At 34.3% G+C, this 230,686-nt stretch carries 175 protein-coding genes, 2 other RNA genes and 4 pseudogenes; 85 read left to right on the top strand and 96 right to left on the bottom strand.

Features of this window, described 5'->3' with window-relative positions; all coding sequences use genetic code 11:
* Window positions 1-23: 23 nt before the first annotated feature.
* Both ICJ83_RS07050 and ICJ83_RS07045 read left to right on the top strand, forming a co-directional pair.
* A complete protein-coding gene (locus ICJ83_RS07050) occupies window positions 24-1,943 on the top strand; it encodes a DUF294 nucleotidyltransferase-like domain-containing protein (RefSeq protein WP_188229670.1) in 1,920 nt (639 codons plus the stop codon).
* Window positions 1,943-2,605 carry a 3'-5' exonuclease gene (locus ICJ83_RS07045; protein ID WP_188229669.1) on the top strand — a complete coding sequence of 221 codons (663 nt, stop codon included), beginning with the start codon at window positions 1,943-1,945 and terminating at the stop codon, window positions 2,603-2,605. Before ICJ83_RS07050 ends, ICJ83_RS07045 begins: the two co-directional genes overlap by 1 nt.
* 77 nt (window positions 2,606-2,682) lie before the next feature.
* Here the strand turns inward: ICJ83_RS07045 and acs are convergent, their stop codons facing one another.
* The 3 genes from acs to ICJ83_RS07030 form a co-directional block, all read right to left on the bottom strand.
* The gene (gene acs / locus ICJ83_RS07040) at window positions 2,683-4,590 is read right to left on the bottom strand and encodes an acetate--CoA ligase (RefSeq protein ID WP_188229668.1); all 1,908 of its coding nucleotides are present in this window, start codon (window positions 4,588-4,590) and stop codon (window positions 2,683-2,685) included.
* Between the two features lie 137 nt (window positions 4,591-4,727).
* On the bottom strand, window positions 4,728-6,434 hold the full coding sequence (locus ICJ83_RS07035; protein ID WP_223154632.1) for a sodium:solute symporter family protein: 1,707 nt from the start codon (window positions 6,432-6,434) through the stop codon (window positions 4,728-4,730).
* 7 nt (window positions 6,435-6,441) lie between these two features.
* Entirely contained in the window at window positions 6,442-6,699 is a 258-nt protein-coding gene (locus ICJ83_RS07030; protein ID WP_188229666.1) for a DUF4212 domain-containing protein, read from the bottom strand.
* Window positions 6,700-7,038: 339 nt separating this feature from the next.
* On the opposite strand from ICJ83_RS07030, the gene ICJ83_RS07025 reads away from it, so the two are divergent.
* Together ICJ83_RS07025 and ICJ83_RS07020 are read left to right on the top strand one after the other, a co-directional pair.
* On the top strand, window positions 7,039-8,127 hold the full coding sequence (locus ICJ83_RS07025; protein WP_188229665.1) for a heparan-alpha-glucosaminide N-acetyltransferase domain-containing protein: 1,089 nt from the start codon (window positions 7,039-7,041) through the stop codon (window positions 8,125-8,127).
* A gap of 112 nt (window positions 8,128-8,239) precedes the next feature.
* Window positions 8,240-8,812: a Crp/Fnr family transcriptional regulator gene (locus ICJ83_RS07020; RefSeq protein WP_188229664.1), complete on the top strand. Its 573-nt coding sequence runs from the start codon at window positions 8,240-8,242 to the stop codon at window positions 8,810-8,812.
* A gap of 71 nt (window positions 8,813-8,883) precedes the next feature.
* Here ICJ83_RS07020 and ICJ83_RS07015 read toward each other — a convergent pair whose 3' ends face one another.
* Together ICJ83_RS07015 and ICJ83_RS07010 are read right to left on the bottom strand one after the other, a co-directional pair.
* On the bottom strand, window positions 8,884-9,840 hold the full coding sequence (locus tag ICJ83_RS07015) for a phosphoribosylaminoimidazolesuccinocarboxamide synthase (protein WP_188229663.1): 957 nt from the start codon (window positions 9,838-9,840) through the stop codon (window positions 8,884-8,886).
* 195 nt (window positions 9,841-10,035) lie between these two features.
* Entirely contained in the window at window positions 10,036-10,989 is a 954-nt protein-coding gene (locus tag ICJ83_RS07010; protein WP_188229662.1) for a PhoH family protein, read from the bottom strand.
* 154 nt (window positions 10,990-11,143) lie between these two features.
* Here ICJ83_RS07010 and ICJ83_RS07005 point away from each other — a divergent pair, with 154 nt between their 5' ends.
* From ICJ83_RS07005 to dnaN, 5 genes are all read left to right on the top strand, one after another.
* Window positions 11,144-11,998 carry an SAM hydrolase/SAM-dependent halogenase family protein gene (locus ICJ83_RS07005; protein ID WP_188229661.1) on the top strand — a complete coding sequence of 285 codons (855 nt, stop codon included), beginning with the start codon at window positions 11,144-11,146 and terminating at the stop codon, window positions 11,996-11,998.
* A 112-nt stretch (window positions 11,999-12,110) separates the two neighbouring features.
* Entirely contained in the window at window positions 12,111-12,830 is a 720-nt protein-coding gene (gene gldF / locus ICJ83_RS07000; RefSeq protein ID WP_188229660.1) for a gliding motility-associated ABC transporter permease subunit GldF, read from the top strand.
* Window positions 12,827-13,312, top strand: coding sequence for a hypothetical protein (locus ICJ83_RS06995; RefSeq protein WP_188229659.1), 486 nt, complete (start codon window positions 12,827-12,829; stop codon window positions 13,310-13,312). Before gldF ends, ICJ83_RS06995 begins: the two co-directional genes overlap by 4 nt.
* The gene (gldG, locus tag ICJ83_RS06990; RefSeq protein ID WP_223154630.1) at window positions 13,305-14,972 is read left to right on the top strand and encodes a gliding motility-associated ABC transporter substrate-binding protein GldG; all 1,668 of its coding nucleotides are present in this window, start codon (window positions 13,305-13,307) and stop codon (window positions 14,970-14,972) included. The genes ICJ83_RS06995 and gldG overlap by 8 nt, the downstream gene beginning before the upstream one ends.
* Window positions 14,973-15,150: 178 nt before the next feature.
* Window positions 15,151-16,269, top strand: coding sequence for a DNA polymerase III subunit beta (gene dnaN, locus ICJ83_RS06985; RefSeq protein ID WP_188229658.1), 1,119 nt, complete (start codon window positions 15,151-15,153; stop codon window positions 16,267-16,269).
* A 70-nt stretch (window positions 16,270-16,339) separates the two neighbouring features.
* On the opposite strand, the gene ICJ83_RS06980 is transcribed toward dnaN, so the two are convergent.
* From ICJ83_RS06980 to ICJ83_RS06940, 9 genes are all read right to left on the bottom strand, one after another.
* Window positions 16,340-16,678 carry a DUF4870 domain-containing protein gene (locus ICJ83_RS06980; protein ID WP_188229806.1) on the bottom strand — a complete coding sequence of 113 codons (339 nt, stop codon included), beginning with the start codon at window positions 16,676-16,678 and terminating at the stop codon, window positions 16,340-16,342.
* A gap of 229 nt (window positions 16,679-16,907) precedes the next feature.
* A complete protein-coding gene (locus ICJ83_RS06975) occupies window positions 16,908-18,032 on the bottom strand; it encodes a ParA family protein (protein WP_188229657.1) in 1,125 nt (374 codons plus the stop codon).
* A 200-nt stretch (window positions 18,033-18,232) separates the two neighbouring features.
* Entirely contained in the window at window positions 18,233-21,583 is a 3,351-nt protein-coding gene (locus tag ICJ83_RS06970; RefSeq protein WP_188229656.1) for a glycoside hydrolase family 2 TIM barrel-domain containing protein, read from the bottom strand.
* Between the two features lie 343 nt (window positions 21,584-21,926).
* Window positions 21,927-22,769: a 5-dehydro-4-deoxy-D-glucuronate isomerase gene (kduI, locus tag ICJ83_RS06965; protein WP_188229655.1), complete on the bottom strand. Its 843-nt coding sequence runs from the start codon at window positions 22,767-22,769 to the stop codon at window positions 21,927-21,929.
* A gap of 91 nt (window positions 22,770-22,860) precedes the next feature.
* Window positions 22,861-23,442 (bottom strand): LutC/YkgG family protein, encoded by a 582-nt coding sequence (locus ICJ83_RS06960; protein ID WP_188229654.1) that lies wholly within the window; start codon window positions 23,440-23,442, stop codon window positions 22,861-22,863.
* Window positions 23,435-24,802, bottom strand: a complete 1,368-nt coding sequence (locus ICJ83_RS06955; protein ID WP_188229653.1) for a lactate utilization protein B — start codon at window positions 24,800-24,802, stop codon at window positions 23,435-23,437. The genes ICJ83_RS06960 and ICJ83_RS06955 overlap by 8 nt, the downstream gene beginning before the upstream one ends.
* Window positions 24,803-24,807: 5 nt before the next feature.
* The gene (locus tag ICJ83_RS06950; protein ID WP_188229652.1) at window positions 24,808-25,545 is read right to left on the bottom strand and encodes a (Fe-S)-binding protein; all 738 of its coding nucleotides are present in this window, start codon (window positions 25,543-25,545) and stop codon (window positions 24,808-24,810) included.
* A 23-nt stretch (window positions 25,546-25,568) separates the two neighbouring features.
* The gene (gene uxuA, locus ICJ83_RS06945) at window positions 25,569-26,729 is read right to left on the bottom strand and encodes a mannonate dehydratase (protein WP_188229651.1); all 1,161 of its coding nucleotides are present in this window, start codon (window positions 26,727-26,729) and stop codon (window positions 25,569-25,571) included.
* Window positions 26,730-26,748: 19 nt separating this feature from the next.
* Complete coding sequence (locus ICJ83_RS06940) at window positions 26,749-27,561, bottom strand: SDR family oxidoreductase (protein WP_188229650.1); 813 nt, start codon at window positions 27,559-27,561, stop codon at window positions 26,749-26,751.
* A gap of 320 nt (window positions 27,562-27,881) precedes the next feature.
* Here ICJ83_RS06940 and ICJ83_RS06935 point away from each other — a divergent pair, with 320 nt between their 5' ends.
* The 14 genes from ICJ83_RS06935 (at window position 27,882) to ICJ83_RS06870 (ending at window position 46,941) form a co-directional block, all read left to right on the top strand.
* Window positions 27,882-29,987, top strand: a complete 2,106-nt coding sequence (locus tag ICJ83_RS06935; RefSeq protein ID WP_188229649.1) for a bifunctional aldolase/short-chain dehydrogenase — start codon at window positions 27,882-27,884, stop codon at window positions 29,985-29,987.
* Between the two features lie 170 nt (window positions 29,988-30,157).
* Window positions 30,158-31,438, top strand: coding sequence for a sugar isomerase (locus ICJ83_RS06930; protein ID WP_188229648.1), 1,281 nt, complete (start codon window positions 30,158-30,160; stop codon window positions 31,436-31,438).
* Window positions 31,439-31,441: 3 nt separating this feature from the next.
* The gene (locus tag ICJ83_RS06925; RefSeq protein ID WP_188229647.1) at window positions 31,442-32,812 is read left to right on the top strand and encodes an FGGY-family carbohydrate kinase; all 1,371 of its coding nucleotides are present in this window, start codon (window positions 31,442-31,444) and stop codon (window positions 32,810-32,812) included.
* Between the two features lie 58 nt (window positions 32,813-32,870).
* The gene (locus ICJ83_RS06920) at window positions 32,871-34,160 is read left to right on the top strand and encodes a class II aldolase/adducin family protein (protein ID WP_188229646.1); all 1,290 of its coding nucleotides are present in this window, start codon (window positions 32,871-32,873) and stop codon (window positions 34,158-34,160) included.
* A gap of 25 nt (window positions 34,161-34,185) precedes the next feature.
* Window positions 34,186-35,595, top strand: coding sequence for a purine-cytosine permease family protein (locus tag ICJ83_RS06915; protein ID WP_188229645.1), 1,410 nt, complete (start codon window positions 34,186-34,188; stop codon window positions 35,593-35,595).
* A gap of 206 nt (window positions 35,596-35,801) precedes the next feature.
* Window positions 35,802-36,686 carry an aldose 1-epimerase gene (locus tag ICJ83_RS06910; protein ID WP_188229644.1) on the top strand — a complete coding sequence of 295 codons (885 nt, stop codon included), beginning with the start codon at window positions 35,802-35,804 and terminating at the stop codon, window positions 36,684-36,686.
* 2 nt (window positions 36,687-36,688) lie between these two features.
* Window positions 36,689-37,840, top strand: a complete 1,152-nt coding sequence (locus ICJ83_RS06905) for a galactokinase (RefSeq protein ID WP_188229643.1) — start codon at window positions 36,689-36,691, stop codon at window positions 37,838-37,840.
* A 12-nt stretch (window positions 37,841-37,852) separates the two neighbouring features.
* Window positions 37,853-38,872 (top strand): UDP-glucose--hexose-1-phosphate uridylyltransferase, encoded by a 1,020-nt coding sequence (locus tag ICJ83_RS06900; RefSeq protein WP_188229642.1) that lies wholly within the window; start codon window positions 37,853-37,855, stop codon window positions 38,870-38,872.
* A 119-nt stretch (window positions 38,873-38,991) separates the two neighbouring features.
* Window positions 38,992-40,566, top strand: a complete 1,575-nt coding sequence (locus ICJ83_RS06895; protein WP_188229641.1) for a hypothetical protein — start codon at window positions 38,992-38,994, stop codon at window positions 40,564-40,566.
* 241 nt (window positions 40,567-40,807) lie between these two features.
* Window positions 40,808-41,488, top strand: coding sequence for a TetR/AcrR family transcriptional regulator (locus ICJ83_RS06890; RefSeq protein ID WP_188229640.1), 681 nt, complete (start codon window positions 40,808-40,810; stop codon window positions 41,486-41,488).
* Complete coding sequence (locus ICJ83_RS06885) at window positions 41,478-43,142, top strand: peptidase domain-containing ABC transporter (RefSeq protein WP_188229639.1); 1,665 nt, start codon at window positions 41,478-41,480, stop codon at window positions 43,140-43,142. Before ICJ83_RS06890 ends, ICJ83_RS06885 begins: the two co-directional genes overlap by 11 nt.
* Window positions 43,143-43,147: 5 nt before the next feature.
* On the top strand, window positions 43,148-44,506 hold the full coding sequence (locus tag ICJ83_RS06880; protein ID WP_188229638.1) for an HlyD family secretion protein: 1,359 nt from the start codon (window positions 43,148-43,150) through the stop codon (window positions 44,504-44,506).
* 20 nt (window positions 44,507-44,526) lie between these two features.
* Window positions 44,527-45,957, top strand: a complete 1,431-nt coding sequence (locus ICJ83_RS06875) for a TolC family protein (RefSeq protein ID WP_188229637.1) — start codon at window positions 44,527-44,529, stop codon at window positions 45,955-45,957.
* 90 nt (window positions 45,958-46,047) lie between these two features.
* Entirely contained in the window at window positions 46,048-46,941 is an 894-nt protein-coding gene (locus ICJ83_RS06870) for a mechanosensitive ion channel family protein (RefSeq protein WP_188229636.1), read from the top strand.
* 54 nt (window positions 46,942-46,995) lie between these two features.
* Here the strand turns inward: ICJ83_RS06870 and bglX are convergent, their stop codons facing one another.
* From bglX to ICJ83_RS06785, 17 genes are all read right to left on the bottom strand, one after another.
* Window positions 46,996-49,287, bottom strand: coding sequence for a beta-glucosidase BglX (gene bglX, locus ICJ83_RS06865; protein ID WP_188229635.1), 2,292 nt, complete (start codon window positions 49,285-49,287; stop codon window positions 46,996-46,998).
* 1 nt (window position 49,288) lies between these two features.
* On the bottom strand, window positions 49,289-50,353 hold the full coding sequence (locus ICJ83_RS06860) for a glycoside hydrolase family 16 protein (protein ID WP_223154624.1): 1,065 nt from the start codon (window positions 50,351-50,353) through the stop codon (window positions 49,289-49,291).
* Between the two features lie 120 nt (window positions 50,354-50,473).
* On the bottom strand, window positions 50,474-51,430 hold the full coding sequence (locus ICJ83_RS06855) for a PKD domain-containing protein (protein WP_188229633.1): 957 nt from the start codon (window positions 51,428-51,430) through the stop codon (window positions 50,474-50,476).
* Window positions 51,431-51,449: 19 nt separating this feature from the next.
* Entirely contained in the window at window positions 51,450-53,591 is a 2,142-nt protein-coding gene (locus ICJ83_RS06850) for a hypothetical protein (protein WP_188229632.1), read from the bottom strand.
* Between the two features lie 11 nt (window positions 53,592-53,602).
* Window positions 53,603-55,069: a RagB/SusD family nutrient uptake outer membrane protein gene (locus tag ICJ83_RS06845; RefSeq protein ID WP_188229631.1), complete on the bottom strand. Its 1,467-nt coding sequence runs from the start codon at window positions 55,067-55,069 to the stop codon at window positions 53,603-53,605.
* 7 nt (window positions 55,070-55,076) lie between these two features.
* Window positions 55,077-58,085 (bottom strand): SusC/RagA family TonB-linked outer membrane protein, encoded by a 3,009-nt coding sequence (locus ICJ83_RS06840; RefSeq protein WP_188229630.1) that lies wholly within the window; start codon window positions 58,083-58,085, stop codon window positions 55,077-55,079.
* 794 nt (window positions 58,086-58,879) lie between these two features.
* Window positions 58,880-59,641, bottom strand: a complete 762-nt coding sequence (locus ICJ83_RS06835) for a T9SS type A sorting domain-containing protein (protein WP_188229629.1) — start codon at window positions 59,639-59,641, stop codon at window positions 58,880-58,882.
* Between the two features lie 136 nt (window positions 59,642-59,777).
* On the bottom strand, window positions 59,778-60,704 hold the full coding sequence (locus ICJ83_RS06830) for a glycoside hydrolase family 17 protein (RefSeq protein WP_188229628.1): 927 nt from the start codon (window positions 60,702-60,704) through the stop codon (window positions 59,778-59,780).
* A 10-nt stretch (window positions 60,705-60,714) separates the two neighbouring features.
* A complete protein-coding gene (locus tag ICJ83_RS06825) occupies window positions 60,715-62,271 on the bottom strand; it encodes an MFS transporter (protein WP_188229627.1) in 1,557 nt (518 codons plus the stop codon).
* 34 nt (window positions 62,272-62,305) lie between these two features.
* On the bottom strand, window positions 62,306-63,802 hold the full coding sequence (locus ICJ83_RS06820; protein ID WP_188229626.1) for a glycoside hydrolase family 30 protein: 1,497 nt from the start codon (window positions 63,800-63,802) through the stop codon (window positions 62,306-62,308).
* Between the two features lie 11 nt (window positions 63,803-63,813).
* Complete coding sequence (locus ICJ83_RS06815) at window positions 63,814-65,037, bottom strand: glycoside hydrolase family 17 protein (RefSeq protein ID WP_188229625.1); 1,224 nt, start codon at window positions 65,035-65,037, stop codon at window positions 63,814-63,816.
* Window positions 65,038-65,097: 60 nt separating this feature from the next.
* Complete coding sequence (locus ICJ83_RS06810) at window positions 65,098-68,553, bottom strand: hypothetical protein (RefSeq protein ID WP_394354298.1); 3,456 nt, start codon at window positions 68,551-68,553, stop codon at window positions 65,098-65,100.
* A 178-nt stretch (window positions 68,554-68,731) separates the two neighbouring features.
* Window positions 68,732-71,488, bottom strand: coding sequence for a carbohydrate binding domain-containing protein (locus tag ICJ83_RS06805; RefSeq protein ID WP_188229624.1), 2,757 nt, complete (start codon window positions 71,486-71,488; stop codon window positions 68,732-68,734).
* 15 nt (window positions 71,489-71,503) lie between these two features.
* Window positions 71,504-72,298, bottom strand: a complete 795-nt coding sequence (locus ICJ83_RS06800) for a glycoside hydrolase family 16 protein (RefSeq protein ID WP_188229623.1) — start codon at window positions 72,296-72,298, stop codon at window positions 71,504-71,506.
* A gap of 16 nt (window positions 72,299-72,314) precedes the next feature.
* Window positions 72,315-73,700, bottom strand: a complete 1,386-nt coding sequence (locus ICJ83_RS06795; RefSeq protein ID WP_188229622.1) for a hypothetical protein — start codon at window positions 73,698-73,700, stop codon at window positions 72,315-72,317.
* Window positions 73,701-73,712: 12 nt separating this feature from the next.
* Window positions 73,713-76,850 (bottom strand): glycoside hydrolase family 2 TIM barrel-domain containing protein, encoded by a 3,138-nt coding sequence (locus ICJ83_RS06790; RefSeq protein ID WP_188229621.1) that lies wholly within the window; start codon window positions 76,848-76,850, stop codon window positions 73,713-73,715.
* A 315-nt stretch (window positions 76,851-77,165) separates the two neighbouring features.
* Window positions 77,166-79,937 (bottom strand): triple tyrosine motif-containing protein, encoded by a 2,772-nt coding sequence (locus tag ICJ83_RS06785; RefSeq protein WP_223154622.1) that lies wholly within the window; start codon window positions 79,935-79,937, stop codon window positions 77,166-77,168.
* Between the two features lie 685 nt (window positions 79,938-80,622).
* Between ICJ83_RS06785 and ICJ83_RS06780 the strand changes: the two genes are divergently transcribed.
* The 4 genes from ICJ83_RS06780 to ICJ83_RS06765 are packed head-to-tail and all read left to right on the top strand — an operon-like array spanning window position 80,623 to window position 86,313.
* Complete coding sequence (locus ICJ83_RS06780; RefSeq protein WP_188229619.1) at window positions 80,623-82,173, top strand: type I restriction-modification system subunit M; 1,551 nt, start codon at window positions 80,623-80,625, stop codon at window positions 82,171-82,173.
* Window positions 82,173-83,546 (top strand): restriction endonuclease subunit S, encoded by a 1,374-nt coding sequence (locus ICJ83_RS06775; RefSeq protein ID WP_188229618.1) that lies wholly within the window; start codon window positions 82,173-82,175, stop codon window positions 83,544-83,546. Before ICJ83_RS06780 ends, ICJ83_RS06775 begins: the two co-directional genes overlap by 1 nt.
* A complete protein-coding gene (locus ICJ83_RS06770) occupies window positions 83,546-85,282 on the top strand; it encodes a restriction system-associated AAA family ATPase (protein WP_188229617.1) in 1,737 nt (578 codons plus the stop codon). Before ICJ83_RS06775 ends, ICJ83_RS06770 begins: the two co-directional genes overlap by 1 nt.
* The gene (locus tag ICJ83_RS06765; protein WP_188229616.1) at window positions 85,282-86,313 is read left to right on the top strand and encodes a hypothetical protein; all 1,032 of its coding nucleotides are present in this window, start codon (window positions 85,282-85,284) and stop codon (window positions 86,311-86,313) included. The genes ICJ83_RS06770 and ICJ83_RS06765 overlap by 1 nt, the downstream gene beginning before the upstream one ends.
* A 36-nt stretch (window positions 86,314-86,349) precedes the next feature.
* Here the strand turns inward: ICJ83_RS06765 and ICJ83_RS06760 are convergent, their stop codons facing one another.
* Window positions 86,350-87,486 (bottom strand): hypothetical protein, encoded by a 1,137-nt coding sequence (locus ICJ83_RS06760; RefSeq protein ID WP_188229615.1) that lies wholly within the window; start codon window positions 87,484-87,486, stop codon window positions 86,350-86,352.
* Window positions 87,487-87,998: 512 nt separating this feature from the next.
* Here ICJ83_RS06760 and ICJ83_RS17125 point away from each other — a divergent pair.
* Window positions 87,999-88,178, top strand: a pseudogene (locus ICJ83_RS17125) (IPT/TIG domain-containing protein); the annotation flags it as partial.
* Window positions 88,179-88,337: 159 nt separating this feature from the next.
* Complete coding sequence (locus tag ICJ83_RS06755) at window positions 88,338-89,159, top strand: hypothetical protein (RefSeq protein ID WP_223154620.1); 822 nt, start codon at window positions 88,338-88,340, stop codon at window positions 89,157-89,159.
* A gap of 195 nt (window positions 89,160-89,354) precedes the next feature.
* On the opposite strand, the gene ICJ83_RS06750 is transcribed toward ICJ83_RS06755, so the two are convergent.
* The 15 genes and pseudogenes from ICJ83_RS06750 to mnmE all read right to left on the bottom strand — a co-directional run bounded on the left by ICJ83_RS06750 (window position 89,355) and on the right by mnmE (window position 106,942).
* On the bottom strand, window positions 89,355-92,321 hold the full coding sequence (locus ICJ83_RS06750; protein WP_188229614.1) for a type I restriction endonuclease subunit R: 2,967 nt from the start codon (window positions 92,319-92,321) through the stop codon (window positions 89,355-89,357).
* Between the two features lies 1 nt (window position 92,322).
* A complete protein-coding gene (locus ICJ83_RS06745) occupies window positions 92,323-93,009 on the bottom strand; it encodes a hypothetical protein (RefSeq protein WP_188229613.1) in 687 nt (228 codons plus the stop codon).
* Window positions 92,999-93,523 carry a hypothetical protein gene (locus ICJ83_RS06740; RefSeq protein ID WP_188229612.1) on the bottom strand — a complete coding sequence of 175 codons (525 nt, stop codon included), beginning with the start codon at window positions 93,521-93,523 and terminating at the stop codon, window positions 92,999-93,001. The genes ICJ83_RS06745 and ICJ83_RS06740 overlap by 11 nt, the downstream gene beginning before the upstream one ends.
* 158 nt (window positions 93,524-93,681) lie before the next feature.
* Entirely contained in the window at window positions 93,682-94,260 is a 579-nt protein-coding gene (locus ICJ83_RS06735) for a hypothetical protein (protein WP_188229611.1), read from the bottom strand.
* Between the two features lie 3 nt (window positions 94,261-94,263).
* Complete coding sequence (locus tag ICJ83_RS06730; protein ID WP_188229610.1) at window positions 94,264-95,448, bottom strand: restriction endonuclease subunit S; 1,185 nt, start codon at window positions 95,446-95,448, stop codon at window positions 94,264-94,266.
* On the bottom strand, window positions 95,449-96,906 hold the full coding sequence (locus tag ICJ83_RS06725) for a type I restriction-modification system subunit M (protein WP_188229609.1): 1,458 nt from the start codon (window positions 96,904-96,906) through the stop codon (window positions 95,449-95,451). It abuts the gene before it with no gap.
* Window positions 96,907-96,908: 2 nt separating this feature from the next.
* Window positions 96,909-98,729, bottom strand: coding sequence for a DUF262 domain-containing protein (locus ICJ83_RS06720; RefSeq protein WP_188229608.1), 1,821 nt, complete (start codon window positions 98,727-98,729; stop codon window positions 96,909-96,911).
* 1 nt (window position 98,730) lies between these two features.
* Window positions 98,731-100,189, bottom strand: a pseudogene (locus ICJ83_RS06715) (N-6 DNA methylase).
* A 434-nt stretch (window positions 100,190-100,623) separates the two neighbouring features.
* Complete coding sequence (locus tag ICJ83_RS06710; RefSeq protein ID WP_188229607.1) at window positions 100,624-101,361, bottom strand: P-loop NTPase family protein; 738 nt, start codon at window positions 101,359-101,361, stop codon at window positions 100,624-100,626.
* Window positions 101,361-102,029 carry a hypothetical protein gene (locus tag ICJ83_RS06705; RefSeq protein WP_188229606.1) on the bottom strand — a complete coding sequence of 223 codons (669 nt, stop codon included), beginning with the start codon at window positions 102,027-102,029 and terminating at the stop codon, window positions 101,361-101,363. Before ICJ83_RS06705 ends, ICJ83_RS06710 begins: the two co-directional genes overlap by 1 nt.
* 24 nt (window positions 102,030-102,053) lie before the next feature.
* A complete protein-coding gene (locus ICJ83_RS06700) occupies window positions 102,054-102,386 on the bottom strand; it encodes a helix-turn-helix domain-containing protein (protein ID WP_188229605.1) in 333 nt (110 codons plus the stop codon).
* Between the two features lie 193 nt (window positions 102,387-102,579).
* Window positions 102,580-103,551: a hypothetical protein gene (locus ICJ83_RS06695; RefSeq protein WP_188229604.1), complete on the bottom strand. Its 972-nt coding sequence runs from the start codon at window positions 103,549-103,551 to the stop codon at window positions 102,580-102,582.
* On the bottom strand, window positions 103,541-104,677 hold the full coding sequence (locus tag ICJ83_RS06690; RefSeq protein WP_188229603.1) for a site-specific integrase: 1,137 nt from the start codon (window positions 104,675-104,677) through the stop codon (window positions 103,541-103,543). Before ICJ83_RS06690 ends, ICJ83_RS06695 begins: the two co-directional genes overlap by 11 nt.
* 3 nt (window positions 104,678-104,680) lie before the next feature.
* Entirely contained in the window at window positions 104,681-105,274 is a 594-nt protein-coding gene (locus ICJ83_RS06685) for a helix-turn-helix domain-containing protein (RefSeq protein ID WP_188229602.1), read from the bottom strand.
* A 264-nt stretch (window positions 105,275-105,538) separates the two neighbouring features.
* The gene (gene mnmE / locus ICJ83_RS06680; protein ID WP_188229601.1) at window positions 105,539-106,942 is read right to left on the bottom strand and encodes a tRNA uridine-5-carboxymethylaminomethyl(34) synthesis GTPase MnmE; all 1,404 of its coding nucleotides are present in this window, start codon (window positions 106,940-106,942) and stop codon (window positions 105,539-105,541) included.
* Window positions 106,943-107,102: 160 nt separating this feature from the next.
* On the opposite strand from mnmE, the gene ICJ83_RS06675 reads away from it, so the two are divergent.
* Together ICJ83_RS06675 and ICJ83_RS06670 are read left to right on the top strand one after the other, a co-directional pair.
* A complete protein-coding gene (locus ICJ83_RS06675; RefSeq protein WP_188229600.1) occupies window positions 107,103-107,513 on the top strand; it encodes a hypothetical protein in 411 nt (136 codons plus the stop codon).
* A gap of 265 nt (window positions 107,514-107,778) precedes the next feature.
* A complete protein-coding gene (locus ICJ83_RS06670; protein WP_188229599.1) occupies window positions 107,779-108,180 on the top strand; it encodes a hypothetical protein in 402 nt (133 codons plus the stop codon).
* 51 nt (window positions 108,181-108,231) lie between these two features.
* Here the strand turns inward: ICJ83_RS06670 and ICJ83_RS06665 are convergent, their stop codons facing one another.
* The 5 genes from ICJ83_RS06665 to ICJ83_RS06645 form a co-directional block, all read right to left on the bottom strand.
* Window positions 108,232-109,062: a CvfB family protein gene (locus ICJ83_RS06665; protein WP_188229598.1), complete on the bottom strand. Its 831-nt coding sequence runs from the start codon at window positions 109,060-109,062 to the stop codon at window positions 108,232-108,234.
* A gap of 108 nt (window positions 109,063-109,170) precedes the next feature.
* Entirely contained in the window at window positions 109,171-109,509 is a 339-nt protein-coding gene (locus ICJ83_RS06660; protein WP_188229597.1) for a DUF2853 family protein, read from the bottom strand.
* A gap of 198 nt (window positions 109,510-109,707) precedes the next feature.
* Entirely contained in the window at window positions 109,708-111,468 is a 1,761-nt protein-coding gene (gene menD / locus ICJ83_RS06655) for a 2-succinyl-5-enolpyruvyl-6-hydroxy-3-cyclohexene-1-carboxylate synthase (protein WP_188229596.1), read from the bottom strand.
* Window positions 111,469-111,518: 50 nt separating this feature from the next.
* Window positions 111,519-112,637, bottom strand: coding sequence for a chorismate-binding protein (locus tag ICJ83_RS06650; RefSeq protein ID WP_188229595.1), 1,119 nt, complete (start codon window positions 112,635-112,637; stop codon window positions 111,519-111,521).
* A gap of 3 nt (window positions 112,638-112,640) precedes the next feature.
* Window positions 112,641-113,066, bottom strand: a complete 426-nt coding sequence (locus ICJ83_RS06645; protein WP_188229594.1) for a PaaI family thioesterase — start codon at window positions 113,064-113,066, stop codon at window positions 112,641-112,643.
* A gap of 152 nt (window positions 113,067-113,218) precedes the next feature.
* On the opposite strand from ICJ83_RS06645, the gene ICJ83_RS16925 reads away from it, so the two are divergent.
* Window positions 113,219-113,395, top strand: a complete 177-nt coding sequence (locus tag ICJ83_RS16925) for a hypothetical protein (protein WP_223154618.1) — start codon at window positions 113,219-113,221, stop codon at window positions 113,393-113,395.
* Between the two features lie 105 nt (window positions 113,396-113,500).
* The gene (locus tag ICJ83_RS16920) at window positions 113,501-113,734 is read left to right on the top strand and encodes a GNAT family N-acetyltransferase (RefSeq protein ID WP_223154617.1); all 234 of its coding nucleotides are present in this window, start codon (window positions 113,501-113,503) and stop codon (window positions 113,732-113,734) included.
* 20 nt (window positions 113,735-113,754) lie between these two features.
* Here the strand turns inward: ICJ83_RS16920 and ICJ83_RS06635 are convergent, their stop codons facing one another.
* From ICJ83_RS06635 to ICJ83_RS06620, 4 genes are all read right to left on the bottom strand, one after another.
* Window positions 113,755-114,189 carry an META domain-containing protein gene (locus ICJ83_RS06635; protein ID WP_188229593.1) on the bottom strand — a complete coding sequence of 145 codons (435 nt, stop codon included), beginning with the start codon at window positions 114,187-114,189 and terminating at the stop codon, window positions 113,755-113,757.
* A gap of 106 nt (window positions 114,190-114,295) precedes the next feature.
* Window positions 114,296-115,282: an aldo/keto reductase gene (locus ICJ83_RS06630; protein WP_188229592.1), complete on the bottom strand. Its 987-nt coding sequence runs from the start codon at window positions 115,280-115,282 to the stop codon at window positions 114,296-114,298.
* Between the two features lie 43 nt (window positions 115,283-115,325).
* A complete protein-coding gene (locus ICJ83_RS06625; RefSeq protein ID WP_188229591.1) occupies window positions 115,326-116,276 on the bottom strand; it encodes an NAD(P)H-dependent flavin oxidoreductase in 951 nt (316 codons plus the stop codon).
* A 66-nt stretch (window positions 116,277-116,342) separates the two neighbouring features.
* Window positions 116,343-117,566, bottom strand: a complete 1,224-nt coding sequence (locus tag ICJ83_RS06620) for a class I SAM-dependent rRNA methyltransferase (protein WP_188229590.1) — start codon at window positions 117,564-117,566, stop codon at window positions 116,343-116,345.
* 163 nt (window positions 117,567-117,729) lie between these two features.
* On the opposite strand from ICJ83_RS06620, the gene ICJ83_RS06615 reads away from it, so the two are divergent.
* Both ICJ83_RS06615 and ICJ83_RS06610 read left to right on the top strand, forming a co-directional pair.
* Window positions 117,730-118,422: a Crp/Fnr family transcriptional regulator gene (locus ICJ83_RS06615; RefSeq protein ID WP_188229589.1), complete on the top strand. Its 693-nt coding sequence runs from the start codon at window positions 117,730-117,732 to the stop codon at window positions 118,420-118,422.
* A 146-nt stretch (window positions 118,423-118,568) separates the two neighbouring features.
* Window positions 118,569-119,186: a hypothetical protein gene (locus tag ICJ83_RS06610; protein WP_188229588.1), complete on the top strand. Its 618-nt coding sequence runs from the start codon at window positions 118,569-118,571 to the stop codon at window positions 119,184-119,186.
* A gap of 63 nt (window positions 119,187-119,249) precedes the next feature.
* Here the strand turns inward: ICJ83_RS06610 and ICJ83_RS06605 are convergent, their stop codons facing one another.
* A complete protein-coding gene (locus tag ICJ83_RS06605; protein WP_188229587.1) occupies window positions 119,250-121,298 on the bottom strand; it encodes an adenylate/guanylate cyclase domain-containing protein in 2,049 nt (682 codons plus the stop codon).
* Between the two features lie 131 nt (window positions 121,299-121,429).
* On the opposite strand from ICJ83_RS06605, the gene ICJ83_RS06600 reads away from it, so the two are divergent.
* The 8 genes from ICJ83_RS06600 (at window position 121,430) to xerA (ending at window position 132,357) form a co-directional block, all read left to right on the top strand.
* Complete coding sequence (locus ICJ83_RS06600; RefSeq protein ID WP_188229586.1) at window positions 121,430-123,274, top strand: sigma 54-interacting transcriptional regulator; 1,845 nt, start codon at window positions 121,430-121,432, stop codon at window positions 123,272-123,274.
* Window positions 123,275-123,451: 177 nt separating this feature from the next.
* Window positions 123,452-124,006: an OsmC family protein gene (locus tag ICJ83_RS06595; protein ID WP_188229585.1), complete on the top strand. Its 555-nt coding sequence runs from the start codon at window positions 123,452-123,454 to the stop codon at window positions 124,004-124,006.
* Between the two features lie 67 nt (window positions 124,007-124,073).
* Window positions 124,074-127,517 (top strand): thiamine pyrophosphate-dependent enzyme, encoded by a 3,444-nt coding sequence (locus ICJ83_RS06590; RefSeq protein WP_188229584.1) that lies wholly within the window; start codon window positions 124,074-124,076, stop codon window positions 127,515-127,517.
* A gap of 153 nt (window positions 127,518-127,670) precedes the next feature.
* Window positions 127,671-128,699, top strand: coding sequence for a c-type cytochrome (locus ICJ83_RS06585; RefSeq protein WP_223154616.1), 1,029 nt, complete (start codon window positions 127,671-127,673; stop codon window positions 128,697-128,699).
* 2 nt (window positions 128,700-128,701) lie between these two features.
* Window positions 128,702-129,379 (top strand): Tat (twin-arginine translocation) pathway signal sequence containing protein, encoded by a 678-nt coding sequence (locus ICJ83_RS06580; protein ID WP_223154615.1) that lies wholly within the window; start codon window positions 128,702-128,704, stop codon window positions 129,377-129,379.
* An 11-nt stretch (window positions 129,380-129,390) separates the two neighbouring features.
* Window positions 129,391-129,804 (top strand): DsrE family protein, encoded by a 414-nt coding sequence (locus ICJ83_RS06575; RefSeq protein ID WP_188229583.1) that lies wholly within the window; start codon window positions 129,391-129,393, stop codon window positions 129,802-129,804.
* A gap of 171 nt (window positions 129,805-129,975) precedes the next feature.
* On the top strand, window positions 129,976-131,343 hold the full coding sequence (locus tag ICJ83_RS06570) for an alpha-L-fucosidase (RefSeq protein WP_188229582.1): 1,368 nt from the start codon (window positions 129,976-129,978) through the stop codon (window positions 131,341-131,343).
* A 102-nt stretch (window positions 131,344-131,445) separates the two neighbouring features.
* Window positions 131,446-132,357, top strand: a complete 912-nt coding sequence (xerA, locus tag ICJ83_RS06565) for a site-specific tyrosine recombinase/integron integrase (RefSeq protein ID WP_188229581.1) — start codon at window positions 131,446-131,448, stop codon at window positions 132,355-132,357.
* Between the two features lie 153 nt (window positions 132,358-132,510).
* Here the strand turns inward: xerA and rny are convergent, their stop codons facing one another.
* The 4 genes from rny to ICJ83_RS06545 all read right to left on the bottom strand — a co-directional run bounded on the left by rny (window position 132,511) and on the right by ICJ83_RS06545 (window position 134,926).
* The gene (rny, locus tag ICJ83_RS06560; RefSeq protein WP_188229580.1) at window positions 132,511-134,085 is read right to left on the bottom strand and encodes a ribonuclease Y; all 1,575 of its coding nucleotides are present in this window, start codon (window positions 134,083-134,085) and stop codon (window positions 132,511-132,513) included.
* A gap of 59 nt (window positions 134,086-134,144) precedes the next feature.
* Window positions 134,145-134,271, bottom strand: a non-coding RNA gene (ssrS, locus tag ICJ83_RS06555) — 6S RNA.
* Window positions 134,272-134,326: 55 nt separating this feature from the next.
* Window positions 134,327-134,620 carry a cell division protein ZapA gene (locus ICJ83_RS06550; RefSeq protein ID WP_188229579.1) on the bottom strand — a complete coding sequence of 98 codons (294 nt, stop codon included), beginning with the start codon at window positions 134,618-134,620 and terminating at the stop codon, window positions 134,327-134,329.
* Window positions 134,621-134,635: 15 nt separating this feature from the next.
* Window positions 134,636-134,926: a hypothetical protein gene (locus ICJ83_RS06545; RefSeq protein ID WP_188229578.1), complete on the bottom strand. Its 291-nt coding sequence runs from the start codon at window positions 134,924-134,926 to the stop codon at window positions 134,636-134,638.
* Window positions 134,927-135,103: 177 nt separating this feature from the next.
* Between ICJ83_RS06545 and ICJ83_RS06540 the strand changes: the two genes are divergently transcribed.
* Together ICJ83_RS06540 and ICJ83_RS06535 are read left to right on the top strand one after the other, a co-directional pair.
* On the top strand, window positions 135,104-136,792 hold the full coding sequence (locus tag ICJ83_RS06540) for a M23 family metallopeptidase (protein ID WP_188229577.1): 1,689 nt from the start codon (window positions 135,104-135,106) through the stop codon (window positions 136,790-136,792).
* Between the two features lie 12 nt (window positions 136,793-136,804).
* The gene (locus ICJ83_RS06535) at window positions 136,805-139,267 is read left to right on the top strand and encodes a TonB-dependent receptor (RefSeq protein ID WP_223154614.1); all 2,463 of its coding nucleotides are present in this window, start codon (window positions 136,805-136,807) and stop codon (window positions 139,265-139,267) included.
* A 21-nt stretch (window positions 139,268-139,288) separates the two neighbouring features.
* Here ICJ83_RS06535 and ICJ83_RS06530 read toward each other — a convergent pair whose 3' ends face one another.
* From ICJ83_RS06530 to ICJ83_RS06520, 3 genes are all read right to left on the bottom strand, one after another.
* Complete coding sequence (locus ICJ83_RS06530) at window positions 139,289-140,098, bottom strand: hypothetical protein (protein ID WP_188229576.1); 810 nt, start codon at window positions 140,096-140,098, stop codon at window positions 139,289-139,291.
* Window positions 140,099-140,304: 206 nt separating this feature from the next.
* Entirely contained in the window at window positions 140,305-141,114 is an 810-nt protein-coding gene (locus ICJ83_RS06525; RefSeq protein ID WP_188229575.1) for a hypothetical protein, read from the bottom strand.
* Between the two features lie 97 nt (window positions 141,115-141,211).
* Complete coding sequence (locus tag ICJ83_RS06520) at window positions 141,212-142,363, bottom strand: cysteine desulfurase family protein (RefSeq protein ID WP_188229574.1); 1,152 nt, start codon at window positions 142,361-142,363, stop codon at window positions 141,212-141,214.
* A gap of 192 nt (window positions 142,364-142,555) precedes the next feature.
* Between ICJ83_RS06520 and ICJ83_RS06515 the strand changes: the two genes are divergently transcribed.
* Window positions 142,556-143,485, top strand: coding sequence for a hypothetical protein (locus tag ICJ83_RS06515; protein WP_188229573.1), 930 nt, complete (start codon window positions 142,556-142,558; stop codon window positions 143,483-143,485).
* Here the strand turns inward: ICJ83_RS06515 and ICJ83_RS06510 are convergent.
* A complete protein-coding gene (locus tag ICJ83_RS06510) occupies window positions 143,482-144,042 on the bottom strand; it encodes a Smr/MutS family protein (protein WP_188229572.1) in 561 nt (186 codons plus the stop codon). The two genes, ICJ83_RS06515 and ICJ83_RS06510, sit on opposite strands and share 4 nt — an antisense overlap.
* Before the next feature lie 4 nt (window positions 144,043-144,046).
* Window positions 144,047-144,241, bottom strand: a complete 195-nt coding sequence (locus ICJ83_RS06505; protein WP_188229571.1) for a hypothetical protein — start codon at window positions 144,239-144,241, stop codon at window positions 144,047-144,049.
* Between the two features lie 185 nt (window positions 144,242-144,426).
* Here ICJ83_RS06505 and ICJ83_RS06500 point away from each other — a divergent pair, with 185 nt between their 5' ends.
* Genes ICJ83_RS06500 through ICJ83_RS06490 form a run of 3 tightly spaced genes read left to right on the top strand, consistent with a single transcriptional unit; the run spans window position 144,427 to window position 146,883 of the window.
* Window positions 144,427-146,208 carry a T9SS type A sorting domain-containing protein gene (locus ICJ83_RS06500; protein ID WP_188229570.1) on the top strand — a complete coding sequence of 594 codons (1,782 nt, stop codon included), beginning with the start codon at window positions 144,427-144,429 and terminating at the stop codon, window positions 146,206-146,208.
* Between the two features lie 50 nt (window positions 146,209-146,258).
* Window positions 146,259-146,540: a DUF2752 domain-containing protein gene (locus tag ICJ83_RS06495; RefSeq protein WP_188229569.1), complete on the top strand. Its 282-nt coding sequence runs from the start codon at window positions 146,259-146,261 to the stop codon at window positions 146,538-146,540.
* A 10-nt stretch (window positions 146,541-146,550) separates the two neighbouring features.
* Window positions 146,551-146,883, top strand: a complete 333-nt coding sequence (locus ICJ83_RS06490; protein ID WP_188229568.1) for a CCC motif membrane protein — start codon at window positions 146,551-146,553, stop codon at window positions 146,881-146,883.
* Window positions 146,884-146,938: 55 nt separating this feature from the next.
* Here the strand turns inward: ICJ83_RS06490 and rocD are convergent, their stop codons facing one another.
* Window positions 146,939-148,183, bottom strand: a complete 1,245-nt coding sequence (gene rocD, locus ICJ83_RS06485; RefSeq protein WP_188229567.1) for an ornithine--oxo-acid transaminase — start codon at window positions 148,181-148,183, stop codon at window positions 146,939-146,941.
* 249 nt (window positions 148,184-148,432) lie between these two features.
* Here rocD and ICJ83_RS06480 point away from each other — a divergent pair, with 249 nt between their 5' ends.
* The 6 genes from ICJ83_RS06480 (at window position 148,433) to ICJ83_RS06455 (ending at window position 154,529) form a co-directional block, all read left to right on the top strand.
* A complete protein-coding gene (locus ICJ83_RS06480) occupies window positions 148,433-149,602 on the top strand; it encodes a mechanosensitive ion channel (protein WP_188229566.1) in 1,170 nt (389 codons plus the stop codon).
* Window positions 149,603-149,704: 102 nt separating this feature from the next.
* On the top strand, window positions 149,705-151,114 hold the full coding sequence (gene rlmD, locus ICJ83_RS06475; protein ID WP_188229565.1) for a 23S rRNA (uracil(1939)-C(5))-methyltransferase RlmD: 1,410 nt from the start codon (window positions 149,705-149,707) through the stop codon (window positions 151,112-151,114).
* 63 nt (window positions 151,115-151,177) lie between these two features.
* Window positions 151,178-151,726, top strand: a complete 549-nt coding sequence (locus ICJ83_RS06470; RefSeq protein WP_188229564.1) for a DUF6452 family protein — start codon at window positions 151,178-151,180, stop codon at window positions 151,724-151,726.
* A complete protein-coding gene (locus tag ICJ83_RS06465) occupies window positions 151,692-152,420 on the top strand; it encodes a DUF6048 family protein (protein WP_188229563.1) in 729 nt (242 codons plus the stop codon). Before ICJ83_RS06470 ends, ICJ83_RS06465 begins: the two co-directional genes overlap by 35 nt.
* A gap of 181 nt (window positions 152,421-152,601) precedes the next feature.
* Entirely contained in the window at window positions 152,602-153,489 is an 888-nt protein-coding gene (locus ICJ83_RS06460) for a carbon-nitrogen hydrolase (RefSeq protein ID WP_188229562.1), read from the top strand.
* Window positions 153,489-154,529, top strand: a complete 1,041-nt coding sequence (locus ICJ83_RS06455; RefSeq protein ID WP_188229561.1) for an agmatine deiminase family protein — start codon at window positions 153,489-153,491, stop codon at window positions 154,527-154,529. The genes ICJ83_RS06460 and ICJ83_RS06455 overlap by 1 nt, the downstream gene beginning before the upstream one ends.
* Window positions 154,530-154,621: 92 nt before the next feature.
* On the opposite strand, the gene ICJ83_RS06450 is transcribed toward ICJ83_RS06455, so the two are convergent.
* Window positions 154,622-155,779, bottom strand: coding sequence for a THUMP domain-containing class I SAM-dependent RNA methyltransferase (locus ICJ83_RS06450; RefSeq protein ID WP_188229560.1), 1,158 nt, complete (start codon window positions 155,777-155,779; stop codon window positions 154,622-154,624).
* Between the two features lie 194 nt (window positions 155,780-155,973).
* Here ICJ83_RS06450 and ICJ83_RS06445 point away from each other — a divergent pair, with 194 nt between their 5' ends.
* Genes ICJ83_RS06445 through ICJ83_RS06435 form a run of 3 tightly spaced genes read left to right on the top strand, consistent with a single transcriptional unit; the run spans window position 155,974 to window position 157,859 of the window.
* The gene (locus ICJ83_RS06445; protein ID WP_188229559.1) at window positions 155,974-156,705 is read left to right on the top strand and encodes a class I SAM-dependent methyltransferase; all 732 of its coding nucleotides are present in this window, start codon (window positions 155,974-155,976) and stop codon (window positions 156,703-156,705) included.
* A gap of 23 nt (window positions 156,706-156,728) precedes the next feature.
* Window positions 156,729-157,403 carry a ZIP family metal transporter gene (locus ICJ83_RS06440; protein ID WP_188229558.1) on the top strand — a complete coding sequence of 225 codons (675 nt, stop codon included), beginning with the start codon at window positions 156,729-156,731 and terminating at the stop codon, window positions 157,401-157,403.
* A gap of 27 nt (window positions 157,404-157,430) precedes the next feature.
* On the top strand, window positions 157,431-157,859 hold the full coding sequence (locus ICJ83_RS06435) for a DUF4268 domain-containing protein (RefSeq protein ID WP_188229557.1): 429 nt from the start codon (window positions 157,431-157,433) through the stop codon (window positions 157,857-157,859).
* 121 nt (window positions 157,860-157,980) lie between these two features.
* Here the strand turns inward: ICJ83_RS06435 and ICJ83_RS06430 are convergent, their stop codons facing one another.
* Genes ICJ83_RS06430 through ICJ83_RS06420 form a run of 3 tightly spaced genes read right to left on the bottom strand, consistent with a single transcriptional unit; the run spans window position 157,981 to window position 159,786 of the window.
* Window positions 157,981-158,475: a GNAT family N-acetyltransferase gene (locus tag ICJ83_RS06430; RefSeq protein ID WP_188229556.1), complete on the bottom strand. Its 495-nt coding sequence runs from the start codon at window positions 158,473-158,475 to the stop codon at window positions 157,981-157,983.
* A gap of 2 nt (window positions 158,476-158,477) precedes the next feature.
* On the bottom strand, window positions 158,478-159,104 hold the full coding sequence (trhA, locus tag ICJ83_RS06425; protein WP_188229555.1) for a PAQR family membrane homeostasis protein TrhA: 627 nt from the start codon (window positions 159,102-159,104) through the stop codon (window positions 158,478-158,480).
* 1 nt (window position 159,105) lies between these two features.
* Window positions 159,106-159,786 (bottom strand): DUF4294 domain-containing protein, encoded by a 681-nt coding sequence (locus tag ICJ83_RS06420; RefSeq protein WP_188229554.1) that lies wholly within the window; start codon window positions 159,784-159,786, stop codon window positions 159,106-159,108.
* Window positions 159,787-159,977: 191 nt separating this feature from the next.
* On the opposite strand from ICJ83_RS06420, the gene ICJ83_RS06415 reads away from it, so the two are divergent.
* The 3 genes from ICJ83_RS06415 to ICJ83_RS06405 are packed head-to-tail and all read left to right on the top strand — an operon-like array spanning window position 159,978 to window position 162,365.
* Window positions 159,978-161,066: a M42 family metallopeptidase gene (locus ICJ83_RS06415; protein WP_188229553.1), complete on the top strand. Its 1,089-nt coding sequence runs from the start codon at window positions 159,978-159,980 to the stop codon at window positions 161,064-161,066.
* A 39-nt stretch (window positions 161,067-161,105) separates the two neighbouring features.
* Window positions 161,106-161,654, top strand: coding sequence for an NUDIX hydrolase (locus ICJ83_RS06410; RefSeq protein ID WP_188229552.1), 549 nt, complete (start codon window positions 161,106-161,108; stop codon window positions 161,652-161,654).
* Between the two features lie 27 nt (window positions 161,655-161,681).
* Window positions 161,682-162,365, top strand: coding sequence for a PrsW family intramembrane metalloprotease (locus ICJ83_RS06405; RefSeq protein ID WP_188229551.1), 684 nt, complete (start codon window positions 161,682-161,684; stop codon window positions 162,363-162,365).
* A 103-nt stretch (window positions 162,366-162,468) separates the two neighbouring features.
* Here the strand turns inward: ICJ83_RS06405 and ICJ83_RS06400 are convergent, their stop codons facing one another.
* Window positions 162,469-163,722: a tetratricopeptide repeat protein gene (locus ICJ83_RS06400; protein WP_188229550.1), complete on the bottom strand. Its 1,254-nt coding sequence runs from the start codon at window positions 163,720-163,722 to the stop codon at window positions 162,469-162,471.
* Window positions 163,723-163,733: 11 nt separating this feature from the next.
* On the bottom strand, window positions 163,734-166,304 hold the full coding sequence (gene gyrA, locus ICJ83_RS06395) for a DNA gyrase subunit A (protein WP_188229549.1): 2,571 nt from the start codon (window positions 166,302-166,304) through the stop codon (window positions 163,734-163,736).
* Between the two features lie 258 nt (window positions 166,305-166,562).
* On the opposite strand from gyrA, the gene ICJ83_RS06390 reads away from it, so the two are divergent.
* Entirely contained in the window at window positions 166,563-169,109 is a 2,547-nt protein-coding gene (locus ICJ83_RS06390) for an ATP-dependent Clp protease ATP-binding subunit (protein ID WP_188229548.1), read from the top strand.
* A 75-nt stretch (window positions 169,110-169,184) separates the two neighbouring features.
* Here ICJ83_RS06390 and ICJ83_RS06385 read toward each other — a convergent pair whose 3' ends face one another.
* Window positions 169,185-169,670, bottom strand: a complete 486-nt coding sequence (locus tag ICJ83_RS06385) for an Lrp/AsnC family transcriptional regulator (protein ID WP_188229547.1) — start codon at window positions 169,668-169,670, stop codon at window positions 169,185-169,187.
* A 136-nt stretch (window positions 169,671-169,806) separates the two neighbouring features.
* Between ICJ83_RS06385 and metE the strand changes: the two genes are divergently transcribed.
* A complete protein-coding gene (gene metE, locus ICJ83_RS06380) occupies window positions 169,807-172,110 on the top strand; it encodes a 5-methyltetrahydropteroyltriglutamate--homocysteine S-methyltransferase (RefSeq protein ID WP_188229546.1) in 2,304 nt (767 codons plus the stop codon).
* A gap of 62 nt (window positions 172,111-172,172) precedes the next feature.
* On the opposite strand, the gene ICJ83_RS06375 is transcribed toward metE, so the two are convergent.
* Both ICJ83_RS06375 and ICJ83_RS06370 read right to left on the bottom strand, forming a co-directional pair.
* Entirely contained in the window at window positions 172,173-173,498 is a 1,326-nt protein-coding gene (locus ICJ83_RS06375) for an MFS transporter (protein ID WP_188229545.1), read from the bottom strand.
* Between the two features lie 91 nt (window positions 173,499-173,589).
* Window positions 173,590-174,402, bottom strand: a complete 813-nt coding sequence (locus ICJ83_RS06370; RefSeq protein ID WP_188229544.1) for a M48 family metallopeptidase — start codon at window positions 174,400-174,402, stop codon at window positions 173,590-173,592.
* A gap of 165 nt (window positions 174,403-174,567) precedes the next feature.
* On the opposite strand from ICJ83_RS06370, the gene msrB reads away from it, so the two are divergent.
* From msrB to ICJ83_RS17045, 3 genes and pseudogenes are all read left to right on the top strand, one after another.
* The gene (msrB, locus tag ICJ83_RS06365) at window positions 174,568-175,041 is read left to right on the top strand and encodes a peptide-methionine (R)-S-oxide reductase MsrB (RefSeq protein ID WP_188229543.1); all 474 of its coding nucleotides are present in this window, start codon (window positions 174,568-174,570) and stop codon (window positions 175,039-175,041) included.
* Between the two features lie 67 nt (window positions 175,042-175,108).
* A pseudogene (locus tag ICJ83_RS17050) lies at window positions 175,109-175,207 on the top strand (DUF1572 family protein); the annotation flags it as partial.
* Window positions 175,208-175,307: 100 nt separating this feature from the next.
* Window positions 175,308-175,634 carry a DUF1572 family protein gene (locus tag ICJ83_RS17045; RefSeq protein WP_317173272.1) on the top strand — a complete coding sequence of 109 codons (327 nt, stop codon included), beginning with the start codon at window positions 175,308-175,310 and terminating at the stop codon, window positions 175,632-175,634.
* Here the strand turns inward: ICJ83_RS17045 and ICJ83_RS06355 are convergent.
* Window positions 175,620-176,021: a MotA/TolQ/ExbB proton channel family protein gene (locus ICJ83_RS06355; protein WP_188229542.1), complete on the bottom strand. Its 402-nt coding sequence runs from the start codon at window positions 176,019-176,021 to the stop codon at window positions 175,620-175,622. The genes ICJ83_RS17045 and ICJ83_RS06355 overlap by 15 nt on opposite strands.
* 254 nt (window positions 176,022-176,275) lie before the next feature.
* Between ICJ83_RS06355 and ICJ83_RS06350 the strand changes: the two genes are divergently transcribed.
* Both ICJ83_RS06350 and ICJ83_RS06345 read left to right on the top strand, forming a co-directional pair.
* On the top strand, window positions 176,276-177,328 hold the full coding sequence (locus ICJ83_RS06350; protein ID WP_188229541.1) for a sensor histidine kinase: 1,053 nt from the start codon (window positions 176,276-176,278) through the stop codon (window positions 177,326-177,328).
* Between the two features lie 3 nt (window positions 177,329-177,331).
* Complete coding sequence (locus ICJ83_RS06345; protein WP_188229540.1) at window positions 177,332-178,048, top strand: LytR/AlgR family response regulator transcription factor; 717 nt, start codon at window positions 177,332-177,334, stop codon at window positions 178,046-178,048.
* Window positions 178,049-178,067: 19 nt separating this feature from the next.
* Here the strand turns inward: ICJ83_RS06345 and ICJ83_RS06340 are convergent, their stop codons facing one another.
* Entirely contained in the window at window positions 178,068-179,351 is a 1,284-nt protein-coding gene (locus ICJ83_RS06340) for an NAD(P)/FAD-dependent oxidoreductase (RefSeq protein ID WP_188229539.1), read from the bottom strand.
* A gap of 116 nt (window positions 179,352-179,467) precedes the next feature.
* Between ICJ83_RS06340 and lpdA the strand changes: the two genes are divergently transcribed.
* Window positions 179,468-180,844: a dihydrolipoyl dehydrogenase gene (gene lpdA, locus ICJ83_RS06335; protein WP_188229538.1), complete on the top strand. Its 1,377-nt coding sequence runs from the start codon at window positions 179,468-179,470 to the stop codon at window positions 180,842-180,844.
* Window positions 180,845-180,954: 110 nt separating this feature from the next.
* Here lpdA and aroQ read toward each other — a convergent pair whose 3' ends face one another.
* Together aroQ and ICJ83_RS06325 are read right to left on the bottom strand one after the other, a co-directional pair.
* Entirely contained in the window at window positions 180,955-181,371 is a 417-nt protein-coding gene (aroQ, locus tag ICJ83_RS06330) for a type II 3-dehydroquinate dehydratase (protein WP_188229537.1), read from the bottom strand.
* Window positions 181,372-181,386: 15 nt separating this feature from the next.
* Window positions 181,387-182,265, bottom strand: coding sequence for a hypothetical protein (locus tag ICJ83_RS06325; RefSeq protein WP_188229536.1), 879 nt, complete (start codon window positions 182,263-182,265; stop codon window positions 181,387-181,389).
* A gap of 133 nt (window positions 182,266-182,398) precedes the next feature.
* Here ICJ83_RS06325 and ICJ83_RS06320 point away from each other — a divergent pair, with 133 nt between their 5' ends.
* Window positions 182,399-182,647: a TM2 domain-containing protein gene (locus ICJ83_RS06320; protein ID WP_317173264.1), complete on the top strand. Its 249-nt coding sequence runs from the start codon at window positions 182,399-182,401 to the stop codon at window positions 182,645-182,647.
* Between the two features lie 139 nt (window positions 182,648-182,786).
* On the opposite strand, the gene ICJ83_RS06315 is transcribed toward ICJ83_RS06320, so the two are convergent.
* The gene (locus tag ICJ83_RS06315) at window positions 182,787-184,412 is read right to left on the bottom strand and encodes an ABC-F family ATP-binding cassette domain-containing protein (protein WP_188229534.1); all 1,626 of its coding nucleotides are present in this window, start codon (window positions 184,410-184,412) and stop codon (window positions 182,787-182,789) included.
* A 289-nt stretch (window positions 184,413-184,701) separates the two neighbouring features.
* Here ICJ83_RS06315 and ICJ83_RS06310 point away from each other — a divergent pair, with 289 nt between their 5' ends.
* Window positions 184,702-186,120 (top strand): TlpA family protein disulfide reductase, encoded by a 1,419-nt coding sequence (locus ICJ83_RS06310; protein WP_188229533.1) that lies wholly within the window; start codon window positions 184,702-184,704, stop codon window positions 186,118-186,120.
* Window positions 186,121-186,140: 20 nt separating this feature from the next.
* On the opposite strand, the gene ICJ83_RS06305 is transcribed toward ICJ83_RS06310, so the two are convergent.
* Both ICJ83_RS06305 and ffs read right to left on the bottom strand, forming a co-directional pair.
* Entirely contained in the window at window positions 186,141-186,944 is an 804-nt protein-coding gene (locus ICJ83_RS06305; RefSeq protein WP_188229532.1) for an SDR family oxidoreductase, read from the bottom strand.
* A gap of 68 nt (window positions 186,945-187,012) precedes the next feature.
* Window positions 187,013-187,111: signal recognition particle sRNA small type (gene ffs, locus ICJ83_RS06300), an RNA gene on the bottom strand.
* An 87-nt stretch (window positions 187,112-187,198) separates the two neighbouring features.
* Between ffs and ICJ83_RS06295 the strand changes: the two genes are divergently transcribed.
* The gene (locus tag ICJ83_RS06295; RefSeq protein ID WP_188229531.1) at window positions 187,199-188,233 is read left to right on the top strand and encodes a glutaminyl-peptide cyclotransferase; all 1,035 of its coding nucleotides are present in this window, start codon (window positions 187,199-187,201) and stop codon (window positions 188,231-188,233) included.
* On the opposite strand, the gene ICJ83_RS06290 is transcribed toward ICJ83_RS06295, so the two are convergent.
* From ICJ83_RS06290 to dnaK, 8 genes are all read right to left on the bottom strand, one after another.
* Window positions 188,234-189,376, bottom strand: a complete 1,143-nt coding sequence (locus ICJ83_RS06290; RefSeq protein WP_188229530.1) for an MFS transporter — start codon at window positions 189,374-189,376, stop codon at window positions 188,234-188,236.
* 151 nt (window positions 189,377-189,527) lie between these two features.
* Window positions 189,528-190,505, bottom strand: a complete 978-nt coding sequence (locus ICJ83_RS06285) for a PorP/SprF family type IX secretion system membrane protein (protein WP_188229529.1) — start codon at window positions 190,503-190,505, stop codon at window positions 189,528-189,530.
* A gap of 36 nt (window positions 190,506-190,541) precedes the next feature.
* Window positions 190,542-204,350: a T9SS type B sorting domain-containing protein gene (locus ICJ83_RS06280; RefSeq protein ID WP_188229528.1), complete on the bottom strand. Its 13,809-nt coding sequence runs from the start codon at window positions 204,348-204,350 to the stop codon at window positions 190,542-190,544.
* Window positions 204,351-204,422: 72 nt separating this feature from the next.
* A complete protein-coding gene (locus ICJ83_RS06275) occupies window positions 204,423-207,047 on the bottom strand; it encodes a PorP/SprF family type IX secretion system membrane protein (RefSeq protein ID WP_188229527.1) in 2,625 nt (874 codons plus the stop codon).
* A 2-nt stretch (window positions 207,048-207,049) separates the two neighbouring features.
* Window positions 207,050-208,492 carry a T9SS type B sorting domain-containing protein gene (locus ICJ83_RS06270; protein ID WP_188229526.1) on the bottom strand — a complete coding sequence of 481 codons (1,443 nt, stop codon included), beginning with the start codon at window positions 208,490-208,492 and terminating at the stop codon, window positions 207,050-207,052.
* Window positions 208,493-208,679: 187 nt separating this feature from the next.
* A complete protein-coding gene (locus ICJ83_RS06265) occupies window positions 208,680-209,990 on the bottom strand; it encodes a hypothetical protein (RefSeq protein WP_188229525.1) in 1,311 nt (436 codons plus the stop codon).
* 354 nt (window positions 209,991-210,344) lie between these two features.
* Window positions 210,345-210,794: a hypothetical protein gene (locus ICJ83_RS06260; RefSeq protein ID WP_188229524.1), complete on the bottom strand. Its 450-nt coding sequence runs from the start codon at window positions 210,792-210,794 to the stop codon at window positions 210,345-210,347.
* Window positions 210,795-211,059: 265 nt separating this feature from the next.
* Window positions 211,060-212,967, bottom strand: coding sequence for a molecular chaperone DnaK (dnaK, locus tag ICJ83_RS06255; protein WP_188229523.1), 1,908 nt, complete (start codon window positions 212,965-212,967; stop codon window positions 211,060-211,062).
* A gap of 232 nt (window positions 212,968-213,199) precedes the next feature.
* Here dnaK and ICJ83_RS06250 point away from each other — a divergent pair, with 232 nt between their 5' ends.
* From ICJ83_RS06250 to ICJ83_RS06240, 3 genes are all read left to right on the top strand, one after another.
* Window positions 213,200-214,279, top strand: a complete 1,080-nt coding sequence (locus ICJ83_RS06250) for a BamA/TamA family outer membrane protein (RefSeq protein WP_188229522.1) — start codon at window positions 213,200-213,202, stop codon at window positions 214,277-214,279.
* A gap of 26 nt (window positions 214,280-214,305) precedes the next feature.
* Complete coding sequence (locus tag ICJ83_RS06245) at window positions 214,306-214,803, top strand: hypothetical protein (RefSeq protein WP_188229521.1); 498 nt, start codon at window positions 214,306-214,308, stop codon at window positions 214,801-214,803.
* A gap of 111 nt (window positions 214,804-214,914) precedes the next feature.
* Window positions 214,915-216,336, top strand: a complete 1,422-nt coding sequence (locus tag ICJ83_RS06240) for an L-serine ammonia-lyase (RefSeq protein WP_188229520.1) — start codon at window positions 214,915-214,917, stop codon at window positions 216,334-216,336.
* A gap of 1 nt (window position 216,337) precedes the next feature.
* On the opposite strand, the gene ICJ83_RS06235 is transcribed toward ICJ83_RS06240, so the two are convergent.
* Window positions 216,338-216,799 carry a nuclear transport factor 2 family protein gene (locus ICJ83_RS06235; protein ID WP_188229519.1) on the bottom strand — a complete coding sequence of 154 codons (462 nt, stop codon included), beginning with the start codon at window positions 216,797-216,799 and terminating at the stop codon, window positions 216,338-216,340.
* 136 nt (window positions 216,800-216,935) lie between these two features.
* Between ICJ83_RS06235 and ICJ83_RS06230 the strand changes: the two genes are divergently transcribed.
* The 3 genes from ICJ83_RS06230 to ICJ83_RS06220 all read left to right on the top strand — a co-directional run bounded on the left by ICJ83_RS06230 (window position 216,936) and on the right by ICJ83_RS06220 (window position 220,030).
* Window positions 216,936-218,396, top strand: a complete 1,461-nt coding sequence (locus ICJ83_RS06230) for a rhamnogalacturonidase (protein ID WP_188229518.1) — start codon at window positions 216,936-216,938, stop codon at window positions 218,394-218,396.
* 80 nt (window positions 218,397-218,476) lie between these two features.
* The gene (gene panB, locus ICJ83_RS06225; RefSeq protein WP_188229517.1) at window positions 218,477-219,295 is read left to right on the top strand and encodes a 3-methyl-2-oxobutanoate hydroxymethyltransferase; all 819 of its coding nucleotides are present in this window, start codon (window positions 218,477-218,479) and stop codon (window positions 219,293-219,295) included.
* Between the two features lie 36 nt (window positions 219,296-219,331).
* Window positions 219,332-220,030 carry an RluA family pseudouridine synthase gene (locus ICJ83_RS06220; RefSeq protein ID WP_188229516.1) on the top strand — a complete coding sequence of 233 codons (699 nt, stop codon included), beginning with the start codon at window positions 219,332-219,334 and terminating at the stop codon, window positions 220,028-220,030.
* Here ICJ83_RS06220 and ICJ83_RS06215 read toward each other — a convergent pair.
* From ICJ83_RS06215 to ICJ83_RS06200, 4 genes are all read right to left on the bottom strand, one after another.
* Entirely contained in the window at window positions 220,027-220,827 is an 801-nt protein-coding gene (locus ICJ83_RS06215; RefSeq protein WP_188229515.1) for a sensor histidine kinase, read from the bottom strand. The two genes, ICJ83_RS06220 and ICJ83_RS06215, sit on opposite strands and share 4 nt — an antisense overlap.
* The gene (locus ICJ83_RS06210) at window positions 220,803-221,507 is read right to left on the bottom strand and encodes a hypothetical protein (RefSeq protein WP_188229514.1); all 705 of its coding nucleotides are present in this window, start codon (window positions 221,505-221,507) and stop codon (window positions 220,803-220,805) included. The genes ICJ83_RS06215 and ICJ83_RS06210 overlap by 25 nt, the downstream gene beginning before the upstream one ends.
* 30 nt (window positions 221,508-221,537) lie before the next feature.
* Window positions 221,538-222,053 carry a hypothetical protein gene (locus tag ICJ83_RS06205; RefSeq protein ID WP_188229513.1) on the bottom strand — a complete coding sequence of 172 codons (516 nt, stop codon included), beginning with the start codon at window positions 222,051-222,053 and terminating at the stop codon, window positions 221,538-221,540.
* Between the two features lie 90 nt (window positions 222,054-222,143).
* Window positions 222,144-222,605 (bottom strand): Lrp/AsnC family transcriptional regulator, encoded by a 462-nt coding sequence (locus tag ICJ83_RS06200; RefSeq protein WP_188229512.1) that lies wholly within the window; start codon window positions 222,603-222,605, stop codon window positions 222,144-222,146.
* A 158-nt stretch (window positions 222,606-222,763) separates the two neighbouring features.
* On the opposite strand from ICJ83_RS06200, the gene ICJ83_RS06195 reads away from it, so the two are divergent.
* From ICJ83_RS06195 to ICJ83_RS06165, 7 genes and pseudogenes are all read left to right on the top strand, one after another.
* The gene (locus ICJ83_RS06195; protein ID WP_188229511.1) at window positions 222,764-223,978 is read left to right on the top strand and encodes an aminotransferase class I/II-fold pyridoxal phosphate-dependent enzyme; all 1,215 of its coding nucleotides are present in this window, start codon (window positions 222,764-222,766) and stop codon (window positions 223,976-223,978) included.
* 117 nt (window positions 223,979-224,095) lie between these two features.
* Window positions 224,096-225,565, top strand: a complete 1,470-nt coding sequence (gene nhaC / locus ICJ83_RS06190; RefSeq protein ID WP_188229510.1) for a Na+/H+ antiporter NhaC — start codon at window positions 224,096-224,098, stop codon at window positions 225,563-225,565.
* Window positions 225,566-225,707: 142 nt separating this feature from the next.
* Window positions 225,708-226,352 carry a peroxiredoxin gene (locus ICJ83_RS06185; protein ID WP_188229509.1) on the top strand — a complete coding sequence of 215 codons (645 nt, stop codon included), beginning with the start codon at window positions 225,708-225,710 and terminating at the stop codon, window positions 226,350-226,352.
* Between the two features lie 7 nt (window positions 226,353-226,359).
* Complete coding sequence (locus ICJ83_RS06180) at window positions 226,360-226,674, top strand: thioredoxin family protein (RefSeq protein ID WP_188229508.1); 315 nt, start codon at window positions 226,360-226,362, stop codon at window positions 226,672-226,674.
* Entirely contained in the window at window positions 226,655-226,912 is a 258-nt protein-coding gene (locus ICJ83_RS06175) for a DUF6952 family protein (protein ID WP_188229507.1), read from the top strand. Before ICJ83_RS06180 ends, ICJ83_RS06175 begins: the two co-directional genes overlap by 20 nt.
* 482 nt (window positions 226,913-227,394) lie before the next feature.
* Entirely contained in the window at window positions 227,395-228,318 is a 924-nt protein-coding gene (locus ICJ83_RS06170; RefSeq protein WP_188229506.1) for an FG-GAP-like repeat-containing protein, read from the top strand.
* 39 nt (window positions 228,319-228,357) lie between these two features.
* Window positions 228,358-230,686, top strand: a pseudogene (locus ICJ83_RS06165) (hypothetical protein); the annotation flags it as partial.

Genomic DNA, 230,686 nt, shown 5'->3' with positions numbered 1-230,686 from the left:
CCAACTAATAAATTCTATTACACTTGAAAAATTCAATTGCCGAACGCGTTAACGATTTTATTAAAAACTATCCTCCTTTTAATTTTATCAAACCTGAAAGTCTACTTGAAATTTCTAAACAAGTATCTATTATTTACTTAGATAAAGGAGATACATTGTTTAAAAAAGGTGATCATTATAACGAGCACTTTTACATGACTCGAAATGGAGCGATTACACTATACCATACCTCTATAAATAATACCTTAGAAATCATCAACATAAGCGATGGCGGAGATGTTTTTGGACTTAGGCCTCTTATAGCTAAGGAGAATTATAAACTTACGGCGATCGCTAATGAGGAATCCATTGTATACGCAATCCCCATTGATGCCTTTCAACTAATAACTCAAAAAAATGCAAGAGTTCAAAAGTTTTTAATAACAGCATTTGCAACAAACACCTACGACCCCTACACCGCGGAAGAAGCAGGGAAAATATTTGTAGACTATTTACCAAACAATAATCAGGACATGGTAAATTTTCAAACCGCTAATTATTCTAAAAATCCTATTACTTGTCCTTTAACTTCTACTGTAAAAGAAGCTGCAATCATTATGAGTAAACACCGAATTGGTTGCATTATAGTGGTTAACGAAAATAATCACCCATCTGGTATTATAACAAACAGCGATATAAAAAATAAAATTGCCACTGGCCGATATCCCATTGAAACATTGGTTACTAAAATCATGAGTTCACCCGTAATAACTAGCTCTAAAGGCATTACTGTCGCCGAGGGACAACTGCAAATGATAAAACACAATATCGGGCACTTGTGTATTACCAAAGACGGAACGATTAACTCAAAACTCATTGGAGTACTAACACATCATGACGTTCTTGTTTCGCTAGGTAATAATCCGTCTGTTATACTAAAAGAAATAAAGCGAGCTAAACGTACACGTGAGTTACGAGCTGCCAGATTAAAAGCAGAAACCTTAATAAAAAGTTATATAGAACAAAGTATTCCTATTTCACACATTTTTAAAATAATGGCGCAAATAAACGATGCCGTGACACATCGAGCTGTAAAAATCGCAATTAAAAAAATGCCTAGCAAACCTCCGGTAGCTTTTGTCTGGATGTCTCTAGGTAGTCAAGGTAGAAAAGAACAATTACTATTCACCGATCAAGATAATGCCATTATTTTTGAGGATGTTAAAGAAGGTATTTACGACGAAACAAAAGCTTATTTTCTGGATTTAGCCAAACTTGTAACCAAATCTTTAAATAAAATAGGATTTGAATATTGTGAAGCAGATATGATGGCAAGTAATGCCGAGTGGTGTAAATCTTTAACCGAATGGAAAAGTCAGTTCAATGAATGGATATTAAATCCAGACGAAAAAGCCATGCTTTTATCCTCAATATTTTTTGATTTTAGTCCAACCTACGGTGATGACTCCTTAACACTCAAACTTTCTGAATCGATTTATGACACCTTAGATAAAACGCAACTTTTCTTTAAGTTTTTAGGTCGTGATGCACTTAAAAATCCATCACCTTTAACTTTTTTCAAACAATTTGTATTGGAGAAAAACGGCGACCAAAAAGATCTTTTTAATATAAAAAGTCGGGCCTTAATGCCGTTAATTGATGCAGCCAGGGTACTCACTTTGACCAACAGAATAAAAGGGGTAAACAGCACTTACGAGCGTTTTGAAAAATTAGCTGAACTTGAACCTAATAATAAAGAACTTTACGAATCTTGTTCTTATGCGTTCAAGGCTTTATCTAAATTTAAAACTAAACAAGGTATACTGCACAATAACACAGGTAAATTCATAGAATTAAGTACACTTAACAAGGAGGAGCAGCTTAAATTAAGACGATGCTTTAAACCTATTAACGAGATTCAAGAATCTTTAATATTAAGATTCGATTTAAAAAACTTTGGATAATGAAGCTATTTAGCTGGTTTAAAAAAAAGGAAACATATCCCGATTTTTGGGAAGCGTATTTAGGTTATTTTAAAAACAAAAAAGAACAACCTGTTCCAGATACTCGCTTCGTTGCATTCGATACCGAAACAACAGGATTTAACATAAAAGAAGACAGGGTTTTATCCATAGGTGCTGTTTCGTTTATTGATAAAAAAATAAGTATAAACGAATCGCTTGAGTTATATGTAAAGCAAGACGTTTTTAAACCAGAAACCGTTGAAATTCATGGATTAATGCGTTCTGATAATGTCGATAAAGTATCGGAACTCGAAGCGATTAAAGCATTTTTAAAATATATAAAAGGGGATATTTTAATTGCTCATCATGCCGGATTCGATAAAGGTATGATTAATGAAATGTTACAACGCCATGGCTTGGGAAAATTAAAAAATCAGTTTATTGATACCGGGGTTTTATATAAGCGTTCATTGCATATAATATATCAGGAACGCGCTAAACCTTATAGCTTAGATTTTTTAGGCAAAGAACTTAACGTGCCTATGGTAGACAGACACACCGCAACGGGCGATGCACTTATTACCGCATTGGTTTTTTTAAAAATTTTAGGTCGTCTTGATAAACGGAAACATCTCAATTGGGGCTACTTATTGAATAAGTAACTTCTGTTTTAGTGAAAAAAAGCTGTCCAACTAGTGAAACTAGTCAGACAGCTTTTAAGTCATGATTAATTTTTTAATTACAGTGCATTATCAATAATATCCTGAACGACTTCCGGATTTAATAACGTACTCGTATCACCAAGGTTAGAAGTATCTTTACTAGCTATTTTCCTTAATATACGGCGCATAATTTTACCAGAACGCGTTTTTGGTAATCCTGAGGTAAACTGAATTTTATCCAATTTGGCAATTGGTCCAATCTGCTCCGTAATGACCTGGTTTATCTCTTTTCGTAAATTATTCTGATCCCTGCTTTCGCCTGTTTCCTTTAAAGTTACATAACCATAAAGCGCATTTCCTTTAATATCGTGAGGAAAACCTACAATGGCACTTTCTGATACAGCAGGATGCTCGTTAATAGCGTCTTCAATTGGTGCTGTACCGAGATTATGCCCTGAAACGATAATAACATCATCTACACGCCCTGTAATTCGGTAGTAGCCTACTTCATCACGTAAAGCGCCGTCTCCTGTAAAATATTTATTTTCATAAGCTGAAAAATAGGTATCTTTATAACGCTGATGATTACCCCAAATTGTACGTGCCATACTCGGCCAAGGAAATTTTATACACAAGCGACCATCCACTTGATTGCCTTTAATCTCTTGTCCGTTTTCATCCATTAGGGCAGGTTGAATACCAATAAATGGTAAGGTTGCATAGGTTGGCTTAGTTGGTGTTACAAACGGAATTGGTGTAATCATAATACCACCTGTTTCAGTTTGCCACCAGGTATCTACAATAGGTGCTTTTTTCTTCCCTACGTTATCATCATACCAATGCCATGCCTCCTCATTAATGGGCTCTCCAACGGTTCCTAAAACTTTTACCGATGATAAATCGTATTTCTCTAAATATCCTACACCTTCTTTTGCTAAAGCTCTAATAGCCGTTGGCGCAGTGTAAAATTGTGTTACTTTATGTTTTTCAACAATTTCCCAAAAACGTCCGAAATCAGGATAACTTGGTACGCCTTCAAACATTACTGATGTTGCTCCATTTGCCAACGGACCATAAACGATATAACTATGCCCGGTAATCCAACCAATGTCAGCAGTACACCAGTAAACATCTTCTTCCCTGTACTGAAACACATTTTTAAACGTATAGGCACTGTAAACCATGTACCCCGCCGTCGTGTGTACCATGCCTTTCGGTTTTCCTGTAGATCCTGATGTATATAAAATAAATAAAGGATCTTCGGCATCCATAATTTCGGCTTTACACTCGTCTGACGCTTCATCTAATAAAGGTTGTAACCAAAAATCTCGTCCTTCTTTCATATTAATTTCCGAATGAATACGCTTGGTTACCAAAACCGATTCTACTCCAGAACAATCTTCTAAAGCATCATCAACAATACCTTTTAAATCAATAGTTTTAGCGCCTCGATAGGAACCGTCGCTGGTTATTACCATTTTACAATCACTATCATTAATTCTAGCAGCCAATGCAGATGATGAAAACCCTGCAAAAACCACTGAATGAATCGCTCCAATTCTAGCACAAGCCAAAACAGAAATAGCTAACTCAGGAATCATCGGTAAATAAATACATACGCGGTCTCCTTTGGTTACTCCTTTAGATTTTAACACATTGGCAAATGTATTTACGCGTTTGTATAAATCGTTATATGTAATATGCTCTGCTGGTTCTTCAGGACTATTGGGTTCGAAAAGAATGGCTGTTTTATCTCCTCGCGTTGTTAAATGCCTGTCGATACAATTTTCTGTAATATTTAATTTAGCGCCTTCAAACCATTTGACTTCGGGTTTACTAAAATCCCAGCTTAAAACTTTATCCCATTTTTTACGCCACATAAAGTGCTCTTCGGCAACTTCTTCCCAGAAATTCTCTGGCTCGCGTATTGATTTTCTATAAACTTGATAGTACTCTTCTAAATGTTTAATGTGATAATTACTCATGTTTCAATATTATTTTGAATAGTTGTTCGTGTGCCACAACACACTATTGGACTTTCAAATTATAAATTTTATGTTTTTGAATTTAATTTTTTCTATAGATAACGTAATTTGTTAGACAGACAATATGTCTTAACCTATTAATGATTTGAAGCTTCACCTGCTCCACTAGGAATTCTGATATTTTCTACAATTTCTTGTACATCCTCTGGAGGCGCAGGAGTAAATTTCATGATAATGATTGAAACCGTAAAATTTAATATCATAGCTACAGATCCAAAGCCTTCTGGGGAAATACCAAACCACCAGTCTGATTTTCCTCCACCTCCAAACCAACCAAATTTAAATTTCAGCATGTATAAAATCATAGACGAAATACCTACAACCATACCAGCAATAGCGCCCTCCTTATTCATGCGTTTATAAAAAATACCAAGAATTATGGCGGGAAAGAATGAAGCTGCAGCCAGTCCGAACGCCAATGCTACCGTTGCCGCCACAAAGCCTGGGGGATGAATTCCAAAATATGCTGCCACACCTACAGCTACAACAGCAGATAAACGTGCAGCAATTAACTCCCCATTTTCGGAAATATTTGGATTTATCATTTTCTTGATTAAATCATGCGAAACCGAAGCCGAAATTACTAAAAGTAATCCAGCTGCAGTAGACAATGCCGCAGCTAACGATCCTGCTGCTACAAGAGCAATGACCCAGTTTGGCAGTTTCGCAATTTCAGGGTTAGCCAAAACCATAATATCATTATCGACTACCAGTTCATTTTTATCCTGATCAGCCAAGTATTGAATGTTACCATCTTCGTTTTTGTCGGTAAATGTTATTAATCCCGTTAGTTCCCATTTCTTAAACCATTCCGGAACATTACTATAAGGTTTACCAGATACAGTTTCAATTAAATTAGTACGTGCAAAAACGGAAACAGCCGGAGCCGTTGTATATAAAATAGCAATTAAAAGTAACGCTAAACCCGCAGACTTGCGAGCATCTTTAACTCGTTTCACCGTAAAAAAACGTACAATAACATGAGGTAATCCAGCCGTACCCACCATTAAAGCTAGGGTTATAGCGAAAACGTCAATCATGGATTTAGAACCTTCTGTATACTCAGCAAATCCAAGTTCTGTACTAAGCCCGTCTAATTTGTCAAGTAAATACATTCCAGAACCGTCAGCTAACTTATCTCCAAATCCTAATTGAGGAATAGGATTGCCTGTCATTTGAATAGAAATAAAAATGGCTGGGACCATAAAAGCAAAAATAAGTACACAATATTGCGCCACCTGCGTATAGGTGATACCCTTCATGCCTCCTAATACAGCATAAAACAGCACGATAAACATGCCAATCATTACCCCTGTATTTATATCTACTTCCAAAAATCGCGAAAACACCAGACCTACGCCTCTCATTTGACCAGCTACATAAGTAAATGATACTAAAAGTGCACAAATAACACCAACAAAACGAGCTGTGTTTGAATAATAGCGGTCTCCAATAAAATCAGGCACTGTAAACTTTCCGAATTTCCTTAAATAAGGTGCTAATAATAATGCTAAAAGCACGTAACCTCCAGTCCACCCCATCAAATAAACGGCACCATCATAACCTGCAAATGATATTATCCCTGCCATAGAAATAAACGATGCTGCACTCATCCAGTCGGCGGCGGTTGCCATACCATTTGCTAAAGGTGAAACGCCACCTCCGGCTACATAGAAATCTTTGGTTGATGCTGCCCTAGACCAAATCGCAATACCGATATATATTGTAAAAGTAAGTCCAACAATAATATAAGTCCAGGTTTGAACATCTAAAACTTGTGACATTAATATACTATTCACCATCATATCCATACTTTTTATCGAGTTTATTCATCAGGCGAACATATACGAAGATGAGAATTACAAAAACATAGATTGACCCTTGTTGCGCGAACCAGAATCCTAATTTAAATCCTCCTATTCGTATTTTATTCAAGTCGTCCTTAAATAAAATACCTGCTCCGTAGGATACTAAAAACCATACAGCTAATAGGACAAAGAGGTATTTTAAATTCTCTTTCCAATAAGCTTTAGCATTACTTTTTGACATGTTTGTTATTGTAGTTTAATTGGTTTGAAATAAAGTGCAAACTAAAGAATGTAAATACGTATTTATTTCCTTTTTAAGACTAAAAATGCTTAAAATCTAATCTAAATTCATATTTTTTGCGTACTTCTTAAAATTAACACGATTGTGCTAATATACTATTTACAAAGAAAACCACAATTATAATTTAGTTCAATTTATGGGACAATTTTAAGGTTATGTTGTAATCTTAAAATGAAATGTATAAAAAGACCATTACATTATTGTAAATTAGTATAAATTTGCCGGCCGTTTTAATTTAATTTAAATAGTATCTATATCGAAACCAAATCCCAAAAACTATTGCAATCCAATCGACTGTACTTTATTGATGCCGTTAGAGCTTTTGCTATTTTAATGATGCTTCAGGGGCATTTTATTGATACGCTGCTTGACCCTATATACAGAGACAAAACAAATACGCTTTATAACATTTGGTCTTATTTTCGTGGTATAACTGCTCCCGTTTTTTTTACGATTTCGGGTTTAGTTTTCACTTATTTGTTACTTAAAGCGCATGCTAAAGGCAACGATAAGCCTCGAATTAAAAAAGGATTAACTCGAGGTCTACTATTGTTAGGGATTGGTTATAGCCTTAGAATAAATTTAATTAGTTGGTTTAGTGGTTATTTTAACACGTACTTTTTAGTTATTGATGTTCTTCAATGTATCGGTTTAGCATTAATTATTCTAGTATGTTTACATGTTTTATTAAAAAAACATTCCTATGTGTTTTCAATTGTTTTGGCTAGTATTGGATGCCTTTGTTTTGTTTCTGAACCCTTGTATAGAAATTTAGTAATTACCAATCTTCCGTTAATTATAGCTAATTATATGACCAAAGTAAACGGTTCAGTTTTTACCATTTTGCCTTGGTTTGGTTATTCGGCCTTTGGCGCTTTTATTTCTACGGTATTCTTTAGACATGCCCATAGAGACAGATTTAAAATAATAACTATAGCTACATTTTTTTTAGTAGGTTATTTACTCATGTATTATTCGTCCTGGGCGCTATTAGAATTAAATGATCTCACTGGTATTGAATTGTTAAAACGCAGTGCCGACTACAATTACTTATTTACGCGACTTGGAAATGTACTTATTCTATTTGGATTATTTTATAGTTTTGAACGCTTCTTAAAACAATCGATAATAGCCAAAATAGGAGAAAAAACTTTATCCATGTATGTTATTCATTTTATAATCCTTTATGGAAGTTTTACTGGCTACGGATTAAAGCGCTGGTTTAGTAAGTCGCTAGAACCTTCTGAAGCCATAATTGGAGCGGTTATTTTCATAATTGTAGTATGTTTAATTTCATTTCATTATGCAAAAACCAATCACTTTGTTTATAGTGTGGTGAATAAAATAAGTAGCCGCTTAAAAAAATAGAATTTAAATGTATTTTCTCTTGTAGAAAAATTTTTATATTTCCATATTTTAAGGTAATTTTGCTTATTCCTTTTCTTATTTACAAAACGTAGTAAATTGATTTCCAGAGAACATGACAAGCACTTTTAAAACCTTTATAGAACACTATGTTTCTTTACCAGAGGAAGACTGGAATAAAATTTCAGCAGTTTTCGAAAAAGTGGTTTATAAGAAAAATGAATCGATTTTTTCTGAGGGCGAGGTGTGTAATTATTTATTTTTTCTTGAAGAAGGTTTGTTAAGAAATTTTATGAAGCACAATAACCAAGAAATTACAAAATTCTTTATTCCTGCCCCATACTGTGTAACATCAAGAATGAGCTTTATAAATAAAACTGTAACTAAAGAAAATATACAGGCTCTAGAAAAGTGTATTTTGTGGCGCGTAACGCTCGACCAATACAACGAATTAATGACACTAGACTCATGGCGTTTATTCACCAGGAAAATGCTTAATGAAGTGCAAGATTTTACGGAAGAGCGGCTAATAACAAATATGACTGAGACTGCTGAATCGAGATATTATAATCTAGTAAAAGAAAACTCTGCACTAGTTAACAGAATACCGAAGAAATATTTAGCCAGTTATTTAGGTATTGCCACACAATCTTTAAGTAGAATTCGTAAAAACGCACCGAAAAAATAAACTTTTAAAAAACTAAATACCAAAAACAAAGCCCTTTTTAACAAGGGCTTTAATAATTTTAATTTGAAGTATTAGTTTAAATACTGTAATACGTTATTTTCTATTCGATTTTGTATATTATTAACATCGGCTTTTACAAAAGTTTCACCTGTTATATTTTCATACAATTCAATATATCGCTCACTAACCGAAGAAATATACTCATCACTCATTTCTGGTACAGTTTGCCCTTCTAAGCCTTGAAAATTATTACTAATTAGCCACTGTCGAACAAATTCTTTACTTAATTGCTTTTGTGCTTCTCCTCTATCCTGACGTTCTTGATACCCCTCTGCATAAAAATAGCGAGAAGAGTCTGGGGTATGTATTTCATCAATTAATACAATTTTACCATCTTTAGTTTTACCAAATTCATATTTCGTATCTACTAAAATAAGGCCACGTTCAGCAGCAATTTCAGTTCCTCTCTTAAAAAGCTTTCTTGTATAGTCTTCCAAAACCAAATAATCGGCTTCACTAACAATACCTCGTTTTAAGATATCCTCTCTAGAAATATCTTCATCATGATCGCCTTGCTCTGCTTTAGTAGCAGGTGTTATTATAGGTTCAGGAAACGCATCGTTTTCTTTCATCCCTTCGGGCATAGTAACCCCACAAAGCATTCTTTTTCCAGCCTTATATTCACGTGCCGCATGACCAGACATGTACCCGCGTATAACCATTTCAACTTTAAATGGTTCACATAAATGACCTACTGCTACATTTGGATCTGGTGTTGCTGTTAACCAGTTAGGCACCAAATCTTCAGTAGCTTTCATCATTTTTGTTGCAATTTGATTAAGTATTTGACCTTTATAAGGAATTCCCTTAGGCATTACAACATCAAATGCCGAAAGACGGTCTGTTGCAATCATTACTAATTGCTCGTCGTTTATATTATAGACCTCTCTTACTTTTCCCTTATACACATTTTTTTGTCCAGGAAAATTAAAGTTTGTATCAATTATGGTGTTTTCTGTACTCGCCACGAATTTCGTTTTATTTTATATGTTTTTGATCCTGCAAATTTATCAAATTGTTTGCATTACACAGCCATGAGATTTAATTATTTATATGCTTTAAACACCTTTTTATCGCTTGATAATAGCCATTTATTTAAACTATTTTATATCCATAAAATCAAAATTATGACTACCAAATTACGTAAACAGCTTATTATCAAATTAATCTCTGTTTTCTATACTTTTATAAGCTTCAATCACTTTCTTAACTAATCGGTGACGAATAACATCTTTATCGTCTAAGAAAATAATACCTACCCCATCGACATTTTTAAGAATGAGCAAAGCTTCTTTTAATCCAGAAATTGTTCGACGCGGTAAATCGATTTGCCCAGGGTCGCCTGTTAATAAAAATTTAGCATTTTTACCCATACGTGTTAAGAACATTTTCATTTGTGCATGTGTTGTATTTTGTCCTTCATCCAGAATTACAAAAGCATTGTCTAGTGTTCGTCCACGCATAAAAGCTAAAGGCGCGATTTGAATAGTACCGTTTTCTATATAATGCGCTAACTTTTCAGCTGGAATCATGTCTCGTAAGGCATCGTATAACGGCTGCATATAAGGATCTAATTTTTCCTTTAAATCGCCTGGCAAAAACCCAAGATTCTCCCCTGCCTCAACCGCGGGACGTGTTAAAATAATACGTTTTACTTCTTTATTTTTTAAGGCCTGAACCGCCAAAGCAACACCCGTGTAAGTTTTTCCTGTTCCTGCGGGACCAATAGCAAAAACCATATCATTTTTACGAACACATTCTACCAATTTACGTTGATTTGCTGTTTGCGCCCGAATTAATTTACCACCAACACCATGCACAATAACCTCACCACTTTGTTCGGAGGTGTTGTAATCGTCGCTACTCTGACTAGTAAGTACGCGTTCAATAGTATTTTCGTCTAGTTTGTTGTATTTACCAAAATGCTTGAGTAGCATGTTGATTTTGTGATCGAATTCTTCTAGTAATTCTTCATCGCCAAAGGCTTTTACTTTATTTCCTCGCGCTACTATTTTAAGCTTTGGAAAAAATTTTTTTAGCAGTTCGATGTTAATGTTTTGAGCTCCAAAAAATTCTTTTGGAGAAATCTCTTCAAGTTCGATAATAATTTCGTTCAAAAGCGTTGGTTTAAATTTAGGTTATTACAGATATAAATTTAAAATAATATTTAATCTGAAAAAATGATTTATTAGATTTGTGCCACTCTGTTTCTACTCAAAAATACATAAATTTGAGTCACCTAACACTAAAAACATATCAACAATTTTGCCAATGGCGATTATTACATTAACAACCGATTTTGGGGATAAAGATTACTTTGCTGGCGCGACAAAAGGAGCTATTTACACGGAATTACCCGATGCTAAAATTGTTGATATCTCGCATGCCGTTTCTCCTTTTAATATTCTAGAAGCAGCTTATATCATTCAAAATGCATATAGTAGTTTTCCCAAAGGGTCGATTCATATTATCGGGATAGATTCTGAAATCAACAAAGAAAATAAGCATATCGCCTTAAAGCTAGACGACCATTATTTTATTTGCGCAAACAATGGTATAATGAGCATGCTTTGCTCTGAAATTACCCCTGAAAAAATTGTAGAAATTAATATCCATGACAAAATACAATCAAGTTTTCCTGTATTAGATGTATTTGTAAAAGTGGCCTGCCATATTGCCCGCGGAGGTACGTTAGAGGTAATCGGTAAAACAATCTCTAAGATTAGACCAATTAGAAATGTATTACCCTATGTGAACGATGAAAAATCACAAATTATAGGTAGCGTTATTTATGTTGATAATTATGGTAATGTAGTGACTAATATTAAACGCAGTTTTTTTGAAACCATTCAAAAAGGACGACCTTTTGAAATTTCTGCACGCAATCATAAATTCAAGAAAATATATTTAAAATACAGCGACATTGTTAATTTTGATGTGCCTGAAGAGAAACGTCACGATGAAGGTCGAGGTATGGTGGTCTTCAATTCTGGCAACTTTTTAGAAATCGCGCTTTACAAAAGCAACAGCGCCACCGTAGGTAGTGCTTCAACATTAATGGGGCTATCGTTAATGGATACAGTAAGTGTTAATTTTATAACTAAGCCCCTATTACATACGATGTGATAGAAATGTTAATAAGAATTGTAAAAATGAGCTAACACAAGAAACATACTGAAACTTTTCTTAGTAATTTTAACTGCAAATTATAAACTAATAAAACCATTAACCCAATTAAATGCTAGCCATTTTAAAAAAAGAAATTAACTCATTTTTTGCAGCGCCAATCGGCTATTTGGTTATAGCTATTTTTCTACTCCTTAACAGCTTGTTTTTATGGCTATTTAAGGGTGAATTCAATATATTAGACTATGGCTTTGCCGATTTATCATCGTTCTTTTTACTCAGCCCATGGATTTTAATATTCCTTATTCCAGCTGTTACCATGCGTAGTTTTTCAGACGAAAAAAAACAGGGAACGTTAGAGTTATTACTTACTAAACCCATTTCGCACACTCACATTGTTTTAGGTAAATATTTTGGCGTCTTTATTTTAATTTTAATTGCCTTATTACCAACACTTTTATACGTTTATACTGTATATCAATTAGGAAATACTGTTGGAAATTTAGATTTAGGCAGTACAGTAGGTTCCTACTTTGGTTTGCTGTTTTTAGTGGCGTCATATACATCCATTGGCATTTTTACCTCTACCTTGTCTAACAATCAAATTGTATCATTTATAATTGCTGTTTTTTTGTGCTTTTTCTTTTACATTGGGTTTGAAAGCGTTGCCGATTACACCTCAAATGATTTTATAGACCAATTAGGGATGAGTTTACATTATAAAAGTATGAGTCGAGGTGTTTTAGATACCAGAGATATTATTTATTTTTTAAGCATTACCGTTTTATTTATTGTGCTTACCAAATTAACACTTAACAAAGAACAAAAATGATTATAACGCCCCTTTTTGTTATTTTTTTTCTAGCTGTTTTTATTTTAGTATGGTTGTTTACCAACACCATCGATAAACGAAAATGGCTCAGTTTATTATTGGCTATTGTCTTAACGCCTATAATATACTTTTACGTATTCTATCCGTTAATTAATATATTTTCCAGTTATCATCATGAAAAACATTTCGATTCGAATAATTGGAAAAACAAACCTGCTTTACGCTACGAAATGAGTAACGAAATGATTAGCGACCAGTTATTTATTGGTAAAACCAAACCTGAAGTTGAATCGGTTTTAGGTAAAAGTGAATGGTTTGGATGGGACGATACTATTAAGGCAAATTCACCTAACAAATGGAATTATAATTTAGGCTATAAACCTGGCGCTTTTAATATGAACCAAGAGTGTTTAGAATTCATATTTAAAGACAATAAAGTTATAAGTACAAAACAATATCAATTAGAAACCCAGTTTGAATAAAAAGATTACACATACCATAGGTTTTATAGTTGCTTTAATTCTTGTAAATGCAATTAGCATGCGAGTTTTTAAACGTTTCGATTTAACTGAAGACCATCGTTACACGTTAAGCGAGGCAACTAAGGGCATTGTAAATAAAGTTAAATCACCTCTTTTAATTGATGTTTTTTTAGAAGGTGAAGATTTCCCTTCGGAATTCAGAAGACTTCAAAACGAAACGCGTCAAATATTAGAAGAATTTGAAGCTAAAAACAGTAACATAGTATTCAACTTTATAAATCCGTTAGAAGATGAAGCTGCACGCGACCGAAACATTAAACAATTAAGTAACCGCGGATTAACCCCGATGCAATTGAATGTTCAAGAAAGCGGAAAAACATCGCAAGCAGTTATTTTTCCTTGGGCTTTGGCAAGTTATAACGATCAAACAGTTAGCATTCCGCTTATAAAAAACAAAATTGGTGCATCACAGCAAGATTTAGTTACTAACTCGGTACAACACCTTGAATATGCCTTTGCCGATGGCTTCAAAAAATTAGTCACACCAAAGTATCAAAAAATTGCAGTACTTAAGGGTAATAATGAAATAGATGACAAATACATAGCCGATTTTATAAAAAAGATTGGAGAATATTATTTTATCGCTCCTTTTACACTAGATAGCGTTTCAAAAAATCCTCAAAAATCATTACGAGATTTAAATAACTACGATTTAGTAATAGCCGCTAAACCAACAGAGGCTTTTACAGAAGAGGAAAAATTTGTTTTAGATCAATACACTATGAATGGAGGAAAAAGTTTATGGTTAGTTGATGCAGTTGCCATAGAAAAAGACAGTCTATATAACGAAAACAGACGAAACTTTGCTGTACCTAGAGATTTAAACCTTACCGATTTCTTTTTCAAGTATGGAGTACGTATCAATCCAGTTATTACAAGCAGCTTCTATTCTGCCCCATTAACCGTAGCTTTTGGCGAAGGTAGTAACGCTCAATTTCAGCATTTGCGATGGCCCTATTCACCTTTAGCATCAACAAATAATATACACCCTATTGTAAACAATTTGAATTTAGTTCGTTTCGATTTTGCGAATCAATTAGACACCTTAAAAAACAATATCAAAAAAACAATTCTGTTAGAAAGCGCACCACTGTCGAAACTAGAAGGAATGCCTAAGGAAATACGTTTAGATTTAGTAACCCAGGAACAAGACCCAGCAGAATTTAACAAAGGCAACCAACCGCTTGCTGTGTTATTGGAAGGTGAATTTGAGTCGGTTTACAAGAATCGTGTAAAACCTTTTCCTTTAAAACAGGAAAAATCGTCAAGCGTGCCCACAAAAATGATAGTCATTGCCGACGGCGATGTTATAAAAAATGATGTTGTTAGAAATATACCTCAAGAATTAGGTTTCGATCGATGGACAGGTAAAATTTACGGAAACAAAGAGTTTTTACTTAACGCTGTAAACTACCTTCTAGATGATACAGGGCTAATAAACATTCGTTCTAAAACTATAGAAGTAGCTTTTTTAAACCATCAAAAAATTGCAGCTGAAAAAACCAAATGGCAACTTATAAACATTGCTTTACCACTAGTATTGCTTGCAATCTTTGGTTTTACTTACAATTACATAAGAAAGAAGAGATACGCTGCTTAAATGTTAATAAGTTTGTTTCCAATATTAGCTGCTAAGGAATATATTTGTAAGTAGTAAAATTCTAGACTTAAACGAAGTTCTTTTACATGTAGAGTATCAAATTTTTCTTCTGTGTATAAAACGCAGACTGAGTTCTAATATGGCAGCATGTAATCAACCAAAACCATAAAGTTAAAACATGAAATTTATAGTATCGAGTACCTATTTATTAAAACAATTACAAGTTTTAGGCGGGGTTATTAATAGCTCTAACACCTTACCTATTCTAGATAACTTTTTATTCGAATTAAACCAATCAAAATTAACTGTCTCTGCTAGCGATTTAGAAACAACCATGTCTTCTACACTCGAAGTAGATAGTGATAGTGAAGGTAGCGTAGCTATTCCTGCTCGATTACTTTTGGATACATTAAAAACATTTCCTGAACAACCTCTAACTTTTGTTATTGAAGATAACAACACAGTGGAAATTAGCTCTAACCATGGTAAGTATGCTTTAGCTTACGCGAGTGGTAAAGAGTTTCCTAAAGCAGTTGTATTAGAAGACCCGAGCAAAACAGTAGTACTAGGTGATGTTTTAGCAACTGCAATCAGTAAAACTATTTTTGCTGCTGGAAATGACGATTTACGACCGGTAATGAGTGGTGTGTTTTTTCAATTTTCAACTGAAGGTTTAACCTTTGTTGCTACCGATGCCCATAAATTAGTAAAATACACTCGTGAAGACATTAAAGCAAGTCAGGTTGCAGAATTCATCATGCCTAAAAAACCGTTAAATCTTTTAAAAGGTATTTTGGCTGGAAGTGAAGAAGACGTTACTATAGAATACAATGACTCTAATGCTAAATTTATTTTTGAAAATTCAGAATTAATCTGTCGATTGATTGATGGAAAATACCCAAATTACGAAGCTGTAATTCCTAAAGAAAATCCTAATAAATTAGTTATAGACAGAACGCAGTTTTCAAATTCTGTACGTCGTGTTAGTATATTCTCAAATAAAACAACACATCAAATTCGATTAAAAATTGCTGGTGCAGAATTAAATATTTCTGCAGAAGACATAGATTATAGCAACAAAGCTGAAGAACGATTAACTTGTGACTATCAAGGTGATGATATGCAAATAGGTTTCAACTCTCGTTTTTTAATGGAAATGCTAAATAATTTAAGCGCTGATGATGTACAATTAGAAATGAGTATGCCAAACCGTGCAGGAATTTTAACACCAATAGATGGTCTAGATGAAGGTGAACAAATAACAATGCTTGTTATGCCTGTTATGCTAAATAGCTAACACACATTTTTTTAAAATATAGAAAAACGCTCGGTAAATCCGAGCGTTTTTGTTTTCTCAACATTTTTAACTAACTAATAAAATTAAGAGAAAAAGGATACCTAGCAATTTCACCACGACTTGCCCGAATAGCGTTTATTACAGGAAAGATTAAAGAAATTACACCCAGAATAATAAACCCTACGAATCCTATACCACAAAGAAGCATTAAAGGAATACAAATTAAACAGTAAACAATTAAACTTAATTGAAAGTTTACAATATTCTTTCCGTGTTCATCCATTTGATAAACCTTATCCTTTTGGGTTAGCCATATTATTAAAGGTAATAACAAACTTCCAAAACCTAAAACTAAGGTAACTAACTGACTTAAATGTGTTAAAACGATTAATTGATTGTCTTCTCGTATCATTGTATTTTGATTGATACCTGTAAGACTAAAAAAAAGTAAATTTGTTACAATAAAAATAATAAAATCCCATGTGCCGCTATGCTTTTCAATTCGTATTCTTTATAGAATCTGAAAAAATTAGAAATAACTAATTATACTAATACAAATGCAGAAGGATTATAGTACATCAAATAAATTAAATTACTGTTTATGTGAATACACTAATGCCTTTGAATTTTAATAAAAACTAAAAGTTTTGACATTGTTCCATAATGTCATTTGGGTTAGATTTAAATCTTTTCAAAGTATATGTTTCTACCTTACCATTTTTAAATATTACATAAAGATAATTCTTCTTAAAAAAGTTAAATGATTCGTTAATTCGAAACATCCACACATTACTATTCATATCGTTAAATACTTGTCCCAATCGCTCCTTAATTTGATATTTAGATAGACCAATTAATACATCATAACTTTTACTAAAACTATTAGTATTTTGATTATTATCCTCCATAGTCTGTAAAATAAAATCAATATTCTCAATCACATCGGCCTCAGATAAATTGAATTTTTTAAAATCAATATTCAACTCATATTTTTGATTGTTATCGCGGTTTTTAGAAATAATTTCATTCGCCAATTGTAAATAACTTAAAGCACCTGAACTATTCGGATTATACATTAAAGCTGGCTTACCAAAACTAATAGCTTCCGATAAAGTAATATTTTGAGGAATTACAGTATCGAAAGTTATGACTTCGAAATATTCTAATATAGACTCTAAAATGATATTATGCTCATTAAATGATTTATTGAACATTGTAACAAGAATACCTTCAATATCGAGTTTTGGGTTAACCTTTACTATGGTCTGAATTGTTTTTAGAATTTTTCTTAAACCCTGAAATGCAAAATACTCGCATTGTACTGGTATTATTATTGAGTCGCTTATGCCTAAAACTCCTACCAATACATTTCCAATAGAAGGCGGGCAATCAATAATAATGTAGTCGTAATACGCTCTTAATGGCAAAATTTTATCAGCAAAAACACTTTTTGATAACGATTTAAAACCATTAATCTCTATTTTAGAGAGCTCTATATTTGATGGTAAAAAATCAAAATTCATATCTGGTTTAACGGTCAAGCAACGTTCTAGATATCGACCAGATAAAAATTGAAACAAACCATTTTCAACATATTCGATACCTAAACCCAAGGCAGCATTTGCCTGCGGATCGGCGTCAATCAATAATACGCTTTTATTTAAAGCGCCTAAGGAAGCACATAAATTAATTGCGCTAGTAGTTTTTCCTACACCGCCTTTTTGATTAGAAATGGCAATGATTTTTCCAAGGTTAAGAGTCATAAATTAAGGGCATATAACATCGTGTATATTTCATATACAGATTTCGTAAATAAATTAGTTTCTTGTAACCTTAAGTTATTATTCGCTGTAAAGCGCGGAAGTATTAGCTTGGATGGTTTGTATTGATAACGAATATAATAAAAAAATCCGTAGTGTACACTACGGATTTTTTTATTGTATATGAAGCTTTGTTTGTGTATTTATTTATTTGTGTAAACCGATTTAAATAATTCTGTATACTTTTCCTTATTCCCGTTTTTGAATGGAATTAAATAAAAACTATAATTATAGGTTTGGTCTCCAAAAGACATATATTCTTTTTGTGGTTTTGCTCCCCAACTATTATCTCCTCCTAAACCGCGTTGCTCCATGTCTATGTTTAACTGCACTAAATCACGCTCTGCAATATCAATCGTATGCTTACTTACATTCACTTCTGGCATACCATCGCTATAGTTAGCATCTTGCGTCGAATGTTTTTCCACTTTATCATCTGTGGCATAAGATAAGCCTTCAGTTGCATCGAAATCTTCGTTCAACATGTGAAGAGCGCTAAGTCCTAAATCGTTCTTGTTTCCTAAAGAAGATACTACAAGAACACCGCTATTCTTATTGTTAGCAAAGGCGGCCCATTTAACGTCGGTTTTATAACCATTCTCTTGCGGACGGATATATGGCACATATTGGTCTGAAACAGGCGATTCGTAAACATCAACGAAAGTAGATGCTTTTCTGTCGCGATAATTTTCCCATGGACCACGACCATAATATGTCATGTTGCTATAAGCTTTAGGCAATTGCATGCGCATACCAATTCTTGGTATATCGGCTTCATAAGATGTTTTATTTAAGGTGTTATTTACCTTTACCGTTCCATTAGAGAACACGTCATATACCGAACTAAAAGTGGTATCGGCACCTGGCAAATTATAGGTAATTGTTACCGTTGTATTCGTATCGTTTTTTGATGCAGTAAATGATTTTACCGTATAATTTAAAGAAGCTTCTTTCCAACCTATATTTTTGATATGCATTTTATTTCCAAAATCATTATCGGTTGGAGCTCTCCAGAAATTAGGTTTTGGTCCATTTGCCTCATTAATAAGCTCCTCGTTTCCATAAACGTAAGAAACCATCTGGCCACTTTGTTTGTTAAAAACGATCTTAAAATCATCTCCAGTTAGCGTTAAAACATCATTTGCCTCTTTTACTTTCATCTTAGATTCACCAGAAATAGTTTCATCTTTCCAATTCATCTTACTACTTAAAAGTATTTGCTCATGAGCTACCACATATCCAGCTTTTAATAATCCCCAATCCTCTTTAAGTCTTGCTTCTACCAATAAATAGTATTCGGTATTGGCTTTAAAATTAGTATTTCCTAAAGGAATACGTACTAATTTACCTGTATGCGGTTCTACAGAAATACTGCCGGCATCCATTTTTTCTAACAGATTACCATCGGCTTTCAAATAGGCTTTTATTTCAAATTTATCGAGATTAGTAAAATCATAAAGGTTTTCAACTAAAACTCTGGCTTGTTTATCATTATTAATTCCTTTGAATTTGAAATTTATAAATTCATGCGCTTTTTTAACCTCAAACAATCCTGGATGTGGTGTTCGATCCGGAAAAACAATTCCATTATTTAAGAAGGTATTATCGCTTGGCATCCCTTCACCATAATCGCCGCCATAAGCGTAAAAAGTTTCACCTTTTTCGTTTGTTTTCCAAATAGATTGATCGACCCAATCCCAGATAAATCCTCCTTGCAGATTTTCATATTGCTCAATTACATCCCAATAATCCTGAAAATTTCCAGTGCTGTTCCCCATAGCATGTGCATACTCTGAAGGAATGAAAGGACGATCAGTCTTTACTCGCCCAATATTTTCAAAACCTTTTGGTGACGGGTACTGAGGAACGATAATATCGGTGTTCTCATCCATATCAAGCAAGTTACCGTCTACTGGTTTATATGCGCGCTCATATTGAACTGGTCTTTTTTGCTTATCATGCTCTTTTATAGCTTTATACCCTGCAAAAAAGTTAATACCATTACCTGCCTCGTTACCCATAGACCAAATAATTACGGAGGGATGATTTTTATCACGCTCGACTAAACGAATCATACGATCTACATGTGCCTTTTCCCAATTCGCCTTTCTGGCTAACGAATATTCACCGTAATACATCCCATGAGATTCAATATTTGTTTCATCAACAACATAAATACCGTGCTCATCGCAAAGTTCATAAAACCTTTCCTGCTGTGGGTAATGACTTAACCTAACAGCGTTAATATTGTTTTCTTTCCAAAGTTTTATATCTTTTAAAATTTGATCCTCAGAAACTACATGGCCTGTTTCAGGATTATGTTCTTGAGAATTTACTCCTTTTAAAGTAATAACCTGACCATTTATACGCAATAGACCATTTTTAATTTCAACCGTTCTAAAACCAACCTTTGTAGAGGTAACCTCTAAAGTTTTTCCTTTTTCTTTAGTTGTTACAACAACCTGATAAAGATTTGGCGTTTCGTTTGTCCATGGTAACACATTAAAAATTTGCGTTTTCATATTTACGTTTAAAGCACCATCAGAAGGAATTTTAGCCGAATTCGTTCCATTAGCAACAACGGCTCCTTGTTTATCAAAAACCTCATAGGATACATCAACTGATTTAGATTTAGCATCTGAATTTGCTATGGTTACGGCAAGATCTAATTTCCCTGTGGTGTAAGCTCCATCTAAAGTAGCCATAACCTCAAGATCTTTTATTCTAGCTTTGGGTTGTGCATATACATATACACTGCGCTCAATACCACTTATTCGCCAGAAATCCTGACACTCTAAATAAGAGCCGTCGGTCCATCTAAAAATTTGAAGGGCAATAGTATTCTCTCCTGTTTTTAAATATTTTGAAATATTGAATTCTGCTGGCAATTTACTCCCTTGTGAATACCCAACATATTTACCATTAATCCATACAAAACCACCAGATTTCATAGCACCTATGTGAAGAAAAACTTCCTTTTCTATCCATCCTTCATTTAAATTGAAAGTCCTTCTATATGACCCCACAGGGTTATAATCGTAAGGAACCTGACCTGGATTTGAAGGATAAATTCTTTCATCGAAAGTGATTTCTTTAGAAACAGGTGCTTTATAATCTGCAAATTCATATTGATGATTTACATAAATTGGCAGACCATAGCCTTCCACTTCCCAATTGGCAGGAACTTTAATATCATCCCATCCACTAACATCGGTACTTGGATTCACAAAATCTTGCGGTCTGTCAGCAGGCTTTCTAACCCATTTAAATTTCCATAAACCATCCAAGCTAATATAATTTTCTGAAGACTTCCAATTATTTGTCTTAGCTTCTCCTTCAGAAGAAAAAGAGTAAAATGTCGTGTGGGTATCTTCTTTATTTTCAGAAATTACCTGAGGATTTTCTATGTAATGACTGAGTTTGTTGGGTAATTGCTGAGCAAACATAAAGTTTGTCAGGCATAAGATGGATAAGTTTGTTAAGTTTTTTTTCATATAATGATTAAATCTGTTTGAATTCGACCATAAAATTAAAGTTTACATACGGTTTAAAGGGAAATTATTCAGTAATTATCGGGGTCTAATTAGTCTCAATTAATACTTTTAAACGATAACTATTTCACTTATAAACTTTTAATTAGGTTCCTCAAATATATTTTTGTGTTCGAACACAAACTTAAAGAATATTACTTATAGTCAATAAGGTAATTTTCATTTTATTCTGAACATTTACCGATTTTAACATAAATTATAGAAATGAAAATTTTTTAATTTGTTGTAGAAACTAAAAAACCCTTTAGATAAAATCTAAAGGGTTAATTTATTCTAAAAGATCACATTATCTTAAATCAGGAATAGCACTTACATCCATATCTCCATAATCTAAATTCTCACCAGCCATACCCCATATAAAAGAGTAATTACTGGTTCCTGAACCAGAATGAATCGACCATGGTGGCGAAATTACAGCCTGATTATTTTGCATCCAAATGTGTCTGGTTTCTTGTGGTTGCCCCATAAAGTGACAAACTGATTGTCCTTCTGGTACTTCAAAATAAAAATACACTTCCATTCTTCGGTCGTGTACGTGCGCTGGCATCGTGTTCCAACTACTACCTACTTTTATTGAGGTCATTCCCATTTGTAACTGACAAACATCAACAACACTATTCACTATATATTTTCTTAATGTACGTGCGTTGGCTGTTTCTGGCGATCCTAATTCAATAACTTCAACATCATCTGTACCTATCTTTTTAGTTGGATAAGCCTTATGTGCCGGCGTTGAATTTAAATAAAACATTGCTGGATTATCATTCGAAACACTTGCAAAAACAATGTCTTTATTACCTTGACCAACATATAACGCTTCCTTATGATTCAATTCGTAAACAGTACCATCTACAGTTACCGTACCAGTTCCTCCAACATTTATGATTCCTAGTTCTCTTCGCTGTAAAAAGAATTCAGCTTTCAGAGGGTCTATAGTCTCTAAGGCAACCGATTTAGATACAGGTAATACCCCACCGGTAATAAAACGATCGTAGTGAGAATAAACCAAATTTAATTTATCGGCTTCAAATAGATTTTCGATTAAAAATTCGTCTCTTAACTGCGTTGTATCATAGCCTTTAACACCTTGTGGGCTTGATGCATATCGCGATTCGTAACTAACTGACATAATTAATAGTTTTATTTTTTAATTTGATTGCTTAATCGTTTAAGCTTGTTTATTAATAGATATAAGAATATAAGTAAAAACTGTTATTAACTTAATACAGAACTACCGTTAAACTTATTGCTCCGTGGGCACCAACTACTAGACATTGCTCTATATCAGCAGTTTTTGATGGACCCGAAATAAAGGTACCAAAGGTTTTTTCCCGTTTAGATATCACTTCAAAAACCTCATGCATATGCAAATAAACAGCATTTTTAGGGACTACCAAAATTAAATCATTGGTAATAAATGGTAAAGCACGGACAAACATATCTTCATCACTTACCCAAACTGCTCCGTTTTCTGCTACCGCAATTGATCCTTTAATAATAGCTAAATCAATGTCTTCCAAAGTATGTGGATCAGTTTCCTTTGAAACCGAAACTGTTCCTAAACCTGATTGTTTAGTACAAGACACAATTTTTTGCGCTTCAGGATATAAACGTTTAATTTCTGTATCCAGGTGATCTAATCCATTTAATTCTAACAACCTCCCCCCTACAAACTCAATATTTTCTTTAAATCGATCTACAAGATTGATGTCTTCGTCGAAAACACTTAAATCTATGTTGGGTAATGCTAAAGCATCGGGTTTATTGGCCTTTACGGCCTTTAATATAGATTCTCTACTCATTTTTTTGTCTTTTTTTGTACCACTCTTCGAAATTATCTCCTTTTACTTCTGGTAAATCTCTGGCATGCCCCCAAGTGTTTACTTTGGAGTTTATTATGGATTTCGGTGTGTTTTTCAACATAAAACGAGCTGTCTTACCAACAAAATCGTAAGTTTTAGGTTTAGCTAAAACACTACCAGCTGCTTTCATTACTGTTTTCTTTACGAAGGGTTGTGGCACATCTTTAACAATAATTTGTCGCCATTTATAAAGCTGTTCATGTATGTTTATTTTAACGGGACAAACATCGCTACAAGACCCACATAATGTTGACGCAAATGGTAACGAACTGTGTTTGGTTAAATCTTTACCTGGCGACAAAATAGACCCAATTGGTCCAGGAATTGTCGCATCGTAACTGTGACCGCCACTGCGTCTGTAAATCGGACAAGTATTCATACAAGCTCCGCAACGTATACAGTGTAAAGACCTTCTAAAATCTTCACGGCTTAATTGCTCCGTTCTTCCATTGTCTACAATAACAATATGCATTTCTTTACCTTCTTCTGGCTTATTGAAATACGAAGAATACGTTGTTATTGGCTGTCCGGTAGCACTCCTAGCTAATAAACGTAAAAACACGCCTAAATGTTTTTCCTGAGGGATTAGTTTTTCCATTCCCATACAGGCAATATGAACATTTGCCAAATGGGCACCCATATCGGCATTTCCTTCGTTGGTACATACTACAAATCCGCCAGTATCAGCCACGGCAAAGTTAACACCTGTAATGGCCGCATCGGCCTTTAAGAATTTATTACGTAAATGTTTTCGTGCTTCGCGCGTCAAATACTCTGGATTACCACCACTTGGCTGGGTACCTAAATGTTCCTGAAACAATTCATCAACTTCTTCTTTGGTTTTGTGTATTGCCGGTAAAACAATATGGCTGGGCGATTCTTTAGCCAATTGTACAATACGCTCCCCTAAATCGGTATCAATAACCTCAATATCATTTGCCTCCAAATATGGATTCAAATGACATTCTTCGGTTAACATCGATTTACTTTTTACTATTTTTTTAGCATTGTGCTTTTGAAGAATTCCGTGAACAATTTTATTATGTTCTTCGGCATTGGCAGCCCAATGTACATTTATCCCATTCTTTTTAGCGTTTTCTTCAAACTGAATTAAATAGGTATCTAAATTAGATAATACATTGGCCTTTAAAGCTGATGCATAATCGCGAAGGTGCTCCCAACCTTGTATTTTATGTGCTTGACGATCGCGCTTTTGCCTTACAAACCATAAAGCCTTATCATGCCAATTTACCTTGGCCTCATTTTTATTAAATTTTGTTGCTGCTTCTGCGTGTGCCATAATTTTTAGATACTACTGTTTAAAATTTCTGCTATGTGCATCACCTTTAGAGGCTTTTTATTTCGGTTTATTAACCCTTCCAAATGCATTAAGCACGAATGATCGGCCCCTGTAATAACTTCAACATCACTATCAATATGATCCTGAATACGGTCTTTTCCCATTTTTACTGAAATGGCTTCTTCAAAAACTGAAAATGTTCCACCAAATCCACAGCATTCGTCAGCTCTATTTAGGGTTTTCAATTCAAGTCCTTTTACCTCTTTTAATAAATTTTCTTCTGTTGAAAAATGAGGATCCATACGCTCTGAGCAAGACCCTAAACGCAAACCACGTAGCCCATGACAACTTTTATGAATACCTACTTTATGCGGGAATGACGCTCCTAATTTGGTTTTACCAAGAATTTGATATATGAACTGGCATAACTCAAAAGTATTCTCGCGAACACGTTTAACATCCTCGGTTTGCTCTAAAATATCAAAATGTTTTTTAACATGATAAACACAGCTTCCTGATGGCCCTACGATATAATCGTATTTTTTAAAATTCTCAACAAATAACTGACAAGTGCCCTTGGAATCGGCCTCGTATCCAGAATTACCTAGAGGTTGTCCACAACAGGTTTGCCCTAAAGGATATTCAACATCAACACCTAATTTTTCCAAAAGTTCCAAGGTTGCTATTCCCACTTGTGGATAGAGTTGATTTACATAACAAGGTATAAATAAACCGACTTTCATTTTATGTTTTTTTATTTCTAAATTTATATACTTCTTGAAAGACCAAGTGCTAAACCTCGCAACTCAGCTAAACCACGTAAACGCCCTATGGCAGTATAGCCTGCATAGGCTTTGTTGTTCTCTAAATCACTTAACATTTGGTGTCCGTGATCAGGGCGCATGGGTAATTGTATCTTTCTTTGTTTTTCTATTTCTAATACAGCTTTCACCACTTCGTACATATCGGTAGAACCATCTAAATGATTGTCCTCATAAAAACTACCATCGGCTTCACGTCTTACGTTTCTCAGGTGTAAAAAGTGAATGCGATTAGCAAATTTTCTAATCATACTTGGTAAATCGTTATCTGGATTTGCTCCTAACGAACCTGTACAAAATGTTATTCCATTTGATGGACTATCGATAAATTTCACCAAATCATCTAAATCACTTTCAGACTTTATTATACGTGGCAGCCCCATGATATCCATTGGCGGATCGTCGGGATGAATGGCCATGACAATACCGTTTTCCTCACACACAGGAATGACTTCATTTAAGAAAAAAGATAAATTCGCTTTTAAATCAGCATGCGTTAAATAGTCGTATTGAGCAATCATTTCCTTAAACTGCGGAATGGTTAAATCGTCAACTGTTCCTGGTAAACCTTTTAGAACATTATCTTCAAGAGTTTGTTTTTCTTTAGCAGACATGTTTGAAAAACGCTTTTCTGCTAAGGCTAAAATTTCAGGTGTGTATGCTTCTTCTACTCCTTGGCGTTCCATAATGAATTTTTCAAAAACCGCCATTTCAACTTTATCGAAACGTAGCGCCGTACTGCCATCTTCCAGTTTCCAGAAAAGTTGTGTTCGAGTCCAGTCTAAAACGGGCATAAAATTATAACAAACATTTTTAATACCACAAGCAGCTACATTACGTAAACTTTGCTTGTAATTTTCTATTCGCTGCTGATAATTTCCTTTACGTAATTTGATGTCTTCGTGAATGGGAATACTTTCTATAAAACTCCATATCAAACCTGCACTTTCAATTAGGTTCTTTACTTTCTGAATTTCATCAATCTCCCAAACTTCACCATTTGCAATGTGATGTAGAGCTGTTACCACTCCTGTTGCTCCTGCTTGTTTTATATCAGACAATGTTACGGAGTCTGATACTCCAAACCATCTAAATGTTTCTTGCATTTTTTTAATTTGAATTAGATTAAACCCCGCTAAAGGCACTAAACCCGCCATCGACGGGTATTACAATTCCTGTGACAAACTTTGAGGCTTCAGAACATAAATAATGAAGCGCACCATGTAACTCATTAGCTTCTCCAAAGCGCTTCATTGGTGTATTTTTTATGATGGTGTTCCCTCTGTCGGTATAACTTCCGTCTTCATTTAACAATAAAGCACGATTCTGATTCCCTATAAAAAATCCTGGAGCAATCGCATTAACCCGCAAGCCATCACCATATTTTGTAGCTAACTCTACCGCTAACCATTTGGTGTAATTATCTATTGCTGCTTTGGATGCGGAATATCCCGCCACCCGGGTAATCGCCCTTTCGGCCGCCATTGAAGAAATGTTTATTATTACTCCTGATTTATGCTTTACCATTTCCTTTCCAAAAATAGTAGACGGAATAATACTTCCGAACAAATTTAAATCAACAACTTTTTTGAAATCATCCATATTAATATCGAAAAACGACTGATCTGGTCCAATAGTAGCTCCAGGCATATTACCTCCTGCAGCATTGATAAGTACATCTATTTTTCCATATTTTTCGACAACAGCTTCTGCCACTTCCCTACAACTTTCTTCTTCTACAACGTTACATAAATAGCCATCAACTTTATTACTAATGGTTCTCATATGTTTTACCGTTTCCTCTACCGTCTTTTGTTTGTAATGTAAAATAATTACCGTAGCGCCTTGTAGGAGTAAATATTCGGCCATACTTCCGCCTAAAACACCTCCGGCGCCAGTAACTAACACTACTTTACCTTCTAAATTAAATAGGTTCATTTTCAGCTAAATTTTGTTGGTTAGTTTTATCCATATGCACAAATTTAAACATAAACTTTTCTAATACTGTACTGCGCTATACTGTTTTATCATATTATTTTTAATGAAAACAATACTATTCAAATTTCAATCATCTAAATATCAATATCTTAGAATCCTTTAAATTACTTGATCTTCTATATTGACAAAATAATGATTTTACGAATTTAAACCTGATTTATTGTCAATTTCTCAATTTAATTTTCGAGTTACAGCACAGTACAGGATAGAAACATTAAGTTCATAATATATTTTTGAATTGTAATACTTTAACAATTATCATGAATACACTTGAAAGAAAATTTAAATATGTAAGTTACTTGTGGGATGAAAAAAAGGCTGATAGTTTAGGAGATGATCAGGTTGCTCTATTCCTTTACCGCTCAAATATATTAGGTGCAGACCTTAGAATTACTAATTACGGTGGTGGTAATACCAGCTGTAAAACCTTAGAAAAAGACCCATTAACAAATAAAGAAGTTGAAGTAATGTGGGTTAAAGGTTCTGGAGGAGATATTGGAACACTTACGCGTTCTGGTATTGCAGGTTTGTATACCGAAAGACTACGAGATTTAAAAAATGTATACAAAGGTCTTGATGATGAAGATCGAATGGTTGGCTTATTTAATCATTGCATTTACGATTTAGATAGTAAAGCCCCATCTATAGACACACCATTGCATGGCTTATTACCATTTAAGCATATTGATCATCTACATCCTGATGCCCTTATTGCTGTTGCTGCCGCTGAAGATAGTGAGAAGGTAACAAAAGAAATTTGGGGAGATACCATGGGGTGGGTACCTTGGCAACGTCCTGGTTTTGATTTAGGTCTTCAATTAGAGAAATGTTTAACAGAAAATCCTGGTATTCGAGGAATTGTTTTAGGTAGTCACGGTTTATTCACTTGGGGAGATACTTCTCTTGAATGCTATTTAAATAGTTTAGAAGTTATTGAAATGGCTTCCGAATATATTGATAAAAAAATAGCTGAAAAAGGAACTGTTTTTGGGGGACAAAAAGTTAAAAGTTTACCTCAAGAAGAACGTCAAGAAAAAGCAGCTCAATTAATGCCTTTACTTAGAGGTTTATGTTCTTCTGAAAACCGTATGATTGGTCATTTTTCAGACAATGATGTAGTCATGGAGTACATTAACAGCAATGACCTAGAACGTTTAGCTCCAATGGGAACTTCATGTCCGGATCACTTTTTACGTACTAAAATACAACCCTTAGTATTAACTTTAGATCCAAACGAAAACCTATCAGATTCAAAAGGCGTTTTAGAAAAACTAAAACCCGCATTTGAAAAATATAGACAAGAATACGCAGATTATTATAACACCTGTAAACGCGATAACAGTCCTGCGATGCGCGACCCGAATCCGGTAATTATAATTTATCCAGGTGTTGGTATGTTCAGTTTTGCTAAAAACAAACAAACCACGCGGGTAGCCAGCGAATTCTACATTAATGCCATAAACGTCATGCGAGGAGCCGAAGCTATTAGCGCTTATACTTCTCTGCCAAGGCAAGAAGCTTTCGATATTGAATATTGGCTATTGGAAGAAGCCAAATTGCAACGCATGCCAAAAGAACAACCCTTATCGCGCAAAGTAGCTTTAGTTACCGGAGCTGGTGGAGGTATCGGTAAAGCTATTGCTGATAAATTAGCTGCCGAAGGCGCCAATATTGTACTTACCGATATTAATGAAGAAAGCCTGAAAGAAGCACAAGGTACTTACAAACGTGATGTTTCAACTTATGCGATATGCGATGTAACTAATTACGAATCTATTCAAAACGCTTATAAAAAAGCTTGTATAGAGTTTGGAGGAGTCGACATAATAGTACATAGTGCAGGATTAGCCATTTCAAAACCTATTGAAGATACAACCCAAAAGGACTGGGATTTACTGCAGGATGTTTTAGTAAAGGGTCAGTTTGAGTTGGCTAAAGCAGGTGTTGAAATTATGCGTAAACAAAACTTAGGAGGAAACTTTATAAGTATCGCCAGTAAAAACGGTTTAGTTTCAGGTCCTAACAATGTAGGCTATGGAACAGCAAAAGCAGCACAACAGCATATGTCTCGTTTACTTGCTGCCGAATTAGCAAAAGATAAAATACGCGTAAATGTTGTTAATCCAGATGGAGTTATTGTTGGGAGTAAAATTTGGGAAGGCGCCTGGGCCGAAGGACGTGCTAAAGCCTATGGAATTACTGTTGAAGAATTACCGGCACACTATGCAAAAAGAAATCTATTAAACGAAATTATATACCCAGAAGATATTGCTAATGGCGTATTTTCTTTAGTCGCTATTTTAGATAAATCAACAGGTAATATTATAAATGTTGATGGAGGAATGGCAAATGCTTTTGTAAGATAAAATTTTAATATTAGTTTTAGTTTGTAAAAAAACTTCCATAGCATAGGCACCTATTTATGGGAGTTTTTTTTAAAATAGCAAATTTTTTAAACAGATACTAATCGTGTTTATTTCATTCAATAATAAGCCCAAATTAATGTATCTTAAACCACCTATAACAAAATACAGACATGAAAATAGAGCAACAACATATTGAAGGTGTAAATAAGTCCTATTTAAAATCTCATCAGGAAAACTATGATTTTCTAGCCAATAACTTAACCCAAAAAGGAATAAACATATCAAATCTTCTAGGTAAATTAAAAGCATTTCAGGTGGCTATTCCTAGTTGGGCATTGGGTGCTGGTGGAACGCGTTTCGGACGCTTTTCATATTACGGCGAACCTTCAAGTTTAGAACAAAAAATTCAAGATATAGGAATATTACACGCTTTAACGCAAACTGCAGGCGCCGTATCGCTCCACATCCCATGGGATATTCCAGAAGATTATGCTGCCGTGAAAGAATTAGCTGAAGGGTTAAATATAAAATTTGATGCTGTAAATTCTAATACATTTCAAGATCAGAAAGATGCCAAAGAAACTTATAAATATGGTTCTTTAAGCAATACCAACGAAGCTGTAAGACAGCAAGCCATTCAACATAATTTAGATGTCATTAATATCGGTAACCAACTTGGTTCAAAAAGCCTAACTGTATGGCTAGCCGATGGTTCTTGTTTTCCAGGTCAAAACAATTTTCAAACGGCCTTGCAAAATACCGAAAACAGCCTAAAGGAAATTTACAAAGGTTTACCTAGCGATTGGAGCATGTTGATTGAATACAAACCTTACGAACCAAATTTTTACAGTACTGTAATTCAGGATTGGGGCACCTCATTTATGTTAGCAAATGCCTGTGGCGAAAAAGCATATTCCTTAGTCGATTTAGGTCATCATTTACCTAATAGCAATATTGAACAAATTGTTTCTATTTTAATGTTAAAAGGGAAATTAGGAGGCTTCCATTTTAACGATAGTAAATACGGTGACGACGATTTAACCGTGGGAAGTATTAAGCCTTATGCATTATTCTTAATTTTTAACGAATTGGTTTACGGAATGCAGAATAACCCACAAAATCCTGATTTAGCTTGGATGATAGATGCCAGTCATAACGTAAAAGACCCTTTGGAAGATTTAATACAATCGTTAGAAGCCATTCAGGAAGCTTATGCAAAAGCCCTTCTTGTTAATCAAACAGAATTAAAAGAAGCCCAATTAAACAACGATGTTGTTAAATGTCAAGAGATTCTACAAGACGCTTACAGAACTGATGTTCGTCCGCTTTTAGCTCAAGCTAGATTAGAATCAGGAGGTGCCTTAAGCCCTATAAATAGTTACAGAAGATTGAACGTAAGAGAAACATTAATTGAGGAACGTGGTAAATACACGGTAGCAACAGGACTATAAGACATGATAGATGTAACGGCTGTATTCGATATAGGAAAAACCAATAAAAAGTTTTTCCTATTCGATAAAGATTACAAGGAAGTTTACAAGGAGTATTCGGTTTTCGAAGAAATTAACGACGAAGATGGCCACCCAACCGAAAACTTAACGGCGCTTCACGATTGGCTAAAGTCTGTTTTTGAAAACATTCTCAATACCAAAAAATTTAACGTAAAAGCCATAAACTTTTCTACTTATGGTGCCAGTTTTGTGCATCTCGATGAAAATGGAGAGGTACTTACCCCACTATATAATTACACGAAAGGTTTAGACCAAGATATTATTGATTCCTTTTTGGAAAAATATGGACCTAAAGAGGCTTTTTTAAAAACTACGGGGTGCTTCGATTTAAGTATGCTTAATTCTGGTTTGCAGCTCTATTGGCTGAAATACAGAAAACCAGAAATTTTCAAAAAAATAAAATATTCGCTGCATTTACCACAGTATTTAAGCTTTGTATTTAGTGGTATTCCATTAAGTGAATATACCAGCATTGGCTGCCATACAGCGCTTTGGGATTATTATAAAAAAGACTATCATGAATGGGTTTATAAAGAAGAATTAAACCGTATTCTACCTCCTATTGTTTCTACCGAAACCAGTATAAATATGAATTATAATGGTAAACGCATAAAAATAGGGGTTGGTATTCACGATAGCTCATCGGCATTATTGCCTTATGTAAGAAGCATAAAAAAGAAATTTGTATTAGTTTCTACAGGAACCTGGAGTATTTCATTAAATCCGTTTGCTAATAATCCGATTATTGAAGATACTTCCGACAAGGATTCTATTAATTACATGCGAATTAATGGAAAACCTGTTAAAGCTACCCGTTTATTTTTAGGTAACGAATATAAAATACAAGTAAGTAAACTTCATAAACATTATAATGTTCCGGAAGATACTCATCGTCATATAAAATTCAATTACGATATATATTCTGAAATAGCTGGAGATTTTTCACATATGTTTAAATGGGAAAGTATTTCGTCCAATAAAATGCCTTCGGAAACAAAATTACCATTTAAAACCTTTGAGGAAGCATTTCATCAACTAATGATGGAATTGGTTGAACTTCAAATTAAAAGTATAAAAGACGTTATTGGAAACGAAGAAATAAAACGATTATATGTGGATGGCGGCTTTAGCGATAACGATTTATTTATAAAACTACTATCTCATAATTTTAGAAATATGAAATTACGAACCACCGATTCGTCTTTAGGTTCTGCACTTGGAGCAGCGATTTCAATTTCCGATAGTAAACTAAATTCAAAATTCTTGAAAAAGAATTATTCGTTAAAAAAGCATGTCCCTTTTATTATAAGCTAGTCATGTAAAAACGAAACTGATGTTTTAAAAAAGCCTAAAAATAAAAACATTCAACGGTATGGCCTCAAAAATTAACTTAGAGCATCCAAGAGATCAAATCACAAAAATAATTAGCCGAATTTATAAACGTGGTATGACCACCACGTCGGGAGGTAATATTTCTATTATAGATAGCCAAGGCGATATTTGGGTTACACCGTCGGCAATAGATAAAGGCTCTTTAATGCCGTCAGATATAGTTTGCGTAAAAAAAGACGGAACCATTATAGGTAAACACAAACCTTCGTCTGAATTTCCATTCCATAAAGCCATTTATGATATGCGGCCGGATATTAAATCGGTTATTCACGCCCATCCTCCCGCTTTGGTTTCATTTAGTATCGTTCGAAAAATACCAAATACAAACGTTATTTCTCAAGCCAAACATGTATGCGGACCAATAGGTTATGCAAAATACGAATTACCAGGAAGTAATGCGTTAGGGGAAGTTATTGCTGAAGAATTTAAAAAAGGGTTTAAAGCAGTAATCATGGAAAACCATGGAACTGTTTTAGGAGGAAGCGATTTAGATGATGCCTTTCAACGATTTGAAGCTTTAGAGCTCTGTGCCCGAACGATATTATATGGTTCACAAATTGGAAAACCAAACTATTTAACCGATGCGCAAATAGAACAATTTGAAGCGCAAACCCAATCGGATTACCCGGAAATGAAGCAAACAGATTTTCCTTCGGATGAAGTTGAAAAACGCCTGGAAATATGCAATATTGTGAAACGCTCCTGCCAACAAGGTCTCATGATAAGTTCTTACGGAACAGTTTCTATGCGTTGGAAAGACAACGACTTTCTTATTACTCCAACGCATGTTAATCGATGGGATATATCCATTGAAGATATTGTTCAAATAAAAAATGGTAAACGCGAGGAGGGGAAAAATCCCAGCAGAGCAACATGGATTCATCAGGAAATTTACAAACGAAATCCGCATATAAATTCCATTATTATGACACAATCACCATATTTAATGGCTTTTAGTGTAACCAACACTTTTTTAAACGTAAGAACCATACCTGAAAGCTGGATATTTTTACAAGATATTCCTTCAGTAGCTTATGGAACGCATTTTAAAACGAATAACAACACACAAATTATCGATAATTGTTCTACGGCTTTAATTATAGAAAACGATTCTGTAATTATCACTGGAGATAAATTATTACAAACTTTCGACTATCTTGAAGTAGCTGAATTTAGTGCTAAATCTATTGTTTTGGGCACTTCGTTAGGTAGTATGGTGCCTATAGACGATAATCAGGTAGAAGATTTAAGAAAGAAATTTTTAACATAAAACAAATCACACTAAACTAAAATACATGACACAATACCATAAAGAAGAAGATATCATAGAAGAAATAGCCGGAGGCGAATTCGAAAGAACCCCAGTACCGCAATCAAAATTAAAAAGTTGGAAAAGCTTTTTAGGTATGTATGCAGGTGAGCATGCAGCCGGGACGGAATTTATGATTGGTCCTTTGTTTTTAACTGCAGGCGTAAGCGCCTTCGATTTACTTGTAGGCCTCTTTCTTGGAAATTTATTAGCTGTTTTAAGTTGGCGCTTCCTAACCGCCGAAATCGCAATAAAAAATAGACTAACCTTATATTTTCAATTAGAAAAAATAAGTGGTAAAAAACTAGTTACCTGGTATAACTTAGCGAATGGTGTGCTTTTTTGTTTTTTGGCTGGATCTATGATTACTGTTTCGGCCACTGCAGTCGGTATTCCTTTTGATATGCCGATGCCAAAACTCGATGACACCATGCCTAACGGTTTAACATGGATTATAATAGTTATACTAATTGGAGCAGTAATTTCTTTAATTGCGGCTCGAGGTTACGACATGGTCTCTAAAGCAGCTAACTGGATGTCTCCTGTTATAGTTTTAGCCTTTTTAGCTTGTGGTATAGTAGCATTAAATCAATTAGGAGTTTCAAGTCTTTCAGACTTTTGGAATATTTGGGGAGAAGGATCTGAACCTTTTCCTGGGCAAATAAAATATACATTTTGGCATGTGGTAATCTGGTCATGGTTTGCTAATGGCGCCATGCATATAGGCATGTCGGATTTATCGGTATTCCGATTTGCGAAAAAAGCCAGTTCTGGATGGACTACAGCAGCAGGAATGTACGTAGGACATTACATGGCTTGGATTGCCGCTGCGCTTCTTTACGCAGTTTATTTAAAATCACCAGAAGCTCAAGCCTTACTTTCTGGAGGTGAAGCTCCTCCTGTTGCTCCAGGCCCATTAGCTAACAATGCTATTGGTATTTTCGGAATTATCGCAGTTGTTTTAGCAGGTTGGACCACTGCAAACCCAACAATATACAGAGCAGGTTTAGCGTTTCAGGCAATTTTACCAAAACTTTCAACTGCCAAAGTAACTATTCTGGCTGGTTCAATAGCTACAATTGCTGGCTTATTTCCGGCATTTGCTATGAAATTATTAGGCTTTGTAGCGCTTTATGGATTTATTTTAGCGCCTTTTGGAGCAGTAATTGTTTTTGAACATTTCTTTCATAAAAAATTAGGTATTGTAAAAAATTATGCTGAAGCCGCCAACCTTCAATTTAATAAATCGGTTTTTCTGGCTTGGGTTATAAGTTTTGGATTATTTTATTTTATATCGGTACAATTCGATGTATTCTTGTCTTTTGTAACTCTACCCGCTTGGTTACTGTGTGGTGTTTTATTTCTAGTGTTTAGTAAAACATTTCAAAAACAATAATTCAATTTTATCTTTTAACGATAGCAAAGCCCGTAAACAGAGTTTACGGGCTTTTTTCATGGAATTTTTATTAAAACTTTATTCTAAGATAATATTTAATAAAAATTAAACGTAAAAAATACATTTAATATTAGTCATAAATCAAGCTTCTTAACTATATTTGTAAACACTAATCTAATAACGCATTAAAATTGTACCACATATCGTTGAAAAAGGATAATTCTAATGGTTTAGAATATATCCAAATTGAAAACAGTTTGAATAATGTTCAAGCTGATATTTATTTAAGTCTCGGAGCTAGTTTACAAACTTTAATTTTAAATGGAAATAAACTCATTACCTCACTCGAGCCACTACCCTATTCAGACACATATGCATCATCACTATTATTCCCATTTGCGAATCGAATAGACGGAGGGAAATACAATTTTGAAGGTTCCGTATATAAATTTCCTATTAACGAATCTGGAAATAATAACGCTCTGCACGGCTTAGTTTACAACAAAACTTTTAAAGTTGTTAGTAAAAAGGCGGATACCGATTATGCTTCTGTATTGCTCGAATATGACGAAGATAATTATACCGAAGGTTTTCCTTACACGTATAAAATGCAAGTAGAATATGTACTAACGCATAATTCGTTAACCCTAAATGTATCAGTAAAAAACACCGACAATAAAACATTTCCTTTTACTTTAGGCTGGCACCCTTATTTTTATTCAACGGATCTATATAATAGTACACTAAATTTTGATAGTGATCAACAATTGGAGTTTAATGATCGTTGCATAACTTCTGGTGTAAAAAACGTTTCAGGAACAGAAGCATTTGAAATTAAAGATCAGTATTTGGACGATTGTTTTGTACTAAAAAATAATGATGTTACTTTTAAAACTCCTGACTATGAATTTGTATTAAGTAACTCATCTGAAGATGCTTTTTTACAAATTTACACACCCCCAAAAAAAACACATGTAGCTATCGAACCCACAACCGGTGTTTCGGATAGTTTTAATAATAAAATGGGGTTACAAACTTTAAAACCAGACCATACATATCAACTAAACTGGAAAATAATACTAATAAGTTAACCATGAATCAATCACTTATAAACAAAGTAAAACAAAACTTTACAACTAGATTTACAACAAACCCGCTGCTAATTTTTTCACCAGGAAGAATAAATATTATCGGTGAGCACACCGATTATAATGACGGATTTGTATTTCCTGCCGCAGTTAACAAAGGTATTGTTGCAGCATTTGAAAAATCGGACAGCAATACATCTTCTGCTCATGCCATAGACTTCGACGAAACCATTAAATTTTCTACAGATGACATTAGTCCTTTAGAAAAAGAACATTGGGGCAATTATGTTTTAGGCGTTATTGCTGAAATTAAAAAGAAAAAGGGAGATGTTGGTAATTTTAATGTCGTTTTCAGTGGTAATATTCCAGCAGGTTCAGGTATGTCGTCATCTGCGGCTCTAGAAAACAGTATAGCTTTCGGTTTAAATTCGTTATTTAATTTAGGATTAACCAAGCAAGAAATGATTTTAATTTCGCAACAAGCTGAACATAATTACGTAGGCGTTAAATGTGGTATAATGGATCAATACGCCAGTATGTTTGGTATAAAAGATCACGCCCTACTCTTAGATTGCCGCTCAGTTGAAGCCAAGCCTTTTAAAATTGATTTCGAAGACTACGAATTAATGCTTATCAACACAAATGTTAAGCATAGCTTATCTGATAGCGCTTATAATGACCGTAGATCGGTTTGCGAATCGATTTCTGAAATGTTAAATATTAAAGCATTACGAGATGCTACAGAAGCAGATTTAGAAACAATAAAGGACAAAGTAAGCGAAGAAAATTATCAAAAAGCTTTGTTTGTTATCCAAGAAAATCAAAGAGCGGAACAAGCCTCTAAAGCTATGACCGATGGAGACCTAAAAACTTTAGGTGAACTTATTTATGGCTCTCATAACGGTTTACAACACCAGTATAAGGTAAGTTGCGACGAACTAGATTATTTAGTAGATCAATCTAAAGAAAACGATCAAATTTTAGGCGCACGTATGATGGGAGGCGGATTTGGCGGTTGTACCATTAACTTAATTGCGAAATCGGCTGTTAGCGATTTTAAAACTAAAATTTCTAAGAATTACAAAAACAAATTCGGAAAGGACTGCTCCATATATTCAGTAGAATTATCAGACGGAACCGGATTAATCACAGAATAAATTAACAAAACAATGAATACCGATTTACAAGATTACTCGCATAAACGCTTCAATATATTAACTGGAGAATGGGTTTTAGTTTCTCCACATCGTGCAAAACGCCCTTGGCAAGGACAAAATGAAGCCGTATCGAATGAGGTTAGACCAACCTACGACGAAAGTTGTTACTTATGCGCTGGAAACACCAGAATTAACGGTGAAGTTAACCCGAAATACGACAACGTATACGTATTTACCAACGATTTTGCAGCGCTGCAAACTGATTCTAAATCGTTTGAAGTTAATGATGGTTTACTTAAAGCACAAAGTGAGCAAGGTATTTGTAAAGTCATTTGCTTTAGTCCAGACCATTCAAAAAGTTTAGCCGATATGACTCCTGTTGAAATTGAACAAGTTGTTCTGGAATGGCAAAAACAATATGAAGAACTTGGAAATAACGACCTTATAAATTACGTTCAAATATTTGAAAATAAAGGCGCTGTTATGGGTTGTAGTAATCCGCACCCACACGGACAAATATGGAGTCAATCAACTTTACCCAACGAAGTTGAAAAAAAAGACACGCAGCAACGACAGTTTTACAGTGAAAACCAAAACAGTTTATTAGGTACCTATTTAACACAGGAACTTGAAAAAAAGGAACGAATCATTTTTGAAAATGACGACTTTGTTGTGCTTATACCGTTTTGGGCAGTTTGGCCTTTCGAAACTATGATTGTTCCTAAAAAGCATCAACCTTGTATTTCGGACATGAAGGATGCCGAAACTCTTCATTTTGCAGAAGCCATTTCGGTCATTACTAAGGCTTACGATAAATTATTTAATACCTCATTTCCATACTCAAGCGGCATCCATCAAGCACCAACTAATGGCGAAAATAACTCACACTGGCATTGGCACATGAGTTTCTACCCGCCACTATTACGTAGCGCTACTGTTAAAAAATTTATGGTTGGTTATGAAATGTTTGGATCCCCACAACGGGATATAACTGCCGAAAGTGCAGTAAAAATGCTTCGCAATTTATTGTAAACAAAAAAAAAATCAAATTTAAAACCTGATGAAATTTCGTCAGGTTTTTATTTTTCCAACAATACACTAAATCATAATTTCAAAAGTTATATTTTTAGACAAGAAATTAAACGCTTTTAATGAAACGTCATTTATACTTTTTATTCACCTTTTGTTTAATCATCTTCTGGAGCTCTTGCAGAAAAGATTTTGAATTCTCACCAAGCACGGGGCAACTAGAATTTTCAAAGGACACCGTATATTTAGATACCGTTTTTTCTAATATTGGTTCCAGTACCTATAGTTTAAAAGTATACAACCGCAGTAACACCGATATCAATATACCTTCTGTAAAATTAAAACAAGGAAACAACTCCAATTACAGACTAAATATTGATGGTATGGCAGGAAAGGTGTTTAGTAATGTACAAATTCAGGCAAAAGACAGTATTTATATTTTTATAGAGTCTACCATCAATATAAATGATTTTACTAACAATGGAGCGTTCTTATACACCGATCAAATTGAGTTTGATGCAGGAAGTAATTTACAAAATGTTGAACTAGTAACCTTAGTTCAAGATGCTGTTTTTATTTATCCAAACAAAGATTTTGATACCAAAGTTATAGAAACCCTCAGCCTTAATATTGGTGGTGAAATATATGAAACCGATATCGAAGGCCGAGAATTACAGTCTAATGAATTACATTTCACTAACGAAAAACCCTATGTAATTTATGGTTATGCCGCAGTTCCAAATGGCTACACCCTTACCATCGATTCTGGTGCCCGAATTCATTTTCATGAAAATTCGGGGTTACTGGTATCTGAAAATGCTTCGCTCCAAGTAAATGGCACATTCAGCACTGACCAGGAATTATTGGAAAATGAAGTTATTTTTGAAGGCGACCGGTTGGAGCCAAATTTTTCAGAAACACCTGGACAATGGGGAAGTATTTGGCTTTTTGAAGGCAGTAGAAATAACATTATTGAGTATGCTACCATAAAGAATGCATCAATAGGAATACTTTGCGACGGTGGCGCTGAAGCTCCAGAAAGCGTTTTAAAAATAAATAATTCGCAAATTTATAACACAGTAGGATTTGGAATATTAGGAAGAAACACCTCCATTGCTGCCGAAAATGTAGTTCTTAATAAAGCCGGGCAATCAGCATTTGCTGGTACTTTTGGAGGACGTTATAATTTTACCCATTGCACTATTGCTAATTATTGGGAAGGCCCGAGACAATTTCCAGCTGTTCTGCTAAACAACTTTTTTATCGATAATGAAAACAACACATTGGCTACCGATTTATCGGAAGCTAATTTCAACAATTGTATTATTTATGGAAATGACAATCAGGAAATTCTATTAGATGAAATAGAAGATGATGCGATAAATTTCAATTTTAAATTTACAAATTGCCTGATTCGTTTTCAAGACAACTCTAATTTCTTTAATGGTAACAATTATAACTTTGAAGATTTATCGCATTACGAAAACATAATTATTAATCAAATGCCCGACTTTTTTGATGCCAGTAACAATGCATTAATTATTGGAGATAATTCTTCTGTTATAAATAAAGGTAACGCAAACTTTGCCATACAAGTACCAAATGATATTTTAAACCAAAACCGAACGAGTGCCCCCGATTTAGGTGCTTATCAACACATTACATTTCCAGAAGATGATAACGAAACCCTTAATTAACATCTGCATTATATAAATGTGTTTATGAACCAAACCCAACAACGCCCCTAGCCTATATATAACAAGTCTTCTGTAAATATTATATATTTCCAGAAACTTTAATTAAGTAGTAAATTGCGTATCTAATAATATTTATAATTCTAACTAAAAAATTGTAAATAATTTTCACAAATTTTTAATATAAAATAACACAATTTTAAAAGTATTACTATTAAATTTGTAAGATACACATTTACAAAAAATGAATAATTTATTACAAAGCTTTAAAATAGAAGTTCCTAAAGGTATTTTTATAAAAGATCCTGAAACCTCTGAATTAGGTAAACGGATTATAAAGCATAGTATTTTATTAATAAACGAACTGGGTTTTGAGCATTTTACCTTTAAAAAACTTGGAGGCGCTATTCAATCTAATGAAAGTTCTATTTACAGGTATTTTGAAAGTAAGCATCATTTACTCATGTATTTAACTTCATGGTATTGGGTTTGGATTGAATATCAATTAGTATTAGAAACATTTGCCTTAAAGCATTCTGAAGAAAAACTAAAAAAAGGAATAGAAGTTTTAACCAGAACAACCCAAGAAGACAGTAATTTTGAGCATATAAATGAAGTTATTCTTAACCGAATTGTTATTAACGAAAATGCAAAAGCATATTTAACCTGCGATGTAGATAATGAAAATGAAGAAGGTTTTTTTATGCCGTTTAAACGTACTGTAAAACGTTTTGCTGATATCATTTTAGAATTTAATTCTAATTATAAATACCCTTTAAGTTTAGCCAATACTATTATTGAAGGTGCTTTACAGCAGCATTTTTTTAAAGATCATTTTAAGACTATTACCAACTGCAGTAAAACCACAACGGTTACCGAATTTTACACGAACTTAATTTTTAACACGCTAAAGCATGAAGAATAAAGACGTATTATCACCCTGGAAACGCTTTTTAGGATTAATACAATTGGAAAAGAAGGATATTTTTAGAGTGGCCTACTTCGCAATATTCGAAGGTATTCTAGCCTTAACCCTACCTTTAGGTATACAAGCTATTATAACATTACTACAAGGGGGACAAGTTTCGACCTCATGGATTGTTTTAGTGATATTAGTAACGTCTGGCGTGGCCTTTACCGGAATATTAAAATTAATACAAATACGAATTATTGAAAGCATACAACAACGTATTTTTACTCGAGCTTCTTTCGATTTAGCGTATCGTTTCCCAAAAATAAAAATGAGTGAATTGCGTAACTATTATTTGCCAGAATTAGCCAATCGATTTTTTGATACTTTAAGTATTCAAAAAGGATTATCTAAAATTCTTATTGATGTTCCTTCGGCATTTTTACAAATCATTTTTGCATTAATACTTTTATCTTTTTACCATCCATTTTTTATCATGTTTGGTATTCTATTACTTGGTCTGATTTTTATTGTCTTTAAATACACGGCTAAGAGAGGTTTAGAAACCAGTTTGAAAGAGTCGAAACATAAATATAAAATGGCGCACTGGCTAGAGGAAGTAGCAAGAACTGTAATTAGTTTTAAGTTGTCTGGCAAAACTAGTTTAGCCATTAATAAAACTGACGATTTGGTTTTAGAGTATGTGAATAGCCGAGAAAACCACTTTAAAATACTTATGCTGCAATTTAAGCAAATGATTGGTTTTAAAGTAATTGTAACTGCTGGGCTATTGCTTGTTGGAGGATATCTTGTTTTAAATCAGCAAATGAATATTGGTCAGTTTGTTGCTGCCGAGATTATTATATTATTAATTATTGCTTCAGTAGAAAAACTTATTTTAAGTTTAGAATCAATTTACGACGTACTTACCGCCATTGAAAAACTTGGCCAGGTTATTGACAAACCCATTGAAAAACAATATGGAGAAGAAATCACGTTAAACAAATCCTTTGCCATCGAATTTAAAGATGTTGGCTATAGTGTGTCTAATAGAAGAAAGCCTATTCTAAAAGATATTTCATTTAAAATAGAACCAACAGACCGTCTATTAATTCAGGGAGAAAGTGGTTCAGGAAAATCAAGTTTACTACAACTTATTTCTGGTGTGGTTGCCCCTACCGATGGCTTTATTTATATTGATAACCTTTCCATTGAAAGTTTGCACATTAATAAATATCGTTCTCATTTGGGTATGGTGCTATCCGAAGAGTCTCCTTTTGAAGGCACGATTCGTGAGAACGTTACTTTTGGAAATCGCGACATTTCTGATGAAGAAATTTTTAATGTATTTGAAAAAATTGGGTTAAGCACGTTTATAAAGCGACAATCCAAAGGATTAAATACTTTATTAAAACCTGAAGGTAAGCAAATTCCTTATTTTATATCGGCAAAATTATTGCTAGCGAGAGCTATTTTAAAACAACCTAAAGTCCTAATTTTAGAAGAGCCTTTAAAGCAATTTAATATTGAAGAATCAGAAAAAATATTTGAATACTTATGTGATGCATCAAACCCTTGGAGTGTTATTGTTGTTAGTAATTTAAATGTGTGGAAACGCATGTGCAACAAGCATATTATTCTTGAAGAAGGTCGCATTATTAATTCTTAATTACTATGCTAAATATATCAAACAATAAGGTTTCAGAGTTTTTCGATTTAAGTCAATATAAATCGGGGCAAGCCACGGCACATACCAATCAGCACCGCTTATTTAGACGTGTTTTACTTATAAGCAGTTTATTGGTAGTTATTATTCTGTTTTTACCTTGGACCCAGAATGTAACTAGTAAAGGCTTAGTAACAACATTAAAACCAAATCAGCGACCACAAACATTGCAGTCTTCTATTCCTGGAAAAATTGATGCATGGTATGTTCAAGAAGGCGATTTGGTTAAAAAAGGTGATACGATTCTTAAAATTTCTGAAATAAAAAGTGACTATTTCGACGACCGTCTTACAGAACGGACTGGTGATCAAATTAAAGCAAAATCCGCATCGGTAGATGCCTACCGATCAAAAGTAACAGCTTTAGGAAATCAATATAAATCATTGCAACAGGAACAGGAATTAAAATTAGAGCAAGCGAAAAACAAATACATGCAGTCAAAATTAAAAGTAGAGTCTGACAGCATTGATTTAGAAGCTGCTAAAATAAAAGCAAGCATTGCAAAAACGCAGTATGAGCGTACCTTATCACTACAAGAGCAAGGCCTTAAAGCGGTTAAAGATGTAGAAGATTATCGTAATAAACTTCAGGAAGCCAATGCGAAACTTATTTCCCAAGAAAACAAATTACTCGCCTCTAAAAATGAAGTGATTAATGCCCAATTAAATATTTCGACCATAAAAGCAACATACGGTGATAAATTATCAAAAGCCCAAAGTGATTTGTTTTCGGCAGAATCTAGCGCTTTAGATACCGAAGCACAAGTGTCTAAACTTGAAAACAATTTAGCAAACTATGAAAAACGTAATAGTTTACTGTTTATAACAGCACCGCAGGATGGTTATATCAATAAAGCCATAAAATCGGGAATAGGTGAAACTTTTAAAGAAGGTGAGCCTCTAGTGAGTCTGATGCCAGCTAATTACGATTTAGCTGTTGAAATGTGGGTAAGACCTATAGATTTACCCCTCTTGCATAAAGGAGAACATGTACAAGTAGAATTTGAAGGTTGGCCTGCCATTGTTTTTAGTGGGTGGCCCAATGTCTCCTATGGTACATATGGTGCTCAAATTGTAGCTATTGAAAATTTCTCAACAAAAAATGGATTATACCGTGTTCTCATTAACCGTGACCCAGATTATGGACCATGGCCAGATGCACTGCGTGTTGGTTCGGGCGCAAAAACGATTGCCTTGCTAGAAGATGTTCCTATATGGTTTGAAATTTGGAGACAAATTAACAGTTTCCCCCCAAATTTTTATGTTCCGGAAAACGAAGAAGACGGTAAAAAAAGCGAAAAAAAATAACCTGATTTTACAACTAAATAATGATTTTAAAAAACAAATCGATTTACAAACTAAAATCATCCTTAGTCATTTGCCTTGTTTTGGTCGTTAACCTTACCAGTCAGGCGCAAATTGTCTCAGATAGCATATTTACGCTCGAAGAATATCTTGGGTACGTAAAGCAATACCACCCTATTGTAAAACAGGCACAATTAATTGCTACCGAAGGTGAAATTAAGTTATTAAAAGCTCGTGGTGCCTTCGATCCAAAAATCGAAGTAGATTACAATAGAAAAAAGTTCTCCGGTACCGAATATTACGATAAGCTTAATGCTGCATTTAAAATACCTACATGGTATGGTATTGAGTTGAAGGCTAACTACGAGAATAATGACGGATACTATCTTAATCCAGAATCTAATGTGCCAGATGACGGACTTTATAGTGCTGGGGTTTCAATGTCTTTAGCAAAAGGATTTCTTGCTAATGAACGTATGGCAACACTTAAGCAATCCAAATTATACAAGGATATAAGCCTAAATAAACAGAGCCTGGTTGTCAACGAAGTTCTTTACAATGCTGTCGAAGCCTATTTTAATTGGTTAAAAAATTATCAGGAATATAAAGTCTATAACGATTACCAAAACAACGCTAAAGAACGATTAAATAATGTTGTAGCCAGTTTTGAAGCTGGTGATAAGCCAGCTGTAGACACTTTAGAAGCGAGTATAAATTACAACAATAGAGCTCTGGATGTCGAAAAGTCAAGAATTAAATATATTAAATCGCAACTGGAACTTTCCAACTATTTATGGCTTCAGGATGACACACCAGTAGAGCTTGATTACAGTTTAATACCTGATGAAAACTCTCTATTTATAGCGGACAGAGTTTTAAATAGCAGCCTTTTAGAAGTCACGGACGACCTATTAAACGAGCACCCTAAAATACAATCATTAACCTTAAAAAGAGAGCAGTTAGTTTTTGAAAAACGTTTAAATTCTAACAACCTTTTACCCAAAATAGATTTACAATATAATTTTTTAACGAGCGATTACGAGCGTATTAACACCTTAAATACTAGAAACTACAAAGCTGGTTTAAACGTAAGTATGCCATTGTTTTTACGAAAAGAACGAGCAGACTTAAAGCTTACGAAACTTAAACTTCAGGATATAGATTTTAATCTGTCATCAACAAAAGTAACCTTATTAAACAAAATAAATGCGGTTCAACAAGAGATTGATTCTTACGAGAAACAACGCTCTATCGTTGAAAAATTAGTTACAGATTATAAACATCTGGTTACCGCGGAAGAAATGAAATTTGAATTAGGTGAAGGCTCATTATTCTTGATAAACTACAGAGAGGTTAAACTTATAGAGACGGAATTAAAAAATATTGAAGTTGAAAACAAAGTCTTAATAACCAAAGCAAAATTTGCTGAAATTTTAAATACTTTGGAAAACTAAGACGACATAATTCATGACATAAAAATGAATTAAAGCCAGATTTTTCTTTATATTTAGTTGCATATAGCTTTTAATAAAAGTATTTCCTACATGCAATACACATTAAACTATTTAAAGAAAATTTTAGAAGATTGGCAACAATCCGTCATAGATTATATACCAAAACTATTTTTAGCGTGCTTGGTTTTTATCGGGTTTGTGTTACTCGCTCGAATTGTAAAAAAGTTTACTTTAAAATTTTACACCAAAACGATTAAAACCCATGTTGACATTGCTAAAATCATTACGTCTGTCATATTCTTTTCGTTAGTATTATCGGGGGTTTTCTTAAGTCTGCAAATATTAGGTTTAGAAAAAATGCTCACTAAACTATTGGCCGGAGCAGGAATTGTAGGGATAGTAGCTGGTTTTGCGTTTAAAGACATTGCTTCAAACTATTTTTCTGGACTGATTTTAAAGGCACAGCGGCCTTTTAGTGAAAATGACTGGGTTGAAATTAACGGCACATACGGTATTGTAATAAAAAAAGGATGGATTACTACTTCTATAAAAACAGTACCCGGACAGGAAGTATTCGTTCCCAACCAACTTATCTACAACGGTAACTTCACGAATTATTCTACATGGCAAAAACGACGAATTATTCTAAAAACTGGTGTTTCCTATGGTGATGATTTAGAACATGTAAAAACTGTTGCTTTAGATGAAATAAAAAAAATACAGCAACTATTACCTGACGAAGGAATCGATTTTTATTTTACCGATATTGGCGCATCAACTTATAATTTCATGTTACGATACTGGGTTGAATTTCGTAGTAATGATGATTTCTGTAAAGGCATGAACGACGCTATAGTTGGAATTAAAAAGCGTTTTGAGCAAGAAAACATATCTATTGCATACCCTGTTACAACACTAGATTTTGGGGTAAATGGAGGTATGAATATTTTTGATAAAGAAATAAAAGTAAAAAAATCAAATTAAAAAAAGCCTTTCAGTAAAGGTACTAAAAGGCTCTAATTAACAACTAAACTACAGTTAAAGTTCAAAACCATGTTCCCAACTAGTTTCCGAACTTCCACCTACAAAAACTTTAAATTCACCTGTTTCAAAAACGAATTCCCCATTATTATTAAAAAAACCTAATTCAGATTTAGTTAATTTAAAACGAACTGTTTTTTTCTCTTGTGGTTTTAACTCTATTAACTCAAAACCTTTTAATTCTTTGACGGGTCGGGTAACACTAGAAACCATATCCCTAATGTATAATTGCACAACTTCTTTTCCTTTTACCTGCCCCGAATTAGTTACATCGACCGAAACCATAACCTCATCTGCAGATTTCTTGTCTACCGTTAGATTTGCATAAGAAAACGTCGTATAACTCAACCCATGACCAAATGGATACAAAGGTTTGTTACTTTCATCAATATAGTGAGACCAAAAAACCTCATCGGGAGCAGGTATAATTGGTCGTCCTGTATTTTTATAATTATAATATAAAGGTACTTGCCCAACATGTCTTGGAAATGTCATTGGCAGTTTTCCACTCGGGTTATAATCACCATATAACACCTGAGCTATTGCATGGCCACTTTGGGTTCCCAACTGCCATGCTTCAACAATGGCTGGTATATGCTCATCTGCCCAGGTTATTGCTAGAGGTCGCCCATTATTAAGAACTAAAACAATATTAGGGTTAACCTCGTAAACTGCTTCTAATAAATCTTGTTGCACACCTGGTAAATCCAATTTTGTTCTACTTCTTGCTTCACCGCTTTGAAAACCATGTTCTCCAAGAACCATAACCACAACATCGGCTTGTTTTGCTACATTTATAGCTTCAGCAAAGTCACTTTTGTCTGAAACATTAATTTTTAACTCGTTGGCAAATGTAGTTTCTCCATATGTTACATCGGCTCCTTTAGCATAGGTTAATTTATTTCCATGATAGTTTTGCATACCTTCCAAAACTGAAACTGCTGTACTATCCTTGGCTGCTAAACGCCAGCTTCCTAAGGGGCTTGTTTTATCGGAAGCTAATGCACCAATTAAAGCAATGCGTTGTCCCTCTTTTTTTATGGGAAGTAATTGCTTTTCATTCTTCAATAAAACAATTGATTTTTTTGCAACCTCCAAAACTGCTTCATTTATTTCCTTACTACCTATCACCTTCTTCGCTGTTTCTTTATTGCAGTACTTATAAGGATCGTCGAACAAACCCAATTCATATTTCACTGTGAGAATACGCCTTACGGCATCGTTTATAAGAGCTTCATCAACTTCTCCGTCTCTTACTAGATTTGCTAATTCATCCACATAAGCGTAGGATTCCATATCCATATCAGAACCAGCTTTAATAGCTAACTTAGCCGCGTGATTTTTGTTTTTAGCATAACCGTGTTCCATCATTTCTTTGATTGAACCCCAATCAGAAACCACGAAACCATCATATTTCCATTTTCCTTTTAGAATATCACGCTGTAAAAAAGCATTCCCCGTTGCTGGTACTCCATTAAGCTCATTAAACGAATTCATAAATGTTTTCACACCGGCATCGGCAGCAGCTTTAAACGGTGGGAAAATGATATTGTTTAAAGTGGAAGTTCCAACATCTACCGTATTATAATCTCTTCCGGCTTCAGCAAAACCATAACCCGCCCAATGCTTAGCACAGGCGGCAATGGTTTCAGGAGAAGCCAAATCATATCCTTGAAAACCTTGTACTCTAGCTATTGCTATTTTACTTCCTAGATAAGGATCTTCGCCAGCACCCTCCATAACACGTCCCCATCGAGCATCTCTTGAAATATCTACCATCGGAGCAAACGTCCAGTTAATACCTGCTGCTGCTGCTTCTTTAGCTGCCATTTTTGCCGATAATTCAATAGCGTCTAAATCCCAACTTGCAGCTTCAGCTAAAGGTATAGGACTCAACGTTTCATAACCATGAATAACATCAAAACCAATAATTAAAGGTATTCCTAATCGGGTTTCTTCTACTGCTATTTTTTGCACTGCCTTTATCTCGTCTACACCTCTTACATTCAACATGGAACCAACGTATCCCTTCTTTAAATGCTCATATTTTTTAGATGCATCTCCGCTTTCAGGTGTTGGTCCTGTTACATCCCAAAACCCATTGTATTGATTCATCTGACCAATTTTCTCTTCTAAAGTCATTTTAGATAATAAACTGGTCACCTTTTTCTCTATCACACCATTCGAAGTCGTCAAATTATTCTCCGTTTTTATTACTGTATTATCTTTACAAGAACTTATAAAGACAAAAAGAATCACGAGTATAATATATTGCTTTATTCTTGTCATTTTATTGATATACTTTAATGTAATCTATTTCCATTACAGCTTCTGAAAAATTCTCGTCTATGGTAAACCAATTTCCGCCAAGAGCCACATTTAATGTTAAAAACTGTGGTGCATTGTATGGCCAAGTATTACTATCCTTATTGGCTGGTTGGTAGTTGTATTTTACGTCACCATCAATTAGAAACTTAAGGTCGTCTTTGGTCCATTCCAAAGAATAAATATGGAAGGCTGTCGCATAATCGTTTATATTAGTTTCGCCAACTTTGGTTCCTTGGCATCCTCCTGAGCATGCCGGGGTATGGGTTGCACTGGAAACAATAGTAGGATTATGCCCCCAATGTTCCATGATATCAATTTCACCACATTTAGGCCAACCCACTTCATCTATATTTGCTCCTAACATCCATATTGCCGGCCATGTTCCTTGACCACTAGGTAGTTTAGCTCGAACATCTACGCGTCCATAAGTAAACTCGTATTTATCTTTAGTAAGTAATCTCGCCGAGGTATAAGATGCTCCTTGATAGTTTTCCTTTTTTGCAATGATTTTTAAGACGCCGTCTTCAACAATAACATTATCCGAACGGTTTGTATAATACTGTTTTTCACCATTACCCCAACCACATAAATTAGGACAACCATTACCCGTGTCAAAACCCCATTTACTGCTATCTGGTGCACCATCGATATTAAAATCGTCCGACCATTTTAGCTGCAACTCATTATCCGATACATAAACTAAAACTTTCTTAAATGTACTGGCCTCGTTACCTGTACTAGAATATGCAAAAACTGAAATTAAATACTCACTGGTACCATTATCAGTAAAAACATACTTAAAAACGCCACTAGTATTTTTAATTTCAGTCTCTGAATCTACTTTTAACCCATATGTTTTTGCATTTTCAGCAGTTACTGTAAACGTGACTAAACCAGATCCATCACCATTAATGTATTCAGAATTTTCACCTTGTTTATCGACTTCCAATGTAAGCTTACTCGGTACAATTTTTTCTGGTTCTGATGATGCGTCTATACCATCATTACCCACTGAACAAGATATCAACAGCAAAAAGCTTATATTGAGTATGTAATGTTTACTAGTAATAATCATTATTCTTCTCTTAAAATTTTAACTAGCTTAGAAGAAGTTATCATTGCAACTTCTTCTAAGCTAGCAAGTATTCTAGGGTTCAACGGGCTTTTCGGTTTGGAATAAACAATACCAGGCATACCCTGGTTCGGTTACACGCACTTCCAGTGTTGTATCTGTAATTTCAATGATCTCGAAACTGCTACTTCCCACATACCAGCTCATAAATCCTCCATCAGAAAAATTTATAGTTGTTCCACGATATGGTTCATTATCCGGATCATTCTGATCGATTGTAGCTATAGACGTTGAAGGCACTAATTGTACGTTCTTAACGCCTAACAATGATGGGACTACGTCGGCACCATGACAAGTATCACCTGTCACACCTAAATTCCCTGAATAGGTCCCTGGTATATAAGCATCTCCTACTGTTTGCTCGAATGTTAAATTACCATTAGCTGTTTGCGTAAACACCATTTCGGCGTCATACATACAAAGTTTATCAGGATGCCATGCTGACGACTGGAACCAAGCTGGAAATCTATGATCTCCAGAACTTGAAATTTCATCTGGACCTAAACCTATATTTACAGGTTTATCAGCCGCCCAATACCAGGTTTTACTTGAACCTGGACCTCCACTTAAAAAGTTTTTTGCTTCTTCATCTTCAAAAGAACTAAAAACCTCTATAACCATTGATTTAGTGCTTTGCGTACCTCCCGTTCCGGATGCAATTACTGTAACCGTATAGGCGTTCACACCAACTTCAGTAAATCGATGCATAACTTCTCCTGTAGACACTACGTTATCTGTATTGTCTCCAAAATTATAAATATAGGTTATCGCGTTATCAGCTGTAGCGCTAAATTTCACAAATCCTGTACCATCTCCATTTGGATTATCGGCATCTACACCAACAATTTCAAAATTCATTTGAATATTAGTTGGAGTTACAATATCTCCAATCTCCAAATCTTCATCCTGACAGCTCATAATAAGAAGTAAAACTGTACAAAATGGAATTACTATATATTTTAATGTTTTCATCTTTCTGTATTTTTAAATCTTAATTATGAAAATAAATATTGTCAACATAAACCGTTGCACTTCCTCCTGAAGTATCCCAAATAAGCTGCGTTATATTTGAAAAATCAAGATTATACTTCGACAGTGGAATGGTAACACTAACCCAAGTTCCAGTTATCACTTTTGGTAAGAATACAATATCTTCCATAACAGGATCTAATGCTGTATTCACCATTTTAAAACCTAAGGTTGAAGCGTCGGGTGTATAATAATCGAAATGCAAATATTTAACTCCTGTTAAATCGGTTGGATTCCCATAATCTGTTACAATACCTGAATAATTTAAAGCTTCGTACAACCAAATATTGTCACCACTTACTGAAAAATCAGTCAAGGTTGTGGTTTGCCCCCAATTCGGGTTTACTTCATTTAAGGTTACTCCCGTATAAGCATCACTATAAATTGAAATAACATCGGACTGTGCAATGGTTGGCATCGGCGCCGCAACTTCTGGTTGTGTCGAATTATCTGCATAGAAATATAAATTGTCGATATAAACTTTAGCACTACCTCCTGCCGTATCAAATAACAATTGTGTAACACCTGAGGCATCGAGATTAAATTCAGACATCGGAATCGTCACACTTACCCAAGTCCCTCGAACTATTTCGTCGACAAATACAATGTCTTCTTGAACCGGATCCAAAGCTGTATTTACTATTTTTAATCCTAAAGCTTCTGCATCTGGTGTGAAGTAGTCGAAGTGTACATAATCCATACTCGAAAGATTTGTTGGATTACCATAATCGGTTACAATCCCGGTATAGTTTAAGGCTTCGTACAGCCAGATATTATTACCGTTAATGTTTACTTCTGTTAAAGTAGTAGTTTGGCCCCAATTTGGATTCAATTCACTTATTCCAACATTTGTGTATGCATCACTGTAAATAGATACTACATTCGAAGCATTTTGTGTTGGCGTCGGTGCATTATACTCCGGCGTTTCAGCTACCGTTGATGGTTTATAGAAATAAATATTATCAATAAACACGGTTCCTGCAGCCCAAGGATCGCCTACAAATTTCATTTGGAAAATTTCTGTTACAGTAAGTCCTTGATCTGTATATTCGCTAATAGGAATATCAAGGCTTGTCCATTCTCCTCCTGTTAAATCTCTCCAGACTGGTTTCTCAGTGACATCTCCAGAAGCATTATTAATAAGTGATGTTTCAATTTTTAAGCCTTCAGTAGCCGTCCAAACATCGAGGTGTAAATATTTCATGCCTGAAACATCTACAGTAGTACCATCGGCAAGTGCAATACCCTGATAACTTAAATTAATATACTGAAGCATTTCATCACCATTCAAGTCGAAAGTTGCCCAGCCACTACCCTGACCAGCTTGTCCCCAATCTGGAAAATAATTGGTTCCAGCAACATCATTATATTTTGCACTATAAATTGAAATGACATCTTGCTCATCTCTATTTGGTGGTGCCGGTGCAGATTCTATTGGTTGTAAAATCTCAGTGACTTCAAAATCAAAACTACACTCGGTAGTTTGAGATGATGCACTCATAACTATAACTCTGATGTTATAAGTACCTGGCTCCTGGTAAACATAAGACACAGCATCGCCATTATTACCTACAACTGGCTCTTCTCCTTCTGTTTCTCCAAAATAAACCTGATAGCTCAATCCATATTTTGCGCTTACCTGAATATCTACTTGTTTAGAGATAGCTTCATTATTTGATATTTTAATATCAGAACCATCTATAATATCACAATTAAGCTCTGGAGCTTTAAATACTACTTCAAGATTCTCTGTTGCAGTAGTTTTTAACCCTGTTAATCCTAAGGCTTCAATAGTTACTGTATAAAATTCACCTTCTGGCTTTTCTTCATATTTATGCACGACACTCTCGCCTTGCATAACTTTAGCTTTTTCGGTGGTACCATCTCCAAAATCGATATTATAAGAGGAAGCCCCAATACCGTTAGGTGTAATAGTGATCAATCCTAAATCACCTGTATTTTCATCTAATGCTGGAAGAAAGGTAGCTGAAACCTCTGAAGGTGCAGCAACATCATCCAAATACTCAAAGTTATCGTCGTCGCTACAGTTCAAAACAAACAAAAGCGTTAGACATAAACCAAATATATATTTTACTGTTTTCATAATTATCTTTTTTAGTATCCTGGGTTTTGATTCCATCTGCCTCCCGACAACTCTATTTCTTCAACTGGTATTGGAAACAATTCATGTTTACCAGCGACAAAACCATCTATTTCTTGAGCTGCTCGTCCGGTTCTAACTAAATCGAAAAAACGATGACCTTCACCAACCAATTCTACGCGACGTTCTTTGTAAATCGCATTGGTTAAATTGGTTCCCTGTAAATTAAGTGGTAACGGATCTAAAGTTGCTCTTTCTCGTATTCTGTTTACATACCCCACTGCGCGTGAATCGCTTATTTCTCCTCGATTCAAGGCTTCAGCAGCCATCAGTAATACATCGGCAAATCTTATAGAACGATAATTGTTTGGGTTGGTTAAAGCGGCATCAGGTTGATTTAAATCGCCTTTTCGGGCAATATATTTTAAGTTAAAATACCCCGTATGCTCGTAACCTTTATCGTATGTAGCACCTGTTTCCTGAGCCCAGGCTTCAATATCCAATATAGAGTATCCTAAACGAATATCTCCTTCTTCAAAAGCATCTACAACTTCTTGAGTTGGGACATTAAAGCTATATCCAAAATCGTATAACGGACCATTGTAAGATCTAACTCCATTAAAACCAACAGCATAATTCCCTTCAAGACACTGAAAACAATCATAGCTTCCTCCATCAACATCGGAATATTGTATTTCAAATACAGATTCTATATTATTCTCATATTCATTTTCGAACATTAGCGGGGCTTCATCAGAATTTAACAATCGGTGAGGTCCATTTAAGATTAAATCCTCTAAAACCGTAGCTGCTTCAGAAAATTTATTTTGATATAAATACGCTTTGCCCAATAAAGCCTGAGCGGCACCTTTAGTTACACGACCTGTTTGACTTTGTGTATAAGGCAAATTATCTGCTGCAAATTTTAAATCTTCCTCAATTAAAGAATAAACATCGGCTTTTGGTGCTCTGTCAATATTGAATTGCTCACCAAACTGAATACGTTTATCAATGGCTAATGGTACATCGCCAAACCATTTCACTAATTCGAAATAATAATAAGCCCTTAAAAATCTGGTTTGCGCTAAAACACTCGTTTTGCTTGGAAAATCAAGTTTATCCTGAAATTCCATAATGTAATTGGTACGATTTACACCTGTATACATCCACGTCCAAATTTCACGTAAATTAGCATTTATAGGTGTATGAATCATATCATCTATTTCTTGAAAACCAATTACGTCGGTAGCACTTTCTCCTCCACAAAGCGTGTTATCGGAAGCAATTTCTCCAAGTTGTACATTTCTTGCTGTAGCTTGTAAATAATCGTAAGCTGCCACCAAGGCATCTTGGTAATCTTTTTCAGTATTGAAAAAATCTTCTGAATTCGTATCTTGTGAGGCCACATCTACAAAATCGTCGCTGCACGACAGTGTTACTAAAGCCATCAAAAAGATTATATTAAATTTTATATGTTTCATGATGCGATTAAAATTTTAAGTTAACACCTAGTAAATATGTTCTTGCACTTGGATAAAAGCCTTGGTCGATTCCTCCTCCAATAGGTGCACCACTTGATGCCGTTGGATCGTAACCTGAATATTTAGTTAGCGTAAATAAATTATTTGCTGATACATACAAGCGAAGTTTCTCAATTTTGGAACCTGAAAATAGCTTATCTGTAAAAGTGTATCCTAGCTGAACATTTTGTAGTCGTATAAAAGAACCGTCTTCCACATAGAAATCTGAAAACACGATATTTGATGTTGCTCCTGTTGTAACTCTAGGGGTTGCATTGGTTGAACCTTCTCCTGTCCATCTGTCCAAATAATAAACCGTCTTGTTGGTCAAAGCCTGATTACGTTCAAAATTGCGGACTATTTCATTTCCTAATGAAGCAAAAGTATAGGCTGAAAAATCGAAGTTTTTAAAATCTAGAGATAGATTTAATCCCATCGTTGCGTCTGGAATAGGGTCTCCGATATAGGTTTTATCCTCATCGTTTATAAACCCATCATTATTGATATCTACAAACCTTAAATCACCAGGCTGCACTCTATTATCTACTGTTGGATAATCTGCAACTTCTTGAGCGTTCTGGAAAATACCATCGGTTTTGTAACCTCTAAAATATCCTATTGGATACCCTGCCTCCATTCTTGACGGTGTTGGTTGTCCAATTCCAAACGATCCTCCAGTTAAAAAATCGCCATCGGTATTTACCGCAATAACATCATTGTTTAGGGTTGTTAAATTATAATTTATGTTCAATTTAAAATCATCGTTAAAGGTGTTTGAATACCCTATGGCAAACTCGAAACCGGAGTTTTCAATAATACCTCCATTAATTACTGGAGCTCCCCCGGTCCCTAAAAGACCCGAAACCTGCGGTATTACTAATAAATCTTCGGTGCGCTTTTTAAAATAATCGGCGGTGATATTAATTTTATTATCAGCAATTCTCATATCAACACCAATATCCAGTGTTTTTTGTTTTTCCCATTTTATACCTGGGTTAGAAATGGCACCACTAGCTACACCAAACACTTCCTGATCGTTAAAAATATAAGTACCTTCTCCATTTAATAATGAAACAAAGCGATAATCTGGAATTCTATCATTACCCAAAATACCGTATGACGCCCTAAATTTTAATAAATCGAAAAACTTACTTTCGGAAAGAAAAGCCTCGTCTGAAGCCACCCAGCCTATAGATCCTGAAGGGAAAAAACCGAATTTATTTTCAGGCCCAAACTTGGTTGAACCATCGCGACGTAAAACAGCTGAAAATAAATACTTTCCCTTATAATCATATTGCAGTCGTGTAAAATATGACAATAAGCGAGAATCGAACGTTTGGTTTCTTCCAACGGCTTCAAACCTATCCTCAATATCTACAGCTGCCTCTAATGACGGATTGGCAATCGTTACGTCATAGCCAGTTTTACCAGAAAACTCACCTGTTGTTTTAAATACCGATGTACCTAATAATACATTAATATTGTGTGTATCGTTTATTCTATTTTGATATTTAAAAAAGGCATCAAAAGTGTAATCTCTGTAATAGTCAAGTGTGGTCACAATAGAACTTCTATCCACATTACTATTTTTTCCACTACCGAAAAAGGCCACTGGATTAAAAATATTTGAGCTAACCTCTGAATAATTCCATTGGATATTAGTCTGAGCGGTAAAATGATCTAAAAAATTATAAGATAAACCAGCATTACCACTTAGCTTTAACACTTTACCTCTGTCGTAAGTATCATCAATTTGAGCGAGTGGATTAATCACCTCGCCACCCAAACCTTCTGCCAAGGTGTAATTACCTTCTTCATCATAAACAGAAAAAGTCGGTGCCATATTCAGCGCGTTAAATAATACCGATGAGTTTGAATTTTCTGGAAGATTACTTTTATTCGTTCTAATTAGCATTAAGCCAGACGTAAACTTAAAATTCTTTAAAAAATCCACGTTATAGCTAAGGTTATTTGTAAAACGAGTAAAATTCGAATCGGATCCACCAACAATACCATCTTGTGTTAAGAATGAACCGCTATAAGAATAATAAGAATTTTCGGTACCACCTTTAAAAAGTATATTATGGTTTGTAATAAATGCATTAGTGAACACTTTATCCTGCCAATCGGTACCAGATCCTAAATTTGAAACGTCGGAAAAAGGAATAGCACTGCCTCCAGCGGCATGAGCTTCATTAACTATAAGTGCATATTCTGTTGCATTTAAAACCGGAATTTCGCGTGTAGTTTGCTGAAAACCCCCGTAAGCATTGTACTCAACCTGTAAAGGCATTTCTTTACGTCCTGTTTTGGTTTTGATAAGTATAACACCATTTGCTGCCCTAACACCATAAATACCTGCAGTAGCATCCTTTAGGATATTTATACTTTCAATATCGTTAGGGTTCAAAACGCTTAAATCTTCAATAACATTTCCATCAACCAATATTAAAGGTCTGCTATCGCCATTGGTGGACACACCACGAATATTGATTGTTGCTCCTGCTCCTGGTGAACCCGATTGCGTTGTAATATTTACACCAGCCACCTGACCTTGTAAAGCTTGCTCGATACGTGTAGGTTTTAAAGCTTCAATGGTCTCGGCTCCTAATACACTAACAGCTCCTGTTATTTCCTTTTTAGTTTGTGTACCATAACCGATTACAACAACCTCATCTAATTTAGCAAGATCTTCCTGCAATTGAATATTTAAAAAGGTGTCGTTAGTCACAACAACATCTTGGGTAACATAACCGATGTAACTAAAGGTTATTGTTGTACCTATTTCGATATCTGACAAAACAAAATTTCCATCAAAATCGGAAACCGTTCCTTTTGCCGTATTCTTTTGTAAGATATTCACTCCGGGAATAGGCATACCGGATCCATCTTTCACATTCCCCTTTACTTCTATGCTTTGAGCACTCAAATATGAAGTAAAGACTAATGCCAAAATCATTAAGAGATAATGTCTCATGTTTATTTAGTTTTAGTTTTTGTTAAAATTAATTTTACAATTTGATGTAATCTAATTTTTAACCCCTACAAAAAATATACACTTAAAAAAAAGGACATTAAAATTTATAACTTATTGATATTAAAAGGCTTTTAAGAGATTTTACCTCTTATTAACAAGATACAAAAAAACCAACTTAGATACAAATGTTGTGGTGTTGTATAGGTAAAAACACTAAATGTATTGCTGCTTTCTTTTATATAAACTGAAGAGCAGCTTTATTCACACAAATAAAAAAACTATTTTTATTATTAGTCTTCTATTTTGAAAACTAAAACAGCAAAAGTCAATAAATTAAAGTTTACTAATTTACGTTTCAATTAAAATTGAAAATATTGTTTTATAAATATTGAAAAGGTTAAACAATCTTAAATAGAAACTACAAAACGTTTCTCAACATAAGTCTATATCGTTTCATTTTGATCCTTATGTTAAAAATTATTAGTACTTGTACTAAGTTCAAGTTTAACAAATTAACATAGAAAGCAGGTATTAATATTGAGTAATATTGTTTAATTGTGTTTGAGTATAGACAATTAGGAATGATACATTTTTGACATTGTAATATACTTAACAATTGACTAAAGAAGTAGATACAGCGTTTAAAATGGTAGTTTAAACACATCTGTATTTCATGTTCGAAAAGAATTCTTTAATTCAACTTAATTAAAAACTATTTAAATCACAAAAAAAAAGCGCATCCATTTAAACGGATACGCTTTCGTAAAAATAATAGTAAAGTATAAAATTAATTCTTATCTCTTGACCAACTTCAACGTTTGGCTTCCCGTGTTATTTGAAATTCGTGCAAAATAGATACCAGATAATAAATTAGAACCATCAATTCTAGCTTCTCTTTTATTAGGAGTCATAAATAGTACTTCTTTTCCAAGTATATCAAAAACTTGAATAGTGTTAATATTTAAATCCTTTGATGATACCATCCAAAGATCGTTCGTTGGGTTAGGGTAAGCATTAAATGATGTCAACACATTATCTTCTACACTAGCCGTTGCCGCATTATAGAAATAGATATTATCTATGTATACAGGGCTAAACACTGGTCCCGCTGCCACAATTTGAATTTGTTTAATATTATCTTTTGTAAATCCTCCATTTGTAAAATCAGCTAAAGCAACCTCTCCAGAATACCATGTTCCATTACCTAAGTTACTTTTACTAGTACCCGAAGTTTTTGTTGCTGGAGCTTCATAAACATCAAAGTTGTAATAAATACTATCGTCTACCCCATTACTGGCGTTAAACTGCTGAATGAAAATTTGTAAAACCGAACCTAAATCTGTTGTTCCATCAATATAAAAATCGATATGAAAATGGCTATACGAACTTAAGTCTAATGCTGGATTTGTAAAATATTGGTACTGAAAACCAGATCCGGCTGTAGAATATTCGAACATTAAGGTGTTATTGCCTTGTAGTAGACCACAAACTTTGTTTTTTTGTAATAAAGTTCCTATACAAAAAACATACAAGCCATAATAAAACAAACTAATCATTAAAACTCTCAGTAGATATGTAGCTTTACCGCTATTTTTGAACTCTTCATTTTTGAAAATTAATCCCTAATCAGTTAATTAATGTTCCTGTTGTTGTGGTAATATTGTGGTAATTAAGTTTAGGTTGTACTATAACCTAAACCAGTAATTTACTGTTTTTAAAAAAATTAACCTCGTTGTAAAACTTAGGCTTTTCATTTTTATCCCATAGTCCCCAAAATGCACCAACGTCCCCCTCATCACCTATCTTCCATGATTCGTCGAAAGATGAAAAATAGAATATGTCGATATTGTCTTCTTTAGACCATAATTGGGTATTAATAAAATATTTCATGGCATTTTCAAACGAAGGTTGTGCACCATTAAGACCAGAACCAAAGCTTGGCCAGCCAGTTTCACTAATGATTACTTTTTTGCCATTAGCAGCCTTTAACGCACGATAATACATATCTTTCATGTATACTAATGCATATTCTATACTACAACCTTCCCAATACGGGTAGCAATTGGCCAAAACGACATCGCAAGCCTCTGTTATTTTTGGACGCTGAGTAAATTCGTAATAGGCATCAACGTAACCTACTGGAATATTATTTATATTACTTTTTACATCGTAAATGTACTCGAGTAATTCGGCTTCGGTTAAATCGCCTCGATACATCACTTCGTTTCCTACGGCTGCTATATCGACATAGCCTTCCTTAGCCAATTTCTTCAATCCTTTTATTTCATCAGCATTTGTTTCTGGATCGTCTCCTAACCAAGCACCTACAAGGGTTTTCATTCCTAATTCTTTAGCTATAATTGGAATAAGTTCGTTCCCCTCGGTACAAGAAAACGAACGCACCCATTTGGTGTAGGGTTTAATAATTTCTAAACGACGTCTTACTTGGGCTTCTGTTAATTGATCGCCTGGTTTCTGACCTTCCTCATACGGACTAAAACATAGGCCGTGCATTCCACCTTTAAGCACACGTTTTAAATAATTTTGTAAACCTTTGGTTGTTTTTTTATCAAGTTCTCCTCCCGATAAAGACATTATTTTATCTGCTCTATACGACATAATTTCTGTATTATAATTCTCCTCTTCGTTCTATTAATTCCGCTTTTATTTCTTCTGCCCTAGATTCGTTTAAACTATACCTCCACATAACAACCATGGCTAATGCTGCCGTTACAGCAGGCACGACAATGTCGGCAATACGAAGACGCGTCATTGTTTCCAAGGCTTGTTCGCTAATATTTTGGTCGAATCCAACAAATTTCAATATCACACCACTTAAAATGATAGCTAAAGCTTGTCCCAACTTTACCATCCACCAATAAATAGCTCCAAAAGTGCCTTCTTTTCTAGGCATGCCATTTTCTAACTCGTCTAAATCACAAACATCGGCTGTCATAGACATCATAAGAGTAAATAATCCTCCCATACCAAAAGCAAATAAGGGAATAGGTAAAAAGATTAACCAAGGTATGCCATTACTAGCATCAATACTAAACCATGACATGCCTACTTTGTCTAAATACGGATTTAAAGCATCGAATATTGAAGCCACACCGTGATTTAACGATTGCCCAAAACTAGTCTGATTGAAAGCATCGTTAAGTTCAATATCGAATCCCCACCATTTCAATCCGTAGCCTACAATTGATAAAAATGTAGAGATTAAAAAGGCATTTCGCTTGCCAAATTTTGTAGCCATTCTGGAAATAATAGGAATAACTAAAAAGGCGGTTAAAATAGCGTTTATAGTATTAAACCAAGCTGGCCAAGTACCTGCAGCCTCCCAACTTCCTTTATTCATATAAAACACAATAATAAATACCGAAAAAGCAGCAACCAATTGAAAGCCATTAAATACTAAAAACGTAGCCCCACAAAGTTTCATAAAAGGTTTATTTTTAGAGACTTGCTTTATACCCCTTACCAATTCTTTCATATTAGCAGCAAGGGTTCTAAAGTTTATAACCTGCCTGTTTTCCATGTTTGCGGCGTCAATACCCCTACAGAAAATTGCTGGAAGAATACCAAACGCCATACATACACATCCCACAATAACTGCCATGGTTCTTACCCCTTGTGCTGGGTTATCGAAGGTGTTAACATCTGGAATTACCACGTAAAGCCAAGGTACAATCATCCAAGCGATTTGCCCCATGGAATTGGCCAAACTCATTAGTCTGGTTCGTTCGTTATAATCGGAAGTCATTTCGTAACCCAATCCTACCAAAGGCGTTGCAAACATGGTATTCCCAACAAGGAATAAGATTTGCAAAATCATGACATACCAAAAGTTGAAGGTTTGCGATGCATTTTCATCTAATTGCCACATTAAAATAAATAGTACCCCACTTATTATAGCTCCAGTAAATATGTATGGACGGCGGCGACCGTATTTAGATTTTGTATTGTCTGAAATAAACCCCATTATGGGATCTGTTAAGGCATCAAAAATTCTTGGTAAACCTCCTAAAAGACCAGCCCAAACAGGATCCATACCAAAAGCCGTTAAAATAAATACTTGAAGGTATACCCCCAAAACCCCTGGAAGCAGGTTAAGAACAAAATGTCCGGCACCAAAAGCTGCCTTTTGTCCAGCTGGGACTTTGTCGCGAGTTACTTTTTTCATCTTATAGTCGTATTAGTTAGTGATGTTCGTTATTTTATGTTTTCTGTATAAATACAGTTTGTAAGGCTTGTCCATCTATGTTGAAGTCGGCTGTTTTTCCTTCCAGCGAAAGCGAAATAGATTTTGGTGTTTCAAATTCATTGAAAATTACAACTGCTATAGATCCGTCGAGATTTTGAGCAGCAGTAACCTGCAATTTTTCATCTTGATTATCTACCAAAATTACCTTTGCACCTGGCCTGATGTATTTACTAAAATGCGCCATGGTGTAGTATAAGGGTGTAAAATACACCTCGTCATTTTCATCATCTACAATTACAGGTGCAACGCACCAGTTTTTAAACCAGTTTGGTCCACCTTGTCGGTCTAAAACCATATTCCAGTCTACCCAACCATCTACCCAATTATTAAGGCAGCCAATAATATCTCTGGCATAACGGTTTACAGGTGCGTATTTTGGGTGTAAATATTTTTCGTCTGCCGCTGCCCAATCCCACCCCCAATCGGTAGCTTCTTTTTTCCAGTACCAGGCATCGTCTTTCCATTCGGGCACTTGAGAATCGACACAACCTTCGGTTTCAATTAAATATTTGTTAGGCGCTTTGTTATGGGCATACTGCAAGGCTTCAGGAAAAACCTCATAGGTACTTTCATACCAATGTATGGCTGTTCCGTGGAAATACTTAGACGATTTTTCATCGCGATACATTTCGTCTACCCATTCTTTTAAACCTGCTCTATTCTGGTCGTAGCCTAAAATAATTTTATCGCCATAACCATCGGCTTCTAATTTTGGTCCTAAATGAAACTCTACAAAATCGGTCATTTCCTTGGGTGTAAAATGCATACTTTCCCAATTATTGCCGTTACCATGCGGTTCGTTTTCAACAGTAAAACCCCAAATATCGATGCCTTCTTCCTGATACGCTTTTATATATTTTGAAAAGAAAAGTGCCCAAGTGTCGTAATACTTCGGAAGCAGTTTACCGCCAACCCAATGGTTGTTATCTTTCATCCACGGTGCCGCTGTCCAAGGTGATGCAAAAATTTTAAAACCATCTTCTGAAACTTTCATAGCATCTTTAATCATTGGAATTAAATCGGATGTATCAGCTTCAATGGTAAAATGTTCTAGATTGATATCATCTTCAACAGGCGAATAACTATACTGACTTAAAGAGAAATCGCAAGAATTCATGTGTGTTCTCGTTAAGGAATAATTCGCACCATCTTTCGAGAAATACGCTTTTAAAATAGTATCTCTGTTTTTCTTGCTTAACTTATTTAATAAATACGCCGAAGACTCTGTAAAAGCACCTCCAAAGCCTGTTATGGTTTGAAATGTTGTTTCTGGAAATAATTCGACCTTTACAACCGAATCATTAACTTGATTTCCAAAAGTTTCAATCTTGGTTAATGCATGCCCTTTAGCTGAAGTTTCAAAAATTTCAACTTGTAAAACCTCTTTATTTTCCATACAACTCATAACAGTTAACAGACTTAAAATAATGTACTTTTGTAGCGTCTTCATTTTAAATATTTTTAATGGTGCACAGCTTGAAATTCCTCTTGAGTTGGTGGTGCTAAAACATAACTTTTTAACAGCTTTAAATCGCCTTTAAAGGTTTTTGTTATGGGGTTTCCGTTTCGTGTTAAACCTTTAAATTTATCTTCATCTACTAAATTCCAAATGGCATATTTGGCTTCTCCTTTAAGGTTTATTAAGCCAAAATGATTTTCTGAACCACCCGAATTATTTGCATCCTTCCATTGTTCATCGAAAGCTTCAAAATAGAAACAAGTAATATTGTTTTTGTTGGTCCAATCTCGCATTAATTTATAATACAATCCAGATTTATATTCGTCGCAAGCACGAGAACCATGGTCGCCATAGAGTTCGTTTGAATAAGTTGCCCAACCTGTTTCGCCAATATGAACCGGTTTATTTATGCCCAAGCTTTTCATGTAATTAGTTACGCTATCGTATTGTTTTTGAGCAAATTTTAAAGCACGTTGCATCGCCAACTCCACTTGTTTTTCTTTTGAAAGCGATTTTTCAGATTCTGGCATTAACCAGAAATCTGGGTTATAATGCGAATTATGCATTGGGTAGGTATGAAAACTGATATAATCTACAGCACGCATTAATTTTTCTAAGTCTGGCGTATGATAAGCCGGATCGCCCCCGCCCCACGATGAAAAATCGTCGGAACTTGTAATCCACAAGGTTTTAGGTAATTTCCCTTTTTCTTTTAAGTCTTGTAAATAGTTTACATATTTTAAAATTACCTTTGGTCTAACAAAATAGCTGGTTGCCCAATGTACCATCGCCTCGTTTCCTACTGCTAATATTTTAACAATATCGGGGTACTGTTGAGCCAAAGCTACGGCACGCTCTATTTCGGCTGCATTTTGAGTGCTTTCTATTTCATGATTGGGTTGAAGCCCTGTCCATGCATTTTGGCAATCTATCCAGGCACCCAACATCACATACATTTCGAAGTTGGGGTCTTCTGCTTTTAATTCGCTAATCGCTTTAATTACGTTTGAAGCATGTGGCAATTGCACATTGTAGGTTCTTAACAATTTAACGCCCATGGCCGCTAAAATCTTCATATCGTCTTTTAATTCGTCGATGGTTGGCTGCACATCTCTGGTTTTTTGACGATAGCCACCGTAAGAAATAGCTAAATATTCTGGATTTCCTAAAATCTCGGCTGCTGTTGCATCTTTAGTAGCCGTTGGCTTTTCGTTGCATCCTAACATAAATATTAGTATTGAAAATAGTATTAAACAAATATGTATAACTGTTCTTAACATGTTTTTTTATTTGCCGAAGAACACTTCGATTCGGTTTATTTTTCCATCTCTTTTGAAAATCGATTTGGATACTTTTCCGTTTAACGATAAGGTTTCAAAAGTCTCTTGTGTTCCATCGTTAAAGAATACTTCTACTTTTTCTTCGTTTGAAAGTTTATAAACCACAGGCACTTGGCAATACGAAAAAGCAAGACTGTTTTCTGTTAAAGCAATCTCTTGCTTTTCTTTATTGATATTTACAAATTGAAAAACAGCAGGCTCACTTAAAAACTCTTTGGTTTGAAGCAATCTCGGATTAAAGATGATGTTTCCATTTTCAACAAAAACACCTAATTCGCCAATTCTACATAACACATCTTCTTTAACCTGACCAGTCATTCCTGGTTGTTGCGCCCCTTTGGTTGCCGGCGTATGCGAGTACGGATCTGTTGGGAAAGCACCATATAATTCTGGCGATTTATGTACCCCGATTCCAGCATTTATTTCGTAATAATGCTCTAATAAACGGCCAATAGTTTCTGCACTTTCGTTGGTATTAATCGCTAACCAGCAATTCTCTTGAACGGCTAATAACAATTTGGAAACCATATGCCAGTAAATTGACCCTAAACCTTCGTAACCAAAGAAAGTTCCTGAACGCCCAGTAAACGATTTATGATCGAAAATGTCTTCGAAAATCTGCAATAGTAAACCTTCTTCTTTTTCAACTAAATCCTGATAATTTTTATCTAACGACTCTAAAGCCGCCTTTAAACTATTGGCATTGTTGAAACTGGCATTAAAATGATAATTTCCGTTAGCATCCTGTTCAATAACCTGTCGGTTGCCATTTTTTACTAAGGTTTGTAATAATTGCGATTGCTCAACTTTATCTGAAGAAATATTGTTTTTCTTATCGAAACGTGGCAATTCTTTATTCGGGTATAAAATATAACTGTACTGATCGTCTCTAAACAGTGCGCTTTGCTTTAATCCGTCGAGTAATTTTAAAGCCTGAACCGGCGATAAATACCCCGAACTTAAAACGGCTACCTGACCTTCTAACATTTCAGATAAATACGAAATTGAAACTTCAGTATCGCTTTCAACCGTCATTAAATTATAAGCGTGATACAAATTATCTGCACGTTTATTGGCATTGATACTTTGCTCTAAAAAGGCTTTAGACGTTGCTATAAAATCGATAACCTTATCTAAACTTAAAGTAGATTTTTCACTAGAAAAACCTTCGTTGTAAATTTGTGTTCTGTAATTGCTTGCCGCTTCACCAAGGCCATCTAAAACGGTCTTTCTATCGGTATCGGAAATAGCTTCCGATAATATATGTATATTGTTTTCTAAGGTGTTAAGAATAGTTTCAAAACAAGTCAGTAATTCCTGAGATACTTTTACCTCTTTGGTTTGTGCCTTAGCAACTACTTTTTCAAAGAAATTTAAAAATCTGTATAAATAATACAAGGTTACCATTGAAACACCGTTACCCACCAATGCGTTGTTGGCATCGTTCCATTCTGGACGTTGTGTATTTAACCAAATACCACCTTCTGGAATAAAGTTTGACATTTTAGCCAATACCGTTGCTAATAATTTTTCAATGAGGTTAACATGGTAAATATTAGCGCTTCCATCGGTTAGTAAAGCACCATCGGCACCTTCTTCATCTCTTTTATTATGGATTTTTTCATCGAGTTTATAATCGAAATCGATAGTATCTTTCGGATTCTTTAAAATATCTTGATACGCCTTGATTTTATAAGGCACATTGGCATAAACAAACACATTGTCGTTAAAAAGTTCTTCCAGTTTACCAGGATAATAATCTTCAATAAATTCAAGGAATTTAAGCAAGTATATAATTTGATGATCACCCCAATAACCTATGTACGACCACGGATCGTTTTCTTCAATAACTTCCCAGTCGAAACCATCTTTTGTAACACGATACGGATTGTAACCTTCAAATGTTGTGGCGTTTAAAAACTTATGAATCATACCCTCGATAAACTCAGGATAGGCATGCGCTAACGCTTCCCAGTTCTGGAAAATATCGCGCCAGTTTCCTTCGTAATCTAACACTTTAGAGCCGTCGACTTCGTTTCTTGTATTAATAGAAAACTTGTTCCAAGGTCTACTTGGGTCGCCGTGTCTACGGCTAAATTTTAATGGCAGATATTCTAAACACAATCTTTTAAAATTGGCGTTATCGTCTTGATCTGCCAGTTTTTTAATCTGATTTAAACTTAAAATGTCTTTTAAACCGTTTAAAACAGTTTCTTTTTCTTTGTAAAGTTTATGATTGGCTTTAGCAATGTATTTTACAAAATCTACCTTTTCAACGGTATAATTATCGTCGAAAATACCACCACGCATAATATTAAACAGCGTATTGGAGAAATGACGCGTGTTAACTAAATCGTCGGCAGTAAGTTGTAAACCATCTGATGCTCCTGCTAAACCAATTAAGTTTTTGGTACCTGCATCAATATCAGCTTGCACAACTTCAAAAAGGTTATTATCAGATTTTATTAATTCTGAAATTCTAACCACATCGGCAATCGACTGATTTACGTTTGCAACGAACATCCAGCTTTTTTCAGATTGTCCTTCAATAGTAATAGTTTCTGAAATAAAATAAGCTCCTTTTTCAGCTTTAACATCTATTTCTTCTGAAATATTTTCTAATTTTCTAAAAGCATTTAATTGCTGCGAAGACAATAAATGTGTAGGATTATTGAATCCGGCAGACCAAACCGTATTGGCTTTTAAAGCTTCGCTTGGTTCGGCTCTATCAACAATAACAGCACTTAATGAAAAAATGCCCAAACCAACTTCGGTTTGTAACTCAGATTTTTTATAGGCATCAACCAGATTACTTTGTCGGTTTTGTAAATCGGAAGTGACACTTGCCGGAAGAATGTTTTGTAAACCATCTAAAACGGTCACTTCTACAGCGTCATCATTTTTGTTAATTAATGTTGATTTTTTAACAAAACCGAATTCATTACTAGAATTCCATTGGTATTGAAACACCAAACCTAAATCTAAGTTATGTTCTTCGAAAATAATTTTGTTTCCGTATTTATTCTTGTAAAGATTGGTTTTGGTTTGGTAAATCCCCATTTGACGGATAGAGAATGGTTCCCAAATGACTTTTTTACCGTTTTTAAGCACCTGAAATATGGCTTTACTGCCTGTAATTTCGGCCATTTCGGTAATTTTATCGTCGGTATAATAAGGAAATAAAGCATATTCGGCGTTTTTTCTTCCTGCTGTTAGTCCGCCATTACTGGAAATAAACATCCAGTGGTTCGAATCGCTAACAATACTCATAAAAAACGGGCGCATGTTATCGCTGTTAGATATTTTATAATACACCTCGTTATTCAACGTTACATTTTCTCCTTTAATGCTTTCCATCACTTTTGAAATTTTAAAATCTTCTTTAAAAATTGTACTATCCATCTAAATCTTAAAAGGAAGTTGTCTTAAAAGTCGTTACATCCGTCATTTTGAATTCACATGCGCTGTATTTATTTCAGCACCTCGGAAACTCATTACTTTCATTTGAAACATCCGAAGATTTCTCAGGTCTGTTCGAAATGACAAAACTTCATTTAAGACAACTTCATCTATATTATTTTTAATTAACTGTTACTGAAACGTTATCGATATTCATGGTTACACCACAGCCACTTACAGCTCCACAAACCGCTTCAATTAATACAGAAATACCTTCGGACACATCCGTACCGGCAGGAATGGTATATGTACCTGTAAATGTGCTCCAAGAAGCCTCTGGGTTGGGTTTAGGGTCGAAAGTATGCGTAAACGACGCTCCACCTGCACCTTCACCAAAAAGAAGCACGTTAACTACAGCACCTGGCTGACTAACAGTTCCAATAACATCGAAACTAACGGTTACGGTTTGTCCGGCAGTTACATTGCCAGTTCCAATACGCTCTTGCTTAAAGGCTGGATTTCCACCAGTATCTCCAACCACTAATTTACCAGACCAAGAACCTCCATTATTTACGGTATTATCTAAAGCAGCACTTCCACCGTTTTGGAAGATAGCCCAACCAGCATCTGTTCCTGTTTCAAAATCGCCATTGGTAATTAGGTTACTCCCTGTTGAACCACCGCCACCAGTAGAGCCACCGCCTCCGGTAGAACCACCGCCATCGCTAACTACAGTAATATCGTCTATATAAAGTGTACCCGTATTTGGCTTCATTCCAGTTTGGTTTCCTACATCTGGACGAATTAATACTCTGTTCACTCCTGCAGGAATATTTGCTAGGGTAAACGTAAGTTCTACCCACTCGTTAGCAGTAGTGATTTCTTGAACATTACCAACAGGCGCATTTGTGCCGTCTACTTCTACTTGAAATAACACATTAGTTGGTGCCACTGTAGAATAGAATTTTGCTTTATAAACGGTATTTGCTTGATCTAAACCACTATCAAAAACAAATCCGATACCGCCCCACCAGTCATTACCAGTGGTATACGCAGCTTCATAAACATTTGCACTCGTGTTTATTCCTCCAGAAACAGGATTAGCAATTAATGCGCCCCCAGTACTAAATTCTGTAGCAGTAACTCCAGCAAGATTGTTTTCGAAATCTAAAATAACAGCATCATTAGAACCACTACCGCCAGTACCAGTTCCGTAAAGCATGAAATCGTCTATGTAATACGTATCCGTATTATTTGCGTTAAGATCTAAGAATAAAACAACCTTATCAAATTTATTGCTATCTGCGGCATCGAAATCGAAGGTTAACTCTTCCCATCCACTAGTTACTGTAGTCGTTGTGAATTTTTCCACGTTATTACCTGGGTTTCCAATTTCTTCAAGTTTTATTCTTACTTCGGAATTTGCCTTTGGCGACCATACTTTCATTTTAAATCCGCTATGCGCATTGAAATCCAGTTTAGCGTCTAAATCAATTTGATTGTTATCCCACGGATTATTGCCTAATTTGGTGATTTTTCCAACTTTACAAGACATATTCACATCGTTATCGAAATCTGGGTTATCTACCCATTCAAAATCGGCACCATCTTCAAAAATATTAGAAGTAGGGTCTGCCATAAACGTTAAATTGAAATCGGCTGCAGTCAACGATTGCATAGTTTCGGCCTCACATACAGCTCCTGTAGTTTGCTCGATATCGTCGATATAGAATGTTCCTGCAGCAGTTCCTGGACCATCTACAAATATTACCATATCGTTATAAGACGCCGTAGAATTATAAACAAACGTTAGCTCTTCCCAACCTGAACCAGTATGATTTACGTCGGCTTCAATAGGAGCTTCTGTACCGTCTTCAAATTTTAATTTAATTGGTAAAGCTTGCGTAGAATACAATTTTAATTTTACGGCATTTTGTTCAGAAAAATCGACTGCAGCATCTAAATTAAAAAATGCATTTTCCCATGCCTCCCCAGAATTTGTTATTTGCCCTACCATACCGGCTTCGCTATTAATTCCTGACAACTGAGGATTTTCCAACACTGTAAATGATACATTTCCAACTATTTTTGTTGCATAATCAATACCATTACATTCAAAATCTATAGGAAATTCTAACGCAGTTTGCGGACAAGGCACATCGGCCTCGTCGATTTGTTCTAAGTTATCTATGTAGAATGTACCGCTTGTTGTTCCGGGACCATCAATAAAAAGTGTTAGTACACCATAACTGCCTACAGAATTAAATGTAAAATACAAGGTTTCCCAGCCGGTACCTGTGTGGCTAGCTGAAACCTCTGTATTTTCGGCATTACCTTCTTCTAATTTTGCAAGTAGGTCTACTGCTGTATCTGACCAAACATTAAGTTTAACGGTATTGCCCTGACTTAAATCAAGATTAACACCTAGATTAAAAAATATGCCTTCGTAAGCCGCACCACTATTGGTAATAGCACCAACCATAGACGCATTGGCATTGTCGCCTGTTAAATCGGGGTTTTCTACAATATCAAAGGACGCCCCATTAAAGGTTGTAGGCATGTAGTTTACATTACCATCGTCGAAATTAATAGGAAAAGCAGCGTCTTCAGGTATTAAAATTGTTATAGTATCTTCAAATGTATCGGAAGCCCCACTTACATTATTAACGGTTAAGGTAACGTTATAGGTACCGTTAGCATATACTTTAACAGGATTAATTAATGTTGATCCCGTTTCGTCTCCAAAATCCCAATGATATGTATTTCCGTTTTCTGAAACGTTTAAAAAGGTAACTGTTCCTGTATTAATATTAACTGTGTAGGTGAAATTAGCTTCTACCTTAGGAAGTATGGTTTCGTCATCTTCACACCCTGTAAATAGAGCTATGCTTAGTACCAACAACATAAATTTCTTTATGTGATTTATTAAATTTTTCATTAGTAATATGTTATTTTAGTTAGTTGAAATTGTATTATAAACCCGTACGTAATCAACCAACATGGTTTGTGGAAATACGGTTTCGTTATTAGGTGCTGCTACAAAATTGCCGCCAACAGCCAAATTCATAATGATATAAAACGGATGGTCGAACACCCATTGCCCCTCAACATCATCTGGAGTAATTTGATTATACAAAACATCGTCTACGTAATAGTTAATGAAGTCTGGCCCCCATTCTATACCAAACACATGAAATTCTGTATCGAAACGATCGTTTTTTAATTCATAACTTTTGCTAACGGCATTAGCACCGGAATATCCAGGGCCGTGGACACTACCTAAAACAATGGTAGGATTTTCGCCTCGATATTCCATAATATCTATTTCGCCACAAGCTGGCCATAAGCCTTGACCGAACGGTAAACGTATACGAGCTTCAAAACGTCCATATTTTTGCTCAAATAAATTTTTACTTGTTAATCTTGCAGAAGTATATGCTGAACCATTATAATCTTCTTTTTTAGCTGTAATAATCAATATTCCATTCTGTACTGTAACATTTTCAGTTCGGTTGGTATAATATTGGAGCTCATTGTTCCCCCAACCGTTTGTTCCTGTACCTATGTTATAATTCCAAATGCTAGCATCAGGAGGGCCATCGGTGTTAAACTCGTCGGCCATAGTTAAATTATAAAAATTAGATACCACATCTTGGTTTTCACTGGTCGAGCAACCAAATATGAAAACTACTGTTAACAAGGATAATACCCCTTGTAGAAATAATTTATACTTTATATTTACTTTCATTTGTTGCTATGTTTTATTATTGATACAAGTAAATGTTATCGACTAGCATACTAGTAATGGTAGCATCGGTAACAAATATGATTTGATACAAACTTGAAGTTGAACTCAGTCCTGCGAAATTGGCGAGTGGAATATCTAAACTTGTCCAGGTATTTGAGGCTAAGTCTGAAACCGGCACTGTATATTCTCCTGTCGTTTCAGAATTTAAATCGACTATCTGTATTTTTAAATAATCTGAAGTATCTAAGGTTTCGGATGTATACACATCTAATCTAAGGTTGGTCATTGCTGAAGCGTTAATCGTTGGTTCCGAAAACTGAATACCTACAAAGTTCAAATCTGTGTAAGAAATAATATTATTTCCGTTTATAGTAACATCATTTTGACCTTGTGTTGTTTGAAACGGTGCCCAATAACCGTTATAATAATCTACCGGTGCATTAGTATAAGCATCACTAAAAATAGATATTACATTTGCGGCATCATTTGTTGGATTTGGAGCCGCTGTAAAGTCTCCCGAAGATTCTAAAACAAGTGAACCTTTGGCTTCGACACCAGCTAATATTGCTGTAATTTTTGATAGTCCTGCTTTCCGTACTGAAATGTTTCCAAATTCGTCTATTGACGCAATTTCAGGATTTGAAGACATAAAATCGAAATACGACGGCGCAATGTATGTGGTCATGTTATCTCCAGACCCTAAATTAAATGTTTGTGTTAGATCCGATACATTAATGGTCGTTCCGTTAAATGTCGATACATTAACATTTTCACCAGCCATTATTGCGGGTTGTGGTTGTGCAATAGTTCCTAGTTTTTCGTATTTAATGTCGTCGAACCAAAAGGTATACCCAGATTCATCGGTTTCATTTTCAGCACCTTCTGCCAGCCATAACAAGCCAGTTTCAGCGAATAATTTTGAAGGATCTGGAATAGGAATAATATACTTTTTCCATTGTGTTGTAATTTTTAAATCTTTAGCACTAACTTGATATTTACTATCGTTATAATTATTAACACCAAAACCAATTTCGTTTATATCGGCAGACTGGCTAGACTTAGCATAAAATGTTAATGCATCAAAACCTGATAAATCTCTCGGGGCATCTACAAAGAAAAAAGCTCCAACATAACCTTCACCAAAGGCAGGTACATCAAATCGCATTGAAGTTGTCCCTGAATACTTATTCTCGGAATCAATACTGAACGCATCGGCATAAGCCCCATCAAATGGACCATAATCCAAACCAGCACTAAAATTATCGATAAACACTTCTGGATTTGCAGAAAATGTTGCAAACCGTGTATCGTCTGATGGTTCTCTCTCACAACTTGTTGCAAGACTAAACAGAACACCAAACAGCACCGGCATCATATTATATATGTATGTTATATTTTTCATTTATCTAATTTTTTATTTACCAATATTAATATGAACATAGGTTCTAATTTCCCATTCGTTTCCATCATCAAAACCAACTGGACTTATAATTGGTTGTGTAGCAAAATCTGAAGCGGTTACATTTGGAGCGTACCGCGGAGAGTATTGATCTAATGATCGCCATGTGCCGCGAATACCTACTCGCGTATTAGGTAATATAAACCATTCCGGTTTTCCTAAAGACGTCGATAAATCCAACATTAATTGCACTGGATACGTTAAGTTGAAATCTCTGTGATAATCAAAAGGCCCCCAATCATTAATTTTGAAGGAATGTGTTAGTTTTAACTTATTATAAATTAATCTAATGTCACCACCAACACGTTTAATTAATCTATCGTCACTACCATTTGCTTGTCCGTTTCCTGCATATAAATTTGCAATAATTCCAAGGTCTGGGTGCACTTTAGAAACAATTCTAGTATGTGCCTCCCATAAATCCTGAGCTGGAGCCGAGTTTGGAAAAGCGAACAAAGTACGATCCTTAAGAAAGCCTATTGCAGCATCTTGAGCAGTAGGATGATGACGATAAACAAAACCTAGATTAAATGCTAATTTCGCATCTTCAGCTCTGTCGTTATCCCATTCATACATCCATGTTGCAGGTGTAGGATCGTAAGAGAATAGAATTTCTCCTGCTGTTGTCTCTCTATTCGATCTTACAGCAAAAGGATCATCAAAAATATTACGTAACCTGCCTGGTGCTTGTACATCGTTTGGCATAGGGCCTACGATTGGTTTTTGCCACAAAAAGTTAGGTGCAATTTGCCATTTTCCGGCAGTTAGAGCAAAACCTGTTAAGAAATTTGTTTGGTTTCCGCTACCAGAATCTTTAAGTTTCCACCCTGTAAAGGTTTTAGTATAATCTCCACCACCGTTGGCAACCAACCCCATAGCAGCCGCTTGTGCATACCAGTTAAAAATCCCTTTTTGAAAAGTTATTTTCGCTTTACCTCCCCAGTTATCCTCAGAGTTTACTTTATCTACATAAACAGTGTAATTACCTGGTTCGCCCTCTGTGAACTGAAATTCACGTCCATTTAATGGCTGTCCAGCCCAAATACCACCAATTTCGGCTGTAAACGCTCCAAACTTGCGCTTAACCGCTAAGGTAACTCTTCTGGTTTTTGGCATCGGGATAGCAATAGAGGTCACTGCTTCGCCAATATCATCGATGTCTTCATGATAAATTGTCGTAAAGTCGAACTTCCCTAAAGATTTACTATACTTTAAGAGTATTGCTGGATTGGCACCCCACCATAATTGAGATCCAAATGCCGCCTTAAAACCGTCCAAATCTTTTTTACCATCAAATTCAAAACCGGAAATTTCGCCATTGTAAATATCTAAATTTGGCCCATAGTTGGCTTCAGGATACAGACCAAAGAAATCGCCTTCGTAGCCCCAATGGTAGTGTCCTGTTCTATAAAATCCTCTAATATCAAAATGTTTTGCATTCCATTCGTAAGAGGCATTATAAAGTTGAACTCTGTTATTATCTGAAATATCAATTATTTCGCCATCGGCTGTGCTTACAGGATAAGTTCTTCCCCTATTTTCATAAAATATTTCATCAATTGGATTTTCAGCAACATGCCCTAAAATACTTACATTAACTTCAGCACGCATATTAGGCGCAGGGTTTCCCTCTACCCCAATAAAATAAGATTGCATATGGTCGAAGCCTAATTGATTAGGGTAAATATTTTCGTCCGGATTAGCATCTTTAGGTGTGGTTAGCAAAGACCCGCCCGTATTATAAGTTGTAAATTCCGCTCTGAGATTGCTTAATCGAATTTTATCTGAGCTGTTTTTAAGTGCTGCTTTCTGACCTCTAGCTTTTAAAACCGCATCGGTTAGCTGTATATTTTTAAAGTAATTTTCAACAAAATCTGAAGTTACATCTTTAACATAAGGATTTAAATCGTGAGCCTCTTGTAATGCAAAATATGCTGCTCTAGGATAGAGTTCGTAAAGCCCCCGTTCGTTGGTTACTCCTTTGGCACAAATACCAAACCACTCTTCGTTCATATTATTCTCACCAGGTTCTAAATCAAGATAATACCCCCCATTAGCCCAGGAAGCGTTGTTGTCGTGAACATCTAAATTTTTTGTTTGTCCGTATTTCCACCAACCGTCACTAAACTGAAATGTAAATCCTCCCAACGAATTTCCTGCTTTACCTAAACCAGCAGCATTTTCATAAATTTCCTTCCAGTTTTCAACCAAGAAAAAAGCTTGCATTTTCTGATCTTCCTGATTAGAAATAGCATTGAAAGCATCACTACCAAATTCAGTGAATAGTATTGGTTTATTTAATTCGTTTTTTACTCTTTCAAAAGCATCACCAAATGATTTCCCTCTATACATATTTACGCCTATAATGTCCACATCTTTACATTCATCGGCAATAATATCGGCGAATAATAAATCACCATTACATATAGCAACGGGATGAGAATTATCGATGCTTTTCATTTTAAGAACCGCATCATTCATTAATTTGTACATGGGTCGGCCACGCTTTTCGCCTACTTCCCGTTTCTGATCTTCTTCATCCGGAAAATCTTCGGTTTCGGCACCTGCCCAAAACAAACCGTAGTTATTTTCATTTCCTAAAAGAAACAAAAGCAAACCCGGTGTACTATTGTAGGTTTGGGCCATTTGTGCCACCTCATCCAATAAAAGTTTTTGAGTTGCTGGATCCCTATAATCTGTTACAGCTTGCCATGCCCCTTTAATGGTTAGACCATATCGTCCAAAAGAATGATTAAGCATGGTATAAATACCATAATTTTCGTAGATGTACTTAATCCATTTTGGAGGAACACCTGTGTATTGCCTAATAACATTTACCCCCATGTTTTTGAGTAATCCCATTTCGGCATCGAGGGCTCCTTTGATGACATTGTCTGATTGTTTCCAAAGGCTATAATTGTAATTAGTTCCTATCGGAAAATAATCCCAATTCATTCCATTAATCATAAATTTCTCTCCATCAACAGAGAGAAACATGCCTTCACTATTTTGTTCTACAACCACCTTACTTTTTTGAGCATGTAAGGAAACTGCAAGACATATGAAGACCAATCTTAAAAAGGCTTTTATCATAATATTTAGTTTAGTTGAATTTTTTAGTTTGGTTGATTTGAAAATGATAGCAACATTACAGCCAACCGTGTTGGTTAAACACTTTAAGTAGGTCTTATAAAGATAAATGTAATAAAGGTAGTATTAAAGATTTGGTGGCATACAAAACCCATACAGCAAAACCAATTAAATAAGGTTTTAGTAAAACCTTCAATAAAACCAAGGGCTAGACCTAAAGTTATAGCTGTTAAAAAATTCGCACAAAAGAATATTTAAAGCACTATTTCTATTAAATGTTGTGGTAATGTATAGGTTAAAAATAAGAATGTTCAGTCCTTATAATTCAAGAATATAATTTGTTAAGCTATCTTCATGCGGTAAGTCTAGCTTTTTTCTTAAACGATAACGTTTTACTTCTACACTTCTTGGTGTAATATTTAATAGAGGAGCTATTTCCTTGGAAGATAAATTCAACCTTAAATAGGTACAAAGTCGCAAGTCATTGTTTGTTAATGAAGGGTGTAATGATTTTATTTTTTTTATAAAATCTTTATCTGTATTATTAAAAGCTTCTTCGAAAGTTTGCCAATCATCTGAATTATTTAAATTTTGATCTATAATTTTAATAACATTATTTAGAGACTTATCTCCACTAACTTTTTTAAGTTCCTTTTTAAGATTGTTTAAGAATTCATTTTTCTTTATCAGGTTCATAGTCGATAAGCTTAATTCCCTGTTTTTATTCTCGATATCCTGAAGCAGCTTTTCATTATTATAGCGCATTAATTGCTCTTTATTTTCAAGCTCTTTTAACTCTAATTCTCGTTGTGTTTTTTGCAATAATTTTTCACGTTGCTTTTTATAATATCGTTTATAAATATTATGCATTAAAACAGAAAACAAAGCGATAAACACAACATATAAAACCAGTGCCACATTGGATATATACCATGGTCTAGCAATAGAGAAACTGTATTTTTCAATATTATCTGAAATTTCATCACCTATTCTGGATCTCACGTAAAAAGTATATTCCCCAAACGGTAAATTTTCAAAAAACACCTCCGAACCAGTCGACCATTCGCTCCAATTATCGTAAATCCCTTCCAATTTATACTGGAATTCTGTTAATGCGTATTTATCATAGTTAGGCACATTAAAATGAAAGCTTAAACTATTTTCATTATTACTATATTCTCCATAAGCAAATCTATCTACAATTACTTTACTATCAATTTTCTTTAAATTACTATTTGATATTAAGTTCAAAAAAATCTTATGCTTATGATTCTCAAAACGATTTAAATCAATTATAACATAACCAGTAGTTATTCCTACTAGATATTTTTTATTGGTTAGGTAAACTATGTTTTCATAGCCAGAAACATCATTTCGAATTATACTAGGAAAATCAATAGTTCTCAATTTTAGCGAATTACTTAATTGATTAGGACCTAAATAGTTTATTCCTTTTTTTGAAAACGCCCAAAGTTTATTAGTTTCTGGGGTATACTGCAACTTTCCAGAAGTATAGTCATTAGTTTCATATAACCTACTATAAATGGTGTCTTTTTGAAAACTGTTTGCTTTTACATCGTATTTAAAAACTCCATTACTTTGTGCATAAAGAATGTTATCTCCATATTTTATTAATCCAGATTTTGAATCTCTTGTAACCGAAGAATCTTTAATAATTGAGAGAACATTATTGTATAATTGATTTAATTTTAATTTAAAAACGCCTTTATACTCATGACTTACAAATAACTCTGTTTGAGTTAAAAATTCAAAAAAGCGACTAGATATATCAAAACCATCTAATTTATTTCGAAGAACCCAGGTATTATTTCTTTTTTCCAAAATATATAAACCACTATAATTACCCTGAATCAGAAAATTATTATTTCCCGGAATGGTTTTAATATCCCATGTTCCTAGAACATCTACAATTAATTTAGCTCTACCTTCTTCAATAATAAAAGTTCCTGAATTATGACCACAAAATAGTGTATCATTAATATTTTTTAAACACCAAACTGCACCTTGCGTACCTTCTATAAATTTATATTTATTATTACTATTATAGGGCTTATAAAACAAACCCTGGTTTGTACCGATGTAAAGATTATTTTTATAGCGTATCGACGTGTTTACAGATCCTATTTCGCCGCTATCGTCATTATAAATTCTATATGGGGATTTTATATTTATGCAATTAACACCGTTTTCGAGACCGAGCCATAAATTATTATCGATATCCTCAAAAACCGATAAGACCGTATTATTACTTAGTCCATCGGTTTGGTTTATTTTAGAGAGCAAATCTCCTTCCGCCGAAAGGTGAATTATTCCGTTTGAAATACTTCCTAAAATAAACGTATTATCTTTGAGTTTTGTGCTGCAATAAATTCTATCGTTTAAAAGTAAATTGTTAGTCGAAATATCCCAAGGCACTAAACGACCTTCTTTCCATACAAAAAAACCATTATCTTCCGTTTGAAATAATAATTCGCCTAGGTGATTATAAATATTTATTAAATAATTATCATAAAAAATAGGATCTTCAAATGCCAAAGTAGGTTTTCCCTTTGTAATTTTAAATACACCTTCTTTTGGTTTTTGGAAATATACCCCATCATTAACCTTAAATATTTTATACACACCAGAATTCGAATCTATTATATTTATATGTTCTGTGTTTTTATTATAAACATATATCCTTTTAAGTGATTGGAATAAAATAAATTCATCAACATCCATAATATTCCAGATTTCTTCATCTTCTAAAAATTCAATTTGAAGCTTTTTTGATAGCGATGTGTATTCTAATAATCCAAAATCTGTTCTATTCCAAAACCCAAATTCCATATAACACCCCGTATAAACCACATCTCTTATAACTTTTACAGATCGCACAATGGTTTTATTCGGCGATTCGTATACCTTCCAATTGGCGCCATTAAATTCTAATAACCCCTTATTATTTGCTACGTAAATGAATTTTTCGTTGGATTGAGAAATAGACCAGTTTTGGTTATCGGCACCATAAACTTTAGGTGTGTAAACCTGAATAGGAGGCTGTTCTTGAGCGAAAACAAATAATCTCAAGAAAAAAATAAGATAAAATAGTAATAGTTTAGTTGATTTCAATACAGTTAGCTTAGTTGTTCTTCCTTATAAAAATAGGTAAACACTAGCAATAATCAAACCTAGTTAAACAACACTTTATAAAATTGGTGTTTTATAACTATTTGCCGATACAGAAATATAATTCTCTTTATTTACAAGGCTTATACAAAAATGAGGTACAATAAGTCTAGGAAGTTCCTCGGAAATTAGCAGTGTGCTTATCTTCTAATACAATAATTTATTCTAAAATTAAGAAATTTTACAACTTTAGTAAAGATAATCTTTAGAGAAATTATGTCTCAATTTTAAAAATATATGTTTAATGTTAACATTTTCACCCTATCAAATTACTATTACAAATGAACTTACTCAAAAAGAGACAAAATCAACATAAAATTATAATTAATCATTATGATTTTCTTTCTTGATATTTGAGATATAATTGTAATTTAGTCCGTAAAATTAAGTCAAAAACAGAAAACTAGTTGTTAATAAGGGAATTAAATATTTTGCTTGACATGATGATCAAATGTCGAACCTAACAGTTAAGTTTTCCTAAATATCATGATAGAGATTACACTTAAATAAAGAATTAATAATCTCCTACAAAATGCAATTTGAAATAGACTTAAAAAATTATAGTTAAATAAAAAATGCACTGAAAATGCTATCAAATGAATTAAAATCAAAAATAAATAAACTTTGGGATAAATTCTGGAGTAGAGGTATCACCAACCCCATTATAGCTATAGAACAAATATCGTATTTGATTTTTATGAGAAGAATAGATGATACAGATACTTTGGAAAAAGCAAAAGCAATTTCTGCAAAGAAAAAGTATAAATCAATTTTTGACGGTCAGGAAGATTGTCGTTGGTCGCATTTCTCTCAACTCGACCCTGACACTATGTTGGAAGTAGTTTCTAAAAAAGCATTTCCGTTTATAAAAAATCTTAATGATCCTTCTCAACCTTACTCAAGGTATATGGAGAATGCCATTTTTATCATCAATAATTCTTCATTATTGGATGATGCGGTTGAATCCATTGATGAACTTTTTTCCGAAATAAAAAAACAACAAGACGAGGGACAGCAATTTCAAGATACACAAGGTGATTTGTACGAATATCTGATTGATGAAATGGGCTCTGGAGGGAAGAACGGTCAATTTCGTACCCCAAGGCACTTGATCCAATTGATGTGTGAAATAATTGACCCAGATGTGAATGATAAAATTTGTGACCCGGCATGTGGTACAGGTGGTTTCTTAGTTGGTGCATATCAACATATACTTACTAAGCACACCAGTCCCAAAGAAATTATCAAGGATGAAAACGGCTTGCAACGATTTAGAAGATTTGGCGGTGATAAAATAACCGAGCAGGAAGTTTGGGATAACCTCTGGAAAAAATCATTCTTTGGTTTTGATGTTGACCAAACTATGGTGCGGATTGGTTTGATGAACTTAATGCTACACGGTATCAAAATACCTCAAATTGAAAATATAGATTCGCTTTCCAAAAAATATGACAAAGAATATAAGGATGGTGAATATTCTGTGATTTTGGCTAACCCACCTTTCACAGGTAGAATTGATAAAGACGGGATGAGTGATAAACTCAAAATTACGGGTACGCATAGTGAATTGCTCTTTCTTATGAGGATTTCCAAAATGTTACGTTCAGGAGGAAAGGCCGCCGTAATCATTCCTGAAGGTGTATTGTTTGGAAATAGCAAAGCTCAAAAACAAACACGAGAAATACTTTTAAAGGACAACAAGCTAGAAGCGGTAATATCTCTACCTGGTGGTGCATTCAAGCCATACACAGGTGTAAAAACAGCCATATTGGTATTTACCAAGGCAGAGGAAGAAAGCACAACTTGGCATACAGAGAAAGTATGGTTTTATGAACTAAAAAATGACGGTTATAGTCTTGATGATAATAGAAAGAAATTAGCTGAGAATCCATTACCCATTGTAGTGGATGCTTATAAAAACAAGGCATTCAAAACGCCTATTGAGAGGACCAATCATTTTTTTGTACCACTTGCTGAAATACAAGAAAATGAGCTAGACTTGAGCTATAACCGCTACAAAAAATTTGAGTACGAAGAGCACAGCTATGAGCCGCCTCAAAAAATATTGGAGGCCCTTTTTGTATTGGAGAATGAAATACAAAAGGACATGGATGAACTGAAAAACCTAATTGGATAATGGAAGAGTTACCATTTGAAAAATGCTTTATTGACGTAACTGGTGGAAATATTAAAATAAAGCAATCTAATTACAAGGAGACAGGGCAAATCCCTATTATTGATCAAGGTAAAAAACTGATTGGTGGATACACAGATGATAAAAACACAATAGTAAAGTGTAAAATACCATGCATTATTTATGGTGACCATAGTAGAAACGTTAAATATTTTGATAAAGATTTTGCTATCGGTGCGGATGGAGTGAAATTATTAGAAAGCACTAATAAAATTATACCAAAATACGGGTTTTACTTTTTGCAAACAGTCAAGTTACCTAATGCTGGATATGACAGAAGTTTTAAGTATTTAAAGCGAATTAATATTCCAGTACCTGACGTAGAAACGCAAAACAAAATAGTAGCCATCTTAGACAAAGCAAACGGCATTTTAGATAAGCGAGAAAAAACCATTGCCCAATACGATGAATTGTTGAGTGCGACCTTTTTGGATATGTTTGGCAATCCAATGGAAAGACCTAATCAATGGAAAATTAGCCCAATTAATGATTGTATTGAAAAGATTACTGCAGGTTCAAGTTATGGAGGTGAAGACAAAAAGGAGTTGCAAGATGATGAACTTGGGGTAATTAAAATCAGTGCTGTCACCAAAGGAATTTTCAACCCAGAGGAATATAAAGCGGTAAAAAAAGATAAAATAAAAAAACAACTTGTACATCCAAGAAAGGGAGATCTACTTTTTAGTAGAGCAAATACCTTAGAATTGGTAGGTGCAACATCTATAGTTCATGAAGACTATGATCAACTATTTCTCCCAGATAAAATATGGAGAATTGATACTAATGAAACTTTAATAAATAAAGTTTACTTACACTACGTACTTCAAAATAAAGATGTTAAAAAATCATTTCTTTCAATTGCTACAGGTTCAAGCAGTTCAATGCTGAATATTTCTATGAACAAATTCAGGAATATACTCATCCCCTATCCAAGTATCGAATTGCAAAAGCAATTTGAAGTCAAATACAACAAATACATTGAAACAAGAAGGAAGTTAAACCTTTCTAAAGAGTCTATAGAAACTTTACAAAAGGCATTATCTCAACTGGCATTTAAAGGAGATTTAGAATTTGGAAAAGGAATAGACTTAGAAGTTTTACTGGAAAACGACTATAATTTTTTCAAAGAAAACAGCAATACCAAATCCATTCAACTACTTCTTGAACGGTTAGATAAACATGAACTGAATGATAAGAAGTTTTCCGAACAGGAAGTATATGACAAAGCCAAAGAATTTGTATTTGAGCTTTTGAAAGAAGGTAAAGTAGTGCAGATCTTCGATAAAAAAACAAAACGAGTAAAGCTAACTACCTGATGAAACTACTAAAACTCAAAATAGAGAATAAAGAAGGTTTCAGAAGCTTGCAACAAGGTTTTGAAATCAACTTCCATTCATTATCTGATACGGAAGCAATGGAACATTTTCGTCCATTCTGCTTTGCTGGATTAAACGGTAGTGGTAAATCCAATGTATTAGAAGCCTTGGCGAATATCTTCTATCATTTGGAAGTTTGTGTAGCTAAGTATTTACCCGAAAGTATTAAAAACCCAAAGAATTTTAAACGCAATGAGTGCACTCCTGATGCTTTTACTTTAGAGTATTTGATTGGGCAGCATAATAGAAAGAATTACACACTTTATTATTTTGATAAGGTAATTATCTCTAAAAAAGAAGGAAAAGAGCCACAAATGTTTATTCAACCCTTTCCGTTTGATAGTTCCACGGAAATAAGAGAAATTTCACTTCATCCTCCAAAAATTAGAGACAGTGCAGCTGATGGTAAGGATTATTTACCTGCTCACGTTATAGGCTATTCATCAGGTGAAAACGAGATTTTGAGTTTGCCATTTATCAAAAGTCGGTTAATCCACTTAGATGAATTTCGACAAGCTACAGGAGATAATTACGATCGTTTTGATGAGCCTGAAAATAGCTTGATTTACATAGACAACAATATGAGTCAGGCAGTACTATTGGTTTGTTTACTGTTTGAAAATAAAAACACACTTGTCCCATTAAGACATATTGACAACACTGGTATTTTGGGATTGAGAAGTTTTAGAATGAATATACACTTACATGATTTTGAATTTCAAGATCAGAAAACAAAAAAAACTGTAAAAGTTCCTATTCTTAAACTGCTTGAACAACATCAATTAGATGACTTAAAAAAATGTGCTACTTCGTGGTTTTTGGATCAAAAAACAAAAACGCTTTGGTTAGACTTTTATGTTAATGAAGCTACCAAATTAGCCTTCAAAGAACATTTTCATTCCTCATTAGAATGCTTTCAGTTATTCAGATTGTTATATGAATTGAACAATCATTTTGTTGACGAAGTAACGAAAGATGATGTATATCGTTCTAAAGGCGTTTATACAGATGGGAAATTGCCAGTAGGAAGTCCGAGACAAGATGTTTTTCACTTTTTGGATTTCTACATTACTAAAGAGCTTAAAACGGGCAAAGTAAAAGATTTGCTTCTCAGAAGCTTTTCTGATGGAGAACACCAGTTTATCCATACTATGGGAATTTGTTTATTACTAAAAGACAAACGTTCTTTATTGCTCCTAGACGAGCCAGAGACGCATTTTAACCCAAGTTGGAGAGCCAAGTTTGTTAAAGTATTAAATGATAGTATTTCCTCAGGGAACCCAAAAGGTTTATCAAATGGAGACTTCAATGTTCACCTACTTAAAGACATATTACTGACTTCTCATTCACCATTCATTATTTCAGATTGTTTACCAGACAATGTAGTACTTTTTGAAAAAAACGAAGACGGAGATACAACATCGAAAAAGGTATCGGAGCTAGACAATGCATTCAACACCTATGGAACTTCTGTTGAGTTGATACTAGATAGATTATTTAATTACGATCAATCAATTGGTGATTTGTCTAATTCTGAATTAGACGCAATAGAATTTAGCGACATCAAATCAAATGATGACATTATCAAAATAAAATCAAAGCTTAAAAAGCTAGGAGAATCAATCGAAAAGGATATGGTTTTAGCACGTTTAAACAGAATTAAAACTAAGAATTAATGCTAAGAACCTATAAACCTATAAATCACCCGATTTTCACATTGCATTCACACCTAGAACATTTGGTTTGTCAAGTTTGGTGCAATGCGTCTAATAATAATTCTTGTTCAGATTTACTTGATGAAAATTTTGAGGAAATTTACAATGCTTATGATTGGTTGAAAGAAAAGGTTGATGCCATTTACGAAAAGTGTAAAAATCTAACTGATGACCAAAGAGCACTTATTAGAGAAGCTTTTATTACAAATAATAGAATTGAAGAACTTTGCGAAGGAAAATTATTGCCAATTCCATTAAACGAATTGCCTAACGTTGTAAAAGACGACATGAAACCCTTAATGATCAAGTTTTACGATTATTTAATAGACAGAGTAGAAGTGCCAGGAGACAAGCTCGATTATTATAATAAATTATTAGAGAAAAACCCTACTTTTGAAACATGTCCATGTTGTGGTCTATCTCGTATCGAGTCCCCAGAAACTCATTATAGAGAAGACAATGACCATTATTTGCCAAAAGCTAAATATCCTTTTGCTTCTGTCAACTTTCAAAATCTAGTACCTCTTTGTAGTAAGTGTAACAAGAAATGTAAAAGCACAAAAAATCCATTCAGTTCTAACAGAATTTCATTTTATGCATTCGATACAAAACATATTCCTATTGAAGTTACTGTAGTAATTAAAGATAGTGACGATTTAGATTACCTTAAATTAAGAATAAAAGATATTACAATAGACTTTGGCAAAGCTAATGTAAATAAAATATCAACATGGGATTGGTTATTTAAAATTAAGGAACGTTATAACAAAGAAACTAGAAGTTTTTCAAAAACAGAATTAAGAACAATTGCAAATAGACAATTAAGAAATAATAAAAGGAAGACCGGTCTTACGTATGAAGAAATTTTAGATGATGCAATTGAAGATTATGAAATAGAAATTTTTGAAGATCGAAAATTCTTAAAGGTACCATTTTTAAAGTGCATGAAAACAAAACCTGAATGGATGGCAGTCTATAGTTTCTATACATAAAGATTTAACCTTTGATCTAATTCAAATCAAAGGTTCCTAAATACTTTCTCTATCAATATTTACAAAGAGTTCGTCTTCCTTTTCAATTAATGGATCGTACCAATCGGCCTTATCATTAATCCATTTAAGCCAAGTTTTTAGTTCTGGGGTTAACTTATTGTTTTCAATTGCATTTTGCTCTACAGCTTTAATATAATTACGTAAATCCATAGATTTTTGCCATCCACTAGAATGATTTATTACAGCTTTAAAAGCCCTTAATTCCTTGTCTCTTCGTTGTTTTTGTTCTTCCTCTATTTTTCGTAACCTTTCTCTTTCCGCCTGCCTAATTTTTCTTTCTATTTCTTCCTGAATATCCTTTTTAGCTCTTAATTCCATAAAAGCAAGAATTTCAGCCAGCTTATCTTCAAGTAGTTTTGTTTTTGAGTCACTCCAGGTATAACCATAAAAATCGTCTAACTTTAGTGTTAGTTTTCCAGATGGATAATATTTAGCCTCCTTCCAACTAAATTTAGGGTGTTGTTCCATCACCCTAATATTACTTTCTCTGATCCTTATAGAATAACGTTCTCCAAAAACAAACATTTTAGTACCATTTTCATTATAATACTGCTGATTTGTTAAGATTTTTATATCATGGCCTCTCTTCCTAAAAAGTTTAATTAATGCATCTGCAAAACGATAGGTCCTACCCTCTATCCCCTTTGAAACATCTACACTAAAAACACCTTCCTTGGGCATTTTAGTTTGATGCCGGTAATCATCGCTTTTTCTTCTTTTATAGTAATCTTTGGTCCTTCTAATTATAGCATCCGGATTTACTAATTTTTCAGGAACTTTTAATGGTAATGTTTTATCATTTTTGATATTTCTAACCAATAAACTAAATTGAGACAATCCCCTAAAACTGTCTGGATCATTTTCATCAGGACTCACAAATAGTTTTATAAGACTATATTGCTTATTGGTTTCAGGCAATTCAATTTTATCTACTTTCTTTTTATGCCTCAACTTTTGCCAATAGCCATTAATAGGTAACGGAATATCGTTTGCTTTGCATATTTTCTTGAATAGAGAGTGAGTAATTGAATATTCATCAAGTATTTTATAGACAGGTTTCGACCAAACTAAATCATAAAGCTCTTTACGGCTTAAAGAATTGTCCGCTTCCATAATTATTTAATTTATAAACTTTGCCTTTAATAAATTTACTCATTTTTCAAAATCTATTAATTATGGATAAGTCATATTTTGATTAAAAAATATGAGTTCAACGGTAATCAAATTTAACAAAGCTTGACCGTTGATTTAACCGTTGCTAATTTTATTTGACCGTTGCAAAATAAATCTAAACCGTTGCCTTAACCGTTGATTTTACTATATAACCGTTGGTACTGATTACAATTGAAGTCAAGACATTAACCCAAACAACAAAACGTTAGCAGAAATTTCATCTATTATTTATGCATTTGTACGAATAATAACTTTATTAAATGAGTAATAACCATATATTGGCTGTTAAAATATTAGGAATAAATGAACTAGTGTGATACAATATTTAACACATTAACCCCTAACTACAAATGAGAAAAATCTATTCAATTTTAATTTTGACATTTTTAATATTTAGCTGTTAAAGTGATAGTGGTTCAGATACTGAACAAAATCAAGACCCTACAGTTAGTAGTATCTCTTCAAGCACTGGAAACATTGGGGATGAAATCACAATAAATGGACAAAATTTTAATTCAAATGGAAATTATATCATTCAGTTTAATGGAGTAAACGGAGTCATAACCGAAATTACATCAACGGCTATCAAAGTACAAATTCCAAGTGGAGCTACTTCTGGTGATATCGTTTTAGTTTACAATGACATTTCAACAGTTATTGGCAGCATTACGATTAATTTAAACAACCTTTACGGCTACAAATATTTTGGAAATCCATCTGGAGACAGTTCGGAGCAAAAACAAATTGTAGAAATAGACAAGTCAAACGGAACTTCTCAACTTGTTGCCAGCTTGAACGTCAACAGTACTTACTTTGAAAACATTGTGTTTGATAGTTCAAGTAACAAAATAATCGGACTTTATGATGTGGACGACAACAATGTTTCCCAATCCCTACTAATAATTGACCTTAACAATGGTAACTCCCAAACAGTCGACTTAAACAATGTGAGTGAAAACTCAAGGTACAGCGGACTTGTAGTTGGAAATAACAGTAAAATTTACGGCTACAAATATTATGGAAATCCATCTGGAAACAGTTCAGAACAAAAACAAATTGTAGAAATAGACAAGTCAAACGGAACTTCTCAACTTGTTGCTACCTTGAACATCAACAGTACTTACTTTGGGAACCTTGTGTTTGATAGTTCAAGCAACAAAATAATCGGGCTTTATGATGTGGACGACAACAATGTTTCCCAATCCCTACTTATAGTTGACCTTAACAATGGTAATTCCCAAACAGTCCACTTAAACAACGTTAGCGAAAACTCAAGGTACAGCGGACTTATAGTTGGAAATAACAGTAAACTTTACGGCTACAAATATTATGGAACTCCATCTGGAGACAGTTCAGAACAAAAACAAATTGTAGAAATAGACAAGTCAAACGGAACTTCTCAACTTGTTGCCACCTTGAACGTCATCAGTACTTACTTTGGGAACCTTGTTTTTGATAGTTCAAGCAACAAAATAATCGGGCTTTATGATGTGGACGACAACAATGTTTCCCAATCCCTACTAATAGTTGACCTTAACAACGGTAATTCCCAAACAGTCGATTTAAACAACGTTAGTGAAAACTCAAGGTACAGTGGGCTCATAAATGAATAAAGGGTTCAATTCCGTGTCATAAACTCAATAATTTAAGAGCTCTCGATGTTTTTTTAACAAATACATTCTACTTAATTTTAAAAGGTTACAACTGTAATCAATTTTAACAAAGCTTGACCGTTGATTTGACCGTTGATTTTACAATTTAACCGTTGGTACTGATTACAATTGAAGTCAGTTTTAGCATTATTTAGATTAATAATACTCTTTAATATAGGCATAAGCTCTGTCAAACAGTACTTGGTCCTTATGTAGTTTGTATTTTAATAAAGCTTTGCGTAACGATTTTTGCACCTCACGTTCGCCGGAGCTTGTTTTTTGCCAACCTGGAAAACGTACAATTCGTACAATAGCATCAATATCTTCTACAATGCGTTCTACTACGGCAGGGGTCTGATCGGTTTTTAATTCTATAAACAATTCAGTCAAGGCGGCTTTGGGTGTTTTTTCTGCTATAATTTCATCTAATTCCTTTTCTGCTTCAACCGTTTCTTTGGCTAATTTACAAAGCTCCTTTACAAATTCTATAGATGTAATCAGCCCTTGTTCAGCTTGATCGCGTAAAGCTTCCAAACGTTCACTTAACGATTTAAATTTCGGATCACCAGCGTGTTTTTTAAATCGTTTAACAAGTATTTTTTCTAGCTTCTTAGCATTTTTAGGATCTGGGTTATTAAAAATGTCTTCAATAACATCAGCATCTAAAACAAATTCATCCAAATGGTGCACCTCTCCTACATGGATATTGTCATGAATTAGTTTTGTGGTTTGTGCTCCTAAAGAAAACCATAACAATTTACCTATATTATCTGCCGCCGGACGTACAGACTCAAATACTTGAGTTAACCATTTATAATCACTTTGATATATATTTAAAATGGTATCGGGGGATAAAGACTCCCACAACTTGGCTAGATATTTATAATCTTTGGCAAAGGCATCCTTTTTATCATTTGTATTGATAGCATTTTGCGCCAATTCTAAGCCTTCAAAACCATCTACAGATCGATCTACTCCTTTGAAGTGAGAAAGAGCTTGTTTCATTGCATCTGGTAACTTTTCTCTTAATTCTGATAAATTGGAGATAACGGTCTTTATACTTTCTTCATCAAACTGCAATGCTTTAGCGGCATCATCAAACACGCCAAAATAATCGACTATACGGCCATATGATTTCCCTTTACACAACCTATTGGTTCTACAAATAGCTTGTAAAAGTGTATGATCTTTCAACGATTTATCCAGATACATGGTTTGTAAAATAGGCGCATCAAAACCTGTAAGTAGTTTGGCAGTAACAATGATAAACTTTAACTCAGATTGCGCATCGTTAAACTCATCGACTATCTTTTCTTGTTGGCTTTTATCGACTCCCCACTTTAGTTTGAAATCATGATCGTCATTCGCAGAGGTAGAAATTACCACTTTACTAGCCTCTTCTGGGAAATAGTTGTCTAATTCCTCTTTGTATTGCACACATGCAAAGCGATCGGGCGTCACAATCATAGCTTTAAACCCATGAGGTGCAACCTTTTCTGTAAAATGCCCGGCTATATCTCTAACAATCTTTGCAACACGCTCTGGCGATTTTAAAAATGCGGCCATCTTTGCCGATCTTTTGTTTAAAGCGTCTGCTTCTTCATCGGATAAGGCTGTGCTTTCTTTAAAAGCTTCAAAAGCTTCATCTATGGTTTCTTTGTCGACATGAACATCTACTAACCTCGGTTCAAAATGTAAAGGTTTCGTGGCGTCATCCCTTATAGAGTCATGAAACGTGTATCTCGACATATAACCGCCCTGGTCCTCTTCTGATCCGAACGCCCAAAACGTATTTTTATCGGCCTTATTCACCGGTGTACCTGTTAAACCAAATAAAAATGCATTAGGGAGTGCTGCCCGCATTTGTCGGCCTAAATCACCTTCTTGCGTTCTATGCGCTTCATCTACCAATACAATCACATTATCTCGTGTATTCATATTGGGTTTAGCATCACGGAATTTAAAAATGGTAGAAATAATAATTTTTCGTGTATCACGTTCCAACAACGTTTGTAACTCTGTAATACTATCTGTGGTTTCTACATTGGCAATATCGGCTGCATTAAAAGTTCCTGAAATCTGGATATCTAAATCGGTACGATCGACTAAAACAATCACTGTCGGACTTTTTAAATCTTTTTCACGTCGGAGTTTTTGAGCGGCAAACACCATTAATAACGACTTTCCTGAACCTTGAAAATGCCATATCAACCCTTTTCTAATCTTACCTTCTTTAACACGATCTACTATTTTATTAGCACCTTCGTATTGCTGAAATCGTGGAATAACTTTTATACGCTGTTTCTTTTTGTTAGTGGTAAACAAGGAAAAGTTCAGTAAAATATCCAGTAAGCGTTTAGGGTGTAATAAATCGGTTAACTCCTTACCTACTTCACCTAAACCTAAACGTTTTGCAATAGCATCTTCATCGTTTTCTAAACGCCATGGCGCCCAAAATTCTAAAGGAGTTCTAACGCCTCCATAATACAAGGCCTTACCTTCTGTTGCAAAAGATAAAATATTGGGTACAAACAACTGTGATACTGCATTTTCGTAAATATCATGAATTTCATGTGCGCCATCTAACCAACTAACCGACGGTCGTATTGGCGTTTTAGCTTCGCCAATAACCACCGGAATACCATTAATAAAAAAGGCTACATCTGGTATTTTGGTCTCTCGGTGATGTACACGTAATTGTGTAGTCGCTATATAGGTGTTATTCTCTAAATTTTCAAAATCGATTAAACGTATGGCTACATGCCTATTATTTTCTCCAAAAGGCATGGTTTTATGCCCCTGTAACCATTTGAAAAATTCCTCATTGGCACGAACTAAACCTACCTGGTGCACCGAAATTAAAATAGCACGCAGTTTATAGATAACTTCATCGGCTAAATCGGGATTACTATTTATTTCTGGATTTAAACGAACTAAAGCAGCTTTTAATTCTGTTTCTAAGAGCACCTCATTAACATTTCGCTGTAGGTCTTGTGGTGATTTATACTTCCATAGTCCGTTGTACGTTGTGGTGTCCTCAGAAACTTGTTGTGTATTTAAATTAACGCCGGTAAGTTGTTTAATAATGTAGTTTTCTACACTGTTTTGTTCGTTAAATCCCATGCTATAGATCTAAAATTCGGGTTATTTTTTCTTGTACTATTGGCATACGCTCTTCTAACATTAAAGGATGGATATGTGACATGAGCACCTCTTCCAAGAGCCCTTTTGATATGATATTTTGAAGCTGTTCTTTCAAAAAAATTTTAATACGTATGTCGCTTTTTTCTATTTCTTCAACAATTGTTGTTCTGTTATCTAAAATATAAAAAACATCCTCAATATCATGACTTGTACGAAAATCTTTTCCACGATCATTAAATGCTTCGAATTTGGTTGCTAAATAGCACGGTGCCGACAAAATTTTAATGTTTTGATCATGGGCCTTGACGGTCCATAAATCCTCAAAACCTATTTTATACCATCGGTTTGCAGGTCCTAACGGACCATCATCGGCCGCCATAATATCAACCGGAATATCTTTAAACTTATAACTACAAATGGCATGTCCAAAAGGGTCTGGAGAAAACCCTAATTGCACCAATTGTGTTTGAAGCTGCTCCCAGTGTCCTAGATTTACAATATTTAGAGTCATATCGATATCTTGAGTGGGACGTATTTCGTCTGCTGCCGGATCGTCGGCATATAAACTTACTACGGCTCCACCAACAAAAACGACTTGTTCTTTTATGGTTTGTAAAGCCTCCGCTACTTCGGCTACAACAGCTATATTGATTACTCTATTCTCCAATACCAAAACGCTTTTTTAATTCTACCATAGCTAACTCTTTTTCTCTCGCTCTACCAACACGCAAAGCATCAACCAAAGCTAGTAATTCATAAAGTTTATCGTCTTTTAAAGCTGCTTCTGGTACCGAAGGATACAAGGGAGTAATACTATGACCACGAACAGAACCTTTACCATATGGCCATACGTAATGCTCTGTACTTTGTATTTGATTATTTAATGGTAATCCCGAATGGGCAGTTGGTAAACCTCGAACCACCGGACCAGGCTTTTGGGGAAATACAAATTGTATCCCATATTTTAAAAAATCTAGAAAGCCTAGTTTCATTACGATTTTTCCCTTTGGATCCAGTAAACCTGAATATTTACATCTAGAGACAGCTTCACTAACTTCGGACTGACTTAAACCTAATGAGTCTGCCATCGGTTTTTGGTTCCATTTAGGATCATTTACACTCACTATCTTCAGTAATAGTAATATATCTTGAGGTTTTAATTGATTATTTTGATTTCTCATAACACTAATATTGCATATCGCGATATGCAATATTAAGAATTTTAAAACTATAAATCAATCATTTAAGATAAAATATCGCATATCGCGATATGCGATATTTTTATATAAGGGTTATTAAAAAAATCTACTGCACATAAATAATTAAGAAATAGAAATTATTACTTTAAAGCATAAATAATATCTATACCAGAAAAGATACTTAAACAAATGTTATTAGTTTCTTCAATAACATCTAACTCATGACTTTCTTTATTTCTAATCTCTTTAAGTAAAAGTCCATTTTCAAACTGTCTACTGGTAATCCATTGACAATTCTTTGCATACTCTAGAAGATTATGTAACATTGGTTTCCCTTTAAAGCTATCCTCTTTAGCAGCCTTTTCTTTAAGTTTATTTTCAACCACCTTTGCTAACAACCTTACAGCCTCTTCTGGATTACCATTATTTAAACTAGTTACTACTTTTTCAAGTTCTATATGCACTTCAAAATCTAGTGTATCTATGGATTTTTGTAGTTTTTGTAATTCCATAATAATACCAACGTCTACATTTTTTTGAGACTTTAAATACTTTTCTAATAGACTTAAATATGCTTTTTTAGTTTCATAGTTATCCTTGCGCAACTTTTTAATTATTCTATCCATTTTTTGCGCACGTTCCTTCTTATCATAGTAAAGCCATAAAACAGCTAGACCTAAACCCAAAATTATTAGGTATAGCACATCTTTAATTCTCATAATTTAAAATATCTGGTTAATTAAACTTTTTTGAAGGGATTTGGAGCTTGCTATTTTAGATTTAACCAATAAACAGTTCTTATCAAATCCATCAAGTTGGTTTACTATATTACGAATTGTACTTTTATCTTCCTTTGGTATTGCTATTCTAAACTGTTCAATATCTGTAGGTGTAATTGCAGGATAGTTTGTACCTGTCATTCTATCTTCGCAGTATCTTATAAACCTTTTAGAAAAGAATTGATGAAAAACAAACTTACTATTTACCTCAGGATTTAAATTGATAACACCGGTACCTGTAGATGCTATCAAATCATCTGCCTTTTCAACATAAACAAAAGATTGTTGGTATGGCCTTACCATTGACAATACTATCGAGTCATTTCTTACTATACGTCTTGCTCGACTTGGCGACTCTGAAAACCTTATTTTCTTTAATTCTCCAATAACCTTAGGTTCTACAATACTTGCAATATCCAAATATGAAAATTCATAATCAGGATTGGTCTTACCTTTTAAACTTTCTGCATTTATTATGCCTATTTTATCCAACGTCTTATAACCCCAATTTTCAAGCTTTATCGAAAACAGATTATCAACTGTTGTCTGGTAGGTATTTTTTAAACTTTCCAAAACTTCTATTTCCCTCTCAATCACATCATCCATAGCCCAAAGGAGTTTGGCTAATTGGGTTTGTTGGTCTTTTGGTGGGAGGAGAAATTCGTAGTTGGCTAGATCTTTCCAGTTTACATAAGGGTTTACAGAACCTTTAGAATTACGAATTGAATGCTCTGTAAACCCTTCGGACATCATAACAAAAGGTAAAAGAGCTTTATCTATATTCTTTTCGTTTGCTTTAATCACAAATGTTGTATTGGAAGTAATTCCTGAAAACGGAGCTATTACAACTTTTCTTAAGTAAGTTCTTCGGGAACCATATAAAATATCTCCCTCATCAAATCTACGTATGAAGGCCGGACCTAAATACTCGTCCTCTAATTCGCCCCAAGACCTCAAATGAAGGTCTTCAGATCCCATATGTTCCCCTTTTACATATCTGGTTAAAGATGTATTATCTCTATCTACGTTTTGTTTTTGCTGAATAGCAACATCTCCAAATTTGGTTAATACCCAATTTGATTTATCTATTTGAAGCTCCTCAATTACTTTATCTAATAATTCTTCCATTTATTTTAATACTTCAAATAATTCACCCATAGACTTCTTCAACTCTTTACTACTCTCATTCCAAAGCGAAAAAGTCTTTCCAAAAGAAAAGTCTTCACTCGATTTTTCCTTTTTCACATAAAAATTAATATTCATATTCCCATCATGCGATAAAATTTCTTCAATTGAAGCAACTTTTGCGTAATTAGGTATATCGTTAAAGTTTTTAAAAGCTTTGTAAAATTTATCGATATGATCGTTAGTCAAATAAGCTAACCCTTTATTATCAATAACGTCTTCTTTACCATTAATAAATAATACTTTACCCTTTCTTTCTTTAGGCTTATTAGTATTTCCAACTAATATCATAGCTTCCATTGGCGAATTGTAGAATAAATTTGGTCCCAAACCAATAACAGCTTCGATCTGATCTTCTTGCACCATTTTTCTTCTCATTTCTGCTTCCATATCTCGAAACAAAATTCCATGTGGCCAAAGAATAGCATATCGACCATTTTCTTTATCCATACTCTTATGAATGTGCTGCTGAAAAGCATAATCGGCACATCCTTGTGGGGGCGTTCCCCAAAGGTTACGCCCGTAAGGGTCGTTTTCAAAGGTTTTACGGCCCCAGGCTTTAATGGAGTACGGTGGGTTAGCAAGAATAACATTGAAGGTTTTCAATTCGTCGTTATGTAAAAAGGCCGGTCTTGCCAAAGTATCACCACGTACAATACTAAACTCTTCAATACCGTGCATAAACATATTCATACGGGCAATAGCAGACGTTATCAGGTTTATTTCCTGTCCGTATAACTTTAAGGTTCGGTATTCTTTGCCTTCTTCCTTTAAATGCAAAGCACAGTTTAATAGCAAACCACCAGAACCACAAGTAGGATCGTAAACGCTTTCGCCCGGTTGCGGGTCCATAATTTTGGTCATTAGCGTTACTACGGTGCGGTTAGTGTAAAACTCGGCTGCCGTATGGCCGCTATCGTCGGCAAATTCTTTTATTAGGTACTCGTAAGCGTTCCCTAACTTATCGTCCGGCACATTTGCTAGACTTAAGGTATGTTGCGAAAAATGCTCGATTAAGTTAATCAGTGTTTCGTCGCTTAATCGGTTTTTGTTTGTCCAGGACGCATCACCAAAAATCCCGTATAAGGTCTCCGGGTTTGCTTTTTCAATATCGCGCATCGCATCCTGTATAGCCACGCCTACATTAGTGGTGGTTTCACGAACGGTTTTCCAATGCGCGCTTTCCGGCACTTGAAAATGGTGATTTTCGGCAAAAGCCGCATATTCCATATCGCCATCGCTATCGGTTAAGGCTCGTTCAAATTCTTCGTCGTATACATCGCAAATACGCTTATAAAACAGTAATGGAAATATATATTGTTTGTAATCTCCGGCATCGATGGTACCACGCAATGCTGTAGCTGCTCCCCAGAGATATTTTTCTAATTCTTTTTGAGTCATGTTTACGTTAATTCTTCTTCAATTATCTCACCTTCCTCTTCTACTTCATATTGTTTATCTGAAACATTCAAAACTTTTAAAAGCTTAGACTTTAAAATATTTCGGCGTTCTTCATAAAACTCTAAAAACTCATCCATAGATAAATCGTTCTCTATAGGAATAAAATGCATGTTTTTATAGTTTACTAAACCTGCACCCGAATAGTTTTCGTACAACCAATCTTTGAATGGTGTTGCATTTTTCTCTAGGTTCTCAGTTTCTTGAATAAGCTGTAAATTACCAATAGTATTAAAAGCTTCCATATATTGCTGACGTTTTGCTTCATTAACTATTCCCAACTTAGTTAACTCTCTATTATTAAAGTATTTTTTTGGATGTATATGGTCTTGGTGAAATTTATAATTATGATTTAATGGATATAATAAGCTTAAAACCATATAAGCAAAAGCACTACCATACTGTGTATTTAGTAAATGCTCTATAGTTTCTTCATCGAAACTTAAAGACTTATTTGTTCCTTTATACCTATCCATTAACTCTTGTAATGGAAACTTCCCTAAGTTTTCAGAAATTATAGTTCTATAAATTGGATAAAGGTTATCTGGTGTACCTCCAAAAACTCTTTTTAGAAGTGCTCTAACAAGCCATTCCTTAATTAATTTCCTATTATCCAATTGATTACTACTATGCAGCAGCTCATCTCCAATATTATTCTTTTTTATAAAGTAAGCTATAGGGATAATAGCATTATAGGCTGTTAATGTCTTACTATTGAAACCAAATGAAGCTATCAACTGAATTGATAGATTTATAGATCTAGCAATATCATCCCACTCGGACTCTATTAAAGCCATGTTCTCGGATGAAAAATTATCTACTTTAAACTTAATATCTTTTATGTCGGATAACACCAAACACGATTTTAAAATTAAATCTTTGTTTATATTAAATCCGGGATCTATCGCATTAAGTTGATCAACGAACTTATGAATAATTTCTCGTGCATCCTTTTCTTTCCACTGTGCAGTTGCTATCGACAATAATAAATCTGAATAACTTAATTTAGTTCCCCCACTATTTACTCGTATAAAGATGTGAAGTACTTTATCCAGTTCTTCAGATTTTTCTAAATAGAAATTGATAAGTTCCTTATCATTAAACTTCTCATATAAATTTGAAAGTGTATTAGATGCAAAATCGATTTGTTCTGAGGTGTATTTTGACGAATCAGCTAATGAGTTTTTAGTAATATAATTCATCAATTGAATTAACCCTGTGTAGCCTAGTATATCACCAACTTTAAACCAGTGATATTTATCACTGAAATTAGTTTTGAAATTATTTAATTCATCCTCTGACAAAAATCTAAAATCATATAAAAATTCATTGTTGTCCGCTTCATTTAATAAATTTATATACAAGTGTCTTTCAGGAAATGCATGATTACTTTTCCAATTATAATTAGCTAATTTATAAGCATAACTCCCTTTTAACCCCAAATATAGTGACGTCAATCTTTGTTGACCATCTAAGATTGCAAACCTATCTTTGTCTCCAGATAATTCTAATGGTTCGTTATGTTTTTTATCTCGTTGATGATACTTTGATAAAAACTTATAAAATTTAAATCTTTCAATATTTTCGGCTTTTACCTTCCAAAATAAAAAAGTACTAATCGGATAATCCCTCATTATTGAATCAAATAGCAATTCAATTTGTTTGGTGTTCCATACAAATTCTCTTTGTATAGCCGGTAGAATAAACTCTTGATCACTAATTGAAGTTATCGCCTCTTTAATTGTTATCGGTTTTTCGTAAGCCATATTATATAAAGTCTTTTAATATTTGTTTAAACTTTTCTTCTGCTTCTTGACAAGACACCCATGCTGCCTTCAAGTCAGTTAGAGCATCCTCTACACTTGGTAAATTATCCTCTATAATTTTCTCTACATATAGTGGAATATTCAGGTTATAGTCATTCTCTTTTAAATCACTTTGAGAAGCTACTTTTACATAATTCTCAACATCTTTAAAATCCTGGTACCAACTGTAAATTTGCTCAACATGCTCTTTTTCCAGATAGTTTTGAGCGCGACCAACACGCACCTGGTTTGAAGCATCTATAAACAACACTTTATGTTTTTTATCGGCTTCTTTATTTTGTTTGAATACCATTACACAAGCTGCTAGTTGGGTACCATAAAAGATATTTGGTCCCAAACCTATTACTGCTTCCAGTAAGTCCTGTTTTAATAAGGCTTCTCTAATCTTACCTTCGGCTCCTTTTCTAAATAAAGCACCGTGCGGTACTATTCATAGATTTAATCATGTGTTGTACCCAGGCCATGTCACCATTACCTTTTGGTGGTACACCGGCAATGTTACGACCGTATGGATCGTTCGTCCAATTTTCAGCACCCCAATCTTTTAATGAAAACGGCGGGTTAGCAATAACACAATCGAAGGTTTTTAAGCCATCAGCAGCGAAAAATGCCGGATCACGTAATGTATCTCCTCTATAAATTTGAAAATCTTCAATATCGTGTAAAAACATATTCATTCGAGCAATGGAACTCGATGTTAAGTTTTTTTCCTGACCGAATAATTTAAGCGTCCGGTAATCTTCGTTTATTTCTTTAAGGTGGTCCACACATTCTAATAACATACCACCGGTACCACAGGCCGGATCGTAAATGGTTTCACCTTCGTGCGGATCTAATATCAATCCTAAAAGGTGTACCACCGACCTTGGCGTATAAAACTCCCCTGCTTTCTTATTTGTTAAATCGGCGAAATGCTTTATTAAATATTCGTAAGCATTACCAAGGATATCTGGGTCTACTAACGAATTAGATAAGGTATATTGCGAAAAATGCTCAACTAAATCGATTAATAATCGATCAGATAATTTATTCTTATTACTCCATTGAGCATCACCAAAAATGCCATACAACAATTCCTGATTAGCCTGTTCTATGCCTCTTAAAGCTTGTTCAATAGCCAATCCTACATTAGTCGTAGTTTCTCTTATATCTTGCCAGTGACATCCTTTGGGGATTTCAAAACGATGGAACTCTGGTAGCGAAGCATATTCAACATCACCTTCAGACTCTTCTAATGCTTGTTTGTATTCTTCATCATAAACATCAGATAATCGCTTAAAAAATAATAATGGAAATATATATATTTTGAAATCGGAAGCATCTACCGGGCCTTTTAAAATCCAGGCTGCTTTCGATAGGTATTGTTCTAATTGTGATAGAGTTATCTTATTTTTTGTCATAGTTAACTTTACAAACGCTGTAATTTCTACAGATTTGTATGTTGTTTTAATTTCGAATAAATCGCTTTGCTATTAATCCTTTTTGGAGAGTCTAAATATATAAAAAGGCTTTATAACAATGTATGAAGTTAGAAAAGAATTATAAACAGATATAACCTTTTGGTCGTTTACACCTGTATATCAAGAAAGAATTTCGAAGATTTAAATTACCCAGGCCATTTAGCTTTGCTTTGCATCTATGACAAACGCATAATTCCTGAACTAATAAAATTGAAGACAATAAATAAAAGGGTGTTAACGAATTACCCTAATAAATTGGAAAGACGAGTAAACATCATTAAACTAAGATTTAATTTGTTTAATGTTTGCTGTAAAATTTAAAATGTAGTTAAAATATAAAACCAAATAATTACCAAACCACATTTTAAAATTACTTAACAACGCATGCTTTTACCGGGAAACTCAATAATATTAAACATTTGAAAAATACGGTCGTAAATATGACCACCATAGCGTTCACCGATTTGCTGTAATGCCATTTCGACATCACCAGGATAATCAGGGTGATAATTTAAAGCCGTATGCGTTTTTCTTTTATTCTTATATCGGGCTGTGAATATGTCTTTTAAAATATCCTTTTTACCATAATTTGAGGCCACATCTTCGTTTAGTAAATCATCGTAAATTCTGGTGCCATAAAAATGTTTATCCATAAACTGTTTAATATCTTCAGCTTCTTTCATAGACTCATATTCAGCTACCATTTCAGAACATAAATGATATGTCGCTCTTAAATGATGAATTTTAGCAACGACATCGCTCATAGCTTTTAAAAGGGCTGATTTCCCTGTACCATATCCACCAACTATCAGCAATCCTTTATCAAAAGATGGCTTTGATTGCTCTTGCATTTTTAATAGCGGCGAATTAAAAAACCGCTTGTCTCTTGTTAAATAATAGACAATCGTTTTGAGTTTAAGTAAATTCTCTGGTGTTTCTATAAAAGGTACACCTTCATTTTCTTCAAACTGAACTAACAACAATTGCTTTACGGTTTCATAATTCCAAGGCTTTTTCTTCACCTCGCCATCTTTATCATTTTTTACCGTATTCTCTGTAATATCAAAAGTTTTAATATTAACAGCCTCTTTTATCGTTTGCTTTATATGCATTATCGGTTGGAATTAAATTTTGGAGTTAATTTTTTAGTTTTTGAAGGTTTTTGGTTAGCATTCCATTTTGCCAAGCGTTTTTTCAACTCCCAAAATTTCTCGTTTTCAAATCGCATAGTTTGATCTGGGCCTAGTTCACTCCAATAATAAAAAAAACTATTTAAAATTAATTTTTCATATTGGGTGTTTTCATAAACCTGGTCCTTAAATCTTTTTATTCTATTTTCTATTTTTAATTCTTTATTATTCTTAGTTGTTGCGATTTGTTTGCTATTAGCCTGCGATGGGTTTGCCATTTGTTTGTTATTTGGCATGCTATTTAGCTTGTCAAGCTTTTGTAAATCGCTCTTTGTTATTAAGTTCTCCAAATGCTTATCTGCAATCCTTATTTTACTGTGTTTCATAGTGGTTACAACAAAAACATCCTGAGTACTTTCTAGCTTTTTAAGTGCTGTTCTTACTTTGCTAACACTTAGCCCTGTTTCAATAGCAAGCTTTTCTAATGAGGTTACAAATTCCCCGGCCTTAATGGTTATACCTTGCCACTTCTTAGTACTATAATTTACTTTAAGCAGACAATGAAAAAATAACTTACATGTATTTACTTCGGTGTACCACTCCCAATTCACCAAAGCACGCTGAAATTTTACAAAACCGTAATTATCCATAAGTATTTTGCGTTGAACTAACTGTTAAACAAATGGATTTTCACGTAAATAGTCGTTGACCTTAGAATGAAGGTCGGCTTTTGAAGAACGCCTACCCGACCTTATCCAGTCCAGCAATTCGGATTTTTCAAAGTAGAGGCGCTTCCCTTTCTTTATAAATGGGATTTCCTTTCTATGAACTAGACCATAAATCGTCGGTTTAGTTAATTTAATAAGCTTAGCAGCTTCTTCTATAGTTAGTAATTCATCTTCGCTATCGTTTAAAGGAATTTTAGACGATGCTTGTAGTTTATTGAAGATGCTTTCGGCTAGCATTTCAATATTTTCTTCGGTCATTAAATAAATTTGGTTTGTCATGTGTTTCTGGGTTTTAATGGTTTGACGGCAACAAAGCTACAGCCAACATCAAAGTTTTTTTTTGATGTGCGAAACCCACGCGAAACCCACGCGAAACCTTTAATTAATTAAATATCAACCACTTAAATAAACAAAACAAACTCAAAACAACACAAAACAAACCAAAAGATTGAGCCAAAAACTTTGTTTTATTTTATTTTCTTATTCTTTGTTCACTAAGAACACGTAATTTTAACCTCTTCAATTCCTCCTCAATAATCTTAATATCTAAGATTTCAATTTTCTCCAATGTAGAGTCTATTATATTTAATTTACCCTCCCCTCTATAGTAACCAAGGCCCTTGGACAGTTTATTATATGAAGTACATCTTTTTGCTTCTTTGTAGAAAACAGAAATATCTGAAAACGCCCCCACTATCTTTAAAAGTTTCATAAAAACTGCTGCACTTATTTTTAATTCCTGTACAGTTTCGTTAATAACATCATTTTGGATTAATTCATATAGGCAATTGGCTATCAAATAACGTTCGTCATCTGAAAAACTATCTAAAATCGCCCGATAGTTACTTTCATCTTGAGATTTAACTTCCGGTTTTACACTTTTCTCAACATTATCTAAACTAGCTAACTGAACTTCCGGCTGCACCAATTCCTTTTCTTCCGGGTATTTTAAAAGTCTCATCTCTTTATACTCTGAAGAACTTCTAAAATCTATACCCTCAAAATCCTTCAAATAAAAATACTCGTATTTATCTATCCCATAAATTAATTGGTAATAGTCGTAATAATTATGAAAATGTCGTCCAGCTTCTTTTAATGCCTCAAATACAGCTAAATCAGCTATAAATGAATTATAAGAACCTACACCGTATTGACCGAAGGCATTTAAAACCTCCTCTTCCAAAACCCAGGATATAACATCTTGTCGGTTCCCTTCGTAATATTCAAAACGCTTGCCAAACTCAGAAACAGCTTTTTCCGCAACATCCAACAATTTTTTATCCATATTGTTTCTGTAATTATGTATTTCCTTTAAAATGGCATTAGCCATAGTCAAAAATGGCCTTCTCTTTTTCTTAGCTTCTTTAAATTTTTTAATTACTATTTCTTTACAAACATTTGAGGTTTTACTGTAAAAATAATTGTAAGTATTACTATAGTCCATCTAACTTTAAGTTAATTCGATTTGCGGCTTCTATTTTATTTTTGTCCATTACTTTAGTGTAAATTTGAGTGGTAGATACATTCTTATGTCCTAGCAATTTTGATACCGTATATATATCCGTACCATTTGCCAACTGCAACGTAGCGTAGCTATGACGGAAATTATGAAATGAGATTTTTTTTGATATGCCAGCATCTTCAATCCACTGTTTCAATGGTCTTGTTACTTGAGAATATTTTATTTCACCAAAAACAAACCCTTCTTTGGTTTCTTGCATTTTAAGAATACCATATGCCGTATCTGAAATCGGGTGATTATTAATATTACCTGTTTTCTGCTCTCTTAACTTAATATAAACTCCTTGATGTGTGTCTTTAAATAAAGTTTCCCATGTGAGGTTTTTAATATCTACAAACCTTAAGCCTGTTAATGCAGAAAAAATAGCCATATGCTTAACTTTTTCTATTTTAATATTGGTATTCCACAACTTAGCCAACTCTTCTTCTGTTAAGTATTCTCTATGCGTTTCTTCCACTTTAATGTATTCTGCATGTAACGACAAATCAGATGTTATAATACTTTGTTTATAGGCTTGCTTTAATACATAAATAAACTTCTTATAGTAAGATGAAGCCGTATTATGTGAAAGCTTTCCTTTTTTGGTTCTCAAATTTTTAGTAGTCAATAGAAACTGTCTATACTTTTTTAGATGCAAAACAGACAGTTTGTGCGATTGAATTTTATTACCGGCAAAAGCTTTAAAATAATGGAGTGACGCCTTCCATGCCAAATAATTATTATAACTACCTTTATTTAAATACTCTTCAACAACCGTATCATAAAAGGCTACAAAATTTATATCGAACACCGTGTTATCTTTAAATCCATATTCTTTATCTCGAACCTGAATTAAACGCTTAGATCGAATAAGCTCTGCAAATTCGATAGTTTCCTTATTATGTTGCTTTTCTAAATCAGACTTTGGAAATTCATAAATCTGCAATTTTAAAAACTCGCGCCTGGTTTCCTTTCCGGTTTTTGAATTAATTATAGGCGGATAAAAATCTAGGTATAGACTTAATTTGCCATTCGCAATTTTCTTTTGCCTTAAAGTAACATTTGCCATAAGTTATATTTTATTAGGAGCTCCAAACAGCTTCTTTATATCAGACTTTAGAACGTAACTAAACCTTCCTTTTTTTACCTTGTTAATTTCATTTGCTTTTATATGCCTCTCAATTGATTTTAATGATACATTGTAGTATTCGGTAATTTCACCCATGTAATAGTAATTCTTAACATTAAAAAACTTTTCTCTATTACTTTTTACCTTAACTATTTTTTCTTTATTAACTGGCTTTTTCAATTCACTCTCACAAAACAAATTAAGATCCTGTCTTGAAATTAAAACCCGACTAAAAACATTAAAACTTGCTAATTCGCCCTGATTAATTAACCTCTTAATTGTAGACCTACTAACATTTAATAATGTAGCACAATCCTCAACACTTAAGTAATCTTTAATCTTTATAACCTCAAGCTGATCTTTAAACGGAACCACCTCTTCCTTTAAAACCCCATTAGTTTTTAACTCTTTAATACGCTCCTTCTTAACCTTATGCTTATAATGCTTTTGATTGCAAGCGTGACTACAGTATTTGGTTTTTGTAGTTCTAGCCTGAAATTTTTTTCCGCAATATGTACATTTTTTATTTACTAACATACGTCAAGTTCTCACCCCTATTTTTTCCACATTATGAGGTTCTATAAGGGTCTACGTGGTTCTACATGGGTCTATATGGTTCAAAAAAATCAATATACGTCACATTTTTAACAAACATATAAAAAAATAAAAAACGAGGTACAAAATAGGTACAAAAAAAGACAGAAAATGCATAATTTTTAAAAAACAACAAAAAACACAAACAACAAAAAACCCTTATATAATAAGGGTTTTCTTTGTTTTACTTTGTTATGTTTTGCATGATTATTTGCCGATACAGAAATTAGCAAAAATATTTCCTAAAAGATCATCGTTGGTGATTTCACCAGTAATCTCTCCAAAGTAATATAAAGCCTGACGAATATCAATTGCTAATAAATCCCCTGAAAGTCCCGTTTCCAGACCGTATTTTACTTTTTCAATTTCTTCTAAGGCTTTCAATAAAGAATCATAATGTCTTGTATTTGTAACAATGGTATCGTTATTACGAAGCGCTCCTGTATTCACAAAACTTAACAATTCATCCTTTAATTCATCTACACCAGTATGCTTTTTGGCAGAAATCGTTTCTAAGGTAATGTTTAGAGGGGCTAATTGATTTTTAATAAAAGCTAACTCGTCGTCATTTAGTAAATCGACCTTATTAATGACTACAATTAGTGGCTTTAGTGGGTATTTATTTTTTACTTTTTCAATTTCAGTAATGTATTCTGAACTCTGATTTTTGAATTTTAAACTTTCAAACAAATAGATAACTACTTGCGACTGCTCTATTTTTTCAAAAGTCTTTTTAATTCCAATACTTTCAACAACATCTTTAGTCTCTCGTATTCCCGCAGTATCAATAAACCTGAACCCAATACCTCCTATCGAAATTTCATCTTCAATGGTATCGCGGGTAGTCCCGGCGATATCAGATACAATCGCTCTTTCCTCATTTAATAAGGCATTTAATAAAGTGGATTTGCCAACATTTGGTTCTCCAACAATAGCTACAGGGATACCATTTTTAATCACATTCCCAACAGCAAAGGAGTCTATTAAACGTTTTAACACTAAGCTAATGCGTTCAATAAGTTCCTTGAATTGCGTTCTATCTGCAAATTCTACATCTTCTTCAGCAAAATCTAATTCCAATTCGATTAATGACGCAAAATTCATTAACTCTTCTCTTAGTTTCGCTATTTCTGAAGAAAATCCACCACGCATCTGCTGCATGGCTATTTGATGCGAAGCCTCATTATCGCTAGCAATTAAATCCGCTACCGCTTCAGCCTGACTTAAATCTAACTTACCATTTAAAAAGGCTCGTAGCGTAAATTCACCAGCACTTGCCATTCTACAGCCTTTACGCAAAAATAACTGAATAATTTCTTGCTGAATATAATTAGAACCATGACAAGATACCTCTACCACATCTTCACCAGTATATGAATTCGGATTTTTAAACACAGAAACTAAAACTTCATCGATGGTTTTAGCCCCATCTATAATATGTCCTAGGTGAATAGTATGTGTTTTCTGCTTGGTAAGTGATTTATTATTTGTAACCGATTTAAAACAACTGTCGGCTATCTTAATGGCATCATTACCAGACAAACGAATAACCGCTATTGCTCCTGCCCCTGATGGCGTGGCTAAGGCCACGATAGTATCTTGATTTATCATGCTGCAAAAATAAGAATTTTAAGCTGCTAAATAACCTTAGTCTCTATATTTAAACCCCTAAACTAATTTACATGAATTAATATAAGATGAAATGACAATTTATTTTAAATTTACATTATAGCAGCCAAATAACTAAACCAAATAAACACCCTAATTACTTATGCTTGTTAAAGATCATCCTTTTGTTGAAAAAATTACTGGTTCTGAAACCAATAATTTAGGTACCTTTTACTTTCTCGAAAACGTTGTAATTGCTGAATTTAAAGATGGTGCCATTATTAATATAAAAAATTTAGAAGCAACCGATAAAGCGATTAAAAAATATTTTGGAGACAAAAATTTTGCGCTTATTTGTAATCGCATCGCACCATATTCTATCGATTTAAACGATACTGCTGCCTTTAACGAGAATTATAAAAATTTAAAGGCTGATGCTACGGTATTCTATTCTAATATAGGTCGTAATACATGGGAATTAGAAAGCCAATTTTTTAATTATCCGAGAAAAAGTTGTGATAATATTGAGCAAGCCATGACATGGGTGCTTAACGAGTTGAAAAAGCACCACTAAAATATCTCAATTGAAATAATCTTATAAATAATCATAAATTTAAAGAAGATATTTTTCACCTGGAATAATTACATTATTCGGCTTTAACAAAATGGCTTAATGGATTTATTAAAGGTATTTATTACAAAATAAATAATACATTATGTTGTAGTTATAGCTTCATTTTAATTTACTCGCTAATAGTTTATTATTTTCACTCAGTACATAAAAAAACTGAATAACAACATATTCTCACATTATTTTAACCTAACAACTAGTAGACCAAATGACCGCAAGTAAAAGCCCTTATTACCCTATGGTGAAGCACCATTTAAAATTAGATATTTGTGAATTATTTATTTTTAAAAATTTTGTGATAGCAGAATTTAAAGAAGGTTCATGTATTGGATACCCTGATTTTTGGGAGGCTCATGAGCTCATTAAAAAATACTTTGGAAACAATCAATTTGGTTTTATTACAAATAGAATTAACTCATATGCTATAGAAGTTACTGATGCCAATATTTTCAATGATACTTTTAAAAACTTAAAAGTATTTGCTACTGTAACTTACAATGGAACAACCAGAAAAATCGCTGAATTAGAAAATCATTTTTTTAAAATCCAAAGGAGCTTTTTTTCGAATTTAACAGATGCCATCATTTATGTAAAGTATCATTTAGATTAAGTAATTGATGTTGTAATTCAATTAATTAATATTTGAAAACACCTTAATATTCTAAACCAGATAAATACCATCTGGTTTAATTTCAATTTTCTTTTCTTTATATAAAGTCCCAATAGCTTTTTTAAAACTCTTTTTACTCATTTGTAAAAGTTCCTTTATATCCTCAGGATTCGATTTATCGCTTAGCTCTAAAAAACCACTGTTATCTTCAAGCTCTTTTAAAATACGCTCGGCGTTAGGTTCTATATTTCTATAACCTATTTGACCCAGCACAATATCTAATTTATTTCCTGGACGCACTTTTTTAACTACGCCTTTTAATTTGTCACCTACACTAAGTTCAGTAAAAATCTGGTCGTTATAAATTAATCCTGTATGCTTTTTATTAACGATTACATTCATTCCAATTTCCGATGGGTGCGACACAATTAAGTCGACCTCATCAAATGGTTTTACGGTAAGCTCCTTATTGCTTAAAAACCGATTGGTTTTACTCGAAGCCACAAGCCTTTCTGTCTTCTCATCTAAATAACAATGCACCAAATACCAGCCCTTAGGCTTCATTTTAAATGCTTGTTCTTTAAACGGGCAAAATAATTCCTTTACCAGTCCCCAATCTAAAAACGCCCCATAGTCATTTACTTCACTGCATCGCAGCAGGGCAAATTCACCTAACTTTATATAAGGCATATCGGTAGTTGCCACTGGGCGTTCTTCGTTGTCTAAATACACAAAAACATCTAGTTTGTCCCAAATTTTAAAATTTTTAGGTACATATCTATTTGGTAATAAAACCTCATTATTGTCTTGGTCGACTAAGTATATTCCGTGATCCGTTTCACGTAGAATTTCTAATGTATTAACTTGCCCTATATTTATCATGCTGCAAAGGTAATACAATTAACATGAGTTTTTCTAATAAAAATAGGGCATAAAAAAAGCGCTGTAACTTTATATTACAACGCTTGTTTTAATTTAATTAAGTGTATATTAATAAACAGATTCTTTACCAAAATGCTTTGTTAATAAATAATAAACTACAGCTCTGTATTTATTTCTGTTAGACTTCCCATATTGCTCCATGACAGCTTCAATTCCTGCATCTAAATCTGCGCCGTCTGATAATCCTAATTTTTTAATTAAAAAATTATTTTTAACGGTATCTAATTCAGATTGATCTGATCCCGACACTGTCGCTGCGTCTGCATTATAAATAGCTGGACCGCATCCAATAGTTACTTTCGTTAATAAATCCATATCGGCTGAAATACCACATTTATCTTTTAAATCGGCTGCATATTTTGCAATAAGTTCATCTCTTTTACTCATAATTGTGTCTTTTATAAATTAATAAATTAGTGTTATAAATATACTTAAATATATGACACTTTAAAAACCTAAAAGTCACAAATAACGCAGAGTTTACATATCCATTTATGTTAATGACTTCCAATAATTACTAAGCACCGTCAGTCTAACAAAATAAAATAACCTGATATAACCATTTAGTTCAAGAACAATATACTATTACTTCAAGAATTCGAAATAGTTCAACAACACTTTATCGTTAACCTGCTTAGGGGTAAAAACCTCAAGCAATTTTGGTTTTTTACTTGTTTCATAGAATCCTTCAAGCGCATAAGCAAGTGATGTTTCTTCATTAGCGGTAACATATTCAAAGCCATGCATTTCACATAGTTGTTTTGCCGTTAAATTATGAGTAGTTTCAAAATAAGTATCAAAATTTTCGGTGTCTTTATGACCTGGTAATATTCTAAAAATACCGCCGCCGGAATTGTTTACAACAACAATTCTAAAATTAACGGGTATATAGTTATTCCATAAGGCATTACTGTCGTAGAAGAAGCTTAAATCTCCAGTAACAAAAGTCGTTGGATTTGCACTTGCAACAGCACAACCAATCGCTGTTGAGGTACTACCGTCTATACCGCTTGTACCGCGATTACAATATACATGTAACGTTTTATTTAAATTAAACAATTGCGCATAACGAATGGCCGAACTATTTCCAATTTGTAACACATTATAATCAGGAATGGCATTGAAAATAGCATCGAAGACTTTAAAATCGGAAAAAGGAATTTGATCCAAATATTGTTGGTGTTTTTCAAGCCTATTTTCCTTAATTTTCATCCAATTAGAATGGTAATGGCTTTTTACGTAGTGTGTTAATTTAGGTAAAAACGTTTCGAAAAACTGGTTAGGCATTACTTCTAGATGGTTATTTAAGCAGAAAAAAGTATCATTCGCGTCTTTTTCTCCGATATGCCAATGCTGCTTTGGTTGGTATTTACGTAAAAAAGCTTTAATTTTTTTTGAAACAATAAGACCTCCGAACGTAACTAAAATATCTGGCTGCAATGCTAATTCTTCTGCTTTAGTTAAAGGCGCTATCATTTGATCGATACTCGGGAAGAAACTATCGTGACTTAAGTTAGAAGTTGTTTCTGTAAATACAATTACACTATCGTCTTCCGCCAATTCATCTAACCATTTTTGCTCTATGGAATTCGGTGCGTTTACGCCAACCAAAATCATTTTTCTGGTAGCCGCATTCCAATCTTCTAAACATTCCTGTAAGGTATATGATTCTATCGACTTTTCCTTCACCACCATTTCGGTTACTTTTGGTGAAACTCCCAGCTTTTCTACAGTCTTATAAAGTGGCTCATCAAAAGGAATGTTTATATGAACTGGCCCTTGCTTTACATAAGCATGGTTAATAGCGAGTTGTATTTCCTCCTCATTATATGATTGAATATCCTTTTGAAGTCCTAAAAATCGTTCTAACCGATCTTCAAAATTCTTAAAAATTGGTAATTCTTCATTACCGGGTAAATTATGCTCGTCTTTTAAATCTAATTTAAGATTTGCTGAATATAGGATATGGTTGTCAAATACATTTTTTTGATTTATAGTTTGTCCATCTCCAATACCAACTAAATGTTTTGGTCTGTCGGCCGATAACACAATTAAAGGGATATCGCTGTAATAAGCCTCGGCTACCGCAGGATAATAATTCAACAATGCGCTACCCGAAGTACAAACCACTGCGGTTGGTTTTTGTATTTGTTGCGCTATTCCTAACGCAAAAAAGGCGGCACATCGTTCGTCGACAATACTGTAGCACTTAAAAAAAGAATCGTTAGTAAAACCAATAGTTAAAGGTGCATTTCTACTTCCGGGAGAAATAACAATATGCTCAATTCCTTTTGCTTTACATAACTCGATAACAGTTTGAGCAAGAGGGATACTTGGGTAAATCATAGCTTTTTTATGTAGTTGTAAAAATAAGAATAGGAAAACAAATACCCTAATCACAACACGTTTTTAATCACTTTTGATTTCGAAACAGTTTCCTCCCATTCGCTATCGGCATCTGATTGAGAAGTTATTCCGCCTCCAACATAAATTAAAGCCGTATTATCTTTGATTTGCATACATCGCAAATTAACGTATAACTGCGTGCTTTTTTTAGGGATAGCATAAGCCCTGTTTTCTATATTTCGCTTTCCTGAGCGTGGTTTCGCGATGGTATCCAAATTTAATTCTCCTAAAAAACCAGAATAAAATTCACGTTCATAATTTTCATGTTCTAGAATAAATGCTTTCGAAGCCTCCTTAGGTAAGCCGCACACTGCTGGTGTTGGATGAATAATTGAAATAATATCCTTTAATGTAGAATTAGCCTCTAATCGTGCTGATACTAACGTCCTTAAATGCACTAAATTACCCGCTTTTACTGTTTCGGTAGCGGATACTTTTAATTGGTCTACAGATGATTTTAAACTATTTACGATAAAATCGGTTACAAATTGCTGCTCTTGTTTTTCTTTAGTCCCCCATACAACGTCACGTGTTCCTAAGTAATCCTGTGTGCCAGCTAAAGACATTATGGAAAATTGCCGACCTTCAATTTTAATTAAAGTTTCTGGGGTTGCACCTAGCCATAATCCAACTTTTGGATGATACCAACAGTACACAAAAGCCAAAGGATATTCGTCTAAAAGTTTCTTGAAAATTTTTACGGGATTATTGTCTCTTAAATCCGTTTCTTCCTGTCTTGATAAAACCACTTTTTCAAAATCGGAATTCCTAATAGCATCAATACCTTTGTTAACCAATTTAATATGAAAATCTTTTGCTTCCTTCTTAATGTTCGGAGTTACTGTTTTCACACTGTTTCGATCTTCCGATTTATATTCTGAACAAACTATTTTTGAAGCCTCTTTAATAGGAAGCAAAACAGCATCTAGAGCATGATCAAATGGTGCAAAAACAAATCCTTTTTCATCAAAATTTTTAGTTATATTAAGCGTACTGTTTTTCTGTAAAAGTGCCGTAATTAAGGTTTCATCGGGTTTACGGTAAACAACAAATGGTAACTTATTATTGTATTGAGTTTCAATACAAGTAAAAAAATTAAATAAGGTCATTAACTATCGTTTTTTTGGTAACGAAATGGTAGATAATTTACAAACCGAAATCAGGTTATTAGCGTCGTCGGTTACTTTTATATCAAGCAACTGGGTCGTTTTTCCTTTATGCACAAACGTAGCTTTTGCATAAACAAATCCCTCTCGTATACTCTTTAAGTGGTTTGCAGAAATTTCTATGCCACGAACAAAAAATTGCTCTGTATCGATAAAAATATGCGACGCAAAACTACCTACACTTTCAGCTAGTGCAGCTGTAGCTCCACCATGTAATACACCATCCGGCTGATGGACTCTGGAATTTACAGGCATGCGTGCAACTAAAAAATTTTCGCCATAATCAACAACTTCAATCTCCAGAGTTTCCATTAAAGTATTTTTGCAGGCGGCATTCGCTTGCGCGATCACATTTTCTTTAGATAATGGCATTTAATTTTGTATTTTTATTAGCGTTGGTAAAAATACAAAATGACTTAGTAAAGCCATCAAAAATTAACCTTTAATTAAAATTCAGGATGAACCAATATTATGTACACTCCTAACTTCTGAAAATTCACGTACGAAACCTTTTATTACTTGATTTGAGTAATTACAACAACTTACTAGAAATCACTCAGGAGCCCAATCTCGTTGAGTATTCTCCTAGTAAAATTGACACTGCAGAAGATTTTAAAGAATATGTTAAAATTGCTGTAGATGGATATTATAATAAAACAAATATACCCTTAATTATTTTCGATAAGCTAAAAAGAACATAAGCCAGAAGTACGCCTTTGTCTCTAATAAACTGGCAGTATAAAATCTTACATATAGGTTGGGCCTGAATAGGAAATGAATTTCAAGATAGCTGACTAAAATTACATATGAAATTTTTAATGTTAGAATATGCTTCTGAATCACTTAAGTTCGAGAAAGTGTATTTTCCTGTCGATGAGCGTAACACGCGATCACGCCAAGTCGTTAAAAAACTAGGCGCTACACTTGGAGGAATCCTCAGAAAGAATGTTATTATACTCGACGGTTACAAACAATACACCTGTAATTATGGTATTTTAAATAACGAATGGCCTAAAATTAAAATGAAATTATTCGCCTAAATTTAAATCTGGAACACCCACTACATATTTTTTTCTACATTCTTAAAACGCATCATTGGAAGGTCGCCCATCATTAAATTTAATTTCCCGTCGACATCGATACTAAATCCGTCTATTTTCTTCATGGTCTTTAAAAATAGAGCCTCTCCGCCTCCTTCGCAAAATTTCAGTGTTGCAGGTCCTGGTTCTCCAAATGAAATAGTATTGCCATCGACAGTAAAATCTGAAATATAACCATTACAACTATTGCTTCCAGATACCTTTCCGTTTTCTTTATTAAATACTAGATAAGGCTTAGCATTAGGATATATACCATCGAAAGCCATGCGCGGCCCTGTAATATATTCTAATTCCCATTGTGCATTATATAAAGCATCTGCTGAAGAGGTTGTTGATTTACAAGAAAATGAAATGATTAGTGCAATTACACTGAAAACAACGGCATATGATTTCATGATTTATTTTTTTAAAGTGTTTCACTAAGTTAGGTTTTTAAATACTTAAAACCAACCTCTTTAATTCACAATCTATTTTTTTATAAAAATTTCTTTGTGCTTTTTTTTAATAGCCTCCACGAATATATTTATGCACCTTTTCTTTATACAACTGTTTAATGTTATTATGAATTTCATTGGGTAAGCTACTTAATTCTGAAACCGCTGAATTCCCAATAACTTGCTTCACGGAGCTGGCTCCCGGAATAATCGTGCTAACCGCTTCATGATCTAAAATCCATCGTAAAGCCAATTGAACCATAGTCCAATCATCTGGAAGTATATTGGATTTGATTTTATCAACTACCTCTATACCTTTTTCAAACGGAAGACCTGCAAACGTTTCTCCTACATTAAAAGCCTGGCCATCTCTGTTAAAATTACGATGATCGCTTTCTGCAAATTTTGTATTTATATCAAATTTTCCAGCTAATAAACCACTAGCCAATGGAAGTCTAACTATTACGCCAACGCCTTTCTCGTGAGCTTTAGGTAATAATGTGTCGACTAGTTTCTGTCGAAACACATTAAAAATAACTTGTAATGATAGCAGTTGGTCTTGCTCTAAACAAATCAAACCCTCTTCTACGGTTTCCACACTCGCACCAAAATGTTTTATTAAGCCTTCTTGTTGCAATTCTCGTAGCCAATTGAAAATATCGCCTTGTTCTAAGTAATTCGTAGGAATACAGTGTAACTGTAATAAATCTAGTTGTTCAATTCCTAAACGCTGTAACGAACCTTCAACAGATTTTCTTAAAACATCCTTAGAATAGTTATTAGGATAAACGTTTGATGCCCTCCCAAATTTGGTAGCTACACGAATTGGCGCATGGCATGTTTTAATGAACTCCCCTATAATAGATTCGCTCTTTCCATTTCCATATACATCTGCTGTATCAAAAAAAGTAATACCATTTTTTACTGCTGCATCTAAAATATCGAATGCCCTTTCTTTTGAAATATCTTGCCCCCAATCGGCACCTAATTGCCAACAACCTAAACCAACCTCGCTTACCTTAAAACCTCGTTCTCCCAGTTGTCTAAAATTCATTTTTCCTTAAATATGTATTGTTTAACTTATATGCATCACAAACTTACTTAATTAATCGGGCAATAATTGATGAAACCGGTAAAATTTCGGTTGTATGCTCAATACTGGGCCCAGCAACCCAAACGGTTTTATAAGTCGCTTTAGTAGCAGCATTTTTTGTCGCATTCATTCCTATAGCAAATCGAATCATTTTAACCCATTTTTTTAGCTTCTTGTTCTTATTTAAAATGCGTTCTAACCAGGTAGCTTTCGTTCCTATTTTTTGAACATAGGGCGTATTAATTACGGTACATGGAGTACCCGAAATTCGTTCGGTTACAACAATATCATCTGAACCATAATCCACACAGGCTTGTTTGTATGCTGCTGTAACATTCGCTTCTTCTGAGGCTATAAACGGACTACCCACGGATACTCCGGCAGCTCCAAAGCTTATCATTTTGTCTAAATCTGCCTTACATCCTACGCCACCTGCCGATATGACTGGAATGTTACATTTCGCAGAAAGTAACTTGATCAATGTTTCGGGAGATAGATCACCTCGATGACCACCTGCCTGATTGTTTACAGCTATAACAGCATCGGCATTTAAATGTTCTACTTTTTTGGCGTAATTTAAATCTACCACATCGCAAAAAACTTTTATACCCACTTTATGTGCTTCTTTTATCGTTTCCTCCGGACTTCCCAATGAGGTTATAATAAAATCACAACCTTCTTCACATAAAACTGCAAGTTGTTCTTTGTATTTAATATTGGATTTATTTACAATTAAATTAAAACCAAAAGCACCTCCCTCTACCTTAGCATTTTTTAATTCCTTTATTGCAGCTCGTAACGCATCTAAAGTTCTGTAATTTAAAGCTGGAATGCAGCCTGCTATTCCTGATGACATCGCCGATTTTACCATTGCGGTATTGGATACTAAAAACATTGGTGCCTGAATAATGGGATATTTTATGTTTAAAATATCGGTAAGTTTAGTTGAGCTCATAAATATGAATTTCAACAAATATATTAAATTATTATGCATGCATAACAACCAACCAGTACTTCTTAATTAAAATTGGTAATATGCACATTTTAAATAGGCGCCTTCTTCAAAAGTAACAGGGTGATCGACATCATGATACGTTTTTAATTTTATTTTAAACGATCGATTACTTTTACTTAGCTGCTGCTGATTGATGTCGAAAAAAGCCTGTGCTGTCACTCGAGAAGAACAAGATGCTAAAACTAAAAGACCTTTTTTTGCGGTTAATTGTTCTCCCAATGCAGCCAACTGTGCATACTTTTTTTTAGCTAATTCAATTTCTGAAGCTTGTTTGGCAAAACTGGGCGGATCAATAACAACCACATCAAATGTCATTTTTTTATTTATTAACTTTTGAAGCTCTTCAAATGCATCGCCTGCTATGATATGGTGTTTTCCTGAATATTTATTCAATTTCCCATTTTCAACAGCAATCTCCAAAGCTTGCTTGCTTATATCTAAACTAGTTACAGATGTTGCTCCACCATAAAGCGCATGCACCGAAAATCCACCGGCATAACTAAAAACATCGAGTACCGATTTGCCTTTACTCCATTGTCCTACTTGCTTTCTATTTGCCCTATGATCTAAAAAATATCCTGTTTTATGCCCTTTAATAACATTCGCTGAGAATTTAACATTGTGCTCTACAAATTCGACCACCTCATTTTTCAAAGTACCAAAAACCACTTCACCGTTTTTTAATTGATGCGCGCTCGATTGTTCCAAATTTCTACTTAGCCTTATCACCACGGTTTTTACTTGTGAAATTTCCTGTAAACCCGGAATGATATTTTCTAAATATGGTAACCATATTTCTGAATACAGTTTAACCACTAATACATGACTGTAAACATCGGCTATAAGCCCTGGGAAACCATCATTTTCTCCAAATAACAACCTGTAACTATTAGTATTCGTTTTAAACAATGGCATTCGTTTATTAAAAGCTGCTTCAATTTTATTTTTAAAATAATCTTGATTTATTTCTACTTTATTGGCACTATTATGAAGCATTTTTATCCGGATTGGCGAATTAGCATCATACAATCCTAAGCCTATAACTTTATTTTTATTCTTACTAAAAATAACAGCCAAGTCTCCTGTTTTAGCATTATCCTTAATTTTTACAATATTGTTAGAAAAAACCCAAGGATGCCCCTTTAAAACAAACAATTCGCCTTTAGCATTTAATTTAACAGCTTGTCTATTTGGTATAATATTTGACTTTAGATGCTTTGAAAAGGTCATGAATTATATGTGTTTTTAGACTTCAAAAGTATTTCTTTTATAACGCTTTAAAAAATAAATATCCTTTAAAATATACCCACATGATTTAAATTGTCTAAATTTGTGATAATCAAAGTAAAAGATCCTCCTTAATAATCTTTATTAGCCTAAACCAACCCCTAGCATGGCAGAAAAAAGTAAAGATTATATCATTCCTTTATTAAAAGAAAACCCTTTATTCGAAGAGATTTCTGAGGTAAACCTGCGTGAATTTTTAGAAATATCATCCATAAAAATATGGCCTAAAAACACTTGCTTATTAGACGCCGAATCAACTAACTATAATTTTTACATTATTATTTCCGGCAAAATAAAACTGTATTATTACAATCCAGAAAAAGACAGAAAACTTACCTTGTTTTTACTTGTTAAAAATGATGCCTTCGATATCTCTAAATTATTAAATATTTCTCATAAGAAAGTATATTACGAAACCTTATCTCCATCTGTAATACTAAGTACAAATGTCTTACTGCTAAAGGCATGGATGATTAATAATTCTGAGTTTTATAAATCTTTACTGCACTATACACTTGCAAAATTAAAACAAATGGAAACCTATGTTTCCAGTGCATCTATGGAAGACACTTCTACCAAATTAGCTAGACTTCTTTTAAATAACTTTGATGAAACCTCTAATAAAATTAAAACTATTAATGACTTACCACACAAAGAACTGGCACAACTAATAGGTACCACAAGAGCTGTAATAAATCGTCAGCTTCAAATATTTAAAAAGGAAGGCATAATCGAAATAAAAAATAGAACCATTGAAATTAAAAACCTTTCCTTGTTACAGAACAAATTAAATAGGTAAAATACAAATTCCATTTTTTTTTAAATCTCTAAAAACTGCTACCTAGGTAGCATACTGGTTTAGTTATTGTTATTAGTTTTACATTATAAAATTTCACTCCCTCGAAATAATAATAGTAGCATTTTTATTAATTAAAATCTATTATTATGAAAAGTTTATTATTTGGTTTAACTCTTATAGGACTTACCACCCTATGTCACTCCCAAGTTGATACTAAAGTTCATTCAGAATATTTAGCTTCTGAAACAGATTTTTTACTAAATGACCCTTCTATGTATTTAGAACGAGGTAATACGTCTCATTTAATATTCAGAGATAAAGGCATGCCAATATCAAAACCAGTTAAAGCTTTAAACGCCAATTACCTTGAAGCGGTAACTGTAACTGTAAATTGCGAACGCGTAAATGCTTTAGAAAGCCTTGTTGCTAATTACGATTTAACCAAGCAAAAATTCTTTAATAACAAGACAAAGTCTTATGATATCGAATTTAAGGAAGGTAACAATCATAATGGCAGTATTAAAGTCGTTTACGATAATAATGGAAAATTAATAAGTTCATTGGAATCATTTACAGACATAAGACTTCCGAGGCCTATTTTAGATGCCATACATGCTGTTTATCCTGGTTGTATTATTTTAAAAAACACCTATAAAGTGTATTATAGTGTCAAGAAAGGCACGCAAAAATTGTATAAAGTTAAAATTGATAACCATGGAAATAAAGCCATTATAAAAGTTAATAATAATGGTGATATTATTTAATTATTTTATCGAATTAGTCCACTAAAAGCATAATCTGAATTAAAATAGGTTATGCTTTTTATTTTATTTTGGTATATCTAAAGGTAATTTATTTATTAAAGCCTGAAATCTAGGATTGCCATGCAATGGTTTAAATTTTATATCACGTTTTAACCCCCAGAAGAACAAGCCTTGGCCACCTACCTCGTAATCCTTTTCTAACCAGTACAGGGCGTTTTCATAATCTTTAAGCCCCATATAAATTGTGGCTATCATATAAGGAGGAACATGAACCATTTTATTTTTACTTAATTGATAATCAAGAATATTTTTTGCTTTATCATAATCACCTATCATGCCATAACAATAGCCTAACATCCAATTAGTATTGGAAGCCACACTTCTTGAAGTATAAAGATGAATAGCTTCCTGATACCGTCCTAAAGCAGATAAATTAGAAGCCTTCATCCAAATAAGCATATTATTGTTAGGGAATAGTTTTAAAGATTCATCCATCTTCTTAATACCCTTTTCAAATTCACCAAGGTAATAATACGATTGCGCCATATCTCCTAAATATTTAGGTGACAAAGGATCTAACTTAATTACCTTATTAAAGTTCTCCTCCATCAATTTTAAATTACCTTCAAAAGTATAAATCCACGCCAGCTTATTGTACGCACTTACATAACTGGGATTGATTTCTATGGCTTTTTTTAAATATAAAATAGCAGTTTCCTTTTCAAATTTATAGTAGCTAATTGAGCCAAGAGCTCCGAAAGTACCTCCATCATTAGAATTTATTGCAAGTGCCTTTAAGGCTGGTTTTGTAGCTAACTCCAACATTTTTTCTGGAGATTCCCTTCCCCAGAAAATATATTCTAAGTATGTTTCGGCAAGACCTACATAAGCTCTGCAAAAATTAGGGTCATAATCTATTGCTTTTTTAAATAATTCTTCAGCTTTTTTTAACTCCTCAACTTTACCTCCGCCTCTGTGTAAATAGGTTTGACCTTCTTTAAACGCATTATAGGCTGCCGGATTATTTGTTGGTGTATTATTTAGTCTAGATTCTTCGGTTTCGGTTAATCGAATTTGAAGTGCATTTGCAATATCTTTTGAAACATCTGTTTGAAGTTTAAATATTTGAACCAGTGTATTATCGTAATTGTTTGCCCATAAATTTTTATTGCTCGATGCATCGACCAAATTTGCATTTATGCGTACCTGATTATTATTTACACGCACACTACCTTCTAAAATATAATTCACATTTAATTCTTTTGCTATGTCCTGCAAAGACTTGTCTGAGCCTTTGTAATGCATAGCTGATGCTCTAGAAATAACTTGTAAATGCTGAATTTTAGATAGATGTGTTATTATATCTTCAGTAACCCCATCGGTAAATGCTTCAGAACCATCATCCAAGTTAACACTGTTAAAAGGTAGGACAGCTATAGTTAAATCATTCATTTTTTGTCCTGAACCAACTTTTTGCCTTGTAAATAAAAGCGTGGCTATAAATGCCAACAATACTACCAACAAAACAGCAGCTTTTCTTTTAAACCTTTTAAATGATTTACCTATTCGCTCTTCGGTTTTACCTTTCAAGTCTGATAAATGCGGGACAACGACACCTTTATTCGCTACAGCAAATACAGGCATAACCTGATTTACATTTTTAAATTCGAAAACGTCCAAGTAAATGGTTTGAATATCACTCTTATTTCTTAAATCGTCATTTATCTTACTAGAAACCAATATACTACCTGCTACAGCAAGCGATTCAATTCTTGAAGCTATATTAACCGCATCGCCAATAATATCGGTTTCGGTTCTTATAATATCGCCTAAATGAATACCTATTCGCACTGGAATTACAGGGTCTTGATTAAAATAATGTTGCATTTTTAAAGCGCACTGCACAGCAGCTATCGAACTTTTAAATATGCTTAAAGTGCCATCTCCATAATATTGTATGAGTTCGCCTCCACAATCCGTGGTATTCTTATTAAAAATTTCACGATGTTTTTGCCTGATTTCAACAGCTTGTTGCTCATCCCTTTGCATTAAAGCGGTATACCCTTCAATATCGGTAAACATAATTGCAACTAACTGTCTAGTCTGAGTCATTTTAGGGGTTTGTTATGGTTGGTTATACTAATTTAAAACATTCTTTCTAAAAACTAATCATTTCACATAATTACTTAGCTAACAGTTTAGTACAAATATTTACTTATATTTATAATTGTAATTAACCCTACATGCCAAAAACCACGAAAAATAATATTGCAAACTTTCTTGTAGATGTTCCTTTTTTCTCCGAAGTAGATAAAACATCATTAAATGCTTTATGTGAATCTTCTATTATTGAGAGCTATATAAAACATGAAAATATTCTTAAAAAAGGAGACATTGGCGACTCTATGTATGTTATTCTAGAAGGGCAAGTAAAAGTTCATGAAGCTGAACACGTTTTCAGTATTTTAAAAGCTGGCGAATGTTTTGGTGAATATGCCTTGATCGACGATTTAAAGCGTTCAGCTTCGGTTACCGCTATCGATAAGACACAGGTGCTTAAAATTAATCGTGAAAATTTTGTTCACCTCATAAAAACAGATCGCGGTTTTGCCCAAGGTATTTTAACGGTCATGATTAAACGGCATCGCGAATTAGATATAATACAGGAACGTTTGGCATCCTCAAAAAAGGAAATTGAAATTGTAAATTCAAAAATGAGTGGCTTGATAAACGGTGCTATGGATGCCATAATTATGTTTAACCAAAAGTTTAACATCACACTCACCAATCCGTCGGCCAATAAATTGTTAGAAAATAATGATGTCTTACAACGCAATATTTTATTTTTTTTAGATGAAGATAGCGCGCGGCTGTTGGAATCAATTGTCATTGCAGAATCTGATAAACCTACACTAAATAAATATCTTCCAAAGGTGATAAAGGTCATTGGATCAAATAACACCGAAAGTCTCAATGAAGGAACTATTAGCAAATATGGCAGCGACCAAGATTCGTTCTACACGTTAATTCTTAGAAATATTGAAAATCGTATTCAGGCCGAGCACACCATTCATCTTTTAACCAACAGAACCCAGTACCTCGAAGAAGAATTACAAGAACTTACTAATAGTTATGGTATTATTGCTGAACATCCAAATATGCAGGCTGTTATTAAACAAATTCATCAAGTAGCTAACACAACAGCTACTGTTCTTATTCAGGGTGAAACGGGTACAGGCAAAGAATTGGTGGCTCGCGCTATTCACCGAGAAAGCGATAGAAGCGACAAACCTCTCATTAGAATAAACTGTGGTGCTATTCCAGCAAACTTAATTGAAAGCGAATTATTCGGTCATGAAAAAGGCGCTTTTACGGGAGCTACCTCAAGCCGTAAGGGTCGTTTTTTATTAGCTGATAAAGGAACCATATTTTTAGATGAAATTGGTGAAATGCCCTTGGAGTTACAGCCTAAACTATTGCGGATCATTCAGGAAGGTGAATTTGACCCCGTAGGAAGTTCGGAAACCATTAAGGTTGATGTACGTATTATTGCGGCCACACATCGTAATCTCAAAAATTTTGCTAGTGAAGGTAAATTTAGAGAAGATTTATATTATCGATTAAACGTATTCCCTATAGAGGTTCCTGCATTAAAAAACAGAGGCAATGATATTGTTTTAATAGCTCAGGAAATGATTAACTCGTTTTCAAAACGATTAAATAAACCTAAATTAAAATTATCAGACTCAGATAAAACTTTATTACTACAATACGATTGGCCTGGAAATGTACGAGAGCTACAAAACATTATCGAACGTGCAGTTATCATCTCTAAAAACAATCAGTTAGACCTACAACATATTATTCCGCGTAACAAAGAAAACTACCAAGCTCAACAACTTCATATCGAGAGCAATATTTATACCGCGAAAGAATTACTAAGTTTAGAAAAGGAAAACATTTTAAAAGCACTTAAGCAAACAAAATGGAAAATTTCCGGAACTAATGGTGCTGCTGCTTTATTAAAACTTCCGCCTACTACTCTCGCTTCAAAAATTAAGGCTTTTGGTATAGAGCGGCCTTTATAATTTCACGAAATATCGTAAATACATTAACGAAATATCGTAAATACACGATATTCAGTGACTTAAATATACGTTGGTTTTTTATTTAAAATGTTGACTTATAGTGTCTTATGTGTTTTGGCACGCCAAATGCATTTAATACTGCAACGAATCAATAATCAATTTAAAATTTTAGAAAACATGATTACAACAGCAAATGTAAAAAACGGAGTAAACGTAGATCAATTAGTAGAAACTATTGGAGCAGTACAGCAAAATCCTGAATTAGCAAAATTTGAATTTAGAGCTAAAAACAACTGGATAGATGGTGGACATTGCGTTTCAAGTATTAAAGAATTTTATGGCGTTGGTCAGGAAGACACCTCTCGTAAAGAAACCTTTACCATGGAATGTGACCACCCTAATGTATTATTAGGTAACGACACTGCAGCAACGCCACCAGAAGTTGTACTTCACGCTTTAGGTTCTTGTTTAACAGGAGCTATGGTTTATCATGCTGCAGCCAACGGCATTACCATTGAAGGTGCTGAAGCCTCTTTAAAAGGTGGTGTAGATTTACATGGTTTCTTAGGTCTAGACCCTGAGGTAAGAAAAGGTTTCGACGGTATTACTTTTACTTTAAAAGTAAAATCGGACGCCACAGAAGAACAGTTAAAAAATCTGGCTATGTTCTCACCTGTATTCGATATGATTTCTAATCCAACACCTGTTAAAATAGAAATTGTAAAACAATAAGCCAACCAAAAAAATGGCTACTAAATCCTGGTAGCCATTTTTTTTATCTCATAATTTTTAAAACACCATGGAAACTTCAAGCTATAGCATTTTAAACGCAAATCAGGCCGTTGCTCATATTGCTTACCAAACAAATGAGGTCATGCCTATTTATCCAATTACCCCAGCTTCAGAAATGAGTGAACTAGTAGAACAATGGGCTGCACAAAATATAACCAACTGTTTTGGTTCAACGCCTCAGGTTTATCAAATGCAAAGCGAAAGTGGTGTTGCGGGTGCTATGCATGGTGCTATTACCACAGGAGCATTATCTACCACGTTTACTGCCTCTCAAGGGTTATTGCTTATGCTGCCTAACATGTATAAAATTGCTGGAGAACTAACCCCCAATGTCATTCATGTTGCTACACGTAGTATTGCTACTCATGCCCTATCTGTTTTTGGTGACCACAGCGATGTTATGGCTGTTAGACAATCAGGATATGCGATGTTATCCAGTGCCTCTGTACAGGAAGCTCAGGATTTTGCTCTTATCGCACAAGCTGCGAGTTTACAAAGTAGAATTCCTTTTCTTCATTTTTTTGATGGATTTAGAACTTCTCATGAAATTACTAAAATAGAATCTATTTCAAACAATGTAATTCAACAAATGATAAACCTCGACGCCATTCAAGAACACCGAAATAAAGCTTTAAACCCTAATCGTCCCGTAATAAAAGGGACATCACAAGCTCCTGATATATTTTTTCAAAGCAGAGAAGCTATTAATAGCATTTACAATGCCTGTCCTAACATTGTTCAAGATGTGATGACCAAGTTTAAAGAACTAACAGGAAGAAGCTACAGACTATTTGAATACACGGGGAACCCTAATGCAGAACACATTATTATATCAATGGCTTCCTCTACTCAAACCATTGAAGAAACTATAGCGTATTTAAATAATAAACAGGAAAAATTCGGTTTAATAAAAGTGAAACTTTATAGACCCTTTAGCAATGAACACCTGCTAAAAGCCTTACCAAAAACTTGTAAATCTATTGCTGTTTTAGACCGAACAAAAGAACCTGGCTCTAATGGTGAGCCACTTTTCTTAGACGTATCGCAAGCCTTATTAGAAGCTTACCAAAACAATAAAATTAACCACTTACCCAAAATCACAAGAGGCCGTTACGGTTTATCTGGAAAATCGTTTACCCCTGATATGGTTTACGCCATTTTCGAAAACTTAAAAAATCCAGACTACAAACCTCAATTTACTGTTGGAATAAATGACGATCTTACTCATTTAAATCTTGATATAAAAAATAATATGCATCATAGCTCCGCATATCAAGCGGTTTTTTATGAAACAAAAAATAAAACTCTAAACAAAAGTTTAACTACAATAATAAAAGAGATAGGTAAAACGCCTTCAAAATTTATCCAAGGGTATACAACCATCGATTATAAAAAATCGAATACCAGAGCGACAACTCATATAAGAATTGACAAGCAACCAATTAAATCGGCTTATCTAATTAATAATGCCAACTTTATTGCTGCAAACAGTACCTCTTTTGTTGAAAACGATACTGTACTTGAAACAATAAAACGAGGGGGCACGCTACTTATTAATACAATAAAATCTCCATCATTGCTTTGGAAATCGCTGTCGGTTAAGTCACAAGAAATGATTCAAAATAAGAAGATAAAAGTGCTCGTTGTAGATTGTCATTCTATTCCGAAAGCTATAAATATTTCATCATACAATATTTCTTCTTTACATGCCTGTTTTTTAGCGCATACAAGACAAGTTTTAAAACCTATTGATATACAAAGTATAAACGCGATAATTAATACGGTTGATACTTCTGAAATAAATTCAACTGAAGAAACTGTTAACGGGTTCAACAATACCATTATAGGCAAAATAATGGCGAATAAAGGAGATGATTTAACAGTTAGCCAAATGCCTGTAGACGGAACATACCCAACAAACACATCAGAGTTTAACATCATCGAATCTTCGGAGTACATACCTCATTGGGATCTTAATTTATGCTCACAATGTGGCGCTTGTAGTATGGCTTGTCCGCAAGCGGCACTGCGAATAAAAGTTTATAACGATGAAAAATTAATAGATGCCCCCATTCATTTTAAAAGTACAAAAGCTATTGATCCCGACTGGAAAAAGGAGAATTTAAATTATACTATTGAAATAAACCCAAACCAATGTAATGGATGTTTTAATTGTGTAGATGCTTGCGCAGACAAAGCTCTAAGTATGGTTTACAAAAATGAAAATACATCCTCTGAAAATTGGAGATTTTTCGAAGAAATTCCTGAATTAGATCGCAATAAAATAAATCTGAAAAAAGTAAGCCAGCAACAACTTCAAGAACCTTTATTTAAATATTCTATGGGTGTAAAAGGGTGTGGCGAAGCTCCATACCTTAAACTTTTATCTCAGCTTTTTGGGGACCGTTTACTTGTTGCAAATGCAACCGGTGCAAGTTCTATTTTCGGAGGTGCATTACCAACAACACCTTGGAGTAAAAACGCTAATGAAAGAGGCCCTGCCTGGGCTAATTCATTATTTGAAGATAATGCAGAATTCGGTTTGGGTTATAGATTATCAATAGACCAACAACTATTACAAGCCCAGTATTTACTAAAAGAGTTATCCCACGATTTACCGTTAAATATGGTTTATGCCATTTTAAATGCCAAACAAAATAATGATGCAGAAATTAATGCACAGCGCATACGTGTTGAAAAAATTAAATCTTATCTAAAAGTTATTAAAACAGAAAAGCATAGTCAGTTGTATTATTTAATGGATGCATTTGTCAAAAAAAGTATCTGGATTGTGGGTGGAGACGGCTGGGCCTATGATATCGGTTATAGTGGTATAGATCACGTTCTGGCTTCAGGAAAAAATGTAAATATTCTAGTTTTAGATAATGAAGTTTACGATAACACGGGAGGTCAGGCCTCGAAAGCTACACCATTTGGTGCTCAGGCTAAATTTACAAGTTTAGGAAAAAGAAACCATAAGAAAGATTTAGGCTTAATAGCAATGCAATACGATAACGTTTATGTGGCTTCGGTTGCCATTGGTGCCAACCAGGAACAAACGTTAAAAGCATTTGTTGAAGCCGAAAGTTTTAATGGCCCATCTATTATCATAGCATATTGTCATAGTGATTCGCACGGTATTGATATGCAACAGCCTTCACAATATCACAAAGCCGCTGTGAATTCAGGACAATGGATTTTATACCGAAATGACCCACGAAAACAAACCAATGATAAAACATCATTTCAATTGGATTCAGCACCTCCATCAATTTCAATAGGTAATTATTTAAGCGTAGAAAGTCGATTTTCTAACCTCATAAATGCACAAGAAAATTTTAATACATATACTTTGGATAACTACCAAAACCATATAAATAACAAATTTACTGCCTTTGCATACAAAGAAAATTTAAACCACCTAAAAAACAATCTTTTAAGTTATGTTTAAAACTATTTTTTTTTCGTAATTTTAGTAAACATTCAATCACAAACCCCTGATTTACAACCAACAAAAGCTTTAATTTTAAAAGCTACGTTTACTCCTACTCGTATTTCCCCATAACACTATTTACTTAGCCATTGTTTGTTTTAATACCTAACAATGAATAACCAACCAATCAAAATATTGGCACTGTTGAAAAAACGAGTGGCTTTTTTCGCCATTTCCATTGTTTGCATATCTGCGTTTTTAATGCTGTTGATATTAGATATTATTAGTATTAATTCAGGTTCGCGAATGCCTAGCATTTATTATATGAATTATGATGTGGAATCCTTAAGTGATTCAGAAAAAAATTCATCTGTAAGATACGGCTACCAATTATTTAATGAAACCCCTAAATATATTGGTCCAGACAATGGAGATTTAACGATGGCTTTTCAAGGAAATCGCTTAGCTTGTAAAAACTGTCATTTAAATTCTGGAACTAAACCTTATTCCGCTCCGTTAATAGGTATTATACAACGTTTTCCACAATTTCGAGGACGAGAAAACAAAATCGGAACCATTCAAGAACGAATTAACGGGTGTATGGAACGTAGTATGAATGGTAATATGCTTCCAGAAGAAAGCAAAGAAATGAAAGCCATAGTAAAATATCTAGAATACCTGAGTCGATATGCCCCTGAAGATGGAAAAATTGAAGGTCAAGGTTTTGTTTCGCTTAGAATACCTAACAGAGCCGTAAACCTGGATCATGGAAAACTTGTGTTTGAAAAAAACTGTATTGTTTGCCATACCAGCAGTGGATTAGGTGTTTTAGAATCCAATGGTTTCACTTATGAATACCCACCCCTATGGGGCGACGACTCATTTAATCATGGAGCCGGAATGGCTAGGGTTATTACCTCAGCAAAATTTATCAAAGCCAACATGCCTTTTGGAACAACATACGATGCTCCTGTTTTAACCGACGAAGAAGCTTACGATGTTGCGGGCTATATTAACCAACAGCAACGTCCATTTAAAGCAAATCCAGAAAAAGATTTCCCTGACTTAATCAAAAAACCCGTCTCTACGCCTTATCCTCCATACGCCGATAGTTTTTCAGTTGAACAACATCAAAAAGGACCTTTCCAACCTATAATAGATTATTATAAAAAGAAGTATAACGTAACAAAAACCAAGTAATTATGATACCAACAACAAACAACTCCAGACGACAATTTTTAGGCGCCTTAGCTATGGGGGCTACAGCGAGTACTTTATCTGTACTTACAAACCCCATTTATGCAGAAACATCGCAATTTGATGACATCAAAATAAAAGAAACCTCCGATTGGTTTGATCAAATAAAAGGGACACATCGAGTGGTTTATGACGGCTCTACACCACATTTCGGACTACCAATTTTATGGAACTGGGCGTTTTACCTGAGCAATAATGAAACAGGATCACCTGATTCTGATATTACAGCCATGTCTGTGCTACGCCATCGTGGATTATGCTTAGCTTTTAACGATGATATTTGGAAAAAATATGAACTGGGTGCTTTTTTTGACGTTAAAGACCATACTAAAGATTTTGCTGTTAGAAATCCATTTTTCGAACCTGAAGATGGAGACTATCCTATTAACGGTCCCGGAGGTATTAAAAGCCTAAGCGAACGTGGTGCCATGTTTTGTGCCTGCGACCTTGCCACTAAAGTTTATAGTAATAAACTAGCAGAAAAAATGGGGCTAGATCCCGGGGAAGTTTATCAAGATTGGGTTAATGGCTTGATTAAAAATGTAAAACTGGTTCCTTCGGGGGTGTGGGCATTAGAGCGTGCTCAGGCTCATAATTGTGCCTACATATTCGCAGGTGAATAAAAAGTTAACTTATGAAAACAATTATAACTAGTATTTGCTTTAGTCTATTATCCTTATACATTCACGCTCAGGACACCAAGATTAAAATCGTTTTCGACGTAACGAGCGCAAATACAAAAGTACATCAGGCAGCTGTAAGACATGTAAAAGGCATGTCTGCGGCTTATCCCGATGCACAGTTCGAAGTCGTAATGTATGGTGGTGCTATGGACATGGTGATTAAGGGAAAGTCTTCAGTTGCTAATGATATCGAAACCCTTGCTAAACAGGACAATATTGATTTTGTAATTTGCCAAGGTACCATGAAACGCCATAACACCAAAGAAAGTGATTTAGTTTCCGGCGTAAAACAAGTTCCTGATGGCATTCTTGAATTAGTTTCCAAACAAAACAAAGGTTGGGGATATATAAAAGAAAGTCAATAATTATTGTTATCAACTATTAAGAAAACCGTTAATTTTAGCGGTTTTTTTCGTTTAGTCAAACTAAAACCTGACTATATATTTTAATTCAAAATGTAGTTCTTAAACCAATTACTAATTGTTTACAAAGTTTTTCATATTTTTCAATCTGAAACCAACTTAATCCATTTATTAATGAAAAACCTCGTATTAATTACTATTTTATTATCTTCTGTATTCACCTCGAAAGCCCAGGAAAACAAAATTTGGAATGAAACCGAAACGGAAAAAAAAGAACGTTTAGCTTGGTGGACCAATGATCGTTTTGGCATGTTTATTCATTGGGGAACGTATTCTTTAGCAGGACGCCATGAATGGGTAAAAACCAGAGAACGAATACCCGACTCCATTTACAATCAATATTTCGAACATTTTAATCCCGACTTATACAACCCTAAACAATGGGCTAAAATGGCTAAAGAAGCTGGAATGAAATATGCTGTAATTACAACGAAGCACCATGAAGGTTTTACCCTATTCGATTCACAATATACCGACTATAAAATCACAAACACACCATACGGCAAAGATGCTATAAAAGAATTTGTTGACGCTTTTAGATCTGAAGGTTTAAAAGTTGGATTTTATTATTCTTTAATAGATTGGCATCATCCTGAATATACTATTGATAATATCCATCCTCAAAGACCAAATTCTGAAGATGAATACAAAACACTAAATAAAAATCGTGATATGGCCAAATACAGAATGTATTTAAAAAATCAGGTGACTGAAATCTTAACCAACTATGGAAAAATCGATATCCTTTGGTTAGATTATTCATGGGGTGGAAAACACGGAAAGGGTAAAGATGACTGGAATTCAGTTGACCTTATTAAACATGTTAGAAAGCTACAACCCGAAATCATTGTAAATGATAGATTAGATTTAAAAGATTACTGGGGCGGTGGGGATTTTGTAACACCCGAGCAATATAAAGTAAACGAGTGGCCTACTGTAAATGGTAAAAAAGTACCTTGGGAAACCTGCCAGACTTTTAGTGGTTCATGGGGTTATTATCGCGATGAAATGACCTGGAAGGATAACAAACAACTTCTTGGACTTCTTATAGAATCTGTTAGTAAAGGTGGTAATTTATTGCTAAATGTAGGTCCTACAGGACGGGGCGTTATAGACTACAGAGCCGAAAAGGCTTTAAATAACATGGGCGAATGGATGGCATTTAATTCGCGTTCCATCTATGGATGTACTCAGGCACCAGAAGAATTTACAACACCGTCTAATTCATTATTAACTTATAATCCAAAAACAAATCGACTTTATATTCATTTATTAGATTATCCGCTGCAGAATTTCACAATCAAGGGAATGAAAGGAAAAATTAAATATGCTCAATTTTTACACGATGCTTCCGAAATAAAAATGGCTCCTATTTATGGGCATGGAATGAAACAAGACATCGCAGAAGATGCTGTTAATTTAATTTTACCAGTGACCAAACCACCATTAGAAATTCCGGTAATTGAAATTATTTTAAATTAAGTCCTCTAGTTATTAGCCTAATATTGAATTCATTTATGCTTTGAAAATTCAAATTTTTCACTACTATTGCCAACCTAAGTTAAGAATATTACTTTTATGTCAATGAAATGGGAACATGCCTTAAAAGATTATCAAATGTATTTAAAGATAGAACGCGGGCTATCGCAAAACTCTATTGATAACTATACGCTGGATATTAGAAAACTTATAAAGTATCTGGAAGCGCATAATGAGCATATTTCTCCCGTTGATATAAATCCTCCTATTATTCAACAATTTATTTATGACATTTCCAAGAAGGTTAATGCACGAACTCAATCTCGCATTATATCAGGTTTAAGAAGTTTCTTTAATTATCTGATTTTTGAAGATTATAGAAAGACCAATCCACTTAGCTTGATAGAATCGCCAAAAATTGGACGTAAACTACCAGATACACTATCTGAAGAAGAAATAGATGAACTCATAGGAGCCATAGAATTGGGTAAAAGAACCGATGGTTTATACATAGGCGAAAGAAATCGTGCCATTTTAGAAACCCTTTACGGTTGTGGCTTACGTGTAAGCGAACTTATTAATCTAAAATTATCTGATTTATTTTTTGATGAAGGGTTTATTAAAATTACTGGTAAAGGCGATAAACAACGTTTTGTTCCGATAGTAGAAACTACACAAAAATATATTAACATTTATAGAAAAGAAGTAAGAAACCATTTACACATAAAAGAAGGGCATGAAGATACTTTATTTTTAAATCGACGTGGCAGGCAGCTTACGCGTGCCATGATTTTTACAATCATTAAACAGTTGGCAGAAAAAATAGGATTGAAAAAAAATATTTCACCCCATACTTTTAGGCATTCATTTGCTACCCATTTATTACAAAATAACGCCGATTTACGTTCCATACAACTTATGCTTGGTCATGAAAGCATTACAACCACAGAAATATACGTGCATTTAGATAAAAGTCATTTAAGCAAGGTAGTGGAACAATATCATCCTAGAAAATAATTTAATTGATTCTATTTAAAATGATTAAAATTAATTTCCTTTAGCTTTATAAAATTAAAAGCAAAAACAAAACTATTATAAAAAAAGAAACTCCGATAGCTTTAAACTTCGGAATTTCTTTTATTTAAGTTTGAGATTACATCTCTTATAATTTTACTTCGCAATATTTACTGCTCTGGTTTCTCTAATTACCGTTACCTTAACCTGTCCAGGATATGTCATGTCGGTTTGAACCTTTTGAGAAATATTAAAAGATAAATCGGCTGCTTTTTGGTCGTCTACCTTTTCACTTTCAACGATCACGCGTAACTCTCTACCCGCTTGAATAGCATAAGCTTTCTTAACACCGTTAAATCCGAATGCAATATCTTCTAAATCTTTTAATCGTTGAATATAACTATCTAAAACCTGACGTCTTGCTCCTGGCCTTGCTCCTGATATAGCATCACAAACCTGAATTATAGGGGCTAATAACGATTTCATTTCTATTTCATCGTGGTGCGCACCAATAGCATTACAAACATCATCTTTTTCTCCAAATTTCTCTGCCCATTGCATTCCTAAAATAGCATGTGGTGTTTCCATATCGGCTTCAGCATCTGGCACTTTTCCTATATCATGCAACAGACCTGCTCTTTTAGCTAATTTTGGATTTAATCCTAATTCGGCAGCCATAACCCCACAAAGCTTAGCAACTTCACGCGAGTGCTGTAACAAGTTTTGTCCATAAGATGAACGGTATTTCATTCTACCAACCATCTTGATAAGCTCTGGATGTAAATTGTGTATCCCTAAATCGATTACCGTACGTTTACCTACCTCAATAATTTCCTGATCGATTTGTTTTTGAGTTTTCTTAACGACTTCTTCAATACGCGCCGGGTGAATACGACCATCGGTTACTAATTTATGTAAAGATAATCGAGCAACTTCACGACGTACAGAATCAAAGCATGATAAAATAATAGCTTCTGGAGTATCATCTACAATAATCTCTACACCTGTAGCAGCTTCAATAGCTCTAATATTTCGACCTTCACGTCCAATTATACGTCCTTTAACGTCATCAGATTCTATATTGAAGACAGACACACAGTTATCTACCGCTTCTTCTGTTCCTATGCGCTGAATCGTATTGATAATTAATTTTTTAGCTTCTTGTTCGGCAGTTAATTTGGCTTCTTCAAGGGCATTTTGAATATACCCCATAGCATCATTTCTTGCTTCTCCCTTTAAAGATTCAACCAATTGTGTCTTCGCTTCCTCAGCCGATAAACTGGATATAACTTCCAATTGCTCCACCTGACTTTTGTGCAGGCGGTCAATCTCATCTTGTTTTTTATCTAATACGTCCAGTCTGTGATTGTAGTCTTTTAACTTACTTTCCAGACTTTCATTAAGCTTTTTGTTTCTGGCTAATTCACTAGAAACCTGAGATTCTTTATCGCGCGTACGCTTTTCGGCATCCGCCATTTTTTTGTCACGGGTTAAAATAACCTTTTCGTGTTCTGCCTTTAGTTCGATAAACTTTTCTTTGGCTTGAAGAATCTTATCCTTTTTAATCGATTCGCCTTCGCTTTTGGCTTCTTTAATTATTAAGGTTGCATTTTTCTTTGCTTCCTTAACCAATTTAGATGCATTATTTTTCTCTAATACTTTAGCTATTATAAAGCCTATAAATATGCCTAATAGCACTCCTCCTGCAATTAATATAATTGAGTTATCCATTATTGATTTTAGTTGATTTATATATAAAAAAAAGCCTACACCAGTATAAAGTTTTGTATAAACTCCTTAAAAACAAGTTTAGGGCTAACAAGCTGATCAAGGGTCTGCTAAAAACTAAACTAATTTAGTTGGTGCAGCATGCTTTAACAACTTAAACTCACCCTTTTTAAAGAATTAACGTTGAGTTTATCAAAAAAAATCACTAATGCAGGCAGTATTTTTTGCTTATTTAAAAGAACGTTTAAGAGACCAGATAAGACTGTAGCAAATCGTTTAATGCGTTTAATTTATCTTCTACATGTTCGTTTACATGTTCCTTATCTATAGACTTCTGTTCAACTTGCGCGGCAAACTGTAAAGCGCACATAGCTAATACATCTTGCTTATCTCGCACAGAATAACTTTGCTCAAACTCCTTAATCATGGTGTCAATATTTTTAGCGGCTTTACGCAATCCTTCTTCTTGACTTGGGTCAATATTTAAAGGATATACTCTGTTTGCTATAGATAGCTTTATTTTAAGCTTTTCTGACATTGATTGTAAATTACCTTAATCTGAAAGTTGAGCAATACAATGGTCTATATCTCGAATTAAGGCGTTTATTTTAAGCTTAGTTTCTCTCTTATTTTCGTCACTGCCAAGTATTGAGTTTGCCATTCTTAGCGCTTCATATTTTTCTTCCCAATTTTCAAGTTGTACTTTTTGGGTTGAAACTTCTTGTCTTGATTTTGCTAAATCTTCTTTTAACTTCAAGTTCTCAAGCTTTAAAAGCTCTAATTTATGTAATACCTTGCTAATTTTGCTTTCTAAAGAATCTACAATATCTTCAATATTACCCATTTGCAAATTTCAATACTTAATACACAAAGTTAACATACCTCACATAAAATAACAATTGTTTTTTAATAAAATTTCAATTTTACCGTTATTACTCAAAATCAACGAAATGGCTCAATTTTTCTTTTATTTTTGCAATACAACATCTAAAATGCAACCCAGTAACAACCTATTATTTTTATGAGACTAGCCCTATTTCTTTTATTCACATTTTCTTTAACGAGTCCTGCTCAAAATAATTATCCTCAGAATTATTTTGAATCTCCTTTAGAAATCCCCCTTATTCTAAATGGAACCTTTGCCGAACTTCGTTCTAACCATTTTCATAGTGGATTAGATATGAAAACTCAGTATAGAGAAGGATTAAGAGTAAAAGCAGCTGCTCATGGTTTTGTGAGTAGAATTAAAATTTCTCATTATGGCTATGGCAAGGCATTATACATAACTCACCCTAACGGTTATACAACTGTATATGCGCATTTACAAAAATTTGCACCTAAAATCGAATCTTACATTAAAAAGAAACAATATGAAGCCGAATCGTTTGAAATTGAATTATTTCCAAATGCCGACGAACTTTTAGTTGCTCAAGGCGAATTAGTGGCTTACAGTGGTAATACTGGAGGTTCTCAAGGTCCTCATTTACATTTTGAAATTAGAAACAAATTAGAACATCCTCTAAACCCGATGTTATTCGGCATTGATGTAAAAGACACCACAAAGCCCTTCATAAAATCTATTTATGCTTACGCTTTAAACGACACGTCTTATGTAAACCATTCAAACCAAAAACAAAAAATACGACTTATCCCATCGGCCACTGGCGATTTTACCACAGAAAAAATAAAGGCCTATGGCGCCATAGGTATTGGGATTGAAACAAATGACAGGCAAGATTTAGCGGCTAACTCCAATGGTGTGTATCAAATTCAATCGTTTTTAAATGGAAGTCAAAATTTTGAAATTAACTTTCAGTCATTTTCTTTCGATGAGACAAACAATATTAATCAGCTTATCGATTACGAACATTATAAAACCACAAAACACAGAATTCAAAAGCTATTCAATATTAACAACGAATTAAGCCTATACAATCCCGAGTTTAATGATGGGAAAATTATAATTAAAGACAGTACCGATGCTATTTACAAAATAAGAGTAGTCGATTTTAAAAATAATGATAGCTGGGTTACTTTAAACCTCGAAGGCAGCAAACCAGAAAGTCTAAAAATGTTAACGCCAAAAGAATCTCCTTATTTCGTTTATACCAACCAGACTACAAACTTAAAGTCTGGGAATATTGCTGTTCAAATTTATCCTGACACTTTCTACGAAGATTTCTTTATTGATTTTGAAGTAAAAAACGATACCCTAACTTTACATGACGACATCGTTCCTGCAAAAAAGAATTTTAATATTAGTTTTAACATAGAGAAATACAACGATAGTGACAAAGAGAAATTATATATTTCGCGATTAGTGGGTAATAATAACAATTATCCAGTATATACCGCTACTAGAAGAAAAGGAGATTCATTAATGGCTAGTACAAAATACCTCGGCGTTTACGCATTAACCTCGGATACAAGCAACCCTCGAATTTTTTCTCCTAACTTTAAAAATGAACAGTGGATTAGTAAGTACCGCTTTCTAAAAATTAAAATAGACGATTCGGGTTCAGGTATCTCAAATTACCGTGCTACAATTAATGGGAAGTGGATTTTAATGGAATACGATTACAAAAAGAAAACCCTTACCTACGATTTTAACGATAATATTTCTTCGGAAACCAAAAATAATTTCAAACTTATAGTTACCGATAATGTGGGAAATAGTTCTACATTTGAGTCTGTGTTCTATAGAAAATAAATTTAAAGACTATTGAAAGCTTTTTTCTATTCTGTTTTTGCCTTTTGTTTACTAATATCGTTTTCAGGTATTTCACAAACGGCTACGATAAAAGGGGTAATTTTAGACAGTAATAACGTGCCGGTTTCTAATGTAAATATTACATGGAACACAAGTGGTACAACAAGCAATAATAATGGGTTTTATACGCTAACCATACCTGCAAATCAGGATGTGTTTATAGAATTCTCTCACCTATCATTAAAAAAAATTGCAAGCCATTTTAATTTAAAAAACGGCGAAATTCTGGAATTCAATCCCGTAATGAATACGAATACCGAACAAATTGCTACGGTAATTATAAATAATTCAAACCAAAGGGATGTTGAAGGTATAATTACACTTAATCCCGAAACCATTAGAAAAATTCCTGGAGCGAATGCCGGAATAGAAAATTTACTTCTAACCTTACCTGGAGTAAGTAATAACAATGAACTGAGTACTCAATACGCCGTTAGAGGTGGAAATTACGACGAAAATTTGGTGTATGTTAACGGCATTGAGGTATACCGTCCGTTTTTAATTCGTTCTGGGCAACAAGAAGGTTTAAGCTTTGTTAATACCGATTTGGTTCAAAATGTAGATTTTTCGGCAGGAGGATTTCAAGCAAAATATGGTGATAAGCTCTCATCTGTACTTGATATTACCTACAAAACACCATATCAGTTTGCGATTAATACCGACTTAAGCCTTTTAGGTGGAAGTGTTTCGGTAGAGAACATTAGTAAAGATTCCAAATTCACTGGTATTGCTGGGTTAAGATACCGAGACAATAGTTTATTGGTAAATGCAAAAGAAACAGAAACTAATTTTCAACCGTCTTTTTCGGATATTCAGACTTTTTTAACCTATAAATTTTCCAATAAGTTTCATTTAAGTTTTTTGGGCAATGCCAGTATAAACAAATATAACTATCAACCTGAAACAAGACAGACGAATTTTGGCACTTTTAGTGAGCCAATTGCCCTTTTAGTTTTTTATGAAGGCCAAGAAAAAGATCAATATCGCACTATATTTGGCGCACTAAAGGGCACCTATTTCGCTAACGACAACTTAAATTTAAAACTTTTATCCTCTACATACCATACCACAGAAGAAGAATATTTCGACATTTTAGCACAATATCGATTAGGTGAAGTTAATACCGATATTGGCGGAGAAGATTTAGGCGACGTTGAATATAGTCGTGGTATAGGTAGCCAGTTAAATCATGGTAGAAACGATTTGGATGCACTTATTTCCAATATTGAACATAAAGGAGATTATAAATATAATAGTCATAGGTTTGAATGGTCTGTAAAATATACGCATGAAAATATCAGAGACCGTTTAATAGAATGGGAAGTAATTGATTCGGCAGGTTTTTCAATTAGGCCGCCAAAAACATTGCCCTCCAATGAGCAACCATATATAGCTTACACAGGGCCGCTGGAAGCTTTTCAAAATGTTAGAAGCGTTAATAAAACGCAAATAGACAGAATTCAGGCGTATTTACAATGGAGTAAGCGCAGTACAATTGGCAATAGCGATGTTTGGTATAATGCGGGTATTCGAGCACATAACTGGAGTGTTAGAGGCTTAGGGATTGCAACAAGCAACCAAACGGTTATTAGTCCGAGAGGGCAATTTGCAATAAAACCAGATTGGGAAAAAGACATGCTCTTTCGCTTAGCCACAGGCCTTTACTATCAGCCACCGTTTTACAGAGAGTTACGAGATGCCAATGGTATTGTTCAACCAAATGTAAAGGCGCAACAATCTTTCCATTTTGTAGTTGGTAATGACTACAGTTTCCAATTATGGAATCGTCCTTTTAAATTAACTTCCGAAGCCTATTACAAGCATTTAAACGATGTAAATCCATATACTATTGAAAACGTAAGAATTCGCTACCGTGCCACCAATAACGCTAAAGCCTATGCCTATGGATTAGATATGAGACTAAATGGCGAATTTGTTCCTGGCACAGAATCATGGTTTAGTTTTGGCTATTTAAAAACCGAAGAAAACATTAATAATCAAGGTTATATTTCCAGACCAACGGATCAACGTTTAAAATTTGCAGCTTTGTTTCAGGATTATGTACCAAATGTACCCAACTTAAAGCTTTATTTAAATTTAGTTTACAATACTGGCTTACCGGGTGGCTCGCCAAGCTACGCCAACCCCTACGAATATCAAAACCGATTACCAGATTATAAGCGTGCTGATTTAGGATTACAATTTGTTTTGGTTGATGCCAATAAACGATTTAACAGTGGCTGGAGAAAACCATTTAAATCAATGTCTTTTGGTTTTGAAATTTACAATGTTTTTGATGTACAGAACTCTATCACCAACACTTGGGTTCGCGATGTTTATACCAAAAGACAATACGGCATTCCAAATTACCTAACGCCACGTGTTTTTAATGTAAGAACTACTATGAAATTCTAACGAAATAAAAAGGCTATTTTACTAGTTACGAGTATGTATTCTTGATATTAGCAAACTAAAATCGGATAACGTTACGTTGCCCGGTAACCCGCTAGTTGTAGAGTAACCCACTTTTAGTTTTGCACCGTTAGTTACAAAACTTTCTAATTGATATACCATAATAGTTTCACTTATTTTATTGGAATCTCCAGAACTTCTCAAAAGAGGTATTGTTTTTTGAAAAATAATGTTCCCATTAGGATTTCCAATATCTAAGGCAATAACCAAAAAACTGTTGTTAGCATCAGGCACAGCATTAAAATTTAAATGTAATTCTATGGTATCACCCTCCTGTATAGCTTTAATTTTATGTGTTTCATTATCGAAAAAATCAGAAGCTGAAAAACCATCAGGTGCATAGGTTTCAATGACTTGATCTGATGAATCATTTAAGAAGTTTAATTCTACATCGGAGAAATTAGTGGGGTCACTAGACTCACTTAAAGATATACCAGACAAAGTTAATTGATAATCAGCATCGATTAATGAGACCCACCCTGTTGGATTTATACCTGAGTTTATTCCTCGTGTTTTACCAATGGTGGACCAGGTTTCCCCATCTGAAAATACAAAAGCCAGTAAATCCGTATCAAAAACTAATAAGCCTGATGCAGGAGAACTAATGGATTCTCGCTCTTGGCTTGACATTCTGGGGATTAATAAACCTTGTGAATTTGATGAAATATCTAATACTGACGAAGGGTCTGGATTTGTTGTTCCTATACCCACTTGGGCGCGCATAACGCATGAAACTAACATAAGAACAAAAGTGTGAGAGACTATTCTTATCATTATATATAAATAATTAATATTATGTAAGCCGAAAATACATACTCTATTAGGAATTCCTAGAAGATTTTGACAGAATTCACGAATAAGTTGACATATATCAATTCTTACACATATATTAAAAAAAATTATACATCAAAAACACTTCATTAATGATTAAACTCGAAAAAATTCTTGACATTTTACAGTTTAACCATTATAAACAATAGTTATTCTCCAGCGTGAATCCTAGAGATAACCATACTGAAATCTGATAAAAATACATTACCAGGGGAACCGCTGGTAGCTGAATACCCAACCATCAATTTAGCACCATTGACCTTAAAAGTATTAAGCTGATACAGCAATAGGGTTTCACTAATTTTATTAACATCGTCCGCGCCTCGGAGTAAAGGAATCGTTTTTTGATAAATAATTGTACAATTATTGTCTCCAATGTCCAGTGCTATCACTAAAAAACTGTTATTAGCCTCTGGTATTGCATCGAATTGAAGTCGGATTTCGACAGCATCACCCTCATTTAAAGCTTGTATTCTATGAGAATTATTGTCAAAATAATCGTTTGCCTCGTATCCCTTCGGCGCATAATCTTCTATGACACCGTCCGAAGCGTTATTTGAAAAATCCAAATCTATATTAGTAAAATTCGTTGGTTCTGTTGATTCGTTTACTGTAATTCCAGCTAAAGTCAGGCTATAATCTGCATCCTTTAAAGCGACCCAACCTGTTTTACTAGTTGTTTGATTAGCACTTTTTGCATTTCCCAGAGTAGACCAAGAGCCGTCATTTGAATAAGCAAATTCACCTAAACTTGTATCATATACTAACAAACCTGTGGCAGGATTATTTATTGCAATACGCTCGGCTGTAGTCATTCGAGGCACCAATATACCTTGGGATGTAGATGAAATATCTAATACAGAAGATGGATCGGGATTCGTTGTGCCTATACCTACTTGGGCGTGTACAACACAAGACACTAATATAAGAATAAAAGTGTGAGAGACTATTCTTATCATTATTTTTAGTTAGTTATTGTTCAGTTAGACAAACCTACACATAATCCCGATAAAAAGCAAATAAAATACGATCAAGTGTAATTTTATAAAAATATACTTATACCGACTTTACAATAAACGCTTTCAGAATATGAATAACAAAGTCCACTTCTTCTTTTGTATTATACTTACTAAATGAAAACCGAATAGACGGCCTTTGTAAATCTTCCTCGTTTAAAATTTCGGCTAACACATGCGATTTTTGATTACTTCCACTCTGACACGCACTACCTTTAGAACATGCTATACCTTTTAAATCTAACTGAAATAATAACATGGAAGCTTGCTTTTCTGATACCGGTAAACACACATTAACTAGCGTGTAGGTACTATGTTTGGTATCTGCGGATTGCCCATTCAATTTCACTCCAGGAATATTCTTTTGTATGTTTTTTATGAAATATTCTTTTAAGTCGTTTACAAAATTACTTTCCTCATTTAAATTGTCGTATGCTAACTTTAACGCCAATTCCATGCCTACAATATTATGAACACTTTCTGTTCCAGCACGTAATCCACGCTCCTGCTCCCCTCCTGATATTAAAGGTTTTATTCCGCTTTCCTTTCTTATATAAGCAAATCCTATTCCTTTTGGTCCATGAAATTTATGAGCCGAAGCAGCAAGAAAATCAACCTTTATTTCACTTAAATCTAATTCATAATGCCCTATAGACTGGACGGCATCGGTATGAAATAAGGCATTGTAACTTTTACATAATTCAGAAACTCGTTTAATATCTAAAATATTTCCAATTTCATTATTTATATGCATCAAACTTACCAACGTTTTTCTTTCGGTATCCAGTAAGGTTTTTAAATGTAAATAATCCACATTTCCTTGAGCATCCAAATTCACATAGCTTACCTGAATTTTGTATTCTTTTTCTAATGCCTCAACTGTATGCAGAACCGCATGATGTTCTATTTTTGAAGTAACAATATGAGTAACTTTAAGGTCTCTAACAGCACTTACCAATACTAAATTATCGGCTTCTGTTCCTCCAGACGTAAAAACAATTTCACTTGCAGATGCGTTTAAATATCTGGCAATTGTTTTTCTTGATTTTTCAATTAAAACTTTTGATGACCTTCCATAACTATGTGATGATGAAGGATTTCCGTAACTACTTTTCATCACCTCAGAAATCACGTCAATTACTTCCTCACGAATTGGCGTTGTTGCTGCATTATCAAAATATACTTGTTGCATAAAAATGATTTTCTCGCTCTACGAGTTATTTAAATTTCGAGATTTTCCTCGAAACCAAATTATTATAATTCAAACTGCTTAAAACATAATTACTATGGCAGTTACACAACAAAATTACTTAGAATAAAATTATTGGCAATAAGCTACGTTATAAATTACAATTATTTACTTTTGCCTTAAAATCCAAAGAGAATGCGTAAGATATTTTTTGTTTTAACTATACTGAGTTTAATTACCTATATGGCCTGTGATGATGGCGATGTTCTTGATGTAGAATTAGATTTTGACAATGAATTTCTAGTATGTGGTAGTAATGGTTTAGTGTTTTATAAAACAAAAAGTAACCCTTCAGAATCTTTATCTGTAAAAATTTCGGAACTCGATAATTTGAATGATATTCTAACGGTTGGCGATAACAATGTTTACAGAGACACTTTTAATTTATCGGCCACAAACAAACTCAATTACCGTACCTACAGTAACAGCACTTTACCTAATGATATTTTTTGTAATGACATCCCTAATTCTGAAGCAATAATTATAGAAGACTATGAAGCTATTAGCGGTTACGTTGTTATAGAAACAAAATTAACAGAAGATGATAACGACGGTATCCCTTCACTCCTTGAAGATCTAAATGGCGATGGCGATTTAACTAATGATGATACCGACAACGATGGGATACCAAATTACTTGGATGCAGATGATGATGGTGACAATGTACTTACAAAAGATGAAAACCCTGATCCCGACGGAAACAATAATCCTGATGATGCACAAGACTCTGATGGCGATGGCATACCGGACTATTTAGATAATGATGATGACAACGATGGTGTTTTTACTCGTGATGAAGAGAATGAGTCTCAGGATAATAATCCGGCAAACGACATTATTAACCCCGATGTTGGTCCTGATTATTTAAATCCAGAAGTGATGACAACCGTGCCAGCAACATCCTACAGAGCACACAATATTACCAAAGAGTTTAAAGTGAGTATAACAGTACATGATTTTGATTTAACTGTTATTTCTTATGATATTTTGGATTTTGGAACTTTAAATGACTCTGAAATTAGCAGCAACTTAAAAACAGAAACATTATCTCCTGTTTTTAATTAATCGTTAGATGGATTTTGGTAAATGTAAACTTCGGTAGCGCCTAAACCGTATTTTTGGTAATTGGCATCGTAATACTTTACGTTGTTATAGCGACCAAATAGATATTCCAACTCAACTTTTAATACACCTTCACCTACCCCGTGAATAAATACAACTTTTTGAATGCGTTTTTTTATAGCAAATTCAAGTTGTCTGCGAGCAGTGTCTAGTTGTAAGGTAAGCATATCGTGATTAGTCATACCACGAGACGATTTAACTAACTGATGAATATGTAAATCGACCTCCATCGTAGGCTCATAACGCTCTTTCGCCTTTCTCTTACCTTGATTTTTATGCTTCCTTTGCTGTTCCTTTTCGCGAATGGCTAGTCCAATACCTAAATCCAGATCTACGGCTAAATCGTTTTTAGACTTAACACCAATTAATTCACTTTCATTAAAATTAAGAAAAAAGCCATCTTCTGTCTCAATAGTAACCTGGTCATTTTTAATTACAGTTACAACCCCAGACATATTTTCATCTAAAACTAATACCTTATCGCCAATTTTAAATTGCATCCTTCTACTTTTCTTTATTTTCGTTGTCGTCGTCGGTTTCTGAATATTTACTTGGTATTGTTTTTGAAATTCGATAAACCCCAAACATCAAAATAATTATACCAGCTATTAAAATGTATTGATTTTGATTAGCACCAGCCTTTGAGTAAATCGCTATTACTGCACCTATCATGATTAATATGTAATTTAAATATTTCATTTTAGGAATATTAAATATAATTTGTTTTAAAGTGGTAAAATTAAGCCAAATTATGTTCAGTACGAACTAAAATGGTTCTCTATTTTAATGAGATTACTTCGATAAAAAGTATTTTTTTATCGATAAAACGCTAAATATTCATAAAATATTATATATTTGTACTGTAAAATGCCCTTAAAATCATCATGATACGACAATTTACCTACCTTGTTTTATTAGTTAGTAATCTCACTTACGCACAACTTTCGGTGAGAAATGACAGTTTTGTATTTGTTAAAAACCAAGTTGTTTTTGTAAACAAAGACATAAACCTAAACGAATCCGAAAGCCGAATTTATTTAAGAGATTCTGGACAACTTGTTCAAGGTGAGGAAAACGAACGAAACACTGGTGAAGGCGAGTTAAGTGTATATCAAAATGGAAATGTAGACGCTTATGAATACAACTATTGGTGTTCCCCTATTGGAAATAAAAATAGTAGTGCCGACAATAATACTTTTGGTATTTCCTTTTTAAATGATGTTATAGATCTTACCACTTCTACCCCCGCCACTTTTAATCATAGTTCAAATTATAATGGAACATCAAGCCCTTTAAACATTGAACCATATTGGATTTGGAAATACATAGCCAGTACCGGTTATTATGGTTGGGTTCATGTGCAAGGGAATACAACAATTAATCCTGGTGAAGGATTTACAATGAAAGGAACAAGTGGATCTAGCGCTTCACAACGTTATGATTTTAGAGGAAAACCTAATACAGGAACTATACCTGTTCAAGTTGAAACAGGAAAAACCTCGTTGGTTGGAAACCCTTACCCTTCCGCCTTGGATGCCGCAGCATATATTCATGATTCAGAAAATCAAACCGTTATCGATGGTACTTTAAGCTTTTGGGAGCAAGATCCTAATGTAAATTCTCATAGAATTAGAGATTACCAAGGCGGTTACTCGTCTTATACCATTAGTGCCGATGGCAAACTTATTACCTTCACTCCCGCCACCTTTAAAACATATAACGGGGATGGTACCATAAACACTAATAGTGGAGGTACAGCAAGTAAATCGCTTGCCAACTCAAGATATTTACCTATTGGACAAGGATTTATGGTTTCAGGGATTGCTTCTGGTTTTGTTAAAGCAAAAAATAGTCATCGTGTATTTAAAAAAGAAAATGTGGCCACCGATTCCTCTACATTCTTCAAAAACACCTTCAATAAACAATTTTCTCAGAATACTTCTAGCAATAAGTTTTCGAAGGTACCATTGACGTATCAGCGATTCAGACTAAACATTGATTTTAACAACCAATATACCAGACAATTGGTAGAAACATTTCATGAAAATGCTACAACAGGATTTGACTATGGTTTAGAAATAAAAACCTCTTTAGATAAAAGTTTAAAATCGGATGCGTGCTTAAGAACAGAAAGTCAAGATTATCTCGCACAGGCTCTTCCTTTTGATGACAATACAACAATACCTTTTGTGGTGAAAATTGCAAACGATATGCCTTTAGCTATTCGAATTACTGATATCCAAAACATAAATATAAGCACACCTATTTACGTGCATGATAAAACACTGAATACATATGTAAACTTAAGACATCAGGATTATCTAACGCAAATTGAAGCTGGCACCTATAGTAATCGTTTTGAAATTACCTTCAGTAAAAATGAAGAGACTTTAAATACTCAGTCTGAAACTTTATCACATTTTAACGTCTTTCAAAATAATCGTATCGCGGAATTAAAAATATACAACCCTGACCATATAGATTATAAGCAATTTCAGTTAATAGATGTTACAGGAAAACAAGTCATTAACAAACCTATTCGTTCGATAAATACCAACCAGGTCTTTTCTACAAAAGCATTAAGCAATGGTGTTTATATTGCTAGAATTTTATTAAAAGATAACCAAATATTCACTAAAAAAGTTGTAATAAACAACCTTAAATAACCTTAAGCAGTCCTTATTTTTTTTACATTTGAAGAAATATGTAAGAAAAAATGAGTGGTATAGAAGAATATATGTTACCCTGCCTAAACAAAAAATTTTTTGGTGTTGATTGTCCTGGTTGTGGTATGCAAAGGTCGCTATTATTTATTTTACAAGGTAAATTTGAGGAGGCTTTTATAATGTATCCAGCTATTTATACCATCGTACTAATGTTCATCTTTTTAGGACTACATATTAAATTTAGGTTTGATAATGGACACCATATACTTGTCGGTTTATTTCTCCTAAATTTTACAATTATAATAACCAATTACATTTATAAATTCTTTTAAAAACCACAACATGGAAAAACAAAATTTACCTAATTCGACATTAGTACTCGTTCTTGGTATTCTATCTATTTTAGGATGCTGCTTTTACGGAATTCCTGGTTTAATTTTAGCAATTGTTGGCTTGATATTTGCTTCAAAGGCCACAAAATTGTACCAATCGAACCCCGATTTATATGAAGGCTACGGCAATGTAAAAGCTGGAAAAATAATGGCAATTATTTCACTTGTTTTAAGCATTATATTCATTCTATTAATTGTTTGGGCTATCGTCTACTTTGGCTTTGAAACGCTACAAAATGAAGAATTATTAAGAGAGCGCCTGGAAGAATTGCAGCAAAGCTAAATTCAGATTTAAAACATAAAATTAAAAAGCGACCTAGTGGTCGCTTTTTTTTTAATCAATTTTCAAACTTTTCGAGTGTTTTTTTAATAATCCCGATACAATCAAATAATTGGTCTTCATTCATCACTAAGGGTGGCGCAAATCGAATAATATTACCATGGGTCGGTTTTGCTAATAAACCATGGTCACGCAAAGCCAGACAAATATTCCAAGCAGTATCACTATCTTCACTATCATTAATTACAATAGCATTTAATAAACCTTTACCTCTAACTAATTTAGCAATAGAACTCGTTGTAATATATTTATTTAACTCACTTCTAAATATTACACCTAACTTTTCAGCTCTATCAGCAAGATGCTCGTCTTTCACCACATCCAAGGCGGCCATAGCTACAGCTGCAGCTACAGGATTTCCTCCAAAAGTACTACCATGGTTACCTGGTTTTATAACATCCATAACATTATTATTAGCCAATACAGCACTTATTGGATAAACTCCGCCGCTTATTGCTTTTCCTAAAATTAACAAGTCAGGAGTTACGTTTTCATGATTTACAGCTAATAGTTTTCCTGTTCTGGCAATCCCTGTTTGTACTTCATCCGCTATAAATAGAACATTATATTTTTCACACAAGGCTTTGGCTTTAGCTAAATAGCCGTCGCTTGGTACATAAACCCCAGCTTCGCCCTGTATAGGCTCTACTAAAAAGCCAGCAACGTTTGAATTACTATTCAAAGCTTCTTCTAATGCCTTTAGGTTATCATATTCTATTTTAATGAATCCTTTGGTGTATGGTCCAAAATTTTCACGAGCCACAGGATCGTTAGAAAACGAAATAATAGTTGTGGTTCTTCCATGGAAATTGTTCTCACAAACAATAATTTCAGCTTCATTTTCTTGAATTCCTTTAACCTCGTAGGCCCATTTTCTACAAATTTTCAAAGCGGTTTCCACAGCTTCAGCACCCGTATTCATCGGTAACAATTTATCGAATCCAAAATACTCGCAGGCATATTTTTCGTACTTCCCTAACATATCATTATAAAAAGCTCTGGAGGTTAAGGTTAGTACCTTTGCTTGTTCTACCAATGCATTAATAATTTTAGGATGACAATGCCCTTGATTAACTGCAGAATATGCTGATAAAAAATCGTAATACTGTTTTCCTTCTACATCCCAAACATATACACCTTCTCCGCGACTTAATACCACGGGTAATGGATGATAGTTATGAGCTCCATACTTATTTTCTAAATCTATTGCTTGCTGCGATGTTAATGTTTTTAAAACAGCCATTTTAATGAAATTTAAATTAATAAAACAACCATTCCTACTGTACCTTTATCCTTTCGAAGTGTCCGAAAATTCAGCGTGGGAGAGAAATCATCCCTAGAGTGCGCAAATTAATAAATATATCTACTATTGAAAAACTAATAATGGGATTTTAAAAGTCATGTTATCTCCAAATTTTGTAAGAAAAGTGACATATTGATTAAAAATGGGTCTTAACAATGAACTTATTCACTAATCAACAAACTAATCACCATGGATTTTTTTACAGAGTTACTTGATACTCTTCAACAATCATTTTCAGGATATTTACCTAATGCCATTATCGTTATTCTTATTTTAATTTTAGGTTATTTTATAGCTAAATTTTTAAAGCGAATTACAATAAAACTTATAGAAAAAACAGGCATAGATAAAAAAACAGACTCCTCTAAAGTAAGTGTTTCCAAGTTTATAGGTAAACTGGTTTACTTTTTAATTATGGTTTTCACCTTTATGGTTGCCCTAGAAAGATTGGGTATGACCAGCGTTTTAGAGCCTGCTAAAAATCTACTTAACGGTTTCACAGAATTTATCCCAAACATTGTTGGTGCCACTCTAGTAGGTTACATTGGGTATATGCTTGCTAAAATTGTATCTGAATTTGTTGGACTTTCAGGAGAAACTATCCAAAATCTTGTCCCTAAACTACACCTTCCACAAAATATCAATTTAGTCAATATTCTTAAAAAAGTAGTATTTATCTTTATTTTTATACCTCTATTAATCGCTGCATTAAACATATTAAATTTAGATGCTGTTTCGCAACCTGCTACTTACATGCTACAAAGCTTTTTCGATGCTATTCCTAAAATTTTATTGGCCACGGTCATTTTAATTTTCTTTGTTATTGGAGGACGTTTTGTAAGCGGACTCATTAAAGACCTTTTAGATAGCCTAAACTTTAACGAAATTTTAGAAAAAGCGAAACTTAATTCCTTTCTAGGAAATACAAACGTTGAAAAACTAATTACTAACATAGTTTATGCATTCATAATACTTTTTGGACTAATAACTGCACTAGAAAAATTAGGTTTTGCTCAATTAACCGAGATTACATATAACATTGGCGAAATGGCTGGCAATATTATTTTTGGACTTATTATTTTAGCTGTAGGGAACTGGATTGCAAATATTGCTGTTACTATTTTTAATAAAAGTGGTAACAATCCTTTTGTAGCAAACATTATTAAAGTATCTGTTTTGGCGGTGTTTTTAGCCATTGGCTTAAACAGAATGGGAATTGCAGACGAGATAGTTAACCTTGCATTTGGCATTGTGTTGGCTACGGTAGGATTAACTGTAGTACTATCGTTTGGATTGGGTGGTCGTGAAGCGGCTGGAAAACAAATGAGCAATATATTGGAGAAATTCAATAAAAAATAAAAGAAAAACACCGTTTTATGTAATAAAAAGTGATCATTAATTTTGGTCACTTTTTTTATGGAAATTATTCCTCCCTAACAATTGCTTTACTACTTTTGCATCATGTCTAGAAAAAAGAGAAAACAATTATTTACAAACGTTGAAGTTGTAGATGCAGGTGCCAAGGGTAAAACCATTGCCAAAGCACCAGATGGAAAAGTTATATTTTTACCAAACGCAGTTCCTGGTGATGTTGTAGATGTGCAAACATTTAAAGCTCGTAAAGCCTATTACGAGGGTAAGGCAACGGTATTTCATAAATTATCCGATAAACGAACCGCACCTGCTTGTGAGCATTTTGGTGTTTGTGGTGGTTGTAAGTGGCAAGATATGGCTTATGAGCATCAACTGTATTATAAACAAAAAGAGGTTACTAATAATTTAACTCGTTTAGGTCATATCGAACTTCCTGAAGTTACACCTATTTTAGGCTCGGAAAAACAATATTTCTATCGAAATAAAATGGAATTCTCTTTTAGTGACAGTCGTTGGTTAACCCTAGAAGAAGTGCAATCCGACAAAGATTTAGGCGATAGAAACGCCTTAGGGTTTCATATTCCAGGCATGTGGGATAAAATTTTAGATGTTAAAAAATGTCATTTACAACAAGATCCTTCTAACGATATACGTAATGAAGTTAAAGCTTTTGCAATTGATAACGGTCTTGAATTTTTTAACACCCGAAATCAAACAGGATTATTACGTACCATGATGATTCGTACTTCAACTACTGGCGATATTATGGTGCTTATTCAGTTCTTTAAAGAAGACAAAGAAAAACGCGAGTTGCTGTTAGATTTTATTTCTGATAAATTTCCCCAAATTACGTCACTTCTTTATGTAATAAATGGTAAAGCCAATGACACCATTTACGATCAGGACATTATTTGTTACAAAGGTGAAGACCACATTTTTGAAGAAATGGAAGGCTTAAAGTTTAAAATTAATGCAAAATCCTTCTATCAGACCAATTCTGAACAAGCATACGAGCTCTATAAAATAACTAGAAACTTTGCGGGATTAACTGGAAATGAATTGGTTTACGACCTGTACACAGGAACAGGAACCATTGCTCAATTCGTTTCTAAAAATGCCAAGAAAGTTATAGGTGTTGAGGCCGTTCCTGATGCCATTGCTGCTGCAAAAGAAAATGCTGAACGCAATAATATTGATAATTGTGAGTTTTTTGTAGGAGATATGAAAAACGTATTTAATCAAGAGTTTATTAATACACATGGAATTCCGGATATTATAATTACCGATCCCCCTAGGGATGGAATGCATAAAGACGTCGTTCAGCAAATATTAAATATTGCACCCAAAAAAGTGGTTTATGTGAGTTGTAATAGTGCCACTCAAGCAAGAGATTTAGCTATAATGGATGCTATGTATAAAGTAGTTAAAACACAGGCAGTCGATATGTTTCCACAAACATTTCATGTTGAAAATGTTGTACTCCTAGAAAAGCGATAGTTCATATTAAATCCCTAAATTGCCAATCCTAAACAAATAGATTCAACCTATTTAAACATAAGAATGAAATACTTAAAAATTATTTCTCTATTAGTTTTAACGCTCTTAACAGGCATTAATATCGGTTGCGAGCGCGACGATTTATGCCCAGGAAGCACACCGACTACGCCTAACTTAATTGTAGATTTTTACGACGTTAATAATCAGGAGAGCAAGAAAAAAGTTGTAAACCTTGCCGTATCTGGTATTGATGATGATGGAAATCCACTACCTATCAGTACCACTGGCTCGGTAACGCAGCTAGCTTTACCTCTTAAAACTTACGAAAACACAACTCAATTTATAATTTTTAATAACTTTTCGGTAAACGATAATGGTACTCCAGATGACACGAGTGACGATTTCCCAAACGGCAATCCAGATTTAATCACCATAAATTACAGCCGAGAAGAGGTATTTGTATCGCGAGCATGTGGTTATAAAACCATTTTTAAAAACGTAACGCTTACAGTTGAAAGCGATAATGATAACTGGATAAAAGCAAGGCAGCCTCTAAACGATAACCAATCTGTAGAAGATGAAACAACAACACATTTCAATATTTTCCATTAATAGCTTGGTATGTCTACTGTTGTTTTGTTTTAGCGCTCATGCCCAAAACGACAGCATTACCAGCATCGCTAACGACTCGGTTAAAATAAAATTAAAATATGGCCTGCGTGTTGGGGGAGATATTGGAAAACTTATCCGCTCAACCCTCGATGATGAATATAGTGGATTTGAAATTTCGGCAGATTACCGAATAAAACAAAAACTCTATATAGCAGGTGAATTAGGTTACGAAGAAAAAACCAACGTCAATGAGTATTTAAACGTTACTACAAAGGGAGGATATATAAAAGGTGGAATTGACTATAATATGTATCAAAACTGGCTAGACATGGATAACATGGTTTATTTCGGTTTTCGAGTTGGAGGCAGTACATTTAGTCATGATTTAAACAATTACACCATTTATAATACAACCCAATATTGGAATCAGTATACTTCAGAGGAATCTAAAACCATAGATGGTTTAACGGCATTTTGGGCAGAAATCATATTAGGAATAAAAGTAGAGTTATTTACCAATTTGTATTTAGGTCTGAATGCGCAATTAAAATTCTTAGCTACCGAAACAGACCCTGGTAATTTCCAGAATATTTATATACCCGGTTTTCATAAAACATACGATAGCAGCGGCATTGGGGTAGGCTATGGTTATACATTATCGTATCGCATTCCATTGTACAAAAAAGAAAAGTAACTTTTAAACGTTTTAAATTATAAAGCCTCGCACGTTATACAAAACTGCAAGGCTTTTTTTTTTATTTACACACTATAAAAACAATAAGATATAACACCTAATTTTGCTAAAATTTCGTTCAAAATAATTAAACTTCTTCATTTAAAAATTATATATCTTTGTTTAAAATTAATAGTTTAAAATGCCTAAAAACACGTATAAAATTGCTGTTATTCAATTAAACTTGAATAACACACCTGAAAACAATTTAAACAAATGTATTCAGTGGGTAAAAGATGCTGCCAAACAAGGTGCAGAGGTTATCTCATTACCCGAACTTTATAGCAGTCACTATTTTTGCCAAAGCGAAGATGTCGATAATTTCGCGTTTGCGGAACCATTATACAGCACATCGTTTAATGCATTTAGTAGTTTAGCCAAAGAACTTGGCGTTGTAATTATTGTGCCATTCTTCGAAAAACGCATGGCAGGTGTTTATCATAACAGTGCTTACATTATCGATTCCGATGGCTCAGAAGCTGGGTTATACCGAAAAATGCATATCCCGGATGATCCGCATTTTTATGAAAAATTCTATTTTACACCCGGCGATATCGGATTTAAGTCCTTCCCTACTAAAAAAGGAAATATAGGGACCTTAATTTGTTGGGATCAATGGTATCCTGAGGCGGCTAGGTTAACGGCAATACAAGGTGCCGAAGTACTATTTTACCCAACAGCAATTGGTTGGCACCCTCAGGAAAAGGCTGAATTTGGAGAAAACCAACAAGGCGCTTGGATGAATGTAATGCGCGGACATGCCGTTGCTAACGGAATTTATGTTGCAGCAGCAAACCGTATTGGTTTAGAAAAATATTTACCAGATACCAACGGTATAGAATTTTGGGGATCTTCATTTATTGCTGGTCCTCAAGGAGAAATATTAGCGCAGGCCTCGGTAGATCAAGAAGAAATTCTAATAGCCGAAGTTGATTTAACCCTTCAAGAAAATGTACGTCAGAATTGGCCATTTTTAAGAGACCGACGTATTGATAAATATGGAGATATCACTAAAAGAGTCATTGATTAATGAATAAAGAGCAATGGATATTCCCTGCAGAATGGGAACAACAACAAGCTGTTTTACTCTGTTTTCCACATAATGGAAATGATTGGCCGGGAAAATACGAAGCTATTCAATGGGCCTTTGTTGAGTTTATTAAAAAAGTAGCGTCCGTAGAAGGGGTTATTGTTGTGGTTGCATCCGAAAAATTAAAGGCAAAAGTTATTGGATTGTTAGAAATGGCACATGTAAACATGAGTCATGTTTCGTTTATGGTGCACAAAACCAATCGAAGCTGGATGCGAGATTCTGGGCCTATTATTGTTAAAAAAGGAAATGAACGCCAAGCTTTAAACTTCAATTTTAATGGTTGGGCAAAATATAACAACTTTAAATTAGACAAAGCCATTCCTCAAAAAGTAGCTGATTTTTTAAACATTCCACTCACTCAAGTCACCTATAAAGGTAAACCTGTTATTGTTGAAGGCGGCGCTATCGATGTTAATGGCAAAGGCACCCTGTTAACCACAGAAGAGTGCTTGCTACACCCTAGTATTCAAGTACGAAACGAAGGTTTCACCAAAGCCGACTACGAAACCGTTTTTAAAGAATATTTAGGGGTTAACAATGTCATTTGGTTAGGTAATGGTGTTGAAGGCGACGACACCCACGGCCATGTCGATGATTTGGCGCGATTTGTAAACGAAGACACCATTATTACCGTTGTAGAAACGAACCCTGATGATGCAAATTACAAACCACTTCAAGATAATTTAAAACGTCTTCAGGAATCAAAATTAGAAAACGGCAAAACGCCAAATATTGTTATCCTACCAATGCCTAAAAAATTAGACTTCGATGGCATTCGATTGCCGGCCAGTTATGCTAATTTTTTAATTATTAATAAAGCTGTTTTAGTGCCTACTTTTAACGATGCCAACGACCGAAAAGCATTAAATATTATTGCTGAATGTTTCCCTAATCGCGAAGTTATTGGAATATCGGCAACGGACTTTATTTGGGGATTTGGAACACTGCATTGTTTAAGTCAGCAGATTCCTGAATAACTTAATCCCAATTTTTGTAATAAAAAATAAAGCCAGTTATTAACTTTAACTGGCTTTTACTTTTATAATAATGTAGTAATAAATCTAACGCTTTACTTCATATACTTCCCTTTTTTACTACCAGCGTAAATCTCGTATTTTACCAAACGTGATTCTAATTTGGCATTGTATAATTGAATTTTTCTTGATGGACGTAAGCCTACGTATTTTAAAGCTTCAAGATTACTGGTTATAAACCAGGCATCGGTATTAGGGTAATTCTGTTTTAAGGTATCACCTATATCTTTATAAAATTCTTGTAAATCTATATTTAAGCGCTCACCATAAGGCGGATTAAAGACCATATGTAATTTTCTTTCGCCCCCTTTTTGAGTTTTAAAAAAATCTTCATGCTTAACAGTAATAAAATCGTCCAGTTCGGCATGTTTAATATTTTCAATAGCTTTTTTAACTGCACTTGGCGCTTTATCGTATCCTGTAATATTAAAATGGAAATCTCGGGTTTTATTTAAAAGCGACTCTTCTATTTTTTCAAACAAATCAACATCCCAATCTTGCCAACGCTCAAAAGCAAACTCTTTTCGCATTAAGTTTGGCGGTATATTACAGGCTATCATTGCCGCTTCGATTAGCATCGTACCACTACCACACATTGGATCCATAAAATCACTTTGCCCATCCCAACCAGATAACATAATTAATCCTGCGGCCAGAACTTCATTAATCGGTGCTATATTAGTAGCCAGTTTATACCCTCTTTTATGTAAAGAATCTCCTGAAGAATCTAACGAAATAGTACACTGGTTTCTATCAATACGAACATTAACCTTTAAATCGGGAAATTTCAAATCGACATTAGGACGTTGTCCCGTCGTATCGCGAAACTTATCTACAATGGCATCTTTAGCTTTTTGTGCAATAAATAAGGAATGTGTAAATTGTTTTGAATGAATCGTGGCATCAATGGCTAATGTTCCAGTAGGTTTTAAATAATCAGCCCAGTTCATAGCATACATTTTGCTATACAATTCTTCTTCACTGTTAACCGTAAAACTTGTAATGGGTTTTAATATTTTTATGGCAGTTCGTAATGCTAAATTAGCCTTATACATAAAGCCTTTATCTCCAACAAAAGAAACACTTCTCACTCCTTTTTTTATGTGCTGAGCACCTAGTTGCGTTAACTCTTTTTCTAATAAATCTTCAAAACCAAATAAGGTTTTGGCAACCATTTCATAATTTTCTCCCATTATTTTATATGACTTACTGTCTGTTCTTTTTTATTACAGCAAAAATAGCGTAATTTTGCGTGAATTTAACGATATTATCAATTTAGGTTAAGGATTGAAGTGGCATCCTTTTTTATAATTGCCCAATGGTAATTGATAAAAAAGATATAACTGAAAGCCTGCCCCGAGTATTCGGGGAACCCCATAAAACATCTATGAATAAAGATACTACAAAATGGTTTACCTCATGGTTCGACACACCATTTTATCATATATTATATAAAGACCGAGACGATAGTGAAGCGCAGCATTTTATGGATACGCTTACCGAGTATTTAAACTTACCAGAAAACGGTTCGATATTGGATTTGGCTTGTGGTCGTGGCCGTCATGCTGTATATTTAAATTCTTTGGGGTACCATGTAACGGGCGCCGATTTAAGTGAAAACAGCATTGCATTTGCTAAACAGTTTGAGAATGAAAACCTGCATTTTGCAGTTCACGACATGTGTAAACCGTTTAATAAGCAGTTTGATGCCGTTTTTAATTTGTTTACTAGTTTTGGGTATTTTGATAAAGATGAAGATAACTTAAACACCATAAAAGCGATAAAAGCCAATTTAAACACTTCTGGTTTTGCCGTTATCGATTTTATGAATAGTGAATTTATCATTGATCATTTGGTACCAGAAGAAACAAAAACTGTAGAAGGTATTGAATTTCACCTTAAGCGATATGTGGAAAACGATTATATCATTAAAGACATTAGTTTTTCTGCCGATGGTGAACATTTTAATTTTCAGGAATGTGTAAAAGCGTTTACCTTAGCCGATTTTGAAGCCCTTTTTGAAGCGGCCGGAGTGTTTTTACTAGATGTATTTGGCGATTATAAATTACGTAAATTTAATCCTAAAACATCGGAACGATTAGTAATGATTTTTAAATAATACTTAGTTGAGTATCGTATCGCATGAATAAATTTTTATTTCCGTTTTTAGCAGTTATTATTGGTTTTGTTTTAGCGCAAGTTACAAACAAGCAAAAATCGGTAAACACCAAATTATTACTCTCGTTTAGTGGGGCCTTTTTACTGGCATTAACATTATTTGAATTACTTCCCGAAGTGTATCACCATTTAAATGCTAAATTAGCTGGTGTTTATATTGTTTCAGGTATACTTCTACAGCTCATTTTAGAGTTATTTTCAAAAGGTGCTGAACATGGACATGTTCATGTACATAAAGAAGACACCGCTTTTCCGTGGTCGTTATTTATTAGCTTGTGTTTGCATAGTTTTTTAGAAGGTTTTGCTATTCATGACCATAACGATATGGTGTATGGTATTTTAATTCATAAAATTCCTGTTGCCGCCATTATTACCATGTTTTTATTACAATCGGAATACAAAAAAATTCAAATTGCTGGATTTTTATTAGTTTTTGCATTAATGACACCATTAGGGACTTTAATTTCAACAACTTCGGAAACCATAGCACATTACTCGCAAGTGTTTAATGCACTCGTTATTGGTGTATTTTTCCATATTTCTACTACGATTTTATTTGAAAGTTCCGACGGTCACAAATTTAATTTATCGAAATTTATCTCGATAATTTTAGGTGTTGGAGTAGCATATTTAATTTAATTCGTTGTTTAGAACAGACTTTATTTTATGTTTAGTAAAGAAGAATCTAGAAAATTAAAACAGGAATTTTGGACGAGTTTTGGAAAATCATTTCCCAGAAAATGGATTTTATACAACACGAAATTAAAAGGATTTAGTTTTAAATTTTACTTCGATAATAAAAAGGCTTTAGTGGCTTTAGATTTAGAGGACGATCTGGAATATCGTATAAAATTCTGGAAAAAATTAGAGGCTTTAAAATCTATTTTGTTAGACGATTATTTACCTGACGCCATTTACGATGAAACTTATTTTTTAGACAACGAAAAGGAAATTTCAAGAATTTACGTGCCTTTAGATCAAAAAGTGTCAATTCACAATAAGAATACCTGGCGTGATGTTATGGAGTTTTTTAATGAAAAAATGTGTTTGTTCGAAGCATTTTTTGATGAATACAAAGATGTTATAGAAGGTTAAATGAGCCCCACAAATTTGTTTAAAGATCTCTTATCATTTAAGAAACATCGCTTATGAGATGCAGAAAGCATTTTAGTACGACGAATTGGACTTAATTTTTGTTTAATTCAAATCAGATTTATTAATGTATTGGTTTCCTCATATCAAAATCATCCATAATAAATCCATTTCCTATATCGGCTATAATTGACCCTTTATTAATAAAGCCCAATTTGGAGTAAGCATGTATTGCCTCTTTATTATTTACATTTACCGTTAAACGAATTTCCTTTAAATTATATTTTTGGGCTTCGTTTTCTACAAAATTCATAGCGCTTTTTGCAATACCCTTACCTCGATAAGCTTTCAATACATAAATTTTACTTAAAAACATGGTTTGTTCTTCTATCTGAATGGCTATGTACCCAACCGGAATTTTATTAAAAAATAAAGCAAAATACATCATACCATTAGCCACTTGTTGCGAAATAGCTTCGGCCGTCTGAAACTTTTCTAACATGTAATCAATTTGTGGTTTTCCGACAATAGGAATGTAATGTTCACGCCATATAATATCGGCCAACTTTTCAATGGTTTTAAAATCGGTTACAGAAGTAGCAGAAGTTATTGTTATCATATTTAAATTACATAAAAGAAAATCATAAAAAAATGGCAAATGGCTCCAGCCAAGACAAACAGATGCCAAATAACATGGTTAAATGGAATTTTTTCAATAGCATAAAATATAATACCTACCGTGTAAGCTAAACCTCCAGCAAAGAGCAACAATATACCGTTACTATGCATAATTGCATTTAAATTGGTAAAATCAAAAACAATTAACCATCCCATAACCAAATATAGTAATGTAGAGAACACGCCAAATCGTCCAGTAAAAAACAACTTAAGAATGATACCAAAAAGCGCAATACCCCAGACTATCCAAAACAACAGCCATCCTAAACTATGCGTTAGCAAAATTAGCAAGACCGGAGTATAAGTACCCGCAATAAGTAAATAAATACTCATATGGTCTACGATTCTTAAATATGTTTTCTGGGTTTTATTAGTTACCGCATGGTATAACGTAGAGGCTGTAAACAATATAACAATAGAAGAACCATAAACAATAACACTAAATAAACTAAATGGTGTTTTATGAGATTGAAAAAGGATTAGCATAATTAACCCTATTACACCAAAAATAGCGCCAATAGCATGAGTGGTAGCATTAAATTTCTCTTCTAAAGCCGATTGTTTTCGCATGTTATTCTTCAGGTTTCGAATGCATCCATTTATCGGTTAAATCATAAAAATTATATGGTATTGCAGATTCTTGTCGCTCTAGTAACCCATTTTGAAAACTACGTAACAATATATCTTCAATGAGATAATCTTCTTTTACATTTAATGGATCAAACTCCTTTTTTAAAGAAATATCGAACATACTTGCCGTGGTATTATACCAAAACGCCCGCCAACCGCTTCGCAATTCTTTTACTAAATCGAAGGCAGTAGTTCCTGTTTGACGATGTATCAATTTAACCAAAATTTGTCCTTCAGTGCGTGAAAACTTTTTGAGTTTTTCTGAAAACTCCCCTTCTATATATTTTTGCACCTGTCGGGTATATCTTTTTTTCTGGCGGTTTCGTTTTAAGGTTGCCAATCGTTTATTCATAGAATCTAAACGTTCGGCTGCCATTTTTGCGTACGGATACACCTTTAAAGTTTTCCGCCTTAGTATTAAATACCTTAGCCTATCATCTCTGTTATCGAATTTTAATTTATTTAGAATGTAAACCTCCTCTAAATTTATAGATGTTTTAGGAATAGAATCGCCATCAATAATGAGGTAAGTGACGTCGGTAGAATCTTGAATAATATCATTAACCTGAGCCAGAGATAAAACTGGAATTAAGCAAATAAAATATATTAGAATATTCTTCATAAATACACTGGAGCAATTTTCTTTCCAAAATTACTAATTTACAATCTTAAAACATTTTTTTACAGGAGTTAATTTAATTTGAAATTGGTTAGTTTTCATTAGAAATTTAATCATCAAAAGATAAATTAATTCCTTTGATATAGCGCTCGAATTCTATTAATATTATTATTTTAGTGCAAAATTTTTTAAACATGACAAAGAAGTCAATTCTTAACGATAAATCAATTGAATTTTTAGAAAAATATTTAAATAATGCGGCTCCTACCGGATACGAATGGACAGGACAAAAACTTTGGATGGACTACCTGAAACCATACGTAGATGAGTTTATTACCGATACTTACGGAACCGCTGTAGGTGTAATCAATCCTAAAGCTGAATATAAAGTCGTAATTGAAGGCCATGCCGATGAAATTTCGTGGTACGTAAATTATATATCAGATAATGGTATGATTTACGTGATTCGTAATGGTGGTAGCGATCATCAAATAGCACCAAGTAAAGTTGTAAACATTCACACAAAAAACGGTATTGTAAAAGGTGTTTTTGGCTGGCCGGCCATTCATACCAGAAAATCAGGTAACGAAGAAGCTCCAAAGCCAGACAATATCTTTATAGACTGTGGTTGTAAAACAAAAGAGGATGTTGAAAAATTAGGTGTTCATGTTGGGTGTGTTATTACTTACCCTGATGAATTCCATATTTTAAATGGCGATAAATTTGTTTGTAGAGCGTTAGATAACCGTATGGGAGGTTTTATGATTGCCCAAGTGGCTCGTTTACTTAAAGAAAATAACAAAACTCTTCCTTTCGGTCTTTATATTGTTAATGCTGTACAGGAGGAAATTGGCTTACGTGGTGCTGAAATGATAGCGGAAACTATAAAACCAAATGCAGCCATTGTTACCGATGTAACGCATGACACGACCACACCGATGATTGAAAAGAAAGTACAAGGTGATTTAGAAATTGGAAAAGGTCCTGTGGTTGCTTATGCTCCAGCAGTACAACAAAAACTACGAGACCTAATAACTGATACCGCCGAAGCTAAAAATATTCCTTTTCAGCGTAGTGCGTTATCTCGTGCTACAGGAACCGACACCGATGCCTTTGCTTACAGCAATGGTGGTGTGGCCTCTGCCTTAATCTCACTTCCGTTACGTTATATGCACACAACTGTAGAAATGGTTCACCGCGACGATGTTGAAAATGTTATAAAACTGATTTACGAAAGTTTATTAAACATAAAAGACGGCGAAACATTTAGCTACTTTAAATAATAAATTCCCGCTTTGGCGGGAATCTTTTTTTATAGTTTTATGATAGAAGAATACATCGATATTGTTGATGAAAACGGATTTCCAACAGGGAAATCGGAGTTAAAATCGGTAATCCATCAAAAGGGGTATTATCATAATACCGTTCATATTTGGTTCTATACAACAAATCGTGAAATTTTGTTAGCCCAACGATCTGCTAAAAAAAGTATCTGCCCCTTAATGTGGGATGTATCCGTAGCTGGGCATATTGATGCTGGAGAATCCATAAAAAAGGCGGCTCAAAGGGAAACTAAAGAAGAAATTGGTTTAAATATCAGTCAAGATAAATTGAAAAAAGTTGGAGTTTTTAAATGTTTTCAAAGTTATGATAATGGTCTTGTCGACAATGAATTTCACCATACCTACATTTGTAAATTAGAACAACCTATAGAAAGCCTAATACTTCAAGAGGAAGAAGTAGAAGCCTTAAAGCTTGTTTCGTTAGATGAGTACCAGTATTTAATAGATCATATTGGAGTAAACAATCACTTTGTTCCATCTAACAAAACCTATTATCAAACTGTATTAAATTTCATAAAAAACTCATAATACAACCACTATTTACATGTATACTAAATGAATTTAATACTACTTGCTATTGCCCCAATTTTTATCATTATTCTTTATATATATTATAAAGATAAATACGAAAAAGAACCGCCAAAATTACTCCTAATTTCGTTTTTACTGGGCGCTATCGTGAGTATTTTTATAACCTCTTTAATGTACTATGGTTTTGATATCTTATTTCCTCTAAAAAACAAAAACAATGTCATAGAGCAATTTATTAAAGCATTTTTTATTGTAGGTTTTACTGAAGAATTTAGTAAATATATAATTGTAAAATACTATGCCCAATGTAAAGCCGATTTTAACGAACCTTTCGATGGTATTGTATATGCTGTTATGGTATCCATGGGGTTTGCTGCTACCGAAAATATCATGTATGTCTTAAATGGTGGTGTACAAACGGCATTGCTAAGAGCTTTTACCGCTGTGCCTGCTCATGCGACTTTTGGAATTCTTATGGGGTTTTATATGGGCAAGGCTAAATTCTCAACAAATCGTATTAAACTTAATATTTCTGGGTTAATGTTAGCTATTTTATTTCATGGGGCTTACGACTTTTTCCTATTTATTGATTTTGTTCCAGGGATTTGGATTGGAGCGTTTATTTCTTTGTTTATTGGAATCATATTATCTAGAAAAGCAATTACACGGCATCAAAATAGTTCCTACTTCAAAAACAAATTCAAATAATACCTAAATGACATATGAACATTAATTAGTATAGATTTCATATATAAAAAAAGCGTCTGGAAATTCCAAACGCTTTTTTTATTGGTAATGAGGTAAGGAGTAATTAATTCCCTGACTCTATAGCTTCAACCTTAGCTTTCATATCTTTATACTTCTCAGTTTCTCCAAGGCTACTGTATATATTCATTAATGTTTTTGCAGCATTAATATTTTTGGAATCTACTTGTAAAGCTTTATCTAAATATGGAATTGCTTCTCTATATAAATCCTGACGTTGCTCTCTTAGTTCGTCATAACGTAAATCGTCCTTTTTAGAACTTCCTAAACCATTCATTTCTTTAATAATTTCTTCTTCTCCCGATAAAACTAAAGCTGAAAGGTTGATATACGCATTTACATAATTAGGGTCTAATTCTACAGTTTTTTGGTAATACGCTTTTGCCTGATCTTTCTCTCCTGATTCTGACGCGATAACACCTAAGTTATATTGCAATTCTGGATTTGTTGGATCCATTCTTGTAGCTTCTTGCAATAATTCTTTGAATTTTTCAGTGTTGCCCATTTTGTAGTGAACATTTGCCTCTGTTAAGATCAAATTCACATCGTCAGGACTTTGAGCCCTTGCCGCTGCCATGGCTTCAATTGCTTTTTCATTATCGCCTTTGTTTACATAAATGATAGCAATATTCTTAACAATTTCTGGTTCCTTTGATTCAGTGACACGCTCACCTGGTTTTACATGTGTTTTTGCTTTTACCGATAAATCACGAACACTGGCACTATTAAATAATTCTTCTTCATTAGTCTCTACATTTGTTGCAAAGAATTCCTTTTTAACACCAGTATAGCCTAAATCTTTAAGTTCTTCGTAAATCGTTAAGGCTCTATCATAATCAGGAACATTAATGGCTGTAGCTGCTGCATAGTACAAATATGTGGTGTCTTTTGTACTTAATCTGTAGGCTTTCTCAAAATACTCTGATGCTTTTGAAAAGTCTTTGCCTTCATACGATTCATTACCCTTAGTTAGTAATGAATTAACCATTTTTGTTTTTAACTCCGCACTTTCTGGAGATGGATTACCTTCTATGTTATTTAAACTTTTTATGGCCTCATCGATATCGCTTAAAGAGCCTGCGCCTCCTGCGTATAACGCTTGAGCGTATAAGAAATAATAATCCGCTTTGTATTTATCATCAATATTTGGCATTAACGCTTCTACTTGCTTTAATGCTGATTTGGCTTCGGCGTAATTAGTGCCTTTAATAGCTTTTTCTGCAGCTCTCAATTCTTTTTTTTGTGCAAATGAAAGTGCACCAATTGAAAACGCTAAAGCTACAATTACTTGTTTCTTCATTTTTGTTTTATTTAATTATCACTGTTATTTTCTTCTGTTGAATTGGTATCAAGAGTTGTGCCACCTTCCACATTGTCAGTGTTTTGGGCTTCAATGCCGTCTTGTTCTATCTCTTGCTCTTCCTCATGCATCACTTTAGCAACAGCCGCGATAGAATCTTTGCCTTTTAAATTTATAAGCTTAACACCCTGAGTAGCTCTACCCATGACACGCAGATTACTAACGGCCAAACGAATTGCAATACCAGATTTATTGATAATCATTAAATCATCATTATCTGTGACACTCTTGATAGCCACAAGCTGACCAGTTTTTTCAGTTATCGAAATGGTTTTAACACCCTTTCCTCCTCTATTAGTAATACGGTAAACAGGTTCTCCATCTTCAGGATCATCAATATAAGTTCGTTTACCATAACCGTTTTCAGAAACTACCAATACCGATTCTTCCTGTGAATTTTCAATGGTTACCATGCCTATTACCTCATCGCCTTCATGTGCTAAAGTAATACCTCTAACCCCAGAAGCCCCACGACCCATTGGACGCGTTTTAGCTTCTTCAAAACGAATAGCTTTACCAGATTTTAAAGCTAACATCACCTGACTGTTGCCTGTAGTAAGTTTAGCTTCAAGTAATTCGTCTTCTTCCTTAATGGTAATCGCATTAATACCATTAGTACGCGGACGGGAGTATTGTTCTAAAGATGTTTTCTTTACCTGACCATTTTTAGTTGCCATAATCACATAATGACTATTTATGTAGTCTTCATCTTTTAAATCTTGCGTACAAATAAAGGCCATAACTTTATCATCTTGCTCAATATTGATAAGGTTTTGAATAGCACGCCCCTTAGATGTTTTACTTCCTTCCGGAATTTCGTACACACGCATCCAGAAACATTTTCCTTTTTGCGTAAAGAATAACATATACTGATGGTTAGTACCCACAAATAAATGCTCTAAGAAATCTTCATTACGTGTAGTCGAAGCTTTTTGACCTACTCCTCCTCTATTCTGTGTTTTGTATTCATTAAGTGAAGTACGTTTAATATATCCCGCATGCGAAATGGTAATTACCACTTGCTCGTCTGGAATCATATCTTCAATACTTAAATCACCTCCAGCATATTCTATAACCGAACGACGTTCGTCTCCATACTTATCTTTCACAACTTGAAGTTCTTCTTTTATAATACCCATGCGACGCTCTTTTTTGTCTAAGATATCTTTTAGGTCTTCAATGGTTATAAGTAATTCATCGTATTCAGAACGTAATTTATCTTGCTCTAGTCCAGTAAGCTGACGTAATCGCATTTCTACTATAGCCTTAGCTTGAATTTCAGAAAGTTCGAAACGCTTAATTAAGCTCGATCTTGCTTCATCCGCATTAGATGATGCTCTGATAATAGCTATAACTTCATCAATATTATCGGAAGCGATAATTAAACCTTCTAAAATGTGAGCACGCTCTTCGGCTTTTCGTAATTCGTACTGGGTACGTCTAACAACCACTTCATGTCTGTGTTCAACGAAGTGATATATTAAGTCTTTAAGATTTAATAATTGAGGGCGCCCATTTACTAAGGCAATATTGTTTACACTAAACGACGATTGTAACGCTGTATATTTGTACAATTTATTTAGAACAATATTTGGTATAGCATCGCGCTTTAACACGTAAACAATACGCATTCCGTTTCTATCGGATTCATCGCGAATTGTAGAAATACCTTCTAGTTTTTTATCGTTAACTAAATCGGCAGTTTTCTTAATCATTTCCGCCTTGTTTACCTGATAAGGTATTTCGGTTACAATGATACATTCACGACCTTGTACTTCTTCTATATTTGCTTTACCACGTAGCACAATTCGACCACGACCTGTTTGAAAAGCTTCCTTTACGCCATCGTAACCGTAAATAATTCCACCCGTAGGAAAATCAGGAGCTTTAATATGCTTAATGAGTTCATCAACTTCTATATTGTTATCATCAATATATGCTATTGTTCCATCAACTACTTCTGATAAATTGTGAGGTGGCATATTAGTTGCCATACCTACTGCAATCCCCGAAGCACCATTAACTAAAAGTCCAGGAATACGCGTTGGTAATACTGTTGGTTCTTGTAAAGTATCGTCGAAATTTAATTTATGGTCTACGGTTTCTTTATCTATATCGGCAAGCATGTCTTCCGATATTTTTCGCATACGAGCCTCGGTATAACGCATTGCTGCCGGGCTATCACCATCTATAGATCCAAAGTTCCCTTGCCCGTCAACCAACATATATCGCAAACTCCACTCCTGTGCCATACGAACCATCGTATCGTAAACTGAGGTATCACCGTGTGGGTGATACTTACCTAGAACCTCTCCAACAATTCTTGCTGACTTTTTATATGCTGTATTCGATTTAACACCAAGTTCATGCATCCCAAAAAGTACACGTCTGTGTACTGGTTTCAATCCGTCTCTTACATCTGGTAACGCACGTGACACAATGACCGACATTGAATAATCAATGTAAGCCGATTTCATCTCATCTTCAATATTAATAGGGATCAATTTTTCTCCTTCTGCCATAAATATTTAATTAAGTTTTATGTGTTTTTCAAAACACGCTAATATAAGTATTTCATCAGTCACAATAAGACTTTATATTATATTTTTTCATGTTTTTTATTAACAATTTTAACACCTTTTTTAGTTAATAAATATGAAGAGGATTATTTTGATATTATGAAGTTTTTTTTGTCACTTAGCAACTTTCACATAATTTAAGGTATAGTTTTTGCCTTTAGTAAAATGTTTTAGTATTTTTAATGCAGAAAGGAATTGATTATGGATGATAATTTTTCACCAAGAGTAAAAGACGTTATTGCCTACAGTAAAGAAGAAGCACTTCGTTTGGGTCATGATTTTATTGGCACCGAACACCTCATGCTTGGACTATTGCGTGATGGCGATGGCAAGGCTATAAATATTTTAAATGCTTTAGATATCGATTTAAACCATTTAAGGCGCAAGGTCGAAATATTAAGTCCTGCAAACCCTAATATTACAGCAGCCTCAAACCAAAAAAAGAACTTGCACCTTACCAGACAAGCCGAACGCGCCCTAAAAACAACGTTTTTAGAAGCCAAGTTATTTCAAAGTTCTTCTATTAACACAGCGCATTTGCTACTGTGTATTTTAAGAAATGAAAACGACCCAACTACTAAGCTTTTAAATAAGCTGAAAATTGACTATGATAATGTTAAAGAACAATTTAAGTTTATGATTACAAATGACAACGACTATATAGAGCCAAAAGCAGAATCGTTTCAAGACGATGCGAGTTCTGATGACGATACTTCAAAAGACATCTTTAATTCTCCTACTGGGAAAACCAATAAGAAGTCTAAAACACCTGTTTTAGATAATTTTGGGCGAGATTTAACAGCTTTAGCCGAAGAAGGTAAGTTAGACCCTGTTGTAGGAAGAGAAAAAGAAATTGAGCGTGTGTCTCAAATTTTAAGTCGTCGTAAAAAAAATAACCCCCTATTAATTGGCGAACCAGGGGTTGGTAAATCTGCTATTGCAGAAGGTTTAGCGCTAAGAATTGTTAAACGAAAAGTATCCAGAATACTTTTCAATAAGCGTGTTGTTACGCTAGATTTAGCAAGTTTAGTTGCCGGCACAAAATACCGTGGACAATTCGAAGAACGCATGAAAGCCGTAATGAACGAGCTTGAAAAAAATGATGATGTTATTTTATTTATTGACGAAATACACACTATTGTTGGCGCCGGTGGTGCTACAGGGAGTTTAGATGCTTCAAACATGTTTAAACCAGCTTTAGCCAGAGGAGAAATACAATGTATTGGAGCTACAACGCTAGACGAGTATAGACAGTATATTGAAAAAGATGGCGCTTTAGAACGTCGCTTCCAAAAGGTAATTGTTGAACCTACAAGCGTAGTTGAAACCATTGAAATTTTAAACAACATTAAAGCGAAATATGAAGAACACCATAACGTTGATTATACACCCGAAGCTATTGAAGCTTGTGTAAAATTAACTAACCGGTATATGACGGAACGCTTTTTGCCAGACAAAGCCATTGATGCTCTTGACGAAGCTGGATCGCGTGTTCACATTACCAACATAGAAGTTCCTAAGCAAATTATTGAGCTTGAAAAACAACTTGAAGCCATAAAGGAAACTAAAAACGCAGTCGTAAGAAAGCAGAAATACGAAGAAGCAGCGAAACTAAGAGACGACGAAAAACGTATTGAAAAAGAACTATCTATAGCCCAAGAAAAATGGGAAGAAGACACCAAGCAACACCGCGAAGTCGTTAGTGAAGAAAATGTTGCCGATGTGATTTCTATGATGACTGGCATTCCTGTAAATCGAATTGCTCAAACCGAAATCAATAAATTAGCAGAATTACCAAACTTAATAAAAGGCAAGGTAATTGGTCAAGATGAAGCAGTTGCTAAAGTCGTAAAAGCCATTCAGCGTAACCGAGCAGGACTTAAAGACCCTAATAAACCCATTGGTTCATTTATATTTTTAGGGCAAACAGGGGTAGGAAAAACGCAATTAGCTAAAGTATTATCGCGTGAGCTTTTTGACAGTGAAGATTCATTAATCAGAATAGATATGAGCGAATACATGGAAAAATTCGCTATTTCTAGATTAATAGGTGCGCCTCCAGGATATGTTGGATACGAAGAAGGTGGGCAATTAACTGAAAAAGTTAGACGTAAGCCTTATGCCGTTATTCTATTAGATGAAATTGAAAAAGCTCATCCAGACGTTTTTAACATGTTATTACAAGTGCTTGATGATGGTTATTTAACAGATAGTTTAGGTCGTAAAATCGATTTTAGAAACACTATTATTATTATGACCTCTAATATTGGAGCACGTAAACTTAAAGACTTTGGTACTGGTATAGGTTTTGGAACCTCGTCACAAAAAGCGCAAGAAGATGCAAACGCTAGAAGCGTTATTGAAAACGCACTTAAAAAATCGTTCGCACCTGAGTTTTTAAATCGTATAGATGACGTTGTTATGTTTAATGCTCTTGAGAAAGAAGACATCAATAAAATTATCGATATCGAACTTAGCAAATTATTAGTACGCATAAAAGATTTAGGGTACATTCTTAAACTTAGCGACAAAGCTAAAGATTACATAGCCGATAAAGGTTTCGATAAGCAATATGGGGCGAGACCTTTAAAACGTGCTATTCAAAAGTATATAGAAGATGCTTTAGCTGAAGAAATTATAACTTCGCAAGTTGAAGAAGGTGATACCATTTTGATTGAGCTTAATGAGAAAACTCAGGAACTTGATATTAATGTTCAAAAATCTGAGAACAATCCAACAGAATCATAAACTTATATGATATCATAAAAAAAGCCCGAAATTAATATTTCGGGCTTTTTTTTATTATTGAATTATAGAAATTTACTAAATTGGAATACTATAAGTGTTTTTAATTTCTCCCATAACAAAAGTACTATGGGCACTACCAATATTCTTTATACTTCCCAATCGATCTAAAACGAAATTCTGATATTCTTTCATATCAGTGACCAAAATCTTTAAAAAAAAATCATAATCTCCTGAAATATTAAAACACTCTACCACTTCATCCAGTGATAATATATCTTTTACAAATTGATTACCAATTTCCCGGGTATGTTCTTTAAGAGTCACGTTGCAAAACACCATTAACCCTTTATTTAATTTTTCTGCATCTAAAACAGCTATGTAATTTTTAATGAAACCTGCTTTCTCTAACTTTTTCACTCGCTCAAAAACAGGTGTATTAGACAGGTTAACTTTAGCGGCTAACTGTTTTGTAGTTAAATTCGATCGGTTTTGCAATATTTTTAGAATTCTAAAATCAATCTCATCCAAAGTTAGTGTAGAATTATTTTCTGTTAAGCTCATCTTATTTCTATATATACAGATTAATATTCCTTAATATCTTACAAATATAGCGTATTACACCAAACAATAACCAATTAACTCTATTTATATTCTTTAAATATAATTTTGAACAGTATTAAAATCTAATAAAACTTTTATGAAAACAACCATTTTAGGTTATCCAAGAATTGGTGCACAACGCGAACTAAAGAAAGCCTGTGAAGCCTATTGGAAAAAAACAATAACCAAAAAAGAATTACTTAAAACTGCTAAAACCTTAAAGAAACAAAACTGGCTTATTCAAAAGGAACTCGGTATTGATCTAATTCCTTCAAATGACTTCTCTTTATACGATCAAGTCCTGGACACCTGCTTATCTGTAGGCTGTATTCCTCAGCGCTATAAAAGCATTGAACAAACAAATGATTTAGAATTGTATTTTGCTATGGCACGGGGCTTACAAAACGATGATATAGATGTAACTGCCATGGAAATGACCAAGTGGTTTGACACAAACTATCATTACATTGTTCCTGAATTTGAAAAAAACCAAAGTTTCGCATATTATTCAAACAAAATTACAGAAGAATTCAAAGAAGCATTAGCTCTGGGAATAAAAACCAAACCTGTTTTAATTGGTCCTGTTACATTTTTACTTTTAGGAAAAGAAAAAGAATCTGGATTTCATCGAATCGATTTACTAAACCGATTACTACCTGTCTATCTTGAAATCATTGAAGATTTAATTGATTTAGGCGTTGAGTATATTCAGTTCGATGAGCCTTGCTTAGCTTTAAACCTGAGCGACAAAGAACGTGCTGCAATAACAACTACTTACAATGCCATTCATAACAAATTTCCTAAATTAAAGATTTTCCTTGCTAACTATTTTGACTGTTATGGTGATAATTTGGAAACAGCACTTAAATTACCAATTGACACCCTACATCTAGACTTAGTTCGATGTCATTTGCAGTTAGATGATATTTTAAATTCTAAATATTTTAATAACCATATTAAACTATCACTTGGTCTTATAGACGGTCGAAATATCTGGAAAAATAATTTTGAAGACTCCTTAAATGTCGTACAAAAAGCCTTAAAGAAATTGCCCCCAGAAAATTTATGGATTTCAGCGTCTTGTTCGCTTTTACATACCCCTTACGATTTAGAATTAGAAAAAAATTTAAATTCTGAAATTAAACAATGGTTGGCGTTTTCGAAACAAAAGTTAGAAGAAATCAGTACTATTCGAAATTTATGTCTTACGGAAAATGAACCTTATTTATCGCTTTATGAAGAAAATAAACTCGCTAATCTAAATAGAAAAACTTCTAAATTAATTCACAATTCCAAAGTTAAAGAACGTGTATCAAATCTTAAGGATACTGATAGTCATCGCACCCATTCTTTCGATATTCGACAAGCTAAACAAAAAGAAGCTCTTAATTTCCCCCTATTCCCTACTACAACTATTGGCTCATTTCCGCAAACAAAAACCGTTAGAAGCTGGCGTTTAAAACATCGAAAAGGTGAACTATCTAATGAGAATTATGAGATTTTAATAGCGAAAGAAATCGAAGACTCTATTCGATTTCAAGAAAATATTGGTTTAGATGTTTTAGTCCATGGTGAGTTCGAGCGCAATGATATGGTTGAATATTTTGGCGAAAAACTAGACGGGTTTGCATTTAGTGAATTTGGCTGGGTACAAAGCTACGGTAGTCGCTGTGTTAAGCCCCCAATTTTATTCGGTGATGTTTCTCGTAATACCCCAATGACTGTTTATTGGTCAGAATACGCGCAGTCGTTAACCCAGAAACCTTTAAAAGGTATGCTTACAGGACCTGTAACCATTTTACAATGGTCGTTTGTTAGAAACGATCAACCACGGGAAACCACCTGTAATCAAATTGCTTTAGCAATTAGAGATGAGGTTATTGAGCTTGAAAAACATGGTTTAAAAATTATTCAAATTGACGAACCTGCAATCCGCGAAGGCCTGCCTTTAAGAAAAGAAGAGTGGCCAAATTATTTAAACTGGGCAGTTAAAGCCTTTAGAATTTCTGCCAGCGGCGTAAAAGATGAAACACAAATACACACCCACATGTGTTACTCTGAATTTAATGATATAATAGCAAGCATCGCTGATATGGATGCTGATGTTATTACTATTGAAACCTCCCGATCGGAAATGGAACTACTGGATGCTTTTGTAAACTTTAAATATCCCAATGAAATAGGACCTGGTGTTTACGATATTCATTCGCCTCGTGTTCCTACATTGGAGGAAATTGAAAAGTTGCTGTCAAAAGCAAAACAAGTTTTACCTAAAGAGCACATTTGGGTAAACCCAGATTGCGGGCTAAAAACCAGAGATTGGCCAGAAACAAAACGAGCCTTAGAAAACATTGTAAACGCCGCAAAAAAGTTAAGACAACAAGAGATTGAATTGGTTTAGCATAAGACTAAAAAAAAGCCCGAAAATTATAAGTTCGGGCTTTTCATATATTGGTTTAAAACTTAATCTTTAATATTGTCCTTAGGCACACGTAAAAGTAAAATTATTCCAATCAAAAAGAATATAAATAAGAACAGTACGGCATTACGCATATTCCCAGTAACTTGTGCTACAAAACCATACAAAAATGTACCAATGATTATCCCAATTTTTTCAGCAACATCATAAAAACTAAAAAACGAAGTTGTATCTGTAGTGTCTGGTAAAAACTTTGAGTAAGTAGACCTCGACAAGGCTTGAATCCCTCCCATTACAATTCCAACAAAACCTGCTGCAATATAAAAGTCCATTGGGGTAATAACGTAATAAGCATAAACACAAATAATAGCCCAAATAACATTAATTCCTATAAGCGTTTTAATGTTTCCAAAAACTTTAGAGATTCTGGCAGTTACCATAGCACCTACAATAGCTACCACTTGAATAACCAAAATACTAACAATTAAACCCATTGTGCGTTCAGCATCTGTACCCCAAGCTATTTCTTCTTCACCAAAAAATGTAGCAATTAACATTACGGTTTGCACGGCCATACTATACACGAAAAAGGCCCCTAAGTAACGTTTTAATTTTACATTTTCACTAAGCTGATTCCAGACTATCTTTAACTCTTTGAATCCGTTTAAAATAATATGTTTTCTGGGACTATCCTTTCTATTCCCTTTAGGTAAATAATAAAATGAATACTGACTAAAAACAATCCACCATATACCAACAGAAATAAAAGAATATTTCATCGCTTTAATTTCAGCCCCACCACTTGCATCGGTGGTAATACCAAAAACTTCTGGGTTCATTACCATAGCTAAATTTAATAGTAACAGAATAACACTTCCTATGTATCCCAATGAAAACCCTTTTGCACTTATCCTGTCTTGTTGATGAGTAAAAGCTATATCTGGTAAATAAGAATTATTAATTGCAAAACTCACCCAAAACCCTACTAATCCAAAAAAATAACAAGCAAGACTAAAGTAAATATGTTCTAAAGAAAACCAATACAGCCCAATACAAGAAACCCCTCCTAAGTAACAAAAGAATTTCATAAATATTTTTTTATTACCCATATAATCGGCAACTCCAGAAATTAATGGGGTTACAATAGCTATAAAAACAAAGGCTAACGAGGTGGTATAACTAATTAAAGGTGCTCTTGAAATTTCTCCTCCAAAAACCGTTACTTTTTCTATTTCGGCAACTCTGAATAAAGCCCCATAAAATATCGGAAAAATAGCTGATGCAATAACTAAACTATAAACGGAATTGGCCCAATCGTAAAATGCCCAGGCATTTAATAGTTTTTTACTTCCTTTTTCTAATGGCTTCATACAGAGGATAAATCGTAATTAAATAAAAAAGACTGCCCGAAATGGGCAGCCCAAAGTAAACAAATATTTTTAACTTCTTATAGAATTCCCCCTACTTAAATGAGGTTACTCCAAATTTAGCTGCTTCAGCTTTAGCCTTTGGAGCAAGGGCTGATAAATTAGCTATACGTGATTCGTTAGAAGGGTGTGTACTTAGCATTTCTGGTGGAGCTTCCCCTCCTAAGGCATTCATACGTTTCCATAATTCGGCAGCTTCATCTGGGTTATATCCAGCAATTGCCATTAAGTAAAGTCCTATTTCATCTGCTTCGGTTTCATGTGAGCGACTAAATGGTAACATAACGCCAACCTGAGAACCTACACCATAGTATTGATTAAATAAGTTCCTGTCATTTTCATTCTGAATAGCAATATTACCAGCCAGAGCCACGCCCTGCTGCACATAAGCTGCACTCATTCTTTGTTGTCCATGATTTGCTAAAGCATGTGCCACCTCATGACCTACTACTGCGGCTAATCCCGCTTCACTTTTTGTTACGGGTAAAATACCTGTGTAAACCACTATTTTTCCACCAGGCATACACCAGGCGTTTACCGTTTTATCATCTACTAAATTATACTCCCATTTATAGTCATTCAAATACCCCTGATAACCATTTGCATTTAAATAACGTTCGGCTGCAACAGCAATTTTCTGCCCTACTCGTGTTACCATGTTGGCTTCAGATGTACCTGTAACAACTTTATTCTCAGATAGAAACTGATTGTATTGCGCAAATGATGTTGGAAACAACTGATCATTAGAAACTAACGCCATGGTTTTCTTACCTGTAAAAGGATTCGTAGCACAAGATAAGACGACTGCTAATGTACCGGCTACTATAAGTGATTTTTTAAGTATCATCGTAATTTGGATTAAAAATATGGAATAAAAGTACAAAAATTGTACCTTACTATTTTAGACGCTTCTATTTTTTATAAGTCACTTATGTAAAATATAAAATGTATACCAACCAAGTGTTATTATTTGTCCACATACACGACTCATTCTTAGAAAACTATCAATAAAATGAAAAAAATATTAATTCTTATCGTAACATTAGCTGTGTTTAATTGCAAAGGTAACGCCCAAAAAGAGGAAACTACAACCTATAAAGTAACTAAAAGCAAGACTGAATGGAAACAGCAACTTACCGATACCGAGTATTATGTTTTACGAGAATCTGGCACCGAACCTAAATTCTCAAGTCCCTTAAATAAAAACTATAAAAAAGGGATATATGTTTGTAAAGGTTGTGAGACACCACTTTTTAAAAGCGAGCATAAATTCGATTCTGGAACTGGATGGCCTAGTTTTGACCAAGAAATAAAAGGTAATGTAGCATTTTCTAAAGAAGATCATATTTATTATGGACAAGAAGAGCATTGCGCGACTTGTGGCGGGCATTTAGGTCATGTTTTTAATGATGGCCCTAAAAACACCACAGGTATGCGTCATTGCATAAATGGTGTTGCTTTAAAATTTATTCCTTCTGAAAAGTAAGTATGTTATCTATTGAAAGTGTGTACCAAGTATAATTAACCTATTTGAAAATTAAAAAAGTCTTGGAGATAAAACCTTCAAACAAATAACGTTTGATGAGATGTATTGGCAAAGTCATGAATGCGACATTAGTATTTCAATTATTGTTAAACATATTACAGGGTAATATGCTTAGTCGATGAACCAACTTTTTAACTGAAGATGTTGAAAAACCCTGACGTAACCGAGATCATGAATTTGCCAATACCTATTCTTCGAAAGAATATATCATTCCTTCTTGGAAAAACCGCTGTCATTGTTTATTTAAAGCCATAAAACCAATAGAATCAACCGATTTAGAAAGTATAATTTTCATTAGAAATGAAGGTCATACAGTTTTCGAGGCCATCAGCCGGCAACTTTCATATTATGCTTACCATGTTGGTCAAATTGATTTTCTTGGAAAACTTCCAAAAGGCGACCAATGGCAGTCCGTTTCTTTTACGAAAGGGCAATCTTCAATTTATAATCAAAAAAATTCAATCAGGAAAAATCAAGAAAGCACTTTACTGATAATGTTTAAATTCATTCCTCTTCCCTTACGATTTTTGTAATATTCTCAAAATAACAATACCTATTCTAGGCAGTATAAAAGTAATGCTACCAAAAACCGTTGTTAAAAAAGAGACTTTTAAGCCACCCGCAATCATACTTTGACTCGCATTTCCCAAAGCATCAATCGCATCAAAAGCCATTATCATCCCTATAGTAGAGCCTAGTAAACCTAATACCAATCCTAAGATACTCACATCGGATGTTAATTTGGCCATCTTTATAGATAAGTTCACATTTCGTTTTGCATTATAAAAGCCCAAGGCCAGAAAAACAAATGCCAAAATGAAACAGATAAGAATTAGTGACATAAATAATGGCCCTCCTTCGTAAAACCGTTTTGCCAATTCTGAAAAAAATCCATGTTGTTGTAAAAATAAATAGTTCATAAGATTTAAATTTATTATTATTTTTCTAAATAAAACACCTTTCGTTTTGGTTAAACTTCGCTTCGAGAGATGTTTTATTTTTATTGATATACAAACTTACTTTTCTTGGTACTTCAAAAAATTAAAATGCGACAGTTAACCTATTTAAGGTGGTTTATAACCATTTGTTAAAACCCTTGCTAAATCAGTTATTCGTCTACAAAACAATAACTGTTTTTAAAAATATAGTAATATTGTAGTAGTATGTATTTATCATGTTGAAAAAAATAGTTTTACAAAAGCTAGCACATTTTGGGCTTCATATCATATTCTGGTGTGCTGTACTACTTTTTTATACCTATTTCTTTGGTTTTAATAGCAATGATTTTGGATATGTTTTTTCTTTTTCATCGTTTTTAATGCCAATTACCATTGCGACAACTTATGTTTTTATTTATAAACTCATACCTGATTACCTAGTTACCAAACATTACAAACGATTTACATTATACAGTTTTTACACAATTATTATTTCAAATTATTTGATAGTTATATCTGTTTTTTACGGACTGGTTTATTTATCTAATTTTCAGTATAGCAACATGGCGCCTATCAGCCGCAGCTTAATATTCGTAGCTACTGCCGTATATATGGTCGTTATTATCGTAAGTGCTTTTAAACTTCTAAAATTAAATTTAAGTCAGGCAAAAAAAACGAAAAAACTAGAAACCAAATTTTTAGAATCTCAGTTAAAAATGAAGGAACAGGAACTTCATTATTTAAAGATGCAAATTCATCCGCATTTCTTATTTAACACCCTTAACACCTTATATGGTTTTGCTTTAAAAAAAGCCGACGAAGCCCCTGAAATGATTCTTAAGCTATCTAATTTATTAGACTATTTACTTTATAAAGTTGATAAACCATTTGTGCTTTTAAGCGATGAAGTAAACCATATTCAAGATTATCTAGAACTTGAAAATATGCGTTTCAATAAAACCTTAAATATCGATTTTAAAGTGGACAATGTTTCGAATGAACTTAAAATAGCTCCTATGCTTTTATTGCCCTTTGTTGAAAACAGCTTTAAACATGGCGCTATAAAATCAGGAAAACTTAACATTAAAATGCGTTTAAGCTGCAAAGCAAACACACTTTATTTTTATATTGAAAACTCACAAAACAAAACAGAATTTAATAAAGAGGAAGGCATTGGGTTGAAAAACATAAAAAAACGACTAGATTTAACCTATAAAGATAACTATACATTTAACATTAAAAATGAGGCATCAGTTTTTAAAGTGGATTTAATAATAAATTTAAACTAAGTTTTGGAACGTAAAAAATTGATATCGTGTATTATTGTAGATGATGAGCCTGTGGCTCGCGAAATAATTGCCGATCATTTAAGTAAAATACCCAGCATAAAAATTGAGGCAAGCTGTAACAGCGCCATACAGGCTTTTAATTGCATTCGTGAACACGACATAGACTTAGTATTTCTAGATATAAACATGCCTGAAATATCAGGTATTTCCTTTGCTAAATCGATTAATAAAGCCATTAAAATAATTTTTACAACGGCATATAGAGATTATGCTGTTGAAGGCTTCGAGTTACAGGCAGTAGATTATTTGCTTAAGCCCATTTCATTTGATCGCCTTTTGAAAGCAGTAAACAATTACTTTGAAATTTATACGAAAGCCATAGAGACAACTCCTGCTAATCTAGAACCAAATACCTTCATGTTTATTCGTTCGGAACGGCGCATGATTAAAATAGATTTTGAGGACATTACATATATTGAAAGCTATAGCGATTATTTAAAAATTCATCTAACTAACAATACTTATATTACCAGAGAAACCATAAGTGCTATAGAAGCCAAGTTACCAACTGATAGATTTTTAAGAATTCACCGTTCGTATATTATCTCACTAAAACATATTACTTCCTTCACCAACGAAGAGATTATTATAAAAAATAAATCGCTTTCGATTAGCAGAAGCTACAAAAAAGACGTTTTACGACTTTTGGAAACCTTTTAAATATAAATTAGCGTCCTTTTTAAGGTTTCAGTCTTTTTTTAAACGGCCTAATAATTAATCGTGCTTCCCGATCAAAACGTACATAATTATATACCCAGTTTACAAAAACAACCATTCGGTTTCTGAATCCTATTAAAAAAAACAAATGCACAAACATCCAAACGTACCAAGCAAACACACCTTGAAACTTGAATTTGCGTAAATCCACCACCGCTTTATTTCTTCCGATGGTAGCCATAGCTCCTTTATCTTTATACTTAAAGGGCTTCATAGGCTCCTTTTCAATCAGGCGTATCATATTATCTCCCAGTTGATGACCTTGCTGAATTGCAGGTTGCGCCATCATGGGTAATCCATTCGGGTAAGTCTCTGTTTGCATACAAGCCACATCACCTACCGCAAATATATTTTCAAAACCTTTAACCTGATTAAACTCATTTACGAGAAGTCTATTTCCCCGTACAAGAAATTCCTGAGCATCTAATCCTTTAATGGTTGCTCCCTTAACGCCAGCAGCCCAAATAAGCGTCGCTGTTTCGAAGGTTAAATCAGTATTGGTCGTTACTGTTTTTCCGTTATAATTTGTTACACGAACATTTTTCCAAACGTTCACGCCGAGTTTTTCTAGAAAATCTTCAGCTTTCTGAGAAGCCTTTTCACTCATCCCTTTTAAAAGACAATCGCCAGATTGAATAATATGAATTTGAGCCATTCGAGTATCTAAATCGGGATAATCCTTAGGTAAAATAACTTTTTTAATTTCGGCCAGAGCCCCTGCTAATTCTACGCCTGTTGGTCCACCGCCAACAATCACAAAATTCATTAAAGCGTTGCGCTCATTTAAATCGGAGGTAAGTAAGGCATCTTCAAAATTTTCGAGTATTAAACTTCTTAAATTTAATGATTGTGGTATAGTTTTCATGGCCATACTGTACTTTTCAATTTCAGTATTACCAAAGTAGTTGGTTTTGGAACCTGAAGCCACTACCAAATAATCAAATTTCAAAACACCTATATCTGTAATTACTTTTCCATGATTGGCATCAATCTCCTGTACATGAGCCAACCTAAAATGAAAGTTTGGAAAATCCTTTAATATTTTACGAATAGGGTATGCAATAGAATCGGGCTCTAACCCTCCTGTAGACACCTGATACAGCAATGGTTGAAATGTATGATAGTTATTTTTATCTAGCAAGACTACTTGTAATTCTTGTTTCGATAATTTTTTTGCTAAGGCTACCCCTGCAAAACCTCCCCCAACAATTACAACTCGAGGAAAACTTGTTCTTGGTATGTTCATATGGTCAATCTTCCTAACAAAGGTAAGAAAAGATATAAATTTAAAGCCTTGTAAATTCTTTATTCGAATAAGGTTTTGTAAATTCGTAGCCGGAAAAATAACGATTAAAAAAAATCATGAGTAAATACGATATCATTGTTCTTGGAAGCGGTCCCGGTGGTTATGTAACAGCCATTAGAGCATCGCAATTAGGTTTTAAAACTGCCATTGTTGAAAAAGAAAGTCTTGGTGGTATATGTTTAAATTGGGGATGTATTCCAACTAAAGCCCTTTTAAAATCTGCCCAAGTATTTGAATATCTTAAACATGCTGAAGATTACGGGCTTAAAGTTAAAGATGCAGAACACGATTTTGATGCTGTTGTAAAACGTAGCCGTGGCGTTGCGGAAGGCATGAGTAAAGGTGTTCAGTTCTTAATGAAAAAAAATAAAATAGACGTTATTAACGGATACGGCACATTAAAACCTGGTAAAAAGGTTGATGTAGACGGTACAGAATATAGCGCAGACCATATTATCATTGCAACAGGTGCACGTTCACGTGTTTTACCTAGTTTACCTCAAGATGGTAAAAAGGTTATAGGGTATAGAGAAGCGATGACTTTACCAGAGCAACCTAAAAAAATGATTGTTGTAGGCTCTGGAGCGATTGGCGTTGAATTTGCCTATTTTTACAACTCTATGGGAACCGAAGTAACTGTTGTCGAATACTTACCAAATATCGTCCCTGTTGAAGATGAAGATGTTTCTAAGCAATTAGAACGTTCATTTAAGAAAAGTGGTATTAAAGTTATGACATCGGCCGAAGTAACTAAGGTTGATACTTCTGGAGATGGTGTTAAAGCTACGGTTAAAACAAGTAAAGGAGAAGAAGTGTTAGAGGCTGACATCATTTTAAGTGCAGTTGGTATTAAATCAAACATTGAAAATATTGGCTTAGAAGATGTAGGTATCGTGGTTGACCGTGATAAAATATTAGTAAACAACTTTTACCAAACCAATATTCCTGGATATTATGCAATTGGTGATGTCACTCCTGGTCAGGCATTAGCGCACGTAGCTTCTGCTGAAGGTATTTTATGTGTTGAGAAAATCGCTGGACAACATGTAGAGGCTTTAGACTACGGTAATGTTCCTGGATGTACTTATTGTACACCAGAAATTGCTAGTGTTGGTTTAACCGAAAAACAAGCAAAAGAAAAAGGATACGATGTTAAAATTGGTAAGTTCCCATTCTCTGCTTCAGGTAAAGCAAGTGCTGGTGGAAATAAAGACGGATTTGTAAAAGTAATTTTCGATGCAAAATACGGTGAGTGGTTAGGCTGCCATATGATTGGTGCTGGTGTTACCGATATGATTGCAGAAGCTGTTGTAGCGAGAAAATTAGAAACTACAGGTCATGAAGTATTAAAAGCAGTTCACCCTCACCCAACCATGAGTGAAGCGGTTATGGAAGCTGTCGCTGCTGCTTACGACGAAGTCATTCACATCTAATACGGGCTTTTTTGATAAGTCGGAATATTATTAGACTTCTTAGATATAAAAAAGGTTTCAGAAATACTGAAACCTTTTTTATTTGATTAAATCTTCATTTTTCTAAATATCTAAATAAAACTTTGAATAGCTAACTCATAACTCTGCAAACCAAAGCCTAAAATAACCCCTTTGGCATTAGGAGAAATATACGATTGATGTCTGAATTCTTCACGGCCAAACGTATTCGAAATGTGTACTTCCACAACTGGTGTTTCAATACCCTTTATAGCATCTCCTATTCCAATAGAAGTATGCGTGTAAGCGCCTGCATTTAAAATTACCCCGTCGTAACTAAAACCTACTTCGTGTAATTTATTTATAATCTCCCCCTCAACGTTCGACTGGTAATATTCCAATGTTAAGCCTTCGTACTTCTCTTTAATGGTTTCAAAAAATTCTGTAAAGGTTAAACTGCCATAAATCGCAGGTTCTCGCTTTCCTAATAAATTTAAATTAGGACCATTAATAATTATAATTTTTTTCATTTTAATATCATGAACTTATTTAGCTTTTAAAAAATCGATTTGTGTTGTTTCACCTTTATTTAAGTTAGACATGGCTTTTATGGTATTTTCACCATCCTGCAATTCTACAATAACCGTATTAGGCGCAATACTTCCTTCGTTTACAGCTTTTATAACAACAGAGGTTTTTACTGCGCTTAAATCAACCGTGATAACCTTTTTATTATTTTTAGCCTCAAAGTTAGTCAGCACAGGTTTATTATTTATTGAAATAGTAACTTTATCACCATCCTCTTTACCTCCATCATAAATTACTAAGTTCACTTTTTTTGATTTGGAAAAAACACTTAACGTCTGATTTTTTCTTAATACATTCATGTTTATCGAGTCCATCATTTTCATGGAACTTAGCTTGGTTTTTATACTATCTGGAACCTTTTTAGAATTATTAACTTTCTTTATTACTTTGCTAAACTTAGCTTCTATCTTTTCTAATGGACTTAAAAACAGTTCTCCGTCCACGCATTTTGAATGGTCGGAAAACAAACCAACAAAATTTGCTTTAATCTTATTACTCTTTTTAAATGTAAAATCCTCGATGGTTGTATTAATAAAGCAAAAATCGTTTTGGGTAATGGGTGATTTGGTATAAACAATTCCTGTTTCTCTAAAATTTAATTCCTTATTTGAGGCATTGTATTCTCCTTTAATTGTGGAACGGGTTTCATGCTCTCCGCCTAGATCAGTTAATGAATACCCGTTTACCTGACCATTATTTTCCATTAATGATACTTTATAAGAAATATTAATGGTGTCATTTATTAAAATCAGTCCAACGTACTCGTACTTTTCCTGAGCTAGTAAGAAAATGGGAAAAAGAACTGCAAGAAAAATAACTAGATGTTTTTTAGACATATACAGGATTTTTTACTAAATTGTATGAACAAACATAAAATAATTAATTATGAAAATTAAATTTTTACTTACATTATTAGTAGTTTTAGTTTCGTACACTGCAAGCTACGCATCTTTCCCTGTTAAAAGAACTGTGACTACAGCTACAGAGATTACTACTGGAGACACCTCAACCACTGAAATTTTAACGCCAATAGCCTCTGCAGTTGGCGATAATTTAGTGATTGGTATCTTATTATGGTTCTTCTTGGGTATGCTGGCAGGACATAGATGGTACTATGGTAAACCAATTCTTTGGAACATTGTATTTATTTTAACTGCTGGAGGATTAGGTGTTTGGTGGATTATCGATTTAATTAATATGATTACTGGTCGATTCTAAATTTAGTTTCATAATTAAATACCAAAAATCAACTAAAAATTAAATTAGTAACCCTAGAGTTTTGCAAGAAACTTACGATTAAATAAAAAAGGCTGTCTTAATTAAGACAGCCTTTTTATTTTCTTTGTTCAAATTCGATTTACACAGATACCGAATACATTTTATTACGTAACTCCTTTATTTTAGGATCCTGCATATATTCGTCGAAAGTCGTATAGCGATCTATAACACCGTTTGGCGTTAATTCAATAACACGATTGGCAACTGTTTGAGCAAACTCATGATCGTGGGTAGTAAATAAAACCGTTCCTTTAAAATTGGTTAATGAGTTATTAAAGGCTGTAATACTTTCTAGGTCTAAATGGTTGGTTGGCTCATCTAACATTAAAACGTTAGCCCTAATCATCATCATTCTACTTAACATACAACGCACTTTTTCCCCTCCAGACAAGACATTTGATTTTTTTAAAGCTTCTTCTCCACTAAAAATCATTTTACCTAAAAACCCACGAATATGGACTTCTTCGCGTTCTTCTTCAGTTTTAGCCCACTGGCGCAACCATTCAACTAAAGTTAAATCATTTTCAAAATATTCACTATTATCTAAGGGTAAATAAGATTGCGTTGTAGTTACACCCCAGTCAAATTTACCAGCATCGGCTTTCTGTTTATTATTAATTATTTGATAAAACGCAGTTGTTGCACGAGAATCTCTTGAAAATACGACAACCTTATCGCCTTTTGCTAAATTGATATCAATATCTTTAAACAAAACTTCACCATCTATCGAGGCCGCTAATCCTTGTACATTTAAAATTTGATCTCCAGCTTCTCGCTCGCGCTCAAAAATAATAGCAGGATAACGACGACTTGTTGGTTTTATATCGTCTATATTTAATTTATCAATCATTTTCTTTCTACTTGTTGCTTGTTTACTTTTTGCAACATTGGCAGAGAAACGACGAATAAATTCTTCTAATTCCTTTTTCTTTTCTTCCGCTTTCTTGTTTTGTTGAGCTCGTTGACGTGCAGCCAATTGTGAAGATTCGTACCAGAATGTATAATTACCTGAGAAATGATTTATTTTTCCGAAGTCTATATCCGAAATATGTGTACAAACGGCATCTAAAAAGTGACGGTCATGAGAAACCACAATGACACAATTCTCGTAATTCGCTAAAAAATTTTCTAACCAGGAAATGGTTTCGTAATCCAGGTCGTTTGTGGGCTCATCCATGATTAACACATCAGGATTTCCAAATAACGCCTGTGCTAAAAGTACACGAACCTTTTGTTTACCGTCTAAATCCTTCATTAAGGTATAATGAAACTCTTCCTTAATATCTAGATTTGAAAGCATTGCTGCAGCATCGCTATCGGCATTCCATCCATTCATTTCCTCAAACTGCACTTGAAGCTCTCCAATTTTTTCAGCATTTTCATCTGTATAATCGGCATATAAAGCATCGATTTCAGTTTTAATTTTATATAATGGTTTGTTACCCATTAAAACTGTTTCTAACACAGTATGCTCGTCGTATAAATTATGGTTTTGTTCTAAAACCGACATACGTTTTCCTGGCTCTAAGTGCACATGACCTGAGGTAGCATCCTGCTTACCTGAGATAATTTTTAAAAAGGTTGATTTACCGGCTCCGTTAGCTCCGATAATTCCGTAGCAATTTCCCGTAGTGAAAGTGGTATTCACCTCGTCAAACAACACGCGTTTTCCAAACTGCACTGATAAATTTGATACTGATAGCATAAGATTTATTGTCTTTTAGATCAAATATTTAATCTTGATTTCTTTTTCTTTGAATATTTTATAATACTGTTTTTAATACATATATAATATTAGTGGTATTATAAATTTGTGCAAAAGTAGAAAAATCAAACGGTAAGACGAAACTTAGCTACTATATTTTAAATTCACTAAATGATGTTTTTATTATCTTCGTCGTTTTTTGGATAATTCAACTTTAACAACGCATTAACAAGAGTTAACAAATACATCGCATATTTTTGTACTGTAATAAAAGTCTACCAAAGTTCCTATGAAATTATATTATATATGCATATTCGCAATACTAACACTGTTTAGTTGTGTAAAAGACAACAAAGCAGATACTAATTATGCATATTTTGGAGGTGAAATAATCAATCCCGGGAACAATTATGTGGTTCTTTCTAAATCGGGTAAAACTATAGATACGGTAAAATTAGATTACCGAAACCGCTTTTTATATAAATTTGAAAACCTAGAAGGTGGTTTGTATACGTTTCATCATGGTGGAGAAATACAATTAGTTTTATTGGAACCTCAAGACAGTTTGTTTTTTAGACTTAACACTATTGAATTCGATGAGTCTTTAGTTTACACTGGTCGAGGTGACAAAAAAAATAATTACTTAATCAATGAATTTTTAACAAATGAACTTCAGGAAAAAAGTATTTATAAATTTTGTCAATTAAATCCTGAAATGTATTTAAAGCGTATCGACTCTTTAAAGTTTGTTAAAGAAAAGAACCTTAAATTATTCGAAGACCGCTACGAAACTTCGGAGTTATTCCAAAAAATAGCCAAAGCGAATATTAATTTTAACTATTACATTAGTAAAGAGGTATATCCATTTATTCACTACGGTAGAGAAAAAAACTCTATTTTAAAGTCGTTACCCGACGATTTTTATGCATATAGAAAAGACATTGATTATAACAATTCATTCTATAAGGACAATCATTACTACAGCAAATTTATAAAACACAGTTTTAATAATCTGGCGCTTTCTGAACATTACAAACATAATGACAAACGATTTTTTAATAGAAAATCGCTGTGTTATACCTTAGACAAACTTGATCTCATTGATAGTTTAATAGTAAATCCAGAAATTAAAAATGAATTACTACATTCTTATACCGTAAACTATTTAGCAAAAAGTGCAGATACTGATGGTAATGATAAGTTGTTAGCTTCATTTTTAAATAAAAGTTCTGATGAGAAAAGTAAAGAAAGTTTAGAACGCTTTGTATCGATGCTTAATGTTACAAAAAACGGATCGACATTCCCTGATGTAACAGTAGTTAATTATAACAATGTTGAACTAAATTTAAAAACGGTCATTAACAGACCTACCGTTATTACGTTTTGGTCACATTTATATTACGACCACTTTAAAGAGAGCCATTACAAGTTAAAAGAATTACGATTAAAGTATCCTGAAGTTAATTTTATATCTATTAATATTGATAACTACGATGTAAGTAAGGTTCGAAAATCGTTAACAGAAAAACATTTTCCTGTAAAAAATGAATATGTTTTTAAAACACCCAATGCCTCAAAAGAATTTTTAGCTGTACAAGCCATGACTAAAACTATTTTGGTAGATAAGCATCAAACAATAGTTAACAGTAATGCCAATATATTCTCTTCACGTTTTGAACAAGATATATTAGGGTTAATTAATCGTTAGCATCTATTATTATTAAACCATTAAAGTTTATAATGGTTCATTAGCAATTTTTCGTATAATTTATCAGGTAATATACGTTTTAAAACCACCGAAAATTTCTGCATAAACTCCCCTACTTTATAATGTACTTTAGGATTTTTTGTATTTATAACCTTATGTACAGCCTTAGCCATCATTAAAGGATCACTTCCACTGGCTACATGCGTGTTCATTAACTCTAGTGTATTTCCATAAGGCACTTTGTAAGGTGAATCGTCCAACAGTGGTGCATGGTAACGGCCCGCTGCAATATTGGTGGCAAAATCACCAGGCGCAATATTTGTCATATTAATATTGAAACCTTTTAATTCCATTCTAAAGGCTTCGGTTAATAATTCCAACGCCCCTTTACTAGCGCTGTACACACCACGATAAGGTAAGCCCATATAACCTGCAATGGAAGTAATATTGATAATAAGTCCAGATTGCTGTTTACGCATTTGTGGTAACACAGCTTTAATAACATTTATTGGCCCAAAAAAATTGGTATCAAAATTGGCTTTAATTTCTTCTTCTGGAATTTCTTCAATAGCTCCTGTAATTCCAGCACCTGCATTATTTATAGCTACGTCTATTCGTCCTTCGTTTTTTATAATGGTAGAAACTGCTTCCGAAATCGTTTTACTGTCTTTTACATCTAAAGCAAGAATTGGAAATTTACTTTCAGGATATTTTTCTGGCGTTCTACTGGTTCCATAAACAATAAATCCTTTATCGGTAAGATATTCTCCAATAGATTTTCCTATACCAGAAGATCCTCCTGTTATTAAAACAACTTTAGACATGTGTAACTTTTTTTTGAAGCGTAAAGGTAATATTTTGATTGGCTTTTCAGGAAAGAAAAAGGCATAAAAAAAGGCAAGCTACCTACATCACACCGCTACGACCGTTTACCTTTGCTGCGTTCCCGCCCTGGAGGATTCAACAGGAGCTGGTTGTGTAGGACTTGCCGGTGCAAATATACAACCTTTTAATAGTTTCACAATGATTTTTTACTCTGATTTTAATCATTTATCTTGCTTTAAATTTTAAATTTCTCATGAAAATATTCAAGTACTTAATAATCATATTTTTAAGCGCAACATTAGTCAACTGTGGTTCGAATGCCGGAGCAAAAAAACATGGGTTTTCAATTAAAACCAATGCTGAAAAAGGTAATATTTCTAATAATGAAACACTAAAATTAGCATTAGAAAACACCAAATCGCACCCAATAGATTCTATTTCTTATACTCTGGATGGAAAACAAATTGAAACAACAATCGACCTTTCTAATTATAAATTAGGAAAACACATTATTGAGGCTAAAGTATACTTTAGTGGGGAAAATGAAAGCGTAAATACGGCTATAACCATTTTAAATCATGAATTACCAAAAGTTTTCGGTTATAATATAATTAATGAGTATCCTCATGATATTACCTCCTATACCCAAGGGTTAGAATTTCATAATGGAAAACTGTATGAAAGCGTTGGTCAATACAAAGAATCTAAACTAAGATTAGTAGATTATAAAACAGGATCCGTTTTAAAAAATATAAATTTAGAAGATCAATACTTCGCTGAAGGGATAACCATATTTAATAACAAGATTTACCAGTTAACCTGGAAGGAAAATATCGGATTTGTTTACGATGTAGATACCTTTAAAAAGGTAAGCAGTTTTAAATACGGAAAAAGTAAAGAAGGTTGGGGTCTTTGCCACGATGGTAAAACCATATATAAAAGTGATGGCTCTGAAAAAATTTGGCTGTTAAACCCTGAAAACTTAACCGAAAGCGGCCACATTGAAGTATATACCAATAAAGGTAAGATAGTAGGGATTAATGAAATGGAGTGGATTAATGGTGATATTTACGCTAATCGTTATCAAAAAGATGGTGTGGCTATAATTAACCCAAAAAACGGTGCTGTAATTGGTGTTATAGACTTTTCTCCACTTAAAAAGAAAGTCACGCAACACCAAGGCTTAGATGTTTTAAATGGGATTGCTTACAATCCTGAAACAAAAACGTTATTCATTACAGGAAAACGCTGGGATAAATTATTCGAGGTAGATATAGTTGAAAAATAATTATTCCTGCTTCATTCGGTAATACATCATCCTTATCGCTACTGGAATAAAAAGCATCCCTATAATTACGAACAAATAAAAGGCATTTTCTAAATTAAACGCGTGTGCTAAATACCCTATCAACGGCGGACCAATTAACATACCTAAAATGGCATAGGTTGTAATTATTGAAATGGCCATGCCTGGAGAATATTTCTTTGAAATTCCGGCCAAGGACATGGTTAATGGGAAAATAGCAGCGGTACCAAAACCAACCAGAAAAAAGCCAGCCAAAGCCATCCAAAAGGTTTTAAACACTACAGCCATAAGAATTCCTATGGCAATAAATAATCCGCTTAAAATATAGGTTTTTAAAATTCCGATTACATTCACCAATTTATCTGAAAAAAAACGAGACAGTGCCATGGTTGTCATAAACATTAAATAACCATATGTAAAAACATCTTCGTGAAGAACTTCTTTAAAAAACACACCACTCCAATCGAACATCCCGCCTTCGCAAATAGCACCAAAAAATATTAAAATACCAAGACTCATAATATAAGGGTCTGGCTTACTTATAATTAATTTATTTCCTGATGGTGATTTGTCGTTTTTTACGGTAAATTTAAAGGTAAATAAAGCGGCTATAATTGTAAACACAGCAATACTTAGTAAGTGTATTTCTATAGATATATTTAGTTTTACCATAAGTGTGGAGACCCCTACTCCTATTAAACCCCCAAGACTCCATAAACCATGAAAGGCCCCTACAACACGCTTTTCATATTTTTTCTGTAAAGTAATAGATTGTGTATTAATTGAAATATTTAGTATTCTCATACAAAAAGCGAAACATGAAATTCCTAAAACCAGAATCCATGTGGAAGAAGCAAAACCAATAAATGCTAAACTTATGGAAAAACATACAAAAGAAAAGATTAAAGGAATTCGACTATCAAATCGAGATACCAGCCACCCCGAAATAGGAAGTCCAATTAACGAGCTTACTGGCATGGCCATTAAAATGGTACCCAATTGTGCTTCGTTTAAATCGAAAAAGGTCTTAATCGTTGGTATTCTAGATGCCCACGAGGCAAAGCAAATACCTGATAAAAAGAAATAGATGCTTAAAGCAATACGTTGTTTAGCTCTTAATTCCATATGGTACACTACTTAATTAAACAACCGCTAATGTTGTCTTATTACTTAAATAACAAAAAACTTCAGACGTGCATCTGAAGTTTTTAATTATCAATATTTTAAAGTACAAAAGTACTACATCGAATTATTTTAAGAGAATAATTATTGTTATTTAATTATGAACAGGACTCTGCGTACAAGGACAATTACTAATACCTTGTAAAAACTCTAAGCCAATAGTTACGACGTGTGTTCCTGAGTTATAACTAGAAAGCCCGTTTGTAGTTACCTGATACGCATAACCAAAATAGAAAATTGACTTCTTAAATCCGACCATAGGTCCTATGTTTAATGGTTTTAAGAATTGATCGTTAAGAAAACGATACGAAATACCTCCCCAAAAATAATCTTCATACCTGTTATACTTTCTAAATTTAAAATTTAAGTCGGTACTAGATCGATTATCACTGCTAAACATCTGGTAAAATATAGAAGGTTCAAACTCCAAACCACTCTTTTTGGGTCCTCGAAAGGTATAACCTGAGTATATTTGATAGTTTAAAAGTAATCGTGGTTCTAATTTTCTAATATCTTCATTAATACTTTTATTCAAAATATTATTAGCATTAAAACTCAAAAAGAAACCATGATTTCTATATAAAGCACCAATATCGAAGTTATTATTTGAGGTTCTTCTGTCATCGGTAACAAAAGGGTCTAAAACGGGATTTTCGTATGTGGTATTAAAATTTGCAATATCAATTCTGAAATTATTAATGTTATACGAAATACCAAAAGATAAATATTGTTTTGAATAATAATCTAAAATAAGGTGATGAGCAAACGAAAATTTAGCTCCCGTTTGTATGGTATTACCGTTTTTATCATTATAAAACGACAACCCAACACCTGAACGGTCGGCGATTCTAAAATCGGCGTAAACCGATTGATTATCTGGAGCACCTTTTATTCCAACCCATTGGGTTAAACCATTAGCGCGAATTTTTAAATTATCACCAATACCGGCATAGGTTGGCGAAACCACAAAATTATTATCGGCTAAATACTGCGTAAATACAGGCAAATTTAATTCTTGACTATAGGCAGTGGTTACCGTTAAGAATACTATGTATATGAAAAGTTTTTGCATTGTCCTAAGTTTAATATTAACAGTCATAACCACTAATTATCTGTAAAGCGTAAAGTGTCCTACAAAATCTCTATCGTCTTTCGGGTCATTCAGTTTTACAACAAACCAATAATCTCCCGTTGGTAACTCACGTCCTTCGTATTTACCATCCCATTTTTGTCCGGCTTTTAATTTGGCTACAACTCTTCCGTAGCGATCGTAAATATCAAAAGTTAAATCCTTATACTGATCGGTACAACCTGGTCCCCACTCATCCATATTACCATCGCCATTTGGCGTAAAGTAATTAGAAATACAGACATCGATATACTCGAAAAATCCTGAAGCCACGGCGGTACATCCATTACTATCAACAACAGTTACGGTATAGTTTCCTGTTTCGTAATAAATGAAAGTCGTTTCAGTTCCGTAAGATTCTCCATTTAGGAAAAATTCATAATCTCCAGTACCACCGGTTGCCATAGCCTCAATGGTATTTATGGTTTCTCCTGCCTGAATAGCTAATTGCAAAGGCTCGTAGGCTTCAATGTCGAACGGTTCGGTTTGTTTAATACACCCATTTGAATGACGCACATCGATGTAATGCCCGATTCCCGGAGGCACATTTACAAATACATTACTCGATTGATAAGCCCCCCCATCTAAAGCATATTCTATTTGCGATAAATCGGTATTACTATCATCAACATAAACCGTTACCGTATTCGTTGAAATATTATTTTCACATCCAAAATCTACTATAGCTACTGGATTTAACAATACAGGATCAGGGAATTCAATATTCCATTCTGATTGACAATCTTGACTATCTATTACATAAACCACTTTATCTTGCCCATCCAGATTATTGAACGTGAATAGGGTTTGACCATCTGCTCCTTGTGTGTATGGCCCATCAATATTATCTAAAGCCACGCGGAAAGGCGGTGTTCCTCCTGTAATTTCAATGCTAAATTCACCATTTGCATCCCCTTCACAAACTACAGGAATTAATGAATTAGGCACTATATTAACAAATTGTGGATCTGGCTGATCGATAGTAAAATCAAACAAAACATAACAACCCAATTGATCTTGTACGATAGCCTGGTAATCTCCAGGGGCTAAATTGTCGAATATAGGTTCATCAAAGAACTGATTCATTTGTGGCGATATAGCATATTTTATAATACCACTACCACCTGTAGCCGTAATTTCTAAAATACCATCATTACTACCGTTACAGGTTACATCACTAACTTCCCATTGTACCTCTAGAGGTAAATTTGGTTCAGTAATAGTTACCTGCGCCGAGGTTACTAAACAATCGCCACTTTCAACTAACACCTGATACGTTCCAATAGGTAACTGTGTAAATACACCAGGTGTATCCTGAACGGCATCAGGTATATCATTACCAGAAGCATCTTGTAAGGTATACACATAATTTCCTAAACCTCCTTCCGCTTCAGCTACAATAACTCCAGTTGAATCACCCGCACAATTAATTGTGGCGTTTGTCGTATCTAAAGTCACCACCAAATCAGGAAGTGCTTCAATAACGATATCATTTGAAACCGCAGACACACAACCATTGGCATCACGCACATAATATCTATAAGTACCTGGTGCTACCGAGAAGGTTATATCGCTTGTAAAGGTGTTAATAACATTAGTAAATGATTCATCATCACTGTATTCGTAAGCTCCTGTTCCTCCTGTAGCACTCAAAGTTAATGTTGCATCTGTAGTACAGGTTTGAGTTGTAGCTCTTACCAAGGATGCAACGATTTGATCAGGTTCTGAAATCGTAATATCTGCAAATGTTGTTTCACAAGTAAATCCATCTGAAACTGTAACGTTATATGTTCCAGCTCCTAATCCACTGAATACATTAGACGATTGTGGTCCTGAAGAGCTCTGTACAGGCGAAACCATATTTAGGGTAAACATATAATTACCTCCTTGACCTCCTAAAATATTCGTTACTGTTATACTTGCCGTTTTATCACCAAAACATGATAACATAGTTGTACTTGGGGTAATAATGGCATCTATTGGCAGTGGATCGATTAACTCAATTTCTTCGGTCACGATACAACCTTGACTATCTCTAACACTTGCTGTATAAATACCTGCTGAAAGTCCTTCGAAATAATACGTATTGCTGAATGCTGATATTATACTACCGCCATTCAATTCTAATTGATATTCGTAATCACCTGGCCAACCTCCTGAACCAGTTATCGTAATTGTTCCATCGTTACCAATACACGTAATATCGGTATGCGAACTATCTATCGCTAAGGCAGCATTAGGTGCTGTAATGGTAACGTTTGTGGTTACTAAACAATAAGGTGCGTTAGTTAATGTGGCATTGATGGTATAAGTTCCTGATGCCAATCCAGTAATAGTTATCGGTCCCGCATCTGGCGAACTTCCCGTTTGCACCGGATTTGTTAAATCGGTGGTATTATATACTTCATAATCAAACGGGCCAGCATCATCTACTGGGGTTGGTATGTTATCAATTAATGTAAATGTTACACTACCATCGTTATCACTAAAACAGGTAACATCGGTAATACTTTCAATGTCTAATTCGAAAGTATTCGGATTATTTACATAATGAACCGTTTGTAAACTACACCCTGTATCAACATTGTATACTGTTATGATATAGTTTCCAACTGGTAAACCTGTGAAAACGCCAGATCTATTGGTTTGATTATAAATCGCTCCTGTAGTTGTTCCATCGGTATCTTCAACTGTAAATTGAAGATTAGCGATTCCACCTGATGTGGTTGCTGAAACTGTAATATCTTCATCATTAATACATGTGATGGCGTTATTTATAGCGACATCAATAGCATCAATTCTCACAAAGGGAGCTATTACTGCCGTAGTTGTCCCGGAACAACCATTTTCATCATATACATTGATGGTATAATTTCCGCCAAGGAAATCAGCTTCATTATATACGTTATTCGCTCCAGACTGTACTAAATTTCCATCCCTAAAGAATTCGTAAATCACATAATTGTTTGAGCCACCGGTTACACCTGAAACTGTTATGCTTGCAAAGTTTACCGCATTTGTGTCTGGTGTACAAGCATATTCTACAACCGTTGGAGATGGCACCACAATAGCATCTGGTTCTCCTACTACAACATCTTGCTGTGCCTCACAATTTCTTCCCGAAACAACACGAACCGTATAAGTTCCAGGAGCCAAACCTGTAAACACATTAGATGTTTGAGGCGCAACAGAAATAGGTGCTATAATTTCATAAGTATAAATTGGGTTATCATTACTTGCTGGTAACTCCACAGTAATTGTTCCATCGGTATTTCCATTACAGGTTACATCCGTAGATGTTGCAGTAAACGTAACTGGCGTTGGAGGGGCTAAAGTTATTGAAGCTGAATTGTCGCACCCAGTATCAATATCAGTAATAGTTACTGTATAGGTCCCGGCAGGCACACCTGAAATTACATTTCCAGAAATTGTTCCTACAATCGGGCTAATGGCATAACTATAATTACCTGAACCGCCTGCTCCAGTTACTGTAATAACACCATCGTTGTCACTACAACTTGGTAATGTGGCAACAGCAACATTTAAATCCAGTGCAGGGTACACTTCTATTGGTGTAGAATCTGTATATGTACATCCGTTTCCATCTTTAATGGTAACATTATAAGTTCCTGGTGTAGACACTGTAAATGTAGGACTCGTTTGATATCCGTTACCTATAGAGTAGCTAAATGGTGCAATTCCTGTTGGGTTCGTTACAGTAAAAGTAAACGGATCACCATTTAGGTTACATTGATTATCTGATAAAGCAGGTACAGTAACACTTGGTAACGGATCGGTAGTAATGACTACATCTATTTGATCGGTACAACCATTAGCATCCATAACCCATACATCCCAATTGGTTGATGTTGCTGGGTCTAATACAGCAGTATTACTATTTGAATAATCGGCTGTTACTGGAGCTGAATTATCAATTACAAATGCATATTGATATGGCGGCGTTCCTCCACTGGCTTCAACAGTTACCTGAGCACCAAAATTACAATTAGCATTAATTTTATCTATTTCGGCTAAACTTACTGGCGTTGGTTCACTAACAGTTACTGTGAATGTATCGGTACAACCTGTTACTTCATCGGTTACGGTTATAGTCTGGTCTCCTGACGGAACACCAGTGATTGAAACAGTGGTATTTGTCTGCCCTACAATTTCTCCACCACCATTTATATTATAACTATAAGTTCCGCTGAAATTAGCAACTGTATATTCTACGATTCCATTAGCATCTCCTGTACATAAAGCATCGTTGATTAATTGTCCTGATACCGTAATATTGGTTACTGGTGCAATGGTGTAAGACTCTGTGTAATAACAACCATTTTCATCTGTTACAGTAAACACGTACGTGCCAAGTGCTAATCCTGTAAATTCATTAGACGCTTGAGGACCTACGGCACTAGGCGAAATAATTTCATAAGATAACACCCCTACTCCTCCGGTAGCAGTTAAGGTTACATCGGTAGTAGGGTCGTTACATGTTATTGGGTTATTATTAAAAACTAAATCGGTTGGTACACTTAATGCAGGCATATCGAAACTAAGTGGTGCAGCAATGGTACACCCGTTGGCATCCTTAATCCAAGCATTTACGATACCTGCGGAATAAGTCGCATATGTATTTGTAGATGTATAATTAACACCGTCGAAACTATACGTGTAAGGCGCTGTACCTCCACTTCCATTAACGGTTATTAATGCAGGTTGCGTGGCGTTACTAGCGCCACAGGTTAATCCCTGAGTTAAATCTATTGTTCCGTCAACTAATGTAGGTTCGGTAATAGTTACTGTGTCCGTTCCAGATACACATTCTTTATTATCTCTTATTTGAATTTCGTATGTTCCTGCGCTTAGGCCACTAAACACATTTGTAGCTTGCCATACCGACCAATTAAGTCCTCCGTTGCTACTTATTCTATATTCATAAGGCGCAATACCATCGGCAGCTGTCACAATAATACTACCATCGGCACTACCATTACAGGTTACATTTAACTGAGTATATGTAAGTGTTGGCGACGTAATCGGTGAAACTTCAATAGCATTTGAAACAGCAGAACAACCCTCATCGTCGGTTACTCTAAAATAATACATTCCTGCGGTACTTGTCGTGTAAGTTGTGCCTCCTATAGCTGTAAACAAGATGTTATCTGTACTTACTTCATATAAATTGTAGGTACCCGATCCTCCCGATGGTGTTATAGTAATTTCTGCATCATTCGTACAGGTTAAATCTAAATCTAATGCAGCATCCAATAAAATTGGCGGATTAACAACTAATACTGTTGAAGCTATACACCCGTTATCATCTTTAATATTGAATGTGTATGTACCCGCAGCGGTTATTGTGAAATCGGCACTACTTTGATACGCTCCACCATTAACATTATAGGTTCTGTTTCCGTTAAACGTTGTTCCAGATAACGTTACTATTCGTGCTATTCCTGTAAAACAATCTTCAGTAACAGGGGCTATAGTTGGCAAGTCATCGGTTGCAATATCTTCATTTAATCTAACAGTACATCCGTTAGCATCCTGTACCACAATATCCCAGTTTGTTCTAATACTTGGATCTAGTACCAACACATTATTAGCACCAAAATCTGCAGGTGCCGGTGAAAATCCAAGTGCCCCAACAGCATATTGGTATGGTCCTGTTCCACCAGTAGCTGTAATCGTTAATTGTGCTCCTGAATTACAATTGGCGTTAACCACATTGGATACAGCTGCCGACAAAGGTTGGGTTGGCTGTGTTACATCGAATGTAAATGCGTTAGAACACGCTGTACCACCCACTTCCGTTGCTTGTATTACATAACTTCCTGCTGGTAATCCACTAACATTACCTGAAACAGGTCCTCCCGGAGTTCCTGTTAAAGTACCGTTAACAGCTGGAGTAAGCGGATTTAATGTTAAAGCATCTAAAACTTGATAATTAATATCTGTTACCGAACCATCGTAATCCTGTACCGTAAAATCTATGCCTCCACTAGTATCACCAAAACAATTAACATCACTAATGATTGTACCAGTAATTGCAATATTGGATGGTGGAGGTGGCATGGTTGCTTCTAATATAGATATACAGCCATTAACATCTTCTACCTGGAAATAATAGGTTACGCCATGCACTAAACCTGTGAAAACATGAGTAATATTTGCTGTAGGTCCAAATTCTGTACCCAACTGACCTAAAATAGAATAAGTATATGGTCCTGTTCCTCCTGTAGTTTCTACTTCGTAATCTACTCCTGTAGCACAAGAGTTAACATCTACTATACCTTCAAACTCTAAATAAGGCTGAGTTTCTATTCTAAGTTTACCACTGTTAAATTCACAACCATTGGCATCTATAATGGTGATATAATAATCACCAAAATTTAATCCGGTAAAGCTATGCACAGGTGTAGTTGCAGCACTATTTTCAGTATGTGTATCTAATTCCGTATAATTTCTATCGTATAAATAATAGGTGTACGGTGCTGTTCCTCCTGAAGTTACCGAAACATCAAAACTTCCAGGTGTATTTGCATTACACACAATTGGATTCATAACAATATTTGCTACAATAGCTGGTGGATCGATTAGTGTAACAGAATCTATTAACTCACACCCCTTACTATCTCTAACAACATAATTATATGTTCCTGCGGTTAACCCGCCAAATACATTAGTTGAAACGAATGTGGTTCCACCATCAATACTATATTCGAAAGGCGCTTCGCCTGCTGTTGGATTAAATTGAATAGAGCCATCAGTATATCCGTTACAGGTTGGGTCATTGCTTATAACATCTGCTGTAATGTTTATAACCGGATTTGTAGTAACTTGCTGTGTTTCCTCTGTACATCCATTTGCATCGGTAACTCTAAACTGATACGTTCCTGCAACCGATGTGGTGTAAGTCGCTCCTGCTATATTGGTATAAGTTGTGCCTCCATCTGTAGAAACCTCGTAGGTATAAGGGGTATTTCCTCCAGAAACGGTAATATCTATACTGGCCTCCATTGGGCTAGAACAAGTTATGTCTTTTGTTAATGCTGCACTCGCCGTAATAGGTGCAAATACCTCTGTTGTTGTACTTGCTGTTGCCGTACAGCCATTCGCATCCCTTACCATAACGGTGTAGCTTCCTGCTGCATTAACGGTAAAAGTTGAGCTTGACTGGTATGACACCCCGCCGTTAATACTGTATGAATATGGCGGTACGCCACTAGATGCGCTTACTGTAAATGTAAATCCAGAACTAGCTGTACACTGGTTATCAACTGTTGGTGCTGTAACTGTTGGTAACGGATCATTAACAATAGTAACGGTTGTAAAACTGGTACATCCATTCGCATCTCTAATGTATACATCCCAAACTAAATTGGTTCCGCTATTGGTATCTACCGTGATAATATTACCGCTAGCATAATCTGAATTAGCAGGAGCAGGATTTCCAGAAATTACAACTGCATAGGTATAACTTGGTGTACCACCAGCTGGTATTGCTGTAATTTGAGAATTAAAATTATTACAATTTACATTTGTCGTCGAGGCAGTTACGCTGACTGCATCGGTAGGCTCTAAAATAGTTACTGTAGTATCTGCCGTACAGCCTGTAGTTGTATCGGTAACTTCCACTACATAAGAACCAGCTACTAAATTAGAAAGGTTGATAGGAGATGAACCTGCTTGACTACTTCCTCCATTTACAGTATACGTAAATCCTGTAGAATTAAACACTTCAAACTGTGCTGCACCATCGTTACCTCCAAAACACAATACATCACTTAGTTTAGTTCCTGTAATTGCAATTGGTGTTACTGGATCAATCACAAACGACTCATCATAATAACAATCATTTTCATCAGTTACTCTAAACACATAAGTATCTGGTGCTAAACCTGAGAAAGTATTCGATGATTGTGGCGCTACGGTAATCGGCGCAATAATTTCATAAGTTAAAGAACCTGCTCCATCAGTCGCTGTAACTGTCACGGTTGATGTTGTATTAATACAGGTTACCGTAGTTGCTGAAAAATCTAAATCGGTTGGTGGATTTAATGCTGAAATGATTAAAGAACCATTAGCAGTACAGCCATTAGCATCTTGTACAGAATAGTTAATGGTTTGATTTGTACCATTATCGTTAACTTCCAAAGTATTTGATGCGCTATACCCAGATGCATTAAAACTGTACAAATAAGGAGCTGTTCCTGTTGTAGGTACATCAATGGTTACCGTTGCCGATTGCGCTGTATTATCGGCTGCACAGCTAAATGTTGTCGCTGTAGCATTAACCACTAAAGTTGTAGGTTCTGTAAGGGTTACGCTTCCGCTGAAAATACACTCGTTAGCATCCTGAATTTCATAATTATACGTTCCTGCGGCTAATCCACTATATAAAGAGGTGCTAGAAAATGCACTACCATCGAAGCTATACGTATAAGGACCTACACCACCAGCAGGTACAATTTGAACCGATCCATCGCTACTACCGTTACATAACGGATTAATAACTGTAGTTGTAGCTGTAGGGTTTTCAATTGGATTTACAGTAATAACATTAGAAACTGCAATACATCCGTTGTCATCGGTTACCTGAAATTGATAATCCCCAGCAACACCTGTTGATAATGAAAAAGTATTTCCAGACTGATTAACAGTTCCTGAGCCCTGAATTAATGTTACCGTATAAGGCGGATATCCTTCTGAAACTGTACCCGAAATTTCGGCATCGGGCGACACGGTACAATCTAATTCTTTTGTTAAATTAGCAGATATATTAACCTGATTTGCAATAGTTTCGCTTGTTAAAGGAAATTCACAGCCATAAGCATCTCTTACAATAAAATCATAAGTACCTGGCGTTAAGTTAGCGAAAATAGGACTCGATTGAAATGCACCTCCATTAACACTATATTCATACGGTGGGTTTCCACCAGAAGCCGCTATTTCTAAAGTAGCTCCATTAGCAGCATCATAACAATAATCGGCATTTACAATAGAAGCTGTTGGACTCGTTGGTGCTAATAAACTTATTGGCGTTGTTGCCGCACAACCATTACTATCGGTAACCCTAACAGTATAATCTCCCGCAGGGATATTAGTTAATATTCCGTTTCCAGGGAAAGTATTAATCACCACCATGGTCGCATCCAGTAATTCAAAAGTGTATGCAGGTGTTCCTCCTGTAGCTGAAGCCGTAACCGTTGAACCATCTAAACAGGTTACAGGCGTAGTATCTGCATTTACTTGTAAAGCATCGGGTGCTAAAATTTGAGCTTGTAAAGTTGCATCACATACCCCATCGGATGAAGCATCATAACGAACAATCACATTGTACGTACCTTCAGTCAATCCTGAAATTGTAAAAGGTGAACTCGTCGTTGTGTTCCATGTTGTTCCTCCGTCGATTGAATATTGATAGCCGTTAGTTGTATCGAAATTTTGCGCTGCAATAGTGATAGTACCATCTCCAGCACTAGCACAGGTTACATCACTAGTTGAAACGATATCTGCTGCAAAAGCTTGACCTGGGTCTATAATAAACGGAAAATCGACTTGTTCAATACATGTTTTTGGTAGTTGATATACACTAATATCATCTATAAGCGCATCATTCCCATAATATTGTACGCTTCCTGAGCGAATAACAAACGTTAAATCTGTATTGTTGCCCGGGTTTAAAGTTAAGGTTCTAAAATTCCATTGCTCATTTTTAGGTACGATTCCAGTATAATCTTCTGCAATAACATTACCTGCGCCATCAACCAATTGAATTCTGAAATCCGGATCATCACGATCGGCATTTACGGTACGCATTAAATTAGCAACATACAAATCAACTTTAATATCCTGATTTGGAATTACATCGTTTATAGGCTTACTATACAAAATACCGTAAGGTCCCGCTGCTGAGCCAATATTTACCAATAAAAATCTTCCATCCGGGTCTGCACCATTTGTTGTATGATCACTAAAATGATACCAAGCACCTGTATTATTAGCATTTGGGTCGTCTGATCTCCAGAAGAAACTAGCAACAGAGTACTGATTGTCTTCTACTGAACGTGTTCCGCAAGGATAAGGCCCATTGACACGCTGATCATTAAAACAGTACGCACTAGCTATCCCAGATGTGGTTGTTGGTGCTCCACTTCCAAAGTCCTCGTTCAATAAATTACTAAACGTTGGCACAGTCTCTAGTTGATACGTTACAGTTATAGTATGGCTTCCTTCAGAAACATCCAAAAATGTTTGCGGATCGGCAACATTAGGATTCTCTACACCATCAATTAAATAACCATAAGAATATGAATTAGATGAGCTATTATTTACGGTAACCGTTGTATTACCTGTACCATCACAATTATAATCGACATCCGAAATACTTATAGAAGGTGCTTCTGGCTCTGGCTCTAAAACAATACCTGGCATAGCAAAAATACAACCGTTAGCATCTCTTATGTATAAAGTGTAGGTCCCTGGGGCCACATAAGCTTCATTATCGGTTGTCCAACTTATTTGATTATCAAAACTATATTCGTAAGGTGGTGTTCCTCCTTGAGGATTAGTAATGCGTACACGCCCTTCCCCATTTGGTCCACACCCTGCCAATTCTGACACCCCTCCAGATGCTGTAACAGCATTTGGAGTTTCTGTAATGATTATATCTTCTGCTACACTAAAACATTCTTCACCATCTAAAGTGTACTCTATTAATGTTGGGTACGTACCAGCTGGTAAGTTATAAAAACTAGGGTTAGAACTGTACGTATTACCATTATCGATACTATAGCTTATACTATAACCATTTGCATTGGTAACATTAAATGTAATGCTACCTGTATTTTCACCGTTACATAAAATATCCGTTTTGTTAACCGAAAATTCCGGAGGCAAAATCTCTTCAATAGTTTGGGAGGTTATAGCACTACAGTTATTGACGTCAAGAACTAAAATCTCGTAAGTTCCTGGTGTTGGTGCTGCAATTACAGGTGAATCTTGAGAAATGGTATTACCATTTACAAAGTACTGATAAGGTGGTGTTCCACCAACAGGATAAACCGTTATTTCTCCATCGGTACACGTTAAAGGTTTGGTAATAGCTGAAGTTACAGTAATAGGATCTGGTTCAATAATTTCTATTGTTCCGGTAAAAACACATCCATCATCTGTAGAGATATCGTAAGTATACGTTCCTGCATTAAGATTTCCGAAGGTATAATCGCTATCCATTATTGGCCCTACACTATTAATTACAGTTCCTCCAGAAGATAAACTGTAATAATACTGTGGTAATGCATCATTAACTGCCAATTTAATAGTTCCTTTATCACCGTTACAATTTGGTTGGGTAACAAATTCAGTAATATTGGCATCACGGTTTCTTACATAAATCTCAGGTGTTTGGAAAATACATGGATTAGTATCAACTCCAACTTGTCTGATATAAGCTGTGTAATATCCTGGCGTATTAATTGTAAATACATTTGATGTTTGATAAGGACCATTAGGATCTAAACTATATTCATATCCAGAAGGAACTCCACCTACTCTAACTTCACCAGGGGTTGTACAAATAATATCTTTTGCCGTAATGGTTGGCTCTAGTAAATTTTGATAAACATTAAAGTAGAAAATACTAAAACACCCTCCAGGATAGTTGATTACAATTCTAAATTGTCCAGCATCGTCGGCTATAAAATCGGGTCCTGTGGTAACAGTATTCCATGTACAATCTTCATTTTCATTAGCACAATCATCTACTAAAATTTCATCGCAACTCGCTTCGTCAAGCTTTTGCCAGTTTATAGATACTGCATCACTAATACCTGTTTGTATATTACGAATGTCGTTTGCTCCACATAAAAATATGTATGGTAAAACCTTACCATCATTAGGACATATTGGTAATAAATCTGCGTAAGGTATAATTGGATTGGTAATGGTATTACCATATGGTATTACCGTAATTTCCTCCTGAATTGAAATACAGGTTGAAGATGTTGTATTTTGTACGTAATATGTTCCAGTACCGTTAGCTGTATAGGTTTGACCTGTACCCACAACCGGCGTTCCTGATGGGTCTGTAGACCATGAATAACTATCGTAACCATCGGCGGCCGTTAATACTACCGTAGAACCACATAAAACTTCGGTTCTTTTAAATTCACAATTAGATATGTCTACTAAAAAGTTTGTAGAACCAGGAACCCCTAAACATTCTTCGGAAGCAAAACTTCCTTCGTCTTGAATAAAAATACCGCTAATTTCTCCTGTGTAAGTACCAAAAGCCTGATTTTGAATTTCATTGGAACAAGCCTGACTTAAATCGTAACAATTGGGTACAATCTGCACGGGTATACGTATGGTATATACCGGGTCATTTACTTCTACAGAACTATTAGGTATTGCAAAAATGATGGTTCTGGTATCAGGATCATAGGATTGAATGGTAGCTCCGCCAGCATTTGTTAAGTCTACATCATTAGGATCGAAAACAATATTATCCGGTAATACATCTTTAATCGTAAAATCTATAACATTATCATTACCAGTACTTTGATATGTAATTTCATAAAACAGCTGCTGACCTAAATACACATCGGCACCATCAATATCATCTCCACTGGTATCTTCTACAGTTTTTATTAATTCTATATCTGGTGAAATAACATCTACAGCAAAAGCACTAAAAAATGCAAACACTGGATCGGCTTGCCCTCTGGCTACCTGTAATCTAAAGTCGGCCGAGGTATCATCATTTCCAATAAATTCTGGTTCAGCATCCTGAATTTCCAACAAACCAGTATCGTATCCTAAAGTATTCTCACTGTTAGGGACACGCGGATAATTTATACTGGCCGGATTAGGTGTATGCCCAAATCCAAAATTTTCAATTACCGATCCAAAAAACTTATTTGCGCTTCTATCGTCGGTAGTAACTTCCTTTCCGTTAATTTCTAATTTTGTGGCACGTTTTGTACGATCGCCATCTAAAGCACCATAAGCAAATTGTAAATCTACTGGCCCGGACGGTGGTGTTCTAAAACCGGTTACCGGAATAGTTTCCTGGTGTCCGTCATAAATATGACTAAACCCATCAAATAAGGTAAATGATTTGGTGTGTAATTCTGGATCTTCATAAATAATAATAAGTGACCAACCTGCACTTAAACCTGTAGAATTGTTAAACCCTTCACTAGAAACCACATCCGCCATAGTGTAGGTTCCTTCGATATCTGTGAGTGAAGAAACGATATCGGTTACATCGGCAAAACACGCATAAGGTGTGTTACCTGGTTCTCCTGTTTCTGAAACAATTGGGCTGGCTATGGCATCGTAAATTAATTCTCCTGAAATATCGGTATACGTAGAACTACCTGGTACTTTAAATTTAGCATTGGTAATGTTCGATCGATTTTCGCCACTTTTTAAAACCGCACTCCAATATAATCCAGCAAAAGCCACTCGGTAGCACGTGGTTGCCGAACCATCCTCATGAGGCATTAATAATAAATCGGCACTACTCGAACTAAAGGTTGAGGCATCTCCATCAATATCAATATATTGCATATCGATATCCTGATTATCTCTTGAGAAATCGTTAAAATCCTGATTATTTTCTCCAAGAATACTGTTACCTATAACTAGCATACTTCCTCTAACATCAACTTTTTCTCGAACGCTAAATGCTTTGTAGGTTTGGGCAGTACCACTGTAGTAAAGCAGTAATATTAAAATAACCAAAACTGGTTTTATAAAAGTAAAATTTTTCATGGCGGTTGATTTTTTTTCATCACTTATAGTGTTATTTGGGGCTTTAACTATAAATGAAGGGCTTATTTTTTACTAATTATTTTCAATTTTTACCATAGACATGTTTTTGTTGTATGGTTCTGGTCCTTTATTTTCTAATTTTCGTTTCGCTGCATCTATATTTTCATATTTCTCATGATAGATGTAATACTTGTTTGTAGTAACATCAAAGAAGAAATCGATATCTCTTAATCCTGCCTCGATGGTTCTCATTAAAAACTGATCTCTTTTTACAACATCTGTATGAACAGCTAGAACTAAATAATATCCACTTTCGGCATGTTTTACATCTTTTACAATTTGAATATTACCTGGAGCTACATCACCATAATCAAAATCTTTTTCAGATAATGGTAAAGTGCTTGTTTTAGTAATTTGCTTTATAGAATTTAAAGCAGCACGATCTTTATTGTAACGATCTTCTGCATTATCATATAAAGCGCGCTTAATTCTACGTTTTCTTTCAATTTCAGTCGCAACTCTAATTTCTTTTAATTTTAAAAGTAACTGCTCTTTTGCTTTTACTGTTTCAGCTTGATTCGACTTAATTTTGTCAATTGTTTTTGCATAAAACATATTCGTCGGATCCTTTTTATCTGAAACCTCTTTTAATCTAGTACTATATAACGTTTCAATTAACTCGATTTTATCATTTTGTTTTTCTATTTGCTGATCTAATTGTTGCGTTAATGAGGCTAGTCTTGCATTTTCTTCGGTTACACTTTTAAATGGTTTTGGAGCACTTACTATACCTTGCTCGCTTAAATCATTTTCTTTTTTCAGATCTTTTAAATCTTTTTCTTTAATAATAATTACCTCATTCAGCTGAATCATTAACATTTCTTGTTCCTCATCAGCCTCTAATGCTAGTTTAGTCACATTTTTCAGCGATTCTGTAGTTGGGTTGGTTACTGGAGGAAATTGTATTTCATCACTTTCCTTCATTTCGCCAACATTTTCTACCACGGCTCTAGATTGCTCTTCTTGTTCGGCTTTTAATCTTGCTGCTTCAGCTATTCGTGCCTGCTCTTCTTGTTCGGCTTTCAATCTGGCGGCTTCTGCGATTCTTGCTTGTTCCTCTTGTTCTGCTTTCAATCTGGCGGCTTCTGCAATTCGTGCTTGTTCCTCTTGTTCCGCTTTCAATCTGGCAGCTTCAGCTATTCGTGCTTGCTCTTCTTGCTGCGCTTTCAATCTGGCAGCTTCAGCTATTCGTGCTTGCTCTTCTAGTTGCGCTTTCAATCTGGCAGCTTCAGCTATTCGTGCTTTCTCTTCTTGTTGCGCTTTCAATCTGGCGGCTTCAGCTATTCGTGCTTGCTCTTCTTGTTGCGCTTTCAATCTGGCGGCTTCAGCTATTCGTGCCTGCTCTACTTGTTCAGCTTTCAATCTGGCAGTCTCATCTAATTGATTTTTTTCTTCTAAATTACTAGCATTGTCTTTTTTAGCAACTTCATTTAATACAACGGCTTGCTTAACCACATCGGTATTTTGCGCCTGATAAGCACGTTGTCTTTGCTCTATTCTTTCTTTGGCCGCAGCTTTTAATTCCGCACGCTTATCAGCCTTTACTTTTGCTATAGAATCAGCTTTGGCCTGAGCAATTGCTCTTTGTTCTGCTCGCTTAGCAGCTAAAGCTTCTCTGTCAATAGAAGTTGCTTTAGAATTAGCCTTACGGCGTGCAGCAATTTGTCTTGTTCGCTTATCAGGTATAAGTAGCGCCTGCTCCTGTTCTTCATCACTGTAATTATATCGATAGCGTTTATTAAATTTATAAGCCAAAGTAAATTCATGAGAATTTCCAAAGGAAGCCAAATCTCCAACAGCCTTTTCGTAATTATATTCTATTGCTATTTGATTACTCACATTTATACCTATGCCAGCCGATAAACCATAAAGGGTGTTATAGCCAGCCTGAGCCCAAATTCCTTTAGGTACAGCTATTCTTGCTAAACCAGATATAATGGTTTTGTCTTTTTTAAATTCGGTTCTCAATAATGTTGAAAACTTACTTTCATCGAAAAAACCACGACTATCCATAAATCCTGTATACATGATATGGGCTTGAAATCCTTGTTCGGGATTATCTTCAATAAGGGTTGACGACTTTAAATTGTATGATACGAAATTGGTTATAGCCATACCAAAATCTAAAAATGTTGTTCCGTAATTAATTCCGGGATTTATGGTTAACATACTATTATTTGGTATGTTTTGTAAAGCAGGGTCATCATAATTAGAAACAACACGTCCCTGATTAACGCCACTTTGATAAAACCCTAAATTGGCTCCAAAAGTTAAATTACTATCCCGGTCAAGTACGACATTATAAGCGTAATTCACAAGACCTCCAAAAGTTGTTAAAACTCCGTAATCTTGTTGAAATAGACCTATACCCATACCGCGATTTTCAGCAAATCGACCAGAATAACTAAACAAATAGGTTTGCGGAGCATCGTTAAATTGTACCCACTCTCGCTTATTTGTGAACGTTACATATTTATTTTGTTCTCTTACAAAACTAAATGTTGGATTAAGGGCATATTTATTAAATTTTAATGATGCTCTAACTGGTAACACGAAAGCCACAACACCATTATCTTGGGCAAAGAAAAATTGCGTTGTCGCTAAAAATAAAACGATATGTAGTAAATATTTACTCAATTTTATTTAATTACGGTTATTGACCCTTTTTTTACTGTATTTCCTGATGTGGTTATTATATAATAATAAACCGGATTGACTTCATCGAACTCAATGGCACTTTCTGGCCAATTATTTAAGTAATTATCTGTTTCATGAACCACTTTCCCTAATGAGCTCATAATAATCACCTTAGTATTAGTACCATTTACATATTCCTGTGGAATTACCCAGGTGTCATTAATACCATCGCCATTCGGACTTATAATATTTGGTATATTAGAAACATCTGGAAACGGTTCTGTAACCACTAATGAAAAAGTAAATTCTTCAGATGCCATACAACCATTAGTTTGTGTAACAACAACTTTATAGTCCCCCGTTTGATTCGCATTATATGTACTTCCTGTTGCTTCAGTAATTAAAGTTTCATTATAATACCATTTGAATTCGGGAGTATTGGCTGTAGTTGTAACAATTACGTTTAAACTCTCTCCATCTTGAATTGAATTATTTTCATCGACATTTATACTACTTGTAAACCCCGATGTTTCCAAGGCAATAGTTGCACTGGTAGAACATTCGCCTAAATCGATACTTACAAAATAGGTACCCGACTCGTCTGTTATATAAGTTTGACCTGTAGCCCCGTCGATAACCTTACCGTCTTTGTACCACTGATAACTTTCACCATTAATAGCACTTAATGTGGTAGCACCTTCAGCAGAACAATAAGGATTTCCCAAACTGGAACTAATTGTTGAAGATGTTCCAGAAGACGCCTGAGTTACGGTTACCCGATTTGAATAAGAATCGGATGTACATGACCCGTAATTAGTCTCAACAAAATAGGTTCCTGCCTCAGTTACGTTTAAGGTTTTTCCTGAAGCCACAAAAACAGAGGTTGTTTCACTTGTCTCTTTATACCAATTAAACGTTAACGATGGATATTGTAAAGGTGAATCGTTATCATCTGCTCCTGGGTTATCAATAGTCAATAAATAACTACCTCCAGAGCAAAAGGTAGCTGTTCCTATTAAATTATTAATGGTAAAAGGGCTATCCTGTAATTTATAATAAGCAGGAAATGAAACCGACCCAGTACTCGTCGCGGCTGGTGATGTACTTTTTACTCTAATTTTGTACAATTCGCCAGCTGTATTTGTCGGTAATGAAAATCCAACGGTTGCTGGTGAGGTACTAAACTCTCCTGGGGCTGTTGTATGAAGCACCGTCGCTCCCGAAGCAAAACTTCCTGAGGCATTTGATAATTCAATAATAAATTGATTTGAAGCACTCGCTTCTATATCAGTGGAAAAACTGAATGTCGTGTAATAAATATTGAATGACGGGCTTGCACATGCCTGTGTAAATCCCAAACTCGGAGTACTAATAGTTTGTGCATTCAAAAAATTGACTACATTAACTAAGAAAAACATAAAGCCTAAAAAAGTAAAGTTTCTCATTAATATTCCCTTTTATAAAACTCTAAGAAAAACTTCTCTTTTCACTAGCCTTTTTAAAATTGACAATGCTCGCAGGTGATTTTTACCTTTGAGCAACGTTTATATTTTAATTTTAATTAAGATAGAAGGTTTTTAAGACCTAGAGCTTAAATTTACACTACAAATACATAAACAAACAAAGCAAAATTTAATCGTGCTCGTTTGATGCAATAATTTTATTTATTCGTAATCTAAAGTCAGGACGCCTTTCGTTCTTTAAATCAATAAATGTTTCTGAGTTCTGACCTTTAGCATACACATTAAAAAAAGCACTGTTGCCGTACCAATTCTCTAAATCTTCATTATTAGAATTATTCTCTACAAATATGTTCCCGTTACAATTATTAAAATACATATCTGTAAACTTGATGCGCTCCAAATTTGCCTGATTTATAATAATTTTATCTTCAAAAATAACTGCTGGATTAAACCCTGAGATAACGCTTTTATTCATATCTATGGATGCATTTTGCGCTACGTATACCGCCTCTTTTACTAATCCTTTTTCGATATCTCCTTTTAAATCGTCGCTATTATTTAAAAGCGTTAAATTTTTAGCAATGACATTGGTTTGTACTTTTGAAAAATCCACTTCTTCTCTTTTCTCATAAGACGCCACGCTAATACAACGATTTCCATCGGTACTTGAAGACACGTAAGGTGACCTAACTGCAAGAGAGTTATTTAATTCAGATTGTGTTCCAAAATTAAATTTAAAGTCGCTTCCGTTAGCTCTGTAGGACACCATCTTATTCATGTGAACTTTTCCTCCCCAGATTTCAAACGAATTTCCTGCAGAGTGAGATACCATGATATTGTCTAAAACTGTTTTTCCTCCTACACAGGCCAACAATAAGCCGTTGAAATTACCTCCTGATTTTAAACGTTTACCAGCATATTCAATTCTCACATACTTTAAAACACCAGAATTACTACTAGGATTTTCACCTCCGTAGTTTATATAAGGATATGAAGCCGTATTTAGGTTATTATAAAAAGAGATAACAGAACCATTACCGAACTTATTAGTTGGTGCATCTCCTAAAATCATAATGCCGCCCCAGTCACCGGCGCGCTTTAAGCTACGATTAGAAGTAAAGACAATTGGATCGGTCTCTGTTCCTTCAGCTATAATTGCCGATCCTTTTGCTATCGTTAAAGATGCTTTTGAATCGTAATCTCCTAATATTACAGTTCCTGGTTCTATGGTTAGTGTCGCGTTGTTGGTAACAAAAACATTTCCCAACAACAAATACACATCACGCTTGGTTAATCTTGTATTCTCTGAAATATTTCCAGCTAAAATTTGGGTAGGCTCACCGTAATCTGAGCCATTAGGTTTAAAATCGGTCCAACCATAAAGCCAGTTATCCGATCCTATAATCCCTTTTTCTTGCTGGGCGTATACACTTCCTACAGTAATAAGAAATACGCAAACAATATGAGTAAAGCTTTTCATAATTAATGTTTTATGATTTAACTAATAAGATTTTACATCTATTATATACATCAAAAATATAAAAATATTCCATGAAATACACTTTTTTTCGTTAAAATACACATTTTAACATAATTTTAATACAATAAATTCCGATGAAATACACACTAAATCAACTAATTATGTTATAAATGACTATATTTTATAACTGTCTAAATTATTATTACAATTTTAAGCTTAAATATTTAACGATACATAATTATTGATAATTAGTTAAAAAAAATAATTTAAGGAAGTATTTTTGGTATCATATAGATAAAAAAAATCTTCGAATTCATAAAAACTCGAAGATTTATATTTTAAAGGCATACGAGGTTAATGATATTCACTGTACTCGTGCAATGATTTCATGATATCTTCATAAAAAAGAATGGCTGAAATCAAATTATTCGTATCCGAATACGGTAAAAACTTCTTTTGAAATTCACCTGTATTTTCTATATACTCGTCTGTCGTATCAAATTGATCATCTAACGCCTGTTTATTATCCTTGTCGTTAGGTATACCTAAAGTTTCAATAGTAACACCTGGTTTTGTAGCAAAAGCAATATAAGGCAATGTTTTTACCAAACTTTCAATACGTTCCATATACAAACCAAGCAAATCGCCCTTAGGCATGCGGTCTAGTTCATCTTTACTATGATACTTTTTAATAGCAACTTTTTCGCTAATAATATTTTTAGGCTGGTCTTTCTTCTTTTGAGCATATCCTAAACCAATAGCTAAGAAAAAACTGAAACAAAATAAAATAACTTTTACTTTCATGATTAAAATTTAGGGGTTCTGTGTTACAAATTTATGCAATTAATCGTTAAAAACAAGCTTTTTATCGATAATTTTACAAATAATTTTAAACTACTTTTCTTCAATAATCGATTAATTTCATTTTTTATTTGAGGTTTTAATTGCTTTCACCAATATATAACTCGTTTTGAAATAATACTTTTATTAAATATTAAATCTTGAAACCAAAAAAAAAGACGAACTATTTTAGTTCGTCTTTTCTTGTTATATATAAAGAATTTTATTCTTACTTCACTTCTTCGAAATCAACATCCTCCACATCACTTGAGTCTCCAGCTTGTCCATTTTGACTAGCATCTGGTCCTGGCTGACCTTCTCCTTGTTGTGCTTCAGCTTGTGCTTTATACATTTCTTCACTTGCTGCTTTCCATGCTTCATTAATTTTTTCTAAAGCAGGATCGATTACTGCAATATCTTTGGACTCGTAAGCTTTTTTCAATTCTTCAAGTGCTTCTTCGATTGGTTTTTTCTTATCATCCGATAATTTATCACCAAATTCTTTAAGCTGATTCTCCGTTTGGAAAATCATAGCATCAGCAGCGTTTAATTTTTCAGCTTTTTCTTTTGCCACTTTATCTGCCTCTGCATTTGCTTCAGCTTCTTGCTTCATTTTTTGGATTTCTTCTTCTGTCAATCCTGAAGATGCTTCAATACGAATATCTTGTGTTTTGTTTGTCGCTTTATCTGTAGCGGTAACATGGATAATACCATTAGCATCGATATCGAATGTTACTTCAATTTGTGGTGTACCACGTTTTGCTGGTGGAATACCATCTAAATGAAAACGTCCAATCGTTTTGTTATCGGCTGCCATAGCACGCTCACCTTGTAACACATGAATTTCAACAGAAGGTTGATTATCAGCAGCAGTTGAGAATATTTGTGATTTCTTAGTTGGGATCGTCGTATTGGCTTCAATAAGCTTAGTCATAACATTACCCATAGTCTCAATACCTAATGATAACGGTGTTACGTCTAATAATAATACATCTTTTACATCTCCAGTTAATACACCACCTTGGATACCTGCTCCTAATGATACTACTTCGTCTGGGTTAACGCCTTTACTTGGTGCTTTACCAAAGAATTTCTCTACAGCAGCTTGTACCGCAGGAATACGAGTAGAACCACCTACTAATATAACTTCATCAATATCATTTTTACTTAATCCAGCTGCCTTTAATGCAGATTCACATGGTGCAATAGTACGTTTTACTAAATCGTCGATTAATTGCTCAAATTTAGAACGTGTTAATGTACGCACTAAGTGTTTTGGTCCTGAAGCTGTAGCCGTAATATAAGGTAAGTTAATTTCTGTTTGTGCAGAAGACGATAACTCAATTTTAGCTTTTTCGGCAGCTTCTTTTAAACGCTGTAAAGACATTGGATCTTTTCTTAAATCCATACTTTCTTCAGCATTAAACTCGTCGGCTAACCAATTAATAATTTTCTCATCAACGTCATCACCACCTAAGTGCGTATCACCATCGGTAGACAATACTTCAAATACACCGTCACCTAATTCTAAAATAGAAACGTCGTGCGTACCTCCACCGAAGTCAAATACTACAATTTTTTGATCCGTTCCTTTTTTATCTAAACCGTAAGCTAATGCTGCAGCGGTTGGCTCATTAATAATACGACGCACTTTTAAACCTGCAATTTCACCAGCCTCTTTTGTTGCTTGACGCTGAGAATCGTTAAAGTAAGCAGGTACAGTAATTACTGCTTCGCTAACGTCTTGACCTAAATAATCTTCAGCTGTTTTCTTCATTTTTTGAAGAATCATTGCTGACAATTCTTGAGGTGTATATAATCTTCCATCGATATCCACACGTGGTGTATCGTTATCTCCTTTTACTACTTTATATGGTACGCGTTCTGCCTCTTTTTGAGATTCAGAATATTTATTCCCCATAAAACGTTTAATAGAATATACAGTTTTATTTGGGTTAGTTACAGCTTGTCGTTTTGCAGGATCTCCAACTTTAATCTCTCCTCCTTCAACGAAAGCGATAACCGATGGCGTAGTTCGCTTACCTTCTGCGTTTGGGATTACAACAGGCTCGTTACCTTCCATTACAGAAACGCAAGAGTTGGTTGTACCTAAATCGATTCCAATAATTTTACTCATAATATTTTTTATTTGTGTTTATGGATTCCCGCCTAAACGGAAATGTTGTGTTCATTTTTAATTTCGGTAACTAAAAGTCAATGATTATGCCATTTAAAAAAAACTGACATGATGTCACATCTCACATTACAAACCATTTCTCAACCAATTTTCTTACATAATCATGTTTGCTTTCTTTTTTAGTTTTAAAAATGATAGTATATTAGAAGTAAACTTCTTAGACCCGCTTGTAATGATAAAAAAATTACTATTCACTACGTTTTTATGCTCAAGTCTGACTATAATTCATGCTCAAAATGACCAAAACGATATTACAACCCCAAATGATTCATTAAAAGAAAAAAAAATAGAGTATAAAATTATGCCATACATAAGCTATAACAGAAATTTAAAAGCTATGTTCGGTATTATCCCAATGGCAAACTATAGGATAAATGCTAAAGATTCTATTTCACCCAAATCTATTTCTGGTTTTGCAGGTGTTTACACCACAAACAATTCGTATTTTGTAGGTTTTTTTAACAGATGGTATTTTAAAGAGGATACTTGGCGTGCTGCCTTATTTGCTGTTGTCGGCGACCATATTTCTCAATTTTACATGGAAGATACAGATGTTAGTGGTTTTTACGATTACGACACAAATATGACCATGATTAGCGCAGCGGTGAAACGACAATTAACCCAATCATTTTACACAGGACTAACATACACTTACACCATTTATGATACAGTTTACGAAGATGATGTTCAGGAGGCTACAAAAACGACAACCAATGCATTAGAACTTAATATGCTATACGATTCTAGAGATGCTGTGTACTATCCTACCAAAGGAATAAATACTACAGTGCGTTTTATTACGTATCCCGAATGGATTGGAAACGATCAATCTGCAAACAAAGTAATAACCAATTTCAACACCTATTTTGCTACACGAAATAATACCGATGTAATTGCAGCAAGGTTTTCTGGGCAGTTTGGCTTGGGCGACATCCCTTTTGAACAACAAGAAACCATTGGCGGAAAAGATATTAGAGGGTATTCCGAAGGAAAATATCGAGGTGATGGTCTCATGTCAATTCAAGGCGAATACCGTTACAATTTCAACGCTAAAATGGGCCTTGTTGGTTTTGCCGGTATCGCCACTATTTATGGCTCCACAAACGAAAATTTCGATTGGGATGCCTACCCTGGTTTTGGTTTAGGCTACAGATATAATGTATTTAACGATATGAAGTTTAATATTGGACTTGATGCCGCAGTTGGAAAAGGTGATTGGGGTATTTATTTTAGAATTGGAGAATCCTTTTAATTAACAACAAAAAAACACTTATTGCTATGAAAAAATTAATTTCCATTTTACTTATAACTATCCTTTTTGCTTGTGAAGGTCCTCAAGGGGCACCTGGCCCTCCTGGTGCAGACGGCGGTTTAATCGTTTCAAGTGCTTTTGAGATTGAAATAAATTTTAATGAAACTAATAATTATGAATACTTTGAAAGTTATGGCTTCGATGTTTATCCTTTTGATGTTGTTATGGTCTATATTTTATGGGACAGAGATGAAAACATCTGGAGGGCTTTACCTCAAACCATATTTTTTCAGGAAGGCTCTTTAATTTATAATTTCGATTTTACCCAAGAGGATGTACGGTTCTTTTTAGATGGTAATATCGATTTCAGTCTTTTAGGAGGTGAATGGACACAGAACCAGGTGTTTCGTGTAGTGGTTATTCCTGCCGATAATGTAGATAGTGTAAATCTTAACGATTATAATAATGTCATTGAAACTTTAAACATTAAAGCGTTTAATTCTCATAACCTAAATACATTTTAAGTGTAAAAACTCCTTTTTAAACGCTGATAAAATTTCTAAGTTTTAATGATTTTTTAACTAAAACCCGAGATGAAGTTCTTGTATATTTGTGCGGACTCTAACAAGAATTAAATGGAATGTATTTCGGTTTTTGATATGCTTAAAATAGGTGTTGGCCCTTCTAGCTCACACACACTTGGCCCATGGCGGGCTGCCGAGCAATGGATAAGTGAATTAAAGGCCAGCAAAAACTTCGATAAGGTACAATCTATTTCGGTAGACTTATATGGTTCTTTAAGCCTCACAGGTAAAGGGCATGCCACTGATTATGCTGTTATGCTAGGCTTAAGCGGTGCCGACCCAGAAACAGTTCCTACTGATAATATACACGGCATCGTGGAAAATATAAAAACATCGAAATCTATCTGTTTTAACAACGAAAAACTTCTTTCATTTAATCCGGAAACCCAAATAACATTTAATAAAAAATTCTTACCATTTCATGCTAATGCTCTAGTTTTTACTGCCAAAATAAATGGCAAAAACAAAAAATCTACTTTTTATTCCATTGGTGGTGGCTTTGTTGTTAAAGAAGAACGAAAAAATGCAAAAGCAAATAAGGCTATTTTCAAAATGTACCCTTACCCTGTCTCTTTAGGCTCCGATTTACTTAATTACTGCAAAACCTTAAATTGGTCGGTTTCAGATTTAGTTTTGGAAAATGAAAAGTCAATACGCAACGAAATAGATATTGACAACGAATTAAAAAGAATTTGGAACACCATGCTGGAATGTATGTATATTGGGTGCCATACCGAAGGTAATCTTCCTGGGGGTTTAAACGTGAGACGGCGAGCACACGATTTACATCTAAAGCTTAAAGGCGATTTACCTTATGAAAACCCGCAGGAGTGGCTAGAAACCATTCGTAAAACAGAGGTTAAATTTCGGTCTATCTTAAAATGGGTAAGCTGCTTTGCTTTAAGCGTTAATGAGGTTAATGCTTCTTTGGGTCGGGTCGTTACCGCTCCAACCAACGGAAGTGCAGGTGTTATCCCTGCGGTACTTATGTACTATATGGTTATTGAAAATCATGAAGCCGATTTTAGTCATATTAAGAAATTCTTACTGGTTGCTGGCGAAATAGGAAGTATCTTTAAAAAGGGTGCTACAATTTCGGCCGCTATGGGTGGATGTCAGGCCGAAATAGGCGTGTCTTCAGCTATGGCTGCTGGCGCTTTAACCGAATTGTTAGGCGGTACACCCGAGCAAGTCTTAGTCGCTGCCGAAATTGCAATGGAACACCATTTAGGACTTACTTGCGACCCTATTGGTGGTTTAGTTCAAGTTCCTTGTATTGAACGAAACTCTATGGGCGCAATAAAAGCTATTCACGCTGCCGAACTGGCTTTAGACACTAACCCAGAAAATGTAAAAGTACCCATAGATAAAGTTGTCTCCACCATGTGGGAAACAGCGAAGGATATGAATTCTAAATATAAAGAAACCTCAGAAGGAGGATTAGCCGTAGGCGTAAATTTAGTAGATTGTTAATTTACCCCGCTTTACAACCTTGTCGACGCCGTGTATCTATTAAATAGATAATTTTCCACTTACCATTATCATTGAATAATTGAAAATTATTGACTCCGCAATGACTAAAGGTGTCATTAAACCAAAATTCATAAGGCGTCCACACATTAGCCATCGTTCCATCGACCTGAATATTAAAATCCAAAAGGCGCTCATCCCATTTTTGATCTTCTGTCCGATTGGCTACAGCTTCTAACAACGTTTCGGGCGCATCGGTAACTAACATCATCTTTCCATCTTTATTCGTATATGTCGTTTGTAAGACAATATTATCCATCATAACCGATTTCATAAGCGTTGTATCTCCTTTATGAAATCCTTCAAAAAATGTTTCAACAGTTTGTTTTGCTTTTATTTGGTCATTTTCCTGACCGTAAAATACTGAGGTAACAAAAACGATAATGTAAAATATAAAGCGTGCCATTGGTTTGTGTTTTCTTAAAATTAAACCAAAAACATGATGTAATAACTCATTTAAAGAAAAGTTTAACAGAACATTACATTTTTATTACATTTACATTTTATCAAAAAAATCCAACAAACAAACGTTTATTCTAATTATGCAATTATTAAAACTAAAGTCTTTATTTTCATATCGTTTTGAAGATTTAAATGACATCCTGTTGAAATCAAATCGAATTTCAAATACTCAAAACACTTTACTGAATTGGAGCAAAAGAAGTTTATTCATTCTACCTTTCTTTTTACTATCCTGCAAACAAAATAAGTCATTGGATAAGCAAGATGTAACCGAAATTAATCATGTTGATTTATTTCCTGACGGCTCTCCTATTTCACCTTGGTTTAAAGATGATTCAAAAATAAATCCTTCCGATTTAGGTAAGTTTTATAACATTCTTGATTTTGGCTGTGTAATCGATAGCACAAAATTACAAACTTCTGCTATTCAACACACCATAGATGAGGCTTACCGCAACGGAGGAGGGGTTGTTGTTATTCCTGAAGGCACATTTTTAAGTGGCGCTTTATTTTTTAAACCAAACACGCATTTACACATCGCCAAAAATGGTGTGTTAAAAGGTTCCGACGATATCAATCAATATCCCTTTATCCCATCACGTATTGAAGGACAAAGTATTCCGTATTTCTCTGCTTTAGTCAACGCAAAAGCAATTGATGGTTTTACTATTACTGGTCAAGGAACTATAGACGGTAATGGCTTAAATTTTTGGAAAGCCTTTTGGAAACGTAGAGAAGAAAATCCAAAATGCACCAATTTAGAGGTGTCTAGACCGCGTTTGGTTTTCATATGGAAATGTAATAATGTGCAACTACAAGATGTAAAATTGCGTAATTCAGGATTTTGGTCTAGCCACTATTACCAATGTAATAACGTAAAAATTCTGGATTTACGAATAACTTCGCCACACGAGCCAATTAAAGCACCCAGCACGGATGCCATAGATATCGACGTATGTAACAACGTGCTGATAAAAGGATGCTATATGGCTGTTAATGACGATGCCATAGCCCTAAAAGGAGGCAAAGGGCCTTGGGCTGACAAAGATCCAAGTAATGGCGAAAATACTAATATCATTATCGAAGATTGTGAATTTGGATTTTGTCATGCGGCATTAACCAATGGTAGCGAAGCAATTCATAATAAGAACATTATAATGCGTAATTGTCAGGTAACCGACGCAAAAAGGTTACTCTGGTTAAAGATGCGACCGGATACAGCGCAACACTACGAATACATTACGGTTGAAAATATTACTGGTCAGGCTCATAGCTTTATATACATAAAACCATGGACACAATTTTTCGATTTAAAAGGGAGAAAAGATGTTCCTCTTTCATATTCTGATCATATTACTATGAAAAATATTAATATGGAATGTGACATTTTTTACGACATGAAAATAACCAAGTATGACAAACTTTCGCATTTTATTTTCGAGGATATTACATTAAAAGCTGAAAATGATAGTTATGATCCCTCTATAATAGAACATCTAAAATTTAATAATGTAAAAGTAAATGGAAAATTAATCCAGTAGTTGAAAAATGAATTCAGTAAACCATAACAATCGACTAACATTTTAGTATTTTTGCACTCTATCAAACAAAATATTTCATAATGTCTACTGCAAAAAAAGAGTATAAACGCGTTACAGTTAAAACCTTAGTTGATATGAAAGCTAATGGTGAAAAAATTTCTATGCTAACTGCATACGATTATACTATGGCGAAAATTGTGGATGGTGCTGGTGTAGATGTCATTCTTGTTGGCGATTCGGCCAGCAATGTTATGGCAGGCCACGAAACTACCTTACCCATTACCTTAGATCAAATGATTTATCATGCCTCATCAGTAGTTAGAGCCGCCGAGCGAGCATTGATTGTTGTTGATTTGCCATTTGGAACTTACCAAAGTGATCCGAAAGAAGCTTTGCGTTCGGCTATAAGAATAATGAAAGAAAGTGGTGGCCACGCTGTTAAACTTGAAGGAGGAAAAGAAATAAAGGAATCTATTAAACGGATTTTACATGCCGGAATTCCTGTTATGGGACATTTAGGGTTAACGCCACAATCTATTTATAAATTCGGCACCTATACCGTTCGTGCCAAAGAGGAAGAAGAAGCCCAGCGTTTAATTGACGATGCAAAAATGCTTGAAAAAGTAGGTTGTTTTGCTATTGTACTGGAAAAGATCCCTGCGAAATTAGCCAAACAAGTGGCCGAAAGCGTTAGCATACCAATTATTGGCATTGGTGCAGGTAATGGAGTTGATGGTCAGGTATTGGTAGTTCATGATATGCTAGGTATGACACATGAATTTCACCCTCGATTTTTACGTCGCTATTTAAATTTGTATGAAGATATGACAAATGCCATGGCGCAATATGTGAGTGATGTTAAGGCTGTCGATTTTCCTAATGAAAATGAACAATATTAAAACAATCGTAGATTAAGCATTTCTATTCGTGTATTTGTGGCAGACAAAACAATCTCAAATAAAAACAACCTAATAAATTTATACGAGGATAATCATATTATTGTCGTGAACAAACGTGCAGGCGATTTAGTTCAGGGCGATAAAACAGGCGATAAACCTCTTGGTGATATTGTTAAAGCATATTTAAAAGAAAAATATAACAAGCCGGGAAATGTATATTTAGGAGTAGTACACCGCTTAGACAGACCAACTACTGGGTTAGTTATTTTTGCCAAAACTAGTAAAGCCCTGCCCCGATTAAATGCTCTGTTTGTTTCAAAAGATATTAATAAAACCTATTGGGCTGTGGTAAAAAATGCCCCCCCAAAGGAAAAGGACACTCTAATTCACTGGTTAAAAAAGAATCCTAAAAACAATAAATCAACTGCTTTTTCTAAAGAAGTAAAAGATAGTAAAAAAGCTATTCTTCATTATAAAATTTTAAAAAAACTTGACAATTATGTTCTACTTGAGATTAATTTAGAAACGGGTAGACATCATCAAATTAGATCTCAATTATCGAGCATAGGTTGCCCGATAAAAGGCGATTTAAAATATGGTTTCGATCGCAGTAACAAAGATGCGAGTATCCATTTGCATGCCAGACATATTACTTTCGTACATCCCGTAAAAAATGAGCCAATTAGTATTACAGCCCCGCTACCTAATGATCCTATTTGGGATGCATGCCTTTAAATAATGGGGTAATTTATAATCAATTTCACACCTCCACCTTCTTTCGATTGTAAATCGAAATCTGCATTTATAAGTTTGGCTCGGCTTTTCATATTTATGAGTCCAGAACCTTTCTCTGCTTTTTCCATATCAAACCCTTTTCCATCATCTTTTAGAATAACAACTAAGTTTTTAGACTGATAATTTAAGATAACTTTAATGTTTTTTGCTTCAGAATATTTTACAGAATTTGATAAAAACTCCTGAATTATCCTGAAAATGATGATTTCATGCTTTCTGTTAGCAAATTCAGTCTGATTCCCCAATATTTCCATTTCAGCCGAATTAAACTTCATTTTTTTAAGTCGGTTTAATTCATTCAAAATTGATTTTTCAAATCCTTGATTTAAAACAACTTCATTATTTAATGTTTTTGATAAGGCTCTTACTTCGGCTAAACTTTCTTTTAAAGCATCTGAGGTATCTTTAAATTTTGTTTTAACATTATCATCTACCTGCATTTTTAAAATACTAAGTTGCATGTGTGCAAACGATAGTAATTGTCCTATATTATCGTGTAATTCCCATCCAATATTTTTCAGTGTTTGCTCTTGTGTTTCGGTTTGTGCTTGTACAATTTCTGCTTCAAATGCCTGCTCCTGCTCTATTTTTTCTAATAGGATTTTATTTTTTCGCTTTAAAAACATCACAAAAAAAACCACCACAAGAGCCGTAACTATAAAAATTACCGACACGGCATAAATTAATAAATATCTTTCGGAGGCTGTACTAGCTAATTTTTCTGTGGTCTGCACCATATTAAAGCAAAAGTAAAGGTTAAATACATAGCAACATTGGCCATTAAATATATTTGCCATTTCAGTAAAATAAAATTCCAATCTAAATGAGAATTATAAATATCATAAAATACTAAGGGCGTAATAATAAGCCACCAAATAAAAATGGCAAAGCTGATGTAAAAATTTAACGACTTGTAAAATGTTAGAATTTTATCACTCAATAAGACTTCTATAAAATAAAAAATAGTACACATAAAAATAATTATTGCTCCTAAAACACTTATTACAGGAAAGAAACGCTTAAAAAATGCTTCGAAATTTAAAAGAATGTATACAAACGAAAATATCACAAACACGAAAGCTGAATATTTTACAACGGCTTTAAAGCCTTTGCTGCTTAATATTTTATGATAATAAAATGCTAAGAATACGATAGCACCAATCTTCCAGTATAATGTTGACCACCAAAAATTGGCAATAAAAACAGTTCCTCTTAAAAAACTAAAAAGACCATCGTTTTTAATGTGATGCACATAATTATTTGCAAAATCACAAATAGTTAAATACACTAAAAACCAAATAAAATATTTAGCAGCTGTCTGTTTATACCTTTTGTAAAGTATTAATCCAGTTACAGCTGCTAAAATTTCAATACCAGTAGAAAAAATAAAATTATAGTCTTTTAAAAAATCGTCCAATTGGTTCTGTAAACTATTATACTTTTATCTCTATTCATTATGATATCCTGTTTGTCCACCGCCTGCATCGTTTAATGGACCTACAGGTATGTCTCCTCCTCCAGGTTGAAAACTAAAAACACTGCCTCTATCAATTTTTTCATTGCCGGTAGGCGCAATAAACATGGTCGTTAAGTCCCTTTTCGCTTGTCCACGATTTTTCCCATAAACCCCCAGATAAACTCGAATACCAGTCATACTATACCCTTTATCTGTAGCTTCCTGCCGCGCCCATGAAATGTACTCTTCAATTTCGTCTAAAGTCCAATATCCAGACCGCGTATCGTCTTTTGTAGCGCCTTGTGCCCTAGCTGCAGAATCAACAACTTTTTTTCTGTTATCAGTCCAGTTTTTACTTAAAATTTTAGCTTCTTCTATTGTAATTACTTTTGCTGGTTTGCTTATCTCCTCAGAAATATCCATTTCCTTAGTATGCTTAGGAGTTAAAAAATATGTAAAAAACGCTCCAATTACAATACCCAGAAAGGTGTAACTAATTTTTTTCATTTTTAATTGGTTTAAAGTTCAATTACTAAAAGTATGAAAAAATATAATACCCTTTAAGGGATTACACCTTGTTGCATCCTAATTTTCTTGTTAAATAAAATTAATAGCTGTACTATATTTTACTTCATTTATCACGAACATACTATGTGTGCTACCAATATGGCTTATAGATGTTAATTTATTTACCATAAAAGTTCTAAAAGAATTCATATCTTCCATGACAACTTTAAGCAAATAATCATAATCGCCGCTAATATGATAACACTCCAAAACTTCAGGAAGATTAGCAACCTCTTTTTCAAAAGTCATCACAAAATCCTGCGTGTGTTTTTCTAGTTTAATATGACAAAATGCAACAAACGATTTATTTACTTTTTGTTTGTTAATTAAAGTTATATACTTTTCAATAAACCCTTCCTTTTCTAATTTTTTTATACGTTCATAAACAGCCGTTACAGATAAATTAAGCTTCATTGCCAATTCTTTCGTGGTTTGTTTACTATCTGCTTGTAAATATTCCAGCAATTTTTTATCGGTATGATCGAAAGTCATAATTGTAAAATTTTCATTAAAGTTAAATATATCCGCATGTTATTTGAAATATTTTTTAATATAATATTAAATTATAGATTTAAAATCTATATAAACAAATATCAATTGACAAATAATCTAATATAAACTAACTTAATGGTTCATTTAACTTTTAAGACATGTCATTTAAACCAGCAAATAACATTCAAGATTTACAATATTTCGGAGAGTTTGGAGGCGTTAACCCTTCGGTTTCCGATTCTTCTACTTATACCTTCTTATCAGCTAAAACCATGTTCGATACTTTTGAAGGCAATGCCGATGGGTGTTATTTATATTCAAGACATTCGTCGCCTTCTAATTTATATTTAGGAGAAGCTCTTGCGGCAATGGAAAACACTGAAGCTGCACATGTTACGTCTTCTGGCATGGCTGCTATTACAAGCGTGTTATTGCAACTATGTCAAGCAGAAGATCATATAATTTCAAGTCGAACGATTTACGGTGGGACTTACGCCTTTTTGAAAAACTTCCTTCCTCGTTTTAAAATTTCAACCAATTTTGTTGATATTACAAATCTAGCTGCAGTAGAAGCGGCCATAACCAATAACACAAAAGTTATTTTTTGTGAAACAGTAAGCAACCCACTTCTTGAGGTTGCTGACATAAAAAAACTATCTATTCTCGCTAAAAAGCATAAACTTACTTTGGTGGTTGATAACACATTTTCTCCTTTATCAATTTCGCCTAAAGTTCTTGGTGCCGATATCGTTATCCACAGCTTAACCAAATTTATTAATGGCAGCAGTGATACCGTTGGCGGAGTTATTTGTGGAACCCATAAATTTATTAATGCCTTACGCGATGTAAATACGGGAGCTACGATGTTATTGGGCCCTACTATGGACAGCTTAAGAGCAAGCTCTATACTAAAAAACTTAAGAACACTGCATATTAGAATGCAACAGCACAGTAAAAATGCATTAAATCTGGCCAAAAAATTTGAAAATTTAGGATTAAAAACGGTGTATCCGGGTTTAAAATCACACCCTTCCCATCAATTATTTAAATCTATGATGAACGAAAGTTATGGTTTTGGAGGTATGCTAACTATAAATGTTGGTAGTTTAGATAAGGCTAACCAACTTATGGAACTCATGCAGCATAAAAACTTAGGCTACCTAGCAGTAAGTTTAGGGTTTTATAAAACCTTATTTTCGGCACCCGGAACATCAACCTCTTCAGAAATCCCGTTAGATGAACAAAAAGCGATGGGGCTAAGCGATGGATTAATTCGTTTTAGCATTGGATTAGATGCCGATATAGAACGTACTTTTAAAATGATGTTTGATTGCATGCTTGAGTTACATATTTTAAAACCCTCTATCGTTTAATTTTTTCTTTTTAGATTCAAGTAAAGACAGCCTTTAGAGGTTGTCTTTTTGCTTTATAAAAATAGAATTTGCGTAACTTCATTCAAAATTGTAACATTACATTCAAATTCCTAAGTAATGCAAGACGACAAAAATATTTCAGAGTTCGAAGCCGATAATATTCATGTGATAAAAAATAAAGAACTTAGTGTTTGGGAGGCCTTAATCCCCGTAATTATACTCATTGGTTTGTTGTTTTTTAATATAATTTTTGTCGAAGATCAAGAGTGGTTTGGCTCGTATACTAATCAAATAATTTTACTTTTTGGTGGTGGCATTGCAGCAATTGTTGGTTTTAAAAACAAAGTTACTTTATCAATAATGTTAAAAGAAGTTTGGGAAAATTTGAAAAGTGTATTTGTTCCGATTATCATTTTATTTCTGGTAGGTGCACTGGCAGGTACTTGGTTGGTTAGCGGTGTTATTCCGGCCATGGTATATTATGGACTACAAGTTCTTAATCCCTCTATATTTTTACCTGCTTCGGTAATAATTTGTGCTATAATTTCTATTGCTACAGGAAGCTCCTGGACAACATCTGCTACTGTAGGTATTGCTCTGGTTGGAATTGGCACTGCACTGGGTATTAACACAGGAATGATTGCGGGAGCGGTTATTTCAGGAGCATATTTTGGAGACAAAATGTCGCCCTTAAGTGATACTACAAACTTAGCTCCAGCTATGGCAGGAACTGATTTATTTACGCACATTCGCTACATGAGTATAACCACTGTGCCTACCCTAATTGTAACCCTTATATTTTTCTCTGTATTAAGTATTAGCATAGAAACTACAGGGAATGCAGATTTGGGCAATTTATTAAATACTATTAAGACCACATTTAATATTACGCCGCTATTGTTTATAGTTCCAATTGTGGTTATTGCTTTAATTCTTTTTAAAACAAAACCCATTATAGCTTTAACTACCGGCGTGATAATTGCAGCTATTTTTGCTATTATTTTTCAAAATGATATTTTGATTCAAATATCAGACAGTAAAACAAATAGCGTTATCAATGCTATTTTTACTGATACACAAATTACAACCGAAAACGAAAAGCTAAACGATTTGTTTTCTGCTGGTGGTATGGCAGGTATGATCTGGACTATTTTACTAATTTTATCTGCAATGGTTTTTGGAGGAATTATGGATGGTATTGGTGCTTTATCCAGAATCACAAAATCTTTATTAAAACTTTTCCACACAACATTTGGCTTATTTGCTAGTACTGTGGCTAGTTGTTTAGCCCTAAACATCACTGCGAGTGACCAATATTTGGCCATTGTGGTACCAGGTAAGATGTATGCGAAGGCATTTAGAGAAAAAGGGTTAGCTCCCGAAAATTTAAGTCGTACCCTTGAAGACTCAGGGACAGTAACATCGGTATTAATCCCATGGAATACCTGTGGTGCATATCAAAGTAGCGTTTTAGGAGTGGACACACTCCATTATATGGGTTACGCGATATTTAACTGGTTAAGTCCGTTTACAACTTTATTATTTGCTGGGCTTTCCATTAAAATAAGACAACTCTCTGATAAATAACAAGATACTATAACTACAATAAGCTTCAATAATTAAAACCTATTAAACAATAGATTTTAAAGATTTTGTATCTCAAATTAATAATGTTCCGTTTTTATATTTGCAAGCGTAAAAAATAAATAACTTAATAAATAATAAAAACATGGCATTAGTAGGAAAAAAATTTCCAAATTTAAACGTTGACGCAATGAACGATTTAGGCGATACTTTTAAAGTAAACGTTCTGGAAGAAGCTGTTAACAACAAGAAAAAAGTACTTTTATTCTGGTACCCAAAAGATTTTACTTTTGTATGTCCTACCGAATTACATGCGTTTCAAGCTGCTTTAGGAGAATTCGAAAAACGTAATACCATCGTAATTGGAGCTTCTTGTGATACTCCCGAAGTTCACTTTGCATGGTTAAGTACTGCTAAAGATAACGGAGGAATTGAAGGTGTAACTTACCCTTTATTAGCCGACAGCAACAGAAACTTATCTAGTATTTTAGGCATTTTAGATATAACTAAAGAAACTTACGACGAAGAAACTGGAACAGTACAGGTTGAAGGTGACAACGTAACATACAGAGCTACTTACCTAATCGACGAAGATGGTATGGTACAACATGAAAGCGTTAACAACATGCCACTAGGAAGAAATGTTAGCGAATACTTACGTTTAATTGATGCTTTAACGCACGTTCAAGAAAAAGGTGAAGTTTGTCCTGCAAACTGGGAAGAAGGTAAGCAAGCGATGCAAGCTAACGCTGCAGGAACCGCTGAATACCTAAAAGCACACTTAAACTAATCTAATTATGATTAAAGAATTAGAACAAGATAATTTAAAAGAACTTATATCGCAAAATGATACTGTAGTTGTTCAGTTTTCTGCAACATGGTGCGGCAATTGTCGCATAATGAAACCTAAATTCAAAAAATTAGCTACAGAAAACGAAAACATTACGTTTGTTATGGCCGATGCGGAAAAGTTTCCTGAGTCTAGAAAATTAGCCACAGTAGATAATTTACCTACTTTCGCTACTTTTAAGGCAGGTGCTTTTGTAAACCAGGTGCAAACTAACAAATTTGATGTTTTAAAAGATTTAGTCAATGAAGTTACCAGTAATTAAACATTTAACCCAGTTTATTGAAGACAATGACGAAGATTTCGTTATTGAAACCATTGAAACCCTTGAAGCTCTTACAGAAGTTCCTTCTTTAAAAGATGAAGAATTAGACGTGATTGGAGAATTAATCTCCAATATGTACGGTGCTGTAGAGGTTAATAAAATGATTAAAGATGGTACACCTAAAAAAGAAGCCCTTAACAACTTTATGGGACGCGTTCTAGGTGCTATTGACAAATAAGCCAAAAATTATTTAGTACTAAATAAAGCCGTTATTCTGAAAATGAATAATGGCTTTTTCATTTATAAATAAGTCAATTTCATAATGTAATTGACATATTTATAAAATTTTATGTTATTTATATACATTCTATATAATATGCTTTTTAGCTCGTTTAATTCTTAAAAATTTTGATACATTAGAAATTAATAGAAAAACTTCACAATTCCATGATTCCTTAAATTACTACGACAATTGACACGTTATTTTATACTTCATCCTTTATTATAACCAAAATATTTCCTTAATTTTTCAAAACAAAACCATACAATACAAGATAAAACGTTTTATTTTCTTACAATTTAATATGTTTTTTCTGTCATTATAAATAATTAATTTTCAGCTAATTACAATACGGTTTATTTTTCATCGGTATTAATAAACACTTTATCTAACAGAATTTTGTATTTTTACAACGATTTAACCCCAAAATCAAAATACAAATGAAAGTTAATTTTATTACAAAAGTTAGCCTGACTTTGTGTATCATTATTTTATATCATACTCAAAGTAAAGCTTATAAAAACACTTCAAATTTTACTACATATACCACTACTAAATACTCAAAGGTATATGTAAATCCAATTCTTTCTCCTCCAACAATTGTTTCTCTTTCTGCTAACAATGCAGAGAAAGGTGAAATAATAACCATCACCGGAAGTAATTTTATAGATGACTCTAACACAAAAGTGGTGGTAGGTAACATTGAGGTCGTACCTACATCGATAACCTCCAACTCAATTAGTTTTGTAGTACCATCGGCACCTGTAAACACCAATATTAAAGTACGTTGCGGTAATTTAACAAGCAACCAAAAAAACTTTACTGTAAATCAATATACTGCTGGTAGTTTAAGCTTAACTTATGATCCAACAAGTTTTTCCCCTTATACCTACAAAATTGTAGCTACTCCAGGTAGTGGTTATAACAATGGATCTCAAATGGAGGTGGCTGATTTTGATTTAGATGGTAATCAAGATTTCCTAATCCGAAAAGGTACTACTCCCGAAGGCTTACAAATACTATTTAATGATGGATCTGGCAGTGCTGCCAACTATACCAATGCTTTGGTCAATTTTGGAACTTATAACGTATTTCATTACAATGTTACTGATTTAGATAATGATGGTGATCCCGATATTGTAGCTTCTGGAAGTAACAATATAGTATACATTTTAAGTAATGATGGCAGCGGAAATTTTACAACACAACAAATCTCCCTTGCTGGAACCAACGGACATTTAATTGAATTCACGGATTATGATTTAGACGGCGATTATGATATAGTTTGTACTTCAAATATTCCTGCAACAAATACAGGAAATAATATTGTTGCACAAATCATTAATAATAATTCTGGTACTTAAACATTAGGAGCTGACGTTTTTGGCAATAGTAGTGACGGTATGACAAGTAACAGGCAGTCTTCAGCTGCCGATCTTGATAATGATGGTATAAATGAGATTTATTATGCCGATTTTACATCAAAAATATACAGCATTACATTTAACGGTTCAAACTGGTCTCGAAACCTGGTTTACGATATTGGTACGTCTTCTTCTGGAGGAGATATACGAATATTAGATTATGATTTTGATGGAGACTTAGATCTAATTTATGATTCTAATGATATATTACTTTTCTTTAATGATGGCTCCGGAGCATTAGCTTCCACACCTGATTACAGAATTCCAAATAGAGCCCATGGTATTCTATGGGATATTGATGCGGATAGCGACCGAGACCACATTACCTCGGATTATTACTGGCCAAGGCCAAAATTAACCGAAAATACGGACGGTAATTTCAGTAATCCTACTTCCAGTTTAGTTACCGGATCTTTTTATAATAATAACGGAAATAATTTACCTAATCAATATGTCCTAGTAGATGTTAATGATGATAATTATCCTGACTTGATTGGAATTTATAATAATGTTTTTACCGTTCAACTTTTTAGAGGTAGTTCGGATCCATACATTGGTATTTCTGTATCACTATCAAATTTTACTTCTTGTAATAGTGCTGAATCCGAAGCCCAAGCTATAAGTATCTCAGGTACCAATTTAACGAATGATATTGTCTTTAATGCACTTGCTAATTTCGAGTATTCCTTAAATGGCACTAGCTATACTAATAGTTTAACGCTTACTCAATCTAGTGGTGTGGTTTCATCCACAGCCATATATATTCGGTTAAAAGCTGGAGTTTCAGGAAATACATCCGGAAATATATCTATCTCATCTACTGGAGCACAAACAAAACAAATAGCTGTCACAGGAAATGTCTTAGCAACGGATGATGCCTCGTTTAATTATTCCGCTGCAGCTTACTGCGTCGATGATTCCGATCCTACGCCAACTATTACAGGGCTTTCTGGGGGTAGCTTTAGTTCCACGTCTGGACTCTCTATAAATGCCGCTACCGGGGTGATCGATGTGTCAGCTTCTACCGCTGGTACGTATACGGTAACCTATACCACGAACGGGACGTGTCCCAACTCAGCGACCCAATCCGTGACCATTAATGCTTTGGATGATGCCTCATTTAGTTATTCCGCTGCGGCCTATTGTGTAAATGATAGTGATCCTACACCGACTATTGCAGGGCTTTCTGGGGGTAGCTTTAGTTCGACTACCGGACTTGTTATTAATGCGTCTACCGGGGTGATCGATGTGTCGGCTTCTAATGCAGGTACGTATACGGTAACCTATACAACAAATGGGACGTGTCCCAACTCTGATACCCAATCCGTAACGATTAATGCTTTGGATGATGCCTCATTTAATTATTCCGCTGCGGCCTATTGTGTAAATGATAGTGATCCGACACCGACTATTACAGGGCTTTCTGGGGGTAGCTTTAGTTCCACGTCTGGACTTTCTATAAACGCGTCTACTGGGGTTATCGATGTGTCGGCCTCTACTGCAGGTACGTATACCGTGACCTATACCACGAACGGAACGTGTCCTAACTCTGATACTCAATCCGTGACCATTAATGCTTTGGATGATGCCTCGTTTAATTATTCCGCTGCAGCTTACTGCGTCGATGATTCCGATCCTACGCCAACTATTACAGGGCTTTCTGGGGGTAGCTTTAGTTCCACGTCTGGACTCTCTATAAATGCCGCTACCGGGGTGATCGATGTGTCAGCTTCTACCGCTGGTACGTATACGGTAACCTATACCACGAACGGGACGTGTCCCAACTCAGCGACCCAATCCGTGACCATTAATGCTTTGGATGATGCCTCATTTAGTTATTCCGCTGCGGCCTATTGTGTAAATGATAGTGATCCTACACCGACTATTGCAGGGCTTTCTGGGGGTAGCTTTAGTTCGACTACCGGACTTGTTATTAATGCGTCTACCGGGGTGATCGATGTGTCGGCTTCTAATGCAGGTACGTATACGGTAACCTATACAACAAATGGGACGTGTCCCAACTCTGATACCCAATCCGTAACGATTAATGCTTTGGATGATGCCTCATTTAATTATTCCGCTGCGGCCTATTGTGTAAATGATAGTGATCCGACACCGACTATTACAGGGCTTTCTGGGGGTAGCTTTAGTTCCACGTCTGGACTTTCTATAAACGCGTCTACTGGGGTTATCGATGTGTCGGCCTCTACTGCAGGTACGTATACCGTGACCTATACCACGAACGGAACGTGTCCTAACTCTGATACTCAATCCGTGACCATTAATGCTTTGGATGATGCCTCGTTTA

The sequence above is a fragment of the Aestuariibaculum sediminum genome, assembly GCF_014596945.1.
Lineage (GTDB): Bacteria > Bacteroidota > Bacteroidia > Flavobacteriales > Flavobacteriaceae > Aestuariibaculum > Aestuariibaculum sediminum.
The sequence above is the reverse complement of the archived record's forward strand: the minus strand, read 5'-3'. Positions and strand labels throughout refer to the sequence as shown.

What these genes read in the sequence shown, in the direction of transcription:
- ICJ83_RS07045 (WP_188229669.1), top strand. Translation starts at nt 1,943, where the DNA reads ATGAAGCTATTTAGCTGGTTTAAAAAAAAGGAAACATATCCCGATTTT.
- acs (WP_188229668.1), bottom strand. Translation starts at nt 4,590, where the DNA reads ATGAGTAATTATCACATTAAACATTTAGAAGAGTACTATCAAGTTTAT.
- ICJ83_RS07035 (WP_223154632.1), bottom strand. Translation starts at nt 6,434, where the DNA reads ATGTCACAAGTTTTAGATGTTCAAACCTGGACTTATATTATTGTTGGA.
- ICJ83_RS07030 (WP_188229666.1), bottom strand. Translation starts at nt 6,699, where the DNA reads ATGTCAAAAAGTAATGCTAAAGCTTATTGGAAAGAGAATTTAAAATAC.
- ICJ83_RS07020 (WP_188229664.1), top strand. Translation starts at nt 8,240, where the DNA reads ATGACAAGCACTTTTAAAACCTTTATAGAACACTATGTTTCTTTACCA.
- ICJ83_RS07005 (WP_188229661.1), top strand. Translation starts at nt 11,144, where the DNA reads ATGGCGATTATTACATTAACAACCGATTTTGGGGATAAAGATTACTTT.
- gldF (WP_188229660.1), top strand. Translation starts at nt 12,111, where the DNA reads ATGCTAGCCATTTTAAAAAAAGAAATTAACTCATTTTTTGCAGCGCCA.
- ICJ83_RS06995 (WP_188229659.1), top strand. Translation starts at nt 12,827, where the DNA reads ATGATTATAACGCCCCTTTTTGTTATTTTTTTTCTAGCTGTTTTTATT.
- dnaN (WP_188229658.1), top strand. Translation starts at nt 15,151, where the DNA reads ATGAAATTTATAGTATCGAGTACCTATTTATTAAAACAATTACAAGTT.
- ICJ83_RS06975 (WP_188229657.1), bottom strand. Translation starts at nt 18,032, where the DNA reads ATGACTCTTAACCTTGGAAAAATCATTGCCATTTCTAATCAAAAAGGC.
- ICJ83_RS06970 (WP_188229656.1), bottom strand. Translation starts at nt 21,583, where the DNA reads ATGAAAAAAAACTTAACAAACTTATCCATCTTATGCCTGACAAACTTT.
- kduI (WP_188229655.1), bottom strand. Translation starts at nt 22,769, where the DNA reads ATGTCAGTTAGTTACGAATCGCGATATGCATCAAGCCCACAAGGTGTT.
- ICJ83_RS06960 (WP_188229654.1), bottom strand. Translation starts at nt 23,442, where the DNA reads ATGAGTAGAGAATCTATATTAAAGGCCGTAAAGGCCAATAAACCCGAT.
- ICJ83_RS06955 (WP_188229653.1), bottom strand. Translation starts at nt 24,802, where the DNA reads ATGGCACACGCAGAAGCAGCAACAAAATTTAATAAAAATGAGGCCAAG.
- ICJ83_RS06950 (WP_188229652.1), bottom strand. Translation starts at nt 25,545, where the DNA reads ATGAAAGTCGGTTTATTTATACCTTGTTATGTAAATCAACTCTATCCA.
- uxuA (WP_188229651.1), bottom strand. Translation starts at nt 26,729, where the DNA reads ATGCAAGAAACATTTAGATGGTTTGGAGTATCAGACTCCGTAACATTG.
- ICJ83_RS06940 (WP_188229650.1), bottom strand. Translation starts at nt 27,561, where the DNA reads ATGAACCTATTTAATTTAGAAGGTAAAGTAGTGTTAGTTACTGGCGCC.
- ICJ83_RS06935 (WP_188229649.1), top strand. Translation starts at nt 27,882, where the DNA reads ATGAATACACTTGAAAGAAAATTTAAATATGTAAGTTACTTGTGGGAT.
- ICJ83_RS06930 (WP_188229648.1), top strand. Translation starts at nt 30,158, where the DNA reads ATGAAAATAGAGCAACAACATATTGAAGGTGTAAATAAGTCCTATTTA.
- ICJ83_RS06925 (WP_188229647.1), top strand. Translation starts at nt 31,442, where the DNA reads ATGATAGATGTAACGGCTGTATTCGATATAGGAAAAACCAATAAAAAG.
- ICJ83_RS06920 (WP_188229646.1), top strand. Translation starts at nt 32,871, where the DNA reads ATGGCCTCAAAAATTAACTTAGAGCATCCAAGAGATCAAATCACAAAA.
- ICJ83_RS06915 (WP_188229645.1), top strand. Translation starts at nt 34,186, where the DNA reads ATGACACAATACCATAAAGAAGAAGATATCATAGAAGAAATAGCCGGA.
- ICJ83_RS06905 (WP_188229643.1), top strand. Translation starts at nt 36,689, where the DNA reads ATGAATCAATCACTTATAAACAAAGTAAAACAAAACTTTACAACTAGA.
- ICJ83_RS06900 (WP_188229642.1), top strand. Translation starts at nt 37,853, where the DNA reads ATGAATACCGATTTACAAGATTACTCGCATAAACGCTTCAATATATTA.
- ICJ83_RS06895 (WP_188229641.1), top strand. Translation starts at nt 38,992, where the DNA reads ATGAAACGTCATTTATACTTTTTATTCACCTTTTGTTTAATCATCTTC.
- ICJ83_RS06890 (WP_188229640.1), top strand. Translation starts at nt 40,808, where the DNA reads ATGAATAATTTATTACAAAGCTTTAAAATAGAAGTTCCTAAAGGTATT.
- ICJ83_RS06885 (WP_188229639.1), top strand. Translation starts at nt 41,478, where the DNA reads ATGAAGAATAAAGACGTATTATCACCCTGGAAACGCTTTTTAGGATTA.
- ICJ83_RS06880 (WP_188229638.1), top strand. Translation starts at nt 43,148, where the DNA reads ATGCTAAATATATCAAACAATAAGGTTTCAGAGTTTTTCGATTTAAGT.
- ICJ83_RS06875 (WP_188229637.1), top strand. Translation starts at nt 44,527, where the DNA reads ATGATTTTAAAAAACAAATCGATTTACAAACTAAAATCATCCTTAGTC.
- ICJ83_RS06870 (WP_188229636.1), top strand. Translation starts at nt 46,048, where the DNA reads ATGCAATACACATTAAACTATTTAAAGAAAATTTTAGAAGATTGGCAA.
- bglX (WP_188229635.1), bottom strand. Translation starts at nt 49,287, where the DNA reads ATGACAAGAATAAAGCAATATATTATACTCGTGATTCTTTTTGTCTTT.
- ICJ83_RS06855 (WP_188229633.1), bottom strand. Translation starts at nt 51,430, where the DNA reads ATGAAAACATTAAAATATATAGTAATTCCATTTTGTACAGTTTTACTT.
- ICJ83_RS06850 (WP_188229632.1), bottom strand. Translation starts at nt 53,591, where the DNA reads ATGAAAACAGTAAAATATATATTTGGTTTATGTCTAACGCTTTTGTTT.
- ICJ83_RS06845 (WP_188229631.1), bottom strand. Translation starts at nt 55,069, where the DNA reads ATGAAACATATAAAATTTAATATAATCTTTTTGATGGCTTTAGTAACA.
- ICJ83_RS06840 (WP_188229630.1), bottom strand. Translation starts at nt 58,085, where the DNA reads ATGAGACATTATCTCTTAATGATTTTGGCATTAGTCTTTACTTCATAT.
- ICJ83_RS06835 (WP_188229629.1), bottom strand. Translation starts at nt 59,641, where the DNA reads ATGATTAGTTTGTTTTATTATGGCTTGTATGTTTTTTGTATAGGAACT.
- ICJ83_RS06830 (WP_188229628.1), bottom strand. Translation starts at nt 60,704, where the DNA reads ATGTCGTATAGAGCAGATAAAATAATGTCTTTATCGGGAGGAGAACTT.
- ICJ83_RS06825 (WP_188229627.1), bottom strand. Translation starts at nt 62,271, where the DNA reads ATGAAAAAAGTAACTCGCGACAAAGTCCCAGCTGGACAAAAGGCAGCT.
- ICJ83_RS06820 (WP_188229626.1), bottom strand. Translation starts at nt 63,802, where the DNA reads ATGAAGACGCTACAAAAGTACATTATTTTAAGTCTGTTAACTGTTATG.
- ICJ83_RS06815 (WP_188229625.1), bottom strand. Translation starts at nt 65,037, where the DNA reads ATGTTAGGATGCAACGAAAAGCCAACGGCTACTAAAGATGCAACAGCA.
- ICJ83_RS06810 (WP_394354298.1), bottom strand. Translation starts at nt 68,553, where the DNA reads ATGGATAGTACAATTTTTAAAGAAGATTTTAAAATTTCAAAAGTGATG.
- ICJ83_RS06805 (WP_188229624.1), bottom strand. Translation starts at nt 71,488, where the DNA reads ATGAAAAATTTAATAAATCACATAAAGAAATTTATGTTGTTGGTACTA.
- ICJ83_RS06800 (WP_188229623.1), bottom strand. Translation starts at nt 72,298, where the DNA reads ATGAAAGTAAATATAAAGTATAAATTATTTCTACAAGGGGTATTATCC.
- ICJ83_RS06795 (WP_188229622.1), bottom strand. Translation starts at nt 73,700, where the DNA reads ATGAAAAATATAACATACATATATAATATGATGCCGGTGCTGTTTGGT.
- ICJ83_RS06790 (WP_188229621.1), bottom strand. Translation starts at nt 76,850, where the DNA reads ATGATAAAAGCCTTTTTAAGATTGGTCTTCATATGTCTTGCAGTTTCC.
- ICJ83_RS06780 (WP_188229619.1), top strand. Translation starts at nt 80,623, where the DNA reads ATGCTATCAAATGAATTAAAATCAAAAATAAATAAACTTTGGGATAAA.
- ICJ83_RS06775 (WP_188229618.1), top strand. Translation starts at nt 82,173, where the DNA reads ATGGAAGAGTTACCATTTGAAAAATGCTTTATTGACGTAACTGGTGGA.
- ICJ83_RS06770 (WP_188229617.1), top strand. Translation starts at nt 83,546, where the DNA reads ATGAAACTACTAAAACTCAAAATAGAGAATAAAGAAGGTTTCAGAAGC.
- ICJ83_RS06765 (WP_188229616.1), top strand. Translation starts at nt 85,282, where the DNA reads ATGCTAAGAACCTATAAACCTATAAATCACCCGATTTTCACATTGCAT.
- ICJ83_RS06760 (WP_188229615.1), bottom strand. Translation starts at nt 87,486, where the DNA reads ATGGAAGCGGACAATTCTTTAAGCCGTAAAGAGCTTTATGATTTAGTT.
- ICJ83_RS06750 (WP_188229614.1), bottom strand. Translation starts at nt 92,321, where the DNA reads ATGGGATTTAACGAACAAAACAGTGTAGAAAACTACATTATTAAACAA.
- ICJ83_RS06740 (WP_188229612.1), bottom strand. Translation starts at nt 93,523, where the DNA reads ATGAGAAATCAAAATAATCAATTAAAACCTCAAGATATATTACTATTA.
- ICJ83_RS06735 (WP_188229611.1), bottom strand. Translation starts at nt 94,260, where the DNA reads ATGAGAATTAAAGATGTGCTATACCTAATAATTTTGGGTTTAGGTCTA.
- ICJ83_RS06730 (WP_188229610.1), bottom strand. Translation starts at nt 95,448, where the DNA reads ATGGAAGAATTATTAGATAAAGTAATTGAGGAGCTTCAAATAGATAAA.
- ICJ83_RS06725 (WP_188229609.1), bottom strand. Translation starts at nt 96,906, where the DNA reads ATGACTCAAAAAGAATTAGAAAAATATCTCTGGGGAGCAGCTACAGCA.
- ICJ83_RS06720 (WP_188229608.1), bottom strand. Translation starts at nt 98,729, where the DNA reads ATGGCTTACGAAAAACCGATAACAATTAAAGAGGCGATAACTTCAATT.
- ICJ83_RS06710 (WP_188229607.1), bottom strand. Translation starts at nt 101,361, where the DNA reads ATGCATATAAAGCAAACGATAAAAGAGGCTGTTAATATTAAAACTTTT.
- ICJ83_RS06705 (WP_188229606.1), bottom strand. Translation starts at nt 102,029, where the DNA reads ATGGATAATTACGGTTTTGTAAAATTTCAGCGTGCTTTGGTGAATTGG.
- ICJ83_RS06700 (WP_188229605.1), bottom strand. Translation starts at nt 102,386, where the DNA reads ATGACAAACCAAATTTATTTAATGACCGAAGAAAATATTGAAATGCTA.
- ICJ83_RS06695 (WP_188229604.1), bottom strand. Translation starts at nt 103,551, where the DNA reads ATGGACTATAGTAATACTTACAATTATTTTTACAGTAAAACCTCAAAT.
- ICJ83_RS06690 (WP_188229603.1), bottom strand. Translation starts at nt 104,677, where the DNA reads ATGGCAAATGTTACTTTAAGGCAAAAGAAAATTGCGAATGGCAAATTA.
- ICJ83_RS06685 (WP_188229602.1), bottom strand. Translation starts at nt 105,274, where the DNA reads ATGTTAGTAAATAAAAAATGTACATATTGCGGAAAAAAATTTCAGGCT.
- mnmE (WP_188229601.1), bottom strand. Translation starts at nt 106,942, where the DNA reads ATGATAAATCAAGATACTATCGTGGCCTTAGCCACGCCATCAGGGGCA.
- ICJ83_RS06675 (WP_188229600.1), top strand. Translation starts at nt 107,103, where the DNA reads ATGCTTGTTAAAGATCATCCTTTTGTTGAAAAAATTACTGGTTCTGAA.
- ICJ83_RS06670 (WP_188229599.1), top strand. Translation starts at nt 107,779, where the DNA reads ATGACCGCAAGTAAAAGCCCTTATTACCCTATGGTGAAGCACCATTTA.
- ICJ83_RS06665 (WP_188229598.1), bottom strand. Translation starts at nt 109,062, where the DNA reads ATGATAAATATAGGGCAAGTTAATACATTAGAAATTCTACGTGAAACG.
- ICJ83_RS06660 (WP_188229597.1), bottom strand. Translation starts at nt 109,509, where the DNA reads ATGAGTAAAAGAGATGAACTTATTGCAAAATATGCAGCCGATTTAAAA.
- menD (WP_188229596.1), bottom strand. Translation starts at nt 111,468, where the DNA reads ATGATTTACCCAAGTATCCCTCTTGCTCAAACTGTTATCGAGTTATGT.
- ICJ83_RS06650 (WP_188229595.1), bottom strand. Translation starts at nt 112,637, where the DNA reads ATGACCTTATTTAATTTTTTTACTTGTATTGAAACTCAATACAATAAT.
- ICJ83_RS06645 (WP_188229594.1), bottom strand. Translation starts at nt 113,066, where the DNA reads ATGCCATTATCTAAAGAAAATGTGATCGCGCAAGCGAATGCCGCCTGC.
- ICJ83_RS16920 (WP_223154617.1), top strand. Translation starts at nt 113,501, where the DNA reads ATGAAATTTTTAATGTTAGAATATGCTTCTGAATCACTTAAGTTCGAG.
- ICJ83_RS06635 (WP_188229593.1), bottom strand. Translation starts at nt 114,189, where the DNA reads ATGAAATCATATGCCGTTGTTTTCAGTGTAATTGCACTAATCATTTCA.
- ICJ83_RS06630 (WP_188229592.1), bottom strand. Translation starts at nt 115,282, where the DNA reads ATGAATTTTAGACAACTGGGAGAACGAGGTTTTAAGGTAAGCGAGGTT.
- ICJ83_RS06625 (WP_188229591.1), bottom strand. Translation starts at nt 116,276, where the DNA reads ATGAGCTCAACTAAACTTACCGATATTTTAAACATAAAATATCCCATT.
- ICJ83_RS06620 (WP_188229590.1), bottom strand. Translation starts at nt 117,566, where the DNA reads ATGACCTTTTCAAAGCATCTAAAGTCAAATATTATACCAAATAGACAA.
- ICJ83_RS06615 (WP_188229589.1), top strand. Translation starts at nt 117,730, where the DNA reads ATGGCAGAAAAAAGTAAAGATTATATCATTCCTTTATTAAAAGAAAAC.
- ICJ83_RS06610 (WP_188229588.1), top strand. Translation starts at nt 118,569, where the DNA reads ATGAAAAGTTTATTATTTGGTTTAACTCTTATAGGACTTACCACCCTA.
- ICJ83_RS06605 (WP_188229587.1), bottom strand. Translation starts at nt 121,298, where the DNA reads ATGACTCAGACTAGACAGTTAGTTGCAATTATGTTTACCGATATTGAA.
- ICJ83_RS06600 (WP_188229586.1), top strand. Translation starts at nt 121,430, where the DNA reads ATGCCAAAAACCACGAAAAATAATATTGCAAACTTTCTTGTAGATGTT.
- ICJ83_RS06595 (WP_188229585.1), top strand. Translation starts at nt 123,452, where the DNA reads ATGATTACAACAGCAAATGTAAAAAACGGAGTAAACGTAGATCAATTA.
- ICJ83_RS06590 (WP_188229584.1), top strand. Translation starts at nt 124,074, where the DNA reads ATGGAAACTTCAAGCTATAGCATTTTAAACGCAAATCAGGCCGTTGCT.
- ICJ83_RS06585 (WP_223154616.1), top strand. Translation starts at nt 127,671, where the DNA reads ATGAATAACCAACCAATCAAAATATTGGCACTGTTGAAAAAACGAGTG.
- ICJ83_RS06580 (WP_223154615.1), top strand. Translation starts at nt 128,702, where the DNA reads ATGATACCAACAACAAACAACTCCAGACGACAATTTTTAGGCGCCTTA.
- ICJ83_RS06575 (WP_188229583.1), top strand. Translation starts at nt 129,391, where the DNA reads ATGAAAACAATTATAACTAGTATTTGCTTTAGTCTATTATCCTTATAC.
- ICJ83_RS06570 (WP_188229582.1), top strand. Translation starts at nt 129,976, where the DNA reads ATGAAAAACCTCGTATTAATTACTATTTTATTATCTTCTGTATTCACC.
- xerA (WP_188229581.1), top strand. Translation starts at nt 131,446, where the DNA reads ATGAAATGGGAACATGCCTTAAAAGATTATCAAATGTATTTAAAGATA.
- rny (WP_188229580.1), bottom strand. Translation starts at nt 134,085, where the DNA reads ATGGATAACTCAATTATATTAATTGCAGGAGGAGTGCTATTAGGCATA.
- ICJ83_RS06550 (WP_188229579.1), bottom strand. Translation starts at nt 134,620, where the DNA reads ATGTCAGAAAAGCTTAAAATAAAGCTATCTATAGCAAACAGAGTATAT.
- ICJ83_RS06545 (WP_188229578.1), bottom strand. Translation starts at nt 134,926, where the DNA reads ATGGGTAATATTGAAGATATTGTAGATTCTTTAGAAAGCAAAATTAGC.
- ICJ83_RS06540 (WP_188229577.1), top strand. Translation starts at nt 135,104, where the DNA reads ATGAGACTAGCCCTATTTCTTTTATTCACATTTTCTTTAACGAGTCCT.
- ICJ83_RS06530 (WP_188229576.1), bottom strand. Translation starts at nt 140,098, where the DNA reads ATGATAAGAATAGTCTCTCACACTTTTGTTCTTATGTTAGTTTCATGC.
- ICJ83_RS06525 (WP_188229575.1), bottom strand. Translation starts at nt 141,114, where the DNA reads ATGATAAGAATAGTCTCTCACACTTTTATTCTTATATTAGTGTCTTGT.
- ICJ83_RS06520 (WP_188229574.1), bottom strand. Translation starts at nt 142,363, where the DNA reads ATGCAACAAGTATATTTTGATAATGCAGCAACAACGCCAATTCGTGAG.
- ICJ83_RS06515 (WP_188229573.1), top strand. Translation starts at nt 142,556, where the DNA reads ATGCGTAAGATATTTTTTGTTTTAACTATACTGAGTTTAATTACCTAT.
- ICJ83_RS06510 (WP_188229572.1), bottom strand. Translation starts at nt 144,042, where the DNA reads ATGCAATTTAAAATTGGCGATAAGGTATTAGTTTTAGATGAAAATATG.
- ICJ83_RS06505 (WP_188229571.1), bottom strand. Translation starts at nt 144,241, where the DNA reads ATGAAATATTTAAATTACATATTAATCATGATAGGTGCAGTAATAGCG.
- ICJ83_RS06500 (WP_188229570.1), top strand. Translation starts at nt 144,427, where the DNA reads ATGATACGACAATTTACCTACCTTGTTTTATTAGTTAGTAATCTCACT.
- ICJ83_RS06495 (WP_188229569.1), top strand. Translation starts at nt 146,259, where the DNA reads ATGAGTGGTATAGAAGAATATATGTTACCCTGCCTAAACAAAAAATTT.
- ICJ83_RS06490 (WP_188229568.1), top strand. Translation starts at nt 146,551, where the DNA reads ATGGAAAAACAAAATTTACCTAATTCGACATTAGTACTCGTTCTTGGT.
- rocD (WP_188229567.1), bottom strand. Translation starts at nt 148,183, where the DNA reads ATGGCTGTTTTAAAAACATTAACATCGCAGCAAGCAATAGATTTAGAA.
- ICJ83_RS06480 (WP_188229566.1), top strand. Translation starts at nt 148,433, where the DNA reads ATGGATTTTTTTACAGAGTTACTTGATACTCTTCAACAATCATTTTCA.
- rlmD (WP_188229565.1), top strand. Translation starts at nt 149,705, where the DNA reads ATGTCTAGAAAAAAGAGAAAACAATTATTTACAAACGTTGAAGTTGTA.
- ICJ83_RS06470 (WP_188229564.1), top strand. Translation starts at nt 151,178, where the DNA reads ATGAAATACTTAAAAATTATTTCTCTATTAGTTTTAACGCTCTTAACA.
- ICJ83_RS06465 (WP_188229563.1), top strand. Translation starts at nt 151,692, where the DNA reads ATGAAACAACAACACATTTCAATATTTTCCATTAATAGCTTGGTATGT.
- ICJ83_RS06460 (WP_188229562.1), top strand. Translation starts at nt 152,602, where the DNA reads ATGCCTAAAAACACGTATAAAATTGCTGTTATTCAATTAAACTTGAAT.
- ICJ83_RS06455 (WP_188229561.1), top strand. Translation starts at nt 153,489, where the DNA reads ATGAATAAAGAGCAATGGATATTCCCTGCAGAATGGGAACAACAACAA.
- ICJ83_RS06450 (WP_188229560.1), bottom strand. Translation starts at nt 155,779, where the DNA reads ATGGGAGAAAATTATGAAATGGTTGCCAAAACCTTATTTGGTTTTGAA.
- ICJ83_RS06445 (WP_188229559.1), top strand. Translation starts at nt 155,974, where the DNA reads ATGAATAAAGATACTACAAAATGGTTTACCTCATGGTTCGACACACCA.
- ICJ83_RS06440 (WP_188229558.1), top strand. Translation starts at nt 156,729, where the DNA reads ATGAATAAATTTTTATTTCCGTTTTTAGCAGTTATTATTGGTTTTGTT.
- ICJ83_RS06435 (WP_188229557.1), top strand. Translation starts at nt 157,431, where the DNA reads ATGTTTAGTAAAGAAGAATCTAGAAAATTAAAACAGGAATTTTGGACG.
- ICJ83_RS06430 (WP_188229556.1), bottom strand. Translation starts at nt 158,475, where the DNA reads ATGATAACAATAACTTCTGCTACTTCTGTAACCGATTTTAAAACCATT.
- trhA (WP_188229555.1), bottom strand. Translation starts at nt 159,104, where the DNA reads ATGCGAAAACAATCGGCTTTAGAAGAGAAATTTAATGCTACCACTCAT.
- ICJ83_RS06420 (WP_188229554.1), bottom strand. Translation starts at nt 159,786, where the DNA reads ATGAAGAATATTCTAATATATTTTATTTGCTTAATTCCAGTTTTATCT.
- ICJ83_RS06415 (WP_188229553.1), top strand. Translation starts at nt 159,978, where the DNA reads ATGACAAAGAAGTCAATTCTTAACGATAAATCAATTGAATTTTTAGAA.
- ICJ83_RS06410 (WP_188229552.1), top strand. Translation starts at nt 161,106, where the DNA reads ATGATAGAAGAATACATCGATATTGTTGATGAAAACGGATTTCCAACA.
- ICJ83_RS06405 (WP_188229551.1), top strand. Translation starts at nt 161,682, where the DNA reads ATGAATTTAATACTACTTGCTATTGCCCCAATTTTTATCATTATTCTT.
- ICJ83_RS06400 (WP_188229550.1), bottom strand. Translation starts at nt 163,722, where the DNA reads ATGAAGAAACAAGTAATTGTAGCTTTAGCGTTTTCAATTGGTGCACTT.
- gyrA (WP_188229549.1), bottom strand. Translation starts at nt 166,304, where the DNA reads ATGGCAGAAGGAGAAAAATTGATCCCTATTAATATTGAAGATGAGATG.
- ICJ83_RS06390 (WP_188229548.1), top strand. Translation starts at nt 166,563, where the DNA reads ATGGATGATAATTTTTCACCAAGAGTAAAAGACGTTATTGCCTACAGT.
- ICJ83_RS06385 (WP_188229547.1), bottom strand. Translation starts at nt 169,670, where the DNA reads ATGAGCTTAACAGAAAATAATTCTACACTAACTTTGGATGAGATTGAT.
- metE (WP_188229546.1), top strand. Translation starts at nt 169,807, where the DNA reads ATGAAAACAACCATTTTAGGTTATCCAAGAATTGGTGCACAACGCGAA.
- ICJ83_RS06375 (WP_188229545.1), bottom strand. Translation starts at nt 173,498, where the DNA reads ATGAAGCCATTAGAAAAAGGAAGTAAAAAACTATTAAATGCCTGGGCA.
- ICJ83_RS06370 (WP_188229544.1), bottom strand. Translation starts at nt 174,402, where the DNA reads ATGATACTTAAAAAATCACTTATAGTAGCCGGTACATTAGCAGTCGTC.
- msrB (WP_188229543.1), top strand. Translation starts at nt 174,568, where the DNA reads ATGAAAAAAATATTAATTCTTATCGTAACATTAGCTGTGTTTAATTGC.
- ICJ83_RS06355 (WP_188229542.1), bottom strand. Translation starts at nt 176,021, where the DNA reads ATGAACTATTTATTTTTACAACAACATGGATTTTTTTCAGAATTGGCA.
- ICJ83_RS06350 (WP_188229541.1), top strand. Translation starts at nt 176,276, where the DNA reads ATGTTGAAAAAAATAGTTTTACAAAAGCTAGCACATTTTGGGCTTCAT.
- ICJ83_RS06340 (WP_188229539.1), bottom strand. Translation starts at nt 179,351, where the DNA reads ATGAACATACCAAGAACAAGTTTTCCTCGAGTTGTAATTGTTGGGGGA.
- lpdA (WP_188229538.1), top strand. Translation starts at nt 179,468, where the DNA reads ATGAGTAAATACGATATCATTGTTCTTGGAAGCGGTCCCGGTGGTTAT.
- aroQ (WP_188229537.1), bottom strand. Translation starts at nt 181,371, where the DNA reads ATGAAAAAAATTATAATTATTAATGGTCCTAATTTAAATTTATTAGGA.
- ICJ83_RS06325 (WP_188229536.1), bottom strand. Translation starts at nt 182,265, where the DNA reads ATGTCTAAAAAACATCTAGTTATTTTTCTTGCAGTTCTTTTTCCCATT.
- ICJ83_RS06315 (WP_188229534.1), bottom strand. Translation starts at nt 184,412, where the DNA reads ATGCTATCAGTATCAAATTTATCAGTGCAGTTTGGAAAACGCGTGTTG.
- ICJ83_RS06310 (WP_188229533.1), top strand. Translation starts at nt 184,702, where the DNA reads ATGAAATTATATTATATATGCATATTCGCAATACTAACACTGTTTAGT.
- ICJ83_RS06305 (WP_188229532.1), bottom strand. Translation starts at nt 186,944, where the DNA reads ATGTCTAAAGTTGTTTTAATAACAGGAGGATCTTCTGGTATAGGAAAA.
- ICJ83_RS06295 (WP_188229531.1), top strand. Translation starts at nt 187,199, where the DNA reads ATGAAAATATTCAAGTACTTAATAATCATATTTTTAAGCGCAACATTA.
- ICJ83_RS06290 (WP_188229530.1), bottom strand. Translation starts at nt 189,376, where the DNA reads ATGGAATTAAGAGCTAAACAACGTATTGCTTTAAGCATCTATTTCTTT.
- ICJ83_RS06285 (WP_188229529.1), bottom strand. Translation starts at nt 190,505, where the DNA reads ATGCAAAAACTTTTCATATACATAGTATTCTTAACGGTAACCACTGCC.
- ICJ83_RS06280 (WP_188229528.1), bottom strand. Translation starts at nt 204,350, where the DNA reads ATGAAAAATTTTACTTTTATAAAACCAGTTTTGGTTATTTTAATATTA.
- ICJ83_RS06270 (WP_188229526.1), bottom strand. Translation starts at nt 208,492, where the DNA reads ATGAGAAACTTTACTTTTTTAGGCTTTATGTTTTTCTTAGTTAATGTA.
- ICJ83_RS06265 (WP_188229525.1), bottom strand. Translation starts at nt 209,990, where the DNA reads ATGAAAAGCTTTACTCATATTGTTTGCGTATTTCTTATTACTGTAGGA.
- ICJ83_RS06260 (WP_188229524.1), bottom strand. Translation starts at nt 210,794, where the DNA reads ATGAAAGTAAAAGTTATTTTATTTTGTTTCAGTTTTTTCTTAGCTATT.
- dnaK (WP_188229523.1), bottom strand. Translation starts at nt 212,967, where the DNA reads ATGAGTAAAATTATTGGAATCGATTTAGGTACAACCAACTCTTGCGTT.
- ICJ83_RS06250 (WP_188229522.1), top strand. Translation starts at nt 213,200, where the DNA reads ATGATAAAAAAATTACTATTCACTACGTTTTTATGCTCAAGTCTGACT.
- ICJ83_RS06245 (WP_188229521.1), top strand. Translation starts at nt 214,306, where the DNA reads ATGAAAAAATTAATTTCCATTTTACTTATAACTATCCTTTTTGCTTGT.
- ICJ83_RS06240 (WP_188229520.1), top strand. Translation starts at nt 214,915, where the DNA reads ATGGAATGTATTTCGGTTTTTGATATGCTTAAAATAGGTGTTGGCCCT.
- ICJ83_RS06235 (WP_188229519.1), bottom strand. Translation starts at nt 216,799, where the DNA reads ATGGCACGCTTTATATTTTACATTATCGTTTTTGTTACCTCAGTATTT.
- ICJ83_RS06230 (WP_188229518.1), top strand. Translation starts at nt 216,936, where the DNA reads ATGCAATTATTAAAACTAAAGTCTTTATTTTCATATCGTTTTGAAGAT.
- panB (WP_188229517.1), top strand. Translation starts at nt 218,477, where the DNA reads ATGTCTACTGCAAAAAAAGAGTATAAACGCGTTACAGTTAAAACCTTA.
- ICJ83_RS06215 (WP_188229515.1), bottom strand. Translation starts at nt 220,827, where the DNA reads ATGGTGCAGACCACAGAAAAATTAGCTAGTACAGCCTCCGAAAGATAT.
- ICJ83_RS06205 (WP_188229513.1), bottom strand. Translation starts at nt 222,053, where the DNA reads ATGAAAAAAATTAGTTACACCTTTCTGGGTATTGTAATTGGAGCGTTT.
- ICJ83_RS06200 (WP_188229512.1), bottom strand. Translation starts at nt 222,605, where the DNA reads ATGACTTTCGATCATACCGATAAAAAATTGCTGGAATATTTACAAGCA.
- ICJ83_RS06195 (WP_188229511.1), top strand. Translation starts at nt 222,764, where the DNA reads ATGTCATTTAAACCAGCAAATAACATTCAAGATTTACAATATTTCGGA.
- nhaC (WP_188229510.1), top strand. Translation starts at nt 224,096, where the DNA reads ATGCAAGACGACAAAAATATTTCAGAGTTCGAAGCCGATAATATTCAT.
- ICJ83_RS06185 (WP_188229509.1), top strand. Translation starts at nt 225,708, where the DNA reads ATGGCATTAGTAGGAAAAAAATTTCCAAATTTAAACGTTGACGCAATG.
- ICJ83_RS06180 (WP_188229508.1), top strand. Translation starts at nt 226,360, where the DNA reads ATGATTAAAGAATTAGAACAAGATAATTTAAAAGAACTTATATCGCAA.
- ICJ83_RS06175 (WP_188229507.1), top strand. Translation starts at nt 226,655, where the DNA reads ATGAAGTTACCAGTAATTAAACATTTAACCCAGTTTATTGAAGACAAT.
- ICJ83_RS06170 (WP_188229506.1), top strand. Translation starts at nt 227,395, where the DNA reads ATGAAAGTTAATTTTATTACAAAAGTTAGCCTGACTTTGTGTATCATT.